We start from the raw sequence: 230,686 nt of genomic DNA, 5'->3' as shown, positions 1-230,686 counted from the left end.
CTCGGCTCCTTCCCCTTGAGGCCGCGACCGCTCGGCCGCTCCGTAGGATCAACGCTACCCGGCACCTCCGACAAATAGGCGACGCGGCGCACGAGTCTGCAAAGTTGCGCAACACGGGCCGATCCTGCACAAAAGTACATGTACAGATGTCCAGCTTCGGGAGGAGGAACCCATGAGCGACACCGCAGCGGGCTCCCCCGAGCCCCGACGCCGAGACCCCGAGGGCCGCCGCCGCGCGATCCTCACGGCCGCCGCCGAGATCGTGATCGAGCAGGGTCCGCCCGCGCTCACCCACCGCGCCATCGCGACGCGCGCCGGAGTATCGCTCGGCTCGACCACCCAGTACTTCGGCTCGATCGACGAACTGCGCGAGGCCACGCTGCAACAGCTGGCCGACGAGATCGACGAGTCGCTCAACCAGCTCGAGCCGCTGCTCGCCGGCTTCGCCGCCAGCCCCGAGCGCGCCGTCGCCGAGATCCACGAGTTCCTGCGCGACACCCGCGCCGTGCACACCGACGTCGCCCTGATGAGCACCGGCACCACCGATCCCCGCATGCGCGCCCTCGCGCAGCGCTGGACGGACCGCCTGATCGACATGCTCGCCGAGCACGTCGGCCGCGAGCGCGCCACCGCCATCGCGGTGTATCTCGACGGCGCCACGATCCACGCGGCGCTCCGCGACGCACCGCTCGATCGCGACCACCTCGAACGGATCATCGTCGCACTGACGGCGATGCCGGATCCGGCCGGGCCCACCACACCTCACGTCTAGCGGCCCGATCCGGCGGCCGCCGGCCCGGCGCCACCGGCCCGGCTCCCCCTGAGAGATCCCCGCCCAGCGGACGCCCGGGACCCGGAGCCCCGGCCCCGCACCGCACTTCGCAGCACCGCAGCACCTCCCACCGCAGCACCGCAGCATCCGAATCGTCCACCTATCCGCCCACCGACCCGCCGCATCGAACACGAAAGCGAAGCCATGTCCACCCCCGCCCCCGTCACGTCCGCACCGTCGTCGCTGAGCCGCTCCCGCCGCTGGGCGGCCGTCGCGGTGCTCACCGCGAGCCTGCTCGTCATCACGATGGACATGACGATCCTCAACATCGCGCTGCCCGAGATGGCCGCCGAGCTGCATCCGACCTCCGACCAGCAGCTGTGGATCATCGACGTCTACTCGCTCGTGCTCGCGGGCCTGCTCGTCTCGTTCGGGGTCTGTCCGATAAACGGTGTGTGGGATCCGGCGGTTTTCATTCGTGAGTGGTTTTCTCGAACCGTCCGGCGAAGGTGATCGCGAACGCGTTCAGCGCGGGCTTCCACCTCATCACCCAGCGTGCCCTTCCGCCGCCAGTCGGGTCAAGCGACCGCGTCACGAGGTAGAGACATTTCAGCGCGGCGGCCTCGTTGGGAAAGTGCCCCCGAGCTCTCACGGCGCGCCGATAGCGAGCGTTGATTGACTCGATCGCGTTGGTCGTGCAGATCACCCGCCGGATCTCGACGTCATACTCGAGGAACGGCACGAACTCCGCCCAGCTGTTCTTCCAGAGCTGCACGATCGCCGGATACCGTCCGCCCCACTCGGCGGCGAACTCCTCGAACCGATCCTTCGCCGCCTGCTCCGACGGGGCCGTGTAGACGGGTTTGAGGGAACGGACGATCGCGTCGCGGTGTTGCCGCCCGGCGTAGCGGAAGCTGTTGCGGATCAGATGGACGATGCACTGCTGGACGACCGTTTGCTCCCAAGTGGTGTTGATCGCCTCCGGGAGACCCTTCAGCCCGTCGCAGACCGCGATGAGCACGTCCTCGACACCCCGGTTCTTCAGCTCGGTGAACACCTGCAGCCAGAACCTCGCACCCTCCTGACCGTCACCGGCCCAGATGCCGAGGATGTCGCGTTCCCCGTTCACGGTGACGCCCATCACGACATAGAACGGGGTGTTCCTCACCTGCCCGTCACGGACCTTCACCACGATCGCGTCGACGAAGATCACCGGGTAGAGCGCATCCAACGGCCTGCTCGACCATTCGGCGAGTTCCCCGGCGACCTTCTCGGTGATCCGGCTGATCGTGTCCTTGGAGACCTTCGCCCCATAGACCTCGTCGAAATGCGCAGCGATCTCACCGGTCGTCAACCCCCGAGCGGAAAGGGACAGAACGATCTGATCGATGCCGTCCAGTCGGCGTTTCCGCTTGGGGACGATCACCGGCTCGAACGACCCGTCTCGATCTCGCGGGACTTCGATCTCGACGGGGCCGATCTCTGTCAGCACCGTCTTGACCCGCGTCCCGTTACGCATGTTCTCGCCGATTGGGGTCCCGCCGTGCTCGTGGCCGAGGTGCTCGGTCAACTCGGCATTCAGCGCGGTCTCGAGGACGTTCTTCGTGAGCTGGCTGAGCAGGCCGCCCGGCCCCGTCAGGCTCACGCCCTGCTCCTTCGCCTGCGCGAGCAAGCGTTCTGCGAGTTCTTTCTGATCGATGATCTCCCCGGTCACGGGATCAATCATCTCGTCGTCAACAACGACAGTGGTCGTGTCAGCCACGGCCATCTCCTTTCGGATCAGGCCGGACCCTCACACACCATTATTCAGACAGTCCCCTCGTTCGCGGCGATCGCCGACCGCTGGGGCCGCAAGCGCATGCTGCTCACTGGCTACGCGATCTTCGGCGGCGCCTCGCTGCTCGTGCTGTTCGCGAACAGTGCCGAGTCGGTCATCGCGATCCGTGCGCTGCTCGGCGTGGGCGGCGCCATGATCATGCCGATCACGCTGTCGCTGATCCGTGTCATCTTCACCGATCCCAAGGAGCGCGCGACCGCGCTCAGCATCTGGGCCGCCGTGTCGGGCCTCGGCGCGGCGGTGGGCCCGCTCGTGGGCGGGCTGCTGCTCGAGCACTTCTCGTGGCACGCCGCGTTCCTCATCAACGTGCCGCTCATGGTCGCCGGTGTGATCGCGGGCATCCTGATCCTGCCGGAGTCGCGCGTGCCGCACCCGGGCCGCTGGGACGCCCTCGCCGCCGCGCTCTCGCTCGCCGGCATGACCCTCGTGGTATGGGCGGTGAAGACGTTCGGCAAGGAGGCGAGCTTCCTCGTGCCCGAGGCGCTCGTGGCCCTCGCGGCGGGCGCCGCGCTGCTCGCGTGGTTCATCGTGCGCTGCGTGCGCAGCGACTCGCCGCTGCTCGAGCTGCGACTGTTCCGCAATCGCGAGTTCTCGGCGGGCATCATCGCCGCGCTCGGTTCGATGTTCGCGATGGCGGCCGCGCTGCTGCTCATCGCGCAGTGGATCCAGCTCGTCGACGGCGCCACCCCGGTCGAGGCCGGCGTGCGCCTGTTCCCGATCGCGATCGCCGGAGCCATCGCCTCGCTCGCCGCTCCCCCGCTGGCCCGCGTCTTCAGTGCGCGCGCCGTGCTCGCGGGCGGTGTGGCCCTCGCGGGCGCGGGCATGCTCATCATCGCGCTGCAGCCGGGCACGCTCTCGACTCTCACGGTGCTGATCGCGCTGACGCTCGTGGGCGCCGGCACGGGCTCGCTCGCGATCGGATCGGCCATGATCATGCACGGCTCCCCCGAGGAGAAGGCGGGCAACGCCGGCGCGCTCGAGGAGACCTCGTACGAGCTGGGCGCCGTGCTCGGCGTCGCGATCCTGGGCAGCATCTCGGCGCTCATGTACCGGGCCGAGCTCGTCGCGAGCGGCGCGCTGGCGGGCCTCGACGCGACCCTGAGCGGGCAGGCCGAGGCGTCGCTCGGCGCGGCGGTCGCGATCGCGGGCGAGGCGGGGCTCCCGGCGCTGGCGCACGAGGCCGGCGTGGCGTTCACGCACTCGCTGCAGGCGACCGGGATCACGGGCGGCATCATCATGCTCGCGGTCGCGGCGCTCGTGTTCTTCATGACGCCCAAGGGCACCGACGTGTCGGCCGCCTCCCACTGAGCCGGGCTCGACCCGAGGGCCGGCAACCGCCTCGGTGAGGGGGCAGCCGGGCTCGGGCGGGCCGGTGGGGGCGGACCGGCTGGGCGGGACGCTCGGGATCACCGGGACCACCGGGATCACCGGGACCACCGGGACCACCGGGACCACCGGGATCCCACGGTGCCATCCGCAGGGTGGTACCGGGGTACGAGCGGGTCGATACCTGAGCAGGACGCGACGGCCCGGGCCTCGGACGTAGCGTTGGAGCAACATCGAGCAACCGCTCCGCTCCACCCGAAAGGACACCGATCATGAGCACCACCCTCCCCGGCACCACCGCCCAGTTCTCCGCTCAGGCCGACGACACCGTGCAGGTGCCCCGCCTCGCCCAGGCCGACCAGGCCGCGCAGACGGAGCCCGGCCGACCGGCCGGCGCGCCCGGCGAGGTCGGCGAGAACGCCCGCGCCTTCGCGATCACGAGCTTCGTGCTCGGCATCGCCTCGGTCGTGAGCGGCTGGACCTTCATCGCCCCCATCACCGGCCTGATCCTCGGCGTCCTCGCGCTGCGCCGCAACACGACCGAGCGCACCCTGGCGCTCTGGGGCGTGTGGCTCAACGCCGCGATGCTGGCCCTCACCGCCCTCGCCGCGCTGATCGCGCTCGCGCTGCTCGGCTTCGGGCTGATCACGATCCCGTTCCTCGCGGCCTGAGCGACCCGCCCGAACCGCCCGGTCCGCCTAAGCTGGCCGCCCCGGCCGCCCCGCCCGCTCCGCCCGCTCCTCGGCGGACGGATCGGGCGCCCGGGGCGGGTACACCCACGTCACCATCACCACCGAGATGATCATCAGCAGGAACCACGCGATCAGCTTCTGCGGCGACACGAGCTCCCACCCGCCCTGCTGATGCGGGTAGAGCCAGGCGCCGCCCCAGGTCGCGACGTTCTCGGCGATCCAGATGAAGAGCGCCACTCCGGCGAAGACCGCGAGCAGCGGCGCCCGCAGCCTCGCCCGCCACACCCGGAAGTGCATGATCGTGCGGCCCCAGAGCAGCACGACGAGCGCCAGCAGCACCCACCGCAGGTCCACGATGAAGTGGTGCGAGAAGAAGTTGACGTAGATGGCGGCCGCGCCGAGGGTGGTCAGCCAGACGCGCGGGTAGCGCGTGAACCGCAGCTCGTGCAGCCGGTAGACGCGCACCATGTACGACCCGACCGCCGCGTACATGAAGCCGCTGAAGAGTGGCACGGCCCCGATCCGCAGCACCCCTTCGGCCTCGTAGGCCCACGAGCCGACGTCGGTCTTGAAGAGCTCCATCACGGTGCCCGTCACGTGGAACAGCACGATCACCCACAGCTCGCGTCCGCTCTCCAGCCTGAAGACGAGCATGCCGACCTGGATCAGCACCGCCGCGATCGTGAGCGCGTCGTTGCGCGCCAGTGCCGCGTCGTCGGGGTACCAGAGGCGGGCCGCGACGATCGCCACGAGCAGCAGCGCCCCGAACACGCAGGCCCACGCCTGCTTGAGCAGGAACACCGCGCACTCCACGGCGACGGCGCGCGCGCCGCTCTCGGGCCTGCGTGCGAGCCACCGGTGCGCGGCGCGGTCGATCGTCTGCTCGAGGCGCGTGAGTTCACGCCGGTCTGCGGTCATGATCCGAGGCTAGTGGGCGGGATCCGGCGTAAGCTGAGGCCGAGGAGGGGCTCATGGCCGCGTTCGACGATGTGCGCGCGATCGCCCTCGCCCTGCCCGAGACGGAGGAGCGCGAGGGCGGGTGGCGCATGGGGCCGAGCTGGCGGGTCGTCGGCGGCGCGATGTTCGCCTGGTCACGGCCCGTCACCGGCAAGGATCTCGCCTGGATGCGCGAGCGGGGCGAGGATCCGGGCGACCCGGTGCTCGGCGTCCGAGTGGCCGGCGATGAGGCGAAGCGGGAGCTGCTCGCCGCGTTCCCTCGGGTCGCGTTCACGATCCCGCACTTCGACGGCTACGCCTCGGTGCTGCTGCGCCTGCCGCTCGTCGATCCCGGGCTGCTGCGCGAGCTCGTCATCGTCTCCTGGCTGCTGCAGGCCCGCAGGCGCACCGCTCGCGCGTGGCTCGCCGAGCACGGTCTCGCGGAGGAGTGAGCGTCCCCTCGAGGCGCCCCGCGGGCTGCCGCAGCTGCTATCGCCGGGCACGCCTTTCGCGGATGCGCATGTTGAGCACGATGGGGGTGCCCTCGAATCCGTAGCGCTCGCGCAGACGACGCTGGATGAAGCGGCGGTAGCCGGGATCCAGGAAGCCCGACGTGAACAGCACGAACGTGGGCGGCCGGTTCTGCACCTGGGTGCCGAACAGGATGCGCGGCTGCTTGCCGCTGCGCAGCGGGTGCGGATGCTCCTGCACGAGCTCGGCGACGAACGCGTTGAACTTGGCGGTCGGGATGCGGGTGTCCCACGACTCCAGAGCCGTCTCGAGCGCGGGCACCAGCTTCTCGAGGTGACGGCCGGTGCGCGCCGAGATGTTCACGCGGGGCGCCCAATCGACGTGCGCGAGGTCCTGCTCGATCTCCCGATCGAGGTACCGGCGGCGATCGTCGTCGAGCAGGTCCCACTTGTTGAACGCGAGCACGAGCGCGCGGCCCGACTCGAGCACGAGGTCGATGATGCGCAGATCCTGGTCGCTGATCTCCTGCGTGACGTCGATGAGCACGACCGCGACCTCGGCCTTCTCCAGGGCGGCCGCGGTGCGCAGCGAGGCGTAGAAGTCGGCGCCCTTCTGCAGATGCACGCGGCGGCGGATGCCCGCCGTGTCGACGAAGGTCCAGACGCGGCCGGCGATCTCGACCTGCTCGTCGACGGGGTCGCGGGTGGTGCCGGCCAGGTCGTTCACCACGACCCGCTCCTCGCCCGCGGCCTTGTTGAGCAGGCTCGACTTGCCCACGTTCGGGCGGCCGAGGATCGCGACGCGACGCGGCCCCGCGAGCTTCGGCTGCGCGACGGCGGACTCCTCGGGCAGGGCCTCGACGACCTGGTCGAGCAGGTCTGCGACGCCGCGCCCGTGCAGCGCCGAGACGGGGTGCGGCTCGCCGAGGCCGAGCGACCACAGCTGCGCGACCTCGGGCTCCTGCACGGCGTCGTCGACCTTGTTGGCGACGAGGAAGACGGGCTTCTTGGTGCGGCGCAGCAGCTGCACCACGCGCTCGTCGGTGGCGGTGGGGCCGACGCGCGAGTCGACCACGAACATCACCACGTCGCAGAGCTCGATCGCGACCTCGGCCTGCAGGGCCACGGAGGCGTCGATGCCCTTCGCGTCGGGCTCCCACCCGCCGGTGTCGACGAGCGTGAAGCGGGTGTCGAGCCACTCGGCCGAGTAGCTGACGCGGTCGCGGGTCACGCCGGGCACGTCTTCGACCACGGCCTCGCGGCGGCCGAGGATGCGGTTGACGAGCGCCGACTTGCCGACGTTCGGGCGGCCGACGATCGCGACGACGGGCAGGGCCTCGGCGAGCGGCTCCGAGAAGCCCAGGAACTCGCCGTCCTCGCCGATGATCGCGAGGTCGTCGTCTTCGAGGTCGAAGCCGTCGAGGTTGGAGCGCATGGCGCGCAGCCGCTCCTCGTCGGTGACCTCGCCGTCGAACTCGTCGCCGACGATCACTTCGTCTTCGGCGATCGCCGAGGCGTCGAAGGCCTCGGGCTCGCCCTGCTCGGTTCCCGCGCCGGGGATCTGCTCGTTCATCGTTTGCTCTCTTCCGCGGCGCGCTGCACCGCTCGTACGATATCGACCACAGCCTGAATCGACTGCTCGAAGTTCAGATCGCTCGTGTCCACGAGCGTCACCCCGGGTGCGGGGGTGAAGAAGTCGACCACCAGCGCGTCCTTCGCGTCGCGGGCGGCGATGTCGGCGAGCACCTGCTCGTGCGACATGTCGGCGAGCTCGCCGGCGCGGCGCTGGGCGCGCACCTCGGGCGAGGCCGTCATGAGGATGCGCACGGGCGCTTCGGGCGCGACGACGGTGGTGATGTCGCGCCCCTCGATCACCACGCCGGGCAGGCCCGACGCGGCGACGATGCGGCGGAACATCTCGTTCAGCCGTTCGCGCACCGCGGGGTGCTTCGAGACCCGGCTGACCTGCGCGCTCACCGCGGGGTCGCGGATCTCGGCGGTGACGTCGACGGGGTCGCCGGATGCCGCGCCCTCCTCCGCCGGCAGGGTCACGGTGACCCACTGCTCGCCGCGCATGGTGATGGTGAAGCCCCACGTCTCGAGCAGCTCGAGCACGGCGCGTTCGTCGTCGAGGTCGACGCCCGCCCGCAGCGCGGCCCACGCCAGCGAGCGGTAGGCGGCGCCCGTGTCGAGGATGCCGAACGCGAGGCGATCGGCCGCGGCGCGCGAGACGCTCGACTTGCCGCTTCCCGCGGGGCCGTCGATCGCGACCAGCAGAGGCGGGGCCGACGCGGTCGGCCCCGCAGCGGAGGCTGGCGCCACCGCGGAAGCGTTCATCGCAGCATCACTCACAGCGTCCTCCATCCGCGTTCGGCGAGCCCCTCGATCGCGCGCTCGGCCACCTCCGGCAGCACCGCGATCTCCGCGAACCCGATCTGCGCGCCCGGCGAGTGCTCGAGGCGCAAGTCTTCCATGTTAATGCCCAGTTCTCCGAGTTCGGTGAGCAGCCTCGCGATCTGGCCTGGCCGGTCGTCGACCAGCACGGTGAGCGTGGTGAACCGCTCGGAGGATCCGTGCTTGCCCGGAATGCGCTCGACCCCCCGGTTGCCGGCCGAGAGCAGGTCGGCGATGCGCCGCTTCGCGCCCGAACGGGTGGGATCGCGCAGCGCCTCGGCGAAGGCGGCGATGTCGACGGCGAGCGCGTCGAGCAGCTCGACCACCGGCTCGCGGTTCGCACCCAGGATCTGCACCCAGAGTTCGGGGTCGCTCGAAGCGATGCGCGTCGTGTCGCGCAGCCCGGCGCCCGCGAGCCCGATCGCCTGCTCGGTCGCCGGCACGAGCCGCGCCGCGAGCAGGCTCGACACCACCTGGGGCAGGTGGGAGACGAGGCCCACCGAGCGGTCGTGCTCCTCGGGGGTCATCTCGATGAGCACCGCGCCGAGGTCGAGCGCGACCGCCTCGACGAGCGCGAGCGCCTCGGCCGGGGTCTCGTGATCGCGGCAGACGACCCAGGGGCGCGCGGTGAAGAGATCGGCGCGCGCCATGATCGCGCCGCCCCGCTCGCGCCCCGCCATGGGGTGCGAGCCGACGTAGTTCGTGAGGTCGATGCCGCGGCTCGCGAGTTCGAGGAACGGCGCCAGCTTGACGCTCGCCACATCGGTGACGACCGAGCCGGGGAACTCGGCGAGCGCCCGCTCGACCACGTCGGCCGTGACGTCGGGCGGGGTGGCGACCACCACGAGCGCGGGAGCCGGATCGTCGGCCGTGCGCACCCGGCCCGCCCCGTAGTCGGCGGCGAGCGCGACGGTGGTCGGCGACAGGTCTTCGAGGGTCACGTCGACTCCGCGCTCGCGCAGGCCGAGGCCCACGCTCGCGCCGAGCAGGCCGGCCCCGATCACGTGCACTGATCCGCGCGTGCGCGCCTGCAGCTCGTTCATCGAGCCCCTCCCTTGCTGCCGCCCCGCGGCTTCTGCGACCCTCGCGACTGCCGCGGTGCGGCGGGCCCCTTCCGGCCCGCCGCACCGGCTCGGCCGGTCGAGCCCGGCTGCTTGCCGTTCTGGCCGCGGGGGCCGACGTCCTTGCGGCCGCTTCCGGCGTCGCCGGATCCCGAGCGCCCGGATCCTGAGCGACCCGAGCCCGCTTCCGGCTTCTTCGCGCCCCGACCGCTCACGCTCTGCGCGCCGCGCCGATTGTGCGGGTTGCCCTTGGCGGCCACGCCGCGCATGCCGCGAGCGCCCGCGCCGTCGCCGGGCCGGCCGGCCGTCGCGGCCCCCCGCGTCCCGCGGCCGGCGCCGCGCGCCCCGCCGCGCGATCCCGAACTCCGCGAGGCGTCCGGCCCGTCGTCGGCTCCGCCCGCTCCGCCGTCCTCGACCGCCGACAGCAGCGCCCCGCGCTCCGCCGCCGAGAGCTCGCGCATCTCGCCCACCAGCAGGGTGCCGAGGTGCAGGGGCCCGAACTGGCGGCGCACGAGCTCCTCGACCGGGTGCCCCACCTCGGCCAGCATGCGGCGCACGATGCGGTTGCGGCCCGAGTGCAGCGTCACCTCGACGAGGGAGTGCGAGCGGCTCGAACCGTCGGGCAGCAGCTTCGCCCGATCCGCGTGGATCGGGCCGTCGGCCAGCTGCACGCCGTCTTTCAGGCGCTGGATCACGGCCGCCGTCACCCGCCCGCGCACCTTGGCGATGTAGGTCTTCTGCACGCCGAAGCTCGGGTGGGCGAGGCGGTGCGCGAGCTCGCCGTCGTTGGTGAGGATCAGCAGCCCGCTCGTGTCGGTGTCGAGGCGGCCCACGTTGTAGAGGCGGTCGTCCACGCGCTCGGCGAACTCGCGCAGATCCGGGCGGCCGCCCTCGTCGCGCATGGTCGAGACCACACCCCGCGGCTTGTTGAGCACGAAGTAGCGCTTCGAGACGTCGAGCTGCACCACGACGCCGTCGACGCGCACGTCGTCGGCGTCGGGATCGATGCGGCTGCCCAGCTCGCGCTGCACCTCGCCGTTCACCGTCACCCGGCCGCTCGTGATGAGCGTCTCGCACGCGCGCCGCGACGCGACGCCCGCGTGCGCGAGCGCCTTCTGCAACCGCACCCGGCCGTCGTCCTCGGGCTGCGGATCGGCGTGCGGATCCGAGACCGGCCGGTCCCAGCCCCACTCGGCCATGTCGATCTCGACGGCCTGCCCGCCGACCTCGAACCGCCCGCCGTGCTGCGCACCTCGGCCGGCGTCGGGTGCGGCGCCTCCGACGTCGCCGCGCGCGGCTCCTCGGCGTGCGGAACGGCCGGCCGCGTTCCCGCTCTCAGAGCGACTCATGCTCGAATCCTTCCGAAGGGTCGTCGAGCAGCGGCGCGATGGGCGGCAGCTCGGAGATGTCGTCGATGCCGAGGTGCCGCAGCAGCGCCTCGGTCGTGCCGTAGAGGGTCGCGGTGGTCTCGGGATCCTGCGCCACCTCGGTGATGAGGCCGCGCGCGAGCAGCGTGCGCACCACCGAGTCGACGTTGACGGCGCGGATCGACGCGATCGCGCCGCGCGAGATCGGCTGGCGGTAGGCCACCACGGCGAGCGTCTCGAGCGCGGCCTGCGAGAGCTTCGCGGGCGTCTGCTGCTGCACGAAGTCGGCGACGACGGGGTCGAGGCTCTCGCGCACGTAGAAGCGGTAGCCGCCCGCGACCTCGCGCAGCTCGAAGCCGCGCGGCGATCCCGAGCCCCGCGATGCCGCCCCGGAACCGCCGCCGGCGTCCCCGGCCGCCCCGGCCTCGCCGTCGTACTCGGCGATGAGGCCCGCGAGCGCCGCCTTCACCTCGCGCATCGGCCGGTCGGTGGCCGTCGCGAGCGCGACGACGCTGAGCGGCTCGTCGGCCACGATCAGCAGGGCCTCGAGCTGCTGCGCGAGGGTGTGGTGCTCGCGGGCGCGGGCGAGCTCGGTCTCGGCCGCGCTCGGCTCGCGCGATCCCGCGTCGCTCTCTCCCGCCGAAGCGACCGACTCGACCGGCTCGACCGGGTCGACCGGGTCGACCGCCGGCTCGGCTGCGGGATCCTGGCCCGTGTATGCCTGATCAGTCATAGTCGCTCCCCAGGGTAGCCAGTTCGTCGTCCGACCAGTGCTCGCCGGTCCACTGCACCCGCAGCTCGCCCAGCGGCTCGGCCTGCTCGAAGGTCACCGCGGCGCGCCGGTACAGCTCGAGGATCGCGAGGAACCGGGCCACGATCACACCCCGCTCGCCCACCGCGTCGACGCCCGCGACGAGTTCGCGGAACGACCTCGCACCACCCGTGCGCAGCGCCGACACGACCACCGCGGCCTGCTCGCGGATCGACACGAGGGGCGCGTGCAGGTGGTCGAGGCCGACGCTCGGGATCTCGCGCGGCGCGAACGCGAGGGTCGCGATCGCTGCGAAGTCGGCCGCCGAGAGCGACCACGCGAGCTCGGGCGTGCGCTCGCGGTACTTGGCGTCGAGCGGCACGAGCCGCGGGTGCCGCGCGCCCTCGGCCGCGAGCCTCGCCTGGAACCAGGCGCTCGCCTGCTTGAAGGCGCGGTACTGCAGCAGGCGGGCGAAGAGCAGGTCGCGCGCCTCGAGCAGGGCGATGTCCTCGGCGTCGACCGCTTCGCCCTGCGGCAGCAGGCTCGCGATCTTCATGTCGAGCAGCGTCGCGGCGACCACCAGGAACTCCGAGGCGCGATCCAGCTCGATGAGGCCCTGCCCCTCGAGCGACGCGAGGTAGGCGATGAACTCGTCGGTGACGAGGCTGAGCGACACCTCGGTGATGTCGAGCTCGTGCTTGCCGATCAGGTTCAGCAGCAGATCGAAGGGCCCGTCGAACCCCTCGAGAGACACCCGGAACGCGCCGTCGTCGACCCCGGTTTCGGGGTCGGCGGCCGTGCCCTGGGCCGGATCAGCGCCCAGTTCGGGATCCTCGGCGAGCGCGATCATGGCGGTGCTCAGGCGACGAGGCCCCGCTGCACGAGCTCGCGGGCGAGTTTGAGATAGGCCTCGGACGCGGCGTTCGAGGGCGCGTAGTCGAGGATCGGCTTCGCCGCGATCTGCGCGTCGGGCAGCTTCACGGTGCGCGCGATGACGGTGTCGAAGACCTTGTCGCCGAAGGTGTCGACCACGCGCTCGAGCACCTCGCGCGCGTGCAGGGTGCGGGCGTCGTACATCGTGGCGAGGATGCCGTCGAGCTCGAGCGCCGGGTTGAGGCGGTCCTTCACCTTGTCGACGGTCTCGACGAGCAGGGCGACGCCGCGCAGCGCGAAGTACTCGCACGCGAGGGGGATCAGCACGCCGTGGCTCGCGGTGAGCGCGTTGACGGTGAGCAGGCCCAGGGAGGGCTGGCAGTCGATGAGGACGACGTCGTAGTCGTCGACGACCTTGCGCAGCACGCCGGCGAGGATCTGCTCGCGCGCCACCTCGGTGACGAGGTGCACCTCCGCGGCGGAGAGGTCGATGTTGGCCGGGATCACGTCGAGGCCCGCGGTCTCGGTGCGCTGGATCGCCGCGCGCGGATCCTTCTCCTTGCCGAGCATGAGGTCGTAGATCGTGGGCACGTCGTGCGCGGGCACGCCGAGGCCGGCCGAGAGCGCGCCCTGCGGGTCGAAGTCGACGGCGAGCACCCGACGGCCGTACCGCGCGAGGGCGGCGGCGAGGTTGATGGTGCTGGTGGTCTTCCCCACCCCGCCCTTCTGATTGCACATCGCGATGATGCGCGCGGGGCCGTGCCGGTCGAGCTTCCGGGGCGCGGGGATGACGCGCTCGGGGCGGCCGGTCGGTCCCAGCTCAAACAGAGTGTTCGCCATACCCGTCCCTCTCGTGTCGCTCGCTAACGCTCCATCCTATCGCGCGATCCCGATCCCTCACCTCCCACCGGAAGACGCCGACCGCTCCGACGCGGCTTCCCCGCCCGCGCTCAGCCCGCTTCAACCGGCGCGGCGGGCGGCCTCTCTATGCTGGGGTCATGGAACGCACCGCCGCCGACACCGGCGCCCGCCCGTGAACCCGCTGTTCCGGGCGGTGCTGAGCCTGTTCGCCGCGCCCCGCGTCAACATGCGCGAGGACTACGAGAAGGTGCGCCGACGCCAGCGCCGACTGGCCGCACTGCCGGCCCCTCGATACCAGGCCTCGGACTGGCAGGTGCCCTCCGACGACGGCGACCATCGGGTGCCGGCTCGCATCTTCAGCCCGAAGAAACGGCTGCGAGACGACGTGCTCGTGTTCTTCCACGGCGGCGGCTGGGTCACGGGGGATATCGAGAGCTACACCCCCGCCTGCGCCACGATGGCCGATCTCACCGGCTGCACGGTGATCTCCGTCGACTACCGCCTGGCTCCCGAGCACCCCTTCCCAGCCGGACTGCAGGACTGCTTCGACGTCGCCCGGCTGCTGCTGGAGAAGCCGTGGCTGGCGGGAGCGCCCGACGCCTCGAAGATCGTGCTGGTGGGAGACTCCGCCGGCGGCAACCTCGCCGCGGTCGTCTCGCTGCTGCTGCGGGAACGCGGTCAGCGCGGAGCGACCCGGCAGATCCGGCTCTACCCGGTGGCGCACTGGGATCACGATCCCGCATCCTCCCCGTTCGCGTCGGTGCGCAATCACGGCGAGGACTACCGGCTCACGAACGCCGAGGTGCAGGACTACTTCGAGCTCTACGTGCCCGATCCCGAGAAGCGCCGCGATCGCCTCGTGGCGCCGCTGATGGCCGAGGACCTCTCCGGGCAGCCGCGCACCCTGCTCATCACGGCCGAGCTCGATCTGCTGCGCGACGAAGGCGAGGCCTACGGCCGTGCGCTCGAGGCGGCGGGCAACGCGGTGCAGGTGCACCGCGTCGACGGGGCGCTGCACGGGTTCATCGCGCTGCCCCGCTTCTCCCGTTCGCTCAGGGAGGCCTACGAGGTGATCAACGCGTTCTTGGGCGACACCGCCGCCGAGCACCCGAGCCCGCAGGGGCTGCCATGACGCGCCGGGCCTGGGTGCGGCTCGACAACGCCTCCAACATCTTCCTCGCGGCCCGCAGCGACGCGGATCCGAAGGTGTTCCGCATGAGCGCCGAGGTCGACCACGAGGTGGATCCGATGCTCCTGCAGCAGGCGCTCGACCTCACCTACGAACGGTACCCGCTCTACCACGCGGTGCTGCGACGCGGCGTGTTCTGGTACTACCTGCAGGACAGCGATCTGCACCCGACCGTCACCGCCGACGCGCGGCCCACCTGCGCGCCCATCTACCAGGCGGATCGACTCGGGCTGCTGTTCCGCGTGATGCATCACCGGCGACGGATCATCCTCGAGATCTTCCACGCGCTCTCCGACGGCACGGGGGCGCTGTGGTTCCTCTCCGACCTGCTGGCGGCGTACATCCGGCTGCGTCACCCCGAGCCTCCGCTCGAGGCCGCCGCGGCCGAGGAGACACGCACCGACCCCGCTCGGGCCGACGCCTCGCCCCGGCCCGGCGACGACCCGGCCGGCCCGCTGCACGAGCTGGCCTCCGACAGTTTCGCGCACTACTTCCGCCGCCCGCCCCGCGCCCGCCGCGGCGACCCGCCGGCCTCCGAGTCCGCGTTCAGCCGCGCCGCCGCGCCGGCCCCGCTCACCGTCGACGAGAGCGTGCGGCCCGCGCCCGCCGAGCCCCCGAGCCCCCGCACTCCGCGTCGCCGCCCGGGCGCTCGGGCCTACCGGGTCCGGGGAACCCGCACCCCCGACAATCGCACGCGCGCCGTCGAACTCACGGTGCCGGCGCAAGAGGTGCTGGCGCTCGCGCGGGCCGAGGGCGTCGCGCTCACCATGTACCTGACAGCGGTGTTCTTCGAGTCGATCCGCCTGTCCTCCGGCGGCCTCGGCAGGGCCCGCACCCTGGCGGCCTCGGTGCCGGTGAACCTGCGCCAGTTCTACCCGTCGACGTCGGCCCGCAACTTCTTCGCGACCGTGCGCGTGGAGCACACCTACGGCGAGGGGCCCGACGACCTCGGTTCGATCTGCCGGCGGCTCGAGGCCCAGTTCAGGCCGAAGGCGAGCGCCGAGGCGCTCGGCAAGAAGCTTCGGAGATTCATCCGCTTCGAGCGGATGGCCGGCTTGAGGATCGTGCCGCGGCCCCTCAAAGACGTGCTGCTGGGGCTGATCAACTGGGCCAACAACCGCGGGCTGAGCGTGGCGGTGTCGATTCTCGGCCGCGTGAGCCTGCCGGATCCGGCCGAATCGCACGTGGGGCGCATGCTGTTCCAGGTCTCGGCCGTGCGCCCGCAGTTCTGCGCCATGTCGCACGCGGGTCAGCTCACGATCACCTTCACCTCGCCGTTCACGGAGACCGACCACGTGAGGGAGTTCGCCCGGCTGCTCACCCGCCGCGGGCTGAACGTGCGCGTCGCGGCCGCGCGGGTGACCGAGGCGGAGCTCGCGGAAGGCGAAGGCCTGGCGAAGGGCGAAGGCCTGTCGGAGGGCGAGTCATGAGGCGCTGCGCGGAGTGCGCCGTCGATATCGAGGGCGCCTGGACCCGCTGCCCCCTGTGCAGTGCGGCGACCGCCGGCGAGACGACCCCGAGCCCGCTCCCGGCGGTGCCGCTCGAGTTCTCCCGGCGCCGGGTGCTGAGGGTGCTGTTCCTCGCCTCGCTCGCGGTGATCCTCGCATCGTTCGTCGTCCAGCTGCTGTTCAGTCGTGGGGTGGAGGGCATCGGCGCGCTCCGCTCGGTGTGGCTCGGAGTGATCACCATGTGGCTCGTGGTGCTGATGGCGGTGCGCAAGCGGCGCAACGTCGCCAAGGGCACCGTGTACCTCGTGGTGCTGGTCGGCCTGATCTGCGTGTACTGGGACTACCTGACCGGCTGGCACGGCTGGTCGTTGAACTACGCCGTGCCGATCGTCTGCGCCTGTTCCATCGTCGCGCTGCTGATCACCGTTCGGGTGATGCGCATCGAAGTCGGAGAGCACATCGTCTACAGCGGACTGACCGTGCTCCTCGGGCTGGCCCCCATCGGCTTCCTCGCCTTCGGCTGGGTGACCACGCCGCTGCCGTCGGCCATCTGCGGCGCCCTCAGCGTGGTGGTGCTGGTGCTGCTGCAGCTCGCTCGGGGCGCCGAGGTGCGGCACGAGCTCTCCAAGCGCCTGCACCTGTAGCCGCCGCGCCGAAACGCAGAACGCTAACGCGCCCGCGGGTGGGCGGTGAGGTAGTGCTCGCGCAGCGTGTCGGCGGTCACCTGCGTGTAGATCTGCGTGGTGGTCACCGAGGCGTGGCCGAGCATCTCCTGCACAGTGCGCACGTCGGCGCCGCCCGCCAGCAGGTGCGTGGCGAACGAGTGGCGCAGGGTGTGCGGCGACACCTCGGCGGTGATGCCGGCGCGCTCGGCGGCGGCCCGGATCACGAGCCAGGCGCTCTGCCGGGAGAGCCGGCCGCCGCGGGGCCCCACGAAGAGCGCGGGTGTGCCGCCGCCCCTCTCGGCCATCGCGGGGCGGGCGCGCACCAGGTAGGCGGCGAGCGCGCGCCCCGCGTAACTGCCGTAGGGCACGATCCGCTGCTTCGACCCCTTGCCCGTCACGCGCAGGAAGCCGCCCTCGGCGAGCGCGCGCTCGGGGTCGCCCCAGGCGTCGCCCCGCCCGGGAACCGAGAGCAGATCGTCGACGTCGAGGGCCGTGATCTCGCTCACCCGCGCGCCGCTCGCGTAGAGCAGCTCGAGCAGCGCGCGATCACGCAGCGCCACGGGCTGATCGGCGGTCGCATCCTCCCCTCCGCCGGCCGCCGCGAGCAGCGCCTCGACGTCCTCGACGGGCAGCGCCTTGGGCAGCCGCAGCGCGCGCTTCGGGGTGCGCACGCCGCTGCCCGCGTGACTCTCGAGCAGCCCCTCCTCGAACAGGAAGCGGTGCATGCCGCGCACGGTCGAGAGCCTGCGGGTGATCGAGGCGGGCGCGAGGGGCGGGGGCGGCGCGTCGGGGCCGCCAGGGGCGGCCGCTCCGGAAGCAGCGGCGCCCCCGGCGGGGGCGGCGCCCCCGTTCAGTTCGGCGACGTACTCCGACAGCGTGTCGGGCGTGACCCGCGACAGCTCGTCGATGCCGCGGCGATCGAGCCAGGCGGCGTAGGCGTCGAGGTCGCGCCGGTACGCGGCCAGGCTGTTGGCCGAGAGGCCGCGCTCGAGCGTCACGTGGCGCAGATAGCGCTCGGCCCCCTGCTGCGCGGTGAGGCGGCCCATCAGCCCGACCGCGCTCCCCGTGCGGCTTCGCGGGCGATCCAGGGCAGCTCGGGATCGCGCAGCGTCGACCATCCGCGGCCCCGGGAGACCCAGGCGGCGAGCGCGGCGCTCACCGTGACCGCGTTCTGCACGCGCCCCTCGAGCGCCGCCTCCACGACCTCGTCGAGCGGCACCCAGCGGGGCACGAGCTCGGCCTCCTCCTCGCCGCGCACGTAGTCGTGCTCGACGGGTGTGAGATCGCGGGCGAGGAAGACGCGCATGGCCTCGCTCGTTCCGCCGGGCGAGAGGAACTCGTCGAGCAGCAGATGCCAGCAGTCGGCCTGCAGGTCGGCCTCCTCGGCGAGCTCGCGCTGCGCGGCGAGCAGCCCCGACTCCCCCGGCGCGTCCATGAGGCCGGCGGGGATCTCCCAGTCGCGGTGCGCGATGGCGTGCCGGTACTGCTGGATCAGCAGGATCCGGTCGTCGGCGTCGAGCGCCACCACGGCGACGGCGCCCGTGTGGTCGAGGTAGTCGCGCGTGAGCACCTCGCCGCCGAATTCGAAGCGGTCGCGGCGCACGTCCCAGACGCGGCCGCGCACGAGCAGCTCGCTGTCGAGCACGGGCACTTCGGCGGGGGCGTCGGCGAGCGGAGCCGATCCGCCCTCCCGCTGCGCGGCAGCCGCCGCGGTCTCCTCGCCGGCCACGGTCGCTCTACTCGCCCTCTTCGACCTCGAACAGCTGCGCTGCGTCGCGGCGCTCGATCGCGGCGCCGACGAGGCCGGCGAACAGCGGGTGCGGCGTGCCCGGGCGCGACTTCAGCTCGGGGTGCGCCTGCGTGGCGATGTAGAACGGATGCACGTCGCGTGCCAGCTCGACGTACTCGACCAGTTCGCCGTCGGGGCTCGTGCCCGAGAACGAGAGGCCCGACTCCGCGATCTGGTCGCGATAGCGGTTGCTCACCTCGTAGCGGTGGCGATGGCGCTCGCTCGCAGTGGGCGCGCCGTAGAGCTCGGCCGCGAGCGACCCCTCCGCGAGCGCGGCCTCGTAGAGGCCCAGGCGCATCGTACCGCCGAGGTCGCCGCCGTCGATGATGTCGACCTGCTCGGCCATGGTCGCGATCACGGGCACGGGGGTCTCGGGGTCGAACTCGGTCGACGAGGCTCCCTCGAGGCCGGTCACGTTGCGGGCGTACTCGATCACCATGCACTGCAGGCCGAGGCACAGGCCGAGCGTGGGAATGCCGTTCTCGCGGGCGAAGCGCAGCGCGCCGAGCTTGCCCTCGATGCCGCGGATGCCGAAGCCGCCGGGCACGCAGATGCCGTCGACGTCGCCGAGCTGCTCGAGCGCGCCCTCGGGCGTCTCGCAGGTGTCGGAGGGCACCCACTTGAGATTGACCTTCGTGGAGTGCGCGAAGCCGCCGGCGCGCAGCGCCTCGGTCACCGAGAGGTAGGCGTCGGGCAGGTCGATGTACTTGCCCACGAGCGCGAGGGTGACCTCGCCCTTCGGGTGGTGCACCGCGTCGAGCACGGGCTGCCAGTCGGTCCAGTCGACGTCGTCGGCCCGCTCGGAGAGGCCGAGGTGCTCGACGATGGTCTGGTCGAGGCCCTGGTCGTTGAGCAGGCGGGGCAGGTCGTAGATGCTGGGCACGTCGATCGCGTTGACCACCGCGTCTTCGTCGACGTCGCACATGAGCGCGATCTTGCGCAGGTTGTCGTCGGTGACGGGGCGGTCGCTGCGCAGCACGAGGGCGTCGGGCTGGATGCCGATGGAGCGGAGCGCCGCGACGGAGTGCTGGGTGGGCTTGGTCTTCTGCTCGCCGGACGCGCCCATGAAGGGCACCAGCGAGACGTGCACGAAGAACACGTTCTGGCGCCCGAGCTCGTGGCGCACCTGGCGCGCCGACTCGAGGAACGGCTGCGACTCAATGTCGCCCACCGTGCCGCCGACCTCGGTGATGATCACGTCGGGGCGGGGATCCTCTTCGGCCTGCAGCCGCATGCGGCGCTTGATCTCGTTCGTGATGTGCGGGATCACCTGCACCGTGTCGCCGAGGTACTCGCCGCGGCGCTCCTTGGCGATCACGGTCGAGTAGATTTGGCCGGTGGTGACGTTCGCCGCCTGCGACAGGTTGATGCCGAGGAAGCGCTCGTAGTGCCCGATGTCGAGGTCGGTCTCGGCGCCGTCGTCGGTCACGAAGACCTCGCCGTGCTGGAACGGGTTCATAGTGCCCGGATCGACGTTGAGGTACGGATCGAGCTTCTGCATGACCACGTGCAGACCGCGCGCGGTGAGGAGATTGCCGAGACTCGCGGCGGTCAGCCCCTTGCCGAGCGAGGAGACGACACCCCCGGTCACGAAGATGTGCTTGGTGATGCCGGTCTGGTCCGTGCGCTGCTCTGTTCCCACGGGCTTCGATCCTATCAGTTGAATGCTGTCATGCGAACGGGCGCGGCGGAGAGGACTAGCGCATCTCCTGCCGCGGCATCCACACCTGTTTGATGATCATCAGCACCATGGCGGTGACCGGGATCGAGATGAGGGCGCCGAGCAGGCCGAGCAGCGTGCCGCCCGCGAGGGCGCCGATCACCACGAGCGAGCCCGGCACCGACACCACGCGGTTCATGATGCGCGGCGTCAGCAGGTACGACTCGATCTGCATGTAGATCAGGTAGTAGACGGCGGCGATGATCGCGGTCATCGGCGAGTCGAAGAGCGCGACGATCGACACGAGCACGGTGGCCAGCACCGAGCCGATGAGCGGGATGAGCGCGAGGAAGAACACGCCCACCGCGACGAGGCCGGCGAAGGGCACGCCCACGATCGTCATCATGATGAAGCCCAGCACGGCGTTCGTGAAGGCGAGCACCACCATGCCGTTCACGTAGCCGCCGACCGACTTGGTGACCTGCTCGGTGATGTCGATGACCTTCGCGCGGCCCGAGCGGGGCACGAGCGAGTAGAAGGCGCGCTTCACGCTGCGCAGCGAGGCCAGGAAGTAGAGGGTGAGGATCAGCACGATCAGCCCCGCGGTGAGGCCGTTGGCGATGCCGATGCCGGCCTGCCAGACGCCGCCGGCCATCTGCGCCAGGTTCTCGGGGTCGCCGACGAAGTCCTGGCCCATGCGCAGCAGGCCGTCGAAGTCGACGAACTCGCCGAAGCGGCTGTTGAGGTCGATGAACCAGGGCTGGTTGTTCAGGTCTTGCACGAGAGCGGGGGCGCTGCGCACGAGCAGGGTGATCTGGTTGGCGATCATCGGGATGATGATGCCGAGCAGGCCGCCGATCACCAGCACGAAGCCGCCGAACACGATGCCGATGCCGAGCGGGCGCTTGATGCCCCGCCGCTCGAGCATGCGCACCACGGGGTCGAGGCCGAGCGCGATGAAGAGCGCCGCCGCGACGTACATGATGATGGTGCTGAGCTGACCGATGATCGAGCCGACCAGCAGCGCGACCAGCACGCCGAGCGTCACGGTGAAGCCGAGCTGGAACGGGCTGCGCACCACGAAATCGCGGGTGTGCGTCTTCGCGCGCTCCTCGCGCGCGTCGACCGCGGCCTCGCGCGCATCGCGGTACATCTCTCGCGTCTCGGAGTCGAGCTGCTCGAGGTCGGCATGCACCACCTCGGGATGCGAATCGAGGTAGGCCGCCTTCGCCGCCGCGTTGTCGCTGAGCGTCGGTTTCGTCGCGCCGCTCGACCAGCGGCGACCGAAGATCTTCACCATGTCTGGAGCGTAGCACCTGCCGCGGACACTCTTCGCGAGGCGGCGCGGAACAGCCTCGGCGGGGCCGGGATCGGCCGCAGCAACGCGGCCCTAGTCGCGCAGCGCGAGCAGCTCGGCGGCGTGCTCGAGCGCGCTCCCGGAGTCGCTGAGCCCCGAGAGCAGCCGGGCCATCTCGGCGAGGCGCTCCTCGCCCTCGAGGCGCCGGCAACTGCTCTCGGTGAAGCCGCCGGAGGAGTCCTTCACCACCTGCAGGTGGTTGTTCGCGAAGGCCGCGACCTGGGCGAGGTGCGTCACCACGATCACCTGCGAGGACCGCGCGAGGCGCGCGAGGCGACGGCCGATCTCGATCGCGGCGGCGCCGCCCACACCCGCGTCGACCTCGTCGAACACGAAGGTGGGCACCGGGTCGACGCCGGCGACGACCACCTCGAGCGCCAGCATCACGCGCGAGAGCTCGCCTCCGGAGGCCGACTTCGCGATCGGTCGCGGCTGCGCCCCCGGGTGCGGGCTGAGCAGCAGCTGCACCTCGTCGCCGCCCGAGCCGCCGAGGGCGTCGAGGGGCGTCACCCGCACCACGAACTCGGCGTCGGGCAGCGCGAGCTGCCTGAGCTCGACCGTCACCAGCTCGGAGAGTCGCGACGCCGCGTCGGCGCGCAGTTCGGAGAGGCGGTCGGCGAGCGAGCGCTCCTCATCGTCGAGCTGCTCGAGGCGCGCGGTGAGCTCGTCGATGCGCTCGTCGTCGCCGTCGAGCTCGGTCAGACGCCGCGCCGCGTCGGCTGCATACTCCACGACCGCGGCGGAGTCGGCGCCGTACACCCGGAACAGCCCAGTGAGGGCGGCGAGCCGATCGTTCGCCTGCGCGAGCTCCCCCGGCCCCTCCTGATCGAGGTCGGCGGCGTAGGCCGCGAGTTCGCGGGCCGCGTCCGCCAGCTGGAAGCTCGCGCTGCGCAGCGTCTCGAGCACGGCCTCGAGGCGCTGATCGTGGCCGGCGACGCGCTCGACCTCTCTCACCGCCTCGTCGACCAGCGAGCTCGCGTCTCGGCTCATGGGGTCGTCGGAGTCGGTGGTGAGCGCCTCGTGCGCCGAAGAGGTGGCGGCCCGCAGCGCCTCGACGTTGCTCAGCAGGTCGATGCGCTGCACGAGCTCCTGCTCTTCGCCGGCCTGCGGATCCACCGCGGCGATCTCCTCCAGCTCGGAGCGCAGACGGACGGCCTCGGCGGCCCGCTCGTCCCTGGCCTCCGTGAGCTCCGCGATCTGCGAGCCCAGCTGCTGCCGTTCGCGATGCGCAATGCGGTAGTCGCGCAGGGTCGCCGCGAGTTCGTCGCCGCCGAACCGGTCGAGTGTGTCGCGCTGCGCCGCAGCCGATCTCAGGCGCAGCTGCTCGGACTGGCCGTGCACGGCGAACAGCCGCTCGGCCAGTCGCCCCAGGCTGCCCACCGGGGCGCTCGCGCCGCCGACGCTCGCGCGGCTGCGCCCCTCCGCGTTCACGGTGCGGCTGAGCACCAGCTCGCCGTCTTCGAGGTCGCCCCCGATGTCGTCGACGATCTCGGCGACCGCAGGGTCAGAGGTGCGCACGATGCCTCCGACGCGCGCCTGGGCTGCGCCGGTGCGTACGGCCCCGGCGTCGCTGCGCTCCCCCATCAGCAGGCCGAGCGCGCTCACCACCATCGTCTTGCCGGCGCCGGTCTCGCCCGTGATCGCCGTGAAGCCCGGCCCGAGCGGCAGCGTCGCGTCGGCGATGACCCCGAGATCGCGAATATGCAGCTCCTCGATCACTCGGCCCCTCCGCTCTCCCGACGGGTGCCGCGCCAGCCCGAGACCGGCAGGTGGAACTTGCGCACCAGCCGATCCGAGAACATCGCCCGGTTGAGCCTCGCGAGGCGCACCGAGTGCGCGGATCGGCGCACCCGCACGATCGAACCCGCCGGCAGCTCGGTGCGGCGCCGTCCGTCGCACCACATCACGCCCGGTCCGATGTTCTCGGGCAGGATGCGCACGCTCAGCTCGGAGTCGGTGCCCGTCACCAGGGGGCGGTCGAAGAGCGCGTGCGCCGCGATCGGCACCATCAGCATCGCCTGCACGGTGGGCCAGACGACGGGCCCGCCGGCCGAGAACGCGTACGCCGTCGACCCCGTCGGCGTGGCGAGCACCACTCCGTCGCAGGCGAAGTTCGAGACCGGCAACCCGTCGACGCCGATCTCCACCTCGAGCATGCGCCGCCGCTTCTCGACCGATGCCTCGTTCAGCGCCCAGGTCTCGGCGATCACCTCGCCGTCGCAGGTGGCCTGCACGTCGACCGTCATGCGCTCCTCGACCGTGTAGTCGCGCCGCAGCACCCGGTCGATCGTCTCAGCGAGGTCGTAGTTCTCCATCTCGGCGAGGAAGCCCACGTGCCCCAGGTTGACCCCAACAATGGGGCACTCGGATCCGCGCAGCAGCTCGGCGGCGCGCAGGATCGTGCCGTCGCCGCCGAGCACGATGGCGGCCTCGAGCTCGTGGATGGTCACGTCTCGGCCGAGCTCGGCGATGCTCTCGATGTTCAGGTGCGGTGCGAACTCCTGCCGGTCGTGCCGGTCGAGCACGGGTTCCGCACCGGCTGCGCGAAGCGCGGATACCGCCTCGACCGTGGCCGCGACCGCCTCGTCGCGATGAGTGTGCGAGACGACGAGAAAACGCCTCGTGCCCGCTTCATGCGCAGTGCTCATGGCTCTCCGTTCGCTCGGTTGCGGGGTCGGACTCGAGTGGGGGCTGCGCGATCGTCGTCGTCGCAGAGTTCCGCGATCCTCCCCTCCCATTCTGTCGGATGCGCGTCGTCGACGCCTGCGAAGTGCACCAGGAACTCCCGGTTGCCCGAACCGCCGGCGATCGGCGACCGGGCGAGGCCGCGCGCGGCGAAGCCGTGCTCTTCTCCCGCACGCAGCACGGTGCGGATCGCCTGCGCCCACAGCGCCGGGTCGGTGACCACCCCGTCGCGCACGCGCCCGACTTCGAACTGCGGTTTCACAAGCAGCACGAGGTCGGCGTCCGGGGCCGCGCAGCGCGCGATGGCGGGCAGGATCAGGCCGAGCGAGATGAACGAGAGGTCGGCGACCACCAGTGCCGGGGGCTCGACCACTCCCGTGTCGGCCGCCAGGTTCTCGGCGGTGAGCTCGCGGGCGTTGCGGCCCTCGACCAACCGCACCCGCGCGTCGGCGCGCAGCTCGGGCACCAGCTGGTCGTGGCCCACGTCGATGGCCTGCACCGCCCGCGCACCGCGCTCGAGCAGCACCTGAGTGAAGCCACCCGTTGACGCTCCGAGGTCGAGAGCGACACGGCCGGCGGGATCGATGCCGAACTCGTCGAGACCGGCGATGAGCTTGTGGGCAGCGCGGCTCACGTAGTGGTCGCCGCCCGAGACCGCGATCCGCGCCCCCTCGGGCACGCGGGCGCCCGACTTCGTCGCCGGCCGGCCGTCGACCAGCACGCTGCCCGCCGCGATCAGCTCGGCCGCCTGGCTGCGAGACCGGGCGAGGCCGAGCTGCGGCAGCGCCCGATCCAGGCGTTCACCCTCGCCCAGCCAGACCCCCTCGCCCCGATCGTCAGGAGCCGCCATGGTCGCCCCGCTGCAACTCGGCGAGAAGCTCGTCGTGCAGCTGTTCGAAACCCGCGGCGCGCTGCGCCAGCGGCTGCGCCTCGATCACCTCGAGGCGCCCGAGCAGACCGTCTTCGCTGTGGGGCTCCCTGTCCATGGCTCAAGCCTAGCCGCGGCCGCCGACACGCACCGGCACACACGGCCCGGAGCTGCTTTGCGTGCGCCCCGCCCGCTCGTTCCTCGCGGCTCAGCGCCAGTGATCCTCGTACAGGATCTCGGGAATCTTCAGACCGTAGATCGCGAGCCCGGATCCCCAGACCGCGGCGCAGCCGGCGCGCAGCAGATCGAGCGGAGCCTCCCCCTCGGCGACGACCCGGGCGACGTGCCCGTCCATGCGCACCTTCGCGGAGCCGACCTGCACGGTGCCGTCGCGCAGCTGCTCGGTCGCGGGGTAGGGCTCGTGCAGCTCGGCGAGGGTGGCGACGATGTAGTCGGGCTGCATGTCCCGCGATGCCGCGATGAGCTGCTTCGGCCGATCGACGCCCGTGAGCACCTGCAGCGACGGGATGCCCGCCGCTCGCGCCCCCTTGATGTCGGTGTCGAGCCGGTCGCCCAGCATCAGCGCATTGCGCGTGCCGAAGCGCTCGAACGCCGCTTCGAAGATCGGCGTCTCCGGTTTGCCCGCGAAGACCGGCAGCCGCTGCACGGCCGTGTGCACGGCCGATACGAGGGTGCCGTTGCCCGGGGCGAGCCCGCGGGCGACGGGGATCGTCCAGTCGGTGTTCGTCGCGATCCAGGGCAGCGGATCGCGCCCCGGCTGCTCGGCGAGCGCGAACGCGGCCTCGGCAAGGTGCACCCACCCCACGTCGGGGGCGAAGCCCTGCACCACGGCGGCGGGGTCGTCGTCGGCGCTGCGAGTCACCTCGAAGCCGGCCTTCTGCAACTCGTCGACCAGGCCGTCGCCGCCCACCACCAGCACCCGCGACCCGGCGGGAACCGACCCGGCGAGCAGCGCGACCGCCGCCTGGGGCGAGGTGACCACGTCTTCGGGGCGCGCCCGCAGACCGAGGCCCTGGAGGTGCTCCGCGACCGAGGCGTCGGTGCGGGAGGCGTTGTTCGTGATGTAGGCGAGGCGCGCCCGCTCGGCCGCGAGGTTCAGCTGCTCGACGGCTCCCGGGATCGCGCCGGGTCCGCGGTAGACGACGCCGTCGAGGTCGGAGAGCAGCAGCTCCCGGCCCTCGATCGGCGCCGCTCCGAGCGGGGTGCGCTTCTTCCCGAACAGCGCCACTACGACCGATCCTCCGCGCTCTCGGGCCGCTCTGCCTCCCCGATGCCGGCCTCGGCGAGCAGTTCGGCGACCTCGGCCGCGATCTCGTCCTCGGCGTCGGGGGCGCTCAGCCCCTCATCCTCGCCAGCCGGAGCCGCAGCGTCGCCGATGGCGGCCCCCGCCTCGGGCTCCGCCTCCGCGGGAGCCACCGCATCCTCCTCCGGCCGGGTGTCATCCGCAGCGTCGCTCCGCTGCTCCGACTCCTCAGCCGCGCCCTCGACACGCGCGTCGACGTCCGCGGGATCCTCGTCGTCGGACGCCTCTTCGAGGTCGAACTCGGACTCGTGGATCTCGAAGACCTCGAGCTGGTCGAGCGATCCGAGATGGTCCTGCAGAGCGCCCGCTGCGCGGTCGGCATGACGGTACCACTCGCGCGCCTCGTCGTCGCGTCCGAGATCCTCGAGCACCGCCGCATAGGCTCCGAAGAGCTCGGGGCTCCACGAGAACACGCGCTGCGGATTGAGCTCCGGGATCTCGAGCTCGAAGAGCGCCTGCTGCGTCTGCCCCAGGTCGAGGCGGGCGCCCGACATCGCGATCGCGAGGTGCACCCGCTGCTCGGTGTCGAGCTTCGAGGTGTCGGCCTCGAGGCCGGTCTCGAGCGCCTTCTCCGGCCGGCCGAGGCCGCGTTCGCAGTCGACCATCAGCGCGAGATGCCCGTCGAGGCCGCTCAGTCGCCGATAGGTGCGCAGTTCGCGCAGCGCGAGCGCGAAGTCGCCGGTGCGGTAAGCCGTGATCGCGAGCGTCTCGCGGGCGACGGGAATCCGGCCCGCGCGTCGGCTCGCCGAGAGGGCGTGCTGATGCGCGAGCTCGGGATCCTCGTCGATGAGCATCGCCACCATTGCGAGATGGCGCGCCACGCGCTCCTGCACGTCGGCCTGCAGCGTCTTCAACTCGTTGCGGGCGGCGGGATGCAGGTCGTTGGCGCGGATATCGTCCGGAATCACCGGATCCTGATGCTCTGCGCGCACCGGGCGCAGCTCGTGCTGCAGGCGCTCCGCCTCCGTGTACTCGCGCCCGCTGCCGCCACGGTCGCTCCGGCCGCCGCCGCGAGTGCCGCCGCGGCCGTAGCTCTCCCGGCGGTCGCCTTGCGGGCGGCTCCCGCGGCGATCGTCGCGATCCCGGTCGCCTCCGCGACGGTCGCCGCGGAAGTCGCCCTCGCGACGCGGGCGACGATCATCCCGGAAGTCACCGTCCCGACGGGGCCGACGTTCCTCGCCGCCTTCGCCGCCGCGATAGGGGCGACGCGCTCCTCCGCGGTCCTCGCCATCGCGACGGGGCCCGCGGTCACCCCGGAAGTCGCCTGCGCGATTCTGATACGGGCGACGCTCTCCGTCCCGCTCGCCACCACGGCGCTCATCGCCGTCGCGCCGCGGGCGTCGATCGTCGCGGAAGTCGCCATCACGGCGCGCGCGGCGATCCTGGCCGCCTTCACCGCTGCGGAAGGGCCGACGCTCCCCTCCGCGACCGCCCCGGTGATCGTCGCGGGAACCGCCGCCCTCCCGGCGCGGGCGTCGATCGTCGCGGAAATCGCCATCACGGCGCTGGCGTCGGTCATCCCGGAAATCGCCTTCGCGACGCGGAGCGCGATCGTCACGGCTGCCGGATTCGCGACGCTGGCCGCCATCATCGCGCCGCGGGCGGTCGCCGTTCGACGATCGCGAACCACGATCCCAGTTCGACCGGGCGCCGCCGTCGCGGCGCTGGCCGCCACCACGATGCTGGCCGTCATTGCGTTTCCGGGGGCCGCGGTCTGCGGGCTCGTCCCGCTGGGGCCGATCGTTCATGGGTGCCTCCCGGAGAATCAACGCTATCGAATTAAAAGTCTATAAATGAGAAGAGGGCCGCACAGTGAGCGCCAGCACTGGCGTTCACTGTACGACCCTCTGAAAAGGTGTCCGGCGGTGTCCTACTCTCCCACGAGGTCCCCCTCGCAGTACCATCGGCGCTGTCAGTCTTAGCTTCCGGGTTCGGAATGTGACCGGGCGTTTCCCTGACGCTATGGCCGCCGTAACTCTATCAACATGTCGACACAACCCCACCCCGGAGTGATACTCGGGGCGTGTGTGGGGGTTGTGGGCCGTCTGTTGGGAACCACAAAGTGGACGCGATACATCGTTACGTTAATTGCTTACTTCCGCTCACACCATCCGGGAACCGGATGCTGCTGCGGGGTGTTATCAAGTCGTCGGCTTATTAGTACCAGTCAGCTCCACACGTTGCCGTGCTTCCACATCTGGCCTATCAACCCAGTCATCTACTGGGAGCCTCACACACTCAAAGGTGTACGGAGATCTCATCTCGAGGCCGGCTTCCCGCTTAGATGCTTTCAGCGGTTATCCATCCCGAACGTAGCCAACCAGCCATGCCCTTGGCAGAACAACTGGCACACCAGAGGTCCGTCCAACCCGGTCCTCTCGTACTAGGGTCAGATCCTCTCAAATCTCCAACGCGCGCAGAGGATAGGGACCGAACTGTCTCACGACGTTCTAAACCCAGCTCGCGTACCGCTTTAATGGGCGAACAGCCCAACCCTTGGGACCAACTCCAGCCCCAGGATGCGACGAGCCGACATCGAGGTGCCAAACCATGCCGTCGATATGGACTCTTGGGCAAGATCAGCCTGTTATCCCCGAGGTACCTTTTATCCGTTGAGCGACAGCGCTTCCACAAGCCACTGCCGGATCACTAGTCCCGACTTTCGTCCCTGCTCGACCTGTCAGTCTCACAGTCAAGCTCCCTTGTGCACTTACACTCGCCACCTGATTGCCAACCAGGTTGAGGGAACCTTTGGGCGCCTCCGTTACTTTTTGGGAGGCAACCGCCCCAGTTAAACTACCCACCAGGCACTGTCCCAGAACCCGATCAGGGTCCGTAGTTAGATATCCAATATGACCAGAGTGGTATTTCAACAACGACTCCACCCGAACTAGCGTCCGAGCTTCACAGTCTCCCACCTATCCTACACAAGCCACACCGAACACCAATACCAAGCTGTAGTAAAGGTCACGGGGTCTTTCCGTCCTTCTGCGCGTAACGAGCATCTTTACTCGTACTGCAATTTCGCCGAGTTCACGGTGGAGACAGCTGGGAAGTCGTTACGCCATTCGTGCAGGTCGGAACTTACCCGACAAGGAATTTCGCTACCTTAGGATGGTTATAGTTACCACCGCCGTTTACTGGGGCTTAAATTCAAAGCTTCAAACCGAAGTTCTAACCTCTCCTCTTAACCTTCCAGCACCGGGCAGGCGTCAGTCCGTATACGTCCACTTGCGTGTTGGCACGGACCTGTGTTTTTAGTAAACAGTCGCTTCCCACTGGTCTCTGCGGCCACCACACCCTTTCGGAGCAAGTCCTAATAAGTGGATGGCCCCCCTTCTCCCGAAGTTACGGGGGCATTTTGCCGAGTTCCTTCACCATGATTATCTCGATCTCCTGAGTATTCTCTACCTGACCACCTGAGTCGGTTTGGGGTACGGGCAACAGCAAACCTCGCGCCGATGCTTTTCTTGGCAGCATAGGATCACCAGCTTCCCCATACGGGTCCGCATCGCGTCTCACCCAAAGAACCGATCTCTTAAACCGATTCGGGCTACACGCTTACACCGGGACAACCATCGCCCGGCACTGGCTACCTTCCTGCGTCACACCTCACGCTCACCACCCCACTTCGGGTTCACAGCCGCAACCCGGACATCACCCGAAGGATCCGTCCAAGCATTGGTTTGTTTAGCACTACTGGTTAGGTCTTTGACGGTTTACCGCCGGTACGGGAATATCAACCCGTTGTCCATCGACTACGCCTGTCGGCCTCGCCTTAGGTCCCGACTTACCCAGGGCAGATTAGCTTGACCCTGGAACCCTTGGTCTTCCGGAGGACGGGTTTCTCACCCGTCTTTCGCTACTCATGCCTGCATTCTCACTCGTGTGGCATCCACGACTGGATCACTCCGCCGCTTCACTCGCCACACGACGCTCTCCTACCCATCCAACGAACTGAACCACGAAGGCTTGTCTATACGCTGAATGCCGCAACTTCGGTGGTGTGCTTGAGCCCCGTTACATTGTCGGCGCGGAATCACTTGACCAGTGAGCTATTACGCACTCTTTCAAGGGTGGCTGCTTCTAAGCCAACCTCCTGGTTGTCACAGCAACTCCACATCCTTTTCCACTTAGCACACGCTTTGGGACCTTAGTTGGCGATCTGGGTTGTTTCCCTCTCGACTATGAAGCTTATCCCCCACAGTCTCACTGCTGCGCTCTCACTTACCGGCATTCGGAGTTTAGCTGACGTCAGTAACCTTGTAGGGCCCATCGGCCATCCAGTAGCTCTACCTCCGGCAAGAAACACGCAACGCTGCACCTAAATGCATTTCGGAGAGAACCAGCTATCACGAAGTTTGATTGGCCTTTCACCCCTATCCACAGCTCATCCCCTCAGTTTTCAACCTAAGTGGGTTCGGCCCTCCACGCGCTCTTACACGCGCTTCAGCCTGGCCATGGATAGATCACTTCGCTTCGGGTCTAGGACACGCGACTAAAATTGCCCTATTCAGACTCGCTTTCGCTACGGCTACCCCACACGGGTTAACCTCGCCACGTATCGCTAACTCGCAGGCTCATTCTTCAAAAGGCACGCCGTCACACCTACAAGGGTGCTCCGACGGATTGTAAGCAAACGGTTTCAGGTACTCTTTCACTCCCCTCCCGGGGTACTTTTCACCTTTCCCTCACGGTACTAGTCCGCTATCGGTCATCTGGGAGTATTTAGGCTTATCAGGTGGTCCTGACAGATTCACACGGGATTTCTCGGGCCCCGTGCTACTTGGGATACACACCACGCAGTGCCACCATTTCGGATACGGGGCTCTCACCCACTCCGGCCCGCCGTTCCAAGCGGTTCTCCTATAGCTACACATTCACGTCCGAGGGTCAGCAGCCCCTCACGGCATGTCCCGCAACCCCGATCGTGCAACCCCTGCCAGGTATCACACACGACCGGTTTAGCCTCATCCGGGTTCGCTCGCCACTACTACCGGAATCACATGTTGTTTTCTCTTCCTGTGGGTACTGAGATGTTTCACTTCCCCACGTTCCCTCTACCCGCCCTATATATTCAGGCGGGAGTCACCAGGTACGCACGCGCCCTGGCGGGGTTTCCCCATTCGGAAATCCTCGAATCATAGCACGTTTATCGGCTCCCCGAGGCTTATCGCAGATTACTACGTCCTTCTTCGGCTCCAGATGCCAAGGCATCCACCGTTTGCTCTTAAAAACTTGAAATCACATAAGCATTTATCGAAACACACACCACCCACAAACCCGAAGATCCGCGGCCGGTGTGCGACCAATGAAATTAAAGTATCAACCAACCCCAACACAACACTCCCACCCAAAAGCAGGAACCCTGTACTGACGTCGGCTAGATGCTCGCGTCCACTGTGTAGTTCTCAACGTACGGCCGATCCCGCCGCCATGGACAACACGTTCCATGACAACAGGCCAGAAGAAATCAGTCCACCCACCCCCCAAAAGAGGGGCAGATCGGCTGGTCCTCCAGGACCCAATAGTATGCACTCGCCGCAACCCCGCTCACACACCCCCACGTTCCAGCAACATCTCCACGAATGAAGACGCCGCGTACTAGCACAGGCGAGCAAACCGGCTTGCTTGTCATATGTTCCACCCATGAGCAGCCAGCACCACACATTCGGTGATGATCTGACCATTCTGCGACAGCGTAGCTGTCGAGTGCTCCTTAGAAAGGAGGTGATCCAGCCGCACCTTCCGGTACGGCTACCTTGTTACGACTTAGTCCTAATCACCAGTCCCACCTTCGACAGCTCCCTCCCACAAGGGGTTAGGCCACCGGCTTCGGGTGTTACCGACTTTCATGACTTGACGGGCGGTGTGTACAAGGCCCGGGAACGTATTCACCGCAGCGTTGCTGATCTGCGATTACTAGCGACTCCGACTTCATGGGGTCGAGTTGCAGACCCCAATCCGAACTGAGACCGACTTTTTGGGATTCGCTCCACCTCGCGGTATCGCAGCCCTTTGTATCGGCCATTGTAGCATGCGTGAAGCCCAAGACATAAGGGGCATGATGATTTGACGTCATCCCCACCTTCCTCCGTGTTGACCACGGCAGTATCCCATGAGTTCCCACCATAACGTGCTGGCAACATAGGACGAGGGTTGCGCTCGTTGCCGGACTTAACCGAACATCTCACGACACGAGCTGACGACAACCATGCACCACCTGTATACGAGTGTCCAAAGAGTCCTGCATCTCTGCAGTGTTCTCGTATATGTCAAGCCTTGGTAAGGTTCTTCGCGTTGCATCGAATTAATCCGCATGCTCCGCCGCTTGTGCGGGCCCCCGTCAATTCCTTTGAGTTTTAGCCTTGCGGCCGTACTCCCCAGGCGGGGAACTTAATGCGTTAGCTACGACACAGAACCCGTGGAACAGGCCCTACATCTAGTTCCCAACGTTTACGGCATGGACTACCAGGGTATCTAATCCTGTTCGCTCCCCATGCTTTCGCTCCTCAGCGTCAGTAGCGGCCCAGAGATCTGCCTTCGCCATCGGTGTTCCTCCTGATATCTGCGCATTCCACCGCTACACCAGGAATTCCAATCTCCCCTACCGCACTCTAGCCTGCCCGTACCCACTGCAGGCCCGAGGTTGAGCCTCGGGTTTTCACAGCAGACGCGACAAGCCGCCTACGAGCTCTTTACGCCCAATAATTCCGGACAACGCTTGCACCCTACGTATTACCGCGGCTGCTGGCACGTAGTTAGCCGGTGCTTTTTCTCCAGGTACCGTCACCCAAAGGCTTCTTCCCTGACAAAAGAGGTTTACAACCCGAAGGCCGTCATCCCTCACGCGGCGTTGCTGCATCAGGCTTGCGCCCATTGTGCAATATTCCCCACTGCTGCCTCCCGTAGGAGTCTGGGCCGTGTCTCAGTCCCAGTGTGGCCGGTCACCCTCTCAGGCCGACTACCCGTCGTCGCCATGGTGAGCCATTACCTCACCATCAAGCTGATAGGCCGCGAGTCCATCCATGTCCGATAAATCTTTCCAACACCTCACCATGCAGTGGATGCTCGTATCCAGTATTAGACGCCGTTTCCAGCGCTTATCCCAGAGACATGGGCAGGTTACTCACGTGTTACTCACCCGTTCGCCACTCATCCACCCGAGCAAGCTCGGGCTTCAGCGTTCGACTTGCATGTGTTAAGCACGCCGCCAGCGTTCGTCCTGAGCCAGGATCAAACTCTCCGTAAAAAAACAATGCAGACCAGCCACCGGAATAAGGCAACCAGCTGCGAGTTTGACCTGACAACAGACCATCATTACTGACAATCTCGTTATCCAAAAAAGGAATCTCCAACACCAACCAAAACAGCCGATGCCGGGGATAAATAATTGGCATATGACAATCAAGTGCACACTATTGAGTTCTCAAAGACCAGACACCACCCGTACCAGCCAAAGCCTTCCGAACAGCAACCTGTCTAACTTACCACTTGGACTTGCTCTTCGCAAATCCAACTCATTTCGATGAACGAGCATCAGAATCTCATCCTCTTTCAGGATGGATCTCGGTGGTGAGATCGAGAGTCCCACTTTACACGCCCGAGCAGACTTCATCAAGTCCCTCGCGGGTGATCTTCGTGAGATCCGATTCGCAACCGATCTGGGCCGCTTTCGCGTACCGCTCCGTCGCGCTGACAAGGGAATACATTACGCAGATCCCAGTCCTTCTGCAATTACCGCCCGCATCCCGGGCGTGTCTCCGCGTGATTCCGCGGTTCTTGCCCTCAGCACCCATTCCGCTGTCACAGTGCGGCTCCCCCGAAAACCGGGCCGAAATGGCCCGATCACACGGTTCGACCGCGCTTCCCAGGCGTGTCTCGTCCTTCAGGGCCCCGGCAACACGAGAAGCCGCCCGCCACCGCCCCACCGAGGTGGGGCGACAGCGAGCGGCTTCTGTTCTCGCGACCTGCCGGGCCTGTATCGAACCCGGCCGCCGCGCTCAGCGCTCCAGTCGCAGCGCCGCCGTCTCGTCGGCGCCGTCGAGCAGGTGCCCCGTGGGGTCGGCGTCGCGCGGGTCGCGCAGGCCCCAGGCCCCGCCCCGACCGATGAGCACCATGAGGCCGAGATACAGCAGGAAGCTCACCGCGAACGCCGGGATGTTCGCGCCGATCGGGCTCGGGGCGACATAGGCGAGCACGTACGACAGCACGGCGCCGATCACCCAGACCACGACGGCGACCCAGTTGACGCCGCCCGTGTACCAGTAGCGGCTCTCGGACCGCTCGTGCAGGATCTGCCGCGAGTAGCCGCGGTGCTTGAGCAGGTAGTAGTCGGCGATCATGATCGCGAACACCGGCACGAAGAACGCGCTGATGACGAACAGGAAGTCGGTGAACTGGTTCAGCAGCCCGAGGAAGGTCGAGCCGATCACCGAGATCGCCCCGAGCACGAGCGCGGTGGGCAGGAACTTCAGGTGCCACTTCGACTGGGCGTTCACCACCGACGTCACCATGCCGAACACCACCATCGTGTTGGTCGCCATGACCGACAGGAAGATCGCGATGCCGAGCGGCCAGCCGAACTCGGCGACGATGGTGGCCGGATCGAACGGGATCGGCTCGCGGTCGCCGTGCAGCAGCACCGCGCTGAAAGCGACGAGGCCGAGGAACATGGCGATCGTCGTCGACAGGGTGTACCCGATGCCCGACCCCACGATGCCCGCGGTGCTGCTCTTCGCGTGCCGGTTCATGTCGGCCGAGAGCACCGTCCACGAGATCGCGGTCGCGATGACCATGTCCAGCGTGATGAAGGGCGTGCCGCCCAGTTCGGCGTCGACCGGGATCGCCGCGAACTCCGCAGGGCTGAACGCCCCGAAGGCCGCCGCGAACACGAAGCCCATGACCACGAGAATCGCGAGGGCGAGCCAGGGCTCGACGCGCGAGATGCCCGTGTGCCCGAAGATCGCCAGCACCACCACGATGGCCTGGCAGATTGCCGAGAAGAGCATGGGATTCGAGAAGCCGGTCGCCTCGTGCACGAGGTAGTTGACGGTGACGCCCGCGAGCATCGCCTGCACCCAGCTCCACCCCATGAGGATGATGAGGTTCGCAGCCGCCGGCACGAGGCTGCCCCTGATCCCGAAGGATCCGCGGGTGAGAGCCATCGTCGGCAGACCCGTGCGCGTGCCCATGTTGCCGATCAGCACGAGCACGATCACGCCGATGAGCGTGCCGACCACGATCATCGCCGACGCGGTGCCGAACGAGACGGCCGGGGTGAAGAGCGTGCCGGTGAGCAGCGTGGTCACGACCAGGTTTGCCGCGAGCCAGATCATGGCGATGCGCAGCAGCGACTGTGTGCCGCGCACCGGGCCCGCGGAGTCGTCGTGGCCGTCGAGGTTGACGGCCATGGTCTCGGGAGAGGTCACGCCGCGCTCCCGTCGTCCGGCACCGTCGAAAGGTGCTCGTGGATCGCTTCGAGGCCGCCCGTCTCGGCGACGCGGAAGACGATGCTCTCGCGCTCGACGTAGGAGTCGGGGCCCTCGGCGGAGTCGATGCTCGTGGCGACGGTGTGGCTGAAGACGGCGCCTCCGGGGAACGGCTGCACGAGGCGGTCGCTGGAGCTGCAGGCGCTGACCCGCCAGCCGGAGGCGATCCAGCCCGCCCAGAGGGCCTCGTACTCGGCGCGCGAGTTCAGGCGCGCGGACTCGGGGTGGAAGACGAAGCTGGCGTCGGCTGAGAAACCGGCGAAGTAGGCGGCGGTGTCGGTCGCCGCGAACGCCTCGATGATGGCGTCGGCCGCGGCGAGCACGTCGGCCTCGGTGGGGGTGTGCATTGCGAATACTCCCTTGGATTCATGGTGCGGAGAAAACGGCTCCGCGAGCCGGAGGGCGTCGGCGGCGCGGCGGATCCGAGAGCCACTGTGCGGGATCGGATCCGCCGCGCGACCGGCGGAGAGGATCAGTCGCGGCCGGCCATCGCGCTCACGAGCTCGTACACGACGTGGCTCGCGGCGACCGCGGTGATCTGGGCGTGGTCGTAGGCCGGTGCGACCTCGACGACGTCGGCGCCGACGATCTGCAGATCGGCGAGGCCGCGGATGAGGCGGAGCATCTCGCGGCTGGTGAGACCCCCGGCCTCGGGCGTGCCGGTGCCCGGGGCGTGCGCGGGATCCAGCACGTCGATGTCGATCGAGATGTAGAGGGGCTTGTCGCCCACGCGCTCACGGATCTTCTCGAGGGCCGCGGGGATCCCGTGCTCCTCGATGAACTCGCTCGTGACGATCTGGAAGCCGAGCTTCACGTCGTCTTCGAGGTCGCCCTTGCCGTAGAGCGGGCCGCGGGTGCCGCCGTGCATCGAGGCGGTCAGGTCGATGAGGCCCTCCTCCGATGCGCGGCGGAACGGGGTGCCGTGCGTGGTGGGCGCGCCGAAGTAGGTGTCCCAGGTGTCGAGGTGGGCGTCGAAGTGCAGCACCGCGACGGGGCCGTGCTTCTTGTTGATGGCGCGCAGCAGCGGCAGGGCGATGGTGTGGTCTCCTCCGATGGTGACGATCTTGTCGACCTGCTCGCCGAGCTCGGTGGCGGCCTCCTCGACCTGGCGCACCGCCTCGTCGAGGCTGAAGGGGTTGGCCACGATGTCGCCGGCGTCGACGACCTGCTTGCGGGCGAAGGGCGAGATGTCCTGCGCAGGGTTGTAGGGGCGCAGCAGGCGGGAGGCCTCGCGCACGTGCGAGGGGCCGAAGCGCGCGCCCGGGCGGAAGCTCACCCCCGTGTCGAAGGGAACGCCCACGACGGCGATGTCGGCGGCGGGCACGTCCTCGATGCGGGGCAGCTTGGCGAAGGTCGCGATCCCGGCGTAGCGCGGGGTGAGGCTCGCGTCGACCGGGCCCTGAGGCGTGTGTTCGGTCACGTTCCCACTTCCTTTCAAAGTTGTCTTATAGTAAACATGAGGGTTCTATCAGTGAACTCGCACTCACTATAGGCCGGTTCCTCCCACGCAGTCAACGAGACCACGGGGCGGGATCGGCCACTCGCAGAAGGGCGGCACACCATGAGACCGGTACACCCCACCGCAGACGAGACGCCCGTGCGCATCGGAGCGCAGCTGCGATCCACCCGCCGCGCCCAGTCGATGACCCTGGAGCAGCTCGCGAACGCGACCGGCCTCACCAAGGGCTTCCTCAGCCGCATCGAGCGCGACGACACCATGCCCAGCGTGCCCACGCTCGTGCAGATCTGCCAGGCGCTGTCGCTGCCCGTCGGCAACCTGTTCGAAGCGCCCGACGTGCAGCGCGTCGCCCTCGCCGACGCCCCGCGCATCAACATGGGCGGCAGCGGCGCCGACGAGCGCCTCATCACGCCCCGCACCGAGGAGCGCGTGCAGCTGCTGCGATCCTCCCTCGAGCCCCACGCGAACGGGGGCGACGAGCTCTACACCGTCAACTGCGCCGTGGAGTCGCTGCACGTGGTCTCGGGCGCCGTGATCGTCGAGTTCGCCGGGCGCGAGGACGTGCTCGAAGCCGGCGACACCCTCACTTTCCCCGGGCGTACCCCGCACACCTGGCGCACCGCCGACGCGGGAGCCGAGGTGGTGTGGGTGCTGGTGCCCGCCGCGTGGAGCGGATCGGCCTAGGCGATCCCCGCCGGTCCGCTCGGCGGCGAGCCGCTATCGAGTCGGCCCGCTTCGTTCGAGTCGGCCTGCAATTCGCGCGAATTGCAGGCCGGCTCGAAAAATAGAGGCAGACTCACTGAGCACGCCCCGAGACCGGCTCAGCCCGCCGCGACGACGCCCGCGAGGGTCTTCTTGCCGCGGCGCAGCACCGCGAACCGCCCGTGCAGCAGGTCGGCCGCCTCGAGGGCGCGATCCTCGCTCTCGACCGCGGCGTTGTTCACGTAGACGCCGCCCTGCGCGATCGCGCGGCGAGCCTCGCCCGCGCTCTTCACGAGCCCGGCCTCGACCATCAGCTGCGTGATGGGCCTAGCAATAAACTTGGCAGTGGGGGGAAGCACGACCTGCGGCAGCTCGGACACCGCGCCCCGCAGCGTCGACTCGTCGAGCGCCGCGAGGTCACCGCGGCCGAACAGCGCCTCAGAGGCGTCGATGGCGCCCTGCGCCGCGGCGGCGCCGTGCACCAGCGTGGTCACCTCGAGCGCGAGCCGCTTCTGCGCGGCGCGCTTGAAGGGCTCCTCGGCGACCTGGCGCTCGTAGTCCTCGATCTCGGCGCGCGACAGGAAGGTGAACACCTTGAGGCGGTCGATCACGTCGGCGTCGGCCTGGTTGAGCCAGAACTGGTAGAAGGTGTAGGGCGAGCACATCTCGGGGTCGAGCCAGATGGCGTTGCCCTCGCTCTTGCCGAACTTCGTGCCGTCGGCGTTCGTGATCAGCGGGGTGCCGACGGCGTGCGCCGAGCGCCCCTCGACCTTGCGGATCAGGTCGGTGCCGCTCGTCAGGTTGCCCCACTGGTCGCTGCCGCCCGACTGCAGCACGCAGTCGTACTGGCGGAACAGCTCGAGGAAGTCGAAGCCCTGCAGCACCTGGTAGCTGAACTCGGTGTAGCTGATGCCCTCGTCGGAGTTGAGGCGCGCGGCGACCGCGTCCTTCTTCAGCATGGTGCCGACGCGGAAGTGCTTGCCCACCTCGCGCAGGAAGTCGATCGCGCTCAGCGGGGCCGTCCAGTCGAGGTTGTTGACGAGGCGCACCGCGTTCTCGCCGTCGCTCGCGAGGAACCGCGTCACCTGCCCCTGCAGGCGCGTGACCCACTCGGCCACGGTCTCGCGGCTGTTGAGGGTGCGCTCGGCGGTGGGGCGCGGATCACCGATCAGTCCGGTGGAACCGCCGACGAGGCCGAGCGGCTTGTGGCCCTTGAGCTGCAGTCGACGCAGCAGCAGCAGCTGGACGAGGTTGCCGAGGTGCAGGCTCGGCGCCGTCGGGTCGAACCCGCAGTAATAGGTGAACGACTCACCCTCGAGCAGCTCGGACAGCGCCTCGGGGTCGGTCGACACGTGCACCAGCCCGCGCCACTGCAGTTCGTCCCACAGGGTGGCGAAGCTGTCGTCGTTGCGCTGGGCGGCCAGGATCTCGGCTCGTTCTTCTGCTACAGACACGCCTGACATCGTACCGCGACACGCGCCGCGCCGGCGCCGGCGCTCCCCCGAGCCGGGTCGCGCGCCGCCGCGATCGCGCGAGCGGGGTGGCCCCACGGGCTCGGCGCTGCGCCGATGCCGCGCACAGAACGGCGGCAGCCGCCTCCCCTAGGAGAAAACGCCCAGTGCCGTGGACCGGGTCACAGGCGCTGGCTAACCTGAGCAGTCGAGCACTCGAACGAGGAGGATCATGCGCGACACCCGCGTCACCCCCGCCCGCACCCGCCGCGCGCAGCGTTCGGCCGCGATCGCCACGGCCCTCGCAGCGGTCGCCGCATCGTTCGCCTGGCCGGCCGCAGCACTCGCGGAGCCCGATCCCGGCCCCCAGTCGGGGTGGCAGGCCAGCGAGACCTTCACCACGTCGCACCTCAATCCGCGTGATGTCGCCGTCTCGCCCGGCAACGATCACCTGTTCGTGAACTACGAGGATGGCGACGTCGTCAACGTCATCGACGTCGCGACCCAGGCGGGCGTCGACCGCGCAGTCGACGGGTGGGGCGAGCCCATCCTCACCGTGCCCGCGCCCGACGGCTACCGCGTGCTCGCCGCAGGCACCAACGACGTCTACTCGCTGACGCCGGGCACCTGGACCATCGCTTCGGAGGCCGGGCCCGGGGTCGATGCCATGACCTACTCGCAGCACACCGGCACCGTGTTCAGCGTCGATGGCGGCCTCCAACTCTCCGAACGGAACCCGCTCACCGGCGCCCTCGAGCGCTGGGCGGGCCTGAGCAACTTCAGCATGGCGATCGCCGCTCACCCCTCGTTGCCGATCGTCTACACGGCCAACCTGATCGAGGAGTCGGTCACCGCCATCGCTCTCGACGCCGTGGAGTGGGGAGACATCTGCGGCTGCGAGAACGCCTCGACGATGCTCGATCTACCCGGCTCCTCCCCGGCCGACATCGCGATCTCCCCCGACGGCTCCGCGCTCTACGTGCTCGACGACGCGGGTGCGCTCTTCTCGATCGACACCGCGACCTTCACCCTCACCGACTCGCGGAGCCTCGACGGCATGTTCCCCTCGGCCTCGCTCTCGGTGAATCCCGTGACGGGTGAGATCGTCGCCGCCGACCTGCTGGGCGACGTCTTCGTCATCGATCCCGCGAGCCTCGACGTCACCGACACCGTCGCGCTGTCCGCCGGCCTCTGGGACACCGCGATCTCCCCCGACGGCACCCGCATCTACGTCACGAACACGTGGGACAGCGTGATCTCGGTGCTCGAGCACGTCGCCCCCGCCCCGGATCCCGCCACGAACGTGCGGGCCACACCCGGCGCCCGTCAGGCCGCGGTGCTCTGGGGCGCCTCGGCGACTGGCTCCCCCACCTACACCGTCACCGCGGCCGGCAGCGACCAGGCGCTCTGCGTCACGACCGCCACGTTCTGCATCATCACCGGCCTGCCCGTCGGCCCCGTGCAGTTCGTCGTGACCGCGACCACCGACACCGGGTCCACGCCGTCGCAGCCGTCGCAGGCGGTCACGATCACGGCCCCCGCGGCCCCGGCGTCGGTTCCGATGCCCACGGGCGGCGCCACCATCGCCTTCGCCGGGTCCCAGCCCGCCTCCGCACTGTTCGGCCAGAAGGTCGACGTGGTGGCCACGGGATTCGCACCCGCCTCCTTCGTCGACGTCTCGCTGCACTCCTCCCCCGTGCTGCTCGGCTCGGGCCAGGTCGGCGCCGACGGCACCGCCACCTTCCAGGTGACGATCCCCGCGAGCGGCATCGAGCCCGGCGCCCACCACCTCGTCGCCTCGGGCTTCACCGCCCAGGGCGCCCCCGCGGCGGCCGTGCGTCAGATCACGCTCGCGGCCGCCCCGGCACCGAAGCCGACCCCGCCCGCGCCGAACGGCGGCGGATCGAACACGGCCGCCGACGGGAACCGCCTCGCGAGCACCGGTTCCGATGCCGACCGCGGCCAGCCCCTCTGGGCCGCGGCGATCCTGCTCGCCGTCGGAGCCGCGGCCGTCACCGCCGCGCGCCTGCGCCGCCGCGCCTGATCCACTCCGAAACGCACGAAGCCCCCGCAGACCGTGTCTGCGGGGGCTTCGTCGTTCGACGGCGGCCGATCCGGCTGCGGAGCAGGGCGCCCGCCGCGGAGGAAGACCCCCGCAGCCGCCCCTAGCCGCGGAACTCCGCGATGCGCTCGTTCAGGCGGGCCAGCTGCTCCTCGACGCGCACCCGCGCGGTGCCGCCGGCGCCCGTGCGCGAGTTCACCGAACCCTCGATGGTCAGCACCTCGCGCACGCCGGGCGTGAGGTGCGGCGAGACCGAGGCCAGCTCGTCGTCGCTCGGCTCGTGCAGCTCGATCCCGCGTTCTTCGCAGTAGCGCACCAGCTCGCCCGAGATCTCGTGCGCGTCGCGGAAGATCACGCCCTGCTTCACCAGCCACTCGGCGACGTCGGTGGCGAGCGAGAAGCCCTGGGGCGCGAGCTCGGCCATGCGCTCGGTGTCAAAGCTCATCGTCGCGACCATGCCGGTGAAGGCGGGCAGCAGCACCTCGAGTTGCTGCACGGAGTCGAAGACCGGCTCTTTGTCCTCTTGCAGGTCGCGGTTGTAGGCGAGCGGCAGGCCCTTGAGCGTCGCGAGCAGGCCCGTGAGGTTGCCGATCAGGCGGCCCGACTTGCCGCGCGCGAGCTCGGCGATGTCGGGGTTCTTCTTCTGCGGCATGATGCTGGATCCGGTCGAGTAGCCGTCGTGCAGCCGCACGAAGCCGAACTCCTTGGTGTTCCAGATGATGATCTCCTCGCTGAGGCGCGAGAGGTCGATGCCGATCTGGGCGCAGATGAAGGCGAACTCGGCGACGACGTCGCGGGCCGCGGTGCCGTCGATGGAGTTCTCGAGCGGATCGCCGAGGCCGAGCTCTCGCGCGACGAGCCGGGGGTCGAGGCCGAGCGAGGATCCGGCGAGCGCTCCGCCCCCGTACGGCGACGCGCCGGCGCGCTGAGCCCAGTCGCGCAGGCGCTCGAGGTCGCGCACGACGGGCCAGGCGTGGGCGGCGAGCTGGTGGGCGAGCAGCACCGGCTGCGCGTGCTGCAGGTGGGTGCGGCCGGGCAGGATCGCGTCGGGATGCTTGCCCGCCTGCTCAGCGACGGCGTCGAGCAGGTCGAGCAGCTGGGCCTTGATGACGGCCGCGTGGTCGAGCAGGTAGAGGCGAACGAGCGTGGCGATCTGGTCGTTGCGGCTGCGGCCCGCGCGGAGCTTGCCCCCGAGCTGCACACCCGTGATCTCGATGAGCAGCCGCTCGAGCGCGGAGTGCACGTCTTCGTCGTCGGCGGCCGGCACTGCGCGACCGTCGGCGACGCGGGCCGAGAGCTCGTCGAGCGCCGCGCGCATGTCGCGCAGCTCGTCGTCGCTGAGGTAGCCGGCTGCCGCGAGGGCGGTGGCGTGAGCCTTCGATCCCCGGATGTCGTACTGCGCGAGCACCCAGTCGAACTGCGTGGACTTCGAGAGCGCGGCGAGCGCGGGCGACGGGCCGCTCGCGAACCGTCCACCCCAGAGGGCCCCGGCCTCGGCCGCGCGATTGCCAGTGTCTTCGTTCTCGATGCGCTCAGTCACCCGTCCAGCTTACCGTTCGGGTCGGCGCCGGCTTGCTCGCGAGGGATCCGCCGGCCGTGCCGCTGCGAGCCCCGAAGCCGCCCCCGCCCCGGCGGTGCGGCGCAGCGCACTGGTGGCGTGCGCACCCGTCGATGCGCACCTCGCCCGAGGGCTCAGGAACGACCGAAGAACGGGATCGCCGGCGCCCGGAAGACCTGCCCCTTCCCCGCGCGCACGAGGCCCATGATGACGAACACGACGTGGGCCACCGAGACGCCGACCCAGATCAGCAGCGGGATCCCGAACGGGAAGAAGCCGCTGCCCTCACCGCCGCCCGCGCTGACACCCCACACGATGGTGGCTCCCACGAGCACCACCGTGAGCACGATGAGCGTGAGCCCCAGTTCGCCGCGTTGCGGCCGTTCGCAGCGGCGAGCGGCCCCCGGCTGCGCATCGAGAGTCCGCTGATCATCATCACGACACCGGCGATGAGCACGGAGGCGAACGGGATCGGGATGTACGCGAGGAAACCGAGACCCCAGGCGACGCCGCCCATCGCGGGACGCGGCTGGAAGGAATAGGGAGTCGCGGGCTGCGCTGGGGCGCCCGGGCCCGCCGCGGCGGCCGGCTGCCGGTACTGCGGCGGGGCGAACGACGGCTGCTCGGCAGCCGGCGCCGGCTGCGCGGCCGGTGCCGCACCGCTCGGCGCGGGCGCCTGATCCTGCGCGCCGTTCTGCTGCGGCGCGGGCGCCTGACTCGCGGCGGGATCCGAGGCCGCGCCGCCCGGCTCGTAGTACACCGTGCGCGCCCACGCGCCGCGACCCGTGACCTCGTCGATCTTGTCGAGGTCGTATCCGGCCGCGAAGTCGATCACGGCCTGAGGATCGCGCAGGCCGTGCACGAGCCCGTCGAGCTCCTGCTGCGCCTCCTCGGCGCTGTCGGAGAGCGCGTGGACCTCTGCGGGCTCGAGCAGGAAGTAGGCGCCGCGCGTCGCGGGGTCGGAGAGGAACGCACGGGCCTCGGCGATGCCGCGCTCCACCTCGGGAGTGCGGGGCAGCCGCGCGAAGACCCGCTCCAGGTTCGCGACGCCGGCCTCGAACTCCCCCGCGATCGCCTGCGCCGGCGCGGCCCAGATCGTGGAGGGGCAGAGTCGGGGCGATCCGGCGAGCAGGATCTCGTGCAGCAGCGGAACATCCCAGTTCCACTCAGAGACGGCCCGGAGGCTCAGGGGCGCCCCCGAGCCGTCGGGGATCCGATCGACCGTGTAGAGATAACTCCTGTTCGCCATGCCCGTTGCCCCTCGTTCTTTCGGCTCAGCCCTGCTGCAGCAGCCAGGCCATGAGCGCCTTCTGCGCGTGCACCCGGTTCTCGGCCTCGTCCCACACCACGCTCTGCGGGCCGTCGATCACGTCGGGGGCCACCTCGTACTCCCGGTAGGCGGGCAGGCAGTGCAGGAAGATCGCATCGTCGGCGGCGTGCCCCATCAGCTCGGGCGTGACCCGGTAGGCGCCGAAGGTCGCGACGCGCTCGGCCTTCTCGCCCTCCTGCCCCATCGAGACCCAGGTGTCGGTGATGACCGCGTCGGCGCCGCGCACCGCCTCGACCGGGTCGGTGAGGATCGTGACGCTGCCGCCCGTCTCGGCGGCGATCCGCTTCGCATCCGCCACGATGTCCTCGCGCGGGTGGTAGCCGTCGGGACCCGCGACCCTGATGTGCATGCCCGCGGTCGCGAAACCGAGCAGGTACGAGTGCCCCATGTTGTTCGCGGCGTCGCCCACGTAGGTGGCGGTGAGGCCCGAGAGCTCGCCGCCCTTGCGGGCTGCGCGGTGCTCGCGGATGGTCTGCAGGTCGGCGAGGATCTGGCAGGGGTGGAAGTCGTCGGAGAGGGAGTTGATCACCGGAACAGTGGCGTTCGCCGCCATCTCCTCGAGCCCCGCGTGCGCGAAGGTGCGCCACACGATCATCGAGACCATGCGCGAGAGCACCCTCGCCGTATCCGAGATCGTCTCCTTCGCGCCGAGCTGCGCCTCGCCCGGATTCACCACGATGGGGCTGCCGCCCAGCTCGGCGATGCCGGCCGCGAAGCTGAAGCGCGTGCGGGTCGACGTCTTGTCGAAGAAGACGGCCACCGACTGCGGGCCCTCGAGCGGGCGCTCCGCATAGGGATTTCGCTTCAGGCGCTCGGCCAGTTCGAGCACCTCCCGCTGCTCGGCGGGCGTGAGGTCGTCGTCTCGCAGGAAGTGTCTGGTCACGCGTCCAGCCTAGTCGCTGACCGGACCCGGGATCGGCGCCGAACCGGTGCGCGAGCCCGATCCCCCGCACGACGGCCGGGCGCGCACCCAGCGGAGCGTGGCAGAGTGGAGCGCACGACCTCGAGGAGGCAGTGATGCGAGTGGCTGCGGCTTTTCTGGCGGACGCGGCGAACGTGCGCGAGGGCACGTTGAGCGTGCTGTCCGGGTTCATCAACACGATCAACCGCGAGAGCTACCCGGCCCCGCTGGGCGCCACGCTCGTGATCGTGGTCGAGTACGACGAGAGCGAGGCCCGCCGAGGCGATCCGGAGCGCTCGTTCCGCGCCCGCTGCGAGCCCGCGGTGGGCGGCGCCGAGGTCTTCGGCCTCGAAGGCACGTTCAGCCTCGGCGGCGGCAACGACGCCTCGGGCTACATCCCGATGGTCTTCCCGCTGACCGAGGCGCAGGTGCCGATGCCGGGCAGCTACCGCATCGTCTTCGAGGGCACCGGCCTCGAACGGGTCGACGTGCGCTTCTACGCGAACGCGACCGCCATGCCGCCGCTCGACGAGTCGTCGCTCTAGCCCCGCCGGCACTCACCCTCGCGGGGCGCGGCCGGGCGTGGGCCGGCGCGAGGGCGGATCGGCACCCCGTCCCCTCATGGAAGGATTGAGACATGACCGCGCTGCCCCGTCTCATCGCCTTCGACCTCGACGACACCCTCGCCCCCTCGAAATCCCCGGTCGATCCCCGCATGCTCGCCGTGTTCGCCCGGCTGCTCGGGCGCACCACGGTCGCCGTGATCTCGGGCGGCAACTTCGAGCAGTTCGAGGCCCAGCTGGTGGATCGCCTCGACTCCTTCGAGGGCGTCGACGAGGCCGCGCTCGAGCGTCTGCACCTGCTGCCCACCTGCGGCACGCGCTACGAGCGGCGCGAGGGCGGCCGCTGGGTCACCGTGTACCGCGAGAACCTCACCCCTGAGGAGCGCGACGCCGCGCTCGCGGCGCTGCGCGAGGAGGCCGAGCGCCTCGGGCTGTGGGAGGCCGAGCCCTGGGGCGAGATCCTCGAGGATCGCGGATCGCAGGTCACGTTCTCGGCCCTCGGCCAGCGCGCGCCCGTCGAGGTGAAGCAGGCGTGGGATCCGGACGGAGCGAAGAAGAACGCGCTGCGCGCCGCCGTGGCCGACCGTCTGCCGCACCTCGAGGTACGCAGCGGCGGCTCGACCTCGGTCGACATCACACGTCAGGGCATCGACAAGGCGTACGGCATGCGCAAGCTCGAGGCGCACACCGGGATCCCGCTCGACGCGATGCTGTTCGTGGGCGACCGGCTCGACCCCGACGGCAACGACTACCCGGTGAAGGCCCTCGGCGTCGCCTGCCAGGAGGTCGAGGGCTGGGAGGACACCGCCGCCTTCCTGGAGGCGCTGCTCGCCGACTGAGCCGCGCGGCTCTGCCGCTCTGCCGGCAGACTGAGCCGCGCGCTCAGCACGACGTGCAGGCTCTGGCGCTCACGGGGTCCGCGGAGCGCCGCTACCCGCGGCACGGCGCACCCCGGAGACGCGAAGAGGGCGCCCTCTCGGACGCCCTCCCGGCGGTTGCGGATCGCGGCTCAGGCTGCCACGGCCGGCTGAGCGGCCGGCACCAGACCGAGTACCTCGGCGGTCTCGGCGAGCGTCGCCGCGGCGGCGGCCGCGTTGCCGTTGACGCCTTCGCCCAGGGCGGGGATCTGCTGCTTGAACACGATCTTCCAGCGGCTGTCGTACTGCTCAGGGAAGCAGCGCTGCAGCACGCCGACCATGGCGTGCACCGCCGTCGAGGCGCCGGGCGAGGCGCCGAGCAGACCTGCGATCGAGCCCTCGGCGCCCGTGATGACCTCGGTGCCGAACTGCAGGATGCCGCCCTTCTGCGGATCCTTCTTCATCACCTGCACGCGCTGGCCGGCGGTGATCATCTGCCAGTCTTCGGTGCGCGCCGTGGGCATGTACTCGCGCAGCGCGGCCATCTGCTTCTCGCGGCTCGCGAGCACCTCGCCGACGAGGTACTTCTCGAGCGAGAACTCGGTGAGGCCGACCTTCACCATGGGGCCGAGGTTGTGCGCGCGCACCGACCCGGGCAGGTCCCACCACGAGCCCTTCTTCAGGAAGTTGGGGCTGAAGCCGGCGTACGGGCCGAAGAGGAGGCTCTCCTTGCCGTCGACGACGCGGGTGTCGAGGTGCGGAACCGACATGGGCGGTGCGCCCACCGCGGCCTTGCCGTACACCTTCGCGCGGTGCTGCTTCACGATCTCGGGGTTGTCGCACTTGAGGAACTTGCCGCTGATCGGGAAGCCGCCGAAGCCCTTGATCTCGGGGATGCCCGAGGTCTGCAGCAGCGGCAGCGCGCCGCCGCCCGCTCCGACGAACACGAACTTGGCGTTCACGATCGTGCGGGCGTGGCCGGCGAGGTTCTCGACGTGCACGTTCCAGGTGCCGTCAGCCTGGCGGCGCAGCTTGGTGACGCGCTGCTCGAGGTGCAGGCCCGCGCCCTCGGCGACGAGGTGGTCGATGAGCTGGCGGGTGACCGCCCCGAAGTCGACGTCGGTGCCGCTCTCGGAGCGGGTGGCGGCGAAGACCTCGTCCTTCGCGCGACGGTCGACGAGCAGCGGCGTCCACTCGGCGATCTGAGCGGGATCGTCGCTGAACTCCATGTCGGCGAACAGGGGTTCGCCCTTCAGCAGTTCGTAGCGGCGGCGGAGGTAGTCGACGTTCGCCTCGCCGCGCACGAAGGTCATGTGCGGGGTGGCGTTGATGAACGACGAGGGCTCGCCGAGCACACCCTTCTTGACGAGCGACGACCACCACTGGCGGGAGAGCTGGAACTGCTCGTTGATGTCGATCGCCTTCGCGGCCGACAGCGAGCCGTCTTTGCCCTCGGGCATGTAGTTGAGCTCGCAGAGCGCGGCGTGGCCGGTGCCCGCGTTGTTCCAGGCGTTGCTGCTCTCGGTCGCCACCTGGGAGCGGGACTCGAAGATCTCGATCGACCAGTCGGGCTGCACCTGCTTGATCAGAGTGCCCAGGGTGGCGCTCATCACACCACCGCCGACGAGGACGACGTCTACCGTGTTCTTACTCACGGTCGTTCAGTCTACCCTCCCGCGGGAGGCTACAGACCCGCGTGCTTGCGGGCGCTCTGAAGCGTCTCGGCGGTCGCGTCGACCACCCTCGTGTACCCGAGCCTCGCCGCCTCGATCGCGCGCTGCGCGCCGCCCACGACGGGCCGCACCTCGCCCGCCAGGCTGATCTCGCCGAAGGCCGCGAGGTCGTGGGGCAGCGGACGGTCGGTGATGGCCGAGAGCACCGCAAGCGCGATGGCGAGGTCGGCGGCCGGCTCGGCGAGCTTCACACCGCCGACGGTCGACACGTACACGTCTTGGTCGTGCAGACGGGCGCCCACGCGCCGCTCGAGCACGGCCAGGATCATCGCCACTCGAGAGGGATCGACGCCGCTCGTGACCCGTCGCGGATTGGGCGTCGCGCTCTTGGCGACGAGCGCCTGCACCTCGACGGGCAGCGCCCGCCGGCCCTCCATGGCGACGGTCGCGCAGGTGCCGCTCACGGGCGCCGCCGCCCGGCTGAGGAACAGACCGCTGGGGTCGGGCACCTCGGCGATGCCGCGATCCTGCATCTCGAAGCAGCCCACCTCGTCGGTGGGGCCGAAGCGGTTCTTGAGCGTGCGCAGGAACCGCAGGGACGTCTGCCGGTCGCCTTCGAAGTGGCAGACCACGTCGACCAGGTGCTCGAGCAGCCGGGGCCCGGCCACCGAGCCGTCTTTCGTGACGTGCCCGACCAGGATCACCGGCGTGCCCCGGCCCTTGGCGGCCCGGATGAGCGCGCCGGCGACCTCGCGCACCTGCGCCGGGCCGCCCGCCGCCCCGTCGACCTCGCCGCTCGCGAGGGTCTGCACCGAGTCGACGATCACGAGCGCCGGATCGACGGCCTCGATGTGGCCGAGCACGGTCGCGAGGTCGGTCTCGGCCGCGAGGAACAGCGTGTCGTGCAGCGCGCCCGTGCGCTCGGCGCGCATGCGGATCTGCCCCGTCGACTCCTCACCGCTCGCGTAGAGCACGCGCGCGCCCGAGGAGGCCGCGCGCGCAGCGGCGTCGAGCAGCAGCGTCGACTTGCCCACCCCCGGCTCACCCGAGAACAGGATCGCCGCGCCGGGCACGACCCCGCCGCCGAGCACACGATCCAGCTCGCCGATGCCCGTCTGGCGGTGCCGCACCGATTCGCCCGTGAGCTCGGTGATGGGCCGGGCCTCGCGCCCGAGCCCCGGCGCGACCGCACGCGTGGTGCGCGCGAGCGAGGCGCCCGCCGCTGCGCGCTCCTCGACCGTGCCCCACTGCTGGCACTCGCCGCAGCGGCCGACCCACTTCGAGGTCTGCCAACCGCACTCGGTGCACGCGTACGCGCTGCTCGTTCTCGCCATGCGGCGAGCCTAGCGGCAGCCTCGGACATTTCCGGTTCCGGGCCGCACCGCACGCCGGGCAACCGGAGCGCGGCCGCCCGTGAGAGCCGGGCGCCGACGCGCCGCCTACCTCTTGAAAAGGTTGCGCAGCACCTGGTTCACCACGGTGCGCACACCCGATGTGACCACCGAACCGACCCGATCCGCGGTCTTCTTCGCGGCCGCGGCCCGCTCCCGATCCCGCCGCGCCTCCTCCTGCTCGAGCTTGCGCTGGATCGCCGCGGCTTCGCGCTCGGCCTTCCGCTCTGCGGCCGCGGCGGCCTTCTCCACCTCCTTCGCGGCGGCGGCCGCCTCCTTCTCTGCCGCGATCCGCGCCTCCTCCTCGGCCCTCGCGGCCTCGGCCTCGGTCGCGCGCTCCTCGAGCATCTCCGCCGCCGAGCGCTCGTCCACCGCCTCGCCGTACTTCGGCTGCAGCTCGGACACGAGAACGGCCGCCTGCACCGTCACCGCGGGGGCGGGATCCATCGATCCCTGCGGCGCGCGCAGCCGGGTCCACGCGACCGGGGTGGGCGATCCCTTCTCCCCCAGCACCGTGACGACGGCTTCGCCAGTGCCGAGCGACTGCAGCGCTTCGGCGAGGTCGTAGCCCGAGCTCGGATAGGTCGAGACGGTCGCCTTCAGCGCCTTCGCGTCGTCGGGAGTGTGGGCGCGCAGCGCGTGCTGCACCCGCGAGCCGAGCTGAGCGAGCACGTCGCCCGGCACGTCCTTGGGGGTCTGCGTCACGAAGAACACGCCCACCCCCTTCGAGCGGATCAGCCGCACGGTCTGGGTGATCTGCTGCAGGAACGCTTTCGAGGCGTCGGCGAAGAGCAGGTGCGCCTCGTCGAAGAAGAACACCAGCTTCGGCTTGTCCCGGTCGCCCACCTCGGGCAGCGTCTCGAAGAGCTCCGACAGCAGGAACATCAGGAAGGTCGAGAAGAGCACCGGCCGATCCTGCACCCCGGGCACCTCGAGCAGGTTCACGACGCCGCGCTCGATCCCCTCGCCGTCGACGATCGTGCGCAGCAGGTCGGCGGGGTCGAAGGCGGGCTCGCCGAAGAAAACATCGGCGCCCTCGGCGGCGAAGGCGATGACGCTCCGCTGGATCACGCCGACGGTCTGCTTCGAGAGGCCGCCGATCCGCGCGATCTCGGCCTTGCCGTCGTCGCTCGTGAGGTACGCGAGCAGCGCCTGCAGGTCGTCGAGCCCGACGAGCGGCAGGCCCTCCTCGCGGGCGTAGTAGAAGATGAGCCCGAGGCTCGACTCCTGGGTCGGGTTGAGCCCCAGCACCTTCGAGAGCATCACCGGGCCGAACTTCTCGATGGTGGTGCGGATCGGCACGCCGATCCCCATGCCGCCGAGCGTGAAGAACTCGGTCTGCGAGGCGCGCGGCTGCCAGGCCTGCCCGATGCCCTCGGTGCGGGCGAGCAGCTTCTCGTTCGGCTCTCCGGCGACGGCGATGCCCGACAGGTCGCCCTTGATGTCGGCCGCGAAGACGGGCACGCCGTGGGCGGCGACCTGCTCGGCGAGCACCTGCAGCGTGCGGGTCTTGCCCGTGCCGGTCGCCCCCGCGATGAGGCCGTGCCGGTTCAGCATGCCGAGCGGGATGGTGATCTGCACGTCGGCGCGCGGCTCGCCGTTCACGAGCGCCCCGAGCTCGAGCATGGTGGGGCCGCCGTCCGCCGCGGCGGGGTAGCCCGCACGCACCGTCTCGATCTGCTCCTCGGTCAGTGGTTCGCCCATGCGCTCGCTCCTCGCGGTGTGACACTCCCGTCGTCTCACAGAGTAGCCGAGCGATGCGGCGCGCGGGCGGCGGCCGGAAGGGATCGCGGGGCGCGCACCGTGCGCGTCAGGGCTCGCGGGCGGCGGCCCCCGACCCGGCGGAGGGCTCTGCGCCAGGTGTCGTCCCTGATGAAGATCATGTCGCCGAGGATCATGACGAGCGAGAACCACGGCAGGGCGAGCAGCACCGCGATCGAGGCGTGCATGCCGGTCACGAGGATCAGACCGATGACGCGGGTCGGCCGGGTCAGCAGCATCACTGGGAACAGCAGCTGCCCGTAGACGCTCAGCCAGGTGGTCGCGAACACGAGCGGCGTGATCTGCCACGCCAGGTGGTTGAGGCCGGAGAAGAGCGTGAGCTCCTCGACCTGCAGCGGGTAGTAGGACGCGACGCCCGACACCCAGGTGCTGCCCTGCAGCTTCCAGAGGGCGCTGCTGACGTAGATCACGCACAGCTGGTATCCGATCAGCAGCACCGCGGCGTTGTTCGCCAGCACCGGCACCCACGAGGGCAGCCGCCACCGTCCCCAGCCGAGCGCCGGATCCTCGCCCTGCCGCGCGCGCCGCCGGGCGTCGAGCGACCACCGCCGCGAGGTGTCGGCGAGCAGCAGGAACAGCAGGAACACTCGGAAGGTCTGGTAGTGCCCGGTGTTGAACACGACCGGGTTGAGCGTCGTGAACCCCAGCCACATGGCGACGAACACCGGGCCCGTGATGCGCATCCGCCACCCGAGCAGGTACGCCGCCGCGACCGCCATCAGCAGCAGCGTCTTCGCGAGTCGCACCCCGTCGGGGTCGTCGCGGGAGAAGAGCGCCGAGATCGGCCAGAGGAAGTCGTTCACGGACGAGGTGCGGAACAGCGCCTCGCCCCACCGGGATCCCTCGCCGAAGGTGTAGGAGAAGTTCGGCAGGTACATCGCCAGGATGACGACCGTCATGCCGCCCATGCCGATGCGCATGAGCGCGAGGCCGTAGGTCGACCGGCGCTCGTCGAGCAGCCAGTGCAGGAAGCGGTCGGCCACCCGGGGTGCGATCCCGCGGGGGCGCGCCGCCGGAGAGAACGCGGCGTTCCGCTGCGATGCGCTCATCGTGCGGCCTCCTGTCCGTCGGTGCCCGAGTCGGCGTTCGCGTCCGAGTCGGCGTTCGCCGAGCCGGGCGGTTCGAGGCGGGTCGTGACCCCGGCGGTCTCCGCCCAGGCCCGGAAGCTGCGGGCGAAGGCCTCGCGATCCTGCCCGGCCCACTCCAGCGTGGGCGTCCAGCCGAGGTCGGTGTACGAGGAGGCCGGTCGCTCGGCTGCGGGATCGCGGCGATCGTCCCAGCGGATCACGGGGCTGTAGACCGCCCTCGTCTGCACGGCGATGATCTCGCCCTGATCCCCCCCCCCCCCAGAGGGCGCGCGACACCTGCGTCGCGTACGACGTCGTGAAGTTGCCCGCCCGGATGAAGGCGTCGACCGCGCCGGGATTCGATCCGTCGGCTGCGATCATCGCGTCTCGAAGCGCATAGAGCTCCGATCCCTCGAGGTGGTTCTCGGCCGCAGCGGCCCGCTGCGCATCGGTGAGACCGCGATACGCGGCCATCAACCGCTCGGCTCCGACGATCGAGAGCTGTTTCCGAAGCACTTTGCGAGAGTCGGCGGCGAGTTCGACCTCGGTCGCGTTCACCCACTCCGAGGTGATGCGTTCGCCGCCGGGGGTCTCCACCCATGCGCGCACCCAGAACTGCCGGTCGGAGTCGATGGGCTCGGGCGCGAAGATCTTGTAGTCCTGCACGAGGTACGGCTGCACGTAGCCGTTGGCCAGCTGCCACGCGCTGCTGCCGCGCACCTCCGGGGCGGGGGCGTTGAAGATCGCCGTCGCGAGCATGTGCACCGCGAGCAGCACCGCGGTCGCACCCGCGGCGATCCTGGCGGCGCGGGGGGTCGCCCGGCCACCGCCCGCATCGCGAGCGGCGCCCCCGCCACGGGCGTCTCGCGAGCCCGCACGGCGCCCGCCGTCGGAGGGTGCGCGGCTCGCGGCGGCCCGGCCCGCCTCGGCCTGTTCGACTTCGATGACCATGTCGACCCCGTTCCCCCGGTTGATCTGAAGACGGGAGCGGCTGACCGCCCCGTCTCACGGCCGTGAGGGCCGCGGCGGCCCCGGAACGAACTCCGGGGCCGCCGCGTCCCGTCCCGGGCGCCTCAGCAGCGGGTCACGTCCGCCCGCCTGCGCCGCGAGGCGAGGATCACCCCGGCTCCCGCGAGCAGCAGCAGCGCACCGGCCGGAGCGAGTGCGGCGAGATCCGAGCCCGTCGTGGAGAGCTTCGCCCCGCCCGCGGAGGGCCGCGCGCCGCTCGCACCCGGCGTGCCGGGCGTCCCGCCTCCCGGCCCCGCTTGCGCCAGCACCGTGGCGCTCGCGTTCGCGGTGCGACCGCTCGTGTCGCCCAGCGCCCCGAAGGAGGCGAGGCCCGGAGCGAAGCCCGCGGGAACGACCCACGCGGTAGTGAAGCCACCGGATGCGTCGGTCGCCACCGTGCGCTTCGAGCCGTCGGGCAGCGTCACGATCACGTTCTCGCCGGCCAGGAAGCCCGTGCCGGTGAGGCTGACGGCGCCACCCACGTGAACCGTGGTGGGGCTGGCGGTCAGCGAAGCGGTCGGCTCGCCGGGGTCGCTTCCCGGATCGCTACCGGGATCCGCTCCCGGATCAGCGCCGGGATCAGCACCAGGATCCGTACCCGGGTCCGCACCCGGATCGGTGCCAGGATCGGCTCCCGGGTCGGCACCAGGATCTGCACCGGGGTCCGCACCCGGTGAATTGGCCTGGTTTGAGTTCCGACCGGTTTTCCTGTCAACCTGTCGGTGACAGAAGTTCCTCGGCCTCAGCATAGTAGGCCTGCTCGACCTCGATCGGGGTACGCATATCGAGCTCCCCGTGAAGGCGCTCATGGTTCCACCACCACACGTATTCGAGGGTCGCGAGTTCGACCTGCTCAACCGTCCGCCAGGGGCCCTGCTGTCGGATCAGTTCGGTCTTGTAGAGGTTGTTGACCGCCTCAGCCATGGCATTGTCAAAACTGTCGCCGACCGTCCCGGTCGAGGGCACTGCTCCGAGTTCCGCAATGCGATCCGTATAGACCATGGCGGTGTAATTCGACCCGTGATCGGCGTGATGGATCAGGCCATCGAGCCTGCCGCCCGATTGCCACGCAGCCATATCGAGTGCCTGCATCGGCAGAACCTCAGATTTCAGCGTCGCAGCGACATTCCAGCCCACGATTCTGCGCGAGTACACGTCAGTGACGAACGCGACATAGGCGAACCCAGACCAGGTGGCGACGTAGGTCACGTCGCACACCCAGAGCTTGCGCGGCCCGTCAGCGGCGAATCTCCGGTTGACGAGATCGGCAGGCAGTGCCGCCGTTTTGTTAGGGCGTGTGGTGAACACGCGCTTTGATTTCCGTACCCCGCGCACGCCGGCGAGCCGCATCAGACGCTCGGTCTGGTCGCGGCCGATCTTCCACCCCTCACGCTTCAGCAGGGCATGCATCTTCCGGCGCCCGTACACGCCATAGTGCTTCGCGTGGAGCCGCCGGATCTCAGGGAGGAGCAACTCGTCGCGCAGCTGCCTGGCTGAGGCCGACCGGGCTTTCGCGGCCCGGTATCCGCGGGAGGTGAGGAACCCACGAACTGCCGCACGCAGCGTACGACAGAGGAACTCGACCCCGAAACGATCACGGTACTCGTCGATGAATCTGATCATTTCGTTCGTGGCCGGTCGAGTTCCTTCGCGAAAAACACGCTCGCGGCTTTGAGTACCTCGTTGGCCTTACGGAGCTCGCTCACCTCGCGGCGTAACCGCCGGTTCTCCTGGGCCATATCGATCGAGGTGCCAGGCTTCGCGCCGGTATCGATGTCGTAGCGGCGCTGCCACACGCGCAGCGTCTCCGGGCTCACTCCGAGGAGCCCACCGACGTGTCGGCAGGCCGCGGTCAGCGACTCGTGCTCGGGACGGGCTTCGGCGAGCATCCGAAGTGCGCGCTGGCGAAGTTCAGGGTCATATTTGCTTGGCATCGTAGTTCCATCCTTGTATAAAGATCGGAACTCAAACCAGGCCAATTCAGCTCCGACGGGCACCGCGGCGAAGGTCACGGTCCAGGTGCCCTCGGGGCTCACGGTCGCGGTCTGCGCCGTCTGCCCGGGGAGGGAGACCGTGACGCCGAGGCCCGGCTCACCGGTGCCGGTCACGACGACGGCCGTCGTCTCGGCCGCGTCGGCGACCGGGAAGTCGGCGCCGTCGGCGGGCGAAGTGATGGCGACTTCGGCGGCCGCGGTCGCATTCGGCCCCACCGTGGCATTGGCCAGGTCCACCGTGACCGCGCTCACGCCCGGCAGCACGGTCAGGCGCAGAGCGGTCTCCGAGAAGACGCCGGTCGCGGGAGTCTCCTGCACGTTGGCCTGCAGGGTGGCGACCAGGGGCAGCAGGTCGGTCAGCGCCGGGCTCAGCACCGAGTTCACGGGTTCGAGCACGGCGGCTGTGAGACCCGTCACCTGGGTGACCGTGCTCTGCAGCGGCGAGGTGAGCGCGCTCACCACGGCTGCGAGGCCGCCCGGGAGGCCGAGCCCGAGGCCGAGGAGTGCGATGCCGCCGGTGTCGCCGTCGAGCAGGCTGCCGACGGTCGTGTCGATCGTGAGCAGGTCGATGGCCGGTGTGACCTCGATTCCGCCGACGACCACCGCGGGGATCCCGGCGTGGCCGGTCACCGCGAGCGAGCGCAGCGCGGTCGTCGCGCTCTCGGTCACGTCGGCCAGGAGCCCGTTGATCAGCGCGAGCACTCGAGCCTCGACGAGCTCGAGGGTGTCGCCCGAGAGCACGTTCGTTCCCGGCGAGAGGTTGTTCAGATCGATGATCTGCTCGAGATCCACGATGATCTCACCCGTACCGAGGTTGATCGTCACACCGGGATAGGCCGGATCGGTGAGTTCACCGGTGACGAGCCCAGAGGCGGCGTCGAAGACGCCGTCCGCGTTCACGGTGATGTCGGCTTCCAGCAGGCCCACACCGCTGAGCGTGCCGAGCAGCCCGAGCACACCTGAGTTCAGCTGCGCCTGCACCCCGTTCAGCAGGGTCTGAGCCGAGGCGAGCTCACCCTCGACGGCGGTCGAGAGGCCGGCCACGGTCTCGCTGCCGATCACGAGCCGTGCTCCCGCGATCTCGTAGTCGCCGACCGCTGCGGATGGAGCCGCCTGCGAGGCGTTCGCGCTCACCGCGCCGACGGTGAGGTCGAGCGAGGCGAGCTCGTCGATCAGATCCGCGGTGGTCTCGCCCGCGAGAGCGTTCACCGCGTTGCCGAGGTTGATGTGCAGTGGGCCCGGCGCCACGCCCGGCGCGGGTTCCACGCCGGTGCCGATCGCGCCGGATTCGCTGACGAGGCCCGAGGCCCCAACGGAGGACCCGTTGGGCAGCGCGCTCGCGTACTGGCCGACGACCCCGGCGCTCGCGAAGTCCAGCGGCAGTTGCACGCCGCCTGGGATCGTGACGTTGAGGGCCGAGAGCGCCGTCAGGTCGAGGGTGTTCGCGTCGGTGACCGACGGTGCGACGGTGCCGTCGTTGGCAGCGGCGGCACCGGCGAGGTCGGCGACGACGTCCGCGTCGAGATAGGTCAGGATCGAGCCGCTCAGGAACGTGCCCGTCGCTGCCGACGTGTCTCCCGGCGCCGCCGTGGCGGCCGGTGCGGCGATGCCCGCGAACGCCATGCCCACGGCTGCGGCCGTGCCCACGGCCAGCGGCCGAAGATCGACTCTGCGTCGTCTCGCCCTCCGTGTTTCAGATGTTGTTTTCAAGAGAACTCCCCAGTCGTCTCGATGCGGGTGTTGGGGATGCGCATCCCTCCGCACGGCGGTGTGCGAAGCCGAGTGCACCCGGCTTGAGGCTTTCAGCAAAGGACCGGCCGGTCCACGGAAGTCAGCACCCCGCACACCCCCGCGAGCGACTACCCAGACGGGGTGCCGCCGGTACTGAGAAGCGGGTGCGGGTTCCCCGATGAAACCCGACGGGGATGCATAACAGAACGACTACGCCCTGTAAAGCTGAGCAGGGGGACCCGCAGAAGCCATCTAGTGTGGTGCAAGAGATCAGGTAGCAACTCCGCGAGGAACTGTCTGGACGAGCAAGAGGGGAATGCTCATGCAGGGGGTAACGAAGCACGGCGAGCGACTTCCGCAGGCGCTCCTCGGCCACTTGGACAGCACTGCGGAGCCGATCCTCGTGACCGGTCCTCACGGCAGCGGCAAGACCTACCTGCTGCGCTCGCTCTCGGCCCTGCTCACCGGTCGAGATGCGCCTCACGTGCTCGTGAGCGGTTCGTCTCAGGACGGGCTGCAGCGCATCGAGCAGATGCCGCCCGGGGCGCTGGCCCTCTTCGACGACTACGAGCTCGCCTCCTACGAGGTGCTGCAGGCGATGGCTCGGCACATCGCGGACGGGGGCAAGGTCGTCGCCACCGTCACCGAGGCGCACATCGACACCGGCTACGGCGAGCGCATGCGCCGTCTCTACGAGCTGTTCCCCGAAGTGCAGCCGAAACTCGAGCGCACGCGATCCGTGCGCCTGGAGCCCTTCACCGACGCCCAGATCGCGAGGCTCGTGCACCGGGCGAGTTCGGAGCCGATCTCGTCGGTGACGGTGGAGGCCATCCAGCAGCTCTCGTGGGGGCTGCCCGGCGCGGCCCTCACCCTGCTGCAGCTGCACCGCAGCGGGTCGCTCTCGAGCACGCCTCGGCCCCGGATCACGCGCACCCGCACCGTCGATCTGCACCTCGCCGCACTGCACCACCCCGTGCGGGTCGCGGAGGCGCAGCTCACCTCCGAGCAGATCGCAGCGGCCATCGTGCTCTCGGAGATCGGACCGCGCAGTCGCAGCGGCATCGCCGACGTCTTCGGCTCCTCCACCCAGTCCCGCCTCTTCGACAGCGGGTTCCTGCTGCCGCACCCGCGGGCCTCCGAGCTGTTCGGCGTTCCCGAGCTCTACGCCGCGGCCGTGCGCAACCTCACGACCGCCGACGCGCTCGGCCGGCTCCGTCGGACCACCGCCATGCACCTCCTCTCCCAGGAGGTCCTCGGCATCCCGCTGCCGGATCGCGAAGCCATCTTCTGCGCGCGCGTGCTGAGTCGCCACGACCGCTCCGCGGTACACGATCCGCTGCTCGAAGAGCATCACGCGCGCTTCCTGCAGCGCATCATCGACGACTCTCATCTGCTTCGGCGAGGGCGAGCGGGCGCGCGACCTGCTGCTGCGCCTCGGCACGCACGGGCCCGGCCTGTGCCCCGTGAGACGCGCCCGGCTCACGACGCTGCTGCGCGACGCGCACACCGGACTGCAGACGCTCCTCGTAGCGCGGCCTCCGCGCGGCAACTGCGACCTTCCGCCGACGGACCCCGAGGAGAGAATCGCTCAGCTGGCGCTGCGCGCCCGCCTCTCCGCAGAGGCCGGGCTGCCGTTCGAGGCGGATCCCGACATCGTCGAGGACCCGGAGTGGACCGACGCGCTGCTCGTGATCCGCCGGTGGAACGATACGCACCCGCTCTCGGTCGACATCCCCGATCTGCTGCGCATCGCCCGCAGCCACCCGCTTCCCGAGATCATGCTGCTCGCCGAGCAGCTGCTCTCGCTGGAGGCCGTGTGCAACGGCGTGCGCTACCGGGAGTTCGACAGTGATGCCGTCGAGAAGCGCATCGCGCACGTCGCCATCCACTCCTCCGAACTGCTGCGCGACCTGCTGCTGACGACGATCGTGGCGCAGAGCGTCATCAGGTTCTTCGCGCCGGCGCAGATCGACGACGATCCCAAGCTGCTCGATCTCGTCGACCGGCTGCCCGGGGCATCCCGCCACCGCATCTGGTTGAGGCATCTCTTCGCCGCGCGTACGGCGCTGTTCTGCGGAGACCTCACGCGATCCGCTGCCGAGTGGGCGGGGTTCGCCGCTCATGCGCCCCGCTTCGTCGCCTACCGGTTGCACGCGCTCATCGATCAGGTCAGCTCGATGTCGACGGCGAGCGATCAGGAGCTCGCGTCGACCCGCTCGTACTGCGCGCAGGTGCTGCTCTACTTCTCGGGGCGCTTCGAGTCGGTGCGCGCAGAGACCTTCGCCGAACCGGAGCCCGCGGCGGCACGAGCCCGCCCCGGCGCCGCCGAGCGCGAGGATCCGCCGGAGATCGAAGAGCTGCCGCATCGCAAGCCGCTCCGCGGGCACCTCGAAGCGCTGCGCGCCCAGAATCCCGCCGCTCTCATGCGCGCGGCCGAGAGGCTCGAGGCCGGCGCCTTCCTCGGGTCCGCCGTCTCCGCGCTGCAGGAGGCCCGGCGCATCTTCCTGCGACGGCGCGCCAGCGGCAGCGTCGCAGCGGCCGACGCCCGCCTCGCAGCGCTGAAGGCCGCGGCCGAGCGCCGCGTGCCGTGGTTCGACGCGGGGGCGATCGAGGATGTGCCCCGCGAGCGGCTCACCCCTCGGGAGACGACCACCGCGCAGCTCGCGGCCGAGGGGCTCAGCAACCGCGAGATCGCCGAGCGCATGCGGTGCAGCGTGCGCACCGTCGAATCCCACCTCGCGCAGGCGCGCGCGAAGCTCGGCGTCACGAGCCGCGAGGCGATGCGGGCGAAGCTCTGGGTGCAGGTCGGGGGCGACGGGGTGGGAGGATCTCGAGCGGCGGGGCGCCAACACGCCCGATGAGCCGGCCCCGATTCGCGTTGCACGCACCGATGCCGTATTCTTTTTCGCGGTGACGTGTCCGAGCGGCCGAAGGTGCGACTCTCGAAAAGTCGTGTGCGGTAACCCCGCACCGTGGGTTCAAATCCCACCGTCACCGCCACTGCGAAGGCCCCGCCTCCCGGAGAGATCCGGTCGAGTCGGGGCCTTCGTCATGCCCGGGGATGCGAGCGCCGTGCGCCGCGGCGCCCGGCTCAGCCGAGGCGGTCCCAGAACGCGCGCAGCTGCTCGCTCTTGCGGAACACGATGGTGTCCCACTCCTCGTCGGTGGTCGCGCTGTCGGCGAAATCGGACGGCACCTTGAACATCTGCAGCGGCACCTCGAAGCGCTCGCACACGCTCGCATAGGCGTAGGCCTCCATGTCGACCAGCGAGGCCCCGAGCCCGGCGATGTGACCCCGCTGCGCGTCGTTCTTCACGAAGACGTCGCCGGTCGCGATCACGGCCGTGCGCTCGGGGGGCAGGACCGCGGCACCGCTGGGGCGCAGCTCGGGCGAGGGCAGCGAGAAGTCGTGCTGCACCGCTCCCGTGATCTGGTAGACGTCTTCGAGGCTGGGGCGCTCGGGGCCGTCGCTCACGACGCCCGCCGTGCCGAGCACGACGACCCGCTCCACGCCGCCCGCGGCGAGCGCGCCCGCCAGCGCCACGGCCGCGTTCACCTTGCCGACCCCGGTCACGAGGTGAGGCACGTCCGAGAAGGCGGAGGCCTCGTCGCGGTGCGCGAACACGAGCAGCGTGGAGGGCTGGGGCATGGGCTGACTCCTCATGGCGCGGGGAACGCCGGTCGATGCGAAACTCAACCCACACTAGCGTTTTTCGAAGACATGTTCTAAACTGTAGAACTGAGCTTGTGAGAGACACGCGTTTCCGCCCGAAGCAATCGGACAGATTCAAGGCGTCGAGAGATCAACTCCGCGAGTCCCGCGAAGCTCAGCAGCACGGCCCCGGCCCTTCCACACGGCCGCCTTGGCACTGCGCCGTGCGCACATCGATACATCGGTGCACCACGGTGGTGCGCCCCGAAAGGACTCATCATGGAAACCAGCTACATCATCGACCTGCAGCAGCGGCGCGAGCGCCCGCTGCGCACCCCCTACCACTCCCTCGGCCAGGACCACGAGATGCACGTGCCCGAGTGGGCGCAGCACCGCTCGGTCTACCGCACCGAGGGGCGCACGCTGTACCTCGTCGAGACCGACCGTCTCGACGAGGCGCGCGGCGACCTCCGCCGCCTCGATCGCGCCGGATGGGAGGTGCGCGTCGCCGAGGATCCCGAGGCCCGCGGATCCCGCGCCCGCATCGCGCTCACCCGCCGCGACATCGCTCGCGCGGCGTAGTCGGCTTCGGCGAGAGATTCGGCTTCGGTGAGACGAGAACCGCGGTTCTGAGCTCACCGAGGTCGGATCCGCCACCCGAGAGCCGCGCGCTGCAAGCCGCGGTAACACTCGTGTCACCCTTCGCGCCCGTCGCTACACTGGCCGCATGAGCGATGTCGAACTTGCCGAGGTTGAGAGCTTCTCCCTGGACCACACGAAGGTGCTGGCCCCGTACGTGCGCCTGATCGGCGTGGAGCACGGGCCGAAGGGCGACGCGATCTCGAACTACGACATCCGGCTCGTGCAGCCGAACGAGGGCGAGATTCCTACGGCGGGCCTGCATACGATCGAGCACACCCTGGCGGCGCTGCTGCGCACCCGCTTCGACGGACTCATCGACATCTCTCCGTTCGGCTGCCGCACGGGCTTCCACATGATCGCCTGGGGCGAGCCGACGCCCGAGCAGGTGGGCGCGGCGATCAAGAGCGCGCTCGAGGATCTGGTCGAGCGGGTCACGTGGGACGACGTTCCCGGCACCGAGGCGGTGAGCTGCGGCAACTACCGCGATCACAGTCTGCACTCCGCGAAGGAGTGGGCGAAGCAGGTGCTGGATCAAGGCATCAGCCTCGACGCGTTCGACCGCTCGCGCCTCGTCTGACGGAGCCCCCGAGCAGCGCCCAGCGCCGCCTCGGAGCAGCGCCCAGCACCGCTCCGGACCCAACGTCCATGCCTGGCCTCGCGCCGTGCACACGCACATCGGGAGTCTCGACCTGCTGCGATCCGACCGAGGATGCGGCAGTCGAGACTCCCGTTCCGTGTTCCTGCGCCGAGCCAGCGCGGCGCAGAGCCGCTCGGAGTGAGGCCGCCTAGCCCACGAGCACGTCGAGAGCGGCCTCGAGCGCTCCGTCGACGGCGCGCGTCACGATCTCGCGGTAGGGGTCGTAGCCGTCCATCGTCTCGTCCTGGGCGGCGAGCGGGTTGCCGTCGATCGCGAAGACCGCGCCGGTCTCGATGCCGTGCAGTGCGGCGATCACGAACAGCGCTGCGGCCTCCATCTCGACGGCGACGGCCCCTGCACGCTGCCACATGCGCAGGTCGACGCCGGTGATGACGTCGCTCGGGTAGAACATGTCGCCCGTGACGACGATGCCGCTGTGCACGTCGAGCCCGGTGGCCGCGGCGGCGGCCTTGAGCGCGATGGTGAGCTCGGGGGTGGCGAGGGCGGGGAACTCGGTGGGCACCAGCTGGTGGCTGACCCCGTCGGCGCGCACGGCCCCGGTGGCGACGACGATCGCGCCGTCGACCACGTCGGGCTGCATGCCGCCCGCGGTGCCGGAGCGCACGATGCGGGTGACGCCCCCGCGTGCCAGCTCTTCGAAGCAGACGGCCGCGCCCGCGGCGCCGACGCCGTGCGACGCGACGGTGACGGGCACGCCGCGATGGGTGCCCGCGTAGACGTGGTACTCGCGGTTGGCGGCGATCTGACGGGCGTCGTCGAGTCGTTCGGCGACGCGGGCCGCACGAGCGGGGTCGCCGACGACCAGGGCGCGATCGGCGAGGTCGGAGACCCGGGCCCGCAGCAGTGGGAGTTCGGCGTCGGCGGGGAGTCGGACGGGTGCCATGGCGGAGGCCTTTCGGTCGGGTTGTCGGGGGTTCGGAAGGTTCGGGTGAAGGTCGCCGTCGGCCGTCGATATGGAATCTGCCAAGTATCTGGTCTACAGCCGAAGATCCACCATATATTCGGCAGATCCCGTATCTCCGGGACGACCCCCGGCCTTAGAGAGCCAGCAGCCGGGAGCGGGCCACGGCGGCCCGTTCTCGGATCGCGGGGGCGTCGAGGGTGAGGTGCTCGCCGTCGGCGTAGACGTGGCGGCCGCCGATGAACACGTGCCGCACGTCGGCCCCGGTGGCCCCGAACCCGAGATGCGAGACGAGGGCGCCCGGCTGTGCGGCGAGGTCGAGGGGCGTGGCCGCGGATCCCGTCACGTCGAGTGCGATCACGTCGGCGAGGCGACCCGCCTCGAGCGCGCCCGTCTCAGGGAAGCCGATCGCCTCGGCGCCGCGCCGGGTGGCGATGTCGAGCACGTCGGCGGCGCGCACGATCGCGGCGTCCTGCTGCGCGCCGCGGTGCAGGATGGTGCCGGTCTTGATCTCCTCGAACAGGTCGAGGGTGTTGTTGCTCGCGACCGAATCGGTGCCGAGCGAGATGCGCAGCCCGGCCCGCTGCCAGGCGGGGAGGTCGGCGATGCCGTTGCCGAGCTTGAGGTTGGAGACCGGGTTGTGGCTCACGGCCGTGCCGGTGCGGGCGAACAGCTCGATCTCGCCCTCGGTGAGGTGCACGCAGTGCGCGGCGAGCACCTCGGCGTCGAAGAGGCCGAGCGAGTCGAGGTGGTCGGCGGGCGTCGCACCGTAGCGCTCGAGGATCTGCTCGACCTCGGCCGCCGACTCGGAGATGTGGGTGTGGATCGGGATGCCGCGTTCGAGCGCCCGCGCGGTGATGTCGCGCAGGAACTCGGGAGGGCAGGTGTAGGGGGCGTGAGGGCCGTAGGCGACGCGGATCTGCGGATCGCCCGCGTACCGCTCGGCGAGCGCCTCGGTCTGGGCGGTCGCCTCGGCGCCGTTCCACGGCGATACCCCGGGGAAGCCGACCGCGTCGGGTGCGAAGGAGGCGAGGGCGACCATCGCGCGCATGCCCGCGGCGCGCACGAGCTCGATGAGCGGCTCGTCCCAGTGGTACATGTCTGCGAAGGCGACGGTGCCGGTCTCGATCATCTCGACCATCGCGAGCTGCAGGCCGACCTCGACGTCGTCGTGAGTGAGATGCTGCTCGAGCGCCTGCACGGCCGCGAGCCACGGCATGAAGCCCTCATCGTCGGAGACGCCGCGCAGCAGCGTCATCGCAGAGTGGGTGTGGCCGTTCACGAGCCCCGGCATGAGCACGTGACCCGTGAGGTCGTGCGTCACCCGGCCCGAGTGGGCGGGCACGCCGGTCTCATGGACGGCCGGGCTGACGCCCTCGGCGCCGTGTGGCCCGCCGAGGTCGAGGTTGGCGATGCTCTCGGGGCGCACGGACCCGGCGTAGGTGATGCGCCCGTCGGCATCGAACGCGAGCTCGGCGTCGACGACCACCCCACCCGGAGTGAGCATCGCGTCGGCCCTCAGAATGGTCTCGCTCATGGCGTCTCCCTCTCTTCCACGCCCACTGTATCGTCAGCCGCCGACGCTCTTGCCTGCGCCGGCCGGCGGCGCGGCTACCAGCCCGGGGTGGCGAGCATGCCGCCGTCGACGGCGAGATCCTGGCCCGTGATGAATGCCGCGGCGGGCGAGGCGAGCAGTACGCACGCGTTGCCGATGTCCCGCGACGTGGCCAGGCGGCCGAGCGGGGCGTGCGAGATCCAGCTCTCGACGCCCTCCGGCCAGGCCTCGGCGAGGCCCGGACGATCCACCAGGCCGGGAGACACCGTGTTGACCCGGATCCCCGCGGGTCCGAGCTCGAGCGCCGCCGCGCGGGCGTGCATGACGAGGCCCGCCTTCGCCACCGCGTAGTGCGCGTGCGCCGGGGCGGGGCGGCTCGCCTCGACCGAGGCGATGTGCGTGATCCAGCGGTTCGGACGGGTGCCGACAGCCCCCATCGCGGCCGCGGCGGCCTGGGAGAGCTCGAACACCGCGCCCAGGTTGGTGGCGAGCACCTCGTCCCACTCCTCGCGCGAGGTCTCGGCGAGCGGGGTCAGAGGCTGAATGCCCGCGTTGTTGACGAGGCCGTCGAGGCCGCCGAGCGCCCGCACGGTCTCCTCGACGAGGCGACCCGCCGATCCGGGCTCACCGAGATCCGCACGCACCGCTACCGCGTGGGAGCCGTGCGCCCGCAGTTGCTCGACCAGCTCGAAGGCGGCGTCGACCGAGGCCGCCGAGGCGCCGCGGTAGTGCACCGCCACGTGCGCTCCGGCAGCGGCGAAGCGCCGGGCGATCCCGCCGCCGACCCCGCCGGAGGCGCCCGTCACCAGCACCCGCTGCCCGCCCAGGTCGGGCAGGCTCGTATCGCGCGTCACGCTCATCCCCCCATCCGTCGCTGCCGCGACGAGTAGTCGCGCAGGGCTCGCAGGAAATCGACCTCGCGCAAATCCGGGTAGAGCGCCTCGACGAAGTAGAACTCGGAGTGCGCCGACTGCCAGATCATGAAGTCGCTGAGCCGCTGCTCGCCCGAGGTGCGGATCATGAGGTCGGGGTCGGCCTGACCGCGCGTCCAGAGGTGCTCTCCGATGTTCTCGGGCGTGAGGTGCTCGGCGAGGGTGTCGATGGTGCCGCCCGCCGCCTGGTGCTCGGCGATGATATCGCGCACCGCCGCCGTGATCTCGCTGCGGCCGCCGTAGCCGACCGCGAGGTTGACGTGCAGCCCCTCGTGATCGGCGGTGCGCTGCTCGGCGTCGCGCAGGGCGTCGGCCAGTTCGGGCGAGAGGCCGTCGCAGGAGCCGACGTGTTTGACCCGCCAGCGCGGGTTCTCGGCCAGCTGCGCGGCGAGTGCGGCGATGATGCCGAAGAGGTCCTCGAGCTCCTGCCGATCCCGAGCCCGCAGGTTGTCGGCAGAGAGCAGGTAGAGGGTCGCCGTGCCGACGCCGGCCTCCTCGCACCAGCTCAGGAACTCGAGCACCTTCTGCGCGCCCGCGCGGTGCCCGAAGGCGGCCCGCTCCTGGAGGCGCTGCTTGGCCCAGCGGCGATTGCCGTCGACGATCACGGCGATGTGCCGGGGCACGCGGCGCGGATCGATCTCCCGGCGCAGGCGCCGCTGGTAGAGCCGGTAGAGCAGTCCGGCGCGCGGCGTCGTGGGCGGGGCGTTCACCCTGAGAGTGTATCGCCTGCGCGGGTGGCGATCCCGGGGCCGGCGGCTGGGGATCCGCACATATATGCCCTGGTGGAACTGTATGGAACATACACTCGAAGCATGAGCACGCCCGGCTCCCCCGAAGCACCACGTCCGCTGCCCGAGTCCGCCGAGGAGCGACCGTTCCCGGAGCCGGACCGCTTCTCCCTCCCGCTGCTCGCCGACGCGCTCGACCACGCCCACGACCAGCCGGGCGGCGAGCCCGCCCCCGCAGCGGGCGTCGAGCCGAAGCCCCGCTGGCGCGGGTGGATCCACGCGGGGATGTTCCCCGTCGCGATCGCCGCCGGCATCGTGCTCATCTCGCTCGCGCACGGCCCCGTCGCCAAGTGGGCGTCGGTCGTCTACACGCTCTCGAGCATGCTGCTCTTCGACGTCTCGGCGCTCTACCACCGCTTCGACTGGAAACCCAGCACCAAGCAGGTGTTCCGCCGCCTCGACCACGCCAACATCTTCCTGCTGATCGCGGGCACCTACACTCCGATCGCGCTGCTCGCGCTGCCCCTCGACAAGGGCGTGCTGCTGCTGGTGCTCGTGTGGGCGGGCGCGCTGCTCGGCATCGGGTTCAGGGTGTTCTGGATCGGGGCGCCGCGCTGGCTCTACGTTCCCCTGTACGTGCTGCTCGGGTGGGCGGCCGTCATGTTCCTCGTCGACATCTACCACGCGAGCCCGGCCGCGATGGTGCTCGTGATCGTGGGCGGTCTGCTCTACACGCTCGGCTCGGTGGTCTACGGCCTCAAGCGACCGAATCCCGTGCCCGGCGTGTTCGGCTTCCACGAGATCTTCCACGCGCTGACGGTGCTCGCGTTCCTGTGCCATTGGACGGCCGCGCTGCTCGTCGCGCTCGATCCGGTCTACCTGCGGTAAGACGGGGTCAGTCGCGCGGATCGGCCCGCGGCGGGTCCCGCACCCGCGCCGGCCACAGAGCCGTCCGACCGGATCAGCCCGCGGCGAGCACCTCGAGCACTGCGGCCCCGTAGCGCTCGAGCTTGACCTGGCCGATGCCCGAGATCGCGAGCATCTCGTCGTCGCTCGTCGGTCGGTGCACCGCGAGTGCGGCGAGCGTGGCGTCGCCGAAGACGACGTAGCCCGGCACGCCCTGCTTGCGCGCCTCGCCCGCGCGCCACTCCCGTAGGCGCTCGAAGACCTCGGCCTGTTCGGGGCTGAGGTCGGCGGCAGCGGCCGATCGCTTCGCTCCCGCCGCCGATCCGGCCGCCCGCGAGCCGCGGGCGCTCCGACCCGAGCCGGCTTTCGCGACGACCTCCTCGCGCATCATGACCTGCTCGTCGCCGCGCAGCACGGGCTTCGCCGCGTCCGTGGGCGCCAGCACGCCCCACTCGCCGCGCGCCTCGAGCAGCCCGACGGCGAGCAGGTGGCGCACGAGCCCCCGCCACTGCGCGACCGACCACTCCTTGCCGATGCCCCACGTCGAGAGCTCGTCGAGCCGCATCTGGGTGACGCGCTCGGAGCCGACCCCGCGCAGCACGTCGATGTGCTGGCCCGCGGCGTAGGTGCGGTTCCGCTCCCGCTGGGTGCGGATGACGGTGGAGAGCAGCATCTGGGCCGGCGTCGTCGCATCCCACAGCTTCGGCGGGTCGAGGCAGACGTCGCAGTTGCCGCACGCCTCGGGGGCGTCCTGACCGAAGTAGCGGATCAGGAACCGGCGACGGCACTCCACGCCCTCGCACAGCGAGAGCATCTGGTTGAGGTGCCGCGTCTGATTGGCGCGCGTCGCGGCGTCGCCGTCGCCCGACTCGATCATCTGGCGCTGCTGCACGACGTCCTGCAGCCCGTAGGCGAGCCACGCCTGCGAGGGCAGCCCGTCGCGGCCGGCGCGCCCCGTCTCCTGGTAGTACCCCTCGATCGACTTGGGCAGGTCGATGTGCGCCACGAAGCGCACGTCGGGCTTGTCGATGCCCATGCCGAAGGCGATGGTGGCGACCACGACCACGCCGTCCTCGCGCAGGAAGCGGGTCTGGGCGTCGAGCCGCTCGTGCGCGGGCAGCCCCGCGTGGTAGGCGACGGCGTCGATACCGGCGTCGCGCAGCGCGGCGGCCGTCTGCTCGACCCGCTTGCGGCTCAGCGCGTAGACGATGCCGGCGTCGCCGGAGTGCTCGCCCTGGATGAAGGCGATGAGCTGAGATCGCGCGTTCTGCTTCGACACGATGCGGTAGCGGATGTTCGGGCGGTCGAAGCTCGACACGAAGTGCCGGGCGTTCTCGAGGTGCAGGCGCTCCGTGATCTCGCGGTGGGTCTCGGGGGTGGCCGTCGCGGTGAGCGCGATGCGGGGCACATCGGGCCAGCGCTCCGCGAGGGCGCCGAGGCGCAGGTAGTCGGGTCGGAAGTCGTGACCCCACTGCGAGACGCAGTGGGCCTCGTCGATCGCGAAGAGGGCGATGCGCCCCTGCTCGAGCAGCTGCACCGTGCCGGGCGCCGAGAGCCGCTCGGGGGCGAGGTAGAGCACGTCGAGTTCGCCCGCGCGGTAGGCGCGTTCAACCTCGCGGCGATCCTCGATCGACATCGCCGAGTTCAGGGCGGCGGCGCGCACGCCCGCGAGCTGCAGCGCCGCGACCTGGTCGTGCATGAGCGCCACGAGCGGCGACAGCACGACCCCGGTGCCCTCGCGCACGAGCGCGGGGATCTGGTAGCAGATCGACTTGCCGCCGCCGGTGGGCATGAGCACGACGGCGTCGCCCCCGTCGACGATCTGGCGCACGATCGCCTCCTGGTCGCCCCGGAACGACGCATATCCGAAGACCTCGGCGAGCACCGCGAGCGGGTCCTGGCCGACGTGCGGGCCGCCGCCGGGGGCACCGGCAGCGGCAGCGGCGGCACCGGATGCCGCGAGCGGTGCGGCGGCGGTCGCCGCGGCAGAGCGCGACGATTCGGGATCGAGGGGCGCCGATCCCGCCCGCTCCCCCGCGGGCCGGCCCCCGGCCGCCCCGCGACCCGCCCAGCCGTCGGGCGCGGGAGCGCCCCAGGCCTCCCCCGGCCAGCGCTCGTCGGTGTCGAAAGCCCCGTCGGCGTCGAAGCCCCCGCCGAACTCGTCGGGGTCGCCGAACGCCTCAGCCCCGGCTTCAGTGCCGAGCGCGGGCTTCCCGTCGCGGCCGCTCACGGCGCGTCAGTTCCGCTGATCGGCTTCGGGATCGGAACCCTGATCCGGCGATCCGCCGTTCTCGTCCGAGAGCTCCCGCTCGATGTCCTCGCGCACCTGGTGCCGGTACGCGTTGCGGCGCAGGCGGTTCACCAGCAGGAAGCCGAGCACGATGATGCCCGCCGCCATGAGGCCCGTGAACACGAAGCCCTCGAAGCCCGGCGTCACCTTGTTGGGGTCGAACTCCGTGCTCTCCTCGGCGATTCGCGCCACCACATTCCACACGCTCACGCGCCCTCCTCGATTCCTTGAAACAGATCGGCCTCGAACTCGCTCGTCGCCACGCGCGACGCCGCGAGCCGGTAGTCCTCGAACGGCCAGGCCTGCCGTTGCAGCTCGTTCGGCCAGAAGAAGAACGCGCTGTCGGGCGGCACCTGGCTCGCGTGCGCGCGCAGCGCCTCGTCGCGGCGCTCGAAGAAGCGCCCCACCTCGATCTTCGCCGTGCCGCGGTAGGCGCGGCGCGACATCCACTCCTTGAGCTCCGAGAACTGCTCGATCAGCGGCGACTGCGGCTCGTGGTCGAGCAGCCACTGGTAGACGGTCGTGACGCGCTCGGCGTTGAAGATCTCTTCGTAGTAGAGCTTCTTGATGCTCCACGGCGCGCCGGCGTCGGGGTAGGCGCTCGCGTCGCCCGAGCGCTCCCAGGCGATGCGGCTCACCTCGTGGCAGCGGATGTGATCCGGGTGCGGGTACCCGCCCTGCTCGTTGTAGGTGATCATCACGTGGGGGCGGAACTCGCGCACGACGCGCACGAGCGCCTCGGCCGAGACCTCGGCCGGGATGTCGGCGAAGGAGCCGGCGGGCACCGGATCGCCCTCGCCCGGCAGCCCCGAGTCCTGGTAGCCCAGCCACCGATGCTCGAAGCCCACGATGCGCTGCGCGTTCTGCATCTCGTCGCGGCGCAGGCCCGCGAGGTCGCGGCGGCTCTTCGGGTCGCGCGCGACCAGCTCGTTGAGCACATCGCCGCGCTCGCCGCCGGTGCAGCTGACGATCAGCACCTCGACGCCCTGATCGAGGTAGTGCGCGTACGTCGCCGCACCCTTGCTCGACTCGTCGTCGGGGTGGGCGTGCACTGCGATCAACCTGAGGGTCATGCGAGTCCTCTCACGTGCTTCCCGGGCGGATCCCGGTACGCTGGCAACGATCACACAGTTTACCCAGTGCGCATCGGAGGTTCCCGTGTTGGATGCGGCAGCGGCGCAGGCGCAGCCCCCCGGAGCCGATCCCTCGCCCTCCGCTGCGACTCCCGGCGCCACCCAGTCGCTCGACGATCGCTACGGCACCGGCCGCCGTCGCAGCATCGACCGGCGCTTCGGCTGGATCGCCGCGGGCGCGCTGGTGCTCGCGGGGGTGGGCTACCTGCTCTTCAGCGGCTGGCAGAGCACGAACCGCGTCTCCTGGCAGGACATCGGGTTCACCCGCGTCAGCGACTTCGCCCTCGACGTGAAGTTCGAGGTGAGTGCGCCGCCGCGCACCCCGGTCGCGTGCGCGGTGGAGGCGCTCAACACGACCAAGGCCACCGTGGGCTGGAAGGTGGTCGAGCTGCCGCTCACCGACGAGCACACCCACGCCGTCACCACCCGTCTCATCACCACCAACCCGGCCACCGCGGCGACCGCCCGCGAGTGCTGGGTGGTCGAGTAGCGCGGCCTCGCCTCCGGGCGCGGCGACGGAGCCGGCTCGCCTCGCGCGCGCTTCGGGGCCCGCGGAGAGGCGCCGGGTCGAGGCGGGCAGGCCGCATCGAATCGCGCCGTCCCGGCCCGCGATCGCGGTGATACCCTGGAGGCTGCGCCCTGACTCGGTCGGGGCGTTGTGTGTATCCCTGCGCATCAGCGCACACGGCGCCACCGGTGCGCTGCGACGTCAGGAACAACCAAGGAAACGAGGATCGACATGGCCGAGCCCACCCAGACCTGGCTGACCCAGGACGCCTACGATCGACTCAAGGCCGAGCTGGATGAGCTCTCGGGGCCGGGTCGCAAGGACATCGCGGCGCGCATCGAGGCCGCACGCGAAGAGGGAGACCTCAAGGAGAACGGCGGCTACCACGCCGCGAAGGACGAGCAGGGCAAGATGGAGGCCCGCATCCGCGACCTCGAGGAACTGCTGAAGCACGCCGTCGTGGGCGAGGCCCCCGAGGCGAGCGGCGTCGTCGAGGTCGGCACCGTGGTCACGGCCGAGATCTTCGGCGACGAGGAGCGCTTCCTGCTCGGCAGCCGCGAGCTCGCCGACGGCTCCGACCTCGACGTCTACAGCGCCGAAAGCCCCCTCGGGCTCGCGATCATCGGCATGGGCATCGGCGACGAGACCAGCTACGTCGCCCCGAACGGCAACCAGATCCCGGTGAAGATCCTCGCGGTCGACACCTACACCGGCTGAGCCGCTCGCTCACGAGCCGAGCTGCTCGCCGACGCAGGGCTCGGGATCGCGGTGCGCGATCCCGGGCCCTGCTGCGTGCCCGCCGCAGCGCGGCGCTCCCTCCCGCGAAGGGGCCGCCGCAGCCTCAGGCGAGGTTCTCGTTCCAGACGTCGAACCCGAGTTTGACGATGAGCACTCCCACCACCACGAGGAACAGCGTGCGCACGAAACGGGTGCCCCTCGCGATCGCCATGCGCGACCCGAGGAGGCTGCCGACGACGTTCGCGAGCCCCATCGCTAGCCCGAGGGGCCACAGCACCGCGCCCAGCGGGATGAAGAAGAGCAGCGCCCCCGCGTTCGTCGCGAAGTTCACGATCTTCGCCTTGGCGCTCGCCTGCAGGAAGTCGTACCCGAGCAGGCCCACGAGCGAGATCACCAGGAAGGTGCCGGTGCCCGGCCCGAGCACGCCGTCGTAGAAGCCGATGCCAGCGCCCGCGACGGTCGCGATCACCACGTGACGCGACCCGCGGTGCTTGAGGCGGGTGACCGCGCCGAGCGCCGGTTTGAAGAGCGTGATGAGCGCCACCGCGATCAGCGCGACCACGATGATCGGCTTGAACACCTGCGCGGGCAGGAACGCCGCCACCGACGCCCCGCCGAATGCTCCGAGCAGCGCGATCGCGGCCATCGGCAGCGCCGTGCGCAGGCTCGGGCGCACCAGCCGGTAGTAGGTGGCGCTGCTCGTCGCGGTGCCGAAGATCGAGGCGAGCTTGTTCGTGGCGAGCGCCTGCACGGGCGTGATGCCGGGCACGAGCAGCAGTGCCGGCAGCTGCAGCAGGCCGCCGCCGCCCACGACCGCGTCGATCCAGCCCGCGGCGAACGCGGCGACGATGAGCAGTGCGAGCACACCCCAGTCGGCGTCCCCCGGAAGGAACGTCATCGTCGCCGCGCTCGCACTCACCTCCGCTAGCCTCTCACCGAACGGGCGCGGAAGCCAGAGGGGCGGCGAGCCGCGCGTCTCCGCGCCGCTCGCCGCCCCTCCGGGTCGGGCCGCCTACTCGTACATGCCGATGTTGATCGGGCCCGTGAGGTCGGGAGCCGCGGCCCGGAAGCCGCGCGTCTTCACGACGAGGTAGACGAGGCCGATCGTGATCCAGACGCCGCCGATGATCATCGACACGGTGTCGAGACTGAACCACAGCCACACGTTGATCGCCACGCCGATCGCGGGCACCGCGACGAAGCCGAGCCACGCCCCGGCTCCGCGCCGCTTGAGGAAGCGGAAGAACACGAAGATCACCGAGAGGTTCACGAAGGTGAAGGCGATGAACGCGCCGAAGTTGATCATCGAGGCCGCCTGGTCGAGGTCGACGAAGAGCGCGGTGAGGGCGATCGCCGCGACCAGCAGCACGTTGCCGATGGGCACGCCGCTGGGGCTCACCCGGCCGAACAGGCGCTTCGGCAGCGCGCCGTCGCGCCCCATCGCGTAGAGCAGGCGGGCGGCGCTCATCTGCTGCGTGATGCCGCAGCCCAGCACCGCCATCATGTAGCCGCCCACGAAGATCGCCTGGAACGCGGCGCCGCCGACGTACTTCGCGATCTCGGGCGACGCCCCCACGATGTCGGCGAGCTGCGAGACGTCGGGGAAGAGCACCTGCATCACGTAGGTCACGGTGATGAAGAAGGCGCCCGCCACCGCGACGATGATGAAGATGGCGCGCGGGATGTCGCGCGTGGGCTGCTCCGCTTCCTCGGCGAGCGTCGAGACCGCGTCGAAGCCGAGGAACGAGAGGGCGAGGATCGCGGCGCCGGCGGCGATCGCGGCGGCCTGGATGTCGTTCGAGAAGAAGGGCTGGATCGTGAACTCGGCGCCGTTCGCCCCGTTCACGATGTTCACGATCGTCAGCACGACGAAGACCACGGCGACGACGAGCTGGATCGAGACGAGCAGCACGTTCATGCTCGCGGCGAGCTTCACGCCCACCAGGTTGAGAGCCGTGCAGATGCCGACCGTCAGCAGCACCCACACCCAGAACGGCACCTCGGGGAACACGGCCCCCCATGTAGATGCCCGAGAGAATCGCGTTGATCATCGGCAGCAGCAGGTAGTCGAGCGTCGCGGCCCAGCCCACGAGGAAGCCGAGGTGCGCGTTGATGGCCTCCTTCGCGTAGGTGTAGGCGGACCCCGCGATCGGGAAGAACCGCACCATGCGGGAGTAGCTGAAGGCGGTGAACAGCACCGCGACCATCACCACGAGGTACGCGAGCGGCACGTGGCCGTCGGTCTCATCGGCCACGATGCCGAACATGTCGAACACCGCCATGGGCGCCATGTAGGCGAGGCCGATGAACACGAGGTGGCGCAGCTTGAGGGTGCGCTTGAGCTGCCCGGGCTGATGGGTGATCGTGTGGGCCAGCTGGTCGTCGCCCGTGGCGACGGCTGAGCGGGAGGGGAGCGTTGACATGGGTTCCTTCACTTCTTCGTGGTATCGGGGCTTCGCCGGGCTCGTGCCGCTCCCGAGCCTCTCGGAGGAGCGGGAGCGAGTGCGCTCGCCGCCCCGCCAAGTTCAGAGGGCGAGCCGGGCAGGGAATCGGAGCGGATCAGTGGGAGTGGCAGTGGTGGCTGTCGTCGGGCTCGCTGCAGCTCTGGCCGGCGCCGGCCGGATCCTGCACCGCCGCCGCGGCCGCCGTGCCGCCGAGCTCGCCGCGCACGTCGTGGATCGCCGACCCGCCGACCACCGTCAGGTCGGCACGCTGCTCGAGGATCTCGGCGGGATCCATGTCGTAGAGGTCGCCCGACCACACGACGATGTCGGCGAGGTAGCCCTCGCGCAGCATTCCGAGCGCGTTCTCGTGGTGGAACGCCTCGGCCCCGCCTCGCGTGTACGCCTCGAGCGTGGCGTCGAGGCCGACGCGCTCGCCCTGCGTCCACGCCTGGGAACCGTCGAGGCCGGCGCGGGTCATGGCGCTGTAGACGCCCACGAGCGGATCCATTTCGCCGACCTGCCAGTCGCTCGAGAAGGTGACGCGCGCGCCCGAGTCGATCATCGAGCGGAACCGCCACGCGCGGTCCCAGCGGGCCTCGCCGACGTTCTCCATCCAGGTGCCGGCGACGAGGTGGGACTGTCTGAATAATGGTGTGTGAGGGTCCGGCCTGATCCGAAAGGAGATGGCCGTGGCTGACACGACCACTGTCGTTGTTGACGACGAGATGATTGATCCCGTGACCGGGGAGATCATCGATCAGAAAGAACTCGCAGAACGCTTGCTCGCGCAGGCGAAGGAGCAGGGCGTGAGCCTGACGGGGCCGGGCGGCCTGCTCAGCCAGCTCACGAAGAACGTCCTCGAGACCGCGCTGAATGCCGAGTTGACCGAGCACCTCGGCCACGAGCACGGCGGGACCCCAATCGGCGAGAACATGCGTAACGGGACGCGGGTCAAGACGGTGCTGACAGAGATCGGCCCCGTCGAGATCGAAGTCCCGCGAGATCGAGACGGGTCGTTCGAGCCGGTGATCGTCCCCAAGCGGAAACGCCGACTGGACGGCATCGATCAGATCGTTCTGTCCCTTTCCGCTCGGGGGTTGACGACCGGTGAGATCGCTGCGCATTTCGACGAGGTCTATGGGGCGAAGGTCTCCAAGGACACGATCAGCCGGATCACCGAGAAGGTCGCCGGGGAACTCGCCGAATGGTCGAGCAGGCCGTTGGATGCGCTCTACCCGGTGATCTTCGTCGACGCGATCGTGGTGAAGGTCCGTGACGGGCAGGTGAGGAACACCCCGTTCTATGTCGTGATGGGCGTCACCGTGAACGGGGAACGCGACATCCTCGGCATCTGGGCCGGTGACGGTCAGGAGGGTGCGAGGTTCTGGCTGCAGGTGTTCACCGAGCTGAAGAACCGGGGTGTCGAGGACGTGCTCATCGCGGTCTGCGACGGGCTGAAGGGTCTCCCGGAGGCGATCAACACCACTTGGGAGCAAACGGTCGTCCAGCAGTGCATCGTCCATCTGATCCGCAACAGCTTCCGCTACGCCGGGCGGCAACACCGCGACGCGATCGTCCGTTCCCTCAAACCCGTCTACACGGCCCCGTCGGAGCAGGCGGCGAAGGATCGGTTCGAGGAGTTCGCCGCCGAGTGGGGCGGACGGTATCCGGCGATCGTGCAGCTCTGGAAGAACAGCTGGGCGGAGTTCGTGCCGTTCCTCGAGTATGACGTCGAGATCCGGCGGGTGATCTGCACGACCAACGCGATCGAGTCAATCAACGCTCGCTATCGGCGCGCCGTGAGAGCTCGGGGGCACTTTCCCAACGAGGCCGCCGCGCTGAAATATCTCTACCTCGTGACGCGGTCGCTTGACCCGACTGGCGGCGGAAGGGCACGCTGGGTGATGAGGTGGAAGCCCGCGCTGAACGCGTTCGCGATCACCTTCGCCGGACGGTTCGAGAAAACCACTCACGAATGAAAACCGCCGGATCCCACACACCGTTTATCGGACAGACCCGACGAGGTCGGGCGAGGCGTGGCGGGGCTGCATCGCGGCGACGACGCCGAGGTCGCGGAAGCGCGGCAGGTCGTCGGGATCGAGGCACTCGACGTGCACGATGCCGTGGCGGGTGTCGGTGCGGCCGTTCGCGCGCTGCGCGGCCTCGATCGAGTCGAGGGTGAGGCGGATGCCCCAGTCGCCGGTCGCGTGCGTGTGCACCTGGTAGCCGAGGCGGTCGAGCTCGGTGAAGAGCCTCGTGAACTCGGTGGGTTCGAGGCTCGTGTGACCGCGGTGGCCCGGGCGGTTGGCGTAGTCCTGCAGCATCGCGGCGGTGTGGGGCTCGATCACGTCGTCGGCGTACAGTTTGACGGGACCGAGCTTGAAGCGCTCGTGCTGGGGTGTGTCGCGGATCGCCTCGGTGATGCGGGCGCGGAAGTCGCCGTCGGCCCCGACCGGATGGTAGATCGCGGCGATGGTGCGGCTCGTGAGGCGCCCCTCGCGCTCGGCACGGGCGAAGAGGTCGAGCTCGGCGAGGGGCACCTGCGGCTCGACCACGGTCGTGATGCCGAAGCGCGCGGCCATGTCGAGGCTGTTCGCGATCTTCGCGTAGCGGCGATCGGGCGAGTACATGGGGATGTCGCGCTGCAGCTCGGCGAGGCCGTCGATCGTCATGGCGCTCGTGTAGAAGTCGGTGACCCAGCCGGTGGGCTCGCCCGTGGCGGCGTCGATCTCGGGGTTGCCCCAGGCGATGTCGCCGCCGTTCAGGATGCCGAGCTTGGCGAGTGCGGGGCGGTTGAGCCAGACCGAGTGCTGGTCGTTGGTGGTGATGAAGACCGGCTTGTCGGTGACGCCCACGAGGTCGTCGGCGTTCGGCCGGCGGCCCTCGACGACGGAGTAGAGGGCGTTCTCGGCGCAGATCCACTCGAGTTCGGGGTGGGTCTCTGCGAACTCGCCGATGCGGGCGCGCACGACATCGAGGCTCGTGACCTGGTCGAGGCTCACGGCGAGGTCGTCGAAGCCGAGCAGCAGGTGGTTGTGGGTGTCGGCGACGCCCGGGGTGAGCAGACGGCCCTCGAGCTGCACGGTGCGGCGCGCGGAGGGGGCGTCGACGTCCGATCCCACGTAGGCGATGCGGTCGCCGGTGACGCCGAGGGCCTCCGCCCAGGGCTGGTCGGGATCGAAGGTGCGGATCCTGCCACCGGTGTAGAGGGTGTCGACGGCCATGTCATCTCCTGCGTGTGCGGCTCGGCCGCGCTGACGGCGCGCGGTGCCGAGGATCAAGTTCTTTCACTCCAGAGTAAATTAATTTACTCGAATGTCAAGAAACACGTGCTGACCGCACACCCGCTCGGCGCCGGCACCCTTCCGCGAGCCGACCGCGCAGAGCCTCCCCGGGGGCCGATGCCGCGAGTGATGCGCGCTGTCGCCACGAACGACCCGCCCGTCGCGCCTGGCATACTGGCAGGCATGGCACGCCCGAGCACCCAGAAGCAGCGCCGCCGCGAGGTGGTCGACGCCGCCCTCACCGCCGCCGCAGAACACGGACTGCGCAACCTCTCGCTCACCGACGTCGCCAACCAGGCCGGCGTCACCCGCGGAGCGCTGCTCTACTACTACGACGACCTCGAGGCGATCCTCGTCGAGGCGCACGCCGCCGGCATGGAGCGCGTCGGATCCGAACGCGCCGCGCTCGTCGCGCGTCAGCAGGGCGCCGCGGCGAAACTCGCGACCGCCATCGAAGCCGGCCTGCCCGAGGGGCCCGACGACGCCCTCATGCGCCTGCTCTACGAGTTCGACGTGCTCGCCGGTAAGTCGCCGCTGCACGACGAACTCGTGCAGCGACTCTACCGCGAACAGCTCGAGCTCTACCGCCGCATCCTCTCCGAGGGAGTCGAGTCGGGGGCGTTCTCGCTCACCGGCCCCCTCGACGACGTCGCCATGAACTTCGTCGCACTCGAAGACGCCTACGGGCTGCACATCGTCGCCGGCGGCAGCATCACGCTCGACGACGCCAAGCGCGCGATCCACCTCTTCGCCGCACAGGCCGGAGCCGCCCTCCCCGAGTGACGCGCGCCGGAGCTTCGCCGAATCCCGACCCGACGCTTCGCTCCGGGCGAGTACCGCTCCACCCCTCGCTGCGCTCCGTGGGCCGGCCGCACAGCGGCCGCGAGCGGCACCCAACAACGCTGGCGCGTTTTTCCCTAGTACCGCTCCACCCCTCGCTGCGCTCCGTGGGCCGGCCGCACAGCGGCCGCGAGCGGTACCCAAAAACGCTGGCGCGTTTTTCCCTAGTACCGCTCGCCCACCCGCACGGTGTAGCCGGCGTCGCGCAGCGCCTGCGCGACCGCGTCGCCGTGCTCCGGACCGCGGGTCTCGATGTGCAGTTCGAGCTCGACCTCGCTGATCGGAAGCTCGGTCGCGTGCCGGGTGTGGATCACCTCGACCACGTTGGCGTTCTGCGAGGCCACGATCGACGCCGTGCGCACCAACTGGCCCGGAACGTCGGGCAGCAGGATCCGCAGCTTGAGGTAGCGAGCCGACGCCGCGAGCCCGTGGCCGATCACGCGCTGCAGCAGCAGCGGATCGATGTTGCCGCCCGACAGGATCGTCGCGGTCACGCCCGACGCGTGCACCTTGCCCGCGAGGATCGCCGCGACGCCCGCAGCCCCCGCTGGCTCGACCACGAGCTTCGCCCGCTCGAGCAGCATGACGATGGCGCGGGCGATGTCGTCGTCGCTGACGGTCACGACCTCGTCGACGTACTCGCGCACCATCTCGAAGTTCAGCTCGCCCGGACGGGCGACAGCGATGCCGTCGGCGATCGTCGGTCTGGTCTGGATGGTCACGGGGTGGCCGGCCTCGAGCGACGGCATGTAGGGGGCCGCGTTCTCGGACTGCACGCCGATGACCTTCATCGGGCGCCCCGCACGCTCGGCCCACTGCTTGGCCGCCGACGCCACACCCGAGATGAGCCCGCCGCCGCCGATGGGCACGATGAGGGTCTCGATCTCGGGCTGCAGCTGCAGCATCTCGAGCGCGACGGTCCCCTGACCCTCGATCACGGCGGGGTGATCGAAGGGCGGGATGAAGATCGCGCCGCTCTGCTCCACGAACTCCTGCGCGGCGCGGTTGGTCTCGTCGAAGGTGGCGCCCTCGAGCACCACCTCGGCCCCGTAGTGCCGAGTCGCCTGCAGCTTCGGCAGGGCGACGCCGAGCGGCATGAAGATGGTGGCCCTGATCCCGAGCTCCCGCGCGGCGAATGCGACGCCCTGGGCGTGGTTGCCTGCCGAGGCCGCGACCACGCCGCGGGCGCGCTCCTCGGCGGTGAGCTGCGTCAGACGGTTGTAGGCGCCGCGCAGCTTGTACGCGCCCGTGCGCTGCAGGTTCTCGCACTTGAGGTAGACGTACGGCACGTCGAGCACCTCGGCGAGGTAGCGCGACGACTCGAACGGGGTGCGCTGGGTCACCCGGTGCACCGTCTCGAGCGCGCGCTCGAAGTCTTCGAGGGTGGGGGCGGTGGGAGCGGCCTCGCTCATGAATGTCCTTCCTTGCGCAGCAGGCGCGCGACGTTGCGGGCGCGATGACGGGCCCGCAGAGAGGTCTTCTCGCGACGGTGGTAGTCGGCGACAGGATCGGATCCCGGTTGCCACTGCTTCTGCACCAGCGTGTTGACGATCGAATTGGCCGAGGCCGCGATGGGCACCGCGAACAGGGCCCCGGGTACGCCCGCGAGCAGCGCGCCGGTCGACACCGCGAGCACGACGCCCAGCGGATGCACCTTCACGGCGCTGCCCATGACGAGCGGCTGCAGCACGTGGCCCTCGATCTGGTTGACGAGGATCACCACGCCGAGCATGATGAGCGCGTTGACCGGCCCGTTGTAGACGAGCGCGATGAACGCGGCGAGGGCGCCGGTGGTGATGGCGCCGAGGAACGGGATGAACGACCCGAGGAACACGAGCACCGCGATCGGGATCGCCAGCGGCACTCCGAGCAGGGCGGCACCGGCGCCGATGCCGACGGCGTCGACGAAGGCTACGAAGATCTGCACGCGCACGTACTGCCCGACCGAGATCCAGCCGGCGCGCCCGGCGGCGTCGACGGGGGCGTGGGCCCTGGCCGGCAGGAAGCCGAGCACCCAGAACCAGATGCGGCGCCCGTCGATCAGCATGAAGATGAGCGAGAACAGGGTGAGCAGGGTGCCGGTGATGAGCTGGCCCGCGGTCGTCGCGACGCCGAGGGCGCCGTTCCAGATCTCGGACTGGTGCTCCTCGACCGTCTTCATGATCTGCCCGGTGAAGCCCTCGACCTCGACGGCCGAGAACCCGAGCGTCGCCTCGCCCCAGTGCAGCAGCTGCCACCACACCTCTTCGGAGCGCTTCGCGACGTCATCGAAGCCGCTGCGCAGCTGAGTCGCGATGAGCGTGACGAGGATCCACACCGCCGCGACGAACATCGCGAGCGCGAAGAGCACGCCCATCCAGCGGGGTGCGCCGCGCCTCTCGAACCACTGCACGACGGGCGCGAGCAGTGCGGTGAGCAGGATCGCGACGAGCAGCGGGATCACGATGATCCGCACCTGCACGATGAGCCAGAGCACCCCCGCGCAGGCGACGCCGATGAGGATCAGGCGCCACGACCAGGCCGCAGCGACCCGCACGCCGAGGGGCAGCTCGTGCGCGGCATCGTCGTGCACGGCGTCGCCGAGTTCGCTTCTGGGCTCTTCCACGGCACAATCCTACCGAGCAACGGTTGCACGACCGCTTATATGCGCGTGGGCTGGGCTCGCCTGCCGGGGCGCTCGGCCCGCGCTCACAGCAGTTTTCGCAGCCACCGGCGAACCAGGGCGTCCTTCTGCGGCGTGAACGGCGGCATGATCGTGGCGGCAAGCGTGTCGGGGGCGAGCGGTTTCGAGAGCACGGCCTTCTCGTGGCTGAACGCCCGGAAGGAGCGCTCGCCGTGGTACGCGCCGGTGCCGCTCTCGCCGACACCGCCGAAGGGCAGTTCGGGCGCGACGAGGTGCAGCACCGGCACGCCGAAGCCGAGCGCCCCCGAGCTGGTCTCGCGCTCCCAGCGCTCGCGCACGGGCGCCGAATCGCTGAAGACGTAGGCGGCGAGGGGCTTGTCGCGACCGGTCACGAACGCGAGCGCGTCGTCGAGGCCGGAGACCTCGACGAGCGGCAGGATCGGCCCGAAGATCTCGTCGCGCATCACGGCCGACTCCCGATCGGCGCCGACCAGCACGGTCGGCTCGATGAAGCGACTGTCGGCGTCGTGGCCACCGCCCACCAGCACCTCGCCGTCGTCGAGGTAGCCGAGCAGGCGCTCGAACTGGGCGTCGTTCACGATGCGGCCGTAGTCGGGGTTGCGGTGCGGCGCGCTGCCGTACAGGTCGTGGATCGCTTCGGCGAGCAGGGCCCGAGAGCTCGCAGCACGGGCGCTGTTCCGAGCACGTAGTCGGGGGCGACGCAGGTCTGGCCCGCGTTCATGAACTTGCCCCAGGCGATGCGCTTCGCGCTCTCCGCCAGGTCGACGGTGCCGTCGACGTACACGGGTGATTTTCCGCCGAGTTCGAGCGTGACCGGGGTGAGGTGCTCGGCGGCGGCGCGGGACACGATACGGCCGACCCGCCCGTTGCCCGTGTAGAAGATGTGGTCGAAGCGCTGCTCGAGCAGCGCCGTGGTCTGGGGCACGCCGCCCTCGACCACGGCGACGGCGCGACGGTCGAGGATGTCGGGCACGGTGCTCGCGATGAGTCTCGAGGTGGCGGGTGCGAGCTCGCTCGGCTTGACGACCACCGCGTTGCCCGCGGCGATCGCGCCGATCACGGGCGAGAGCGCGAGCATGAGCGGGTAGTTCCACGGGGCAATGACGAGGGCGACGCCCAACGGCTCGGGCACGACCCGCGCCGAGGCCGGCTGCACCGCCAACGGCGCTGCCGCGCGACGCGGGCGCATCCACGCGCGCAGGTGCCCGAGCGCGTGGTCGATCTCGGCGACCAGGAACCCGATCTCGGTGAGCTGCGCCTCGGTGCCTGATTTGCCGAGGTCGTCGTGCAGCGCGCGTTCGAAGTCGGCGCCGCGCTCCAGCAGCAGCGCTCGGAGCCGTTGCAGCAGCTCGCGCCGCCACGCCTCAGGACGGGTGATCCCGCGCTCGAATCCGTGGCGCAGCCCGGCCACGATACCTGGAATCCGATCGACCTGGGTCTCGCTCATGCGCACAGGCTACTCCCGTCCCCCGACAGTCGGCGGGGGCGGCGGATCACCAGAAGTGCAGCGCGGGGATGATCAGGAAGATGCCCACCAGCACCGCGAGGGCCGAGAGCGCGAAGCAGGCGTTGGCGGCGACGGTCGCCCAGCGGGGCCGGCCCAGATCGTCGACGTCGTCGTCCTCGTCGTCGCGAGACGGCCCGTCGGGTTCGAAGCTGCCGTCGGCGCGCGGCGCGCGGGGCGCGGGGGTCGCGAGGAAGCGGATCCCGAGCGAGTAGAGCGCCACGACGAACACCGCCGCCAGCAGCGCCGAGGCGAAGACGATCAGGAACGCCATCCAGTCGATGTTCATCGGTCACCCTCCCGGGCCTCGTCCGCGCGCTTCTCGGCGGCCGCCTCCTTGGCGGCCTTCACGGCCTCGCGCGCGGCGATGTCGTCGCGCGCCGCCGACTGGGCGATCGGGGTGAGCGGCGGGATCGTGCCGGTCTTCGTCTTGACCTTCTTGATCTTGCCCTTCTTCACGCGCACGGCGTAACCGGCCTCGGCCACGTCGGGCACCGGGATCGCGTTCGAGTGATCGACGCGGTTGCGGCGCGAGCGCCAGAAGATGAAGAGGATGAAGCCGAAGCCGAGCACCGCGTCGATGACGATGCCGATCGGGCCGATGTGCGCGATCAGCGCGGCTACGGCCGCCACGACGCCCGAGGCGGGCAGCGTGAAGAGCCAGCCGAGGCTGATGCGGCCGACCGCGCGCCAGCGCACGCTCGAACCGCGACGGCCGAGGCCGGACCCGATCACGGACCCCGAGGCGACCTGCGTGGTCGAGAGCGCGAAGCCCAGGTGGCTCGAGGCGAGGATCGTGGCCGCGGTGCTGGTCTCTGCCGCGAAGCCCTGCGCCGGCTTCACCTGGGTCAGGCCCGCCCCGAGGGTGCGGATGATGCGCCAGCCGCCCGAGTAGGTGCCGAGCGCGATCGCGAGCGCGCAGGCCGTGATCACCCAGAGGTGCGGGCCGGTGCCGGGATCCTGCAGGTTCGCCGCGACGAGCGTGAGCGTGATGACGCCCATGGTCTTCTGCGCGTCGTTGGTGCCGTGCGCGAGCGCGATCAGCGACGACGACGCGATCTGCGCGTAGCGGAAGCGGCCGCGGCCGTCCTTCTTGCCGTCGTGGCGGCGCGTGATCGCGTAGGCGACGCGGGTCGCCGTGAACGCGACGATGCCGGCGGTGAGGGGCGCGGCGAGCATCGGGATCAGGATCTTCGAAAGGAAGACGCCGCCGTTGACGGACGAGATGCCGGCGCCCACGATGGCCGCGCCGATGAGGCCGCCGAAGAGCGCGTGCGACGAGCTGGACGGCAGCCCGTAGAGCCACGTGAGCAGGTTCCAGACGATGGCGCCGATCAGACCGGCGAAGATCATCTCGGGGGTGATGAGCACCCCGCCGTCGCCCTCGTTGATGAGGCCGCCCGAGATGGTCTTGGCCACCTCGGTCGAGAGGAAGGCGCCCACGAGGTTGAGGATCGCGGCCAGCAGCACCGCGGTCTTCGGCTTGAGCGCACCGGTCGCGATGGGGGTGGCCATCGCGTTGGCGGTGTCGTGAAAGCCGTTGGTGAAGTCGAAGAAGAGTGCCAGCACGATGACCAGCAGCACGATGAGAGTGAGTTCCACCGGCGTCTTTCGTTCGGGAGCATGTGGTGCTTGGATCACCCGCGAAGACACCCGATGTTCACAGTTTGTTCCGAGGACATCGGCACACCGCGCGCGCCGTACATTATGGTTTCACCTCGCCCAGCACAGGTCAAGCCAGGGGCCGAAGTTCACCGCCCGTTCACCTGGCGTTCGGAAGGCCCGTCGATCCGTCGGCCCGGCCATAGTCCTCCCTCCCCTCGCGGGGCTCGCCGCACCCGGCGGGCTCGGAGGTCGCGCGAGTAGGCTGAGCCCGGGATCGCATCACGAGCGAGGAGCGGAACATGAGCGCAGCGCTGACCGACTACGTGCCCGAGGCGGGCACCATCACCATGTTCTCGACCGAGTGGTGCGGCTACTGCAAACGGCTGAAGCTGATGCTCGACAAGACCGGCATCGGGTACAGCGAGGTCGACATCGAGCGCACCCCGGGCACCCCCGAGCTCGTCGAGCAGGTCAACGGCGGCAACCAGACGGTGCCCACGGTGGTGTACCCCGACGGCACGACCGCCACCAATCCGTCGCTGAACGACGTCAAGGCGGCGCTCGGGCTGTAGCCGCGGCCCCCGCGGCTCAGCCTCCGGCGAACGCGAGCACGACCTTGCCCCCGGCGCCGGCCTGAAACCGTTCGAACGCCTCGGCTGCGGCGCTCGCCGGTTGCACCGTCGCGACGGGCACTGCGACCGCTCCTCGTCGGAGCCGCGGCAGCATCTCGCGTTCGACCGCTGCGATGATGCGCTGCTTGTCGGCCTCGGGGCGCGAGTTGAAGGTGGTGCCGACGATGCGGAGCCGTTTCTGCATCAGCGGCAACGCATCGAGGGTCACCGCGCTCTCTCCCATGCCGCCGAGCAGCAGCAGGCGCCCGGCCTCCCGCAGAAGATCCAGATCCTCGGAGAGGAAGCCCGGCCCCACGCACTCGAACAGGCGATCGACCGAGCCCCGCCACTCGGGAGGAGCCTCTGTCACGGTCTCGTCCGCCCGATCCAACTCCGCTCGACGCGTGCGGACGATGCCGAGGACGCGGCAACCGCGTTCGCGCAGCAGTTCGACCGCGCACGCGCCGATCATCGTGTTGGCGCCTCGCACGAGGACCGTCTGGTCTGCTCCGGGCTCGAGCTGATCGACCGCGTCCCAGCCGATCGTGAGCATCTGGAGCGCGCCCCCGGCCGTGCCGGGGTCGAGCCAGGCGGGACGTCTGATCACCGTCGAGCTCGGTGCAACGACGTACTCCGCGAGGGCCCCGGCGGGCACGAGCCCCATCACCTCGTCGCCGGGTGCGAGAGCGGCGACCCCGGGCCCCGCGCGCACGACGGTTCCGGAGAATTCGAGACCGATGACCGCTTCCGGCGTCGTCCGCCCCCGCAGCGAGTCGAGTCCGTTGAACGCCGCGAAGCGCACGCGCACGAGCACACCGCCGGGCGGAGGATCCCCGGGCGCCCGAGCCTCGATGAGCCGCGCGCCGCCGTCCACGATCGCGACGCGTTTCACGACGACGCTCCGCGGCGGGACGGGACGAGGTTCTCGAGCTGCTCGTCGCCGACAAATCGACGGAGGTTCTCGCTGAAGACGCCCGCGAGACGGGACTTCCACCCGTCAACGGCCCCGGAGAGGTGCGACGAGACCAGGCAGTTGTCGTAACCCCAGTACGGCGACCGCGCCGCGAGCGGCTCTTCCGAGAAGACGTCGAGCGCGGCACCGGCGATGCTCCGCGAGGCGAGCGCGGCGGTGAGCGCCGTGTCGTCGACGAGTTCGCCGCGCCCCACGTTCACGAGCACCCCGCGGTCGCCGAGTGCCCGCAGCTCCTCCGCACCGGTCATGTGGCGGGTCTCATCGGTGAGCGGTGCGGCGAGCACGAGCAGGTCGGACTCGGCCGCGAGATCCGCGAGTTCGGCGGCGGCGGCGATGCGGAGTCCGCCCGGCTCCGTCCGGGCCGTCCGTCCCACGAGGCGCACGCCCATCCCCACGGCTTCGAGCAGTCGGGCGATCTCGCGCCCGATCGGCCCCGCCCCGACGATCGTCGCGACGCCGCCCGCTATCGGTCGCGTCTCGATCCGGTGCCAGGTGCGCGCTCGTTGCAGGGAGTCGATGCGGCGCAGCCGTTTCGCGAAGAAGAGGTGCGCCGCGAGGACGTACTCGGCGATCGGACGCTCGTAGACGCCTGCGGCGTTGCTCAACAGCCGTAGGCTCGAGCGCAGCTCGGGGAAGTCGATCTTGTCGACGCCGACATTGGCGATGTGCGCCCACTCGATCGCCGCGTGGTCCGGCCACGCCTCGCGGAGCTCGTCCGTCTGCCGATCCCAGAAGTAGTCCCAGATGTAGAGGACGCGGTGCTCGGTCAGCTGCTCGCGCAGACGTGCGCCCTCGCCGATCTCGACTCTGCACAGCCTCCGGAGCTCGTCGAGGTCGGGCGGCGGTTCATGCTGCACGAGCAGCAGCACACTCGTCTCGGTGTCGACGCCTCTCGGTGTCCCCGTCACCGCGCCGTCTCCCTGATGACGGCCGCGACGTCGTCGTCGCACTGGTCGACGAGCGCCACGCCTCCCCGGGGGAGGGTGACGAGCCGGTCGGGCCGGTAGCGGTCGAGGGCGTGCTCGATCTCGATGGAGATGTACGGATCGGCGGCCCCGTGTATGAAGGTGAGTCCTCCCGCATACTCCGGGAACCGGTCCTCCATCCGGTAGGCGGCGACGGCGGCGTGGGCCCGCTCCACTCGCTCGCCCAGCAGCAGGTTCTCGGCGATGAAGCGGTTCGAGAGGGCGGCGTCGCCCCCATACAGCCCCATACGCGATGCCCACAGCTCCGTCAGATGCGATCCGTCGTCCCTCGTCGCGACGTACGACCTCGGCGCCTCGCCCTTCCGGAGGCCGCGCGCATGCTCGTCGACATAGGGGGTGTTCGAGAGGATCAGGTGCTCGACGCGGCTGCCGAGCAGCACCGCGAGTTCCGCGGCGACGACGCCGCCGAAGTGGTGCCCGAAGAGCACGAGCCGGCTGATTCCCAGTGCGTCGACCAGGTCGCGGATGCTCGCCGCGTACCGCTCGATCGAGGGTTCGTCGCACTCCGCCGAGTTGCCGTGGTCCGGAATGTCCGGCATCACCGCTCGCCAGCCGTCGAGGCGCCGGGCGATCGACACGAACTCGCGGGACGAGCTCCCTCCCTGATGGAGCATCAGTATCGGCCGGCCGTCGCCGTGCTCGAGATAGTGGACGGGACCGTTCGCCGAATCGACGTATCCCGCTGAGAAACCTTCCTGCAGCATCATGAACTCCTCACTGATCAGATGAACAGCTCTTCCGAGGCGGTGAGCTGCTCGGGGAGCACGGCTTCGAGCACCCTCTGGAACTCGGTGGCGCGCCGGGTGGGCACGTGGGACGCCAGCCTGGCGAGTCCGACGTCGACCGTCGGCACCTCTTCCTCGAGGTGGAAGGCCCGGAGGCGGCCGGTCAGGTGGTCGTCCTTCAGTCCGAGCCTCGGCTGGGTCAGGATGGTGAAGCCCAGGTTCTCGGCCACCAGCGCGCGCACCACATCCGTGCTCCGCGTGCGGATCCTCGGACTCTTGCTGATTCCGACGAGATTCAGGATCCCGTGGAAGAACTCGGCCGAGGGGGGAAGATCCAGCATGATGAAGGGGGTGTCCGCGAGCTCGCGGAGCGCCCTCTCGCTCGACCGCGTGATGGGGTGCTCGGCTGAGACCAGCACGTACGAGCGCAGGGTGACGATCGGCGTGAAGGTCACGTCAGCGGGAAGATCCACACGATAGGTGATGAGCAGGTCGCACTCTCCGGTGCGCAGCCACGAGAGCAGCTCGTCCTCCGATCCCTCTCGCAGCTCCACCTCCACGTCCGGGAACCGCCTCATGTATCCGGGCAGCACCGCCGAGAGCACGGTCGACACGAGAGAGGTGTAGCAGCCGATGCGCAGCGGCCCCTTCAACAGCATCGAACTCGATCTCACCTGCGCCGACACCTCCTCCGCGTCCTCGAGCAGCCGGCTGGCCTTGGCGACGAGCAGCTCACCCGCGGCGGTGAGGAACATTCCGCGCGCCACCTGCCTCACGAGGAGCTGGACCCCGAGGCTGCGCTCCAGCTCCGCGATCGCGTTCGACATGGCCGACTGCGAAAGGTCGACCGCGTTCGCGGCCGCCGTCACCGAGCCGTAGCGGGCCACCGCCAGGAAGTAGCCGAGCTGCTTGAGCGTGAAGTCTCCGTTGGACATGATGGGCCCTCCCGTCACTGCCCGGCCAGGATGTGGCCGCGCGCCGGATCCCAGGAGAGGAACACCTCAGCGCCCACCGGGAGAAAGCTCTCGGGATCCTGCGTCTGGCGCACGTGGAGCATGCGCCCGGTCTCCGACCTCACCCAGTACTTCGTGACCGGGCCGAAGTAGTCGCTGTCCTCGACGACGCAGCGGATCTGCGGCCGCACTCCGGCCGTCCGGCTCGGGGAGAGCTCGATGACTTCCGGACGCAGCAGCAGGCAGGCCGCTCCATCCGCATGCCCGGTGGCGACGGGGAAGACCCCCTCGTCGCACCCGAGCGTTCGCGCACCGTCGTCGTCGGTGCCGAGCGTGCCGTCGAAGAGGTTCGAGTCTCCGAGGAACTCCGCCACGAAGCGCTCCGAGGGATGCGCGTACACCTCCGCGGGGGTGCCCACCTGCACCACCTCCCCCTCGTTGAAGACGACGATCCGGTCGGAGAGCAGCAGCGCCTCCTCCTGGTCGTGGGTCACGAAGACGCAGGTGACGCCGAGATCGCGCTGGATGCGCTTGATCTCGAGCTGCAGATGCTCGCGGAGCTTCTTGTCGAGCGCGCTGAGCGGCTCGTCCATGAGCAGGAGCCGCGGGCCGAACACGATGGCCCGCGCTATGGCGGCCCTCTGCTGCTGGCCGCCCGACAGCTCCTGCGGTTTGCGGTTCGCGTACCCCGCCAGATTCACCTTCTCGAGCACGCTCTCGACCGCCTCGGCGACCTGAGCGCGCTTCATGCCCCTCTCCTTCAGCGGGAACGCGATGTTCTCACCCACGGTCATATGGGGGAAGAGGGAGAACTGCTGGAACACCATGCCGATGTCCCGCTTGTGCACGGGCGTCGACACGACGTCGACGCCGTCGAGTCGCACCGACCCCTCGTCGGGGTCGATGAAGCCGGCGATCATGTTGAGAGTGGTCGTCTTCCCCGAACCGCTCGGGCCCAGAAGCGTCACGAACTCTCCGGCTCCGATGTTCAAGTCGACCGACGCGACCGCGGTTCCCGAGCTCTTGAAGCTCTTGGAGATCGACACCAGCTCGACCTGGGCTCCTGATGATGTCATGCCGAAGCACCTTTCTTCTTCCGAGTCGCGACGACGTACAGCACGAGCACGGCTGTGGTCATCAGCATGATGATTGCGGAGGCCGACGCGATGGTCGGGTCGACCTCGCGCGTCATCGACGAGTACATGGTCACCGGCAGCGTGCGGAACCGGGGTTCGCTCAGGAAGATCGCGATCACGGTCTCGTCGAACGCGGTGACGAAGGCGAACAGGAACCCGGCGAGCACCCCGGGCAGCAGCAGCGGGAGCGTGATCTTGAAGAACACCGACGGCTTGGAGGCTCCCAGCACAGAGGCCGCCAGTTCGAACTCGCGCTGGATGCCCACGAGCACCGCAGACACCGTGATCACCACGTAGGGGATGGAGATGACGGTGTAGGCGAGCACGAAACCGAGCGGGGTGCCCGTGATCCCCCATTTGAGGAACAGGGCGTAGTCCCCGAGACCGAGGATCACGACGGGGGTGGCGAGCGGGGCGAGCAGGAGTCCCGCGACCAGGGACTTGCCGCGGAACCGGTGCCTCACGAGCGCGAACGCGGCGCAGGTGCCGGCGATCGTCGCGAGCACCGCGGCGAGGAACGCCACCAGCAGCGAGCTCATGAGGGAGCGCACCCACACCCGGTTCGTGAAGAAGTTCTCGTACCAGGTGAGGCTCCACGTCTCGGGCGGGAAGCGCATCGTGCGCGCTCCGTTGAACGACATCGGGATGACGGTCAGCCCGGGCAGGACGAGAAAGACGGCGATGAGCACCACGAGGATGCCGAGCACGATGTATGAACGCCTGGACATCTATCGATCCCCTTCCGAATTCGAGAAGATGCTCCGCAGGTTCAAGAACCTGGCCGCGAGGGCGAGGAACGCGAGTGTGAGCACCACGAGGATCACGGACATCGCGCCCGCGCTGCCCCAGTCGAGCCGCTGCGAGATCTCCTGCACGATGAGCTGCGACAGCAGCGAGGTCTGCGGCGATCCGAGGATCGCCGGCGTCACGTAGAAGCCGAGCGACAGCACGTAGACGATGATGCCGCCCGACATCAGCCCCGGCAGGGAGAGCGGGAAGTACACCTTCACGAACGCCTTCAGCTTGTTCGCGCCGAGGGTCTCGGCGGCGTGGAGGAGGCGGCGGTCGATCCCGGACATGGTGTTGTAGAGCGGCAGCACCATGAAGGGCAGCAGGATCTGCACCATGCCGATGAGCACACCGGCCGGACTGCGCAGGAGCGGTACCGTGATGCCGAGGCTCTGCAGGAACGCCTGCACCGGCCCGTTGTCCTGCAGCAGCACGAGCCACGCGTAGGTTCGCGCGAGCATGCTCGTCCAGAACGGCACGAGCACGAGCGCGACGAGGACGATCTTCAGACGGCCCGTGACCCGCGTGAGGAGAAAGGCGTAGGGGTAGGCCAGCACGCCGCAGAGCAGGGTAGCCACGAGCGCGAAGAGAAAGGTGCGCAGCAGGATGCCCACGTACTGCTCGGTGCCGAAGAAACCGGTGTAGTTGCCGAGTGACACCTTGCCGTCCACGAGGAACGACTCAGTGAAGATGCTCGCCACCGGCAGCACGTAGAGCGCGAGCAGGATCGCCAGCACCGGTGCCACGAGGAGAACCCAGCCGGGCATCCGGAACGTCCTCCTCGGCACCCGGCTGGTTCTCATGGCCGTCATTTACCCGACGCTCCATTTCGTCCAGATGCCGGACAGCTCGTCGAAGTGATCCGCGTACCACTGCTGATCGATGAGGATCGCCTTCTGCGCGACGTCCGGCGCGTTCAGATCCATCAGCTTCGCGAACTCGTCGAGCTGCGGTTTCGCCTCGAGATTCGCCGGAGCGTACGGCATGAGCTCGGCGAAACGCTCCTGCTGAGGGGTCTGCACCGCGAAGTTCAGGTAGTCGTGCGCCAGATCGGCGGCCTGGCTCCCCTTCACGATCGACAGCGTGTCGTACAGGATGAAGTGGTCGTCCCACACCGCGGAGAACGGCGCGTCGTTGCGGAGCGCGTCCACCATGCGCGCACTCCAGGCGATCGACATCACCACCTCCCCGCTCTCGATCTGCTCCGTCTGCAGTGCACCGGTGTCGTAGAAGACGAGGTGGTCCCGAATGGTGTCGAGCTTCGCGAGCGCCCGGTCGATGTCGAGCGGGTAGAGCTCATCGGCGGGCACACCGTCCGCGAGCAGCGCGGCTTCGAGCGCCATGCCGCTCGGGAAGTTCCAGATCGCCCGTTTGCCCGGGTACTTCTCGACGTCGAAGAAATCGGCCCAGCTCGTCGGCGCCGACTCCGAGAAGACATCGTGGTCGTAGACCATCACGAAACCGAAGATGTCGAGCGGCACCCCGCACTCGAGCACTGCCTCCTCGGGCAGCTGGTCGATGTTCTCGATCCGCGACGTGTCGATCGGCTCGAGATAGGTGCCGCAGTTCTGGATGGCCCAGTACGGCTCGACCTTCACGACGTCCCAGCTGACGTTGTCGGCGTCGACCTGGGCCTTGATCTTCGAGTAGTCGAGCGGCGAGTCCGGCAGCACCTCGACGCCGAACTCCTCGCCGAAGGGCGCGCCGATGGCCTCGTACGAGGCCTCGTCGACCGCGCCGCCGTATCCGACGGTGGTGAGCGCATCGGGAGAGCCCTCGCCTCCTCCGCCGGAAGCGCCCGACGAGCAGGCAGCGAGCAGGACGGCGATGCCGGAGAGCAGCACTGCGCCCGCGAGCGGGCGGCTCAGCCGTTTCGATGGTGAGTGGGTGGGGTTCTTCATGAGACACGTCCTTGTGTGAGTGGAAAACCTACGATGGTTCGAAAATCGGTGTGGAGACCCGTACGACTGTGACGCTATACAATCCACTACATCAACAAAATCGACTCAACGGTGGAATCGCATTGATTTTTTCGCTGATGGTGCGCAGCCGGGTCCTCCCCGAGCCGCAGTCGCAGGGTCGAGATATGTACTCGCTCTGGTCCTTCGGGTCGCACTCCTCTCTGGCCCGTTCCTCAGCAGCGGCTCAGGCGCCCGCGGCTCGGTGCCGGCAGATCGTCAGCGCCAGCGCCTTCGCGCCGAGCACCGACGACGCGATCCCCTCCGCGGAGAGCGCGGCCTCGCGGAAGGCGACGGTGTGGGGCTTCGCACCCGGCGTGCCGATGCCGATGCCGATCTCGAGCGAGGGCACCCGGTGACTCACGTTCCCGAAATCGGAGGAGCCGAATCGCAGATGCCGCGCTCCCGTCGTATCGACCGCGAGATGCTCCATCACCCGCTCCGCGATTCGGGCCAGGCCCGGATCCTGGCGGATCTCGGCGTAGGGAGGCATGAACTCATCGACGGCGAGTTCCGCCGAGGCAGCGAGCGCGGCCCCCTCGGCGCAGCTGAGCACGCGGGCGGAAACACCCTCGAGCGTCTGCAGATCCGGGCTTCTGATGCGATATCTCAGAGCGGCGCGATCCGGAATCACATTCGGCGACCTCCCCCCGTCCGCGATGATGCCGTGCACGCGCACGTCTGACGGAAGCTGCTGCCTCAGATGCGATACCCCGGTGTACGCGAGCACGGCCGCATCGAGCGCGTTCACGCCGTCCTCCGGAGCCATTGCGGCGTGGGCCGCCCGTCCGGTGAACACGAGATCGAACCCCCTCGCGGCGAGCGCCCCTTCTCGCACGACGCCCGAGGTCTCGTACGGGTGGACCATGATCGCCGCGGACACCTCTTCGAACAGCCCCGCGTCGAGGAGCCTGATCTTGCCTCCCGCTCTCGGCACGGTGCTCTCCTCGGCCGGGCAGCCGAGCAGCACGACCGGGAGGTCGGGGCGCGCGGCGCGCAGCGCGAGGAACGCGCCCACCGCCGATGCCGCGATGATGTGGTGACCGCAGGCGTGACCGATCTCGGGAAGGGCGTCGTACTCGGCGAGGATCGCCACCGGACGCTCGTCAGCCGGGGCCCCCGCGCGGAACGCGGTCTGCATCCCGGCGACGCCGGTCTCCACCGCCTCCCCGTGCTCGTCGAGGAGGTCCGTGATCGCCGCGACCGCGCCGTGCTCTCGATAGCCCAGTTCCGGGTTGCCCCCGATCAGGACGGCCAGGTGCTCGATGTCGGCGGCCAGGCGGTCGACGGCCTCGATGACCGCCGTCTCGAGCGCGGTCATCGACCGACCTGCAACCCTCGAAGCGCTCCGTCGGCATCGGTCTCGACCGACACGTCGCTCCCCGGGTAGACGGCTCGGAACAGTGCGGGGAACGAGGTCCGCCAGAAGAGGTCGGCCCAGGCCCCGAACCCGTACGTGAACCACACGTCGTCCAGCGGCGTCGAGAGGATCTCCGCGCTCAGCAGCCTACGATCCTTCTCCCGCAGCCGGGCCTCCCAGGTGAAACCCGGCGCGAGATCCAGCTCGCGCCAAGCGATCGCGCCCGACGGATCCGGTTCGCCGCGCTGCCGGAACCACTGGCGGAGCCGGCTCCCCCGATCCGCCGACCAGCGCTCCAGCGCCCGCTCGACGACGAGCCGCACCCGTTCCGGAGGCAGGCGGGCCTCGAGCGCCTGGACGAAGGTCTGATAGCGACCGCCGAGCAGGCGGTTGGTGCGCGTGAGCGCAAGTCGCATCCCCTCGCTCTCGTCGCTCGTCCTCGTGTAGAGACGGGAGAGCTCATCACCGAGCTCGCTGCGCTCCTCCGGGGGCCTCGGCGACAGATCGCCCTCGTCGCGATTCGGCATCACCCATCGGAACGCGCAGCGATCATCGCCCTTCATCATGTTGATCGGGATGGTGACCATCGCGTCGGGGTGGTAGGCGCTCGCCGCGGCCTGGTGGAACTCGTCGCAGTACACGTGCCCCCAGCGATGGAACCCGTCCTCCTTCCAGGAGAGCGCGGCCGGGCAGTAGGTCACGTCGAAGCGCACGTCGTGCGGAGCGTAGGATCCCTGGTCCTGCACCTCGTCCTTCGCGACGTAGGTGCTCGCACTGTCCCAGTTGCGCATCAGCGTCTCCACGTTGACGGGCTCGCCGAGCGAGATGTGCGCCTCGCGCATCTCGGTCCCCCGCCACTCCCCGTACCGGCGAACGCTCTCACGCACCGCTGTCTCACCCTCCGACCCCGCATCCTCGAGCGTCTGCCTCGCGAAGAACATGTAGAGTCGCGAGCTGGCCTGCAGGCACCGGGCGAGGATCCGTCGCTCCGCACCGCCGTCGTTCACTGGCGAGTAGTGCTCATCCTCCGGCGCGCCCTTCCTGGCGGCTTCGATCTCATCCATGATGGCTCCTCACGATGTGTCCGGCTCTGACGACGGTCGGCGGCACGGGTTCGGCCCAGAACACGTCATCGAGCGTGCGCTCGGCGAAGATCACGAGGTCTCCGCTCTTCCCGGGGTCGATCGAGCCGCAGCGGTCGCTCGCCCCGATCGCGTAGGCCGCGTTCAACGTGGCGGCCACGAGCGTCTCCGCGGGGTCCAGGCCGAACCACGGGGCTGCGAGCAGCATGGTGCGGAGCAGGGAGGACGCCCCGATCGACGAGCAGTAGTCGGTGGCGACCGCGAGGGGCACCGAGTGGTCGATGAACGCGCGCGCTGGAGCTCGGCGATCCGTCAGGTAGACCAGTTCGGCCATCGGCAGCACCGTCGCGACCGTGCGCACCCCGGCGTGGCGGGAGATGACGTCCTCCGGGGTGTACGTGAGGTGGTGCGCCGAAAGCGCCTCGGCTCTGACCGCGGTGCCCCACCCGCCCGAATCTGCGAACGCGTCGGCGTGCACGATGCTGCGGAGACCGGCCAGCCGTGCGGCGTGCAGCACGAGTTCGGCCTGGTGAGGAGTGAGCACCCCGCGCTCGCACGTGACATCGTTCAGCGCGGCCGGGAACAGACTCGCGATGAGCGGGAGCATCCGCGACGCGACATCCTCCGCGTGCGCGTCGGCGCCCATCCCCGCCGGCACGTCGTGCGCGGCGGCGAAGGTCGGCACGACGCGCACCTCGTGGCGCGCGGCGACTCGGGAGATGATCTCCAGGTGACGCCGCTCCTCCTCCAGCTCGAGGCCGTAGCCGCCCTTCACCTCGCAGGTGGTGACGCCCGAGTCGGCAGCCGCGTCCAGGAAGCGCGTGAGCCGCTCGGCCAGGAACTCGCCGTCGGCCTCCCGCGTCCTCCGCACGGTGTACTTGATGCCGCCGCTCTCGTCGTCGCCGATGATGCTCGCGGGGAGGCCCCGCAGGCGTCTCGTGTACTCGTGGGACCGGTTGCCCGCGAACAGGGGATGCGCGTGCGATTCGACCAGCCCGGGGGTCACGACACCGCCTCCGGCGTCGATGACCCGGGCGTCGCCGCCGAGCGGCACCTCCGAGCGGTGCCCGGCGGCGACGACCCTGCCGCCCCTGATCGAGACGACCGCGTCCCGCACGGGGCTGGTGTTCGCCTGCTCACGGCTCCCGCGGCGCGGAGAGCCCCGGTCCGAGACCCGGTGCAGCTCGCCGATGCCCACGATGTCGAGGTCGCCCGCCCCGCTCGATCCCTCATGCGCGATCATGCCGACCCCCGGGCCTCCTCGCCGATGCGAGCGCACTGGCGGGTGAAGCTCTTCGACGGCTCGAAATCGAACGAGTTGAAGATCGCCGCGAGGTGCGCGAACGGCGGCGCCTGCGAGAACAGCTGGAACGAGAGCTTGTGACCGGCATACCCCGAGTTCAGGAAGTCGCGCGCGAGCGCCAGCAGACGCCGCCGATCCTCCCCCGGCCACTCCTCCGACAGCCCGAAGTACTTCTCCAGGTACGGGGCGATCTCCGGCTGTTCGAAGCTCTTGCTGTCGGGGGTCAGCGCTATCTGGCCGCCGGTGAGCTCGCGGGCGATGTGCATCATGCCGGGAAGGTCGCGAACCGCGCTGTAGCGGCCCGAGAACAGCATCGACTGATGCGGCACCCAGAGTCCCGAGCCGCTCACCGATCCCGATTCGATCGCGGCGATCAAGTGGGAGCGGATCGACTCGTGATAGGAGGCGAGGATCGACAGCTTCTCCATGACCGCCTGCTGACGGTGGAGCCCCGTCTGCTCGACGTTGAGATGGGAGATGCCGAGCAGCAGCTCCGCGGACTTCAGCAGACGCAGCAGCATCGAGAACGACGCGTAGCGATGGATCGAACTGCGCACGATGAGGGCGGCGCGGGTGTTCTCGTAGAAGAACACGTCCTCCCACGGGATCTCCACGTCGTCGAAGATCATGAGCGCTTCGACCTCGTCGAGGCGGCTGCTGAGCGGATAGTCGGCGGCTTTGCCCGCATCCGTGAACGTCGTCCTGCAGATGTGTTTGAGGCCGGGCGCGTTCATCTGCACGACGAACCCGACTGCGTAGGGCGACAGCGTCGCGTCCCCCCAGTTCGTGATCGTCGGCTTCACGAACGCCTGGTTCGCGTAGAGGGAGGCCGTCTCGAACTTCGCCCCGCGCACGACGATGCCGCGGTCGGTCTCCTTGACGACGTGCAGGAGCATGTCGGGATCCTGATCCTTCGGGTTCTTGGAGCGATCCCCCTTCGGGTCGGTGTTGGCGGAGACGTGATAGACATCGCTGGTCTCGATCGCGCGCAGGTGCCGCTCGACGTTGTCGACGAACGCGTTGTCGAGGCCCTCCAACCGTTCCCGCTCGTCGGTCACCGACCACATCTCGCCCAGGTTGTCATCGCCGAGCCGCGAGAACAGCCCGCCGACCCGCCTCGAGATCTCGTCGTGCGCCTCCCACTTCGCGTACCAGTCCTCCTTCTGCCGAGGGCGCACCAGAAGCGTGTTCCGGGCTTCCCCGTCCTGATCCGTCTTCGCCAGCGCGACCGGGGCCGACGGGTTCTCTCGCAGCCGGTCCTCGTCACCCCGCACCATGTCGTAGACATCGGCGCGCGCCTGGATGATCGGGGCGAGGGCCGGGTGCTTCGTCACGTCCCGCACGCGCTCCCCCTCGATCCAGACTTCGCGACCGTCTCGAATGGACTCGAGGTAGTCGCTGCCCGTTCGCATCGTCATTGATTTCTCCTTGTGTTCTGAGAGAGCGTCGTCTCGTTCTCGGGGTTCGGGTCGCTGTCGGCGCGCCCCGCCGCACCGGCAGCGGGCTGGGTCAGCGCAGTTCGCGGTAGTCGCGCTGGCAGTATGCGAGACCGTGAGACTGGTCCTCGGTTCGGGAGGTCTCCAGCACCTCCCCGATCACGATGCCGTGCGTCGCCTGCGCACGTGTCGAAGCGACCCGGCAGGCGAAAGCGCTCGTCGCACCGCGCAGCAGCGGCACGCCGGTGAGCGAGAGATCCCACTCCAGGAGGGCCGCCCCGTACGCGGGAAGGACGTCGCTGCTTCTGCCTGCGAAGCAGTTCGCGATAGCGGTCTGGGCCGGGGCGAGGAGGTTCACGGAGAACTCCGCCCCTTCCCGCAGCCGGTCGTGCAACGGGCTGCGCTGGTTGATGCACACGAGGAGGGTGGGGGGATCGGCGCTCACCGACGCGAACGCCGAGACCGTCTGCCCCCAGATCTTCTCGCCGTCGTCGAAGGCGACCACCGTGACCGCCGTGGGTGCCGCCGCCATCGCGGAGACGAACGCCGCTCTCCGCTGATCGTCGACCTGGGGAGCGAGCTTCTTCGGCCCTTCGCTCACCGTGTTCTGGTATGCCGTGATGCTGTTCATGCCCTCAGCGTAGGAACCGCGATTCGGCCCATACAACGCGTCGGCCGAATGCCCTTCACCGGTTTAATCGATCACGAGCCCACCGGGCCATCGGCCTCTCCGACCGCGGCGCTACCCGAAGTTGAGACGGGCCTCCTCGTAGCGCTCGGGAGGCACGGTCTTCAGCCGACCGACCGCCTCCTCGAGCGGCACCATCTCGATGCGGTCGCCGCGCAGTCCGGCCATCGTGCCCCACTGCCCCGCGAGCACGGCGTCGGCGGCGGCGATGCCGGTGCGGGTGGCGAGCACCCGGTCGAAGGCCGTCGGCGATCCGCCCCGCTGCACATGGCCGAGCACCGTGGCGCGTGTCTCGATCCCCGTGCGCTGCTCGATGAGCGGCGCGAGCACCTCAGCCACGCCGCCCAGCCGCGGCCGGCCGAACCCGTCGAGCCCCTCGCGCGTCACCGCGCGGTCGACGCCCGCGAGACGAAAGCCCTCGGCGACGACCACGAGCGATGACCGGCCGCGATCCCGCACGCTCAGCACCCACTCGCCGATCTGCTCGATCGATTCGGGGAACTCGGGGATCAGCGAGACCTGGGCACCGGCCGCCATGCCCGCGTGCAGGGCGATCCACCCCGCGTCTCGGCCCATGACCTCGAGCACCATGCATCGCCGATGCGACTCGCCCGTGGTGCGCAGGCGGTCGATCGCCTCCGAGGCGATCGACACGGCGGTGTCGAAGCCGAAGGTGTAGTCGGTGCCCCCGAGATCGTTGTCGATGGTCTTGGGCAGGCCGATCGTGGGCACGCCCCCCTCGTTGAGCAGGCTCGTGACGGTCTGGGTGCCGTTGCCGCCGATCAGCAGGAGGCCGTCGAGGCCGTACTCGGCCGCACGATCCCGCACGGCCCGCAGCCCCTCGACCGGGTCGCTGCCCCTCGCGAACGGAGGCACCCGGCTCGTGCCGAGCATCACGCCGCCGAGCGGCGACAGGCCGCGCACCGCCGCCCGGTCGAGCGGGATCCGGTCTCCCTCGTGGAACCCTCGCCAGCCGTCCATGAAGCCGACCATCTCGAAGCCGTGCACGTCGACCCCGCGCAGCACCGCCCCGCGGATCGCCGCGTTCATACCGGGGCTGTCGCCGCCTGAGCAGAGCACACCGATGCGCATGTGGGTCTCCCTCGAATCGACTGATGCGCGGGCCCGGATGCCCGCGTCCCGGGGTCGCGCCAGTGCGCACGACCTCTGACGTGCTCCATGCTAGCCGTGGCGAGAATGACGCTGACAGATCGAATCCGGCCAAAATCGGCACGGAATCGGACAGGCCGGCCGACACCGCGAACGCTGGCGCGTCCGCCTACTGCGCCAGCCACCCCGCGCTCCGCTCCGTGGGCCGGCGCCTGTGGGCGCCGCGCTGGCGCGGCGAACGCTGGCGCGTCCGCCTACTGCGCCAGCGCCCTGTTCAGCACCTCGATGAGCGCGAGCAGCTGCACCGAGTCGGCGTCCTCGGCCGGCGCCGCAGCGCCGTCGAGGGCGCGCGCCGCGAGCCCCGCCTTGCCGTCGATCAGCTCGGCGATCTTCGCGTCGATCGTCTGCGCGGCGACGATGCGCCACGCGGTGACCGGCTCCTCCTGACCGATGCGGTGCACGCGGTCGATCGCCTGCGTCTGCTCGGCGTCGGTCCAGCTGAGCTCGGCCAGCACCACGTTCGACGAGGCCTGCAGGTTGACGCCCACACCCGCCGCGGTGAGCGAGCAGACCGCCACCGCCACGTCGGGATCCTTGTTGAACGCGTCGATCTGGTCCTGGCGGAACGCCGCGGTCTGGTCGCCGCGGATCGAGACCGTGCGCAGGCCCGCCTCGGCCAGCTGCGCCTCGGCCCGATCCATCACGTCGATGTGCTTCGCGAAGAACACCACCTTGCCGACCGAGCGCGCGAGCTGCGCGGTGTAGTCGGCGGCGAGCCCCGCCTTGGCCTGGCCGATCTGGCGCACCATGGTGAACACGTTGGTGCCGTCGGTCGAGGCGTTCGACTCCTCGAGCTCCTGGGCGCACACCATGCGGATGATCGCGTCGTCCGAGAGCTTCTCGCCGAGCTTGCCGTTCTTGACCGCGGTGAAGCGGTCGAGCAGCTTGCGGGCGAGCTTCGCCTCGGCCTCGCGGATGCCGCGCCCCAGTTCGTCGTCGAGCTCGACGGGCAGATCGACCACGCGCTTCGCCGGCAGGTCGGCCGCGACGTCGATCTTGCGACGGCGCACGATGCCCATGTCGACGACGCTCTGCCTCGCCTCGGGGTAGAAGGCGGGGTCGGCCGGCGTCCACCCGTTGCTCTCGAGCCGCGCCATGAGCTCGGGGCCCGGCTTCTCGGCGTCGATCCAGCCGAGGAAGCGCCAGATGGCGCGGAAGTCGTCGATGTCGTTGATGAGGGGGGTGCCGGTGAGGGCGATGAGCAGCGGCGAGACCCCGGGGGTGCGATCGCGGATGCGCTCGGCGATCGCGAGCACGTTGCGCGACCGCTGCGACTGCACGTTCTTGATCATGTGGGCCTCGTCGACGACCATGCCCTTGAACCCGAAGCGGGAGATCCAGCTCAGGTGGCGGTCGAGGATCTCGTAGTTGACCACGAACACGTCGGCGAACGCGTCGATGTCCTGACCGTCGCCGTGGATGACGGTGACGCGGCGCTGCGGGGTCCACCGCTCCACCTCGCGAGCCCAGTTCATCTTGACGACGTTGGGAACGACGACGAGCAGCGGGTAGGCCTCCGCGACCGAGGCGGCCAGCACCGACTGCGCGGTCTTGCCGAGACCGGGCTCGTCGGCCAGCAGGAAGCTGCGGTGCCCGTCGCGCACGCTCGCGAGGAGGCGCGCCTGGTGGGGCATGAGTTCGCGGCCGGCCGGGGCGAGGCGGTCGGGCACGGGGGGCTCGGGGAGCTCCATGCACGCGGATCCTCCGCCGCCCTGCTCGAACGACTTGAGCAGGGGGCCGAGCAGTTCCCAGTTGGCGAGTCGCACCACCGGGGTCGGCTTCCGGGGCGGAGTGAGGTCGGGCGCGAGGAAGGGGTTGGCGAGCATGCGGGTCTCGATGCCCGCGGGCTCGACCTGGCGTTCGGCGAGCTCGGGCGGCACGAACGCCCGAGCGGGTTCGGCCTTGCTCGGCTGCTCTTCGGGCAGCTCGATGCCGGCCTGGGTGAGCATCTTGCGCTTGAGCAGACGGGTCGCCTCGGTGATGGGCGCGGTCGGCTCGAGCAGGGTGATGAGGCTCGTGTCGCGCGCAGCGGTCTTCGCGAGGATCGCGGCGACGCCGTCGAGCCGCTTCAGCGTCTCGGTGCGCTCGGATTCGCTCACGTTCTCGTCGGTCTTGACGCGGGCGCGCTCCTCGCGCATGAGGAGCGCGATCACGTGGAACTTCGTGCGGCCGGCGGGCGAGGCCTTGCCGCGCTGGGCGGACGCCTCGACCTCGCGCACGGCGCGGGCGAGCAGCGGGATGATGCCCTCGTTGTGGGTGTGCTTGCGGCGAGCGCCGCCGCGCTGCTGGCCGCCCTTCTGGGCGTTCTGCGCCTTCTGGGCGCGGGAAGACTTCGGCGTGTGCTCGGCTGCGCTGTTCGCAGCGGGCTGACGCTCGGCAGTGGTGAGTGCCAATGGATCTCCTGATCGGCGTGGTGCAGCCCCGGCCTGCATGCCGGAGCCGGGGTCGCATGCGGCTTCAGAGCCTGACCTCATGCGCGGCATGGGGCTCGAGAACGCTTCGCGGATCGCGACCGTGCTCCGATCCTACCATCCGCACCTGCGAGAGCCCCAGGATTTCCCGAACACCGGGAGCATGTCGTCGGCACGGGCGGCGTTCCGGTGCACGAGCCGCCCGTGACCCCCTCGGCTCGTTCATCCGGCGCGGCGCGATCAGGGATCCGGCTCACGCGGAACGCCGTGAGCCGGATCGGCAGATCAGCGGCTCAGCAGCTCCCGGGTGCGCACCACGTCGGCTCGCATCTGCTCGAGCAGCGCGTCGAGCGAGTCGTAGCGCTCCATGCCGCGCAGCCGATGCGCGAAGCGCACCTCGATCCGCTGCCCGTACAGGTCGCCCGAGAAGTCGAGCAGGAACGCCTCCACGCGAGACAGCGCGTCGGGCGTGAAGGTGGGGTTGTTGCCCACGGAGATCGCGGCGGGACGCGGATCCGCGTCGTCGTCGCCGAGCACCGCCCACCCGGCGTAGACGCCGTCGGCCGGCACGAGGCCCTCGATCTCACCGCCGAGGTTGGCGGTGGGAAATCCGATCTCGCGCCCGCGCGCGTCGCCCCGCACGACCTCGCCGCGCACGACGGGCGACCGGCCGAGCATTCGCCCGGCGGCCTCGACGTCACCCGCGAGCACCGCCTCGCGCACTCGCGACGACGACACCTCCCCGGTGCCGTCCGCGGCGACCAACTGGAGCGTCTCGGCCTTGAATCCGTACCGCTCCCCCAGCTCTCGCAGCAGCCCGCCGTCGCCCGCGCCGCGGTGGCCGAACCGGAAGTCGGCCCCCATGATGATGTGCTTGGCGCGCAGCCGCCCGACCAGTACGTCGCGCACGAAATCTGCCGCGGGGATCGAGGCCACCGCCTCGTCGAACTCGATCATCACGCAGTCGTCGACCCCGGCGGCCTCGAAGCCCTCGAGCCGCTGCTCGCGGCTCATGAGCGGGCGGGGGCAGAGTTCGGGGCGCAGCAGGCTGAGGGGGTTGTTCGCGAAGGTGAGCACCACGGCGGGGCGGCCAGCGGCGTGCGCTCCCTCGATGAGGGTGCGCAGGATCGCCCGGTGTCCCAGGTGCAGCCCGTCGAACTTGCCGATCGCGACGCCGCTGCCCTCGGGATAGTCGGCGGGTCGGATCGCCTCGAGCGTTTCGATGACGCGCATCAGGCCGATCCCTCACCGCCCGCGGCGGCACCGGCACCGGCCGCGCGCGCGGTGCTCCGCAGCCACAGCAGGCCCAGCACCGGCAGCACGAGCGGGATGAAGACGTAGCCGATGCCGTACTGCGACCAGACGGAGGGGTGGGCGAAGAGCTGGGGGGCCGTGAGGCTGAGCGTGCCGACGATGAGCACCCCGCAGAGCTCGAACACGAGCGCGCACCACGCGACCGCGCGCCAGACGCCACGGCGCTTGATGAGGGCGATCGTCGCGACGATGTAGACCACGCCGGCGACGGCCGACAGGGAGTAGGCGAGCGGCGCCTCGTCGAACTTCGTGATGATCTGGTAGACCGATCGGAAGGTGGCCGCGATGGCCAGCACGAGGTAGACGGCGATCAGCACCTTGCCGAGACCGCCGAGCCTGTCCGCGGCGCTCGTCGCTGCTGCGGTGGATGGCTGTTCGCTGCTGGACCGGGGATTCGACACGACCAACAGCTTACCCGCGCGCGGCCGAGACCCTCAGCCGCCGGTGGTCGCGAGGAACACCTCGCCGTGACCGGTGAGCCGGATCGGGTCGCCCGCCGACACGTAGAGCGACTGCCCGCGGCGGGCGGAGGCCACCTCGGCGAGCCCGTGCTCGCCCTCGGCCCGGCGCTCGACGCGCACACGCCCCGACGTGACCATGAGCACGAGCGGGCACTTCGCGGACACGTCGACGGACGGCGCGCTGTCGGCCGGGGCCGCGCCGCTCGCGCTCTGCTCCGGATCGCAGAGCCTGGCGCGCAGCAGCGCGAAGTCGGGCACGTCGGGGCGCCAGGCCACGAGCCCGCGCGCCACGCGCTCGCCCGGGAAGCGTGGCTCGGCGATCTCGCCGGTGTCGACGATGCGGCAGAGCTCGGCGATGTCGATGTGCTTCGGAGTGAGACCGGCGCGCAGCACGTTGTCGGAGGACGCCATCACCTCGACCGCGATGCCGCTCAGGTAGGCGTGCAGCTGACGGGCGCGCAGGTAGACGGCGTCGCCCGGGTCGAGCCGCACGAGGTGCAGCAGCAGCGACACGAGCACCCCGGGATCGCCCGGGTGGGATCCGACGAGGTCGCGCAGCGCGGCGGCGCGCGCCGCGTCGAACTGCCGCTCGGGCTCGCGCACCGACGACGCGGGATCGGTCTCGGCAGACCCTCGGGGCTCCCCGTCGGGATCGATCCGGGGCACCGCCGCCGCGATCGCGTCGAGGGCCCGCGCTACGACGGGGTCGCCGCTGAACACCCACTCGAGGAACTCCCGTCGCAGCGCCTCGGGATCCGCGCCCCGCAGTCGCGCCTCGACCCGTTCGAGCGCCGAGGCGCCCTCGATCTCCCCCGCCTGCCGCGCGGCCGACGCGAGCAGCAGCAGCTCCCGTCTCGCGGCCGCGAGCGGGCGGAAGCCGCTGAGCGCGGTCACCTCGCTCAGGGCGACGAGCAGTTCGGGCTTGTGGTTGGGGTCGCCGTAGTTGCGGTGCGGCGCGTCTCTCGGCACCCCGGCGGCCTCCTCCGCGGCGAAGCCCGCCGCGGCCTGTGCGAGATCGGGGTGCACCTGCAGGGAGAGCGGCGCCCCGATCGCGAGCACCTTGAGCAGGAAGGGCAGCGGACCGCCGTCCACGCCGTAGCGATCCGGATCGCTCTCGACGAGGTCGATGAGGGTGCGGGCGCCGGCCGAGGCCTTCGCGACGTGCGCGGGGCTGCCCGGGTGGGTGCCGAGCCAGAGCTCTGCCTGGGGCTCCCCGGTGGGCGCGAGGCCGAGCATGTCGGGCAGGGCATCCTTCGACCCCCACGCGTATGCGCGCGGGGTGTTCTCGATGAAGATCAGCACGCCACTCCTTAGAGGTCGCGGAGGTCCAATACTCTACCATACCGACTATGGCGCAGAGCAGAACCCGACTCGGTGTGAGCGCGTACGCGATCGGCGTGTTCGTGCTCACCCTCGGCAGCAACGGCGTGCGCAACGTGGTGGGCTGGTGGGGGTTCCTCGCCCTCGCGGTGGCGCTCACCGTCGTGGGCGCCGTGCTGTTCGTGCGCGAGAGGCCCGCCCGCTTCCGCTGGTATCGGCTCCCCTCCCCGCTCTACTGGTTCCTCGCCCTCGCCGCACTGTCGATCGCGTGGTCGCAGTACCGGCTCGAGAGCGTGCTCGGCGTGCTCGCCCAGCTCGCGACGACACTGCTGGCGGTCGTGCTCGCGTTCGTGCTCACGTGGCACGAGGTGCTGCGCACGCTCGGCACGGCGCTGCGATACCTCATCGGACTGTCGCTGGTGTTCGAGCTCGGGGTGTCGCTGCTGATCCGCCAGCCGGTGTTCCAGAACTTCCTGGTGTTCGTCGAGGTGCCCGACGAGGGCAAACCCTCGAAGCTGCTCTACTGGAGCCGCGATCTGCTGTTCTCGGGCGGCCCGATCCAGGGCCTCGTCGCCAGCTCGGTGCTGCTCGGCTTCCTGGCACTGCTGGGGCTGATCGTGTTCGGGATCCAGCTGCGTGCGGGCCTCGTGCGCCCCGTCACGGGCTGGTTCTGGGTGCTCCTGTCGGCGGCGACCCTGCTGCTGACGCGGGGCGCGACCGTCTGGGTCGCGCTCGCGGCCGTGTGTGTCGCCCTCGCGCTCGCGCTGTGGGCCCGCCGGCTGGGGCCGGAGCGGCGGGTGCCGCTCTACGCGACGGGCGGCGCGCTCATCGTCGCCGCCACCGCGGCCGTGCTGTTCGCGCGCGATTTCGTCTTCGGGCTGCTCGGCAAGAGCGGCGACATGACCGGCCGCCTCGAGACGTGGGAGGCCGTGATCGGGCTCGCCGAGCAGCGGCCCTGGTTCGGCTGGGGCTGGGTCAGCTACTGGGCGCCCTGGGCCGAACCGTTCAAGTCGCTCGACGAGAAGGCCGGACTGCCCGTGATGAGCGCGCACAACGCGTGGCTCGACGTGTGGCTGCAGCTCGGCATCGTGGGGCTGCTCGCCTTCGCTCCGCTCGTGGTGCTCACGGTCTGGCGCGTGTGGTTCCGCGCCGTGGATCCGCCGCGCCGCGGTTTCGGGCCGCCGCTGCCCTACGCGACGAGCGCGCTGTGGCCGTTCCTCGTGATGGTCGCACTCCTCGTGCAGTCGCTCACCGAGAGCCGACTGCTGATCGAGGGCAACTGGGTGCTGCTCGTGCTGCTGGCGGTCAAGTCACGCTTCGACTTCGAGCTGCCTTCTCAGGACGCCGAACCCACCGCGCTGCCGTGGCGTCGGGTGCCGATCCCCCGCGAGACCGGGGCCGTCGAGGTGCCGACGGGCTCACGTCGGCGGTGATACCGTGAACATGACCACGGAGCGCCTGCTGCAGCTGCGGGCCGACGCGCGGGTCGAACGCGACACGATGATGGAGCATCGCGTGCGCGACGGCGAGGATCCGGCGACCGCGTACGCCGAGGTGCCCGAGGTCGACGACCTGGTGGTGCTGGCGCTGCGCGACGAGATGCTCGAGGATCGCGGCCAGCTGGCCGAGTTCGGTCTGGCCAGGCTCGCCGCGCGCTCCGGCGGCCCCGACGCGCGGGAGCACCGCCGCAACGCGGATCGCGTGGAGTTCGAGCTGCTGCGCGAGATCGCCGCGGCAGCCCCGATGCTCACGGTCGCGGTGTGGCGGGCCGGCAGCGGCCTCGACGTGGAGTGAGCGGCGAGGGTCGGCGCTCCCTCGCAGCCGCAGGCGGGCCTCCAGTCGCCCGGCGTCGTCTCCCGGAGGCCCCGGCACGCTATTTCTTGCTCGCGCCCTTCGTGCTCTTCGCGCAATCGGCCTTCTCGCGATCCCCGACCAGCTGGTCGACCTGATCGGCGATCTCCGCGATGCGCCGGCGCTGCGAGTTCAGCTGCGCCGAGAGCGCCGCGGTCGAACCCGCGACCTGCTGCCGCAGCAGCGTGATGTCGGCGTGGATGTTCTGACGCGCGCGGTGGGTGACCGAGAGCTTCGGCATGATGCCCGCCAGCGAGTTCTGCACCGTGCGGCCGGCGCGGAAGACGATGCGGCGCAGCCCCGGGGTCTTGTTGAGCCGGCCCAGCACCCCGCGATAGACGCGGTGCTCGAGATTGCGCAGCGCGTAGGCGTCCATCTGAGCGAGCTGCTCGCGATGGGTGTCGACGAAGTAGCGCAGCTTGCGCCAGATCTCGGCGTGGTCGCGCTCCTCCGAGTGCTGAAAGGCGAAGGTGGCGTACTGGTCGAGCATGCGCATGTAGTACACGCCGTACTTCTCGGTCAGCTCGTGCTTCTCGAGCAGGTCGAACAGCCGGAAGGCGACGGTCAGGTGATCCTTCGCGGTGTTGGAGCGCCCGAAGGTCGTCGACATCGTGCTGCCCGCGCGGCGCACGTAGTTGTAGACGTAGTCCTCGGGCTCGAGGAAGAACGCCGTGCTGCTCGTGAAGCCGTAGGCGTTCACGAAGTAGGCGTCTTCGAATCGCAGGCCCTCGGGGAACTCGATGCCGCGGTTCTCGACCGACTCGCGCACGAACATCTTGTTGCAGACCGACGCGTCGAGGTCGAGCAGCAGTTCGCTCGTGACCTGCTGCAGGCCCGTCCGGCGCACCTCGTAGTAGTGCTGGTCCTGGAACTTCTCCATCGCGCTGCGGATGCCCGGTTCGAACACGGGGCGGATGCTGCCCACCACGAAGTCGACGTCGTGTTCGACGAGGGCGTCGCGCATCTTCTCGAGCGAGTCGGGCTCGTAGTAGTCGTCGCCGTCGATGAAGGCGATGTAGTCGGCGTGGGCGAGCTCCATGCCGCGGTTGCGGGCGATGGCCTGGCCGCTGTTCCTGAGACTGACGAGACGCACCCGCGGGTCGTTGCGGAAGTACTCCTCGGCGATGTCGGACGACGCGTCGACCGAACCGTCGTCGACGAGGATCAGCTCGACCTCCGAGAGCGTCTGGCCGAGCACCGAGTCGATGCACTTGCGCAGGTACTCCTCGACGTTGAAGAACGGCATCACCACCGAGACCTTCGCGGCGTCCTGCGCCTGCTTGCGCTCGATCACGCGCTCGGGGCGCTCGATGATCTCGGAGATCTCGCGGGCCTGGTTGACGTCGCAGAACTCGAAGTTGAAGCGGCCCGACTCGAGGTCTGCCTTGAACTGCTCGGAGGCGAGCGCGATGAAGTCGGGGGCGAGGTCTGCCTGCAACCGGTCGATGTTCCAGGCGTAGGCCCCCCACTTGCTCAGGCGGAGGATGCGCCAGATCTCGGTCGAGAGATCGCGCTCCGCTGCGAAGCGCTCGATCTCGGCGTACTCGTCGGAGACGCAGAAGACCTTGCCCGCGTTGTTCACGGAGGAGGCCTCGTTGTCGCGACGGTAGTGGAGGAAGGCGTCGGAGGTGTAGACGACCCGGTGCGCCGAGCTCCACACCTTGAACGCGAAGCTCGTGTCCTGATACGAGGCGCCCGGAGTGGGCAGGAAGCGGATGCCGTTCGCGACGAGGAAGTCGCGACGGTAGATCGCCGACCAGATGGCGGGCTGCTGGAAGAAGATGTCGATGTTCTTGGAGGGGTCGATCACCCTCCCCACCTCGTGAGCCCGCACCAGCTCGATCTTCTCGTCGCTCAGCGCCTTGCGCTCGGGGTCGGCGTAGTAGGTGAAGTAGTTGCTCTTCACGACCTCGACGCCGTGCTCGGTTGCGAGATCGTGCAGCTCCTCGAACATGTCGAGCTCCACCCAGTCGTCGGACTCGACGATGGCGATGTACTCGCCCGTGGCCCGGTCGAGGCCGTGGTTCATCGAGTCGCCGTAGCCCGAGTTGGCCTTGTCGATGATCACGATGCGGGGATCCCGCCTCGCGTACTCCTCGATGATGGCGAGCGAGCCGTCGGTCGAGCCGTCGTTGATGCAGATGATCTCGAGGTCGCGGAACGTCTGGTTCACCACGCTGTCGAGGCACTCGCGCAGGTACTTCTCGACGTTGAAGATGGGGATGAGTACGGAGATCTGAGGCATGTGACTTTCTGATTCGCTTCGAGGTGCAGGGCCGGCGACGGCGACTACAGCAGTTCCGAGAGCTTGTTGTTGAACATCGAGAGCGCGGACCCGATGGCCATGTGCATGTCGAGGTACTGGTAGGTGCCGAGGCGGCCGCCGAACAGCACCCGGTCCTCGCGGTCGGAGAGCTCGCGGTACTTGAGCAGGCGGTCGCGGTCTTCAGGCGTGTTGACCGGGTAGTAGGGCTCGTCGTCGCGGGTGGCGAAGCGGGAGTACTCCCGCATGACGACGGTCTTGTCGGCCGGGTAGTCGCGCTCGGGATGGAAGTGTCGGAACTCGTGGATACGGGTGTAGGGCACGTCCGCCCCCGCGTAGTTCATGACGCTGGTGCCCTGGAAGTCGCCCGTCGGCAGCACCTCCTGCTCGAAGTCGAGCGTGCGCCAGGAGAGCTCGCCCTCGGCGTAGTCGAAGTAGCGGTCGACCGGGCCGGTGTAGACGATCGGCACCGTGCCGACCAGGGCCTTCTTGTTGAGGGGCTGCGACTCGTCGAAGAAGTCGGTGTCGAGCCGCACCTCGATGTTCGGGTGATCGGCCATGTTCTCGAGCCAGGCGGTGTAGCCGTCGACGGGCAACCCCTCGTGGGTGTCGTTGAAGTAGCGGTTGTCGTAGGTGTAGCGCACGGGCAGGCGCGAGATCACCTCGGCGGGCAGCTCGGTGGTGGGCGTCTGCCACTGCTTCGCGGTGTAGTCGCGGATGAACGCCTCGTAGAGCGGGCGCCCGATCAGCGAGATGCCCTTCTCCTCCAGGTTCTTGGCCTGCTTCGTGTCGAACTCCTCGGCCTGCTGCGCGATGAGGGCGCGCGCCTCGTCTGGCCCGTAAGCGGCGCGGAAGAACTGGTTGATGGTGCCGAGGTTGATGGGCAACGGGTAGACCTCGCCCTTGAAGTTGGAGTACACCTTGTGCTGGTAGCCGGTGAACTTCGTGAAGCGGTTCACGTACTCCCACACCGTCTCGTTCGACGTGTGGAAGAGGTGGGCGCCGTAGCGGTGCACCTCGATGCCGGTCTCGGGCTCCGCCTCGGAGTAGGCGTTGCCGCCGATGTGGGAGCGGCGATCGATCACGACCACCTTCTTGCCCGCGGACGCCGCGCGCTCAGCGATGGTGAGACCGAAGAAACCAGAGCCGACAACCAGAAGATCCATGCCGAACAGTCTATGCGACGGCTAACGGGGAACTCCCCGGTGTCACCGCCCGTCGAGCGCTGCAGCGATGATGCGGTGAGCCGGGAGGATGCTGCGTCGCTCCGCATCGGCGTCGATGCGCCCCTCGACGAGGTCGATGAAGTGCTCGAACTGCGCGGCGAGCGGCTCGAGACCCGAGACCTCGGGCACCTCCATCTCGGTCATCTGCTTGAAACCGACCTTGTCGTCGGTGCTCTCGATGTTGGTGTGGCGGTACTTGGTGACGCTGCGCAGCAGGAGGTCGACCTCGACCATCGAGTCGAGCGACTGCACGAGCATGCGGCGCACCTTCCGCTGCCCGATGCGGCTGGCCGATGCCGAAGCGATGCCTCCCCCGGGGAAGCGCAGCGTCATGTCGATGACGTCTTCGGCGCCCTCGAGCGAATCGGGATGGAAGTAGCCGAGCTCGGCGCTCACAGATTCGGGCGACGCCGCGCCGTAGAGGTTCGAGATGAGGTCGGCGTCGTGCACCAGCATGTCCCAGGCGACGCCCGTCTTGATGCGGGCCCAGTGCGGCGAATGGCGCTCGGCTCGCACGTAGACGGGCTCGTCGATGAGCTTCCGCGCCGCGAGCACGCCGGCGTTGAAACGCTCGAGGAACCCGCACTGCACGGGCACACCGCGCTGCTCGGCCATGCCGAGGATCTCCTCGGTCTGCTCGAGCGAGGGGCAGATCGGCTTCTCGATGAGCACCGGGAGACCGGCGTCGAGGACCTCTTTCGCGATGTCGTAGTGGTACTCGGTGGAGGCGGCCACCACCACGGCGTCGGCCTTCTTCAGCGCTTCTTCGGCAGCGGGGAACCACTCCCCGCCGTACTGCTCGGTCGCCGCGCGACCGTTCTGCTCGAAGGGGTCGACGATGCCGACGAGGTTGGCCCGCGCAGACGATGAGACGATGCGCGCGTGGTTGCGCCCCATCGTTCCCGCTCCGAAAAGAACGATGTTCGGCTGCGCCATGCTGACTCCTCCATATGCCTGTGCTGCGTCCGCCCATGGTATCCGAGGGGCGGAGTCCCGTCCCAGTTTACGTTCGCACCCGTCCGCTCCAGACCTCTGCGCGGTACAGTTCTCGCATGACCGCACTCATGGCACAGGACATCGCTTCGGATTTCGCCGCGGAACTCGTCGGCGCGAACGCCGTCGTCTCGGCGCCCGCTCCCCTGCTCGACGCCGAGGCGCGGCAGCTCACCTTCGTGGGAGACACTGCGCGATTCGCCGAGGCGTTCGAGCGCGCATCGCTGGCGGGCGCGGTGGTCCTCGCCCCGCTCGGCACCGAACTTCCGGAGGGCGCCACCGGCTCCCTCATACTCGTGGAGAACCCCCGGGCGGCGTTCGGGCAGGCGGTCGCGCGGCACTTCGCCCCGAAGGCCGCGGCCGGAGTCGCCGATACCGCGCGAGTGCACCCCACGGCTCGCGTCCATGAGTCGGCGCACATCGGCGAATACACGGTGGTGCGCGAGGGCGCCGTGATCGAGGCGCACTCGGAGGTGCGTGATCACGTGGTGATCGGCCGGGGCGTGGTGATCGGCGAGCACTCGCTCGTCAAGAGCCACGCCGTCATCGGCGAGGAGGGCTTCGGCATCGAGAAGGACGCCGACGGCAACAACTTCCACGTGCCGCACATCGGGTCGGTGCGGCTCGGCGCGCACACCGAGGTCGGCAATTTCACCACGGTGTGCTCGGGTACCATCGCTCCGACCGTCGTCGGCGACTACACGAAGATCGACGACCACGTGCACATCGCCCACAACTGCCGTATCGGCAGGAACGTCATCATCACGGCCTGCGCCGAGATCTCGGGCAGCGTGGTGATCGAGGACGAGGTGTGGATCGGACCGAACGCGTCGGTGATCCAGGGGCTCACCCTCGGCAAGGACTCGCTGCTCGGCATCGGAGCCGTCGCCGTCAAGTCTGTGCCCGAGAACGAGGTGCGGGTGGGCAACCCCGCCAAGCGCCTCGGCGACAACAAGAAGTAGCGCTCGGCGCATGCACGACGGCCCGTGGACCGATGTCCGCGGGCCGTCGTCACCGGATCAGTAGTTCTCGGCGGGCACCTTCTCGAACCACCAGAACGGGTGGGTGAGCACCTGCATGAGCGGTTCCTTGCCGACCCACTCGCCGAAGTGCCCCTCGCGCCAGCGCCCGCTCGAGTCGCTCAGGTACTTCATGCTCGGCGTCATGAACCGCTCCTCGTACGCGTGATAGGCGACGCTGTCGCTCCAGCGCTCGAGCAGGCCGTTGGCGAACTCGAGCCCGCCCGTGCGAGCGGGCTCGTGCGAGCTGAAGCCGCCGAGGGGGCGCCCGACCGCCGCTTCGAAGACGGCGCGCTGCCGATCGGCCCAGTCGAGGTTGTCGCTGCCGAGCCAGTCGCAGAGCCCGCCCTCGAGGTGCAGTTGCACCTCGTGCCCCAGCTGCTCCATCTCCTGCACGATCTGCAGCGACGGAAGGCTCAGCAGGTTGTAGCCGCGAGCGTGCACCCGCAGGAAGAAGGTGGAGCTCACGCCGGCCTCGGCATCGACGCGCGCGACGCGCAGCGCCTGCTCGATCGTGTTGTCGATGTCGTGTCGCAGCACCATGTGACGCTCTTGCGGGTCTGCGAGGTACTTTTGGAACGACGTGACCGCGTATCCGGTGTCGACGTAGTCCTTGAGAGCGTCGGAGTACGACTTCAGGGAGTAGTCGAAGATCTTGGGTGCTGCGGATTCCATGGACGGATCATCTTTCGAGTCGGATCAGCCGGGCGGGCCGAGGAGATGAGTGGGCGAAGGGTGGAGACCGCGCACCATGATACGGGAGAACGAGACCGGGAGCCGGGATAGAATCGACGGCATGACATTCGTGAGCCGAGCGGGTCACCCAGAGCTGTGAATCGCAACCGCCTGCCCTCGTGGATCAATCGGCTGATCGATCTCATCGCCGATGCACCCATGAGCCCGCTCGGGAGGCTTGCGGCGCGCCGCCTCGGCCGCCCGGCTCCTCGAGGCAGTGTGCCCACGACGTCGTTCGCCGAGAAACCGACGCGTCTGCTGATCGCGCCGGTCAACTACTCGGGCCAGGCGTTCGCCTGGGCGAGGGCGCTCGAGGCCGCCGACACCGGCATCTCGGCCCGAAACATGGCGTTCGACGTGCCCGGCGGGTTCGACTTCGAGGCCGACCTGCTCGTGCCGGTCGGCACCTACCACAACGACCCCGACTGGCAGCGGCGGCAGTTCGAGGCTGCGACGCGCGGCACCCACGTGCTCATCGAGGCCGAGGAACCGCCGTTCGGGCGGCTGATGGGCCGATCCGTCGAAGTCCAAGCGCAGGCGCTGATCGACCACAGCGTCGACGTGGCCTACCTGGCTCATGGCACGGACGCTCGGCTGCCGTCGCGACACATGCGCGAGCATCCCCTCTCCTACTACGACGATCCGGCGGTATACGTGCCTCGCGCCGAGCAGCTCGCGGCTCGCAACATCGCGCTCCTCGAACGCAGCGGTCGTCCGGTCTTCGTCTCGACGCCGGATCTGCGAAGCGATCTGCCCGACGCGTTCTGGTGCCCGGTCGTGGTCGATCCGCAGCGGTGGGCCGCCGACGCTCGGGAGGAGCGCCCCGCGGGAGCACCGCTGCGCGTCGCTCACGCACCATCGGTCGCAGCATACAAGGGCACTCCGCTCATCATGCCGATGCTCGAGCAGTTGCAGGCCGAGGGGCTGATCGAGCTCGATCTCATCCAGGGCGTGCCCTCGGCCGAGATGCCCGCGAGGTTCGCCGAGGCCGACGTGGTGCTCGACCAGTTCCGCACGGGCTCGTACGGGGTGGCCGCCTGCGAGGCGATGGCCGCGGGTTGCGTGGTGGTCGGCCAGGTCTTCGAGCGCGTGAGGGCCGACATTCTCGCGGCGACCGGCCTGCAATTGCCGGTGATCGAGGCGAGTGTGGGTACGCTTGAAGTCGTGTTGCGTCGTCTCATCGCGGCTCCCGATCTCTCACGCGAACGCGCTCGCAGCGTCGAGTTCGTAAGCGCGGTGCACGACGGGCGCTATTCGGCCCGTGTGCTGCAGCAGCACTGGGTCTCACGTTCGGCTCGGAAGGAGGGGTTCGATGCATCCGGCAGCTGAGCGCCTCTGGAAGCTCGTTCCGAAGTTCGGGCAGGACGCGATCGCGTCGACCGTCGATCGGCTCAAGGGCGTCACGCCTCCCCCGCCTCCCCTGCCCGACGAGGGCAAACCGGTGCGGCTCTTCATCGGCCCCGTGAACTACGCGGGCCAGGGTTACCAGTGGGGCCGCGCGGTGGAGACGAGCGGCGAGGTCTCCTCGCGCAACTACGTGCACGACGGCAACAACGTGCTGCACTATCCCGCCGACTACACCGTCTCGTGGCGCACGACCGAGCACTCCCGAGCCTGGCAGCGGGCCATGATTGACACACTCGCCGAGCACTACACCCACGTGCTCATCGAAGCCTGCTATCCCGTTCTCGGCGGCATGTTCTCGGGCGACATGCGCCGTCAGATCGCGCGCATGCGGGAGGCCGGGCTGAAGGTCGCCTTCGTCGGCCACGGCACCGACGTGCGCCTCCCATCCCGACACGCCGAACTCGACGAGTGGTCGTACTTCCGCGACTCCGAGTGGGTCGACCCCCGGCTCGTCGAACCCGTCGTCGCCGAGAACCTGCGGCTCATCGCAGACACCGGCGCGCCGGTATTCGTCTCGACCGCTGGCCTGCTCCTCGACCTTCCCGAAGCCCACTTCCTCGGCGTCATCATCGACCCCGAGCGCTGGGCGAACGACGCGCCGCTGCTCGAGCGCGAGCGCATCAAGGTCGTGCACGCCCCGACCAACCCGATCCCCAAGGGCACCACGTACGTGGCCCCGGTCGCCCAGAAGCTCCACGACGAGGGGCTCATCGAGTACGTCGAGCTGCAGGGAGTGCCGAACCACGAGATGCCCGCGGTGTTCGCCGACGCCGACGTGGTGCTCGACCAGTTCCGATCGGGCGACTACGGCGTAGCCGCTTGCGAGGTGATGGCGTCGGGTCGCATCGTGCTCGCGCACGTGAGCGATCAGGTGCGCGGTGAGGTCGAACGCCACGCCGGGATGCCGCTGCCGATCCACGAGACGACCGTCGAGTGCGTCGAGGCGACGCTGCGCGACATCGTGGCTCGTCGTGAACACTACCGCGAGATCGCGCGAAGGGGCCCCGAGTTCGTCAGACGGCTGCACAGCGGCGGGTTCTCCCGCGACGTGCTCATGCAGAACTTCCTGGAGGCATAGTGCGCGTCGTCATCGTCTCCCGCATCTACCGGCCCGAGCCCGCCGCCGCCTCGCTGTTCCTCGGCTGCGTCGCCGACGCCCTGCGCGAGCAGGGCGTCGAAGTAGAGGTGCTCACCGCCAAGCCCCTGCCCGGGCAGGGCGACGGCTCCCGCGGCGAGCGCATCCGCACCTTCCCCGTCATGCGCGACCGCAGCGGCTACGTACGCGGATACGTGCAGTACATGAGCTTCGACGTTCCCCTCCTCTTCCGACTGCTGTTCGCTCGGCGCCCCGCTGTCGTCTTCGTCGAGCCTCCGCCCACCACGGGTGCGGTGGTGCGGCTCGTCTGCGCGATCAGACGCATCCCCTATGTCTACGATGCGGCTGATATCTGGGCTGACGCCGCGGCCTACATGCAGACCTCCCCGCTCGTGGTGCGAGTCCTGCGCCGCGTCGAGCGCTTCGCGCTGCGAGGAGCGCGCGCGCTCGTGACCATCTCGCAGGGCGTCGCCGATCGTGTGCGCTCGCTCGGGGTGCGGACTCCCACCACGGTCTCCGGTTTCGGCGCCGACACGCTGATCTTCCGGTACGTCGAGGCGCCGACCGAGCCCGTATTCCTCTACGCGGGCACGTACACCGAGTTGCACGGCGCATCGATCCTCATCAGCGCGTTCGCCCGCTTCTCCGAGACCCACGCCGGCTACCGTCTGCGCTTCATCGGCAACGGCACCGGTCAGGACGAGATGCGGCATCAGGCCCGAATTCTCGGCGTCGAGCTCTCGGTCGACTTCGTGAGCCCGATCCCCGCGGCAGAGCTGCAGCCGGAGTTCGCCCGAGCGGTGGCGAGCCTCTCCACGCAGTTCCCCGAACCCGGCTACCGCTACGCGTTCACCTCGAAGATCTACTCCTCGCTCGCGGTCGGCTGCCCGGTGATCTTCGCCGGCCCGGGGCCCACGGGCTCCTTCATCGACCAGGCCGCCGAGCAGATCGAGGTCGGCTGCGCGGTCGACTACGAGATCGAGGCGATCGCAGACGCGATGCGGAAGGCCGCCGACCACCCGCTGCCGGCCGAGCGTCGGCGCGCGCTCGCCGAGTGGACCGCCGAGCACCACTCGATGAGCTCGGTCGCCGCGCAGGTCGCCGGGGTCATCGCCGACACCGCCCGCGAGAGCGGGCGAGACCAGCGGCGATGAGCTCCTTCTTCTCGAGGGCGGCCGCCTGGGCGATCAAGCACCGCTCGAAGCTGCCCTCCTGGGCGCAGCGCCTCATGGAGTCGGCGGCCCGCAACCCCGACGGGTTCATGGGGCGCATGACCGGTCGCCTGCTCGGAGGGGGCGACGCACCCAACACGACCGCACCGGAGGCCGACGTGCGCGTGTACATCGCCCCCACCAACTACGCGGGTCAGGGGTACCTCTGGGCGAGGGCGCTCGAGGCCGCCGACGACCGGGTCGGCGCCCGCAACATGGCCATCTCGCTCCCCGGCGATTACGCCTTCGAGGCCGACACCCCGGTGCCCATCGCCGCATTCAACTCCTCCGCCGAGTGGGGCGAGCTCGAGTGGGAGGCGGCGCAACGGTTCACCCACGTGCTCGTCGAGGCCGAACGACCGATGTTCGGGCGTCGCTTCGGCCATGACCTGCGCGCCGAGGTGGCGGCGCTCGAGGCCGCCGGAGTCTCTGTGGCATATATCTGTCACGGCAATGATATCCGCGATCCCGATCGCCACGCCGCCCTCACCCCCTGGTCGCTGTTCCCCGACGATCCCCGCACCGACTTCTTCCGGTCGGAGGCCCGGGCGAACCTCGCGCTCCTCACGGAGCTCGGCGGCCCGGTCTTCATCTCGACGCCGGATCTCAGCGCCGACGTGCCCGACGCCTCCTGGTGCCCCGTCATCGTCGATCTCGTGCGCTTCGGCGGCGAGACCCCACCCGTCTTCGCGCGCGATCGCGTGAGCGTCGTGCACGCCTCGAGCGACCCGTTCGGCAAGGGCTCCGACTACATCGAACCGGCGCTCGAGCCCCTCATCGCGTCGGGCCTCGTCGACTACCGTCTGGTCACGTCGACGCCCGCCGCACAGATGCCATCCGTCTTCGCCTCCGCCGACATCGTCATCGACCAGTTCCGGGCCGGATCCTACGGCGTCGCGGCCTGCGAGGCCATGGCCTCCGGCCGAGTGGTCGTGGGCCATGTCATGCCCCTCGCGCGCGAGTTCATCACCCGGCAGACGGGTCTCGAGCTGCCGATCGTGGAGGCCACCCCCGATACGCTCCGCACGGTCGTCGAAGAGCTGGCCGCCGACCCCGCTCGGGCGCGCGAGATCGCGGAGGCCGGCCGTCGGTACGTCTCCGCCGTGCACTCCGGGGCCGAGAGCGCCCGCGCGCTGGTCGAGCGCTGGATCGGGGCCTGAGCTGCCTGCGTCTCTGCCGTCGCGTTCCTACCAGTTCAGCACGAGACCGCCCCACGACAGGCCCACGCCGAACCCGAGCAGCATCACCCGCATGCCCGGCTTCAACTCGCCCGCCCGAACCGCATCGGTCAGAGCGATGGGGATCGTCGACGACACCGTGTTTCCCGACTCGGCGAGCGAGACGAAGAACTTCTCCTCGGGCACCTTGAGCTTCTTGCGCAGGTGCTCGAGCATGAAGGCGTTCGCCTGGTGGAAGACGAAGAGATCGATGTCGTCGAGGCCGAGCTCGGCCTTGGCGAGGATCGTGTCGACCGACTCGGGCACCACGCGCAGCGTGAAATTGAAGATCTCGGGGCCGTCCATGTAGAGGTCGTAGCCGTTGCTCTCGAGCCCGCGCTCGGCGGCCGGGGACTTCGCCTCGATGTCGGCGCCCTGCCGCATGCCGCCGTGGGGCACCACGAGCTTGCCGGCCCCCGAGCCGTCGGTGCCGTAGGTGATGGCCGTGATCCCCGACGCGTCACTCTCTTGAGCCGTCACGAGCGTCGCCGCAGCTCCGTCGCCGAAGATGGTGCGCACGCTCTTATCGCTGGGGTTCACGAACTTCGTGTACGTGTCGGCCGTGACGATCAGCACGTTCGAGACCTGCCCCGACTCGATGAGGCCCTTGGCCTGGCCCAGCGCGTAGATGTATCCCGAGCAGCCGAGGTTCAGGTCGGCGGCGCCGGCGCTGCTGCGCAGACCGAGCCCCTCGTGCACGATGCAGGCCGTCGTCGGCAGATAGAAATCGGGGCTCTGGGTGCAGACGATGAGGTAGTCGATCGATTGGGGATCGATGCCGCGCCCGCTCAGCAGCTTGCGCCCCGCGGCGATCGCGAGGTCGGAGGAGAACTCGTCGTCGCCGGCGATGTGCCGGCGGTCGATGCCCGTCTTCGCCGAGATCTTCTCGACACTCCACTCGGGGAACTCGGCCGAGAGATCCTCGTTGGAGAGGACCCGCTCGGGAAGGTGGTAATCGACCGCGGTGATACGTGCCTGCATGCTTCAGATCCTACCTCCCGGCGCGGAGCCGCCGCGCGATCCGCGTGCCCGCTCGGAGCAGAGGATCAGTGGGCGGTGTAGCCGCCGTCGACCACCAGGGTGGTGCCGGTGACCCACCGCGAAGCGTCCGAGAGCAGGAACAGCACCGCGTTCGCCACGTCGTCGGCCGAACCGATCCCCATCGGATGCTCGGCCTCAATGCTCTGCCAGGCGGCCTGCCCCACCTTGCGGCGCAGCTCCTCGGTGAGCGCGGTCTCGACGATGCCGGCCGCGACGCTGTTCACCCTGATGCGCTCGTGCGCGAGCTCCAGAGAGAGCGAGCGGCCGAGCGACGACACGGCGGCCTTCGTCGCGGCGTAGACGCTCACGCCGGCCTCGCCGACGAGGCCCACCGCTGACGACATCAGCACGACGCTGGCGCGCTCTGCCCGCACCTTCGGGCCCCGGAACGCCTTGGTGAGCAGCACGCTGCTCGTGACGTTCGTCTCGAAGAGGGAGGCGATCTGCTTCGCGGAGGTCGCGCGCAACGGCGTGGTCGCGTGCGCGCCGGCCGCGTGCAGCAAGCCGTCGAGCGGTCCGACCGCCTCGACGGCCTCTCGCATGAGCCCCGCGTAGCCGGCGTGCTCCGAGAGGTCGAAGGGCAGCAGGAGATGTCCTTCGCCGTCGAGCATGCTCGCGGTCTGCTCCAGGGCGTCTCGGCGACGGGCCACGAGCACCACCCGGGCCCCCGCGCGGCTGGCGAGCACCGCGGTGGCCCGGCCGATGCCCGAGGACGCGCCGGTGATCAGCAGCGCGCGATCGCGCAACTGGAGGAAGTCGATCACGACTGGGCCGTGATCAGCGCCTGCAGGTCGTCGACGGTCACGGCCTTGGCGAGCTCGTCGGCATCGATCTGCACGCCGAGGCGCTCATCGATCTCGGCGATGAACGCCAGATTGGCGAGGGAGTCCCACCCCTGGGCCTCGAGTGTCTCCGTCGCCGAAGCCTCTTCGACCTCGAGGATCTCGGCAACGAGCTCGAGCAGTGCGTCTTTTTCCATGGGGCTAGCCTAACAAGCCGCCCGGGCCTTCGCGTCGCGCGCGTCCTTCCACCGGCGCATACGACGCTCGACCGGGTGCTCGATGAAGCGGTAGAGCGCCCACGCGAGCAGCAGATCCACGGCGAACAGCACGGCGAACCAGACGACGTTGCGCCAGCTCGGCTCCTGATAGCCGAACACCCGCAGGGCGAGGTAGATCACCGTCGCGTGCACGAGGTAGAAGGCGAACGACCACTCCCCGAGCTTCACCTGCCAGCGGCTCTCGAAACCCGAGCGCTTCCCATCGAGCGCACGGCCCGTGAGCGACACGATCGCGAGCCCCACACCCACCGTGATGAACTCGTTGCCGAAGACACGCAGCGGCAGCAGCACGCCGAGCGCCTCGCCGACGGCCATCCCCAGCACGAGCGCGAGGAGCACCCCCACCCCGACCACCGGGTGCACCCGGGGCCGCCAGCCCGCTCGGATCGCCCAGGCGATCGCCATGCCCAGCACGAACTCGGGCAGACGCGTCACCGGCATCGGAACGACCGCCAGCCAGGACTCGGGCCAGAGCGTGACGCCGAGCCGATACGCGAACGCCCAGGCCACGGCGACGCTTCCGACGACGAGCGCGCCGCGCTTCGCGAGGGGCAGCAGGACCTTCGAGAGGAACGGATGCAGCGCGTAGAAGAAGAACTCGACCGTGAGCGTCCAGGCTGCTGGATTGCCCGAGAAGAGGATTGCCGGGTTGGCCCACCAACCCTGGATCACCAGCACCGAGAGCAGCAGCACCCCGACGTCGAGCGGTTTCAGGAAGCTGCCCTCCGGGATCGTGCCGAGGGTGTAGAAGACGGGTACGGCGAAGAGCAGCGCAACGATGTGCGCCGGCCAGATGCGCGCGAAGCGCCGCCAGTAGAAGGTGCTCAGCGGTACTCCCGGGCGCAGCGACCACGTCAGCACGAACCCGGAGAGCACGAAGAAGAACGTCACGCCGAAGTAGCCCTGGTTGAAGACCGTCGAGATCGGTCCCGGCAGGGGCGCGAAGACCCGCATGTGGAAGAAGAACACCGCGAAGGCCGCCCACCAGCGCAGGCCGGTGAGCGCGTCGAGCCTCGGCATTCTGCGTTCGAGTATCGCCGGGTTGCCGAGCGTCACAGGTTCTCCCGCGTGTGTTGTACTGAATTCAGACCGTGCTAACTGTACCCGAAGCGCGCAGGCGCGGCCCTCGCGCTACCATCGAAGGCATGCCCGAACCCCTCGTCGACCTCACCATCGCCGTGCACTCGCGCACCCGGCCCATCGCACGCGCGGCGGCATCGGTGCTCGACCATACCGAGGCTCCCGTGCGCGTCAACGTAGTCGCCCACAACATCGATCCCGAGGTCATTCGCGAGAACCTCGGCGGCTACGCCGACGACCCCCGTCTGCGCCTGCTGCACCTCGCAGACGGCATCCCCTCCCCCGCCGGCCCCATGAACCACGGCTTCGCGAACTCCACCGCGCCCTACATCTCGGTGATGGGCTCCGACGACGAACTCGCCCCCGGCGCCATCGATTCGTGGCTGGCCCTCGCCCGTCGCACCGGCGCGCAGATGCTACTCGCACGAATCCAGCTGCCCGACGGTCGCATCGACCCCTATCCGCCCGTGCGCAACGGCCGCCGCACGGAGGGCCTCGACCCGCTCAAGGACCGCCTTCCGTACCGCAGCGCACCTCTCGGGCTCATCGAGCGTCAGCGCTTCGGCGGGCTTCGCCTCACCGAGGGGCTGCCGTCCGGCGAAGACCTCGCCTACTCGCTCACGGTGTGGTTCACGGCCGATCGCCTCGCCTACGACCTGCACGGACCCGCTTACATCGTCAACGCCGACGCCGAGGACCGCGTCACCTCGGCACCGCGCGCGGTGTCGGAGGACTTCCGATTCCTCGACGAGGTCGAGTCCTTCGAGTGGTTCCGCACCGCGAAGAATGCGGTGCGCCGCGCCATCGTGGCGAAGCTGATCCGCATCCACCTCTTCGACGCGGTGCTCGTGCGCACCCGCACCGCCGAGCAGATCGCCGAGAACCGAGCCGATCTGGTGGCGCTCGTCGACCGCTTCGAAGCGCTCGCCCCGGGCGTCGCGTCACTCCTCTCCCTCGCGGATCGCGCTGTGATCGATGAGGTGCGCTCCGCCGGCGCCACGCCCGAACGCATCGTCGGGCTGCTGGAGGCACGGCTCAAGTACCTCTCGATCCCCACTCTCATGCCGCGCAACCCGTTCAAGGCGCTGCATCAGCAGGGCCCGTTTCGCACGCTGTTCGCGGGCTTTCGCATCATGAACAGCGCGCCCGCGGCCTGATCGGCGCGGGCCGCGCTTCCCTCGGGGACCGACGCGGCTAACGCACCTCGCCGGCGAGACCCGCGAGAGCGACCTGCTCGCCGAAAGCGGGGTGCTGACGCGCGACCTCGGCGAACGTGCCGTGCGCGACGATCACCCCGTCGTCGAGGTAGCAGACCCGGTCGTAGTCCTTGATCGTCGAGAGCCGATGCGCGACCGAGATGAGCGTCACCTCGCCCTGCAGCTCCTTGATCGCCCGGGTCACCTCGTCCTCGGTCTTGGTGTCGAGCGAACTCGTCGCCTCGTCGAGCACCAGCACCAGCGGGTCGGTGTACAGGGCGCGGGCGATCCCGAGCCGCTGCTGCTGGCCTCCCGAGAGCGAGACGCCCCGCTCACCGATGCGCTCGTCGATGCCGCCGGTGCGGTCGGCGATGAGCGAGCCGAGCTGGGCGCGCTCGAGGGCGTACGCGACGCGCACGCGATCGATCTCATCGTCGGTCCAGGTGAGAGCCACGTTCTGGGCGATGGTGCCGTCGAAGAGCGCCACCCGCTGCGGCACGTAGCCGACGCGGCCGCGCCACTGGCGCAGCACCGACTGCAGAGGCTCGTCATCGAGCTCGATATCGCCGGACGTCGCCTGACTGAGGCCGAGCAGCAGGTCGATGAGCGTCGACTTGCCGGCGCCGGACGGGCCGACGATGCCCACGGAGCTGCCGAGCGGGATGTCGAGGGTCATGCCGCGGATCACGTCGACCGCGGCGCCCGGGTAACGGAAACGCACATCGTTGAGGCTCAGCAGCCTCGGGCTCTGCGAGAGCTCGGCGGTGTCCGCCGGGGTCTGAGAGGTCTTCATATCGCGCTCGGCCGCGATGAGGTCGCCCACCACGTCCTTCGCCCCCGGCATGCTCGCGGTGGCCTGCACGATTCCGCCCTGCACACCCGTGAGCGCGGGGATCAGGCGGAAACCGGTGGTGGCGAACAGGGCCACCGACGCGAGGGCGGCCTGCATGCCGCCCTGGAAGTATGAGAAGCCGCCGATGAGCGCGATGCCGCCGAGCAGTGCGGCCTCGTAGGCGAAGCCGGGCAGCACGCCGAGGAAGGAGCCGTTCGCGCGCGCCCTCGTACTGTGCCTGCGGTTCGCGGTGACGAGGTCGGCGACCTCGCCCAGGCGGTTGCGCAGGCTGAGCTCTTTGAGCGCCTCGATCATCTCGGTCATGAGGTTCGCCACCCGATAGCTGTACATCAGGTTCACCTCGCCGGCCTCGAGCGCGCGTTTCGTGACCACGAAGTGCACGACGAGCATCACCAGCGAGAGGTAGACGAAGGCGATCACCGAGGTCGCCGGGTCTGCGACCACGAGCACGCCCAGCACCAGCACGAAGGTGAAGAACGAGCTCGGGATGCGCATGATGGGCAGCACGAATCCGGCCATGGCGTTGGCGATGCCCGCGTCGGCGATACGGGTGATCTCGGCGATCGAGCGCTTCGAGCGCTCCTCCCAGCTCGAGCCGATGTACGCGCGGAAGAGCCGGTCGCCGATCTCGAGTTCGTACTTCGCGAACTTGCGCGTGGCGAACCACTGCAGCACGACGTTGAGCACCGACTTCAGCAGCATCAGACCCAGTGAGATGAGCACGAACAGCGGTGCGGCCTCGGGCTGCAGCTCACCCACCACCGGCAGTTTGATGGTGGTGCCCGCGATCGCCGGCCCGATCACGATCGCGAGCAGCGACATGCCGATCGCGTCGAGGGCGGTGATCAGGCTCGTGGCCACGATGTAGCCGACGAAGTAGCGCTGCGCGCCTGCGGGGAGCAGGGGCAGCAGCTGCCTGAGAACGCGCCAGATCTCTTTCATGCGGTGAGGATCAGGCGCCCGCGTTCACCACGGCGGTGACCGCCGCGACGATGCGCTCGATGTCGCCCTCGGCGAGCGAGGGGTGCACGGGCAGCGAGAGCACCTCGCGCGCGGCGCGCTCGGTCTCGGGCAGCTCGAGCCCCGGTGCGAACTTCGTCAACGAGGGCAGGCGGTGGTTCGGGATCGGGTAGTACACGCCCGAGCCCACACCGTGCTCCTCTTTGAGGGCGACATGGATACGATCGCGTTCCGCGGCGTCGAGGCGCACGGTGTACTGGTGGTAGACGTGCACGGCGCCCTCGGCGACCTTCGGGGTCTGCACGCCCGAGAGGCCCGCGAGGCCCTCGTTGAGCGCTGCGGCGTTGCGCTGGCGCTGAGCGGTCCAGCCGTCGACCTTGGTGAGCTGCACGCGGCCGATCGCGGCGTGGATGTCGGTCATGCGGGCGTTGAAGCCGATGACTTCATTCTCATACTGCTTCTCCATGCCCTGGTTGCGCAGCAGCCGCACGTTGCGGGCGATGTCGCCGTTCGCGCACGAGACCATGCCGCCCTCGCCCGACGTCATGTTCTTCGTCGGATAGAGGCTGAACATCGCGAAGTCGCCGAGGGTGCCGACCTGGCGGCCGTTCCAGGAGGCGCCGTGCGCCTGGGCCGCGTCCTCGTAGATCGCGAGACCGTGCTGCTGGGCGATGGCCTCGATCTGGTCGACGAGGAAGGGGTGTCCGTAGAGGTGCACGGGCATGATGCCCCTCGTGCGCGGCGTGATGGCGGCGCGCACGGCCTCGGGGTCGAGGGTGAAGTAGTCGGGCTCGATGTCCACGAAGACCGGCGTGGCACCCGTGAGCGCGACCGAGTTGCCCGTCGCGGCGAAGGTGAAGGACGGCACGATGACCTCGTCGCCGGGGCCGACGCCCGCCGCGAGCAGCCCCAGGTGCTGGCCGCTCGTGCCGGAGTTCACCGCGACGACCTCGCGGCCTCCCGTGAAGTGCGCCGAGAACTCCTGCTCGAACGCCGCGACCTCAGGGCCCTGGGCGATCATGCCGGAGCGCAGCACTCGGTCGACGGCCTCGCGCTCCTCATCGCCGACGATCGGCTTGGCTGCGGGAATGAAATCCGTCATCGAAAGATCCTTACTCTCTCTTCTCAGGCAGGGTCGCCGTGCTGGGCGTTCCCGTCGATCCTACTCCGGCAGGCGTGTCAGGCGCCGATGACCAGCCGGGGCACACCCGTCCATCTGGCGGGGTCGGTGACGTTGCGGCCGTCCGCGAAGAGCTTGATCTCCGGGAAATCAGCCGGACCGAGCTCGAGGTAATCGGTGTGATCCGCCTGGAGGATGGCGATATCGACCGGATCGCCGAGGGTGTGGGCGGCGAAGCCGTAACGTTCCAGCTCCTCGCCGCTGAACAGCGGATCGTGCACCGTGACGACGGCACCGCGTCGGCGCAGTTCCTCGACGGTGGGGAAGACGCCTGAGACGGCCGTCTCCTTGACGCCGCCGCGGTAGGAGGCGCCGAGCACGACCACTCGCTGGCCGTCGAGGTCGCCGATGGTCTGCTCGACCCGCTCGACCACGTACGCGGGCATCGTCTCGTTGTAGTCGCGAGCGGTGCGCACGATGTCGGCGTCGGGGTCGGTCGAGAGGTAGAGCCGCGGGTAGACGGGAATGCAGTGCCCGCCCACGGCGATGCCCGGGCCGTGGATGTGGCTGTAGGGCTGGGAGTTGCAGGCCTCGATGACCCGGTAGACGTCGATGCCCGCTTTGTCCGCGAAGCGCGCGAACTGGTTCGCGAGACCGATGTTGACGTCGCGATAGGTGGTCTCGGCGAGCTTCGACATCTCGGCGGCTTCCGCGGTGCCGAGGTCCCAGACGCCGTTCGGCCGGGGCAGGTCGTCGCGCTCGTTGAAGGTGAGCACCGAGTTGTAGAACTCGATCGCGCGAGCGGTGCCGGCTTCGTTCAGGCCGCCGACGAGCTTCGGATACTTCTTGAGATCGGCGAACACGCGCCCCGTGCGCACGCGCTCGGGCGAGAACACGAGGTGGAAGTCGGTGCCCTCGGTGAGACCCGATACCTGCTCGATGAGCGGCTTCCAGCGATCGCGGGTCGTGCCCACGGGCAGCGTGGTCTCGTAGGAGATCAGTGTGTCGGGAGTGAGGTGCTCGGCCAGCGAGCGCGTGGCCGCGTCCATCCAGCCGAAGTCGGGCTCGCCCGTCTGCTCATCGACCAGCAGGGGCACGACGAGCACGACGGCGTCGGCGTCGGGAATGCCCTCGGCGTAGTCGGTAGTCGCCCGCAGGCTGCCGGCGGGAACGAGCTCGGCGAGCTTCTCCGCCAGCCCCGCCTCGCCCGGGAAGGGCTCCGCACCGCTGTTGATGCAGTCGACGAGATCCCGGTTCACGTCGATGCCGACGACCTGATGCCCCATGGATGCGTACTGCACGGCGAGGGGGAGGCCGATTTTTCCGGTGGCGACGACAGCGATTTTCACGGCACAAGTCTAACGGCATGCCCTTTTGGATAGCTGCGGCACGCTCAGCCTCGTGCGGCAAGGGCCTGCAGGTACCGCGCGAAGTCGCCGTAGTTCTTCTCACTCGACCAGTTGCGCTGCCAGTGGCTGAAGCTCGCAGCGGCATAGGCGCGGTACTGCTCCTGGGGGGCGTCGAGCAGCGTCTCGATTCGATCGGCGATGTCCTCCGCCGTCGCGTTCGACGGGAGCAGACCGTCGAACATGCCCCCCGCCACGTCGATGAGCTCGCTGTTGCCTCCCACATCGGTTGCGACGACCGGCAGTCCCTGCGCGAGGGCCTCCATGATCGAGACCGGCACCCCTTCCGACTCTGACACATTCACGAATACGCTGGCGGGGTGCGCTGCGTGCCATGCCCGCACCCCGTCGTTCGACAGGTTTCCTACGAATTCGAAAGACCCCGGGGCTAGCTGTGTCGCTGCCTTCGCTCGCACGGCATCGGCGTGCGAGCCCTCCCCGCCGCCGAGGTGGGTCCAGCGCACCTGCATGCCCCGTCGCTGCAGCTCGGTGATGCCGTCGATGAGCAGCGGGATCCGCTTGACCTCCCTCAGGTAGGCGCAGGTGACGATGTGCCGCTCGTCCCGCGCGGCATTGTGGGGCGCGGCTGCGGGGGTCACTCCGAGATGGCTGGTGTCGATCTTCCCCGCGAAGCGGGGATACCGGGCGCGCAGATAGTCGCGGCCGTGCTCGGATGCGGTGAACACGTGCTCGACCCCCGCGAAGAGCAGCTCGCGCTGCGGGAGGTAGTCGATCGCCTTACGCTCGGAGTAGACATCGTAGCCGTGCGCCCTCGTGACCACGGGAATGCCGGGGCGCCTCAGCCTGCGGCGCAGCTGCAGTGCGCTCCGCGCCGGGGCGTGCATCCAGTAGCTGTAGAAAACGCAGTGCTGCCGCCCTTCGAGCGTCTCGGTCAGCTGCGGGAGCACGCTCTCGATCACCATGCATGAGAAGAGGTCGAGCTTGAAGTCCTCCAGGCACCGGCGCAGGCGGGGGAGGCGACGCAGCGCACGCGCGACCGCTGCAGCCGTGGTCAGGGGGTGACGCAAGCCGAACGCGGCCACCCTCATGAGGTTCGTGGTCTGCGGGTTGAGGGCGGCGGGGGTGAAGAGGAACGTGCCCTCTGGCAGCTCACGCACCTCGCCAGGGTTCTGGTAGGGCGCCACCGGCACGACGACCACTCGGTCGAACGAGTCCGCGAGGAAGCCGATCTCCGCCTCGATGAATTCCTCACCCGGTGTGTAGGGGAAGAGATTCGTGAAGAAGACCAGCGTCCTCTCGGGCTGCTTCGCAGCCCGATCGCCGTGCGCTGCCATGATCGATGCACTCTCCTCACGCTCCGGCCTTGCATGCGCCGTCCTCGGAGGCAACCGGATCTAAAATAGTAATCCATCAGACGGCTTGTGCGCCGAGCGCCGGATCCGACGCCGCCCAGCCGGGACAGGAGGCCCAGTGGAGGCTCGTACCCCGCGACAGGTACTCGGCGCAGCCGCCCGTCTGCTGAACGCGCGACTGCACGGAGACCGCTTCCCCACCATCGCCCCCTCGGGCGGAGACGCGGATCGGGTCTTCATCGGGCCGACGAACTACGCCGGTCAGGCGGACAGCTGGGCGAGGGCGCTCGAGTCCGCCCGCCCGCAGACCCGCGCGACGAGCATGAAAATCCGTTACGGTCAGGATTCCTTCGAGTATCCGGCAGACCAGACGGTTTCGAGCGTCTACAGCAGACTCTCCCGCAGATGGCAGCATCGCCAGCTGCGGGCGCTGCAGGGATACACGGGCCTTCTGCTGGAATCCGCAAGACCGTTCCTGGGCGGGCTGTACGACTCCGACGCGGCACGTCAACTCGAAGAACTGGGACGCACCGGAGTGTCCTGCGCTCTACTCTTCCACGGCAGCGACATCCGAGACCCCGACATCCACGCGCAGAAGGAACGGCACTCTCCGTTCGCAGTCGACCGCGAACTGCGGGACCGATGCCGCGGTATGGCGGATCGCAGCCGCGAACTCATCGAGCGCACCGGTCTCCCCGTCTATGTTTCAACGGTGGGCCTACTGTCCGAAGTCGAGGGATCGAACTGGCTGCCGGTGGTCATCGAGACCGATGTCTGGCAGGCCGGCGATCCGCCGCTCTCGGCGGGCCTCCCCCTACGCGTCGCACATGCCCCGAGCACCGGGATCAAAGGGACGGACCTCATCGAGGAATCCCTCCAACGGCTGCACGCGGACAAGATCATCGACTACCAGGTCGTCCGCGGGATTCCGCACTCCGCCATGCCCGATGTCTACCGGAACACGGACGTCGTGCTCGATTCGTTCAGAACCGGGAACTACGGCGTAGCCGCGTGCGAAGGCCTCGCAGCTGGAAGGATCGTCGTCGCGCACATCTCCGAGGAGGTGCGGCGGAGAACCCGGGAGCTCACCGGGGAGGAACTGCCGATCGTGGAAGCGACGCCGGAATCGCTCGCGGAGGTTCTCCTGGGCATCGTCGAGGACCCGACCCGCGCCCTCGGGATCGCCGCGGCCGGACCGGAATTCGTGCGTCGCTTCCACGGCGGCTCGCGAAGCGGAGCGGTTCTCGCCGAGTGGCTCGATCAGCACACCTCAAGGACACAGTGACCAACTTGTATTGTTGTTCGGAGTTCACATCATGAGGAATTGAGGCTGCGATGAAGACGATCCTGAGCACGCTCAGAGGCCTCTTCCGCGTCCTCCCCCCTGATGCCCGGCCGTTCTACATCTGGTATTCGATCTTCACCGGCCTTCTCGCGATCCTCGACACGGCCGCACTCGCGCTCATCGTGGTCACGGCGACCGCACTGGCGTCGAACAGCCCCCTCTCCCTGCCCTACATCGGAGAGCTCCCGGACACCGCGACGCCGTGGATCGTCGCCCTCATCTGCGTACTCTTCATCGGCAAGAGCGCCTGCGCGATGCTGCTGCACTGGCGCGCCACACGACGATTCGCCCGCTACGAACTCGATCTCGGCACGCGGCTCTTCGACCGCTACGCGCACTCGAGCTGGGAACGGCGTTCCAGGCTCAGCACCGCCGAGGTGACCCGCATCGTCGACGGGTCGATGGGCGCCGCCAACCGGGGCTTCATCCTGCCCCTGTCCCAAGTGCCCGGCAACGCCTTCACGTTCGTAGCGGTGCTGGTGGTGCTCGTGGTCGCTCAGCCCTGGACCGCGCTCATCGCCTTCGTCTATCTCTCGGCGGTGTCGGGAGCGATGCAACTCATCGTCTCGCGCCGCGCGAAAGTCGAGGGGACCCGCGGGCGCAACTATGCGTACCGCGTCGCGACGATCATGACCGAGATGGTCGACGCGCTCAAGGAGGTGACACTGCGCGGCAAACTCGACGAGGCCGGCCGGGTCATCGAGAAGAACCGTGAGATCGTCACGCGCTCGCGCGCGAACATGGCCTTCCTCGGTGTCATCCCGAAGTACGTCTTCGAGGCCACCCTCATCGGAGGCTTCCTGGTCGTCGGCGGATCAGCATATCTTCGCGGAGGGCTCCCGGAGACCGCTGTGGCGATCTCGCTGTTCGCCGCCGCTGGCTTCCGCATGATCCCGGCGATGAACGCCGTGCAGGCGAGTGTCACCAGCGCGTCTGCCAACGAGGTCTACGCGAACGACGTGATCAAGGAACTCACCCGCGACCCGGACTCGGACAGTGTGGAGCGCACCGTTCCAGACACGGCCCTGCTGCCCGAGCGCATGGGGGCGCTCGAACTCCGCGACGTCAGCTTCCGCTATCCGGGCAGCGATCGCGACGTGCTGGATCGACTCAACCTCCGCATTCCCATCGGCTCGACGCTCGCGATCGTGGGTCCGTCGGGAGCCGGCAAGTCGACGCTGATCGACATCCTGCTCGGGCTCAGCACCCCCACCTCGGGTTCGGTCGCCATCGACGGGCTCCCCCTCGACAGCGTGCTGCAGCAGTGGCGTCATCGCGTGGGGTACGTGCCCCAGCGCGTCGCCCTCTTCAACGGGTCGATCGCGCAGAACGTCGCCCTCACCTGGGAGGACGACTACGAGCCGCAGCTCGTGATGCAGGCGCTCGAACGTGCCCAGGTGGCGGAACTCGCCAGCGACCGCGGAATCGAGGAGCCGATCGGTGAGCGGGGCGTCTCGATCTCGGGGGGCCAGCAGCAGCGTCTCGGCATCGCGCGAGCGCTCTACTCCGATCCTCTGGTCATGGTGATGGACGAGGCCACCAGCTCGCTCGACACCGCGACTGAGAACCGCGTCGTCGAATCCATGCACAGCCTGCAGGGCAGCATCACCTTCATCACCGTCGCACATCGCCTCGCCACGATCCGCGAGTACGATCAGGTCTGCTACCTCGACGAGGGCCGAATCCTCGCGAGCGGCACATTCGAGGAGGTCGTCGGACAGCTTCCGGCCTTCAAACGTCAGGCCGAACTGGCCGGGCTACTATAGGAACTCGGTCTCCGCCCCGCTGCCCCCTCTCACACTGGAAGGCCCGTCTTGCGCATCCTCCTCGTCTGCCCGTTCTTCCCGCCCGAGAACAAGATCGCAGCGGTGCGCATCGCGAAGTTCGCCGAGCACTGGGCGCGCGCGGGTCACGAGGTGCGGGTACTCACCCAGCAGTCGTCGGCGACGGGCCTCGCCGAGCCCTCCGATCCTCTGCTGAGCGTTTACCGCGCGGGGGCTCCGCGCGCAGCCCCGTCCGCGTCGACCGCGTCGAAGGCGAGAGCATCGCTCCTCTACCGCTTGGCAAGCGAGGCCTACACGCGCGCGCTCGCGCTGGTGTGGCCGGACCTGTTCAGGAAATGGGGCCGGCAGGCCGTCGCTCTCGCCAAGCGCTGGGAGTGGGCCCCCGACGTGGTGGTGGCCAGCGTCGGGCCGTTCAGCTCGCTCATCGCGGGTTCGCGGCTGGCGCGCCACTTCCGAGCGCCACTCGTCGTCGATTACCGAGATTTGCTGTCGATGAGCACCTACTACCCCTTCGGCAGCCTGCGCCGCAAGATCGATGGGATCGCGGAGAAGCGTCTGGTGAAGAACGCCGTACTGCTCAGCAGCGTCAGCGAACCCCTCGTCGAGGAACTCCGCGAGCGGTACCGCCTTCCGGCTCAGGTCGTCACCAACGGCTTCGATCCAAAGGATTTCGAGCAGCTGCCCTACGACCCAAGCGGCCGGGAGCTGCGCGTCACCTACTGCGGCTGGGTGACCCCCCGGCGCAGCGACCCGCGCCCCTTCCTCGAAGGAGTGCGCAAGCTGCTCGACGCGCACCCCGAGGCGCAGATCGAGGTCGAGTTCTACGGTCCGCCACCGGGACCGGTCTTCAGAGCCTCCGCCGAGCTCGGTCTCGAGAAGGTCGTGCACTATCGAGGCAAGGTCACACACGAGGAGTCGCTCGCCATCCAGGCGAATTCGGATCTGCTCCTCTTACTGCTTTGGAACGATCCCGGCGCTGTCGGGGTGTACACCGGCAAGATCTTCGAGTACATCGGCGCCCGGCGCCCGATCCTGATGACCGGTTACGAGAGCGGGGCCCCCGCCCTGCTCATCCGCGACCACGGTCTCGGTATGACCAGCAACGACCCGGAGCAGATCGCGGAGTATCTCTGGCTGCGCGCGCAGGAGAAGCAGCGCACCGGCCGGGTGTCGGCCCCTGTCGAGAACGAGGCGACCACGCTCTTCACGCGAGAGGCGCAGAGTCGGCTGATGCTCGATGCGATCGAGCGTGCCGTGGTGGGACGCAGCTAGCTCAGCAGCTCCTCGGCACGACGCACCGCCAACTCGGCGGGTCGGCTGATCGCGACCTGATTGCGCGCCCACTTCGCTACCGCGAGTCGGCGATCCCGCGAAGCGGCGTGCCGCACGGTCTCGATCATGCTCTCGGAGACAGCCGCCGGCGTGTACGCGGCGGCCCGCCCGATCGGGGTCCCGTCGACCTCGCTCGCGACGAACTCGACCGCAGGTCCGCTGCCGGCGAAGATCAGCGGCGTCCCGCACGCCGCAGAGGCGTAGAGCTTCGTCGGGAATGCGTAATCGTAGCCGACCTCGGGGCGCTGGCTGGCCAGGGACGCGGTCGATCGCCTGAGGATCTCTGCGAGCTGAGCGGGGGCCACCGAGGGTCGGAAGTCGACCGAGCCCTCGATCCCGATACGTCGGGCCTTCTGCTCCAACTCATCCCTCTCCGAGCCGCCTCCGATGAAGAGCAGCCTCGCCTCCGGGAGTTCGCGGAGCACCTCGGCGAAGGCCTCGACGAAAATGCCGGAGCCGTGCCACTCCGAGCTGGTGCCCGCGTAGACGAACAGCGGATCTTCATCAGATTCCGTCTCACCGGTGAAGTTGAACGCTTCGACGTCAATGCCGTTGCCGATGGTGAGCGCACGATCGCTCGCACCGAGGGCCGCGAGTCGCGCCGTCACGCCATCGGACACCGACAGCACTGCACTCGCACCGCGCAGCGCCCACCGCTCGACGATGCGCACGGCGCGCACCACGAACGCGGCAGACGCGGTCTGCTGGGCGGCGTCCGCCCAGATGTCTGCGGCGTAGTACATGTACGGCACTCGGCGCAGGCCCGCGACGAGGCGCACCACCGCACCCGTCGTAGGTGGCGGTTCGGTAATGATGACGTCGAAGCGCCTGCTGCAGAGCAGCCGGAAGAAGAGCGGGATGTCGAAGCTCAGATACGGGACATACCCGCGCACGTAGCCTGACCGGTTTCTCACGACGGGGAAGCGGCGCACCCGCATCCACGCGGTGCGCTGAGCGAAAGAGGCCGCTTCGCCTCGTCGCTCGCGCGGAATCGTGCTGGTGAAAACGGTGACGTCGTGCCCATGATCGGCGAAGGCCCTTGCTAGCGCTTCAAGCCGGAAGGAAGCAGCGCTCGGCTCCGGGTTGAAGATACGACTGGCAATTGCAACACGCACGCTCCTCCGCGTCTCCTCTCCTGCCGCCCGAGTAACCGAGCTCCATCTTACTCTGCGGCGGCGGCGGGAGCCTCATTCGAGAGCGGCGTCTCGTCCTCGGTACGCGCAGCGTCCTCCGTCTCCGGAGCGGGCTGCTCGTCGAGCTCGGTGGGCGGCTCGGATTCCGTCCCCGGCTCGGTCTCGGGGGATGCGGCGTCGGGCAGCGGTTCGCTCATCAGCAGTCGACCGGCACTCGCCTGCACCTCGGCACCGCGCTGCGCGGTCCACACGATGGAACCGCCCTCGAAGCGCTGGGTGCGCGTGCCGTTCTGCTCGGTCACGGGCCCGAGTGGGAAGCCGAGCGAGCCGTTCGCGCCATAGAGACTGTGATACAGGGCCCGGATATCGCCGCTCACAGCTGCGGCCACGTTCGTACGCGGCGACCAGTACGCGGTCGCACCCTCGAACTCCTGCCGCAGACCGCCCGACTGCGCACGCGCCATGCTCTTCGGGAAACCCATCTCGCTGTTCGCGCCACGAGCAGCGTGATACATCGTGCGGATATCACCGCTCACCGCCGCAGCCGACTTGGTGCGGGGCGACCAATAGGCCGTCGCGCCCTCGAACTCCTGCCGCAGACCACCCGACTGCGACCGCGCAGCCTGCTTCGGGAAGCCCATTTCACTGTTCGCGCCCCGCTCGGCGTGGTACATGGCGCGGATGTCACCGCTCACCGCCGCAGCTCCGGTGCGCGACGACCAGTACGCGGTCGCACCCTCGAACTCCTGCCGCAGACCGCCCGACTGCGCACGCGCCATGCTCTTCGGGAAACCCATCTCGCTGTTCGCGCCGCGAGCAGCGTGATACATCGTGCGGATATCACCGCTCACCGCCGCAGCCGACTTGGTGCGGGGCGACCAATAGGCCGTCGCGCCCTCGAACTCCTGCCGCAGACCACCCGACTGCGTCTTCTCGACACCCTTCGGAAAGCCGAATGCTCCGGCGGGGCCGCCGTTCTGGGTATAGAGGCTCCGGATCGTGCCGGTCGCTGCGGACGCGCCCGTGCGCGCGGTCCAATAGGCCGTGCCGCGCTCGAACTGTTGGACCGCCCCGCCGTGAGCATACCCCTCCCGCCCCATCGGGTATCCGAGCGCACTCCACGCTCCGCCCATCTGGTTGTAGAGGGTTCGGATCGCACCGTTCACCGACCCGATGCCCGCGTAGGGGTTCCAGTAGAGCGTGCCACCCGCGAACTCCTGCATCTTGCCGATGCCGACGTGAGTCGCGGCAGCGAGCGGGCGCCCGTAGAGGCCGCCGACGCCGCCGGCCTCGTTATAGAAGTTCACGAACGTCTCATCGACCGTGATGCCGTGGGTGCTGCCGAACCACGTCGTGTAGAAGTTGTAGAAATTTCGGTTGCCGTAGCTCGAGCACGCATCGCCGGTACCCCAGCCAGCATTGAGCGCCGCCTGGTTCGGGCGGTAGGGAGTGTAGATGTAGAGCGCCGCCGTGGCCCAGTTCTCGATCCAGACATCGGAGGTGCCGCAACCCGCGTTCGGGTGCCACTGGATGCGGTTCGACTGGAACGGCTTGTAGTTGTAGCTGTTGGGGAACGCCTTGTAGATCTTCAGCAGGCGTGCGCCGTTGTAGAGCTGGTTCGGAAAGCCAGCGCGACCGGGATCGCAGTTCGCCGAGCCTCCCGGCCCGCTGTCCGGACAGTAGGCCCCCATCGCGAAGTCGTACTGCCGGAAGGTCGGCCAGGTGTCGGTGACGAGGCTCTGCTCCTTCTCGAGCATCACGAGCAGCACCTTGGGGCTGATACCGCAGGCAGCGCCGACGCGGGCGATGTAGCTCGCCGCGCTCTCGTTCGTGGCGCCGGCCATCGCTCTGCAGTAGGAGTCGGCCGGGCGGGGCGCGGTGGTCCACAGGGAGCCTTTGAGACACGCGCCCGCGATCGTCGTGTTGCCGTAGGGAGCATAGGCCTCGCGGCCGGCATCGCCGATCGTGCAGCGGGGGACTCGCTGGTCGAGGAAGGACTGGATCTGGCCGGCGCTCCATGCGGTGCCGTCGTAGAAGAGCGCGTCGTCGATGATGTTCCCCGCTTCGAAACCCGCCGACGGATTCGCCTGCGCGGGGGTATCCGCGAGACTCGGCACGAGCAGCGACATCACGAAGGCCGCGGCGGCGAACACCGCGATCGATGCTGCGCGCAATCCGCGCCATTTGCTCTGGGCTCGCATCGGTACTCCCTCATCCCGAAGCATCAAAGCCTCAAGTTATTGCTGAACGTTCTGGTTCAGCCTAATCGTGACAGAGGGTTCATGCCAACGGCTGGCCCGCAAGCTCGGCGCGCAACCCGTGCGGGTCTGCCAGAATGGTCAGCATGAACCCTGCCCCCTCAGGCGCCCCGCGCACCGCCAACGACGATGCGTGGGTCGTCATCCCGCTCTACAACGAGGCACAGGTCATCGGAGGGGTGGTTCGGGATCTCCGATCGGTATTCCCGAACGTGGTGTGCATCGACGACGGCTCGCGCGACGGCTCGGGGGCGATCGCCGAGGCGGCAGGAGCGAGCCTGGTGACGCACCCCATCAACCTGGGGCAGGGCGCCGCGCTGCAGACCGGCTTCGAGTACGCGCTCGAGCGCGGCGCACGCTTCGTCGTCACCTTCGACGCCGACGGACAGCATCGGGTGGAAGACGCGGAGGTGATGCTGGAGCGCGCGCGGGCCGAGGATCTCGCCATCGTGTTCGGATCCCGGTTCCTCGACGACCGCACCGACCCGGGTGTGCTCAAGAAGATCGTGCTGAAGACCGCAGTCTGGGTGACCAACCTCACCACGCGCACACGCCTGACCGACGCGCACAACGGGCTGCGCGTGATCCGCGAGGATGCGCTGCGCCGCATCAAGCTGCGTCAGGACCGCATGGCGCACGGCACCGAGATCGTGGTGCAGCTCGGCCGCACGGGCCTGCCCTACGCCGAGCAGCCGGTCGAGGTCATCTACAGCGACTACTCGAAGGCGAAGGGCCAGTCGCTGCTCAACTCGGTCAACATCCTCATCGACCTGATCATCCGTTAGGAGAAGACGATGACGATCTTCCAGCTCCTGCTCATCGCCGCGGTCGTGATCGCCGCCGCACTCGCAGTCAAGTTCCTCCCCGGCGAGCGATCGCTCGCCCTCAAGCGCATCTTCGCGATCCTGTTCGTGATCGTGGCGGCCCTCGCGATCCTGTTCCCGGCAGCCCTCACCGTCGTCGCCAACTTCTTCGGCATCGGTCGCGGCACCGACCTGCTGCTCTACGTCTTCATCATCATGGTGCTGATCTTCGCGGTCGCCACGGTGCGGGCGAAGGCCCGCAGCGACGCCAGGGTCACCGAGCTCGCGCGCGCGGTGGCTCTCATCGAGGCGCGCACGCGCGAGGAACAGCGTTGACGGCCTGGCTGGCGGTGGTGCCGTCACTGCTGCTCGCCACCGCCCTCGTCACCCTGCCCGGCCTGCCGACGGCCTACGCGCTGCGGCTGCGCGGGCTCGGGCTGGTCGCGGGCGGCATCGCAGCCTCCCTCGCGATCATCGCCGTGGCATCGCTCGTCGCACCCTTCGCGGGGGTGCGCTGGGGCCTTCTGCCCGTGCTCGTGTGCGCCGCGGCGCTCGCGGTCGTCGCGCTCGTCGTGCGGCGCTGGCTACCGACCCCCGCGACCGGTCGCCCGTTCTCGCGGGGTCGGCTGCTCGTGGCGCTGCCCGTGCTGCTCGCGGGCGGCATCATCTCAGTCGAGATCGTGCGCGCCATCCAGGCGCCCGAGAACGTCTCGCAGACCTACGACGCCGTGTTCCATCTGAACGCGGCGGCGTTCATCATGCAGACGGGCGACGCCTCGCCGCTCCACATGAACATGGCGGTGCCGCACCAGACCATCGCCGTCTACCCGACCCTGTGGCACTCGATCGTGGCCATCGTGGCGGGCCTCACCGGCACCTCGGTACCCCTCGCGACCAACGCGGTCACCGTCGTCGTCGCCGCGTGGGTGTGGCCCGTCGCAGTGCTCTTCTTCTCAGCTCCATTCCTCGCGGGCCGCCGATCCGGGCTGCTCTTCGCGGGGATCTTCGCCGCGACCTCCTCGGCGTTCCCCTACCTGCTGCTCTCGTGGGGGGTGCTCTATCCCAACGTGCTCGCCAACGCGCTCGTACCCATCGCGCTCGGCTTCACGCACCTCGCGTTGCGGCCACCGCTGCAGACCGACCCCGCGCCCCGAGCCGCGCTCTGGATCGGCGCGTTCGGAGCACTGGGGGCGACCGCGTTCGCGCAGCCCAACGGCGTCTACAGCTACGCCGTGCTCGTACTGCCGCTGATCGTCGCCTACGCCACCCGCATCGGCCGCCGCGGGCTGCCGCTGCGCGCCCGCATGTACCGGTGGTCGGGAGTGCTCGCCACCTTCGCGGTCATCGCCGCGATGTGGATCGTCGTGCAGAACACCGACAGCGAGAAGCGGTACGCCGGCGGGGTGGTGACCGGGATCGTCGGTGCGCTCTCCAACGCGCCGCTGATCCCGGCGAAGGCGTGGTTCGTCTCGCTCTTCGTGCTCGCCGGTGCCGCGCTGCTGCTGCTCTGGAAGCGCCATCGCTGGATCGTGCTGTCGTACGGTCTCACCGTGCTGCTCTACGCGATCGCCATCGGCCTCACCGGCCCGCTGCGCGACGCCTTCACCGTGGCGTGGTACAACGACGCGGCGCGGCTCGCCGCGCTGCTGCCGGTGGCCGCGGTGCCCCTCGCCGCCGTCTCGGCCATGCTGCTCTTCGACGCGCTGCGGCTCGGCCTGGCCCGGCTCCCCTCACCGCTGCCCTCACGGGTCCGAGGCTCGTGGTACCCGCTGATCGCGCTGCTCGCCGTCGCGGCCATCCTCGTGACGGGCGCACGCGGCGCCAACATCGGCAGCCAGATCGGCTGGATGAGCGGGCTCTTCTCGACGAGTCCCCCCGACAAGGACGAGCCGGACATGCTCTCCTCGGATGAACTCGCGCTGCTCGAGCGCCTCGACGGAGAGGTGCCCGAGGGGGCGCGCATCGCGGGTGACCCGTGGAACGGTTCGGCCTATGCGTACGCCTTCTCCGGCCGCGCACTGCTCTTCCCGCACATGGCGGCTCAGTACGACACCGACGCCGCCGCGATCGCTGCCGACCTGCGCAATATGGGCCCCTCGGCCTGCACCTACCTCGACCGGCTCGGCATCGACTACGTGCTCGACTTCGGCGATCCGAACTTCGCGACCTACGCCGCCGAGAACTCGCAGCAGTTCGCGGGCCTGCGCCACGTGTCGCAGAACCCGATCCTGCACGAGGTCGATCGCGAGGGCGAGGCCGCGCTCTACCGCGTGGAGTGCGGCTGACCCGGCCGGGGAGCGTCGGCTTCGAACTCGCCGAGAGAGTTCCGTCGGCCAGCGCTGAACCGGCGCGACGCCGGTTACTCGGCCAGCTGGTAGTCCTCGGAGCCGAGGTACTCGATCGCCTGCTCGATCGGGCCGTCGAAGTGCTTCTTGCCCCGCTTGATCACGATGCCGCGACCGCAGAGCTCCCGCACCATCTCCATGTCGTGGCTCACCACCACCATGGTCTTGTTCTGCGCGATCATCTCCTGGAACTTGAGGCGGCACTTCTCGCGGAACGGCGCGTCGCCGACCGAGAGGATCTCGTCGACCAGCAGGATGTCCAACTCCACGTGGATCGCCACCGAGAAGGCGAGGCGCATGAACATGCCGGACGAGTAGTACTTCACCTCCTGGTCGAGGAACTCGCGGATCTCGGCGAAGTCGACGATCTGCTCGAAGATCGCGTCGATCTCATGCTGCTTCATGCCGAGGATCGCGGCGTTGAGGTACACGTTCTCGCGCCCGGTGAGGTCGGGGTGGAATCCGGCGCCCACCTCGATGAGTCCCGCGACCCGGCCGCGCGTCATCACCGTGCCCTCGTCGGGGGGCATGACGCCCGACATGATCTTGAGCATCGTCGACTTGCCCGAGCCGTTGTAGCCGAGCAGCGCGACCGACTCCCCCTCGGCCACATCGAAGCTCAGGTCGTTGAGGGCCGTGAAGTCGGAGCGCAGCTTCTTGCCCTTCGTCCACCCGATGAACGCCTCCTTCATCGAGTGCGTGTGCTTGAGCGAGAAGTGCTTGCTGACGTGGTCGACGACGATCGCCGGCTGATGCTGTTCCATATGCTGTCGTTCTCTCACAGATCCTGCGCGAAGCGCGGCTCGATCTTACGAAACACCCACTGGCCGATCAGCACGCCGGCCACCGTGATGGCGGTGGCGATCCACACGGTCGTCCAGAAGTTGTCGGGCAGGGAGTGGGCGCCCGCCGTCACCGGATCCCAGAAGGCGAGGTGGAAGAGCTCCACACCCGCCGTCAGCGGGTTGATCTGATAGATCAACATCAGCCACTCGGGCACCTGCGATGCGACCATCTGCCAGGAGTAGAGCACGGGCGAGGCCCAGACCGCGACCATCAGGATCAGCTCGACGAAGTTCTGCGCGTCGCGGAACGCCACGTTGAGAGAGCCGAAGAAGAGGCCGAGGCCCGTGGCGGCGAGGCCGACGATGAGGATGCCGAGGATCGCGGCGCCGAGGTACATCGGCAGCGGCAACCAGCCGAAGATGAGGGCGACCACGAGCAGCACGGCGGCCTGTGGCAGGAAGTGCACGAACGACACGATCACCGCCGCGACGGGGAACAGCTCGCGGGGCATGTAGATCTTGCGCACGAGGTGGGCGTTGTCGACGAGGGAGCGCGTGGCGTTGGAGAAGCCCTCGCTGAAGAAGTTGATCACGATGATGCCCGAGAAGAGATACATCGCGAAGTTCTCGATGCCGCGCGCCATCTGCAGGAACACGCCCATGACGAGGTAGAAGATGATGAACTGCGCCGCGGGGCGCACATAGGACCACACCCACCCGAGCACCGAGTTGCGGTACCGGGTCGACGTCTCCTTGCGCACCAGCAGGCGCAGCAGGTATCGCCAGCGGAACACCTCGAGCAGGCCGCGCCCCTGTCCGGGGGTGTTGAACCCGCTCTGGTTCGTTCCGGCCCCCTCTGCCGCGCTCAGTGCCACGTTTCCTCCTTCAGCGCGTTGCGTGCTCGTTCCGCCCCCTGACGTGAGTTCAGGTAACCGCCCGAGTTTACCAAATCGGCCATGAGAGGCGTCTGGTCGCCCGCGGCAGGGCCGCACCAGCGGTCTCGGACCGCACCCCTCTACAATGAGCAGCAGGACATCGGGAACGCGGGACCCCCGCTCGGCGCTCGGCACCGACTCCCGGCTGTACTCGGCGCCGTCATCGTTCGCGAGGCACGGCGCCGTTCCGATGACGGTCGTGAACCTGGAGATGCTCCGATGAGCCAAACGCTGATCAGCCCGCTCGCCTACGTCGGCGAGGGCGTCGAACTCGGTTCGAACGTGTCGATCGGCCCGGGCGCCGTCATCCTCGGCCCCGCGACGATCGAGGACGGGGCCTGGATCGGCCCGGGCGCCCAGATCGGCGCTCCCCCCGAGATGTCGAACCTGCGGCAGAACACCGCCTGGACCGGCGACCTCGAGCACGCCGGAGTGCGCATCGGCGGCGGAGCCGTGATCCGCGAGAACGCGGTGATCCACCAGGGCAGCTATCGCGAGACCACCGTGGGTGCGAGCAGTTGGATCCTGGCTCGGGCCTACATCGCCCACGACGTGCTGATCGGCGAGGGCACGACCGTCTCGGCCGGGGTCAGCATCGGAGGCCACTGCCTCATCGCCCCGCGCGTCAACATCGGCATGAACGCGTCGATCCACCAGCGCCGCATCATCGGCGCAGGCGCCATGGTGGGCATGGGCACGCCCATCGCGCGCGACGTGCCGCCCTACGCGAAGGCCTTCGGCTCCCCCGCGCGGCTGCGCGGCGTCAACACGATCGGCATGCAGCGCTTCGGCATCGACGAGGCCGAGGTCGCTCTGCTGCAGCAGCGATACGCGGACGGGGATCTCCTGCTCGACGAGGCACTCGAACTCGGCGAGGGATCCCCCCTCGCCGCCGACCTCGAGTGGTGGAGCACGCAGCACGACCTCAAGCCGCTGCAGATCGAACCCGAGGGCCGTTAGGACATGCTGTCGTGGCTGGGCGCGATTCCGCTGATGCTCGCCAGCGTGGTCGTGCTCTACCTGCCAGGTCTCGCCACCGGCTACTTTCTCGGCCTGCGGCGCCTCTGGTGCTGGGCGTTCGCACCCGTCTTCTCGATCGGCGCCTATGCTGTCCTCGCCATCGCCATGCCGTGGGCGGGACTTCCGTGGACGCTCGGCACCGCCGCGATCGGAGCAGCAGTCTTCAGCGCACTCATCGTGCTCATCGGCCGTCTGGTGCTGCGCGCCCGGTTCTCGGATCCCGAGGAGCGCACGACCCGGTGGGGGTGGGGGGGGGCGGGGTCGCTCGCCTTCGCCGGCGCGGGTCTGCTCTTCATCGGCTGCGTGGGCATCGGAGACCCGAACGCCGTCTCCCAGTCGTGGGACTCCGTCTTCCACCACGGCGCTCTGCGCTACGCCCTCGATACCGCGAACGTATCGCCGTTCCATCTGCCGTCGTACTCGAATCCCGCTGACACCGGCAGCTACTATCCCGGCGCCTGGCACGCGGCGGTCTCGCTCGTCGCCCTCATCGGCGGCTCCGACATCCCCCTGGCGATCAACTCCTTCAACATGGTCGTCGTCGCGCTCGTGTGGCCCGCGAGCATCATGCTGCTCACTCGACAGCTCGTGCGAACGACCCCGACGAGCTCGATCGCCGTCGGCGTTCTCGCGGCGGCCTTCCCGGCTTTCCCGCTCAATACCCTCGCCTACGGCATTCTCTACCCGTTCTTCCTGGGCATGGCGGTGCTGCCCGCGGCCGTCGCCGCCGCCCTGCAATTCGTCGGGTTGATCCGAGGCGAACGCATCGCCCCCCTGCGGCTGCTCGGTGCGCTCGCCCTGTTCGGAGCGGGCACCGTCGCGTTATCGCACCCCTCGGCGTTCACCAGCCTGCTGGTGCTCTGCGCCGTGATCGCCGTGGTCGCCTTCGTCGCGAACTGGCGCAGCGCGACCGTGGCGCAGCGGGCACGGCGCGGCGCCCTGCTGATCCTGTTCCTGCTCGTGGGCTACAACATCTTCATCAGGTTCCGCACGTCGTGGTGGTGGCCCGCCCAGACCTCGCTGCCCGAGGCGGTGCTCCAAGCGTTCACGTCGTCGATCCTCGGGGCCGGTCTGCCACTCGCGATGGCCGCGCTCGTGGTCATCGGCATCGTATTCGCGGTGATGCGCCGCGACCGATGGGGTCTCGCGGCAGCCCTCATGTGGATCGTGTCGGCCGCGCTGTACATCATCACCGCGGGAGCCTCCGACCAGTCGCTCAGGCTCATCGTAAACGCCTGGTTCGCCGACGTGCCCCGCCTGGGCGCACAGTTGGTGGTGACCGTGATCCCGCTCGCGGTCTTCGCGGTCGACAGCCTGAGCGGCGTGCTGACCAGATCGCGACTCGGCCGGGCGGGGTCGGGCATCATCACGGCCGTCTGCCTGGGTTCGGTGCTGCTCACCACCGGCTATCCCGCTTTCGTGCCCCTGCTGCGGCTCGTGCACGACGGCCAATCGGCCGCCTACATCGACGCGATGCCGCCCGACGAGCGACGCCTCCTCGGCGGTCGCGCCGAGGAGGGCCGTGTGCCCGTCAACAACGTGCTCTCCGACGACGAGCGCGCCCTCATCGCCCGCCTCCCGGAGCACGTCCCGGACGGTGCCGTCATCGCCGGCAGTCCCTGGACGGGAACCTCCTACGCGTACGCGCTCGCCGGCTACCCGGTGCTGCTCAGCTATCAGAAGTCGGTTCCCGACGAGGACGCCGAACTCATCCTCTACTCCTTCGCGTTCGAGCCCGACAGCCCTCAGGTCTGCGACGCGCTGCAGCGCACCGGCGTGCGGTTCGTGCTCGACTTCGGCACGCGCGAGGTCGAAAGCGGACGCCATGAGTACCCGGGGATCGAGAACCTCGACGGCAATCCGGCAGCGGAGCTCGTGGATCAGCAGGGCGAGGCGAAGCTCTTCCGGATCACTTCATGCGGGCTCGGCGGCTGACGGCCGGGCAGCCTCCCCGCCAACTCCGGCTAAGCTGTGGAGTCAATGAACACGATCGACCGCTCGCCGCTCTTCGATATCGCCGCAGCCGACGAAGCCGCTGCGGCCGAACTCACCGAGCTGCAGCGCGCGCAGCTCGTCGCCGCCGCGAACTATCACGCGCTGCGCAACCCGGGCGCCCGCCTCGAGCTGCGCGTCGGCATCGGTGAGATCGCGCAGATGCCCGCGCTCACCGACGGGTCGACCGTCGACGGCACCGCGATCGCGCACGGCGAGCCGCACCGGACGGTGCACGCTCGCAGCCTCGCGGTCGGCTCGATCCAGGCGTCACCGCCCGACCGGCCGGTGATTCGGTGGATCCGGCTGGGTCACCGCGACGCCACCCCCGCCACCACTGAGCCGCCGGCCCCTGCCTCGATCCCCCGACGCGTCTACCGGGAGCTCGAGCGCCGCGCACCGGTGGTGCTCGACACCGTGCGCGAGACCATCATGCGCCGCCGCGAGCGGGCGATCTCGGGCCCGCTGCCCCGCTATCCCGAGTGCCGATCCGCCGAGGAGAGCGCCCCCGTCATCGACGCCTGGCCCCACGCGCCGGCCGCGCCTCCCGCCGACGCCCCGGCCGCGGTGCTCTTCGGTCTGCACTGGTTGCAGACCGGCGGCGCCGAGCGCTGGGCCGTCGAGTCGATCCAGCTCGCCAAGGACGCCGGGCTGCTGCCCGTCGTGGTGACCGATCAGAACTCCGTGCACCCCTGGCTCACCCGTCCCGAGCTCGAGGGCTGCGTCGTCGTCGCGCTGAGCTTCCGCGAGCATCTCCACCGGCTCGACATCGCACTCGCGCACGCCCTGCTCGAGAACTTCCGCTTCGTCGGGGCATCGCTGCACCACTGCCAGTGGCTCTACCTCAGCCTGCCGTGGATCAAGCGCCACCGCCCCGAGCTGCCCGTCGCCGACTCGCTGCACATCGTCGAGTACCTGGGGGGCGGCTACCCCGGCATCGCGGCGCAGTATGACGCGTTCATCGACACCCACCACGCCATCTCGCCCGAGCTCGTGCGCTGGCTCACCGAGGTGCAGGGCATCGACGAGGGCAAGATCGCGCTCGCGCCCCTCACCACGCTCACGGTCGACGGCACGATCGGATTCGAGCCGCGGGACCCCCGAGCACCGTTCACGGTCTCGTTCGTCGGGCGGCTCTCGCGCCAGAAACGACCCGATGTGTTCCTGATGCTCGTGCACCGCCTGCGGAAGACGGGCGAGCCGTTCCACGCGATCATGCACGGAGATGGCGAGATGCGCGACATCGTCGATGGTCTCATCGACCGGTTCGGCCTGCGCGGGGTCATCGAACAGCGCTACGAGGACACCCCGGTCTCGGACACCCTCGGGCGCACCGATCTGCTCGTCGTGACCTCGATCAACGAGGGCCTCACCCTCACCACCTTCGAAGCCGTCGCCGCCGGAGTGCCGGTGCTCTCGGCCGATGTCGGATCCCAGCGCACGATCGTGCAGGGCGAGATGCTCGCGCCCCGCCCGGCTCGACCGTTCATCACCGCCGCCGCCCGCGCGGTGTCGAGACTCGCGGCGAGCGAGAAGCTGCGCGAGCTGCGATGGGCCGAGCAGCGCGACCGCGTGGCCGAGTTCAGCGACCTGCAGAGCGCACACCAATGGATGAAGGAGACCCTCGCACAATGGCACGCGTAGCCGCAGTCGTCGTCACGTTCAATCGGCTCGACAAGCTCAAGACGGTGATCGCCTCGATCGAGGCGCAGTCGCACGCGCCCTCGTCGCTCGTGATCGTCGACAATGCGTCGACCGATGGCACCGGGGACTACCTCGCATCGCTCGAGTCGAGTCTGGATCTCGAGATCGTGTCGCTGCCCACCAACTCGGGCGGCGCCGGCGGCTTCTCGGCAGGCATGCGGCGGGGCTACGAGCTCGGGGCCGATTTCGTCTGGATCATGGACGACGACGGCTACCCCGAGCCCGACGCCCTCGAGAAGCTCATCGCTGGCTTCGACGCGGCGGCGTCGGAGCTCGGCGAGCAGATGCCGTTCGCCTGCTCGGTCGTCAAGTACATCGACGGCACCATCTGCGAGATGAACAACCCCGTGCCCACGTGGGATTGGGGCCGGCTGCTCGCGATCGGTCAGAACTCGGTCATGGTGACGAGCTGCTCGTTCGTCTCGGTGCTCATCCCCCGCTGGGCGATCGAGCGCTACGGGCTGCCCTACAAGGAGTACTTCATCTGGTTCGACGACTCCGAGTACACCCTGCGACTCTCGAAGGAGTGCGCGGGGGTGCAGGTGCTCGACAGCGTCACCGTGCACGACATGGGCGTGAATCAGGGCGTCAACTTCGGCATGATCGACGACAAGAACGCCTGGAAGTTCGCCTACGGCATCCGCAATCAGGCGTCCTATCGACGGCACCACCAATCGCTGCCGCACTTCTTCATGTTCGCGGCGCAGGTGGTCGTCGGCATGCGCCGCGGCCGGGTGAAGCGCAGGCTGCAGAAGCAGATGATCAAGAAGCTCTGGGAGGGCTTCCGCTTCGACCCGCAGGTCGACCGGGTGGTGTAGACCGCTCGACTCTCGTCGACCGGCCGACGGGGCGGGGCGCCGCTCGAACACGTCGAGCAAGACCGCTCTCTGGACGCTGTTCAGTTCGCTCGGCCGCGTCCGATGCAATACTTGAATGATGCCTGCTCCACCCCTCGCGCCGTCGGCGCCGAGAACACCTGTCGCGGAGCGGGCACCCCGGTCGCGACCCGCGAGCGGCACCTCCGCGCCGCGGTATCGCAAGGACATCGACGGCCTGCGCGCCGTCGCGGTGCTGCTCGTGGTGGTCTACCACGTCTGGCTCGATCGCGTCTCGGGCGGCGTCGACGCCTTCCTCATGATCTCGGCGTTCTTCCTCACCGGATCGTTCATCCGCCGTCTCGAGGCAGGCCGGCCCCTCGCAGTCGTCGGGCAGTGGATCCGCACCTTCAAGCGCCTGCTGCCCGCCGCGTCCGTCGTCATCGCGGCGACCGTCGTCGCCGGCTCGTTCGTGCTGCCGGCCTCCGGCCACCAGGACCTCTGGCGCCACGCCTGGGCATCGCTGTTCTACTACGAGAACTGGGCGCTCGCGGCCGAGTCGGTCGACTACTACGCCGACACATCGCTCGCCAGCCCCCTGCAGCATTTCTGGTCGCTCTCCGTGCAGGGCCAGGTCTTCTTCCTCTGGCCCCTGCTGTTCGCCGCGATCGCGTTCATCCGGTGGGCACTGGGCCGCCGCAGTGTGCGTCTGGTCGCCCTGGTCTGCTTCCTGCTCCTCTTCGCAGCATCCCTCGCCTACTCCGTCATCACCACGCAGGCGCATCAGGAGAGCGCCTACTTCAACACCGGCGCTCGCCTGTGGGAGTTCGCCGCGGGGTCCGTCCTCGCCATCGTGCTGCCCTGGATCAGCCTGCCCCGCGTGCTCAGCGCGGTCATCGGCTGGGGAGGCCTCGTCGCCCTCCTCGCCTGCGGCATGGTGCTCGACGTACAGGGCGGATTCCCCGGCTATCTTGCCCTGTGGCCGGTGCTCGCGGTCGCCGCCATCATCCTCGCCGGCGCCTCCGACGAACGAGGTTTCGGCCCCTCGGTGCTGCTCGAGACGAAGCCCGTGCTCGCACTCGGACGCGACGCTTACGCGCTCTACCTCGTGCACTGGCCGATCCTCGTGCTCACCCTCATCGCCCGCCGCGGTGAGCCGCTCGGCTTCTTCGGCGGGCTCGTGCTGATCCTCGTCTCGATCGCGCTCGCCCGCCTGCTCACCTGGCTCGTCGACGCGCGCGTGAGACGCAGCGAGTGGGCGAACCGCAGCGACGTGCGCGGCTTCCTCGTGATCCTGCTCTCCGTCGCGCTGGTCGCGGTGCCGCTCACAGCGCTGCAGCACTCCGCCGCCCAGCAGGCCCGCGACCTCGCCGACGTGTCGCAGGCCGAGCTGCTGCGCAGCAACCCGGGCGCCGCGGTGCTGCTGCCCGACTGGAACGGTGAATGGGATGACAGCGCGCCCCGCATCCCGCTGCCGACCGAGCTCGACGCGCAGTGGGGTGGCCTGCCGCAGAACTGCAACTCGCCGGACCTGCCCTTCCTCTCCCACAATATGCGCGACCGGTGCTCGGAGAACGGCTTCGAAGACCCGTCGATGACCATCGCGGTGGTCGGCAATTCCCACCCCGAGCAGTGGCTCGTGCCCCTCAGCGAGATCGCCGAGGAGCAGGGGTGGCGTCTTGTCTCGCCCCTCATGGGAGGTTGCGAGTTCACCCTTCGCAGCGCCGACCTCTACGCCGATCCCGCCTTCGGCGAGGAGTGCCTGCAGTGGAACGTGGAACTCATGGAGTTCCTCACCGAGTTCTCACCCGACCTCGTCATCTCGGTCGGCACCACCGCGTGGCCGACCGACCCGGATGCCGAGCTCGACGCGGGCGAGCAGGAGCGGTTCGTCGAAGGGCAGGACCAGACCCTCGAGATCCTCCGGCAGCAGGGCATCGCGACGGTGCTGCTGCGCGACAACCCCCGGTTCACCTTCGACAACTACGTCTGCGTCGAGCAGGCTCGCGAAGCGGACGAGTGCGACGTGCAGCGCTCGCAGGCGCTCGCCGCGGTGAACCCGCTCGAGGCCGTCGTGGGAGCGGGAGTGGCGGCGGTCGACATCACCGACCTCATCTGCCCCGACGATGTCTGCAAGGCCGTCATCGGCAACGTCAACGTCTACCTCGACGACAACCACCTCACGATCGCCTACACCGCGACCATGCGTGCCGCGCTCGAGGAGCGGCTGCTCGCGGCGATCGCCCAGGCGCTGAGCTGGGAGTCCGCGGGCGCGGATCCGGCCGCGGAGGACGCGCAGCCCGGCGAGGAGGAGGCGCCGGCCGACGAATCGGAGGAACCGCTGCCCGACCCCGAGTTCTCAGTGGTCTGAGCTCCGCGCGTCCGGCCCGAGGCCCGGCCCGGCGATCAGCCCGCGGTGCGATCCCCCGGCAGACCCCGGCCGATTAGCCCGCGGAAGAGCACGCGCTTCACCGAGGCCGGCATGAGGCGGTAGACGCCCTTCATGACCACGTTGCGCAGGTACTGTCCGCGCGTCACGAAGCCCATGCGCAACAGCTCCCGCTGCAGTCGCCACTCCGTGCGCGCCTCGACCCAGCCGCCGCGACGCGCGAAGGCCCCCGAGCCCACGCGATACGCGAGCAGCGGGTCGGCGATGTTCTCGACGCGGGCGCCGTCGTCGATCAGCCGGATCCCCAGCCAGTAGTCCTCCATCTTGCCGAAGGGCTGGTAGCGGCCCACACGGTCGAGGGCCTCGAGGCGGTACATCATGGTGGGGTGGTTGAAGGGGTTGTGGGTGCGGGCGTGCTCGCGGATGCGCTCGGAGCCGACCGGCGGCACGCGCGTGGAGGCGGGCCGGTCGGGATCGTGCTCGAACTCGACCATCCCCGTGCCGACGAGGTCGAACCCCTGCTGCAGCAGCGCCCACTGGCGCTCGAAGCGCCCGGGCAGCGAGACGTCGTCGGCGTCCATGCGCGCCACGACGGGCTGGGCGCACGCGGCGAGACCGGCGTTGAGCGCCTCGGTGAGGCCGCGGTTCTCGGGCAGCAGCACGACGTTCACCGGGATGGGGCTATCAGCGCCGATCCGCTCGATCTCCCGCGCGAGCGCGTCGGGCACGGGGCCGTCCTGCACGATCACCGCTTCCGCGGGTCGCAGGCTCTGCCCCTGCACGGAGCTCTCGAACGCGAGGCGCAGAAAACCGGGGTCGTCCCCCGCGTACACGGGCAGCAGCAGCGAGAAGGCGGCCTGCGACGATCGCTGGTGCACGGGTCACCTACCGGGCCGACTTCGAGAGGCGCTCGACCTCGATCATCACGTCGACCGGCACGCCCGTGTCGCGCAGCACCTCGCGCGTCGTGCGCGGCGAACGCAGCCAGCCGTCGCGCCAGCCGCGACGCAGGCAGTCGCGCAGCTGCGCACGATCGGAGGAGGCCCGGAGGGTGCGCACCCAGCGACGCGCGGTCGCGGCGACGTACAGCAGCTTCTCCCAGCCGTAGAGCGCCTTCGAGAGGCGGAACACCCACAGCTTGTTGCGCACCTCGTAGTAGAAGCGGGGGCCCGGATCGGCGTCGCTCGAGCCGCGCTTGGCCGTCTTGTGGGTGACCACGGATCCCGGTACGAAGAGCCCGCGCGCGCCGCGCAGCAGTCTGGCCGAGTACTCGAAGTCGTCGTTCCAGAGGAAGTAGTCGGCGATGGGCAGCCCTTGCTCCCGCACTCGCGCGGCGCGCAGGAACGCCGAGACGAACGAGATCGAGCGGATCTCCATGCAGCCGACCTCTGCCGCGCGGGAGCGCTCGTCGTTCGAGGCTCGGATCTTGGGCTTCGGCGTGTTCATGGGGTGGTCTTCGCCGTCGGTCCAGACGACCCGAGACCCCATGACGGCGAGGTCGTCCTGTCCGGTGGCGCAGTAGCGCTCGTGCGCGTCGAGCGCTCCGGCGAGCGCGTCGGGCCCCGGCACGGTGTCGTCGTCCATCACCCAGACCCAGTCGATGCAGTCCTCGGCGACGGCCGCCGCGATTCCCGCCGCGAACCCGCCCGCGCCCCCCGTGTTCTCGGTGAGCGGGATCAGCCTGGCCCGCGTGCCCCACTGCTCGAGCAGTTCGGCGGCCACGTCGGCCGAGCCGTCATCCGAGGCGTTGTCGACCACGACGAGGCGGTCGACGGGTCGACTCTGCGCCGCGAGCGCTTCGAGGGATTCCCGCAACAGCTCGCGTCGGTTGTAGGCGACCAGCACGGCCGTCACGTGCATGCGCACACTCCTTCAGGGGATTCGAACCCGCCCAGTCTACTGCGCGGAGTCCCACAGCTCGCGGTAGAAGCCGGCCGCGCGCGACTGCACGACGGCGCTGTACTCGCTCGCCTGCAGATCGAGCATCGACCCCCGGGGCACGTCGTCGGCGTCGGCGAGGGCTGAGACGCCGATCCCGGCCCGGTGTCCGTCGAGATCGATGCCGGCCAGCTCGATGAGGGTCGGGTACATGCTGAACTGATCGATCTGGTCGCGCGCGAACCTCACCCCGTCCGGGCTCCAGACCCGATTGAAGATCGTGCGATCCTCGCGGTCTTTCAGCGCGTCCCAGAAGCTCGCCCCGGGTGCCAGCAGTTTCTGATGATCTCCCATCAGTACGACGCTCGTGTCCTCGAGCACCCCCCGTCTCGTCGAGGTAGTCGACGAAACCGGCGACCTGTTCCATCGAACAGAACGTGATCGAGGTCATGGCCTCTTCGGTATCCCAGCTGCAGTAGTCGTAGACGCGGGGCCCCTCGTGGGTGTCGAGCGTGAGCAACGTGAGGTTGAATGGCTGGTTCCCCTCGTGGAGGCGGGTCACCTCCTCGCGGGCGCGCTCGAACAAGCGGCGATCGGAGAGCCCCCAGTCGTCGCGGATCTCGGTCTCGCCCGCTGCGCGCCACTCCTGCAGATCGTGGACCTCGTCGTACCCGTGGCTGCGGAAGAAGGCGCCCTTCCCGGCGAAGTCGGCGTCGGCTCCGCCCATGAAGACGTTGCGGTAGCCCTCGCGGGCGAGCACGTCGCCCAGGCACGTGGCGTTCGGCAGATAGCTCGTGACCTCGTTGCCCTCGGACCCCAGCTCGTTGAGATCGACGTTCTCGCCGAGCGCGCCGCCCGAGCGCAGCGGGATGCCGCACTGGGTGCTCACGATGCCCGCCATGGTCCAGCCACCCCCTCGTACTGGTCGAGGCTCGGGATCGAGTCCCAGCCGGAGGCGGCCTGCTGCACGGGCTCGAGCATGTTCTTGTCGAAGGTCTCGTCGTCGGCCATGGAGTTCTCGACCGACTCGAGGTAGATGACGATGAGGTTGCGGGGGTCGGTGGATCCGCCTCCGTCGGCGCGCATGCCGGGCCCGCCCGCGGCGCTCGCGCTCAGACCGTGGCGCGGCACGACGTAGTAGCCGGCGAGCGTCGCCTCCCCCGACGCCTCGCGGGCATAGGACTGCACGTAGGCCCCGAGGCCGACGGTCGAGCCGAACGCGACCGCACCGCCCACCGGCACCGCGACCACCAGCACCGCGGCGATCCCGCGCAGCACCCAGCCGCGCCGACCCCGCAGCACCCCGCTGCGACGCAGGTCGCGCCGCGACTTCTCCGCGAGCAACGCGAGCACGAGCACCGCACCCGAGGGAATGAGCAGCTGATCGACGGAGATGGGGCCGAAGGTGCCCGTCACCCAGAGCGCCGCGCCGACGAGCACCGCGCCGAGCAGCAGGAGCAGCCAGAACCCCACGATGGCCGCGCCCCACAGGAGACGCGGGCGGCGCTTCACCGCCCGGGCCTCACCGGTTCGAGCCTCGGCCGTCGACAGAACAGCATCACGGTCTTCTCTCGTCACAGTGTCACGAGTCTACGTCCCGTTTACGAGAGTTCACCCGGAGTTCACTTCGCGCGGGGCGCCGCCCGGTAGGGATCGACCTCGGGCGCTGCCGGGAGCGCGTGGAATGATGGTGAGCAGAGGCGGTGCGCCGCACCGCCCGTGCGGGTTGGAGCTGCGATGCGATTACTGGATTCCCCACTGCCGATCGTGGCCGCACCCATGGCCGGCGGGCCGACGACCGTCGCGCTGGCCGAGGCGGTCGGGTCGGCGGGAGCGTACCCGTTCCTCGCCGGAGGCTACAAGACTCCCGAAGCGCTCGCGACCGAGATCGAGCAGCTGCGACCCCGGGTGGGCGGCTTCGGCGTGAACCTGTTCGTCCCGTCGCGTCTCATCCCCGATCGGGCCTCGTTCGCCGCCTACGCGGATGAGCTGCGCGGCGAGGCCGAGGTCCACGGCGTGCAACTGGATCCCGAACCCGTGCTCGACGACGATCACTGGGATCAGAAGCTGAGACTGCTGATCGAACGCCCCGTGCCGACGGTCTCGCTGACCTTCGGCCTGCCCGACGCGACCGACATCGCCGCACTGCGGAGGGTCGGCACGCGGGTGCTCGCGAGCGTGACGTCTGCGGGCGAGGCCGAACTCGCGCGCGCCGCCGGCGTCGACGGGCTGGTCGTGCAGGGCACCGACGCCGGGGGGGGGCACAGCGCCGTCTTCGACCCCTCCGGGAGCCCTTCGCAGGTCGGCACCGCAGAACTCGTGCGCCTCGTGGTGCATGAGAGCGGGTTACCCGTGGTCGCCGCCGGAGGCGTCGACGGCCCGGACGCCGTGCGCCGCCTGCTCGCCGCCGGCGCCGAGGGCGTCGCGGTCGGCACCCTGCTGCTGCGCACCGACGAGGCCGGCACATCGCAGGCCCACCGCGCGGCCCTCGCCGATCCGGCCTTCGCCGAAACCGTCGTCACTCGGGCGTTCACGGGCCGTCCCGCCCGCGCGCTGCGCAACGGATTCATCGACCGCCACGGGAGCGCCGCACCGGACGCGTACCCCGCCGTGCACCATCTCACCCGCGAGCTGAGAGCGGCGGCGGGCCGCGCCGGCGACACCGACCGCCTGCACCTGTGGGCGGGAACGGGCTACCGCCGCGCGGCGGAGGGACCCGCCGCGGCGGTCGTGCGGCGGCTCGCCGCGGGCGTCTGAACCCGGCCGCACCGGCCGGGCTCAGACCAGCACCCGCTACTCCGCTGGCTCCTCCTGCGGCGAGGCCGCGGCCACGCCCTCGGCGACGAGCTGGTGGATGATGCCGTACTCGGGCAGCTCGGGATCGACGGCCGGCGGCACGAGCTCCACGTTCACCGGCGTGTGCTCGCGGGCCTTCGCCGCCAGGTCGACGAAGCGGCCCAGCATCGACTCGGGGATGTCGGTCTCGACGAGCTGCGTGCCCGCCGCTGCCACCTCCTGGAAGCGCAGCAGCACGTTCGCCGGGTTCATCTGCGCGAGGATCGCGGCCTGCAGTTCACGCTGTCGCGCCATGCGGTCGTAGTCGCCGTTCGCCGAGCCATAGCGCGAACGGGCGTACCACTGCGCGTGGTAGCCGTCGAGCCGCTGCTCGCCCGGCTCGATCCACGCGTCGACGTTCACGAGCTCGCCCGAGTACTCGTCGATCCGCCCGCCGATGGGCAACGGCTCCTGCACGTTCATCGTCACGCCGCCGAGGGCGTCGATCATGGCCGAGAAGCCGTCCATGTTGACGAGCACGTAGAACTGCACCTGCAAACCGGTGATCCCCGTGACCGCGTCCTTCGTGGCCTCGATGCCGGGCGACGAGCCCTGCGACACCGCGCTCGCGTACATGCCGTCGTACGACGGCGATCCCGAATCCTCGAGCTCGGTGATGAGCGAGTTCAGATTGCCCGTGGTGAAGCAGTAGTAGCCGCCGCCGTCGACGACCTCGTAATTGTTCACCTCGTCGCAATAGCCGTACGGGTAGATCTCGGCGAGCGGCGACGTCTCGGGGAACGGGGCGCCTTTGAGCTCGCGCGGCAGGCCAATGATCACCGACTGCCCCGTCTTCGCGTCGACGCTCACGAGCGAGATGCTGTCGGGGCGCAGACCCTCTCTGTCGGCGCCCGCGTCGGCGCCGAGCAGCAGGATGTTGTAGCGGCCGTCGACCGGTTCGACCGCCGGCGCGCCCTGGAAGAGGTCGCCCAGCAGGCTCCGCCCGGCGCCCACCGCCGTGCCGGCCCACGCCGCACCGGCGACCGGCACGATCGTGAGCAGCACCGAGAGCGCCGCCACCGGCACCCGCCAGTTGCCGGGCACGCGCACGAGCCGGGTCAGCCGAAGCGTGTCGAAGCCGAGCACCAGCCACAGCACCGCGTACGCGAACAGCAGCACCTGCACCACGAGCAGCACGACGCCGTTCGTGAAGAACGACAGCGTCGGCACCCGCGCCAGCATCAGGCCGAGCAGCGCCGCGACGCCTCCCGCGATGAGCAGGAACGTGGCGACGAGGCCGAGCCGCCCCAGCCTGCGATTGCCCGCGAGCACCTGCGCGCTGCCCGGCAGCAGGAACCCGAGCACCACGAGCCACCGCGCCCGCTTGCTCATCAGCGGACCCTCGGCGAGGCCGGGGTGGCGCAGCGGCCGTTCGAGATCGAGGGTCATGCGCCGTAGCCGCCCGGATTCGCAGACTGCCACGCCCACGCGTCCCGGCAGGCCTCTGCGAGGCTGCGAGTCGTGCTCCACCCGAGGCGCTCGTTCGCGCGACGGGGATCGGCCACCACCTCGGCGACGTCGCCCGGTCGCGGCGGCGCCACCTCGTACGGCACCGGCCGGCCCGAGGCCTGCTCGAACGCGCGCACCACCTCGAGCACGCTCGACCCGACGCCGGAGCCGAGGTTGTAGGTCTCGACGCCCGCGCCGATGCGCTCGAGCGCCGCCACGTGCCCCTCGGCGAGGTCCATCACGTGGATGTAGTCGCGCACGCCCGTGCCGTCGGGGGTCGGGTAGCCGTCGCCGAACACGCTGAGGCGCTTGCGCTTGCCGACGGCGACCTGGGCGATGAACGGCATGAGATTGTTCGGGATGCCCGACGGATCCTCGCCGATGCGCCCCGAGGGGTGCGCGCCGACCGGGTTGAAGTAGCGCAGCAGCACCGCACCCAGCTCGGGCCAGGCCCGGTGGGTGTCCCGGATGATCTGCTCGTTCATGAATTTCGACCACCCGTAGGGGTTGGTGAGGCCCACGCCCGCGCGGTGCGACTCGTCGATGGGGGCCACGTCGGGATCGCCGTACACGGTGGCCGACGAGCTGAACACCAGCTTCTCGACCCCCCGCTCGCGCATCAGGTCGAGCAGCACGAGCGTCGAGTCGATGTTCACCCGGTAGTAGCGGGTGGGCTGGGCCACCGACTCGCCGACGGCTTTGAGCCCGGCGAAGTGGATGACGGCGTCGAAGTCGACGCCGTCGAGCGCAGCGGCGGCCGCCGCGCGATCGGCGAGATCCGCCTGGATGACGGGGATCTCGCGCCCGGCGAGCTGCTCCACACGACGCACGGCCTCGGGGCTGCTGTTCGAGAAATCGTCGAGCACGACGACCTCGTGCCCCCGCTCCACCAGCACCAGGGCGGTGTGCGACCCGATATATCCGGCGCCGCCGGTCAGCAATACTCGCATGCCCACTAGGGTACTGGGCCGGAACGGCGGGAAGCCGCCAGGAACCCGGGAAGGTCACATTTCGATTACGGCGACGCCTGAAGCGCAACTCATCGACGCTCTCCCGGCTTCTCCCGGGGAGCACTCAAATACAATGTGTCGCAGGCGCGCGCCGAACGGCGGCGGTCAGGCTACACCGAGGGGAGAACGCATGGCCATGCTCACCCTCATCGCCGAGCCGTTCCCCGACTGGGAGGCAGCCGCTCAGGCCGCCGCCGCCCGCGATCTCGCGAACGCGGTCGCCGCAACGGCCCCCCGCAGCTGCAGTGCGCGCTACCTCATCGCCCGGGGCACCGAGAAGCCCGAGTTCAGCTCGCCGGTGATCCGCGTCGAGCAGCTCCCCATGCGCGCGAGCATGCTCCCCTACGTCTGGCAGAGCGGCACCACCGCGCGGCCGCTCGACGGCGAGTTCGTGCACTCGCTCACCCCGATGCTGCCGCTGCGCTCGCGCGGCGAGGACGACGGCTCGCAGACCTCGGTCACCATCCCCCACAGCCTCGCGTGGGAGGCCCCGGCGCTGCTCGGCGGGGCGCAGGCGCGCCTCTTCCCCGCGTTCGCCCGCCGCGCCGTCAAGCTGGCCGACGTGCTGCTCACCCCCACCCACGCCACCGCCCGAGTGCTCCAGCGGCAGTACGGCGAGCATCTGCGCGTGCAGGTGCTCCCCCTCGCGCCGCCCTCCGAGTACGTCGCTGGCGACGACGCTGCCGAGCGCCGCGCTGCGCTCGAACTGCCCGAGCGCTACGCCCTCACCACCGCGATGCCCGGCGAGTTCGGCCGCCTCGAGTGGCTGTTCGACGCGCTGCGCACCGATCCTTCGCTGCCCCACCTCGTCGTGCTCGATGGCCTCGACCCGCGACCGCCGTCGAAGGAGCATCGCGACGAGAACGGCGCCGGAGAGCCGGCCGTGCCCGACGAGCTGCGCGACCGCGTCGTGGTGGTGCGCCCCCGCGAGCTCGCCGACGTGGGCGCCGTCCTGGCCGGCGCCTCGCTGCTGCTGCAGCCCCAGACCTACTCGGGCACGGGTTACACCGTGCTCGGCGCGCTCGGCGCCGGAGTGCCGGTGCTGCACGCCGATCAGGAGGCCACCGCCGAGCTGGTGCTCGACGCCGGCGTCGCAGCCGACGCCTCCGGGCCGTTCGCCGCAGAGTACAGCCGTCTCTTCCGCGACACCGACGCGCTCGCGCAGCTCTCGGTGCTCGCCTGCGACCGCGGGCGCGGCTTCAGCTGGCGCAGCGCCGCGTGGCAGCTGTGGGAGACCCACGCCAACCTCTGAAGACTCGCTCAGCGCGCGTCCACGGCCGCGATGCCGCCGCGAGAGCGCGCGTAGAGCCACGCGATCAGCGCCGACAGCAGCGTCGCAGAGGCGACGAAGCCCGCGGTGGCCCACCAGCCGCCCGCGCCGAACGCGACGCCGCCGAGCCAGCCGAGCACACTCGATCCGGCGTAGTACCCGAGGTTGTAGAGCGGCGGCGCGAGACTGCGCCCCGCCCCCGCCCGCCGGTCGATGAGACCGCTCGCGACGGTGTGCGCCGCGAAGAAGGCGCCGGTGAAGAGCACGAGTCCGAGGATCACGGCGGGCAGCCAGGCGGCCACCGTCAGCGCGAGCCCCGCCACCATGATGGCTGCGCAGCCGAGCAGGGTGCCCGTCGGCGGGATCCGGCGGGTCGCCCGCCACACCCAGCGCGACGAGGCCGCGCCGGCGAGATAGGCGAGGAAGATCCACGAGGCCTGCGCCAGCGAGAGCCCGAACGGCTCGTGCTGCAGCCGGAAGGCGAGGTAGTTGTAGGAGGCCACGAAGCCGCCCATCAGCAGGAACGCCTGGGCCACGAGCACCATGACGCCGGGCGTGCGCAGATTCGCGAGGGTGGCGGGCAGGATCCGAAGGCCTCCCCTCGGCGGCACCGCCGTGGGCGGGATGCGCACCAGGAACACGAGCGTCGACGCGGCGGCGAGCAGTGCGACGGCGCCCATCCCCCACCGCCAGTCGCTCGGCTCGGCCGCCGTGGCTGCGAGGATGCGACCGACGAGGCCGCCGATCGTCGTGCCCGCGATGTAGGTGCCGACCGCGGTGCCGAGCGCTCGCGGGTGCACCGTCTCGGCGATGGCGGTGACCGCGATCGCCGCGAGCCCGGCGAGCAGCAGCCCCTCGACGAAGCGGGCCGCGACGAACCACGCGAAATGCGGGATGAAGGGGGTCACAAGGCCCACCACCATCGCCGCGGACATCGCGATGCGCATGGCGCGCACGCGGCCGATCCGGTCGGAGAGCCTCGCCCAGGGCAGCACACCGAGTGCGACTCCGATAGTGGCGGCGCCCACCGCCCACGACGACTCCCCGGCGGTGACGCCGAAGTCCTGCGCGAGATCCGGCAGTATGCCCTGCGGGGAATACATCTGCGCGAACGTCGCGACGCCCGCGCAGAACAGCGCGATCAGCGCCCGCCGGTAGCGGGGCGTGCCGACCTCCGCTCGCGGGTCGGAGGGACTCGCGGGGCCGTCGCCGTCGCGGGGATCGCGGTCGCCGGAAGACGCTCCGGCGTCCGACCCCTGCGCCACGATCTCCGCACCCGCGCCGACTACTCGGAGGCGATGCGCGCCTGCAGCGCCGCGTTCTTCGTCTCGACCATGTCGGTCAGCTCTTGCGCGTAGTCGGCGAGCTGCTGCGCGATCGCAGGATCGGTCGCGCCGAGGATGCGGGCCGCGAGCAGCCCGGCGTTCTTCGCCCCGCCGATGCTCACCGTGGCCACGGGAATGCCGCCGGGCATCTGCACGATCGACAGCAGCGAGTCGAGACCGTCGAGTTTCGCGAGCGGCACCGGAACTCCGACGACCGGCAGCGTCGTCATCGACGCCACCATGCCGGGCAGGTGCGCCGCACCGCCGGCGCCGGCGATGATGACCCGCAGGCCGCGGGCAGCCGCCTCGCGCGCGTAATTCACCATCTTGTCGGGGGTGCGGTGAGCGCTCACCACCTCGACCTCGTTCGGGACGCCGAAGTCTCGCAGCACCTGCACCGCGTCGCCCATGACCGAGTAGTCGCTGTCGCTGCCCATGATCACGCCGACGAGGGGCGCTGCCGAGGTATCGCTCATGGGTTCCATCGTATCGCCGCGGCGCGCCGGGTTCTGCTGCCGGCTCCGCCGGATCCTGCTCGCTCCGCCGGGCCCGTCCCATCCTGCCCGCTCAGCCGGATCCGCCCTATCCTGTCCGCTCCGCCGGATCAGCCGGCTCCCGGCCTGCAAGCGGCCCGCCCGCCGGATCCAGCAGGCTCTGCCAGGTCGCCCGAGAGCCCGCCCGTCGCGCGGTGGACCCAGCGTCGAACGAATCAGCTTCCAGCGCGGCTGCGCGATCCTCCGGCGATCCACCGCTCGACGGGCTCGCCGTGAGCGAAGGCGCCTCGGGAGGGAACGGCGTGACGCGGGGCGGGCGGAACCGGCTCAGGCGAACGCGGCCGCAGCGGCTCGCGCCTCGGCGAGCGCGGCGTCGAGGGACTCCCCGGTCACCGTGACGTGGCCCACCTTGCGGCCCGGCCGGGGCTGCTTGTCGTAGCTGTGGATCTTCGCGCGCGGATGCGCCGCGAACGCCTCGGCGTAGCGCACGGGCATCGGCCCATCCGCCGGGCCGCCGAGCACGTTGACCATCACCGCGGCGGGCGCTGTCATCGAGGTATCGCCGAGCGGCAGGTCGGCCACCGCGCGCAGATGCTGCTCGAACTGGCTGGTGACGGATCCCTCGATCGAGAAGTGGCCCGAGTTGTGGGGGCGCATCGCCAGCTCGTTGACGAGCACACGGCCGTCGCGGGTCTCGAACATCTCGACGGCGAGCACACCGGTCACGCCGACGCCCTCGGCGACCGCACTGCCGATGCGCGCGGCCTCGTCGAGCGTCTCGTGGCGCTGCACCGGGGCGGGGGCGAGCACCTCGGTGCAGACGCCGTCGCGCTGGATCGTCTCGACGACCGGCCAGGTGCGGGTCTCGCCGCCCGGCCTGCGCGCCACCAGCTGCGACAGCTCGCGAGTGAAATCGACGAGCTCCTCGACGAGCAGCCGGCCGCCCCGCCCGTCTTCGGCGAGCGCCGTGAACCAGTCGCGCACCTCGACCGCGTTGCTCACGACCCGCACGCCCTTACCGTCGTAGCCGCCGCGGGCGGTCTTCACGACGGCGCGACCGCCGTGCGCGTCGATGAATGCCTGCAGCTCGCCCTCGTCCTCGACCGCGGCCCACGCGGGAACGGGCACACCCAGCTCGCCGAGCTTCTCGCGCATCAGGATCTTGTCCTGCGCGTACTGCAGCGCGTCGGGACGGGGGTGCAGGGCGACGCCGCGCCGCTCGAGTTCGCGCAGGATCTCGCCGGGCACGTGCTCGTGATCGAACGTGACCACGTCGACGGTGTCGGAGAACGCGTAAACGGTCTCGGGATCCCGGTAATCGCCCACCGCGTCGGCGGCGCGGGCCGCGCTCGATCCCTCGGCCTCGGCGAGCACGCTGATGCGCAGCCCGAGGTGGATCGCCGGGGGCACCATCATGCGGGCGAGCTGGCCGCCTCCGATGACGCCGATCGTGATGCTGCCGCTCTCGAGAGTCATACGTCTTATTCTGCCTTATCGCGCACTCGCGCCTCGCCTCCCCCGATCGCCTCCCTCTGCACCGATGCCCTCGCTCTTCCTTTCTTCCTCCCTCCCTCTCTTCCTTCGTTCCTTCCTTCGTTCCTTCCTTCGTTCCTTCCTTCGTTCCTTCCTCCCTTCCTTCCTTCCTCGCTCCCTCGTCCTTCCCTTCCCTTCCCTTCCCTTCCTCTCCTCTTCTCCCCCTCGTCCTCTCCCTCTCCCGCACGCCTCGTCCTACACCCTTGTCGCCCCACAACCGCACCGATCGACGTTCCAGCACCCCGATTCCGGGATCTTCGGTGCGCGAACGTCGATCGGTGCGGTTGGGCAGAGAAGAGGAGCGGAAGGAGACGGAAGTTTTCCCTCCTCCTTTCCCTTCCGATCCCCCTCTATCGGCCCGATTCCGGCACCGATCGACGTTCAAACACCCCGATTCCGGGATCTTCGGCGCTTGAACGTCGATCGGTGCGGTTGTGTGGAAAAGGGGAGCGAAAGGAGTTGGAGGTGGAGGGTGACCGCGCCGGCGTCCTCCATTCCGACCACACCCGAGTCCCCACCCGACCCGGATCTCCTCTATCCGATCCTCCTGCACCGCGACCCCTTGCTCATCGTCCCTCGCCCCCAAGATCGCCCCTCTCCCTCCTCGATCATTTCCCTCTCCTCTGTCCCGGCCTCTCTCCTTCCTTCCTTCCTTCCATCCATCCCCTTGCTCCCCCCTTCCCTCCTTCCCCTTCCTTCCCCCTTCTCTCGCACGCCTCGCCTCACCCCGCCCGCCACCGATCGGGGACTGTCTGAATAATGGTGTGTGAGGGTCCGGCCTGATCCGAAAGGAGATGGCCGTGGCTGACACGACCACTGTCGTTGTTGACGACGAGATGATTGATCCCGTGACCGGGGAGATCATCGATCAGAAAGAACTCGCAGAACGCTTGCTCGCGCAGGCGAAGGAGCAGGGCGTGAGCCTGACGGGGCCGGGCGGCCTGCTCAGCCAGCTCACGAAGAACGTCCTCGAGACCGCGCTGAATGCCGAGTTGACCGAGCACCTCGGCCACGAGCACGGCGGGACCCCAATCGGCGAGAACATGCGTAACGGGACGCGGGTCAAGACGGTGCTGACAGAGATCGGCCCCGTCGAGATCGAAGTCCCGCGAGATCGAGACGGGTCGTTCGAGCCGGTGATCGTCCCCAAGCGGAAACGCCGACTGGACGGCATCGATCAGATCGTTCTGTCCCTTTCCGCTCGGGGGTTGACGACCGGTGAGATCGCTGCGCATTTCGACGAGGTCTATGGGGCGAAGGTCTCCAAGGACACGATCAGCCGGATCACCGAGAAGGTCGCCGGGGAACTCGCCGAATGGTCGAGCAGGCCGTTGGATGCGCTCTACCCGGTGATCTTCGTCGACGCGATCGTGGTGAAGGTCCGTGACGGGCAGGTGAGGAACACCCCGTTCTATGTCGTGATGGGCGTCACCGTGAACGGGGAACGCGACATCCTCGGCATCTGGGCCGGTGACGGTCAGGAGGGTGCGAGGTTCTGGCTGCAGGTGTTCACCGAGCTGAAGAACCGGGGTGTCGAGGACGTGCTCATCGCGGTCTGCGACGGGCTGAAGGGTCTCCCGGAGGCGATCAACACCACTTGGGAGCAAACGGTCGTCCAGCAGTGCATCGTCCATCTGATCCGCAACAGCTTCCGCTACGCCGGGCGGCAACACCGCGACGCGATCGTCCGTTCCCTCAAACCCGTCTACACGGCCCCGTCGGAGCAGGCGGCGAAGGATCGGTTCGAGGAGTTCGCCGCCGAGTGGGGCGGACGGTATCCGGCGATCGTGCAGCTCTGGAAGAACAGCTGGGCGGAGTTCGTGCCGTTCCTCGAGTATGACGTCGAGATCCGGCGGGTGATCTGCACGACCAACGCGATCGAGTCAATCAACGCTCGCTATCGGCGCGCCGTGAGAGCTCGGGGGCACTTTCCCAACGAGGCCGCCGCGCTGAAATGTCTCTACCTCGTGACGCGGTCGCTTGACCCGACTGGCGGCGGAAGGGCACGCTGGGTGATGAGGTGGAAGCCCGCGCTGAACGCGTTCGCGATCACCTTCGCCGGACGGTTCGAGAAAACCACTCACGAATGAAAACCGCCGGATCCCACACACCGTTTATCGGACAGACCCACCGATCGACGCTCAAGCACCCCGATTCCGAGATATTCGGTGCTTGAACGTCGATCGGTGCGGTTGGGTGGGCGGGAGTCAGGTCGGGGCGGGAGTCAGGTCGGGGCGGGAGTCAGGTCGGGGCATGACTCGGCAAAGCAGGGCGAGGGCTCGGCGCCGCAGGAGCGAGGCCCTGCGGGCAACCCGCCGAACCCCGGAAATGGAAATGGTTGATAAAGATCAACCATTGGCATATAGTTGATCTTCGTCAACGAAGGTGCCGCGCCGGCAGAAGCCCGGCGACCCGCTCGCGATCCGCCTCGGGCGAGCAACGACGGGAGCACCGCCCGCACGTCGCACATCGATAAGGACCCGGATGTCACAGCCCTCGCAGCACACCCCCGAAACGGGGCTGCTCACCGGCCGAGCCAAGAACCTCGCGCTCGCCGGACTCTTCCTCGCCAACTTCGTCTCCATGCTCGCCATGAACGTGGTCGGCACCTCGATGCCGATCATCATCGCCGACATCGGAGGCACGCAGGCCGCGTTCACCTGGGTGGTCACCGCCACCATGCTCGCGGCCGCGATCTCGACCCCGATCTGGGGCAAGCTCGCCGACCTCACCAGCAAGAAGGTGCTGCTGCAGGTGGCGATCATCGTCTTCATCGTGGGATCGGCGTTCGCCGGCATGGCGCAGGATCCCACCTGGCTCATCGCATTCCGCGTCGTGCAGGGCCTCGGCGTCGGCGGCCTCGGCGCGCTCGCCCAGATCGTGCTCGCCGAGATCATCAGCCCGCTCGAGCGCGGCAAGTACATGGGCATCCTCGGCGCGATCATGGCCGTGGCCACGGTCGGCGGCCCGCTGCTCGGCGGCCTACTCACCGACACGGTCGGCTGGCGCTGGAACTTCTACGTCGCGGCTCCCATCGCGATCGTCGCGATCATCATGCTGCAGCGCACCCTCCACCTGCCCACCCGCAAGCAGAAGGTCAAGATCGACTACTGGGGCACGGCGCTCATCTCGCTCGGCTTCTCGAGCCTGCTCATCTGGGTGACGCTCGCCGGCTCCAACTTCGAGTGGTGGTCGTGGCAGACCGTCGCGATGGTCGGCGGCGGTATCGTCGCCCTCGTGGTCGCCGTGCTCGTCGAGCTCAAGGTCGAAGAGCCCCTCATCCCGATGACGCTCTTCAAGAACCGCACCTTCACGCTCGCCTCGATCGCTTCGATCGCGGTGGGGCTCGCCATGATGGGCACCGCCGTCTTCCTCGGCCAGTACATGCAGCTCGCGCGCGGCCGCTCCGTCATCGAGTCCAGCCTGCTGACGCTGCCGATGATGGCCGGCGTGCTGATCTCGTCGACCGTCGTGGGCCAGATCATCACGCGCACCGGCAAGTGGAAGCGCTACATGGTCGTCGGAGCGCTCGCACTGCTCGCCGGCCTGCTCATGATGGGTCAGCTGCGGTACGACACGAACTACTGGTACGTGGGCGTCTCGATGGCCGTGCTCGGCGCCGGCGTCGGCATGACCATGCAGAATCTCGTGCTCATCGTGCAGAACACGGTCGCTCCGACCGAGATGGGCGCCGCGAGCGCCTCGGTGACCTTCTTCCGCACGATCAGCGGCACCGCCGGCATCTCGGTGATGGGCGCGATCCTCGCCCACGAGATCGCCGACTATTTCAAGGAGGGCTTCACCGAGCTGGCGGCGCTCATGCAGACGAACCCCGACCCCGAGGTGATCGCCGATCTGCAGCGGTTCCAGGAGAGCAACGCCATTCCGAAGATCGCCGAGCTGACGGCTCCGGTGCGCGAGATCGTCGAGTCGTCGTACGGCCACGCCATCGGCAACATCTTCCTCGCCGCCTCCCCGGTCGCGATCGTCGCGCTCATCGCGATCGCCTTCCTGCCCAACATCCCGCTGAGCACGAAGAGCAACGCCGAGCGCATCGCCGAGCTGAGCCAGCGCGAGGCCGCAGCCGCGTCCGATGCGGCGGGCACCGCCGCGCACGAGTTCCTCGGCGACGCGGTCAAGGCCGCCACGGGGTCGATCCCCGTGGTGGCAGGCTCCTCGTCGCGCGAGCGGGGCGATGGCGACACCTCTGCGGCGCGCTAGGCTCGACGCCATGGAGGATCAGAGCGACCGCTCCCCGCTGAACGACCCGGCGGGGGCGGTCGCCTCCCATCGCGACGACCGCATCGCCCAGATCATCTCGGAGTTCTCGGAGGTCTTCGCCTTCGCCCGCAGCCACTGGGCGAGTTACGCGCAGGAGGTCGACAGCGATCTGAAGGGCGTCGGCATGATCGTGCTGCAGCTCGTGCTGCGCAAGGGGCCCATCACCGCGACCGCGCTCAGCCAGATGCTCGACATGGACAAGGCCGTGGTGAGCCGCCAGATCGCGAAGCTGCGCGAGCTCGGGCTCGTCGAGGCCGAGCCCGCCGCCGAGGACCGTCGTGTGATGCTGCTGACGGCGACTCCGCGGGCGACCGAGCTGCTCGAGCGCATCCGAGCCCGCTGGGCGCACGCCTACCACGAGCGCTTCGTCGGGTGGAGCGCGGAGGAACTCGAGGATCTGCGCGAGGGGCTGCACCGCTTCAACGCCTCGGCGCACGACATCCGCGTCGACGGGCCGGCGGGTCGCTGCACCCGCGACCACTCCGCCGAGCAGTAGACCGGCACGGCCGCCACGCTCGCGGGCGCCCAGCGCCCAGCGCCCAGCGCCACGCGACGGGCGCCGACGCCCGGTGCCGCCCGCGCGAGCACGCGCGAGCGGGCCGGGGCGCCGGATCGTCTGCCCGGCTCCTCGGCCCGCTCGCCGCCGCGGGTTCCCCGCGCGGCCGCTCAGGCCCGTCGGCGCAGTCGCCTGACGGCCATCGCCGATCCTCCGGCGATGAGCAGCGCGACCGCGATCGCGACGCCGACCGGGCCATTCGAACCGGTGCGCGAGAGGGCGTCGGCCGATCCGGATCGGCCCGCATCGCCCGCCCCGCCGCCGGTCTGGCCGCCGGTGTCGCCGGAGCCCGCCCCGCCTGGGCCCGTGCCATCGGATCCCCCCGGGTCCGCCGCCCGTGCCGCCTTCGGCCGCCCTGACCACGATGGGCATGGACAGCTCGGTGCCGTCGGCGCGCACCACCACGAGGCTGTGCCGGCCGGCCGGCGTCCCCGCCGGGATGCGCACCGTGGCCGCGAGCCCGCCCTGCGCGTCGGCCGCCGTCGTGGCGAGCACGACCGGGGCGGAGTGCAGCTCGATGCGCAGCGGCTCCGAGGGCAGGAAGCCGGCTCCCGTCACGGTCACCTCGCCGCCCTGCACGACGGTCCCGGCGCCGAGCGAGACCTCGGGCGGCGCGGCGGGCGCTTCGGCCGGCAGGGCCACGTCGATGTGCTTGATCTCGCGCTCGACCGCGTTGCCGTCGAAGTAGTAGGCGGTCACTCGCAGCCGGTCCTCGTAGAGGGCGGCCCTCAGGCCCACGGGATCGGCGCCGCCGATCCCGGTTTCGCCCCAGTCGCCGCTCGGGCCGTACTGGGTGGTGACCGCCGCGGTGTTCACGATGGTCGGGGCGAGTTCGGCCGCCGGGTCGAAGCGCTGCTCGACCGACCAGTCGTTGAGCTCGGCGGACCAGTGGGTGTGGCTCGTGAGCACGGTGACGTTCGGGTGGGCGGCGAGCAGCGACTGCAGGCGCTCGGTGTCGCGGTCGAAGTCGTTGCGGTTGAAGTTGATGTACGTGCCCGAGTTGGAGTCGGCGAAGACGTGGTGCGAGGCGAGCACGACGGGCTTGTTCTCGGCGCTGTAGTGCTCGAGGCGGGCCCGCAGCCAGTCGAACTGCTCGTCCGAGAGCACCACGAACGGCCCGCTGCCGGTCTGCGAGGGGTAGTCGTGGTACTCGCTGCCGATCCACAGCAGCGGCAGCTCGCCGTCGACGAGCACCTCGCCCCACAGCCCCGTGTTCGGCGAGGTCGAGCCCTCGACGCCGAGGCCGCGCATGCCGGTGCGGTCGAGGAAGCGCTGGATGTAGACGTCGGAGCCGTTGCCCCCGTAGAACTCGTGGTTGCCGATGGTCGACACGACGGTCGGGTACTCTGCTCCGCCGCCGCCCTGCACGGCCGCGAGGTAGCTGTTGTACTGGCTCTCGGTGCCCTGACTCGTCTGGTCGCCGTTCGAGAGCAGCACACCGGCGCGGCCGCCCGGCAGCCGCTCGAACCCGGGCATCACGTTGTTCTGCAGGCGGGCGTTGGCGCCCTGCACGTCGCTGAACACGTCGATGCGGGCGATGGCCTCGGCGTCGGCGGGGAGCTGCGGCAGCGGCTGCACGAGGTGGAGATCGTCGAGCATCCAGGATCCGCCGCCGGCGGGCGCCTCGTAGGAGAGGGCGAATCGCACGGTGGACGCGCCGTCCGGCACCGTGAAGGGCAGTCGGGGCTGCGCCGACTCCTCGTTCTCGGTCATCGTGCGCAGCACGATCGTCTCGCCGGTGTCGAAGACGGCGCTGACGACGGCGGTGCCGCCCGAGCCGCGCACGCGGAGGTGGCTGTCGAAGCGCAGTTCGAGCTTCGCGCCCGCGCTCACCTCGACGGGCGCCGAGGTGAGGGCGCCGGCGAAGGGCTGGGTCGAGGCTTCGGCGACCGCGATGGTGCCGGAGGCGCGGGTGAACGCCTGCCTGCGGTCGGTGCCCTGGGAGGCGACGACGTCGGCGCGGGTGGTGAACTGCCAGGCGCCCTCCGCCTGCCACGCGTCGGCGGCGCCTTCGAACCCGTCGAACCAGAGCTGCGGTTCGGTGGTGGCGCCGAGGTCGCCTGGTGCCGCCAGCACGGTGAGGCTCGTCTCGACCGGCACGACGCCGTCACCGGCGAGCAGGAGCGGAATGGTGCCGTTCGGCTGATCCGCCGGGATCGCGACGCCGAACGACACCGCGCCGTCGGCGCCGGCCGCGGGGATGCCCGAGACGGGGCCGCCCCCGAATGACGCTTCGAGCTGCTGACCGGGGCGCAGGCCGCCCACCTCGACCGTCGCCGTGGAGCCCGGCGCCACGGGCGCCTTGGTGTTGGAGATCACCGCGGGCGTGCGATCGGCCGGGGCGGCCTCCGCGATCGACACGTTGTCGATCATCCAGAACCAGTTGTTCGTGCTCTTCAGGTACTGCCAGCCGAACTGCACGTTCTGCGCGCCCGAGGGCAGGTCGACGGCGAAGGTGTGGGTCTGGTTGAGGCGGTTCGTGCCGAACTGCTCGACGAGCACGGGATCGCCGCCGTCGATCTTCGCGAGCAGCTTCGCCTCCTGGGGCGCCTGGCCCTGCTTGTAGTGGCTGTCGAAGCTGATGGTCACGGCCGCGGCACCGGGGTCGACCGCGTAGGCGGGGGCCCACAGCGTCGAGTCGAAGGTGCCGGTGGCGGGTCGGTTGCTGTCGGAGTGCACGACCGCGACGAGGCCCTGCGCCTTGCCGAAGCCGTTGCGGTCGCCGCTGTTGCCGAAGGCCGAGACGACTTCGGCCGGCGTGTGGAAGGTCCAGCCCTCCCAGCCGGCGCGCATGCCGGCGGTGTTCGCGCTCTCGACCGACCACCCGTCGGGGGCCTGCGACGGGGTGCCCGCGGTCTCGAAGTCCTGGGTGTAGGGCGTCGCGAGGGCCGCGGCGGGGGCGGCGACGGCTGGCGCGACGAGCAGGCCTCCGGCGAGCGCGAGCAGCGCTCCTCCGGCGACCGCGCGGGCGGGGCGTCGCGGGGCGCGACGGAATGAACTGTGCAACATGAGGGGCGTTTCTCCTTGTACGGGCGTCGGGCTGTTGCGGAGGGGTGGTGGTGCGTCGGGGTGCGGATGCGCGGTTCTCTCGGGAGCGGGCGGCGCGGCGACCGGCCGCTCGCGCCCCGCGGGCCGTCGCCCGCAGGGGGTTACTGCAGCCGCTTGCGGATCCAGCCGGATGCGAGGTCGACCGCCACGATCACCACGAGGATGATGATGAGGTACGTGAGCATCTCGTCGAACTGGAAGGTCTTGATGGCCTTGTTGATGAGCAGGCCGATGCCGCCGGCGCCGACGAGGCCGAGCACGAGCGAGGACCGCACGTTCACGTCGAAGCGGTAGAGCAGCAGGCCCGTCAGCTGCGGCAGCACGGTGGGGATCGTCGCGTTCGCGACCACCTGCCAGCGGGAGGCTCCTGCGGTTCGCAGCGCCTGCTCGGGGCCGGGGTCGATGTCCTCCATCGCCTCCGACCACAGCTTGCCCATCACCCCCGTGTTGTGGGCGATGAGCGCGAGCACCCCCGCGAAGGGGCCGAGTCCGACGGCGGTCACGAAGATGAGCGCGAACACGATGTCGGGCACGGCGCGGAAGAACGAGAGGATGCCGCGCGCGATCTGGTAGACGAAGGCGTTGGGCGCGGTGGTGCGCGCGCCGAGCACGGCGAGCAGCAGCCCGAAGGGCACCGAGATAGTGGTGCCGAGCAGGCCGATCCAGAGGGTGGTGAGCGCGCCTTCGAGGCCCTTCCGCAGCACCTCCCCGCTGAGGTCGGGCGGGATCGCCTCGGACAGGAAGTTCATCATGCCCTGCGCCCCGGTGACGAGCTTCGCGGGGTGGAAGTCGGTGGCCGAGAAGGCGAGCAGGTGCAGCACCACGAGCGCCGCGATGATGACGGACCAGGAGCCGGCGCGGTAGGGGGCCCTCGGGTCCCGGGGCACGGGCAGGTGCCCTTCGGAGCGGCGCTCTCGGGCGGCGGGGGTGAGCGTTTCAGTCACGGGTGCATTCCTCAGAGGTACAGCGAGGCCAGTTCGACGTCGTCGATGTCGGCGGTGGGGGCGTCGAAGACGAGGGCGCCGTCGCGCAGGCCGATCACCCGATGCGCGTACGTGCGCGCCAGGTGGGGCTGGTGCAGCACCGCGGCGACGCCGAGGCCCTCCTCGACGGCGAGATCGTGCAGCAGGTTCATCACGTCGTCGGCCGCCTTGGGGTCGAGCGCCGAGACGGGTTCGTCGGCGAGGATCATGCGCGGCCGCTGGCAGAGCGCACGCGCGATCGCCACCCGCTGCTGCTGGCCGCCGGGGAGGCTTCCGGCGCGGTCGTGGGCGCGATCCGCGAGCCCCACGCGGTCGAGGCAGGCCATGGCCTCCTCCCTCAGCTCGCGCGGGAAGAGCGGTGGCAGCGAGCGCCACCCGGGCAGCCTCGAGAAACCGCCGGCGCACACGTTCTGCAGCACCGTGCGGCGCTGCACCAGATGGATCTTCTGGAAGACGGTGGCGGCGGTGCGTCGCGCCTCGGCGCGTCGCTGGGGGCTCGCCTCGCTCAGGCGGACCCCGGCGATCGTGATGTCGCCGGAGTCCGCCTCGATGAGGCCGTTCACCGCGCGCAGCGTGGTCGATTTGCCCGAGCCGTTGGCTCCGAGGAACGCGACCACCTCTCCCGCGTGCACGCGCATGCTCATGTCCTTGAGCACGACGCGATCGCCGAAGCTCTTGAAGATGGCCTGCACGTCGAGCAGCACCTCGGCGGTGCCGCCCGGCTGCGCCGAGGCGGGGGTTCCGAGCACGGTGACGGCGCTCATCAGACGTCGGCCTCGGTGAGGCCCATGGTGTCGGCGAGGTCGAACAGCGGCTGGTAGGTCTCGTTCGTGACCTCGATCAGCGGGCCCGCGGGGTCGACGCCGAGGAATGCGCTGACCTTCTCGACGTCGGCGGCGTCGAGGCTCAGCAGGGCCTCCTTGACGGCGGTCTTGAACTCCTCGGGCAGGTTGTCGCGAACGGTGATCGGGTCGTTCGGGATCGGATCCGACTCCCAGATCTGCCGGAACTGCGACTCGTCGAAGGTGCCCTCGGAGAGCGCGGTCGCGAGCGTCTGCGAGTTGATCTGCGCGGCGTCGACGGTGCCGTTCACGAGGGCGAGCAGCGCCTCGGGGTGGCCGCCCGCGTAGTCCCACTGCACGTCGTCCTCGAGACCGGCGTCGACGATCGCTGACATCGGCAGGGCGTCGCCCGACGTCGATCCGGGGCTGCCGAGCGCGAGCGTCTTGCCCTTCAGGTCCTCGAGCGACTGCACCGGCGAATCCTTCGGCACCCAGATGCCGCCGGTGTAGGTGGTGGGTGCGCCTTCGGCGTCGCCGAAGGAGACCATCGCGGTTGCGCCGGCGCGCTCGTTGGCGAACACGAAGCCGAGCGGGCCGAACTGGGCGATCTCGAGCTGATCGTTCTCCATGGCGAGCACCTCGGCGGCGTAGTCCTCGGTGATGCTCACCTCGACGGGGCAGTCGAGCTTCTCGGAGAGCGCCTCGGCGAGCACCTGGTAGGCCGGCTCGAGCGACTCGGGATCTTCGTAGGGGAGGATGCCGAAGCGGATCTTGCCGTCGGGGCATGTGGCCGAGGCCTCGCCCGCGGCCGCGTCGGCCTGGGACGAGCACGCGGCGAGGCCGAGGCCCAGCAGTGCGACCGCGGAAGCGGCGAGGATGGTGGTCTTCTTCACGATTCTCCTTGGGTGACAGAGGTCGGTGGGATGGGGTCAGAGGGATGCGATGGTGCGGGCGCCGAGGGCGAGGCCCACGGTCATGCCGACGCCGGTGGTCACGGTGACCACGGAGACGCCGGGGGTCGGGGCGGCGCGAAGGATGTCCTGCTCGTCGCTCGTGGCGTAGAGGCCCTGCCAGCGTTCGAGCACGTCGAGGCGCGGAGCGGCGAGCAGGGCGGCCGTCTCGTCGAGCAGCAGTTGCGTCCAGCGCTCGTCGAGGAAGGGCGGGGCGGCGTCGTGCGCGGCGTGCGAGTCGCCGACGAGCAGGGTGCCGTCGGCCTGCTGGGTGAACATGACGTTGGCGTCGATCTCGAGCAGTTCGGGCCGGGAGGCGAGGATCTCGGCGCGCAGCGCTTCGGCGGAGGAGCCCGCGAACGCGCCGTAGCGCAGCATCGACGTGCCGGTGAGCACGGCGGGGCCGCGGCCCATCGCTCGCGGGGCGCGCACGCGCACCATCTGCAGCGCGCACTGCCGCACGCGGTGGCGCTCGGCCAGTTCGGGGAAGAGGCGGCCGACGAGATGCCCGGCCGCGACCACCACGTGGTCGGCCTCGATGCGGCCGCGGCTGGTCTCGACCGATCCCCCGCGCGCCCCGCGCACGGTCGTCGAGAAGCGCACCTCGCCCCGCTCGTGCGCGTGAACCCAGGCGGCGATCCGGGCGACCGCGGTGCGGGGGTCGGCGGTGAGATCGGCGGGCAGCAGCGCACCCGCGCGCAGATGGGCGGGATCCGGGATCCGCAGCAGCTCACCGGCTTCGGCACCGGTCACGAGCCGCGCCCCTTCGGGGGCTCGCTCGGCGATGAACTCCTGCAGCACCGCCTCCTCCGCGGCCGAACGGGCCACCGCGAGCGTGCCCGAGCGGCGCGCCTCCACCCCTGCGCGCTCGACGAGCGAGAGCCAGAGCGGGTTCGCCTCGAGTGCGAGCTCTCCGAGTTCGCCGGCCTGCGCCGACGTGCAGACGTAGCCGAAGTTGCGCACGCTGGCCAGCACGGCCGAGGCGTCCTGCTCGAGCACCGTCACGCGGTGGCCGGCGTCGAGCGCGGCGACGGCGTGGCCGAGGCCGACGATGCCGGCGCCGACGATCACGACGTGCGGGGCATGGGTGGAGGGGGTCATGCATTCGATGGTGAAGCCTGAAAAGTAATCATGACAACTTTCCGGAGGGGTGTTCTTGAAGCGTTCACGATGCGCAACCGGCAGGTGGGAGATCGTCACGATTCGTTCACCTGACGGCCACCGGCGAGCATTTCGACTAGTACAGACAACTTGTAGACTGACCGCATGACCGACAGCTCACCGCTCCACGCCAAGCTGTACGCCGAGATGGTGCACCGCATCCGCACCGGCGTCTGGCAGCCCGGCGACCGCGTGCCCAGCGAGAAGTCCCTCGTCGCCGAGTTCGGCACCTCGCGCGGCCCCGTGCGCCAGGCGCTCGCGGCGCTGCGCGCCGAGGGCATGATCATCGGGCGCCGCGGCGCGCCGCCCCGCGTGCAGCGCACCGCCCCGGCGCAGTCGTTCGACACCTTCATGTCGTTCACCGAGTGGGCTCGCGAGCTCGGGCTCGCCCCGGGCCAGCGCGTCATCGAGGCGAGCCGGCGCCCCGCCACCGAGGACATCGCGCGCGAGCTGCAGCTCGAGCCCGACACCCCCGTCGTCGAGATCATCCGGCTGCGGCTGCTCGACGACAAACCCGCCATGCTCGAGCGCTCCCTCTTCCCCTACGAGATCGGCAGGCACCTCATCTCGGCCGACCTCGACCACGGCAGCATCTACCAGACGCTGTGCGCCGCGGGTGTCGTGCCGGTGCGCGCCCGCCACGTGATCGACGCCATCGCGGCCCACCCGCTCGAGGTCGAGCAGCTCCACGTGAGTCCGGGCGCACCGCTGCTGCGCGTGCGCCGTCTCGCCTACGACGAGTTCGGCACCGTCATCGAGACCGCCGACGACCGCTACCTGCCGGCGATGGCCACCTTCGTGGTCGAGAACAGCGCCGAGCACCGCACCCCGCTCACGCGCCAGGCCGGCAGCACCGGCGTCGACCTCTTCGAGCGCGCCGGCTGATCCGCGTATCGCCGCACCCCGCGTCACCCCTCCGTTCCGCTCACCCGCGCAGCGGCAGTCGCATCGCCCCGCGCCGTCACCCGCGAGGCGGCGCGTCGCAACTCCCCCGCGACCCCACCCCTAGGAGAACCCGCATGATCACTCTCGCCGTCTTCGACATGGCCGGCACCACCATCGACGACGGCGGCGCCGTCTACGACGCGCTGCGCATCGCGGTCGAGGAGACCGGGGCGTCGGTCTCCCCCGCCGACCTGCAGGCGTGGATGGGCACCGAGAAGCGCGCCGCCATCACCGCCCTCATCGAACTCGGCGGCGGCGATCCCACGCAGCCCGCCGACAAGGTCGATGTCGCCTTCGAACGCTTCCGCGCGATCCTCGACGAGCTCTACACCGCCCAGACCCCGACCCCGATCGCCGGAGTGCCCGAGGCGATCGCCGACCTGCGCGCTTCCGGCGTGCAGGTCGCGCTCACGACCGGGTTCTCGCGCGATGTGGCCGAGGGCATCCTCGACCAGCTCGGCTGGGCCGTCGGCGCGGACGGCGGCGAGCGTGCCCCGGGGACGGCCGTCGACGCGCTCGTCTGCGGCGACGAGGTCGCCGCCGGCCGCCCCGCGCCCTACATGATCCACCGGGCCATGGAGCGCACCGGCACCCTCGCGGTCTCGGAGGTGCTCGTGGCCGGCGATACCGCCGTCGACGTGCAGGCAGGCGCGAATGCCGGTGCGGCGGTCACGATCGGCGTACTGTCGGGCAAGCTCGACCGAGCGGCCTTCGAGGGGCAGCCCTTCACGGCGCTGCTCGACTCGGTCGCCGATGTCTCGACACACCTCGCCAGCTGCTGAGCGCCCACGAATCGGCCCGACTTGGTCTCACCATCCCCGCTCAAAACCGGGGCGTTGGTGGGACGAAGTCGGGCCGATTGCGAACCCCGCGCTACCGGTTCGCCGCGACGGGCGCGCCGATCCCGGGATCGATCTGCGTCGGCCCCGACGCCGAGGGGCGCACGTCGAAGTCGAAGATCTCGACGGGCAGGTACACCGTCGAGCAGGAATTCGGGATGTCGACCACACCCGAGAGGCGCCCCTCGATCGGCGCGGCGCCGAGCAGCAGGTAGGCCTGCTCGGGGCTGTAGCCGAACTTGGTGAGGTAGTCGATCGCGTGCAGGCACGCTCGCTGATACGAGAGATGCGAGTCGAGGTATCTCTGCTCGCCGTCGAGCGTCACCGAGGTACCCGAGAACGCGAGCCAGTGGCTGTAGTTCGGCTCGACGTTGCCCGGCATGAAGATCGCGTTCTCGCTCACCCCGTACGTCTCCATGCCGCCCGGGATGATGTCGACGCGCAGATCGATGAAACCGCCCATCTCGATCGCCCCGCAGAACGTGATCTCGCCGTCGCCCTGCGAGAAGTGCAGGTCGCCCACCGACAGGTTCGCCCCGTCGACGAAGACCGGGTAGAAGACGCGAGAGCCCTTCGTGAAGTTCTTGATGTCCTGGTTGCCGCCGTTCTCGCGGGGAGGGGCGGTGCGCGCCGCCTCCGATCCGACGCGCGCCCACTCGCCGCGGTCGAGCCCGCCGAGAATCGCGTGCTCCGCTTCAGGCGGCAGAGCGAGCGGCGGCACGCGATCCGGATCCGTCGCGATCAGGGCCGCCTCGCGCGCGTTCCACGTGCGGAGCAGTTCTGCCGAGGGCGCGGTCCCCATGAGGCCCGGGTGGATGATGCCGGTGAACGAGACCCCGGGAACGTGCCGGGAGGTCGCGGTCTGGCCCGCGAAATCCCAGACCGCCTTGTACGCGTCGGGGAACTGCTCGGTGAGGAAGCCGCCTCCGTTGTTGCGCGAGAAGATGCCCGTGTAGCCCCAGCCCTGGCCCGCGAGCGGCCCCGAATCCTCCTGCGGGATTGGGCCGACGTCGAGGATGTCGACGATGAGCAGATCCCCCGGTTTCGCCCCCTCGACGCGGAACGGCCCGCTCAGCGTGTGCACCGTCAGCAGAGGCGCCTCGAGGATGTCCTGCGCGGAGTCGTCGTTCTTGATCGCCCCGTCGAACCACTCGCGGCAGTCGACCCGGAAGCTGTCGCCCGGCTTGACGGTCGCGACCGGAGGGATCTCGGGGTGCCACCGGTTGTGACCGAGTTTCTCCTGATCGACGAAGCGTTTACTCGAGTCCAGTCTGAAGATGTGCTCTGGCATGGCGGTCTCCGTTTCTGTGGTGACGGCTGCGCTGCCGCCGGGTGTTCGGATGTAACGGTCTTCGAGGACTCGGATCAGGGACGCGGCAGCTTCGCGTGCAGCGGGTGACGAGTCGTGGACTGGGCGCGGCGCGAAGCCGACGGGGGCACACCGCTCACGATCTCGGGCTCGGAGGCGCTCTTCGCAGACCGCTCCATGAGCTGGAACGCCGAAGTGCCGCTGCGTGAGAGATGCGGCGCCGTCACCGAGCGTCGCGCCCGGGCGCCGCACACGCGGCAGTCGGTCTCCCGGGGCACCTCGGCCATCGAGTAGAGGGCGTCGAAGCGGCACCCCTCCGAGCATCGGTACGAGTAACTGGGCAACCGGACCCCCTCGGAACTCAGATGCCGAGCAGGAGCATTCGGCCTCTCCGTCGAGCGGGCCACCGGGTTCGGAGACCCATTGCCGCCACCATAACCGCGCCGCTGTGCGAAGTCAACGGAGTCGACCGCGGGCGCTCCGCAGGCCGGGCCGCCGCTCCCGCTCACCGATCCCGCCCGCGCACCGGGCCGCCGCTCCCGCTCACCGATCCCGCCCGCGCGCCGGGCCGCCGCTCCCGCTCACCGATCCCGCCCGCGCCTCCCGTCTCCCCACGCTCTCCCGCGCCCCCGCTCCCGCTCCCGCCGATGGATCGGCCCACCTTCGTCCCATGACGAAGCCCGATTCGGGCGGTGTTCATGAGACGCAGTCGGACCGATCGTGACCACCGAGGCGGCGGGAGGCGACCGGCAGAGCTCGCCGGCAGGTCAGACGCCGCGCACCGCGCGGGCCGCCGCGATGGCCTTCCCCAGTCTGCGCAGAAAGGCGGAGGGGTCGCGCAGGTCCAGCGCCGTCACCGTGAGCACCCGCCACCCGGCATCGATCATCGCCTCTCGGCGGGAGTTGTCGAGGCGCCGCTACTCGACGCCGCCCTGCTGGTGATAGACGCCGTCGTACTCGATCGCGTCTTCCACTCGGGATATCCGAGGTCGGCGTGGAGCACCCGCCCGTCGACCGGCACGCTGCAACAGGTCTGCGGGGTCGGCAGCCCCGCGTTCTCGATGAGCAGCCGCGTGAGCGACTCGGCGGGCGACTCCACTCCGGTGCGCAGCCTCGGCAGGGCTGCGACGAGCTTGGCCGACCCGCTGCACCCGCCGAAACGGCGGGCCGTCGCCGTCAGCTCTTCGATGCTGCAGAGCGGCTCGGCCCAGCGGTCCCTGCCGGAGATGAGGAAATCGCCGGCCATGATCAGCTGCTCCAGCGGGTACGCGCCCGCGAGCAGCGCCCAGACCTCGGCCGGTGAGGGCAGCCAGAGAGGCTCCAGCGGCGTCTCGAGCAGGGCACCGGCGCGCACCTGGTGACCGCGGATTCCACGCCGCTCCGGGGGTTTCATCGGCCGCACCGCACCGACCTCGAGGTCGCGGGGCTCGCGCAGCAGCGGAATGTCATACGCCAGCGCGGCAGTCGCGCGGGAGAGGAACCGGCCCGGGCGCATGAGGGCACGCGCTCCCGCGATACGCGTCTCGAGCAGTGCAGGGTCCGCGTGTCCTTCCACCAGGATCCCGCGGAAGACTCGCTTCGTATCACCGCGATACAGGCGCCATCTCGGAACCCCGCCCTCGAGCAGCGCGGCGACCGGCACGGCAGGGCCCTGGTCGAAGGGAAGACGGATCTGCTGGAGCGGCTTCATACGACGACGTTAGGCGGCGGCGAGAGGCCGACGCTCGCTATCCACAGGCGCCGAGCTCGGCTCTGACCGGCACGCCGTAGCTGTGGATAACTCCCTCGACGGAATCCGCCCGACTTCGTCCACTGAAGCGCGGGGTTCCGCCGGCTCTTGATGGGAGGAAGTCGGGCCGATTGAGAGAGAGCGGGAGGGCGGGAGGGCGGGAGGGCGGGCCTCAGCCCGCGGGGCGGGAGCCTACGCGGGCACGGGCACCAGCGAGTCCTCACGCAGCGAGGCCGACACCATGATCGGCAGGTGGTCGGAGAGGCCGCGGTTCAGGGTGCGCACGCTCGAGATGTCGATGCCCGAGGAGGTCGCGAAGTCGAAGTGGCCGCGGAACATCTTGTAGCGCGTGTAGGTGCGCTTGTCGCTGAGGCTCAGCTCGTAGCCGTGGTCGCGCATCTCGGTGTCGAGGCGCCCCTTGAAGACGGGGTAGTTGTAGTCGCCCACCATGAGCGCCGGCAGGCCCGGGCCGAGCGCGCGAAGCTCGCCGAGGGCGGCGTGGATCTGGTGCCTGCGCAGCGAGTTGAGAGCGGTGAGCGGGGCGGCGTGGAACGACGCGACGACGAAGTCGCGGCTCATCTCGGCGTCGTGCAGGCGCGCGCCGAGCAGCCGCTCGTGGGCGGGCGCGAGCAGCCGGTCGTGCAGCGACTTCTTGAGCTGGAAGGTGTGGGCCGATCGGGCGAAGAACCGCTCCTCGCGCACATACATCGCGAGGCCGAGCCGGTTGCGCTCGGTGGCGTGCACGAGTCTCATGTGGCCGAGGTGCGCGGGGAGGGCGATCGCCTCCGCCTCTTGCAGGCAGAGCACGTCGATCTCGTGATCCTCTGCCAGCGCACCGATCTCGGTGACGGCCCGGTTCTTGCGCAGGTTGTAGCTGACGACCTTCATGCAGCTCCCTTCCTCGGGTGGGCGTCGGAGTCCGACAGCACTACCTTACGCTCGTGGAGCTGAACGCGCCGATACTCTCAGCGCTTGCATGGGTGGGGCATGCGGGGCGTTCAGTCGAACGGCAACCGCGCGGCCTCTGCGGCGAGCGCCTCGCGCACCGCTGCGAGCGCGGGGTGGCGGCCCTGCGAGGCGCGCACGGCGGTGAAGACGGTGCGGTGGGGGCGGTCGGGCAGTTCGATGAGCCGCAGCCGCGGCGCGGCGCCGACGTGCACGAGGCCCGGCAGCAGGGCGACCGCGTTGCCGGACTCGATGAAGCCGATGTGCGCCTGCAGGTCGGCGGTCTCGTAGCGCACGTCGGGCTCGAAGCCCGCGGTGCGGCAGGCCTGCTCGGCCCAGTGCCGCGTCGCCGCGCCCTGCGGCTCCATCACCCAGGGCAGTTCGGCGAGGTCCTCGATGCGCTCGGCGCGATCGAAGCGCGGGTCGCCGGCTCCGCTGGGCGGCACGGCGAGACGGATCGGATCCCGGGTGAGGGGTTCGCGATCCAGCCCCTGGAAGTGCTCGGCGGCGTGGCCGGGGTACTGCTCGGCGACGACGAGGTCGAAGCTGCGGATCCAGGTCTCCTGCAGCGCGGCGCCCGGTTCGTACTGCACCACTTCGACGCGCAGGCCCGGGTAGCGCTCGCGGAGCCTGCGCAGCGCACCGGGAAGCACCGAGAGCATCGCGGTCTGGAACGCGGCCACGCGGATCGTGCCGACGACTGCCTCGCGCACGCGGTGCAGGGCGGCCTCGGCGCGTTCGAGGCCGGCGAGCAGCTCGGCGGTCTCGGCGACGAGCACCTCGCCCGCGGGTGTGAGCTCGAGCGTGCGGCCGGCGCGCCGCAGCAGCTGAGCGCCGGCTTCCCGCTCGAGCACGGCGAGCTGCTGGGAGACGGCGGAGGGGCTGTAGTTGAGCGCCTCGGCGACGGCGGCGACGGTGCCGCGGGCGTGCAGCTCCCAGAGCAGCCGCAGGCGCTTCATCTCGAGCATGGGGGCCTTTCCGGGCGGGGATCCCAATGATTCAGTTCTGCTTCATATTACCCGGTGAAAAGTATCGCTTTACTTCAGGCTCGACACGGCTCACACTGGCCGGAGCAAGCACACCCGCTCAGACGCGCCGTGCGTCCCCCAGAAAGGTCAGCCGTGAGCAGTCGCACCGCAGGCACCGCCGCCCGCCCCCAGGACCTCGCCGAGCCCGCCATCGCCCTCGTGCGGCGCTGGCTGCGCGAGGCCTCCGAGTTCCCCGTCGACGCCTCCGCGGCGCGCCTCGCGGGCGTGCTGCGCGATCCGAACGGCCTCGACTTCACCGTCGGCTTCGTCGACGGGGTGGTGCGCCCCGAAGACCTCGGCGCCGCGGCGAAGAAGCTGCATGAGCTCACGCCCCTCACCCCGGGGTTCCTGCCCGCCCCCATGCGCGGCGCCATCGGCCTCGGCGGCGCCTTCGCGAAGCCCCTGCCCGGTGTGGTCGTGCCGATCGCCCGCCGGGTGCTGCGCCAGATGGTGAGCCACCTCATCATCGACGCGAGCGACGCGAAGCTCGGCTCCGCGATCGCGAAGATCAAGCGCGACGGGGTGCGCCTCAACATCAACCTGCTCGGCGAGGCGATCCTCGGCGAGCACGAGGCCGAGCGGCGGCTGGCCGGCACGCACCGGCTGCTCGCCCGGCCCGACGTCGACTACGTGTCGATCAAGGTGTCGTCGACGGTCGCGCCGCACAACCACTGGGCCTTCGACGAGGCCGTCGCGCACATCGAGCAGCAGCTGGTGCCCCTCTTCGAGCGGGCGAACGCGGCCAGCCCGAAGAAGTTCATCAACCTCGACATGGAGGAGTACAAGGATCTCGACCTCACCATCGCGGTGTTCAAGCGGATCCTCGGACGCCCCGAGTTCGCACGGCTCGAGGCCGGCATCGTGCTGCAGGCGTATCTGCCCGATGCGCTCGGCGCGATGATCGACCTGCAGGAGTGGGCCGCGCGCCGGGTGGCCCACGGCGGGGCTCCCGTCAAGGTGCGCATCGTGAAGGGCGCGAACCTGCCGATGGAGCACGTGGACGCCGCGATCCACGGCTGGCCCGCGGCCACGTGGGGCAGCAAGCAGGATTCGGACACGAGCTACAAGGCCGTGATCGACTACGCCCTCACCCCCGATCGGGTGCAGAACGTGCGGATCGGCGTCGCCGGGCACAACCTCTTCGACGTGGCGCTCGCCTGGCTGCTCGCGAAGGAGCGCGGCGCCGAGGCCGGTATCGAGTTCGAGATGCTGCTCGGCATGGCGACCGGGCAGGCCGAGGCGGTGAGGCGCGAGGTGGGGTCGCTGCTGCTCTACACCCCCGTCGTGCACCCCGAGGAGTTCGACGTCGCGATCGCATACCTGATCCGCCGCCTCGAGGAGGGGGCGAGCCAGGAGAACTTCATGTCGGCGGTGTTCGAGCTGCACGACGACGAGGCCCTGTTCGCACGGGAGGAGCAGCGCTTCCTCGCATCGCTCGACGACCTCGCGGGGATCACCGGCGACGGATCCCCCGAGTCGTACGACGTGCCGAAGCCCAACCGTCGGCAGGACCGCCGGCACTACGACGACGCCGGCGCGGAGGCCCGCGTCGAAGCCCGCGTCGCGGCAGGCCGGCGCGGCGACTTCGAGAACACGCCCGACACCGACCCCGACCTGCCGGGCAACCGGGAGTGGGGCCGCGCCATCGCCGACCGCATGGCCGCGTCGCAGCTCGGTTCCCGGCTCGTCGAGTCGTCGCGCATCGGCGACGAGAGCGCGCTGAACGAGGTCGTCGAGCGCGGCGTCGCCGCCGCCGACGCATGGCAGGCGCTCGGCGCCGACGAGCGCGCCCGCATCCTCATCCGCGCGGGCGAGCGTCTCGAGGCGCGCCGGGCCGAACTGCTCGAGGTCATGGGATCGGAGTGCGGCAAGACCCTCGACCAGGGCGACCCCGAGGTGAGCGAGGCCATCGACTTCGCGAACTACTACGCGATGCTCGGCCAGCTGCTCGAGCAGGTCGACGGCGCCGAGTACCGGCCGCAGAAGCTCATCGCGGTGATCCCGCCCTGGAACTTCCCGGTGGCGATCCCCGCGGGCGGCGTGCTCTCGGCACTCGCCGCGGGATCCTCGGTGATCATCAAGCCGGCCTCGAGCGCCGCCCGCTCGGGCGCCGTGATGGTCGAGGCTCTGTGGGAGGCGGGCGTGCCCCGCGAGGTGCTGCAGTTCGTGCAGTTCGCCGACCGCGGTCTCGGTTCGAAGCTGGTCGCCGATCCGCGCATCGACCGTCTCATCCTCACCGGGGCGTACGAGACCGCCGTCGCCTTCCGCGAGCTGCGCCGCGATCTGCCGATCCTCGCCGAGACGAGCGGCAAGAACGCGATCATCGTCACCCCCAACGCCGACCTCGACCTCGCCGCGAGAGACGTCGCGCAGTCGGCCTTCGGCCACGCCGGCCAGAAGTGCTCGGCCGCGTCGCTCGTGATCCTCGTCGGCTCCGTCGCGACCTCGAAGCGCTTCCGCGGGCAGCTGCTCGACGCGGTGCGCTCGCTCGAGGTGGGCACGCCCGAGCATCTCGAGACCCAGATGGGCACCATCATCACCGCGCCCGACGGCAAGCTGCTGCGGGGGCTCACCACCCTCGGCCCGGGCGAGCAGTGGCTCGTCGAACCGCGCCCGCTCGCGAGCGACAGCCCGCTCGCGCTCGACGGGCAGGGCGGCAACAAGCTGTGGAGCCCCGGCGTGCGCGACGGCGTGCAGCGCGGCTCCGAGTACCACCTCACCGAGTACTTCGGGCCGATCCTCGGCATCATGACCGCGAAGACCCTCGACGAGGCGATCGATCTGGTGAACGAGATCGACTACGGTCTGACGAGCGGCCTGCACTCCCTCGACCGCGACGAGCTCGCGCTCTGGCTCGACCGGGTCGAGGCGGGCAACCTGTACGTGAACCGCGGCATCACGGGGGCCATCGTGCGAAGGCAGTCGTTCGGCGGCTGGAAGAAGTCGGCCATCGGCGCCGGCACCAAGGCCGGCGGCCCCAACTACCTGCACGGTCTCGGAGATTGGGCCGACGCCCCGGTGCGGGGCGAACTGCGCGCCCCTCGTCCCGCGGCGGCCCCGCTGCTCACCGCCGCGCAGCAGGCGGGCGTCGCGGGCGACGAGCTCGTCTGGCTCCGGGCCGCGCTCGGCTCGGACGCCGCAGCGTGTGAAGCGGAGTTCGGGATCGCCCGCGACGCCTCCCGACTGGGCGTCGAGCGCAACCTGCTGCGCTACCTGCCGGTGCCCGTGACGATCCGCCTCACGGCCGACGCCCCGCTGCACCGGGCGGTGCGCGCGATCGCCGCAGGAATCGCCGCCGGGGCCGCTCCCGTCGTGAGCACGCCGGTCGCCCTGCCTCAACCCGTGATCGCGGCCCTCGTCGGCGCGCGCGTCGAACTGCACTTCGAGGACGACGAAGCCTGGAAGGACCGTGTGCGCGACCTCGCGGCTCAGGACGGTCCCCACGCGGGGGCGCGCATCCGCATCGTCGCCGGCGAGTCGCGCACGCACGAGGTGTCCGAGGCCTACCGGGTCGCGGCGGGCAAACCCGACATCGCGGTCTACGGCGGCGAGGTCGTCTCGGCCGGCCGGGTCGAGATGCTGCCGCACCTGCACGAGCAGGCGGTGTCGATCACCGCTCACCGGTTCGGCACGCCGAACCGGCTCTCCCAGGGTCTCATCTGACCCGGGCCCTTCGCCTCGGACCCCGTTCGAGGCGAAGGGCCGCACCCGGGAGTGTGCGAGAGTGGAACCGCATCAGGATCCGCCCGAGCTCCCTCCAGCCACACCATAGAAAGGGACGACGATGTCCGACCAGGTCTTCCTCTACATCGCCCTCGGGCTCTACTTCGCGCTCATGCTGTTCATCGGCTACATGGCGTTCCGCAGGACGAGCGACCACGAGGGGTACATGCTCGCCGGCCGCGGGCTGCCGCCCTGGGTCGCCGCGCTGAGCGCGGGCGCCTCCGACATGTCGGGGTGGCTCATCATGGGTCTGCCGGGGGCCATCTACGCCACGGGCCTCATCGAGGGCTGGATCGCGGTGGGCCTGCTCATCGGCTCCTACCTCAACTGGCGCCTCGTCGCGCCCCGACTGCGCGCCTACACCGAGGTCTCCCGCAACTCGATCACGATCCCGAGCTTCTTCGAGAACCGCCTGCGCGACCGCTCGCGGCTGCTGCGCAGTGCGGCGAGCATCATCATCCTCGTGTTCTTCACCCTGTACGCCTCGTCGGGCATGGTCGCCGGCGGCGTCTTCTTCGAGAGCGCGTTCGGCGGCGAGTACATCGTCGGCATGGTGATCGTGACCGCGGTGACGCTCGCGTACACACTGTTCGGCGGGTTCCTGGGGGCCTCGCTCACCGATGTGGTGCAGGGTCTCATGATGGTCACCGCGCTCGTGATCGTGCCCGTCGTGGCGATCGTGAACATCGGCGGGTTCAGCGAGACCGCGAGCATCGTCGAGACCGTCGGGTCGGGCAACCTCTCGATCTTCGGCGGCGCAGAGCTCGGCGCCGGCGCCACCGCGCTGATCGTGATCTCGGGCCTCGCCTGGGGCCTCGGCTACTTCGGCCAGCCGCACATCATCGTGCGCTTCATGGCCCTGCGCAGCACCCGCGACGCCGCGAGCGCGCGCCGCATCGGCACCAGCTGGCAGTTCGTGTCGCTGCTCGGCGCGGTGAGCGCCGGCCTCATCGGCATCGCCTACTTCGACAAGTTCGGCGGCGCGCCGCAGAACCCCGAGACCGTCGTGCTGCTGCTCTCGCAGACGCTGCTGCACCCGCTCGTGTCGGGTCTGGTGCTCGCCTCGGTGCTCGCGGCGATCATGAGCACCCTGTCGAGCCAGCTCATCGTGTGCTCGTCGGCGCTCGTCGAGGACATCTACCGCGCGGTGAAGAAGACGCCGCCGAGCCAGCAGACGCTCGTCGTGCTCGGCCGCGCCGGCGTGCTGCTCATCGCCGCGATCGCAGCGCTGCTCGCGATCACCCCCAACGACACGATCCTGGGCCTCGTGGCCTTCGCGTGGGCCGGCTTCGGCGCCGCGTTCGGACCGATCGTGCTGCTGAGCCTCTACTGGCGCAGGCTCACCAACTGGGGCGCGCTCGCCGGCATGGTGTCGGGCGCGATCGGCGTCTTCGTCTGGCCGCTGTTCGAGACGGGGCTCTACGAGCTGCTACCGGCCTTCGTGCTCGCGCTCCTCGTCGCCGTGGGGGTGAGTCTCGCCACCTACCGGCGCAACGAGGAGATCGAGCAGGACACCGGCGTGATGATCGCCGTCGGCAAGCAGCGGTAGCGCGGAAGCGCCCCGCGCTCAGCTGATGCGGCGCAGCGTCACCTCGAGCGTGCCGATGACGAGACGCTCGGTGACGGGCGTCTCGCGGGCGGCCTCGAGCGGCACCTGGTCGCCGCGCTCGTCGACGAGGGCGACGCCGTTCGTGGAGTCGAGATCCTCGATCGTCCACGATTCGCCGGCGCGGCGCAGTCGGGCGTGCGACTTCGAGAGGGTGCGCGTGGGATCGGCGATCTGCAGCACGCCGCCGTCGTCGCGGGCCTCGGGCTTGCGGCCCACCACGATGTCGTCGCCGCGCAGCTCGAGCACCTCGCCGTCGGGCAGTTCGAGCCCCCAGCACGTGCGGCGCGGAACGACGACGGTGCGGTCGAGCTCGTCGTCATCTGCGGCGGGCGGGGCGGCATTCGCGGCGGCTGCCGCGGCGGCCGGGTCTGCGGGATCGCCGGGCCGGTGCTCGGAGCGCGCGGTCTCGGTGTCGGGGCCGGGGGCGGCGCTCGAGTCGGGGTTCGAGTCGAAGATGGACGGGCGCTGCGTCGAGAAGGAATCCTGCTGCGCGGGAGCCGGATCGGGCGCGACCACGGGCTGCGGCGGAACGGGCTGGGGAATCGGGGGGAGAGCCACCCCGGGAAGCCCGGCGGCGGGGGCGGCCGGAGCGGGCGGCTGCTGCGGCGTCTGAGGGGCCGGAGCCTGCGGTGCGGCCGGCGCGGATTTCGGGTTCGACTCCTCGATGCTCGGCCACGCGAAGGGCCGCGCCGGCTCCTCGCCGCCGAGCACGGGGGCCTGGCGCTGCTGGTACCCTTCCTGCGCGAGCCGCTGGTAGTCGCCCTCGGTGGTCCTGCTGAAGCCCCACTCGTCGCCGGGCTGCTGCTGCGGCTGCGCCTGCTGCCCCTGCTGCGGCTGCTGCGGCTGCTGCGGCTGCGGCTCGGCGAACAGCCGCGCCAGGGCGTCGACCGGCTCGCCCTGATCCGCGGCCGCGGGCTGCGAGACCGGAGCGTGCTGCCACGGCTGCTGGGGCTGCGCCGGCGGAACCGCCTGCTGCTGGGCGTAGACGGGCGTCTGCGGAACCGCGGGCGCGTAGCCGCCCTGCGGCGCGGGGGCGACGGAATAGGCGTGATCCGGAGCCGCGGGAGCCGACCCGTACGCGCCGTAGCCGTACGCGGCTGCGGGGCCGTTCTGCTCGATGGCGCTGGCGAGCAGCATCGCCCACACCGGCGGCAGCAGGGCTCCCAGCACGGTGAAGCCGCCGCCCTTGCCGTGCTCGACGTTGAGCCGGTGGATCGCGATCACCGAGACCACGAACGCGACGACCGAGAGGCCGGGCACGAGGCCGAAGAGCACGAGCCAGCCGGGCAGGCCGCCCCGCTGCACGAGCTGCCACTGATTCCAGACCGGGATCCAGCCGTGGCTCGAGGGCAGGCCGATGCGCGGGAACAGCCGCGAGAGCGACCAGAGGTACCAGACGTAGAACGCGATGCCGACGAGCGACCAGACGCCGAGCGCGAGCAGCACCGCGGGCCCCAGGGAGGGAGCGGGCGCATACGTCGTCCCGATGACCGGGAGGACGTCGGGGCTCAGAGGGGTCGAGGGCATGTGCTCCTGCTTTCCAGACGCGAGAGTTGCGGCATCAACTCTGCATAACGATATCCGTGGCCGTGCCGTGACGCAAAGGTCCGTGTGCGATTATGGCGGGTTCTCCGGCGGTCATCCGAACGCAAGACGAGCCACCCCCCACAGGCCGAGCACCGACACAGCGGCCGTGGCCGCGTAGGCCGAGACGGTGATGATGCGGGATCGACGGGCGCGCCTAGCCAACGATGGCAGAGGCTCCCGTTCGGGCTGAGGGGCCGCGGCTGCGGCCGGCGGAGGCCCGATGCGCCGGTGCACGGCGTCGGCGTCGGTGCGGTCGGCGCCCTGCCGAGGGCTGCGGGGGCCGTAGATGCTCGGCAGCACGCCGCCTCCCACGCCGCTGCGGGGCAGCACCGCGCTCCACGGCGGGTCTTCGACGGGCGAAGCGGGCGGATCCGGACGCGGATCGCGTCGGCGCTCGGGCGCGGGGGCTCCGGTTCGGGACCTGCGCCGCGCAGGAGCCACCACGGTCGCGTCGTCGACCCCGGGGGCCGCGCCGCGCCGCACGATCACGGTCGCGTCGTCGACGGGCTCGCCCGGAGACGACCCGCTCGGGGACGAGCCGCTCGGAGCCGGATCGCTCCGGACCGACCCGTTCGGGGGCACCGGCGCTTGGGGCGGGACCGGCGGCACCCGAGAGCTCGCAGACGGGGCGCTCCCGGCGGCGCCCTCACCCGCCGCTCGGCGGCCGCGCCGCGGCACGACGACCGTGGCGTCGTCGTGAGCCTCGTCGAGGACGGGCACGGGCGCCTCGCCGGGCACGGGCGCGTCGTCACGGCGCCGCCCGCGCTCGCCGCGGGGCACGACCGTGGTGGTGTCGTCGAGACCCGCGGGCTCCTCCGGGCCCCGCGGCGGCGTGCGCTCCTCGCCCGTCATCGTGTCACCGGCCTCGTCACCTCGAGGGTGGTCTCGTCGACCTCGTCGGCGTCCCCCGGATCGGGCAGCGGATCATGCGGGGTCTCGGGCCCGAGGCCGTCCGAGACCGTGTCGACCACCACCACGGTCACGTTGTCCCGCCCACCCGCTTCGCAGGCGCGCCGCACCAGCTCGTCGGCCACCGCATCGGCTCGCCCGCCCACGGTGAGCACGGCGCGCAGCTCTTCGTCGCCGAGCTCGGAGGTGAGGCCGTCCGAGCAGACCAGCAGTCGCATGCCGGTGCGCAGTGGCAGCAGCCAGGCGTCGTGGCGGGCGTCGTCGGAGCCGAGCGCCCGCGTGATCACGTTGCGGGGGGTGCTCGCGGCGTCGGCGTGACCGGCCGCGGTGAGCTCGGCGTGCAGCGAGTGGTCCGAGGTGATCTGGGCGAGGCTTGCGCCCCGGTGCTGGTAGACGCGCGAGTCTCCGACGTTGATCACATACCAGTGCGGCTCGCCCCCGTGCTCCACCAGCACGACCCCGGTCAGGGTGCAGCCGGCGCCGCGCTCGGCCTCCCGAGAGATCTCATCGACCGCGCAGCGAGCCGCCTCGAGCGCCGCGTCGACGTCGGCGATCACGAGCGGGCGCCCCCCGCCGAGCGCGGCGAGCCGCGCGAACGCCCCGATCGCCGCAGCGCTCGCGAGGTCGCCCGCAGAGTGCCCGCCCATGCCGTCGGCCACCACGAACACCGGCAGCTGCGCGAGCGCCAGATCCTCGTTGACGGCCCGGCGCAGGCCGGTATCCGTGCGCGCCGCCGCCGCGATCACGGGCCGCCGTTCGCGGCCCCCTCCGTTCGGCACACCGTTCATGCGCGCTCACCTCCCGGGTGCGGCCGACCGCGCCGCCCCACTCCGATTCCGTACGAGCGCAGCGAGTACGCCGCGCGAAGCCTGGCCATCGCACTCATCCCCACGGCTCGCTCGTCGCGATCCGCGTCAGCGGCCCGCCAGAGTTGATCGACCGTGCCGGGGTCGATGCCGCGCGGCGAGAACACGGCGCGATCCACCTGCGCAGCCGCCCACAGCGCGGGCGCGGTGCCCAGCACCGCGGCGATCTCGCTGCGCGCCGCGTTGCCCGGCACCGGCACCCCGGCGTCGCGGGCGCGATCCACCATCTCCTCCCAGGCTCCGAGCGCGCGCAGCTCGGGCACCCGCTCGGAACGCCTGCGGCGAGCGCGCACGCGCTTCGCGAGGGGCAGGAAGAGGAAGGGCGCGGCCAGCAGGGCGAGTGCTGCGAGCGAGAGGCCCGCGGCGCGCAGCACCGGCCAGAGCGCCGACGCGCCGGGCACGGGGGCGTCGGGATCGTCGCCGTCCCCCTGCTCGCCGAGCCCCACCGGGGGATCCGCCTCGCGGGCGTCGCGCTCCTCCGGGGTCGTCGGGAACTCGGGCAGCTGCTCGCCCTGCTCCAACCGCTCCGGCCGCTGCTCGACCTGCGGCGTGACGTCGAGCGGCACCCACTCGCCGCGGTCGCCGCGCGCCTCGATCCAGGCCGCGAGATGCTCGCCCGCGCACTCGCCCGAGCATGCCGGCACGCCGTCGACCCCCTGATCCTCTCCCCCGAGCCGCACTCCGACCACCACTCGCGCGTCGTAGCCGAGCGCGCGCGCGATGAGCGCGGCGGCCGTCGCGAACTGCTCGTCGTCGCCGACGCCGGCCACGAGCTGCGCGGAGGTCGCGCTCTCGCCCGCGGCGAGCTGCTGCGCGTTGAGCTGCTCGAAGAGGGACTCGATGCGGGCGAGGGAGTGACCGCCGGCACTCGGCTCGAACTGGGTGCCGTACCGCTCGCTCAGCCGGTCGAGCCACAGGCGCTCCCCCTCGCCGCCGCTCATCGAGTGGCTCAGGTAGCCGCGCTGCCGCAGCCGATCGATGAGTTCGGCGAGGCCCTCGGCGCCGCCGGGCTGGTGCTGGCGCTCGATCCACGCGCCGAGCTCGGGCGCGGTGTCGACGTCGAAACTCGGCGCGCCGGGCTCCCCGAGCCGGTCGATCGCGGGATCCGGGGCGGTCTGCATGTCGGCGGAGTAGCCGTCGCCCGCGGCGAGCCCGATGGCGCGGTCGGTCGCGCCGGAGGCGGTCCCCGCGGCGGCGCTCCCCGATCCGGCGGCGCTCCCCGATCCGGACGCGGCCGCGCGGGGCACCGCGATCGCACCGCCCGTCTCACGGTTCACGTAGAACGCGTCGGCGAGCTCGTCGGCCCGCGTGCCCGTGAACACGGGCGGGCTGCCGAGCGGAGCCGCGGGCGCCCAGATGTCGGAGTACCCTTCATCGATCCGCACCGTGACCCGCTCGGGGTCGACGATACGATCGCCGCTCGGGAAGCGGGTGAAGCGCCCGGCCGCGTCGTCGCTGATGTGGAAGTCGACCCCGTCGTAGGCGTCGAGCACCGCGAGGCGCAGCCGCTCGGGCAGCGCGCCCGTCGACGAGACCGAGAAGAGGGGCGCGTCGAGAGCGGCGTCGCGCTTGGAGCTGCGGTAGGCGGCGAGCGGGCTCGGCCGCTCGCGCACCACGATCTCGGGATCGATGCGGTCGCGCGGCACGGCACGGGCCCCCGCGTCGAGCACGGGGGCGAGCGCGGTGCCCGCGACGAGCGCGACCACCACGATCCCCGCGCCGACGAGCACCCGCGACGCCCCGCTCCGTCCGCGCGCGACGCTGCCGGCCGCACGGCCGAGCTTGAGGGCGGCGCGGCGCTCCTCGCCCGAGACGAACGCCACCCAGACGGCCGCCACCGCTGCGGCCGCGAGCCACAACCCGATCTCACGAGGCGCCGCGACGGTGAGAGCGCCGATGTGCAGCGGGGCGCTCAGCTGAGACGCCCCGAACACCGTGCCGAAGGCGACGGGTGCGAGCAGGGGCACCGCCGCGAGCGTCGCCGCGCGGGCCGACCGGCGGGCGAGAATGCCGGTGAGCAGCGCCGTGAGCAGGAACACCACGTAGGCGGGCACGAGCACCGTGCGGTAGGTGCCGACCGGCAGCGTGAGGGTGAGCAGCTGCTTCCATCCCAGGGCGACGGCGGCGAGCCCGTCGAGCAGTCCGCGCAGCAGCCCCCCGCCGCCGCGCGCCGGCGGCATCGCCTCGGGCACCGCGACCGGCACGACCGTGAGCGCGAAGGCCGCGAGCGTCACGGCCGCCAGCACGATCGGGCCGAGGCGCAGCCGATCCCGCAGCCACGCGATGCCCGCGCCCAGCACGAGCGCGACCCCGGCGACGAGCCAGAGCCACGGCGTGCGGTAGATGGGCCAGGCCGCCCACACGCCGAGCGCGAGCGCCACTGCCGCAGCCGCCGCTCCCCAGGCGGCCCGGGCCGCCGCCCGCTCCGGCCTCACAGCGCGCCCCTGATCATCAGCTGCGGCAGGTCGCCGAGAGCGCCCACCGTGAACATGGCGAGCGGGTCGATGCGCTGCGCACGGGGTTCCGAGTGCAGCTCGCAGCGCACCGCGAGCACGTGCACGTCCGGGTTGAAGACGATCGCGGCCCGGCGGATGCGCGTGAGGTCGGCTCCGGATCCCGTGACGATCGCCACGATCGACAGCGGGCGGCGCGACTGGGCGAGGCCCCGTGCGAGCAGCTCGAACGGCAGCCCGTCCGGGGCCGCCTCGAGCTCGGCCCAGGCGTCGAGCAGCTGCTGCGGGTCGCGCGAGGGCAGCTCCTCGAGTCCGTCGATGCTGGGGCGCACCCGGCCCGGCGCCCAGGCGGAGGCGACGAAGCGCTCGCGCCCCTCCCGCACCGCCTGCACGGAGATCGACGCCGCCACGCTCACGGCGAGTTCGAACTCGTCGTCGTTCTGGTACTCCTCGCGGATCGCGTCGAACAGCACGGCGACGCGGGCGGTCTGCGACTCCTCGTACTGCCGCACCATGAGCGTGCCGGTCTTGGCCGTCGACTTCCAGTGCACGTGCCGCATGGCGTCGCCCCGCGCGTACTCGCGCACCGCGTAGAACGAGAGGTCGGAGTCGGTGAGGCGCCGGCTCGCGGTGCCCTCGAGATCGCGCACGAGGCCCGCGGAGTTCTGCGGCAGCGCCGCGATGGCGGGATGCACGTGCACGAGGTGCCGCTCCTGCCAGGTGACCTCGCGTCGCAGCAGCCCCACGGGGTCGCGGCGCGCGACGGTGAGCGGTCCGACCGGCACCACGCCGCGCTGCACGGCCGGCACCCGCACCGGCAGCTCCACCGAGGCGCCCGCACCGATGAACGGGATCGTGAGCTCCCGCAGCGCCGGCCCCACCGGCAGTTCGGTGACCGCCGGCAGCGCCGGCCGCGATCCGCCGTTCTCGACGAGCACCCTCACCTGCACCTCGCCGCCCACCGTCACGCTCTTGCGGTCGAGCGCGATCCGCACCCGGTAGGCCCGGCTGCCGATCAGGAACGGTGCCGCGATGATGAGCAGCAGGCCGCCCACCACGGCGGCGAACCAGGCCTCGACCCACGAGAACGCCGCACCCAGCACCGCGCCGACGACCGTGACCGCGAGCACGAACCAGCCCAGCGGGGTGACCGCCTGGGTCACACCGCGCCAGACGCGTCCGGCGCGTCGACGCGTGCGGCGCCACCACCGGCGCGTGACGACGCGGCGGCGCTGGGTCGGGTCGAGCGCGCGCGTCGACGTGCGGGTCTCGCCGAGACGAGACCCCGTTCGGGTGCCCCGAGTGTGCCGCGTACCGCGCGTGGCGGTGCGGAACAGACGGCGCTGGGTGCTCTCGCCGCTCACGCCGTGCCGTTCTCCTGCGGAACGGGGGTGTCGATCAGGATCTGCCCGATCACGGCCTCGGCGGTGACTCCGTCGAACTCGGCCTCGGGCTCGAGCACGAGGCGGTGCGCGAGCACGGGGATGGCGAGCTCGCGCACGTCGTCGGGTGTGACGTAGGAGCGGCCGCAGACGAGCGCCCACGCCGACGCCATGCGCACGAGGGCGAGCGCGCCGCGCACGCTGGCCCCGAGGCGCACCTCGCCGGCTCGGCGGCTGGCCTCGACGAGCTGCGATACGTAGGAGGCGATGAGCGGGCTCACCGAGACGGCGCGCGCGAACTGCTGCAGCTGCGTGAGGGTGCCCGCGTTCATCACGGCCGGCACCTCGGGGGTGCGGGCGATCTGCTGCAGGATGCGCATCATGGCGGCGTCGTCCGGGTAGCCGATCGAGGTCTTGATCATGAAGCGGTCGAGCTGCGCCTCCGGCAGCCGGTAGGTGCCGGCCTGCTCGACGGGGTTCTGGGTGGCGATCACCAGGAAGGGCTCGCCCACGGGGTGGGTCTGGCCGTCGACGGTGACCTGGTGCTCCTCCATCACCTCGAGCAGCGCCGACTGCGTCTTCGGGCTCGCCCGGTTGATCTCATCGGCGAGCACCACGTTCGCGAAGATCGGGCCCGCGTGGAACTCGAAGATGCCCTGCTTCTGGTCGTAGACGGTGATGCCGGTGACATCGCCGGGCAGCAGGTCGGGCGTGAACTGGATGCGCGACGAGGTGCCGTGCATCGTCTTCGCGAGGGCACGGGCGAGCGCGGTCTTGCCCGTGCCCGGCACGTCCTCGAGCAGCACGTGCCCGCCGGCGATCGCGGTGGCGATCACCAGTTCGATCACGCGGCGCTTGCCCTGGATCGCCACCTCGATCGCGTCGGCGACGGTGCGCACGGCCTCGCACGCCCATCGGGCCCGCTCGTCGGTGATCGGGCCGACGGCGTCGGCGGCGACTCGGGCACCGAGGGGGGCGCTGTTCGGCTGCGGCTCGGGTGTCATCTGTGCTTCCTTCTGCTCGCTGAGGGGGCTGATGGGCTGGGTCGGGTTCGGGATCGCCGGTACGACCGAGGGATCGGGGTCATGGGCCGGGAATCCCGGCTCAGGGCCCCGGCGGTTCGCCGCCGGGGTCTGCAGGATCGGGTTGCGCGCAGACGGCCGCTTCGAGCGTGCTCAGGCTGCTGTAGGCCCCCGTCCACAGCACCGTCAGAGTTCCGCCCGCGTGATCGAAGGTCGGTGACGCCGAGGAACGGGCGTGCTCGGAGACCCTGGCGAGCAGCTCGGCTGTGGTGGCGTTCGAGGGGATGCAGCCGCTGAGATCGACGGATACGGGACCGGGGGCGTTGCCCGGGATGCTGACAGCGTCGGAGCACACACCGTTCTTGCACTGGGCCACGCTATAGGCGGCGCCAGGTGTCATGGACGAGGGGAACGAACTGCCGACGCTCGAACCGTTCACCCGGTAGTCGAGCGTGTGCCCTGAGGTCGCCGACACGGAGGGGCCGCTGGTGAGCGTGTAACTCGCGGTCGAGCCGCTGACGGTGGCGCCAGGGCCGATGGTGTAGCCGGCCGTGACCGTCGGAGCCGGAGGCGTGCCCCCGACATTGACGGTGACCGAGGCGGTGGCCAGCGCGGGACCCCACTCGTTCTCGGCGCAGGCGGTCACGGTGAGCGGGTGATACGCGGTGCCCGTCACCGTCTCGGTGCCGCCTTCGCCGCCGTTGTTCGGATTGCAGAAGGAGTGCTTCGTCACGCCGTATCTGGTGCCCTCGGCACCGCGGGAGTCGACGCTGACGTGCACTGTCGCGGTATTGCTTCCCTGCGCCGATTCGCCCGCGGTGATCGAGACCACCGGTCGGCCCGTCACTCTGACGTTCTCGCTCCAGTTCGATCCCTCGGCCGAGTCGCCGTCCGGAGGTTCGAAGGCGCTCAGCGGCACGATGGTCACCGTCGGGTTGCCGACGGGTATATTCGGCACCGTCGCCATGGTGTTCTGCCCGCTGACGCTGGTAGTTCCGGCCGGTGTCGCGATCCGGTATCCGCTCGTGCCGGGTCTGCCGTTGATCTGGAATCTCAGCGTGCCCGCGTCGGCTGTTTCGGCAGACACCTGCCGCCATTCGACCCGCGGCGCATCGGGCCGCTCGTAGGCCCACGCCTGCACGGCGTTCGCGGTGGGCGCCGAATCGCCCACCGCGTTGAATGCCACGGCGGTGAAGCTGTGCTTCTCGCCGTTGACGAGCCCTCCGACCGTGCAACGGTACGACGAGCCCGACCCCGCGCAGCTGCCGGAGCTCGGCGCGCCGTCCATCAGCACCCGCACACCTTCGGTGGCCGGGTGCGAGGTCTCGTCGCTGAGGGTGACGCTGAGCGTCACCGAGTTCGCGGTGTACGCGCTCGCAGTGATGGATGAAGGGCGCCGCGGCACTCCCTGCGCGTCGAGCTCGATGCGCCCCTGGCCGAGCCGGTTCTGCGCGTCTCGCACGGTGTAGGTGGCGGTGCACTTGCCGCCGGGGCCTCCGGAGCCCTGCGGCCAGGTCGCGCTCACCCCGTCCCCCGACATCTGCAGCGCCGCGACGGCGCAGCCGCTCGCGTCGACCGACTCGAGCCGCAGGCCGCCGCCGGTCTTGCCCTGGAAGGGATCGTACTCGCCGGGCGCGCCGATCAGCTGCGCGCGGCAGTCCGATCCGACGGTGCAGTTCAGCGCGACGGTGGCACCGCGCGGGGTGTCCTTGGCCGCCTCCCCCACGCGCAGGGCGAGCGGCGCCTGGCTGCCGCCACCGCTCGCGACGCTCACCACGAGCACGTCCTCGCGCCCGGGCACCGCGTCGGCGCGGGCCCGCACCTCGAGCTGCGACCCCGACTGGGCGACCTCGAAGCCGCCGCCCCCGCCGCTCACCTGGAACTCGAGCCGAGCCGTGTCGCCCTGACGGCCGCCCTGCCAGCGCACCATGTCGACGAGGTCGATCGTCTGCGAGACGCCGGGGGCGACGGTCCTGGTGAGCGGCTCGAGCTCCGCGACGGGCTCGTCGGGCACGATCTGCACCGGCACCGAGAGCTGGGTCCACGCCTTCTGCTCGGCGAGCTTCACCGAGATCAAGCAGCTGTCGCCCCAGGGCCCCTCCTTGCCCGCCGAGTAGCGCAGCGTCGTGGCGCTCGTCGCCTCGCAGCTCGCCTGACCGCGCTGCACGGGGAAGGCGCCCGTCTTGAACTCCGCGCGGTCGCCGCTCGCGAGATCCACGAGGTCGGCGAGCCTCGCCTCGATCGTCTTCCCCTCGTTCACCGACAGCGGGGCGAGCCCGGGCTTCAGCGTGAGCCGCAGCTCGTCGAGGGGCGGGATCACGAGGAAGCCGAACGTCTGCACCTGAGCCCCGCTCAGATCCTCGCCGGTCAGCCGGAAAGGCACGAGGTCGCCCTCGGCGCGGTAGGCGCCGGAGATGCGGGATCCGCTCGCGGTGAAGCGATCCGCCGCTCCGACCCACACCGAGAGCGTCAGCGAGCCGGGATCGCCCGCCGCCCAGTGCACCCGGTCGGTGACGACGTCGACACCGCCGCGCTCGAGCTCGGCCCGGTCGCGCGCCGAGAGCACCGTGTCCCGCACGGTGGGCGCCTGCTGCCCCACCCGGGCTGACACCTGCACCACGATCAGCCCGTCGGCGGTGCTCGACGAGGCCGAAGAGCGCACCGTGTAGCGGTACGAGACGGTGCCGAGCTCTTCGGCTCCCCGCACGACCACGCGCCCCCGCTTCAGCTGCGACAGGTCGAGCCGTTCCTGCAACCGCCGGTACTGGGGCGAGTCCTCGCCGCCCGGCACGTTCGGCACCACCTCGACGAGCTCGAGTCTGCCGCCCGCCGGGTCGGTGTCGTTGTCGAGGGGCCGCACCACCGCGGGCGCAGCGGCGCCCTTCACCATGCGCACGTAGTCGCTGAACACGACCGGGGCCCGCGATCCGCCCGTCTCCTCGACGAGGATCACGCGCAGCCGCCCCTCGGCCTCGCCGCCGAAGCCGTCGCGCACGGTGTAGGCGAGGGTCTGCACGCCGGGCGCCACATTCCTCGACGCCTCGACCTGCAGCGCCGCCGAGCGCGACACGATCGAGGCCGTGAGCTGGGGGTCTTCAGACGCGCTCACGCCCACCAGGCGCACGCGATCGCCGTCGGGATCCACGCCCGACAGCGGCACCCGCACGGTGCTGCGCTCGCCGGGCGCGAGGCGCACCGTGAGCGAGGCGGGCTGAGGATCCCGGTTGCCCTCGCGCGGGAGCACCGTGACGCGCACCTGGCCCACGTCGCTCGCCTCGGGCGTGCTCGCCCCATAGGCGGTGTAGGTGAGGGTGTAGCTGCCGGGCTGGTCGGGGGCGAGGTAGCGCAGCGTGTTGCCCGACGCGAAGGCGAGCTCGCCCTTCGCGCCGGACCCGCCGATCTCGGGGTGCAGCACGAGCCGCTGACCGGGCGGAGCCACGTCGTTGTCGAGCACGGGGATGTCGGCCACCGCGCCCGCACGCACCGTGATGTTGTCGGCGACCGCGATCGCACCGCCCTCGCCGCTCTCGGCGACCTGGAAGACGGTCAGCCTCGCGGTCGACGCCTCCGCGCCCTCCTCGATCACGACGTCGGCGGAACCGATCCTGCCCGGGGCGCCGTCGGGCGTGCTGCCCGAGACCCGCACCTGCGCGTGCTCCAGCACGTCGGCGCGCAGTTCCCCGTCGACGACCGACGCCGAGCGCACCACGAGCGCCCGCGAGTTCGCGCCGGGCACGGCGTCGAGCACGTCGATCGTCGTATCGGCGAGCGGGCGCACGAACGCTCGCAGCGGCGGCAGCCCGAGCTGGGGCCGCGAGTCCAGGGCGGTGACCCGCAGCACACCGGTGATCTCGGCGTCGGTGCCCGTGTCGCGCGCGGTGACCGCGACGAGCGAGGTGCCCGCCTGCTTCGCGCGCACCTCGACGGTGCCGGCGCCCAGGTTCACGCCGACCTCGGCGCTGCCGCTCTGCAGGCTCGCGTCGACGAGGGCGTACGATCCGGATCCCCCCACGATGCGGTTCAGGGGGCGGGTGATCGCGGGCTGATCCACGATCGCCGTGCTGGCGATCGGGTGCATCTCGGCTCGCGCGTTCGAGCGGATCTGCACGATCATGTCGCGCTCGGTCGTCTCGCCGTGCGAGTCGGCGACCTGTACGCGCACCGGCACGTCGCTGTCACCCGCATTCGGGTCGGCGTGGCGCAGCGCGAAGCGGCCGTCGCCGGTCACGAGCACGCGCACAGGATCCTCGGCGTTCACCGGCCGAGCGCTCGCGAGCATCATCGGATCCCCCTCGGGGTCGACCCAGCCCTCCAGGATCGGCAGCACGAGCGTACCGCCCGGCGCGAGCTCGGGGCTCGGCCACTCCCGCTGGCACCCCTCCACGGGGCACCACTCCGGGGCCGAGTTCACGTCGGGGGCGACGACCGTCAGCGAGACCGTCGCGGGCTCGGAGACGTGCACGCCGTCGGTGATGCGGTACGAGAACGAGGCGGTGCCCCGAGCATCGGGCGCGGGCTGGATCACGAGCGACTGCCCGTCCGACAGCAGCGACACCGCCCCGAACTCGGGGGCGAGCCCCTCGCCGAGGCCGTCCGGCACGATCGTGAGCACGTCCTTGCGGTTCGGGTCGTAGTCGTTGAGCAGCACCGGCAGCGGCGCCGGCTCGCCCGCGCGCACGCCGAACGCGTCGTTCACGGCGACGGGGGGCTCCTGCTCGGCCACGTCGGCGACCACCACGGTTCCGCTGCGCTCCTTCGGCGGGTCGACGAGCGACCACTGCTCGACGGGGATCAGCCGCCCCTCCGGCAGCGTCCACATCATGCCCGTGCCCTGCTCCGACAGCAGCGCGCTCGTGCCGTTCGAGCGGAAGACCGGATCCGGCTGCCCCGGCATCTCGACCGAACCGTCGAGTTCGAGCGGCATCGCCCCCTCGGCCGACGACCACAGTCGTGCGCCGCTCTGCCCCACCCAGGCGGCGTAGCGGCTCTCCCCCAGCTGGATCGGCTGCACGGGCGTGCCGTCGCCCGCGTCGATCCGCTCGGCGCCCCGCTCGGTCACGCTCCAGAGCCCGGAACCGTCGGCCACGAGCGACTCGCCGCCGGCGCTGCGGGTGCTCGAGGACTGCAGACGGGCGTCGGCGCCCGCGTCGAACTCGACCGGCTGATCCGACCCCTCTCGCCAGAGCCGCCCCGACTCCGCGTCGAACAGCACCCAGTCGCCCGCCACGATCGCCAACTGCACACCCTCGCCCGGCACGCCCGCGGGGGCCTCGTCGACCCCCATGAAGCGGCCGCGCTCCACGTCGTACCAGCGCAGTTCGCCGGCCTCCGCCGAGAACAGCACGAGGCGCCCCTCGGCGTCGAGCGCGACCGCGCTCGACGCGAAGCGGGCCCCCTCCCCCTCGTTCTCCTCGGCGTCGGCGTCACCCGCGTCCGAATCGGCGAGCGGGTCGAGCAGCACCGGATCCCCGAGGCCGCCCGCCGCGCCCGCGCCGCCCGCGAACCTGGCGAGGAACACGTCGCCGTCCTCGGTGCGGAAGACCACCGCGTCCCCAGCCGCGACGGTGTCGCGCGTGCCGTCGGGAGCGCGGGCCGCGACCGGCCCCTCCCCCGCGGCGCCGGCGGGGTCCGTAGTCGCAGACGCGTTCCCGCCGCCCGTTTCGGCGCCGGCCTCGCCGTCCTCGTTCCCCTCCGCGTCCTGGTCGGTGCCCTGGTCCGTCGATCCGCCGTCCTCGACGAGATCCCGGGGCATGGTCGGATCGATGTCCCAGATGCGGCCGTTGCCATGGCTCAGCACGGCGCCGCTCGAACCCGACTGCAGCACACCGCTCGGATCCTCGACCCTGCGCACCGTGTCGATCTCGGCCGTCAGCGTGTTCACGCGGGCGTACTGACCCGAGCCGCGCATCGCCCAGACCGAGGGATCCTCGCGAGGCGTCTCGCGCGCGTCGTAACCCGCTGCGACCACCGCGATCGTCGCGATCATCGCCAGCGCCGCGGCGCCCGAGATCCAGGTGATCAGACGCGAGCGGCGACTTCGCGCCGCCTGCCCCCGAACCCGCTGTGCACGATCCCCCCGAGCCATCACCTACCGCCCAGCACCGCGAACAGCACCGCCGCCACCAGCAGCACGACGGCCGCAGACCCGGCGCCGATCAGCACCGGGCGCAGCACGGCGCCGCGCTCGCGCCGCACCCCGCGCGACTCCTCGGCCGCCGCACGCTCGCGCTCGAGCTCGGCCCGCTTGAGCGCCCGACCGTCCGCCTGCACGCTCGACACCACCGGGCCGCGCACACCGGTCGCGGTCGCGACGGGCGGCACCCACTCCGACCGCACGACATCGAGCGGGGTCACGTCGTACCCGTACAGGCGCTGCAACTGCTGCAGGGCCTCGCCGAACTGCTGCATCGAGGCGAAGCGCTGCTCCGGCTGCTTCGCCAGCGCCGCCGCCATCACCCCGTCGAACGCCTCATAACCCTGGGCGCCGGGCACCGGCGTGTACCTCGCCCGCCGGATGCGATCGCTCATCGCCTTGCGCGAATCCTTCTCGCCGTCATCGCGGGCGAACGGCGAACGGCCCGCGGCGAAGGTGTACAGGGTCGCCGCGAGCGACCACACCTCGCTGGCCGCCGTGCCCGCAGTGGAACGATCGATCACCTCGGGAGCCGCCCACGGGATCGACATCGCCTCGCTCGTGCCCGTTCCCCGCATCTGACCGCGCAACGACACGATGCCGAAGTCGGCCAGCACCGGGCGACCCGTGGTGGCGAGCAGCACGTTGGAGGGTTTGATGTCGCGGTGCAGGATGCCCGCTCGGTGCGCGGTCTCGAGCGCGCCCGCCAGGCGCACCCCCGCGTCGAGCACCTGATCGAGCGGAATGGGGTTGCCGTTGGAGCGGTGGCGGAACGACTCGGGGCAGAACTCCATCGCGATGTAGGGGTGGCCGTCGCTCGAGATGCTCGCTGCGAAGATCGACACGATCGAGGGGTGGCTCGAGAGACGGGCCATCGCGTCGGCCTCGGCGTCGAACGCCGACCGATCCTCGGGGGAGGCGCCGATCGTGCCGCCCCGATCGCCGCCGGTGAGCACCTTCACCGCGACCACCCGGCGCGGCATGTCCTGCTCGTACTGATAGACGTGCGCGAAACCGCCCGAACCCAGGGGGCGCACGTAGTTGAAGCCCGAGATGCGGGGAGGGCTCACCGGTATCGCGTCAGCCATGGCTGATCGCGACGTTCACTGCGGCCCTCGGGAACATACCCCAATGCTAAAGCACGAAGGGCGCCTCCGCCGACAGGTGTGGGGGAGACCGGCCCGGGCCTCGTGCACGCCGCCAGCGGCCCTCCGAACCGCGGCTCGCGGTGCTCCCGCGGCCTGATCTCCCTCGCCGCGGGGCCGCTCTGCCTCGCTCTGTTCTCCCCCCCCCCCCGCCGCGGGGCACCCACGCGCACCGATCGACCCTCACGCACCCCGATCCCGACGTATTCGGTGCCCGAAGCTCGATCGGTGCCGCAGGGCACAAGACATGGACCGACGTGCGACGCACCAAAACACCGGCTCGCCCTCCCCCACGCCGCTCCGGGCTCCCCCACCCCGGGGCGCCCACGCGCACCGACCGACCCTCACGCACCCCGATCCCGACGTATTCGGTGCCCGAAGCTCGATCGGTGCCGCAGGGCGTGCCGCGCAGGCCAGCCCGGCACAAACAGCACCGCCCCGCTCTCCGAGGAGAGCGGGGCGGTGCGATGCGGTCGCGCGGAGCCTTACAGGCCGGCGACGTCGAGCGGGATGCCCGGGCCGAAGGTCGTCGAGACGGCGCCCTTCTGCACGTACTTGCCCTTGGCCGACGACGGCTTCAGGCGCGAGATCTCCTCGAGCACCGAGTTGATGTTATCGGTGAGCTGCTCGGCCGAGAACGAGGCCTTGCCGACGATGAAGTGCACGTTGGCGTGCTTGTCGACGCGGAACTCGATCTTGCCGCCCTTGATGTCCTCGACGGCCTTGGCCGTGTTGGGGGTGACGGTGCCGGTCTTGGGGTTCGGCATGAGGCCGCGGGGGCCGAGCACCTTGCCCAGACGACCGACCTTGCCCATGAGCTCGGGGGTCGCGACAGCCGAATCGAAGTCGGTGTAGCCTGCGGCCACCTTCTCGATCAGCTCGTCGCCACCCACCTCGTCGGCGCCGGCGGCGATGGCGGCCTCAGCGGCCGGGCCCACCGCGAACACGATGACGCGCGCGGTCTTGCCGGTGCCGTGGGGGAGGTTGACGGTGCCGCGCACCATCTGGTCGGCCTTGCGGGGATCCACGCCGAGCTTGACGGCGACCTCGACGGTCGAGTCGGTCTTGGTGGAACCGGTCTCCTTCGCCAGGGCCACGGCCTCAGCGGGAGTGTAGAACTTGCCTGCCTGGATCTTCTCGGCAGCGGCGCGGTACGCCTTCGACTTCTGTGCCATGTGTCCTACCCCTTAGCCTTCGACCGTGATGCCCATGGAGCGGGCGGTGCCGGCGATGATCTTCGATGCTGCGTCGAGGTCGTTCGCGTTGAGATCGGCCTGCTTCTGCTCGGCGATCGCGCGGACCTGCTCGGCGGTGACCTTCGCCACCTTGACGGTGTGGGGAGTGCCGGAGCCCTTCTGCACGCCAGCAGCCTTCTTCAGCAGCTCGGCCGCCGGAGGGGTCTTGAGCACGAAGGTGAACGAGCGATCCTCGTAGACCGTGATCTCGACGGGCACGATGTTGCCGCGCTGGGATTCCGTGGCCGCGTTGTAGGCCTTGCAGAACTCCATGATGTTGACGCCGTGCTGACCCAGCGCGGGACCCACGGGGGGTGCCGGGTTGGCGGCGCCGGCTGCGATCTGAAGCTTGATCAGACCGGTAACCTTCTTGGCCTTTGCCATGATTGTTTCCTTTCGATCGAACCCGCGCGGTTGCGCGTGCTCTCCCGCTCTCCCCGGCCGGTCCGGGGTGCGGTGTCCGTCTGCGCCGCGCACGCCACGAGGGCGCGCGAAGACGCAAACCAGGCAAGTCTACCGGATCCGCCCCGATCCCGCACCCCACGCCCTTCGCGCGCGCTCATCCCCGTTCTCGACCCCAGCCCCTCTCGCCCGTCCTTCTCGCACCCGCCCTTTCTCGCGCCCGCCCCTACCGCGCTGACCTGACCCGCCGACCCGGCCCCTTTCCCTTCACACTGTCCCTCCCCCAGTCCCCCTTCCCATGGCACCGATCGACGCTCAAGCACCTCGATCTCGGGAAAACCGGTGCGTGAGGGACTGTCTGAATAATGGTGTGTGAGGGTCCGGCCTGATCCGAAAGGAGATGGCCGTGGCTGACACGACCACTGTCGTTGTTGACGACGAGATGATTGATCCCGTGACCGGGGAGATCATCGATCAGAAAGAACTCGCAGAACGCTTGCTCGCGCAGGCGAAGGAGCAGGGCGTGAGCCTGACGGGGCCGGGCGGCCTGCTCAGCCAGCTCACGAAGAACGTCCTCGAGACCGCGCTGAATGCCGAGTTGACCGAGCACCTCGGCCACGAGCACGGCGGGACCCCAATCGGCGAGAACATGCGTAACGGGACGCGGGTCAAGACGGTGCTGACAGAGATCGGCCCCGTCGAGATCGAAGTCCCGCGAGATCGAGACGGGTCGTTCGAGCCGGTGATCGTCCCCAAGCGGAAACGCCGACTGGACGGCATCGATCAGATCGTTCTGTCCCTTTCCGCTCGGGGGTTGACGACCGGTGAGATCGCTGCGCATTTCGACGAGGTCTATGGGGCGAAGGTCTCCAAGGACACGATCAGCCGGATCACCGAGAAGGTCGCCGGGGAACTCGCCGAATGGTCGAGCAGGCCGTTGGATGCGCTCTACCCGGTGATCTTCGTCGACGCGATCGTGGTGAAGGTCCGTGACGGGCAGGTGAGGAACACCCCGTTCTATGTCGTGATGGGCGTCACCGTGAACGGGGAACGCGACATCCTCGGCATCTGGGCCGGTGACGGTCAGGAGGGTGCGAGGTTCTGGCTGCAGGTGTTCACCGAGCTGAAGAACCGGGGTGTCGAGGACGTGCTCATCGCGGTCTGCGACGGGCTGAAGGGTCTCCCGGAGGCGATCAACACCACTTGGGAGCAAACGGTCGTCCAGCAGTGCATCGTCCATCTGATCCGCAACAGCTTCCGCTACGCCGGGCGGCAACACCGCGACGCGATCGTCCGTTCCCTCAAACCCGTCTACACGGCCCCGTCGGAGCAGGCGGCGAAGGATCGGTTCGAGGAGTTCGCCGCCGAGTGGGGCGGACGGTATCCGGCGATCGTGCAGCTCTGGAAGAACAGCTGGGCGGAGTTCGTGCCGTTCCTCGAGTATGACGTCGAGATCCGGCGGGTGATCTGCACGACCAACGCGATCGAGTCAATCAACGCTCGCTATCGGCGCGCCGTGAGAGCTCGGGGGCACTTTCCCAACGAGGCCGCCGCGCTGAAATGTCTCTACCTCGTGACGCGGTCGCTTGACCCGACTGGCGGCGGAAGGGCACGCTGGGTGATGAGGTGGAAGCCCGCGCTGAACGCGTTCGCGATCACCTTCGCCGGACGGTTCGAGAAAACCACTCACGAATGAAAACCGCCGGATCCCACACACCGTTTATCGGACAGACCCGTGCGTGAGCGTCGATCGGTGCCGTGGGTGGGCATCGCAAAGGGATCGGCATCACGAAGGGCGTTGGAAGGTCGTTGCAAGGTCGTTGCAAGGGGTGGGAAGCGGCGTCACGAGGGTGCCGGGAAGGCATCGCGAGAGGCATAACAAGCGCGCTTCGCGGGGGCGTCTGGAGCGAACAGCGCACTCCGCTCACAAGCCGAAGTCGGGGCCGGATCGCAGCAGCTTCTCCACATTCAGGCTGTTCGGGCAGCGCCGTGCATGAGACGGCTGCACACTGAACGCATGTCCGTCGAACAGTCTCTGCTCACCGAAGGAGGAGTCGCGCGCACCTCGCGTCTCTTACGCCTCGGTCACTCGCCGCACCAGATCAGAAGAAGCATCGCGAGCGGGGAGGCGTCTCGTCCGCGCCGGGGCTGGCTCGCGCTCGCTTCGGCGGATCCCGAACTCGTTCTCGCTGCCCGCCACGGTGTCGTGCTCAGCTGCGTCACCCAGGCCGCTCGACTGGGGCTCTGGGTGCTGCGACACGATGAACTCCATGTGGCCGCGCCGCGTGGCCGCCACGTCGATCTGCCCGGAAGCGCGCGCGTGCACTGGCACGCCCCGCTGATCCCGCGGGGCCCCGGGCTGCTGGCCGACCACCTCGAGAACACCTTGGACTGCGTCGCCCGGTGCCGACCTCACGACGAGGCGCTCGCGGTGTGGGACTCCGCGCTGCAGCAGAGGCTCACCGACTATCCGAAGCTGGCCGCGCTCCCGCTGGGCCCGCGCGCCCGCAAGCTCCTGCTCGAGTGCACGCCGTTCTCCGATTCCGGCTTGGAATCGATCTTTCGCACCCGTCTGAGATGGCTCCGGATCCCGGTCCGCCCGCAGTGCTGGGCGCACGGGCGTCGCGTCGACTTCCTGATCGGCGACCGCCTGGTGGTGCAGATCGACGGCCGGGACCACGTGGGCAGACAGCGGACGGACGACAACGAGCACGATGCGGAGCTGAGGCTGCGCGGATACCGCGTGATCCGCGTCGGTTACGAGCAGGTCGTGCACCGCTGGCACGAGGTCGAGGCGATGATTCTGGAGGCACTCGCGCGAGGGCTGCACCTGGCGCGGTAGCGCCGCATTCATCGCGGCGCACCGATCGATGTTCAAACACCTCGATCGCCACGAAACAGGTGCTCGAGCGTCGATCGGTGAGGGAAGGGAGGGAAGAGGTGGGAGGAAGGAATGGAGGACCGCGGGCACAGACGAGGGCGGGCACAGACGGAGGTCCGCGGACACGGACGAAAGCGGGCACAGACGAGGGCGGGCACAGACGGAGGTCCGCGGGCACGGACGAAGGCGGGCACAGACGAAGGTCCGCGGGCACGGCAACACGAAGGGCCCCGCCGAAGCGGGGCCCTTCGCCGAAGAACGGGGGTCAGACCATCTTGGTGACCTGGTCGAAGCTGAGCTCGACCGGGGTCTCGCGCTCGAAGAGCGAGACGAGCACGGTGAGCTTGCCGGCCGCGGGGTTGATCTCGCTGATCGTGCCGGGCAGGCCCTCGAAGGAGCCCGACTTGATGGTGATGGTCTCGCCGATCTCGAAGTCGATCTCGACGTTGCCCTGAGCTGCGGCGGTCGCGGCGGCCTTGCCCTTGGCGGCGGCGGTCGGCTCGAACTCGACGGTGCTCTTCAGCATCTCGAACGCCTCGTTGAGGCGCAGCGGCACGGGGTTGTGCGCGTTGCCGACGAAGCCCGTCACGCCCGGGGTGTGACGCACGACCGACCAGGTGGTCTCGTTGAGGTTCATGCGAACGAGCACGTAGCCGGGGATGCGCACGCGCGTCACCATCTTGCGCTGGCCGTTCTTGACCTCCATGACCTCTTCCATGGGGACCTGGATCTCGTAGATGTCGTCGACCGCGCCCATCGTCTCGCGACGGTTCCAGAGGTTCGACTTCACCTTGCGCTCGTACCCGGCGTAGGTGTGGATCACGAACCACTTGCCCGGGCGGCGGCGCAGATCCTTCTTGAACGCCTTGTAGGGATCCTCGGCGGCCTCGGTCTCCTCCTCGACCTCCTCGTCCACGATGGCGCTGGCCGCAGCGGCGGCCTCCTCGGCGCTGTCGATGTCGAGCGCATCCTCCACCGCGGCGTCGGCGACGGGGTCGGTCGACTGCACCAGCGCGTCGAGCGCCGCGTCGAGCTCGGCCTCGGGGTTGTTGTTCTCGCTCGTCATCTGTTCTTGCTTTCCTTGATCGGGATTCGGGATCGGACGCTCACCGGCCCGCAGGTCAGGCGAGCGGCGTTCCGAAGATGAAGACGGTCACCCAGCCGAACGCCTGATCGAGCACCCACACGAGGCCCATCATGATCAGAACGAACGCGATCACCACGATGGTGAAGTTGATGAGCTCCTTGCGGGTCGGGGTGACGACCTTCTTCAGCTCGGCGATCACCTGCTGGATGAACAGCACCACCCGGCTGAACCAATTGCGCTTGGCAGCGCGATCGGCCTTGGCGCGCTCAACCAGACCGCCGCCGCTCTCCTCGACTTCACTGCTGCTCACTGGCGTGTCCTTTCAACTCACCCGGCCGGGGCTCTCGCGCCGCACGGGATGTGGCAGGGCGGACAGGACTCGAACCTGCAACCTGCGGTTTTGGAGACCGCTGCGCTACCAATTGCGCCACCGCCCTATGGGATTTACGACCATCACTCTTCGCCCTCTGGGCATGAAAAATTATGGCGAAAGTCAATCACCGTGGATCACTCTACGCGATCCGGCATCGCTTGTCGAACCGGCACGGCGCGCGGGGCGCCCCGCGCGAGCCCCGACGGGCCCGCCCGCGGCGGCGCCGACGCGCCTGGGATCCCCCTCCGAAACGCGCCGTCCGGCACCGCTCAGCGGGTAGTCTGTCAGGGTGACCAACATCTCCCGTCTTTCGAAGAAGATCGCCGCCATCGCCGAGTCCGCGACCCTCAAGGTCGACGCGAAGGCGAAGGCCCTCCAGGCCGAGGGCCGTCCGGTGATCAGCTACGCCGCAGGCGAGCCCGATTTCCCCACGCCGGCCCACATCGTCGATGCGGCCCGCGCCGCGCTCGACGACCCCAAGAACTTCCGCTACACGGCGGCCACGGGCCTGCCCGAGCTGCGCGAGGCGATCGCCGCGAAGACCGCCCGCGATTCGGGCTGGGAGGTGCCCGCGTCGCAGGTGATCGTCACGAACGGCGGCAAGCAGGCCGTCTACCAGTCGTTCCAGGTGCTGCTCGATCCGGGCGACGAGGTGCTCGTGCCCGCGCCCTACTGGACCACCTACCCCGAGGCGATCCAGCTCGCCGACGGCCTTCCCGTCGAGGTGTTCGCGGGCGCGGATCAGGGATACAAGGTGACCGTCGAGCAGCTCGAGGCCGCCCGCACCGAGCGCACCAAGGTGCTGCTCTTCGTGTCGCCCTCCAACCCCACCGGCGCCGTCTACTCTCCCGAGGAGACGAAGGCGATCGGCGAGTGGGCCGAGGCGAACGGGTTGTGGATCGTGGCCGACGAGATCTACCAGAACCTCGTGTACGACGGTGTGCGCGCCGTCTCCATCGTGGAGGCCGTGCCCGCGCTGCAGGATCGCACGATCCTCGTGAACGGCGTCGCGAAGACCTACGCGATGACCGGCTGGCGGCTCGGCTGGATGGTCGGCCCCGCCGACATCGTGAAGGGCGCGGCGAACCTGCAGTCGCACCTCTGCTCGAACGTGAACAACATCGCGCAGCGCGCGGCGATCGCGGCGCTGACCGGTCCGCAGGAGCCGATCGAGCAGATGCGCCTCGCCTTCGACCGCCGCCGCAACCTCATCGTCGAAGAGCTCAACAGCGTGCCGGGCTTCAACTGCCCCACCCCCGAGGGCGCCTTCTACGCCTACGTCGACGTGACCGGGGCGCTCGGCAAGACCTACCGCGGCGTCACCCCCGCGACCTCGCTCGAACTGGCCGACCTGATCCTCTCCGAGGCCGAGGTCGCCGCGGTGCCCGGTGAGGCGTTCGGCCCCTCGGGCTACCTGCGCTTCAGCTACGCGCTGGGCGACGAGGCGCTCGTCGAGGGTGTGCGCCGCATCCGGGCGCTGCTCTCGGAGTAAGAGGGGCAGACTCGCAGGGTCGGGCTGCGCCGCTCGGGATCGCTCCCGGACGGCGCAGCCCGACCTTTTTGCGCGAGGCGGGCGCCGCCGCCTCAGTAGCCGCGCAGCACCTGGTCGAGCACCTGGTCGACGCTCTGATCGCGGCGGAACAGGAGCCAGTCGAGGCAAGCGCCCGCGAGCGCGCCGAAGAAGGCGGCGCCCGCGGTCTCGGTGATCTCGTGCGGGGCGCGCCCGCCCCCTCGGGCGGCCTCCGCGTCGCGCAGCACGTCTCGGTAGCGCACCACGACCGAGGAGCGGGCGAGCTCCATCGCGCCCGCCCACGCCCGGTCGGTGCGGAAGATCTCGGACGCCATGAGCTTGGCGAGGTCGAGATTGCCCCGAAGGGTCTCGAGGGTGGCGGCGGCGACCGCGCGCGGCAGGCGAGCCGCGTCGCCCGCCGCCCGCGATCGCGCCTCGTCGACGGCGGCGCCGAGCCGCTCGAAGCCGTCGCGCATCACCTGCTCGAAGATCGCGTCCTTCGACGAGAAGTTGTAGTACAGGCTGCCCTTCGCCACTCCCGCGGCCTCGGCGATCTGATCCATCGACGCACCGCTGATCCCGTGCTGCGCGGCGACGCGCACCGCCGCCTCGGTGATGAGCTGCTTCGTGTTGACCCGTGCCATGGTTCCATCTTCGCCTAGATCGCGAGCTCGGGGTGCAGCCGCCCCACCGTCCACACCTTCTGGCGACGGGCGGCCACCGCGCTGATCGCGAGCGAACCCACGAGCACGCCGACCATCACGAACAACGACCCCCAGAACCGGGCGTCGATCCCGCCGCCGATGAGCTGCCGCAGCCCCTCGACCACGTAGGAGGCCGGCATGAACGGGTGCAGCGCCTGGAAGAAGGCGGGGGTCGTCTCGACGGGGTAGGTGCCGCCCGACGACGACAGCATGAGCATCAGCAGCACGAGACTCACCACGCGGCCGGTCGCGGTGCCGAGCAGCGCGATGAACATCTGCTGCAGGGCGAGGAAGGCGAGGGTAACGAGCAGCATGAAGGCGGCCATACCCATCCAGTGCGCGGGCCGCATGCCGATGCCGAACACCAGCACGAGCATCATGATGGCCACCTGACCGACGCCGATGAGGGCGGCCGGCCAGAATCCGGTGAGCACCGATCGCAGTCCCGAGACGTTCGAGGCGAGCGGGCGGCGAGGCAGCGGCCTCAGGATCAGCCAGGTGATGAGCGCCCCCACGAACGAGGCGAGCGCGATGAAGAACGGGGCGAAGCCCTCTCCGAAGCCCTGCACCTCGTTCTCGGTGTGCTCGGCGAGCTGCACCGGCGCGGCCATCGTCTCGGCGATGCGGTCGCCCTGCCCCGGCGCGAAGTCGGGCGCTTCGGCGGCGCCGTCGGCGAGCTGCCCGGCGAAGGTCGCCGCTCCGGCGTCGACCTCGGCCGCCCCCTCGGCGAGCTGCTGCGACTTGCCGCTCGCCTGCTGCGCGCCGTCGTCGAGCTGCTGTGCGCCCGCGGCGAGCGCTGGAGTCTTCGACGCGAGCTCGCCCGCGCCGGAGGAGAGCTGCTGCACACCGCTCGCGAGCTCCCCGCTCTTCGCCGAGAGGGTCTGCGCGCCCCCGGAGAGTTCGGAGAGCTTGTCGGCGAACTGCGCGCCGCCCGCGTAGGCGGTGCCGCTCTTCTCCGCGAGGGTCGCGGCTCCGGTCGAGAGCTGGGCGGCGCCCGTGCCGAGCAGGCCGGCCTTCTCGTCGAGCTGGGAGATCCCGTCGCGCAGGGCGTCGGCTCCGGTCGCGAGCTGCTGCGCGCTGCCGACGGCCTGCTGCGTCGACGCGTCGAGATCGGCGGCTCCCGCGGCGAGCCGTGTGGCGCCGTCGGCGAGCTGGGCGGATCCGTCGCGGACCTGGCCCGCACCGTCGGCGAGCGCCTGGATCGAGGATCCGCCCGATTGCAGCACCGCGTCGAGTTCGGCGAGCGTCATCGAGGGGTTCGCGGCGGCGAGCGCCGCGATGCTCTCGGCGCCCGTGGCGACCCGCGCCGCGCCGGAGCTCACACCCTCGGCCCCCGTCGACACCTCGGTCGCCGCGGAGTCGAGTTGGGCCGCCCCCGCGCCGAGCTGCGAGAGACCGCCGGAGAGCGCGTTCGCGCCGTCGGCGAGGCTCTCGCCGGCGCCGGCGAGCTGATGCGTGCCCTCGGCGAGTGCCCGGCTGCCCGCGGCGAGTTCGTTCGACTTCGAGGCGAGGGCGCCCGCCCCAGCACTCAGCTGCCCGAGGCCGTCGCGCAGCTCGCCCGACTTGCTCGCGGCCTCGCCGGCGCTGGCCGAGATCTGCGCGGCGCCCCCGTTGAGCTGCGCACTGCCGTCGCGGGCGCGCTCGGCGCCGCTCGCGAGCTGCCGGGTGCCGTCGACGAGCGCGGGAGCCTGGCCGGCGAGCTGCGCCGTGCCGTCGGCGAGCTGCCCGAGACCCACGCTCAGCTTCTCGCTGCCGTCGGCCACCTGGGCCGTGCCGGTCTCGAGCGTGTCGGCGGCGTCGGCGGCCTTGCGGGTGCCGTCGCTCAGCTGCTCGACGCCCACGAGCACCTGCTCGGCCGCGGTCTGCGTGGCGGTCTGGGCGACCGCGTCGCGCAGCTGCACCATGGCCTGCTTGCCCAGCGTGGAGGCGAGGAACGAGTTGTTGTCGTTGTAGACGACCTCGATCTCACCGGCTTTCGGGTCGTCCTGCAGACCGGCGAGGGTGCGGGAGAAGTCGCTCGGGATCGTCACGGAGAAGTAGACGTCGCCGTCGCCGACCGCGCGAGCCGCGGCGTCGGCGTCGAGCGGCTGCCAGTCGAGATCCTCGCCCTGCTGCAGCTGCTCGAGCACGTCGTCGCCGGCCGCGAGGGCGGAGCCACCGGGCTTCTCGGCGGGTTCGTCGAGGTTGACGATCGCGACGGGCAGTTTGTCGAGGTGGTCGGTGGGTGCCCAGAACGCCCAGAGGTAGAGGGCGCCGTAGATGAGCGGGATGACGAGGAGCACGCCGAGGGCGATCTTCGGCAGGGCGCCCTGGCGGAAGCGCTTCAGCTCGGTGCTGCGGGTGAACAGTGACATGGGGTTCTTTCTGGGGCTGCTGGGCCGGTGATTCAGAGTTCGATGAGGGCGGGGGCGGCGCCCGCCGGGAGCGCTCGTTCGAGGAGGGCGGCGTCGCCCGGGTCGCTGCTCGCCAGCACGATGCGGATCCCCTGCTGCGCCAGATCGCTCAGACGTTCGGCGATGAGGGCACGATCGGCGGGGTCGCGGAGCGCGTCGAAGTCGTCGACGACGAGCAGTCGCGGGGTCTCGATGAGGGCGAGCGAGACCCTCACGAGCATCTCCTCCGAGGGGCTGAGGTCGCGCACGAGCAGGGCCGGACCCGGCTGCTCGAGGTCTCCGAACGCGTCGGCGAGCAGTTCGCGTGCGAGCTGCGGGGTGATGCGCGGCGTGCGGCGGTACCAGGGCAGTGCCCAGCTCAGCCGCTCGCGCAGCGTGGCGCCGAGCGTGACGGCGGGTTCGAGCGCGTCGACGGCCTCGAATCCGACGAGTCCGGTGAGACGCCGGATCTCGGCGGGGCTCGTCGCGCCCATCGTGCTGAGCGATCCGCCGCTCAGCTGCATGCGGCCCGCGATCGAGAGCAGCAGCGAGGTGCGCCCGCTGCCGCGGGGGCCGAGCACGACGGTGACGAGGCTGCGGCTGGTCGCGGTGAGGGGCCCGAAGACGGGCCCTCGGGAGCCGCGCACGTGGGCGGCTCGCAGTTCGACGGTGGCGGATCCGGCGGTGGCGGATCCGCGCCTCCCGCGGTCCTCGCCCGGTGCTGCCGCGATGACGACGGTCTCGTTGCTGCTCACGTCGATCCTTTCGATGCATTTTCTTGAACTGACTAGTCAGTCTAAATCTCTCTGGGGGAACCGTCAAGGCCGCGGCCCCCGAAGGCGCCGGACCGGCGGACGGCGGCACGCCGAGAGAGCGCGCACGAGAGCCGGCCGGCCCCTCCCGCGGCGCCGCTCGAGTCGCTTCCGTCGACCGGAGAGACCCCCGGGAATAACCTCCGCGCGGCCGCGTTAGATTTACATGCAAGCGCATATAATTGGGCGCAACAACAGAACGGAGCACCCCATGGAGTTCGGGATCTTCTCGGTCAGCGACGTGACCCGCGATCCGGTCAGCGGCGAGACCCCCAGCGAGGCCGAGCGCATTCAGGGCCTCGCGACCATCGCGAAGCACGCCGAGGAGGTGGGCCTCGACGTCTTCGCCATCGGCGAGCATCACAACCCGCCGTTCTTCTCGTCGAGCCCGTCGACCTTCCTCGCCTACATCGCCGGGCAGACCGAGCGCCTGAAGCTCAGCACGAGCACCACCCTCATCACCACGAACGACCCGGTGCGCGTCGCCGAGGAGTACGCGATGCTGCAGCACCTCGCCGGGGGCCGAATGGACCTCATGCTCGGGCGCGGCAACACCGTCCCCGTCTACCCCTGGTTCGGCAAGGACATTCGCAGCTCGCTGCCGCTCGCGCTCGAGAACTACAACCTGCTGCACCGCCTGTGGCGCGAAGACGTGGTCGACTACGAGGGCAACTTCCGCACCCCTCTGCAGGGCTTCACGAGCACCCCGCGCCCCCTCGACGACGTGCCACCCTTCGTGTGGCACGGATCGATCCGCACCCCCGAGATCGCCGAACAGGCCGCCTACTACGGCGACGGCTTCTTCGCGAACCACATCTTCTGGCCGTCCGAGCACTCGCTGCGCCTCATCGACTTCTACCGAGAGCGCTACGAGCACTACGGGCACGGCAGCGCCAAGCAGGCGATCGTCGGCCTCGGCGGGCAGACCTTCATCGCGAAGAAGTCGCAGGATGCGATCGACGGCTTCCGCCCCTACTTCGACGAGGCCCCGGTCTACGGCCACGGGCCGCGCATGGAGGACTTCATGACCCAGACCCCGCTGAGCGTCGGCAGCCCGCAGGAGGTCATCGACAAGACCCTCACGTTCCGCGAGACCTTCGGCGACTACCAGCGCCAGATGTTCCTCATCGACCACGCCGGCCTGCCGCTCAAGACCGTGCTCGAGCAGCTCGACCTGCTGGGCGAGGAGGTCGTTCCGGTGCTGCGCCGCGAGCTCGCCGCACGCCGCGACCCCGAGGTGCCCGAATCGCCGACCCACGCGAGCCTCGTGCGCGCCAAGTACGGCGACGAGGCCCCCCGGCAGCCGCGACCGCGCGCGAACCGCGGTGATAACGTGACGGGCGGATCGCCCTACCTCGACAGCGCGGGCGGATCAGGGGCCGCATTCGGCCTCCGCTGATCCGCCCCCTCGATCGGAGAATCCCATGAACACCGAACGCATCGATCTCAGACTCGCGAACGAGGCCTGGGAGTCGCTCATGACCGCGCACGCGCGGCTCACGGCGATCTTCGCGAGCGAGAGCATGTGGCAGGAGGCCGCCATGCGGGAGTACGACGTGCTCTACACGCTCGCGAAAGGGGACGGCCCCATGCGCCTCTGCGAGGTCCAGGACGGCGTGCTGCTCAGCCAGCCCGCACTCTCGCGCATGATCGACCGGCTCGTCGCCCGCGGCCTGCTGCACCGCGAGACCGACCCCGACGACGGCCGGGCCGTGCGCATCTCGCTCACCGAGGAGGGCGCGCGCGTGCAGCGCGAAACCGGGCGTGCGCACGCGAAGAGCGTGGGCCGCGAGCTCGGCGCCGCCCTCTCACCCGAGGAGATGCGGGATCTGCGCGCGCTCTGCGGCAAGCTCGCATCCCGGCCCGAGCGCGACTCGTAGGCCCTCGGCGGGCACCGCCCGCCTCCCCGACCACAGCTTTCCATCACCCTTCACCCGAGGAGCCCCCATGCTGCACACCCTCGACACGCCCGCCGCCGGCGCCGAGCGCCCCGAAGCCCGCACCCTCGCGGTCATCAGCGCAGGCACGAGCGACCCCTCCACCACCTCGATGTTCGCGAGCCGCATCGCCGATCGCGCCGCGGCGCTCGCCGCGCAGCGCGGCATCGAACTGCGGGTGCGGTTCGTCGACCTGCGCGCGCTCGCGCAGGACATCACGACCGCCCTCGTCTCGCAGCACGTCTCACCCGCACTGCAGGAGGCGAGCGACGCGCTGCGCGACGCCGACGCGCTCGTCGTGTCGACACCCGTCTACAAGGCGGGCCCCAGCGGGCTGTTCACCTCGTTCTTCCAGGCGCTCGACAACGACCTGCTCATCGGCACGCCCGTCGTGCTCGCGGCGACCGCCGGCAGCTCGCGCCACGCGCTCGTGGTCGACGACCAGCTGCGCGGGCTCTTCGCCTACCTGCGCACCGTCACCGCGCCCACGTCGCTCTTCGCCGCCCCCGAGGACTGGAACAGCGGCGACCTCGGCAAGCGCATCAACCGCGCGGCGGCCGAGCTGATCGCGCTGATCGCGGGCGGCTTCCGCGAGACGGTGCGCGGCGACTCGTGGGGCGGATACCAGCACTCCTTCGGCAGCGCGGGAGGCACCGAGCTCGGCATCGACCTCGACACCGACCTCATGCGGCTGGCGACCGGGGGCTGAACGCCCCGGGCCCGCGCGTCGCAGCGGGCGGGCGCCCGACTCCGGCCGCCTCGCTCAACTCGAGATCCACGGGCCCCGCTGCGCGCGCGAGAGGGCGAAGAGTGCTCCGATCGCTCCGAATCGGGGCACTGTTCGCCCACTCGAGTTGCTCCCACGGAGAGGCGGGGACTGCCTGCGCGGCTCGGAGACGCCGACCCGACCCCGTCGCGCGGCGTTCGGATCGCCCCGCGGAAGCCCTACGCGGCGTCGCCGGCCGAGATCGCGGCGGCCTCCTCCTCGGCGGTCTCGTGAGGCGAGCCGACCCGGTGCAGCAGGTGGCCGACGCTCGCGAGCACGACGATCGAGACCACGAGCGAAGCGGCGCCGATCCAGTAGGGCGCGGGCGCGCCCAGGGCCGCGGCGAGGGGGCCCGCCACGGCGGGTGCGATGGCGCCGCCGATGAAGCGCACTGCCGAGTAGGTCGACGACGCCACGTTGCGCGGCAGGTCGGTCGCCACCATCACCGCCTCGGTGAGCGCGGTGTTCATCACGCCCAGCAGCAGGCCGCTCACCACCACGACCGTGACGAGCCCCGGCAGCGAATGCACGAAGACGCCGAGCAGCACGAGGCAGATCGTGAGGCCCCCGAGCATCGTGAAGAGCACGGGCCGCAGACCGAATCGGCGCGTCAGCACGGGGGCGACGAGCACCGAGGTGATCGCGAGGGCGAGGCCCCAGCCGAAGAAGACGAGGCCCAGCTCGTGCACGCCGAACGCCGCCACGCCCGCGGCCTTCGCCGCGGCCTCCATGGGGTAGGGGCTGTAGGCGAGCAGCACGAAGAAGCCGAAGTTGTAGAAGAACGCGACCGCGGCCAGTGCGAGCAGCGCGGGGTTGCCGAGGGCCTTGAATCCGGCGACGAGCGAGGGCCGCTCGGCCCGGGCCGCGGCGCGCTGCTCGGCGGTCTGCTTCGGGGTGCGCAGCAGCACCAGGATCGCCAGCAGCGCGACCGCCATGAGCACGGCGGTGCCGAAGAACGGGCCTCGCCACGAGATGGATCCGAGGGCGCCGCCCACGAGCGGGCCGATGGCCATGCCGACGCCGAGTGCGGCTTCGTAGAGCACGATCGCCTGGCGCGATCCGCCCGAGGCGGCGCCGACGATCGCGGCGAGCGCGGTCGAGATGAAGAGCGCGTTGCCGAGGCCCCAGCCGGCGCGGAACCCGATGATCTCGCCGACCGTACCGGAGGCTCCCGCAAGGGCGGCGAAGACCACGATCAGCACGAGGCCCGTCACGAGCGTCCAGCGCACGCCGATGAGCCCGGAGACCCAGCTCGTGAAGAACATCGCGATGCCCGTGATGAAGAGGTAGCTCGTGAAGAGCAGCATGGTCTGGCTGGCGCTCGCACCCAGTTCATGGCTGATGGCCGGCAGGATCGGGTCGACGAGGCCGATGCCCATGAAGGAGATCGCGCAGGCGAAGGCGATCGCCCAGACGGCGGTGGGCTGACGCAGGATCGACGCCTTGCGCGCGGGGGCGGGCCCCGGCGCGGTCGGGTCGGGAACCGGGATGGATCCGGTGGCGGGCGTGGATTCGGTGACGGTGGACGTGGTGGCTCCTCGGGGTGGATGGGGTGTGGTGGCGGCGAGGTGCGGATCAGGCCCGCGGATCGCCGATCCGCTCGCTCAGCTGCTGCATCAGCTCGACCGCTCGGGCGAGCGTGGCGCGGTCGAAGTCGGAGAGTTCGCCGAGGTGGGGTCGCACCCGGTCGGCGGCGATGCGCCGGTACTCGTCGAGCGCGGCTCGGCCGGCCTCGGTGATGGCCACGCGGGAGGCGCGGCCGTCATCGGGGTCGGGGCTGCGGTCGACCCAGCCCTCGTGCTCGAGCCGCTGCACGAGCCCGGTCATGGAGGGCTGTGCCACGCGCTGCTGCTGCGCGAGTTCGCTGACCCGCGCCGAGCCGGTCTGTTCGAGGTCGGCCAGCACCCGCCAGGCGACCAGGGAGTAGCCCACCCCGGCGGTGCGCCCCGCGATGCGCGCGAAGCGGCCGCTGGTGCGCGTGAGTTCAAGCGCAAGCGCATCGAGACCCGATGCGTTCTTACCGTTCTTCTCGATCACAGCGACCACTATACGCCCATTTGCATAGTAAAGCTATGCAAATGATGATCGGCGGAGCGCCGACCTGCCGAGCCCCCACCCCGCGAAGGATCTCCGCAGTTCAGACCGGAGATCTCAGCTCAGGAGGTCGATTCGGCGCAGAACCTCCGTCTGAGCTGCGATCCCCTGCCTGAACTGCGCCCGCCCGCGATCCGCCGCGCACCCTTGACGCGCGCAGGTGTTCCCTGCAGGCTGGCAGCACCGACGACGAACGAGCCAGAGGAGCCTCCCATGATCTTCGTCAATCTGACCACCACCGACCTCGACCGCAGCAAAGCCTTCTACACGGCACTCGGATGCAGCATCAACCCGATGTTCACCGACGAGAACGCCGCCTGCGTCGTCTGGGACGACCAAACCTTCTTCATGATGCTCACCCGCGAGCACTTCGCACAGTTCACCGACAAGCCCCTCGCCGACCCGCGCGAGAGCGCGCAGGTGATCGTGGCGCTCAGCCGGGACTCCCGCGCGCACGTCGACTCGACGGTCGAGGCCGGCCTCGCCGCCGGCGGCGTCGAGAACGGCGCCCCGCAGGACTACGGCTTCATGTACCAGCGCAGCATGCAGGATCCCGACGGCAACAACCTCGAATTCTCCTACATGGAGGCCCAGGCCGCGGAAGAGGGCCCCGGAGCCTACACCGACCAGCACGGCGCCGGCCCGGACCCCGTTCCGGGAACCAACAGCGACCATCACGGCCCCGGCAGCTACACCGATGAGCACGGTCCCGACACGGATACCGCTCCCGGCCGCTGAGCAGAGCCACTGGCCCACGACCGGGCCGACGATTCGTCACGGCGGATCGCGATCCGCCTCCCGGAAACGCCGAAGGGGCGGGATCACCGATCCTGCCCCCTTCACCGCGCCCGCGGGCGCGTCTCCGCGACCGCCTACGCCGCCACGAAGAAGAGGCGCTTGTTCGCGAACTCGCCGATGCCGAGCGGGCCCATCTCGCGGCCGAAGCCCGAGCGCTTCACCCCGCCGAACGGGATCTCCGCCGCCTCGGCCGCGATCGTGTTGACGTGCGACATGCCCACCTCGAGCCGCGAGGCGACGCGCGCTGCGCGCGCCTCGTCGGTCGAGAAGACGGAACCGCCCAGGCCGAGCGCGCAGTCGTTCGCGAGTTCGAGCGCCTCCTCGTCGCTCGACACCCGGTAGACGGTGGCGACGGGCCCGAAGATCTCCTCGCCGTACGACTCCGAGTCGCGCGGCACGCCCGTGAGCACGGCGGGCGAGTAGTAGGCCGCCGGACCGTCCGAGAGCACGCCGCCCGCCTCGAGCGTCGCTCCCTCGGAGACGGCCTTCTGCACCTGCGCGTGCACGGTCTCGGCCGCGACGCGGGTCGACAGCGGTGCGAACTCGCCCTCGGCGAGGTTCAGCTGGTCACCCGGCACGAGCCCCTCTGCCAGCTTCTTGAGCTCGGCGACGAACTCGTCGTAGATGTCGTCCATGACGATCAGGCGCTTGTTCGAGTTGCAGACCTGGCCGCCGTTGTAGACGCGGAAGTTCCACGCCTCGGCCGCGGTCGCCGCGACGTCGTCGCTGTCGAGCACCACCATCGGGTCGATGCCGCCGAGCTCGAGCACGCACTTCTTGAGGTGCTCGCCGGCCTGCGCGCCGATGATCGCGCCCGCACGCTCCGAACCGGTCAGCGAGACGCCCTGTACGCGGGGATCGGCGATCATCGACGCGATCTGACCGTGCGAGGCGAACACGTTCTGGTACCCGCCGACGGGCACGCCGGCCTCCTCGAAGATCTCCTGCACGGTGAGCGACGACCGCGCGCAGATGTCGGCGTGCTTCAGCAGGATCGTGTTGCCGAGCAGCAGGTTCGGCGCCGCGAAGCGGGCGACCTGGTAGTAGGGGAAGTTCCAGGGCATGACACCGAGCAGCACGCCGATGGGGCGGTGCTCGACGTAGGCCTTGCCTGGGATCGTGCTCGGGATCTCGTAGTCGGTGATGAGGCTCGGGCCGTGCACCGCGTAGTACTCGATGATGTCGCGCGCGAACTCGACCTCGTCGATCGACTCGGCGATCGACTTGCCCATCTCGGTCGCGATGATCCGGGCGAGCTCGTCCTTGCGCTCCTCGAAGATCTCGGCGGCGCGCTTCACGACGGCGGCGCGCTCCTGCACGCTCTTCTCGCGCCACTCGCGGTAGACCGCGTCGGCGCTCGCGACGGCGGCCTCGATGTCGGCGTCGGTCGCGCTGTCGAAGGTCTCGACGATCTCGCCCGTCGCGGGGTTCTGCACTCGGTACTTGGCCATGATGCTCCTTAGGTTGGTCGTATATACGCCTCAGCGGTGCAGCGGCCGCCATGGCCGCTGCACCGCTCGGGCGCTCGATGCGGGGTGGGGCTACTTCCCGGTGTAGTAGCCGTCGGCGACGCTCAGCGCCTCGTCGATGATGTCGAGACCCGTCACCAGATCCTCCTCGCTGATGATCAGCGGCGGGGCGATCTGCAGGCGGTTGCCGGCCGCGAACGGCCACAGGCCGGCGTTCTTGCAGGCGGCGACGACGGCGTTGAACGGCGCCGCGGCCTCGCCGGCCGCGTTGAACGGCACGAGCGGATCCCGGGTCTCGCGGTCGAGCACGAGCTCGAGCGCCCAGAACAGGCCCTTGCCGCGCACCTCGCCGATCGACGGGTGCTTCTCGGCGAGCTCGCGCAGGCGGGGCTCGACGACTCGCTCGCCCAGATCGCGCACGCGCTCGAGGATCTGCTCCTCCTCGAAGATGTCGAAGGTGGCGACACCTGCTGCTGCGCCGAGGGGGTGGCCGCTGTATGTGAGGCCGCCCGGGAACGAGCGATCGGCGAAGGTGTTGTGGATCGCCTCGGAGATGACGACGCCGCCGAGCGGCACGTAGCCCGAGTTGACGCCCTTGGCGAAGGTGACGAGGTCGGGGGTGACACCGAAGGCCTGGAAGGCGAACCACTCGCCCGTGCGGCCGAAGCCCGCCATGACCTCGTCGCAGATCATCACGATGCCGTGCCTGTCGCAAAGCTCGCGCACGCCCTCGAGGTAGCCGGGGGTGGGCACGAGGATGCCGTTGGTGCCGGTCACGCTCTCGAGGATGATGGCGGCGATGGTGTTCGGGCCCTCGAGCTGGATGGTGTGCTCGAGGTGCTGCAGAGCGCGCTCGGTCTCCTGCTCGGGCGTCTCGGCGTAGAACTCGGAGCGGTACGGGTAGGGGCCGAAGAAGTGCACGACGCCCGCGTCGGGGGTGCCGTTCGCCCAGCGCCGAGGCTCGCCCGTGAGGGTGATCGCGGTCGCGGTGGAGCCGTGGTACGAGCGGTAGCGGGCGAGCACCTTCTGGCGGCCGGTGTGGTGACGGGCCATGCGCACCGCGTACTCGTTGGCGTCGGCTCCGCCGTTCGTGAAGAACACCGAGCGGGCGCCCTCGAACGAGTGCTCGACGACGCGCTTCGCGAGCTCGCCGCGCACGTCGTTCGCCATCGCGGGCTGGATCGTGGCCATGCGGCCGGCCTGATCCTGGATCGCCTTCACGAGGCCGGGATGCTGATGACCGAGGTTGAGGTTCACGAGCTGCGAGGAGAAGTCGAGGTACTCCTTGCCGTCGTAGTCCCAGAAGCGCACGCCCTCGCCCTTGGCGACGGGCAGCGGGTTGATCTGCGCCTGCGCCGACCACGAGTGGAAGACGTAGTCGCGGTCGTTCTGGCGCACCTCGCGCTGCGCGTCGGTGTCGCCGAAGCTCTGCTCCGCACCGTTCAGGTCGATGAAGTCGGTCATCTGATTCCTTATTTCACGTGATGGTTTCGGTCGTCGGGATCCAGGATCCCACACGAAGGAGGGGAAGCGGGGGCGGAGATCCGCCCCCGCCGCGGAGCCAGGGTGCGTGTCGCAGATCGTAGCCGCGCGCAGGAGGCGAGGATCTGTGAGACGCGCCCTAGCTGTTGCTCGGGAACCCGAGGTCGACCCTCGACTGGTCGGGCTTCGGCCAGCGCGTCGTGACGACCTTCGAGCGAGTGTAGAAGTAGATCGACTCGGGGCCGTAGATGTGGGCGTCGCCGAAGAGCGAGTCCTTCCAGCCGCCGAACGAGAACGAGCCGACGGGCACGGGGATCGGCACGTTGAGGCCCACCATGCCGGCCTCGACCTCGAACTCGAACTGGCGGGCGACGCCGCCGTCGCGGGTGAAGATGGCGGTGCCGTTGCCGAACTGGTGCTCGTTGATGAGCTGCAAGCCCTCCTCGTAGGTGTCGACGCGCACGACCGCGAGCACCGGCCCGAATATCTCCTCGAGGTAGACCTTGCTGTCGGTCTTGACGTGGTCGAGCAGCGAGACGCCGGTGAAGAACCCGTCGCCCTCGAACTGCGCCTCGCGACCGTCGACGACCACGGTGGCGCCCTCGGCCTCGGCGCCGGCGACGTACGACTCGACGCGGGCCTTCGCCTCGGCGGTGATGAGCGGGCCCATCTCGGACGCGGGATCGGTGCCGTCGCCGATCTTGAGCTTCTCCATGCGCTCGGCGATCTTCGCGACGAGCTCGTCGCCCACACCGCCGACGGCCACGACGACCGAGACGGCCATGCAGCGCTCGCCGGCCGAGCCGTAGGCGGCCGAGACCGCGGCGTCGGCGGCGCCGTTCAGGTCGGCGTCGGGCATCACGATCATGTGGTTCTTGGCGCCGCCGAGCGCCTGCACCCGCTTGCCGTTGGCGGCCGCGCGCTCGTAGATGTACTTGGCGATCGGGGTCGAGCCCACGAACGAGATCGCCTTCACGTCGCGGCTGTCGAGCAGCGTGTCGACGGCGACCTTGTCGCCGTGCACGACGTTGAGCACGCCGTCGGGCAGACCGGCCTCGCGGAACAGCTCGGCGATGAAGACGGAGGCGGAGGGATCGCGCTCGGAGGGCTTCAGCACGACGGTGTTGCCGCAGGCGATCGCGGAGGCGATCATCCAGAGGGGCACCATGACCGGGAAGTTGAACGGGGTGATGGCCGCGACCACGCCCACCGGCTGCTTGATCGAGTGCACGTCGACGCCGGTCGAGACCTGCTCGTCGCGCTCGCCCTTCAGCAGGTGCAGCAGGCCCGAGGCGAACTCGACGTTCTCGAGGCCGCGCGCGATCTCCCCGGCCGCGTCGCTGAGCACCTTGCCGTGCTCGCTCGTGACGATGGCGGCGAGCTCGGGCGTGCGCTGCTTGAGCAGCTGGCGCAGGTTGAAGAACACGTCGGCGCGCTTCGTGAGGCTGGTCTTGCGCCAGGCCGGCAGCGCGGCCTTCGCCGCGGCGACGGCCTGCTCGACGGTGGCGGCCGACGCGATCGCCAGCTCGTGCTGCGGCTGGCCCGTCGCGGGGTTGAACACCGGCTGGGTGCGCTCCGCGGTCTCGACATGCTCGCCGCCGATGATGTGAGGGATGAGTGCCATCCGTGTTCCTCTCGAATCGATCAATATGTTCGGGATCGCCGAACGCCGTTGATTCCCAGTATTTCAGCGGCCTTTCGCGGCAGCCACCGCCACTCCATCCGCAATTCTCTCGATTCCCGTACACTTTGTTCGAGAACCTCGCGCCCGGCGGGGAGCCACGGGACGGAGAGACCGGTGTCGGGAGAGATCAGCGTCGCCGACGCGCTCGGGCTCGCAGAGCTGCGGGCCGGCGATCCCGAGCTGCTCGCGGGGGCTCGAGGCATCGACCGCGGCATCCGATGGGCGCACGTGGTCGCGGGCTCTGCCGCGGTGAGCCTGCTCGACGGCGGCGAGCTCGTACTCACGACCGGGGCGGGGTGGCCGCGCGGGGGCGACGAGCTCGAACGGCTCTCGGCCGCGCTGCTCGACACCGGCCCCGCGGCGGTCGTGCTGGAGCTCGGGCGCTTCTTCGCCGAGCCGCCCGCCCCGCTGGTCGCCGCGTGCGAGGGGCGCGGCATCCCCCTCATCGCGCTCCACCGGGAGGTGCGCTTCGTGCAGATCACGCAGCGCGTGCACCAGCGCATCCTCGCGGCGCAGACCGAGGCGCTCGCAGCACGGGCCGAGGTGCACGCGATGCTCACCGAGCTGGGCCTCAACCGCAGCCCCGTCGACTACGTGATCGAGCGCCTCGCCGACACCCTCGACACCGCGGTTGTGCTCGAGGACTCGGCGCGACGGGTCGTCGCCTGGGCCGGCCAGGCCCACGACGACCACCCGGTCGCGGCCTGGGCGGCCGCCGACGGCCGCGAGTTCCCGCTGCCCGACGGCTGGGCCCGCGTGCCCGTCGAGGCGCAGGGCCGGCGCTGGGGCCACCTCTCGGCGCTGCCCGGCCCCGCCCACCCGGCGGGCCGGCGCACCGTGCTCGAACTCGGCGCGTTCGCGCTGGCGCTCGGACGCCTCGCAGACCCCGAGGGAGACCAGTGGTTGCAGCTCTCGTCGAAGCACCTGTTCGACGTGCTGCTCGGCGGCCGCTACCGCCGCGACGAGGAGGTCGCCGTACAACTCGCGGCCGCGGGTCTCCCCGTCGCCGGTCGCCGCCTGCTCGGCGCGACCCTGCGCGGCTCGGGGGGCCTCGGCGGGCAGCCGCCCGCGGAGCGCGAACTGCTCGAGACCGCCCTGCGGCGGGCCGTGTCGCCGGAGGGCCGGGTGATCCTCGCCCCCGACGACGAGGCCGCGGGCGGCGAATCGGGATCCGGCGCCGCCCGCACCGCCTCGGTCTCGGGCGACCACGGCGGATCCGCGCGGCCCGCCTCCGGGCCCGCGCTCATCGCACTGCTCTCGTTCCCGCCCGGCGACCCGCGAGCCGACGGGCTCGAGAGCCGGGTTCCCGCCCTCGCCTCGCGCCTCGCGCGCGAGATCGACGCGCTGCTGCCCGCCGACGCGCCCCAGCACTGGCGCGCCCACCTCGGGCTCGGCGCCTCGGGCGGGCGCGTGCGCGGACTCATCTCGTCGCTCGAACAGGTGCGGGCGGCGGGCGAGCTCGACCCGGCGGCGAGCGCGGGCCGCGTCACCGTGCAGCAGGCCGAACGGCAGCCGCTCGCCTACCTGGTGCGGGGGCTCGCCGCGCTGCCCGAGATGCAGGAGTTCGCCGAGGAGGCGCTCGGGCCGATCATCGAGCACGACTCGGCGAGCGGAGCGGGTCACAGCGGCGACCTGCTGCGGGTGCTGCGCGCATACCTCGAGCACCCCACCAACCGGTCGCTCGCGGCGCAGCGGGCGCGGCTCTCGCGGTCGGTGTTCTACCAGCGGCTCGCGCTGATCGAGGAGCTGCTGGGGGTCGACCTCACCGACGGCACCGTGATCGCGACGCTGACCGTGGCGCTGCTCGCGAGGCGGTAGGGCGCCGCCGTCCCCTTCGCCCGCACCAACGGCACCAGACCGACACCGTCCCCCTTCGCCCGCACCACCGGCACCAGACCGCCACCGCCACCCGACAGCACCGCCTGACCGCAGCACCACGCTTTCCCCTTCCCCACCCCGCACCACCGGCACCGATCGACGCTGCAGCACCTCGATCGGGCGAAACGAGGTGCTGCAGCGTCGATCGGTGCGCGAGGGACGACGCAAGGGCACGAGGCAGGTACGCGACGCGGGTGGGTGAGGCGGGCACGAGGCCGATGCCTGACAGAGCGCCCGCCGCGCAGCGCCCGAGTGCGAGACAGGGCGCGCACCGAGCGGCACGCCCTCGGCCTGAGAGCGGCCCTACCGCTCCTCGGGCGACGACCAGAGCGCGGGGTACGAGTGCCCGAGCTCGATCACGAGGCGGCGCAGCGCCGGCAGCGAGAGCCCGATCACGCAGCTCGGCGCGCCCTCGATGCGCTCGATGAACGCCCCGGCGAGCCCGTCGATCGCGAAGCCTCCCGCGAGTTCGAGCGGCTCGCCGGTCGCGACGTACGCCTCGAGCTCGGCGTCGTCGAGATCGGCCGAGAGCTCGACCTCGGCGGTGTCGACGGATCCGGCCGCGCCGCGCGTCTCGCCCCCCGTGTGATCGATCAGCCAGTGCCCCGAGTGCAGCACTCCGGTGCGCCCGCGGTGGTGCTTCGCGCGCGCCAGGGCGACGTCGGGTTCGTGGGGCTTGCCCAGAATCTCGCCGTCGAGCAGGAACATCGAGTCGCCGCCCAGCACGAGGCCATCGATCTCGTCGCCGTGCCGGCGCACGACGTCCTCGGCCTTGAGCCGGCCCAGGTACTCGGTGAACTCGGGGGCCGTGAGCGCGCGGCCCAGCTCGGCCTCGCGCGCCGCGACCGCCGCGTCCTCGTCGACCTCGGGCGAGAAGCAGATCGGCTCGATGCCCGCGCCTCTCAGAACCGAGAGCCGGGCCGGGGACGTCGAGGCGAGGTACAAGCGCATGCGCCCAGCCTACGCATCCCGAGCTGCGGAGCTCACCCGCATCACGGACGGACACGCCGTGTACGCATCCGAGATACCGGTGAGCTCCGAGTCACGGGTACGGGATCGGCCGCGAAAACGCCTGCGGCGGTGACCGTAGCGCCTCGGGCGCGAAACGCTGGCGCGTTTCGATCCAGCCCTCGGCGCGTTTTCGCTCTAGAGAATCGCGCCCTCGTGGCGCAGCAGCGCCTCCTTGACGGGGGTGCCGAAGAGGTAGCCGCCCAATCCGCCGTCGGTGCGCACGATGCGGTGGCAGGGCACCACGAGCGCGACGAGGTTGTTCGCGCACCCGGAGGCCGCGGCGCGCACCGCCGAGGGCCGGCCCGCGAGCGCGGCCAGCTCCGTGTAGGTCACGGCACGGCCGGCGGGCACCTCGCGCAGGGCCCGCCACACCTCGCCGCGGAACGGGGTCTCGGGCTGGAAGACGGGCAGCGCATCGATCGCGGCGAGGTCGCCGTCGGCGTAGGCGCGCAGCGCGGCGGCGATCCCGAAGCGGTCGTCGGCGGCGTTCTCGACGCCGCGCGCCGCGAGTTCGGGATCGAGCCGGCCGAGCCGCTGCATGAGGCTGTCGGCGTCCGGATCGTCATCGGTCGCGAAGCCTGCGGCGCGCAGAGCGCCGTCCTCGGGCGCCCAGATCGCGTGGAAGGGGTGGCCCGCGACCTCGACGACGGTGCGGGCGAGGGGTGCGACGCCGACCGGGGCGGCGGGACTGGTGAGGGGTGCGGTGGTCATCTCGGGTCCTTTCGTGCGGCCGTCTCGAGGAAGTCGGCCCAGAGGTGCTGGGTGGCGTAGCCGCGGAACGGGCGCCAGGTCTCGGCGAGGCGCGCGGCCTCCCGGTCGCCGCTCACCCCGAGTGCGCGGCGCAGGATCAGGTCTCCGGCCGGATACGCGTCGGGATCTCCGAGCGCGCGCATGGCGATCAGCTCGACGGTCCACGGGCCGATGCCGCGGATCGCGAGGAGTTCGCGCCTGGCGCGCTCGCGGTCGGCGCCGGGGCCGAGATCCAGCCCCTCCGCGATCGCGACCGCGAGTGATCGCAGCGTCTGCGCGCGGGCGCGCGTGAGGCCGAGTCGCTCGCGCAGGTCGTCGGCCCCGAGGGCGGCGACGCGCTCGGCGCTCGGTCTGGCGCGGAACCCGGCCGGGGCACCCGCCGCGGCGGCCTCCTCGGGGAAGGCAGCGGCGAGCCGCCCCTGCAGCGTGCGCGCCGCGGCGAGCGAGATCTGCTGACCGAGCACCGTGCCGAGCGCGAACTCCACCGCGTCGCGCGCCCCGGGCAGACGAAGACCCGGACGGGCCGCGAGCGAGGTGCGCAGCAGCGGCTCGCCGCCCAGCGCCGCGGCGATCTGCGCGGGGTCGGCGTCGAGGTCGAGCAACCGCCGCACGGCCTGGATCGCGGGCATCGTGTCGCTCAGGCCCGGCAGGGAGAGCCTGATCGGGATCCCGACCGTCGAGGCGCCCGCCGCGCACCGGACGGTGTCGCCGGGCACGTCGGCCCAGTCGATGCTCGCGACCGCGGTGCCGCCCGGCACGTCGATCGCGTGCGCGGTCGTGCCGTCGGCGTCGATGCGGTCTCGGCCCGGCACCGCGTGCGCCGCGAGGAAGGCGCGCATCGCCTCGGCCGCGAACGGGGCCCGGGCGCGCAGCCGCAGTGAGAGCGCGGGGCGCTCGTCGGAGACGGGGCCGCCGGCGTCGCGCCCGCCCGTGGAACCCGGCCGTGACAGCCGCGACGGCGCGATCCCGAACTCCTCGCGCATCGTGTCGCCGAACTGCCGCACGCTGCCGAAACCCGCAGCGAACGCGATGTCGGCGAGGGGCAGATCGGTCTGCTCGATGAGGGAGCGCGCCGCGTGGGCCCGCCGCGTGCGGGCGAGTTGCAGGGGCGTCGCGCCGATCTCCTGGAGGAGCATGCGCCGCAGGTGGCGCTCGCTCACCGCGAGCTCCGCGGCCAGCCCCGTGACGCCCACGGCGTCGACCGCCCCGTCGCGGATGCGGCGCACCGCGCGCGCGACGAGGTCTCCCCTCGCGTCCCAGTCGCGGGTGCCGGGCAGCGCCTCGGGCCGGCAGCGCCTGCAGGCCCGGAACCCGGCGGCGACGCACGCGGCCGCGCTCGGCAGGAAGCGGCAGTTCTCGGGGCGCGGCTTGCGGGCCGGGCACGACGGGCGGCAGTAGATGCCGGTGCTCGTCACGCAGAGGTAGATGCGGCCGTCCCAGCGGGCGTCGCGTCCCGACGCGGCGCGGTAGCACGCGTCGAAGTCGAGTCGGGATGCTGGGGTTTCGGTGGGCACCCGTCCATTGTTCCGCGCGCGGGGCGACGACGCACGCGGAAATCGGACATCGCAGTGAGGCGCGACGTTCCGCTCGGCCGCGGGGCTCCTCACCGCGGCGCGTGGCGCCCGCCGCGTTCGCTACGCTCGTGAGTGTGAAAGACGCTTCCGGACGCTCCGCGCTGCTGCGCGCCACTGTCGTGGTCGTCGCCGAGGGTGGGCTGCGCGCGCTGACCTACCGGGCCGTCGCCGCCGAGGCCGGGGTCTCGCACGGGCTCGTGCGGCACCACTTCGGCACGCGGGATCAGCTCATCGCCGAGGCGATGGAGTACGCGATCGACGAGAGCCTGCGGGGCTCGAACATGCTGAGCAGCGGGCTCACCGTGCACGAGTTCGCCGACGGCATCGAGTCGCTCGCGGATCGCGAGGCCGGCATCCAGTCGTTCCAGTACGAGCTGCTGCTCGAGTCGCGGCGCCGGCCCGAGCTGCGGCCGCTCGCCGAGCGCCACTACCAGGCGTATCGGGAGGCGATCTCGCGGCAGCTGCACCGACTCGGCGTCGACGACGCGGAGCTCACCGAGCTGATCTGGTTCGCACTCGACGGCATCGTCTTCAAGCAGCTCGTCGCCCCCGAGGACCCGGCGCCCGCGGTGCGGCGGATCCGCGCCCTCATCGAGAGGGCCGCGGAGGGCTGATCCGCGCCCCTTCGCCCACCGCAAGCCGCATCCGCCCGATCCCGCTGCAGCCGCGGCGCCGATCGGCCCGTCCTGCCGCACCGATCGACGTTCGAGCACCTCGTTCCCGCGCAGGCGGGTGCCCGAACGTCGATCGGTGCGCGAACGCGCCAGTCAGCGCCGCCAGGCATCTCCCGGTGTCTCCCGTGATGCCCGGGAGGCACGGCGAGCCCGGAGGCCCGGGACGCCCGAAACCGGCGCTTGACTATCCATTTGGATAGTTCTAGGCTTGCGCTACCGACCGAAGGGACACACCGTCGTGCCTGACACCCAGAACCCACCCGACACCACCATCGAGTTCCTCTACCTGAGCGAGCCCGACATGATCGCCGCCGGCGTCACCGACATGGCCGCCTGCGTCGACACGATGAGTGAGATGCTCGTCGACTTCAAGCGCGGCGACTACCGCATGGCCGGCGTCGAGAACGACCTGCACGGCGCGCAGATCTACTTCCCGCGGGAGTCGCCCTTCGAGGGCATGCCGCTCGACGGCCCGGATCGCCGCTTCATGGCGATGCCCGCCTACCTCGGGGGCAGCTTCCAGACGGCCGGCTGCAAGTGGTACGGCTCGAACGTCGAGAACCGCAAGATCGGCCTGCCCCGCTCCATCCTCATGTTCACGCTGAACGACAAGGACACGGGCGCGCCCCTCGCCCACATGTCGGCGAACCTGCTGAGCGCCTACCGCACCGGCGCGATCCCGGGCGTCGGCGCCCGCTACCTCGCGCGCGAGGACGCGAGGATCGTCGGCATCGCGGGCCCCGGCCCCATGAACCGCACCTCGCTCGAGGCGCTCGTCGCGGTGCGCCCCGGCATCGACACCGTCAAGGTGTTCGGCCGCAGCCAGGGCAGCATCGACGCCTACATCGGCTGGGTGCGCGAGAACTTCCCCGGCATCACGACCGTCGAGCAGGTCGACTCGCTGCAGGGCGCGGTCGAGGGCTGCGACATCGTGAGCATCGCGATCCCGAGCCCCTCGGGCGTGGATCACTACCCCTACGTCGCCGACGAGTGGGTGAAGCCCGGCGCGCTCGTGCTCTGCTCTGCGCACCTCGCGCTCGAGGAGAGCCTCGTGCAGCGCGCCCGCCACGTCGCCGACGCCCGCAGCATCTACGAGGCCTGGGGCGCCGAGCTGCCCGGCAACGCCCACGACACCGTCGGCATCTGGGGCATGGCCCTCGTCGACCGCGTGCGCGACGGCCGCATGAGCCCCGAGCAGTTCGAAGACCTGGGCGAGATCATCGAGGGCGACACCCCCGGTCGCACGAGCGACGACGAGGTCTTCGTCTACTCGGTGGGCGGCATGCCCGTCGAGGACGTCGCCTGGGCGACGCGGGTCTACCGCACCGCCGTGGAGCGCGGCATCGGCACGAAGCTGAAGCTCTGGGACAAGCCCGCCCTGGCCTGACGCCCGCTCGCCCCGCCGAACGCGCCGGGCGCGGAGCGGCAGGGCCCACCCCAGCACAGAAGCACGCCCCGCCGATGCGGGCGGGGCGACAGAACGGAAGAGGATCGAATGGATCTGCAGAAGACCGACGTGGTCGTCATCGGCGCCGGAGCCGTCGGCTCGATGGCCCTGTGGCAGCTGAGCAAGCGCGAGGGTCTCGACGTCGTGGGCATCGAGCAGTACGGCCGCGTGCACTCGCACGGCTCCTACGCGGGCGAGACGCGGGTGTTCCGCACCGCGGTGCACGAGGGAGGCACGTACGTGAAGATGATCCAGCGCTCGCGCGAGCTGTGGCGCCAGCTCGAGGCCGAGTCGGGCCGCGACATCTATTCCGAGGTCGGCTGCCTCTCGATCGCGCCGGAGGGCTTCCCCGACCTCGAGGTCGCGATGGCCAACGTGCGCGAGTTCGACATCCCCCACCGCGTGCTCTCGAACGAGGAGCTGCGCGCCGAGTACCCGCAGCACATCGTGAACGACGACGACATCGCGCTGCTCGACGAGCACGGCGGCGGGTTGCGCCCCGAGGTGGCCGTGATGAGCGCGCTCGACCTCGCCGAGCAGCACGGCGCCCGCCTCTTCTTCAACACGCCCGTGATCGATATCGAGGAGCGCGCCGACGGCGTGGTCGTGCGCACCACGCAGGGCGCCTGGCTCGCCGGCACCGTCGTGATCGCGTCGGGATCCTGGTCGACCCGCCTGCGCCCGCAGCTGAACGAGCTGCTGCGCCTGCAGGTGCTCGGGCTCACCTGGTTCATGCCGAAGGATCCCGAGGCCTTCGTGCCCGCGAAGTTCCCGGTGTTCCTGCGCGACGCGGGTGCGGTGCACTTCTTCGGCGCGCCGAGCTTCGACGGCTACGCCTTCAAGGCCTGCACGAATCCCGAGTGGCCGGTCTTCCGCGACGTCTCCGAGGTGCCGACCCATCACACCCGCGAGGAGCTGATCCGGATCGGTCAGCGCGGCGCCGAGCTGTTCGCGGGCGTGAATCCCGAGCCGGTGCGCGAGAGCGTGCACCACTGCGCCTACACGCCCGATCGCCTGCCGGTGGTCGACCGCACGGATCGTGTCGTCACCATCACGGGGCTGTCGGGTCACGGTTTCAAGTTCTCGCCGCAGCTCGGCGAGTGGGCCGCGCAGCTGGTGCAGGGCGAGGAGCACACGGTGGATCCGCGCTTCGCGCTCTCCGAGCACATGCGGCGCCTCGCCGAGCTCGGCCCCTACACCGGCGGCGGGCACTGAGCAGCAGCTCGCCGGTCGACCTGGATCCGCGGAGGGGCGCCTCGGTGAGTTCCGAGATCCCTCGGTGGCGCCAATAGTTCTATTCCATATAGAGTTATTGTCATCGAAACCGAGAGGGGATCCATGACCCAGCAGGCGATACCCGTCGAGGTCGCGCGCCTCTCGAAGCGCTTCGGCCGCGTGCAGGCCGTGAACGACCTCAGCTTCACCGCGCAGCCGGGCCGCGTGACCGGCTTCCTCGGCCCGAACGGCTCGGGCAAGACCACCACACTCGGCATGGTGCTCGGGCTGCTTCGCCCCGACTCCGGCGCCGCCACCATCGGCGGCGCGCCCTACGCCGCGCTCGAACGCCCCGCCCTCACCGTGGGCTCGGCGCTCTCGGCCAGCTTCCACCCGGCGCACACCGGCCGCGCGCACCTCGACATCGTGCGACGCGCGATCGGCGTGCCGGTCTCGCGCGTCGACGAGACCCTCGCGCTCGTGGGCCTCGACGGAGCCGCCGACCGCAAGACCGGCGGCTACTCCCTCGGCATGCGACAGCGGCTGGCGCTCGCGGCGGCACTGCTCGGCGACCCGCAGGTGCTGCTGCTCGACGAGCCGATCAACGGCCTCGATCCCGAGGGCATCCGCTGGATCCGACTCTTCCTGCAGCACCTCGCGAGCGAGGGCAAGACGGTGCT

The 230,686-nt window shown here is 70.1% G+C and carries 187 protein-coding genes, 2 tRNA genes, 3 rRNA genes and 6 pseudogenes (1 of these 198 cut by a window edge); 64 read left to right on the top strand and 134 right to left on the bottom strand.

Going from position 1 to position 230,686, the window contains the following annotated elements; genetic code table 11:
* Window positions 1-172 precede the first annotated feature (172 nt).
* Both Leucomu_RS02295 and Leucomu_RS02290 read left to right on the top strand, forming a co-directional pair.
* Entirely contained in the window at window positions 173-772 is a 600-nt protein-coding gene (locus Leucomu_RS02295; protein ID WP_017882742.1) for a TetR/AcrR family transcriptional regulator, read from the top strand.
* Between the two features lie 204 nt (window positions 773-976).
* Window positions 977-1,198: pseudogene (locus tag Leucomu_RS02290) on the top strand (MFS transporter); the annotation flags it as partial.
* Window positions 1,199-1,244: 46 nt separating this feature from the next.
* On the opposite strand, the gene Leucomu_RS02285 reads toward Leucomu_RS02290, so the two are convergent.
* Window positions 1,245-2,498 (bottom strand): IS256 family transposase, encoded by a 1,254-nt coding sequence (locus tag Leucomu_RS02285; protein ID WP_228407350.1) that lies wholly within the window; start codon window positions 2,496-2,498, stop codon window positions 1,245-1,247.
* A 132-nt stretch (window positions 2,499-2,630) separates the two neighbouring features.
* Here Leucomu_RS02285 and Leucomu_RS02280 point away from each other — a divergent pair, with 132 nt between their 5' ends.
* A complete protein-coding gene (locus tag Leucomu_RS02280; protein WP_267128436.1) occupies window positions 2,631-3,917 on the top strand; it encodes an MFS transporter in 1,287 nt (428 codons plus the stop codon).
* Between the two features lie 290 nt (window positions 3,918-4,207).
* Window positions 4,208-4,606, top strand: coding sequence for a hypothetical protein (locus Leucomu_RS15360; RefSeq protein ID WP_017882740.1), 399 nt, complete (start codon window positions 4,208-4,210; stop codon window positions 4,604-4,606).
* 27 nt (window positions 4,607-4,633) lie between these two features.
* On the opposite strand, the gene Leucomu_RS02270 is transcribed toward Leucomu_RS15360, so the two are convergent.
* Complete coding sequence (locus Leucomu_RS02270) at window positions 4,634-5,545, bottom strand: DUF817 domain-containing protein (RefSeq protein WP_017882739.1); 912 nt, start codon at window positions 5,543-5,545, stop codon at window positions 4,634-4,636.
* Window positions 5,546-5,598: 53 nt separating this feature from the next.
* Here Leucomu_RS02270 and Leucomu_RS02265 point away from each other — a divergent pair, with 53 nt between their 5' ends.
* Entirely contained in the window at window positions 5,599-6,015 is a 417-nt protein-coding gene (locus Leucomu_RS02265; RefSeq protein ID WP_128386209.1) for an MmcQ/YjbR family DNA-binding protein, read from the top strand.
* 37 nt (window positions 6,016-6,052) lie between these two features.
* Here the strand turns inward: Leucomu_RS02265 and der are convergent, their stop codons facing one another.
* The 7 genes and pseudogenes from der to Leucomu_RS02230 all read right to left on the bottom strand — a co-directional run bounded on the left by der (window position 6,053) and on the right by Leucomu_RS02230 (window position 13,319).
* On the bottom strand, window positions 6,053-7,606 hold the full coding sequence (gene der / locus Leucomu_RS02260; RefSeq protein WP_456085553.1) for a ribosome biogenesis GTPase Der: 1,554 nt from the start codon (window positions 7,604-7,606) through the stop codon (window positions 6,053-6,055).
* Window positions 7,603-8,370, bottom strand: a complete 768-nt coding sequence (gene cmk / locus Leucomu_RS02255) for a (d)CMP kinase (protein WP_128387748.1) — start codon at window positions 8,368-8,370, stop codon at window positions 7,603-7,605. Before cmk ends, der begins: the two co-directional genes overlap by 4 nt.
* 11 nt (window positions 8,371-8,381) lie before the next feature.
* Window positions 8,382-9,470, bottom strand: a complete 1,089-nt coding sequence (locus Leucomu_RS02250; protein ID WP_128386208.1) for a prephenate dehydrogenase — start codon at window positions 9,468-9,470, stop codon at window positions 8,382-8,384.
* A 437-nt stretch (window positions 9,471-9,907) separates the two neighbouring features.
* Window positions 9,908-10,687, bottom strand: a pseudogene (locus Leucomu_RS15355) (pseudouridine synthase); the annotation flags it as partial.
* A 136-nt stretch (window positions 10,688-10,823) separates the two neighbouring features.
* Window positions 10,824-11,588, bottom strand: a complete 765-nt coding sequence (gene scpB / locus Leucomu_RS02240; RefSeq protein WP_128386207.1) for an SMC-Scp complex subunit ScpB — start codon at window positions 11,586-11,588, stop codon at window positions 10,824-10,826.
* On the bottom strand, window positions 11,581-12,456 hold the full coding sequence (locus Leucomu_RS02235; protein ID WP_017882732.1) for a segregation and condensation protein A: 876 nt from the start codon (window positions 12,454-12,456) through the stop codon (window positions 11,581-11,583). Before Leucomu_RS02235 ends, scpB begins: the two co-directional genes overlap by 8 nt.
* 8 nt (window positions 12,457-12,464) lie before the next feature.
* Complete coding sequence (locus Leucomu_RS02230; protein ID WP_128386206.1) at window positions 12,465-13,319, bottom strand: ParA family protein; 855 nt, start codon at window positions 13,317-13,319, stop codon at window positions 12,465-12,467.
* A gap of 193 nt (window positions 13,320-13,512) precedes the next feature.
* Between Leucomu_RS02230 and Leucomu_RS02225 the strand changes: the two genes are divergently transcribed.
* Genes Leucomu_RS02225 through Leucomu_RS02215 form a run of 3 tightly spaced genes read left to right on the top strand, consistent with a single transcriptional unit; the run spans window position 13,513 to window position 16,621 of the window.
* Entirely contained in the window at window positions 13,513-14,472 is a 960-nt protein-coding gene (locus tag Leucomu_RS02225) for an alpha/beta hydrolase (protein WP_128386205.1), read from the top strand.
* On the top strand, window positions 14,469-15,959 hold the full coding sequence (locus tag Leucomu_RS02220; protein ID WP_128386204.1) for an alcohol acetyltransferase: 1,491 nt from the start codon (window positions 14,469-14,471) through the stop codon (window positions 15,957-15,959). The genes Leucomu_RS02225 and Leucomu_RS02220 overlap by 4 nt, the downstream gene beginning before the upstream one ends.
* Window positions 15,956-16,621, top strand: coding sequence for a DUF6320 domain-containing protein (locus Leucomu_RS02215; RefSeq protein WP_128386203.1), 666 nt, complete (start codon window positions 15,956-15,958; stop codon window positions 16,619-16,621). The genes Leucomu_RS02220 and Leucomu_RS02215 overlap by 4 nt, the downstream gene beginning before the upstream one ends.
* A gap of 23 nt (window positions 16,622-16,644) precedes the next feature.
* Here the strand turns inward: Leucomu_RS02215 and Leucomu_RS02210 are convergent, their stop codons facing one another.
* The 10 genes from Leucomu_RS02210 to Leucomu_RS02170 form a co-directional block, all read right to left on the bottom strand.
* Window positions 16,645-17,688: a site-specific tyrosine recombinase XerD gene (locus tag Leucomu_RS02210; protein WP_128386202.1), complete on the bottom strand. Its 1,044-nt coding sequence runs from the start codon at window positions 17,686-17,688 to the stop codon at window positions 16,645-16,647.
* The gene (locus Leucomu_RS02205; RefSeq protein ID WP_194294565.1) at window positions 17,688-18,371 is read right to left on the bottom strand and encodes an NUDIX domain-containing protein; all 684 of its coding nucleotides are present in this window, start codon (window positions 18,369-18,371) and stop codon (window positions 17,688-17,690) included. Before Leucomu_RS02205 ends, Leucomu_RS02210 begins: the two co-directional genes overlap by 1 nt.
* Window positions 18,372-18,378: 7 nt before the next feature.
* Window positions 18,379-20,073 (bottom strand): CTP synthase, encoded by a 1,695-nt coding sequence (locus tag Leucomu_RS02200; protein WP_128386201.1) that lies wholly within the window; start codon window positions 20,071-20,073, stop codon window positions 18,379-18,381.
* A gap of 55 nt (window positions 20,074-20,128) precedes the next feature.
* Window positions 20,129-21,391 carry an AI-2E family transporter gene (locus tag Leucomu_RS02195; RefSeq protein ID WP_128386200.1) on the bottom strand — a complete coding sequence of 421 codons (1,263 nt, stop codon included), beginning with the start codon at window positions 21,389-21,391 and terminating at the stop codon, window positions 20,129-20,131.
* Window positions 21,392-21,481: 90 nt separating this feature from the next.
* Window positions 21,482-23,167 carry a DNA repair protein RecN gene (recN, locus tag Leucomu_RS02190; protein ID WP_128386199.1) on the bottom strand — a complete coding sequence of 562 codons (1,686 nt, stop codon included), beginning with the start codon at window positions 23,165-23,167 and terminating at the stop codon, window positions 21,482-21,484.
* Window positions 23,164-24,096: an NAD kinase gene (locus tag Leucomu_RS02185; RefSeq protein ID WP_017882722.1), complete on the bottom strand. Its 933-nt coding sequence runs from the start codon at window positions 24,094-24,096 to the stop codon at window positions 23,164-23,166. Before Leucomu_RS02185 ends, recN begins: the two co-directional genes overlap by 4 nt.
* On the bottom strand, window positions 24,093-24,983 hold the full coding sequence (locus tag Leucomu_RS02180; protein ID WP_128386198.1) for a TlyA family RNA methyltransferase: 891 nt from the start codon (window positions 24,981-24,983) through the stop codon (window positions 24,093-24,095). Before Leucomu_RS02180 ends, Leucomu_RS02185 begins: the two co-directional genes overlap by 4 nt.
* Entirely contained in the window at window positions 24,970-25,119 is a 150-nt protein-coding gene (locus tag Leucomu_RS15075; protein ID WP_017882720.1) for a hypothetical protein, read from the bottom strand. The genes Leucomu_RS02180 and Leucomu_RS15075 overlap by 14 nt, the downstream gene beginning before the upstream one ends.
* Window positions 25,120-25,209: 90 nt before the next feature.
* Window positions 25,210-26,250 carry an HAD-IIA family hydrolase gene (locus Leucomu_RS02175; RefSeq protein WP_017882719.1) on the bottom strand — a complete coding sequence of 347 codons (1,041 nt, stop codon included), beginning with the start codon at window positions 26,248-26,250 and terminating at the stop codon, window positions 25,210-25,212.
* Window positions 26,250-27,179: a tetratricopeptide repeat protein gene (locus tag Leucomu_RS02170; RefSeq protein ID WP_128386197.1), complete on the bottom strand. Its 930-nt coding sequence runs from the start codon at window positions 27,177-27,179 to the stop codon at window positions 26,250-26,252. Before Leucomu_RS02170 ends, Leucomu_RS02175 begins: the two co-directional genes overlap by 1 nt.
* On the opposite strand from Leucomu_RS02170, the gene Leucomu_RS02165 reads away from it, so the two are divergent.
* A complete protein-coding gene (locus Leucomu_RS02165; protein ID WP_128386196.1) occupies window positions 27,135-28,118 on the top strand; it encodes a hypothetical protein in 984 nt (327 codons plus the stop codon). The two genes, Leucomu_RS02170 and Leucomu_RS02165, sit on opposite strands and share 45 nt — an antisense overlap.
* A gap of 64 nt (window positions 28,119-28,182) precedes the next feature.
* Here the strand turns inward: Leucomu_RS02165 and rrf are convergent.
* The 6 genes from rrf to speB all read right to left on the bottom strand — a co-directional run bounded on the left by rrf (window position 28,183) and on the right by speB (window position 37,236).
* Window positions 28,183-28,299: ribosomal RNA gene (gene rrf, locus Leucomu_RS02160) — 5S ribosomal RNA — on the bottom strand.
* 163 nt (window positions 28,300-28,462) lie between these two features.
* Window positions 28,463-31,569 (bottom strand): 23S ribosomal RNA (locus Leucomu_RS02155).
* Window positions 31,570-32,048: 479 nt separating this feature from the next.
* Window positions 32,049-33,577: ribosomal RNA gene (locus tag Leucomu_RS02150) — 16S ribosomal RNA — on the bottom strand.
* Together the 16S, 23S and 5S rRNA genes form the textbook arrangement of a ribosomal RNA operon.
* Before the next feature lie 751 nt (window positions 33,578-34,328).
* A complete protein-coding gene (locus Leucomu_RS02145; protein ID WP_017884476.1) occupies window positions 34,329-35,756 on the bottom strand; it encodes a purine-cytosine permease family protein in 1,428 nt (475 codons plus the stop codon).
* Window positions 35,753-36,163 (bottom strand): YybH family protein, encoded by a 411-nt coding sequence (locus Leucomu_RS02140; RefSeq protein ID WP_017884475.1) that lies wholly within the window; start codon window positions 36,161-36,163, stop codon window positions 35,753-35,755. Before Leucomu_RS02140 ends, Leucomu_RS02145 begins: the two co-directional genes overlap by 4 nt.
* A 125-nt stretch (window positions 36,164-36,288) precedes the next feature.
* Window positions 36,289-37,236: an agmatinase gene (gene speB, locus Leucomu_RS02135; protein ID WP_017884474.1), complete on the bottom strand. Its 948-nt coding sequence runs from the start codon at window positions 37,234-37,236 to the stop codon at window positions 36,289-36,291.
* A gap of 141 nt (window positions 37,237-37,377) precedes the next feature.
* On the opposite strand from speB, the gene Leucomu_RS02130 reads away from it, so the two are divergent.
* On the top strand, window positions 37,378-37,959 hold the full coding sequence (locus Leucomu_RS02130; protein ID WP_031290116.1) for a helix-turn-helix domain-containing protein: 582 nt from the start codon (window positions 37,378-37,380) through the stop codon (window positions 37,957-37,959).
* A gap of 137 nt (window positions 37,960-38,096) precedes the next feature.
* Here the strand turns inward: Leucomu_RS02130 and tyrS are convergent, their stop codons facing one another.
* Window positions 38,097-39,440, bottom strand: a complete 1,344-nt coding sequence (gene tyrS, locus Leucomu_RS02125) for a tyrosine--tRNA ligase (RefSeq protein WP_128386195.1) — start codon at window positions 39,438-39,440, stop codon at window positions 38,097-38,099.
* A 220-nt stretch (window positions 39,441-39,660) separates the two neighbouring features.
* On the opposite strand from tyrS, the gene Leucomu_RS02120 reads away from it, so the two are divergent.
* Window positions 39,661-41,472, top strand: coding sequence for a YncE family protein (locus Leucomu_RS02120; RefSeq protein WP_017884471.1), 1,812 nt, complete (start codon window positions 39,661-39,663; stop codon window positions 41,470-41,472).
* Window positions 41,473-41,593: 121 nt separating this feature from the next.
* Here Leucomu_RS02120 and argH read toward each other — a convergent pair whose 3' ends face one another.
* The 4 genes from argH to argF form a co-directional block, all read right to left on the bottom strand.
* Window positions 41,594-43,030 carry an argininosuccinate lyase gene (argH, locus tag Leucomu_RS02115; RefSeq protein ID WP_128386194.1) on the bottom strand — a complete coding sequence of 479 codons (1,437 nt, stop codon included), beginning with the start codon at window positions 43,028-43,030 and terminating at the stop codon, window positions 41,594-41,596.
* A gap of 152 nt (window positions 43,031-43,182) precedes the next feature.
* On the bottom strand, window positions 43,183-43,362 hold the full coding sequence (locus Leucomu_RS02110; protein WP_128386193.1) for a hypothetical protein: 180 nt from the start codon (window positions 43,360-43,362) through the stop codon (window positions 43,183-43,185).
* Window positions 43,296-44,297: a DUF7822 domain-containing protein gene (locus Leucomu_RS02105; RefSeq protein ID WP_128386192.1), complete on the bottom strand. Its 1,002-nt coding sequence runs from the start codon at window positions 44,295-44,297 to the stop codon at window positions 43,296-43,298. Before Leucomu_RS02105 ends, Leucomu_RS02110 begins: the two co-directional genes overlap by 67 nt.
* 25 nt (window positions 44,298-44,322) lie before the next feature.
* Window positions 44,323-45,261, bottom strand: coding sequence for an ornithine carbamoyltransferase (gene argF, locus Leucomu_RS02100; RefSeq protein ID WP_128386191.1), 939 nt, complete (start codon window positions 45,259-45,261; stop codon window positions 44,323-44,325).
* A 134-nt stretch (window positions 45,262-45,395) separates the two neighbouring features.
* Between argF and Leucomu_RS02095 the strand changes: the two genes are divergently transcribed.
* Together Leucomu_RS02095 and Leucomu_RS02090 are read left to right on the top strand one after the other, a co-directional pair.
* Window positions 45,396-45,824: a DUF6941 family protein gene (locus tag Leucomu_RS02095; RefSeq protein ID WP_017884467.1), complete on the top strand. Its 429-nt coding sequence runs from the start codon at window positions 45,396-45,398 to the stop codon at window positions 45,822-45,824.
* A 92-nt stretch (window positions 45,825-45,916) separates the two neighbouring features.
* Window positions 45,917-46,681 (top strand): HAD-IIB family hydrolase, encoded by a 765-nt coding sequence (locus tag Leucomu_RS02090; protein WP_128386190.1) that lies wholly within the window; start codon window positions 45,917-45,919, stop codon window positions 46,679-46,681.
* A 170-nt stretch (window positions 46,682-46,851) separates the two neighbouring features.
* Here the strand turns inward: Leucomu_RS02090 and mqo are convergent, their stop codons facing one another.
* From mqo to Leucomu_RS02050, 7 genes and pseudogenes are all read right to left on the bottom strand, one after another.
* The gene (gene mqo / locus Leucomu_RS02085; protein WP_017884465.1) at window positions 46,852-48,309 is read right to left on the bottom strand and encodes a malate dehydrogenase (quinone); all 1,458 of its coding nucleotides are present in this window, start codon (window positions 48,307-48,309) and stop codon (window positions 46,852-46,854) included.
* Between the two features lie 74 nt (window positions 48,310-48,383).
* Entirely contained in the window at window positions 48,384-49,706 is a 1,323-nt protein-coding gene (gene radA, locus Leucomu_RS02080; RefSeq protein ID WP_128386189.1) for a DNA repair protein RadA, read from the bottom strand.
* Between the two features lie 105 nt (window positions 49,707-49,811).
* Window positions 49,812-51,467, bottom strand: a complete 1,656-nt coding sequence (locus Leucomu_RS02075; protein WP_128386188.1) for a helicase HerA-like domain-containing protein — start codon at window positions 51,465-51,467, stop codon at window positions 49,812-49,814.
* A 35-nt stretch (window positions 51,468-51,502) separates the two neighbouring features.
* On the bottom strand, window positions 51,503-53,563 hold the full coding sequence (locus tag Leucomu_RS02070) for a DUF5819 family protein (protein ID WP_128386187.1): 2,061 nt from the start codon (window positions 53,561-53,563) through the stop codon (window positions 51,503-51,505).
* A gap of 122 nt (window positions 53,564-53,685) precedes the next feature.
* On the bottom strand, window positions 53,686-54,102 hold the full coding sequence (locus tag Leucomu_RS15070) for a hypothetical protein (protein WP_164884471.1): 417 nt from the start codon (window positions 54,100-54,102) through the stop codon (window positions 53,686-53,688).
* Window positions 54,103-54,331: 229 nt separating this feature from the next.
* Window positions 54,332-55,554 (bottom strand): IS3 family transposase gene (locus Leucomu_RS02060; RefSeq protein WP_128387728.1). Its coding sequence is split into 2 segments (ribosomal slippage): window positions 54,332-55,269 and window positions 55,269-55,554, totalling 1,224 coding nucleotides; the frame shifts between segments, so codons are not numbered across the junction.
* An 858-nt stretch (window positions 55,555-56,412) separates the two neighbouring features.
* Window positions 56,413-57,237: pseudogene (locus Leucomu_RS02050) on the bottom strand (choice-of-anchor G family protein); the annotation flags it as partial.
* 484 nt (window positions 57,238-57,721) lie between these two features.
* Here Leucomu_RS02050 and Leucomu_RS02045 point away from each other — a divergent pair.
* The 3 genes from Leucomu_RS02045 to Leucomu_RS02035 all read left to right on the top strand — a co-directional run bounded on the left by Leucomu_RS02045 (window position 57,722) and on the right by Leucomu_RS02035 (window position 60,345).
* Window positions 57,722-59,197 (top strand): P-loop NTPase family protein, encoded by a 1,476-nt coding sequence (locus Leucomu_RS02045; protein ID WP_128386185.1) that lies wholly within the window; start codon window positions 57,722-57,724, stop codon window positions 59,195-59,197.
* Window positions 59,124-60,206 (top strand): helix-turn-helix transcriptional regulator, encoded by a 1,083-nt coding sequence (locus tag Leucomu_RS02040; RefSeq protein ID WP_128387745.1) that lies wholly within the window; start codon window positions 59,124-59,126, stop codon window positions 60,204-60,206. The genes Leucomu_RS02045 and Leucomu_RS02040 overlap by 74 nt, the downstream gene beginning before the upstream one ends.
* Before the next feature lie 48 nt (window positions 60,207-60,254).
* Window positions 60,255-60,345, top strand: a tRNA-Ser gene (locus tag Leucomu_RS02035).
* A 91-nt stretch (window positions 60,346-60,436) separates the two neighbouring features.
* On the opposite strand, the gene Leucomu_RS02030 is transcribed toward Leucomu_RS02035, so the two are convergent.
* Window positions 60,437-60,994 (bottom strand): phosphorylase family protein, encoded by a 558-nt coding sequence (locus Leucomu_RS02030; RefSeq protein WP_128386184.1) that lies wholly within the window; start codon window positions 60,992-60,994, stop codon window positions 60,437-60,439.
* Between the two features lie 282 nt (window positions 60,995-61,276).
* Between Leucomu_RS02030 and Leucomu_RS02025 the strand changes: the two genes are divergently transcribed.
* Both Leucomu_RS02025 and Leucomu_RS02020 read left to right on the top strand, forming a co-directional pair.
* Window positions 61,277-61,579 carry a hypothetical protein gene (locus tag Leucomu_RS02025; protein WP_128386183.1) on the top strand — a complete coding sequence of 101 codons (303 nt, stop codon included), beginning with the start codon at window positions 61,277-61,279 and terminating at the stop codon, window positions 61,577-61,579.
* A 145-nt stretch (window positions 61,580-61,724) separates the two neighbouring features.
* Window positions 61,725-62,216: an S-ribosylhomocysteine lyase gene (locus Leucomu_RS02020; protein WP_017884455.1), complete on the top strand. Its 492-nt coding sequence runs from the start codon at window positions 61,725-61,727 to the stop codon at window positions 62,214-62,216.
* A 208-nt stretch (window positions 62,217-62,424) separates the two neighbouring features.
* Here Leucomu_RS02020 and Leucomu_RS02015 read toward each other — a convergent pair whose 3' ends face one another.
* The 4 genes from Leucomu_RS02015 to Leucomu_RS02000 form a co-directional block, all read right to left on the bottom strand.
* Window positions 62,425-63,180, bottom strand: coding sequence for a nucleoside phosphorylase (locus Leucomu_RS02015; RefSeq protein WP_017884454.1), 756 nt, complete (start codon window positions 63,178-63,180; stop codon window positions 62,425-62,427).
* A gap of 154 nt (window positions 63,181-63,334) precedes the next feature.
* Window positions 63,335-64,735: an amidohydrolase gene (locus Leucomu_RS02010; RefSeq protein ID WP_017884453.1), complete on the bottom strand. Its 1,401-nt coding sequence runs from the start codon at window positions 64,733-64,735 to the stop codon at window positions 63,335-63,337.
* A 74-nt stretch (window positions 64,736-64,809) separates the two neighbouring features.
* Entirely contained in the window at window positions 64,810-65,613 is an 804-nt protein-coding gene (locus Leucomu_RS02005) for an SDR family NAD(P)-dependent oxidoreductase (RefSeq protein ID WP_128386182.1), read from the bottom strand.
* Window positions 65,610-66,395, bottom strand: coding sequence for an isoprenyl transferase (locus tag Leucomu_RS02000; RefSeq protein ID WP_017884451.1), 786 nt, complete (start codon window positions 66,393-66,395; stop codon window positions 65,610-65,612). Before Leucomu_RS02000 ends, Leucomu_RS02005 begins: the two co-directional genes overlap by 4 nt.
* Before the next feature lie 102 nt (window positions 66,396-66,497).
* Between Leucomu_RS02000 and trhA the strand changes: the two genes are divergently transcribed.
* Complete coding sequence (gene trhA / locus Leucomu_RS01995; protein ID WP_194294564.1) at window positions 66,498-67,301, top strand: PAQR family membrane homeostasis protein TrhA; 804 nt, start codon at window positions 66,498-66,500, stop codon at window positions 67,299-67,301.
* 73 nt (window positions 67,302-67,374) lie between these two features.
* Here the strand turns inward: trhA and recQ are convergent, their stop codons facing one another.
* The 3 genes from recQ to mca are packed head-to-tail and all read right to left on the bottom strand — an operon-like array spanning window position 67,375 to window position 70,682.
* Window positions 67,375-69,549 carry a DNA helicase RecQ gene (gene recQ, locus Leucomu_RS01990; protein WP_128386181.1) on the bottom strand — a complete coding sequence of 725 codons (2,175 nt, stop codon included), beginning with the start codon at window positions 69,547-69,549 and terminating at the stop codon, window positions 67,375-67,377.
* A 6-nt stretch (window positions 69,550-69,555) separates the two neighbouring features.
* Window positions 69,556-69,819, bottom strand: coding sequence for a hypothetical protein (locus Leucomu_RS01985; protein ID WP_128386180.1), 264 nt, complete (start codon window positions 69,817-69,819; stop codon window positions 69,556-69,558).
* Window positions 69,816-70,682, bottom strand: a complete 867-nt coding sequence (mca, locus tag Leucomu_RS01980; RefSeq protein WP_128386179.1) for a mycothiol conjugate amidase Mca — start codon at window positions 70,680-70,682, stop codon at window positions 69,816-69,818. Before mca ends, Leucomu_RS01985 begins: the two co-directional genes overlap by 4 nt.
* An 85-nt stretch (window positions 70,683-70,767) precedes the next feature.
* On the opposite strand from mca, the gene Leucomu_RS01975 reads away from it, so the two are divergent.
* Window positions 70,768-71,232 (top strand): DUF4307 domain-containing protein, encoded by a 465-nt coding sequence (locus Leucomu_RS01975; protein WP_228407202.1) that lies wholly within the window; start codon window positions 70,768-70,770, stop codon window positions 71,230-71,232.
* Window positions 71,233-71,481: 249 nt separating this feature from the next.
* On the top strand, window positions 71,482-71,967 hold the full coding sequence (gene greA / locus Leucomu_RS01970) for a transcription elongation factor GreA (protein ID WP_128386178.1): 486 nt from the start codon (window positions 71,482-71,484) through the stop codon (window positions 71,965-71,967).
* A gap of 124 nt (window positions 71,968-72,091) precedes the next feature.
* On the opposite strand, the gene Leucomu_RS01965 is transcribed toward greA, so the two are convergent.
* The 4 genes and pseudogenes from Leucomu_RS01965 to Leucomu_RS01955 all read right to left on the bottom strand — a co-directional run bounded on the left by Leucomu_RS01965 (window position 72,092) and on the right by Leucomu_RS01955 (window position 75,045).
* Window positions 72,092-72,886: a TSUP family transporter gene (locus Leucomu_RS01965; RefSeq protein ID WP_128387742.1), complete on the bottom strand. Its 795-nt coding sequence runs from the start codon at window positions 72,884-72,886 to the stop codon at window positions 72,092-72,094.
* A 114-nt stretch (window positions 72,887-73,000) separates the two neighbouring features.
* Window positions 73,001-73,999, bottom strand: a complete 999-nt coding sequence (locus Leucomu_RS01960; protein WP_267128435.1) for an APC family permease — start codon at window positions 73,997-73,999, stop codon at window positions 73,001-73,003.
* 85 nt (window positions 74,000-74,084) lie between these two features.
* Window positions 74,085-74,255 (bottom strand): annotated as a pseudogene (locus Leucomu_RS15655) (Putrescine importer PuuP); the annotation flags it as partial.
* Between the two features lie 292 nt (window positions 74,256-74,547).
* Window positions 74,548-75,045, bottom strand: coding sequence for an amidohydrolase family protein (locus tag Leucomu_RS01955; protein ID WP_228407200.1), 498 nt, complete (start codon window positions 75,043-75,045; stop codon window positions 74,548-74,550).
* Between the two features lie 112 nt (window positions 75,046-75,157).
* Here Leucomu_RS01955 and Leucomu_RS01950 point away from each other — a divergent pair, with 112 nt between their 5' ends.
* On the top strand, window positions 75,158-76,411 hold the full coding sequence (locus Leucomu_RS01950) for an IS256 family transposase (RefSeq protein ID WP_228407358.1): 1,254 nt from the start codon (window positions 75,158-75,160) through the stop codon (window positions 76,409-76,411).
* Window positions 76,412-76,435: 24 nt separating this feature from the next.
* Here Leucomu_RS01950 and Leucomu_RS01945 read toward each other — a convergent pair whose 3' ends face one another.
* Window positions 76,436-77,656 (bottom strand): amidohydrolase, encoded by a 1,221-nt coding sequence (locus Leucomu_RS01945; protein WP_228407198.1) that lies wholly within the window; start codon window positions 77,654-77,656, stop codon window positions 76,436-76,438.
* Between the two features lie 243 nt (window positions 77,657-77,899).
* Between Leucomu_RS01945 and Leucomu_RS01940 the strand changes: the two genes are divergently transcribed.
* A complete protein-coding gene (locus Leucomu_RS01940; RefSeq protein WP_017884441.1) occupies window positions 77,900-78,499 on the top strand; it encodes a TetR/AcrR family transcriptional regulator in 600 nt (199 codons plus the stop codon).
* Window positions 78,500-78,720: 221 nt separating this feature from the next.
* On the opposite strand, the gene ilvA is transcribed toward Leucomu_RS01940, so the two are convergent.
* The 6 genes from ilvA to Leucomu_RS01915 all read right to left on the bottom strand — a co-directional run bounded on the left by ilvA (window position 78,721) and on the right by Leucomu_RS01915 (window position 84,306).
* A complete protein-coding gene (gene ilvA, locus Leucomu_RS01935; RefSeq protein ID WP_128386176.1) occupies window positions 78,721-79,968 on the bottom strand; it encodes a threonine ammonia-lyase in 1,248 nt (415 codons plus the stop codon).
* Window positions 79,965-81,161, bottom strand: coding sequence for an AI-2E family transporter (locus Leucomu_RS01930; RefSeq protein WP_017884439.1), 1,197 nt, complete (start codon window positions 81,159-81,161; stop codon window positions 79,965-79,967). Before Leucomu_RS01930 ends, ilvA begins: the two co-directional genes overlap by 4 nt.
* Before the next feature lie 83 nt (window positions 81,162-81,244).
* Window positions 81,245-81,823: an aldehyde dehydrogenase family protein gene (locus Leucomu_RS15650; RefSeq protein ID WP_267128461.1), complete on the bottom strand. Its 579-nt coding sequence runs from the start codon at window positions 81,821-81,823 to the stop codon at window positions 81,245-81,247.
* Window positions 81,775-82,647, bottom strand: coding sequence for an aldehyde dehydrogenase family protein (locus Leucomu_RS15645; RefSeq protein ID WP_267128434.1), 873 nt, complete (start codon window positions 82,645-82,647; stop codon window positions 81,775-81,777). The genes Leucomu_RS15650 and Leucomu_RS15645 overlap by 49 nt, the downstream gene beginning before the upstream one ends.
* 46 nt (window positions 82,648-82,693) lie before the next feature.
* Window positions 82,694-82,993 (bottom strand): hypothetical protein, encoded by a 300-nt coding sequence (locus Leucomu_RS01920; RefSeq protein ID WP_128386175.1) that lies wholly within the window; start codon window positions 82,991-82,993, stop codon window positions 82,694-82,696.
* The gene (locus Leucomu_RS01915) at window positions 82,990-84,306 is read right to left on the bottom strand and encodes an inorganic phosphate transporter (protein WP_128386174.1); all 1,317 of its coding nucleotides are present in this window, start codon (window positions 84,304-84,306) and stop codon (window positions 82,990-82,992) included. The genes Leucomu_RS01920 and Leucomu_RS01915 overlap by 4 nt, the downstream gene beginning before the upstream one ends.
* 302 nt (window positions 84,307-84,608) lie before the next feature.
* Between Leucomu_RS01915 and Leucomu_RS01910 the strand changes: the two genes are divergently transcribed.
* Window positions 84,609-84,881, top strand: coding sequence for a mycoredoxin (locus Leucomu_RS01910; protein WP_128386173.1), 273 nt, complete (start codon window positions 84,609-84,611; stop codon window positions 84,879-84,881).
* Between the two features lie 16 nt (window positions 84,882-84,897).
* Here Leucomu_RS01910 and Leucomu_RS01905 read toward each other — a convergent pair whose 3' ends face one another.
* The 18 genes from Leucomu_RS01905 to manA form a co-directional block, all read right to left on the bottom strand.
* The gene (locus Leucomu_RS01905; RefSeq protein WP_128386172.1) at window positions 84,898-85,812 is read right to left on the bottom strand and encodes an alcohol dehydrogenase catalytic domain-containing protein; all 915 of its coding nucleotides are present in this window, start codon (window positions 85,810-85,812) and stop codon (window positions 84,898-84,900) included.
* Window positions 85,809-86,801: a D-2-hydroxyacid dehydrogenase gene (locus tag Leucomu_RS01900; protein WP_164884492.1), complete on the bottom strand. Its 993-nt coding sequence runs from the start codon at window positions 86,799-86,801 to the stop codon at window positions 85,809-85,811. The genes Leucomu_RS01905 and Leucomu_RS01900 overlap by 4 nt, the downstream gene beginning before the upstream one ends.
* On the bottom strand, window positions 86,798-87,586 hold the full coding sequence (locus tag Leucomu_RS01895; protein WP_128386170.1) for an alpha/beta fold hydrolase: 789 nt from the start codon (window positions 87,584-87,586) through the stop codon (window positions 86,798-86,800). The genes Leucomu_RS01900 and Leucomu_RS01895 overlap by 4 nt, the downstream gene beginning before the upstream one ends.
* 14 nt (window positions 87,587-87,600) lie before the next feature.
* On the bottom strand, window positions 87,601-88,539 hold the full coding sequence (locus Leucomu_RS01890; RefSeq protein WP_128386169.1) for a LysR family transcriptional regulator: 939 nt from the start codon (window positions 88,537-88,539) through the stop codon (window positions 87,601-87,603).
* Window positions 88,540-88,553: 14 nt separating this feature from the next.
* Window positions 88,554-89,633: an ABC transporter ATP-binding protein gene (locus tag Leucomu_RS01885; RefSeq protein WP_128386168.1), complete on the bottom strand. Its 1,080-nt coding sequence runs from the start codon at window positions 89,631-89,633 to the stop codon at window positions 88,554-88,556.
* Window positions 89,630-90,421 (bottom strand): ABC transporter permease, encoded by a 792-nt coding sequence (locus Leucomu_RS01880; RefSeq protein WP_128386167.1) that lies wholly within the window; start codon window positions 90,419-90,421, stop codon window positions 89,630-89,632. The genes Leucomu_RS01885 and Leucomu_RS01880 overlap by 4 nt, the downstream gene beginning before the upstream one ends.
* Window positions 90,422-91,249 (bottom strand): ABC transporter permease, encoded by an 828-nt coding sequence (locus tag Leucomu_RS01875; RefSeq protein WP_164884491.1) that lies wholly within the window; start codon window positions 91,247-91,249, stop codon window positions 90,422-90,424.
* A 45-nt stretch (window positions 91,250-91,294) separates the two neighbouring features.
* Complete coding sequence (locus Leucomu_RS01870) at window positions 91,295-92,383, bottom strand: ABC transporter substrate-binding protein (RefSeq protein WP_128386165.1); 1,089 nt, start codon at window positions 92,381-92,383, stop codon at window positions 91,295-91,297.
* 244 nt (window positions 92,384-92,627) lie between these two features.
* On the bottom strand, window positions 92,628-93,761 hold the full coding sequence (locus tag Leucomu_RS01865; RefSeq protein WP_128386164.1) for an amidohydrolase: 1,134 nt from the start codon (window positions 93,759-93,761) through the stop codon (window positions 92,628-92,630).
* Window positions 93,758-94,864: an L-2-amino-thiazoline-4-carboxylic acid hydrolase gene (locus tag Leucomu_RS01860; protein WP_128386163.1), complete on the bottom strand. Its 1,107-nt coding sequence runs from the start codon at window positions 94,862-94,864 to the stop codon at window positions 93,758-93,760. Before Leucomu_RS01860 ends, Leucomu_RS01865 begins: the two co-directional genes overlap by 4 nt.
* Window positions 94,857-96,125 carry an amidohydrolase family protein gene (locus Leucomu_RS01855; RefSeq protein ID WP_128386162.1) on the bottom strand — a complete coding sequence of 423 codons (1,269 nt, stop codon included), beginning with the start codon at window positions 96,123-96,125 and terminating at the stop codon, window positions 94,857-94,859. Before Leucomu_RS01855 ends, Leucomu_RS01860 begins: the two co-directional genes overlap by 8 nt.
* Window positions 96,122-97,603 carry a 4-hydroxyphenylacetate 3-hydroxylase family protein gene (locus Leucomu_RS01850; protein ID WP_228407196.1) on the bottom strand — a complete coding sequence of 494 codons (1,482 nt, stop codon included), beginning with the start codon at window positions 97,601-97,603 and terminating at the stop codon, window positions 96,122-96,124. Before Leucomu_RS01850 ends, Leucomu_RS01855 begins: the two co-directional genes overlap by 4 nt.
* A gap of 91 nt (window positions 97,604-97,694) precedes the next feature.
* A complete protein-coding gene (locus Leucomu_RS01845) occupies window positions 97,695-98,252 on the bottom strand; it encodes a flavin reductase family protein (protein ID WP_128386161.1) in 558 nt (185 codons plus the stop codon).
* 111 nt (window positions 98,253-98,363) lie between these two features.
* Complete coding sequence (locus Leucomu_RS01840) at window positions 98,364-99,401, bottom strand: 6-phosphofructokinase (protein ID WP_128386160.1); 1,038 nt, start codon at window positions 99,399-99,401, stop codon at window positions 98,364-98,366.
* A 272-nt stretch (window positions 99,402-99,673) separates the two neighbouring features.
* A complete protein-coding gene (locus tag Leucomu_RS01835) occupies window positions 99,674-101,872 on the bottom strand; it encodes a DEAD/DEAH box helicase (RefSeq protein WP_128386159.1) in 2,199 nt (732 codons plus the stop codon).
* A gap of 303 nt (window positions 101,873-102,175) precedes the next feature.
* On the bottom strand, window positions 102,176-103,123 hold the full coding sequence (locus Leucomu_RS01830) for a bifunctional riboflavin kinase/FAD synthetase (RefSeq protein ID WP_017884432.1): 948 nt from the start codon (window positions 103,121-103,123) through the stop codon (window positions 102,176-102,178).
* Window positions 103,123-103,521, bottom strand: coding sequence for a hypothetical protein (locus Leucomu_RS01825; RefSeq protein ID WP_017884431.1), 399 nt, complete (start codon window positions 103,519-103,521; stop codon window positions 103,123-103,125). The genes Leucomu_RS01830 and Leucomu_RS01825 overlap by 1 nt, the downstream gene beginning before the upstream one ends.
* A 117-nt stretch (window positions 103,522-103,638) precedes the next feature.
* Complete coding sequence (gene manA, locus Leucomu_RS01820) at window positions 103,639-104,967, bottom strand: mannose-6-phosphate isomerase, class I (RefSeq protein WP_128386158.1); 1,329 nt, start codon at window positions 104,965-104,967, stop codon at window positions 103,639-103,641.
* Window positions 104,968-105,014: 47 nt separating this feature from the next.
* On the opposite strand from manA, the gene Leucomu_RS01815 reads away from it, so the two are divergent.
* On the top strand, window positions 105,015-106,418 hold the full coding sequence (locus Leucomu_RS01815; RefSeq protein WP_128386157.1) for an O-antigen ligase family protein: 1,404 nt from the start codon (window positions 105,015-105,017) through the stop codon (window positions 106,416-106,418).
* A 10-nt stretch (window positions 106,419-106,428) separates the two neighbouring features.
* Window positions 106,429-106,779, top strand: coding sequence for a hypothetical protein (locus Leucomu_RS01810; RefSeq protein WP_017884428.1), 351 nt, complete (start codon window positions 106,429-106,431; stop codon window positions 106,777-106,779).
* A gap of 79 nt (window positions 106,780-106,858) precedes the next feature.
* Here Leucomu_RS01810 and Leucomu_RS01805 read toward each other — a convergent pair whose 3' ends face one another.
* Genes Leucomu_RS01805 through Leucomu_RS01795 form a run of 3 tightly spaced genes read right to left on the bottom strand, consistent with a single transcriptional unit; the run spans window position 106,859 to window position 111,261 of the window.
* Window positions 106,859-109,081: a glycosyltransferase family 2 protein gene (locus tag Leucomu_RS01805; protein ID WP_128386156.1), complete on the bottom strand. Its 2,223-nt coding sequence runs from the start codon at window positions 109,079-109,081 to the stop codon at window positions 106,859-106,861.
* A gap of 44 nt (window positions 109,082-109,125) precedes the next feature.
* Window positions 109,126-110,265: a UDP-galactopyranose mutase gene (gene glf, locus Leucomu_RS01800; RefSeq protein WP_128386155.1), complete on the bottom strand. Its 1,140-nt coding sequence runs from the start codon at window positions 110,263-110,265 to the stop codon at window positions 109,126-109,128.
* A gap of 42 nt (window positions 110,266-110,307) precedes the next feature.
* Window positions 110,308-111,261, bottom strand: a complete 954-nt coding sequence (locus tag Leucomu_RS01795) for a Gfo/Idh/MocA family protein (protein ID WP_128386154.1) — start codon at window positions 111,259-111,261, stop codon at window positions 110,308-110,310.
* Window positions 111,262-111,377: 116 nt separating this feature from the next.
* Here Leucomu_RS01795 and Leucomu_RS01790 point away from each other — a divergent pair, with 116 nt between their 5' ends.
* Window positions 111,378-112,280 carry an LpxD N-terminal domain-containing protein gene (locus Leucomu_RS01790; RefSeq protein ID WP_228407194.1) on the top strand — a complete coding sequence of 301 codons (903 nt, stop codon included), beginning with the start codon at window positions 111,378-111,380 and terminating at the stop codon, window positions 112,278-112,280.
* A gap of 57 nt (window positions 112,281-112,337) precedes the next feature.
* On the opposite strand, the gene Leucomu_RS01785 is transcribed toward Leucomu_RS01790, so the two are convergent.
* Window positions 112,338-113,012, bottom strand: a complete 675-nt coding sequence (locus tag Leucomu_RS01785) for a GCN5 family acetyltransferase (protein WP_128386153.1) — start codon at window positions 113,010-113,012, stop codon at window positions 112,338-112,340.
* Between the two features lie 219 nt (window positions 113,013-113,231).
* Here Leucomu_RS01785 and Leucomu_RS01780 point away from each other — a divergent pair, with 219 nt between their 5' ends.
* From Leucomu_RS01780 to Leucomu_RS01765, 4 genes are read left to right on the top strand one after another with little or no spacing between them, the layout of a single operon-like run.
* A complete protein-coding gene (locus tag Leucomu_RS01780) occupies window positions 113,232-114,401 on the top strand; it encodes a glycosyltransferase (protein ID WP_164884490.1) in 1,170 nt (389 codons plus the stop codon).
* Window positions 114,385-115,557, top strand: coding sequence for a glycosyltransferase (locus tag Leucomu_RS01775; protein WP_031290106.1), 1,173 nt, complete (start codon window positions 114,385-114,387; stop codon window positions 115,555-115,557). Before Leucomu_RS01780 ends, Leucomu_RS01775 begins: the two co-directional genes overlap by 17 nt.
* Window positions 115,557-116,729 carry a glycosyltransferase gene (locus Leucomu_RS01770; protein ID WP_128386151.1) on the top strand — a complete coding sequence of 391 codons (1,173 nt, stop codon included), beginning with the start codon at window positions 115,557-115,559 and terminating at the stop codon, window positions 116,727-116,729. Before Leucomu_RS01775 ends, Leucomu_RS01770 begins: the two co-directional genes overlap by 1 nt.
* On the top strand, window positions 116,726-117,946 hold the full coding sequence (locus tag Leucomu_RS01765) for a glycosyltransferase family protein (RefSeq protein WP_128386150.1): 1,221 nt from the start codon (window positions 116,726-116,728) through the stop codon (window positions 117,944-117,946). The genes Leucomu_RS01770 and Leucomu_RS01765 overlap by 4 nt, the downstream gene beginning before the upstream one ends.
* A gap of 27 nt (window positions 117,947-117,973) precedes the next feature.
* Here Leucomu_RS01765 and Leucomu_RS01760 read toward each other — a convergent pair whose 3' ends face one another.
* From Leucomu_RS01760 to Leucomu_RS01745, 4 genes are all read right to left on the bottom strand, one after another.
* Complete coding sequence (locus Leucomu_RS01760) at window positions 117,974-118,984, bottom strand: 3-oxoacyl-ACP synthase III family protein (protein WP_128386149.1); 1,011 nt, start codon at window positions 118,982-118,984, stop codon at window positions 117,974-117,976.
* A 65-nt stretch (window positions 118,985-119,049) separates the two neighbouring features.
* Window positions 119,050-119,808, bottom strand: a complete 759-nt coding sequence (locus Leucomu_RS01755) for an SDR family NAD(P)-dependent oxidoreductase (RefSeq protein ID WP_128386148.1) — start codon at window positions 119,806-119,808, stop codon at window positions 119,050-119,052.
* Window positions 119,805-120,023, bottom strand: coding sequence for an acyl carrier protein (locus tag Leucomu_RS01750; RefSeq protein ID WP_017884419.1), 219 nt, complete (start codon window positions 120,021-120,023; stop codon window positions 119,805-119,807). The genes Leucomu_RS01755 and Leucomu_RS01750 overlap by 4 nt, the downstream gene beginning before the upstream one ends.
* A gap of 9 nt (window positions 120,024-120,032) precedes the next feature.
* Window positions 120,033-121,160 carry an acyltransferase family protein gene (locus tag Leucomu_RS01745; protein WP_228407192.1) on the bottom strand — a complete coding sequence of 376 codons (1,128 nt, stop codon included), beginning with the start codon at window positions 121,158-121,160 and terminating at the stop codon, window positions 120,033-120,035.
* An 89-nt stretch (window positions 121,161-121,249) separates the two neighbouring features.
* On the opposite strand from Leucomu_RS01745, the gene Leucomu_RS01740 reads away from it, so the two are divergent.
* A complete protein-coding gene (locus Leucomu_RS01740; protein ID WP_128386147.1) occupies window positions 121,250-122,341 on the top strand; it encodes a glycosyltransferase in 1,092 nt (363 codons plus the stop codon).
* 37 nt (window positions 122,342-122,378) lie between these two features.
* On the opposite strand, the gene Leucomu_RS01735 is transcribed toward Leucomu_RS01740, so the two are convergent.
* From Leucomu_RS01735 to Leucomu_RS01720, 4 genes are all read right to left on the bottom strand, one after another.
* A complete protein-coding gene (locus Leucomu_RS01735; protein WP_128386146.1) occupies window positions 122,379-124,175 on the bottom strand; it encodes an ABC transporter ATP-binding protein in 1,797 nt (598 codons plus the stop codon).
* Between the two features lie 10 nt (window positions 124,176-124,185).
* The gene (locus Leucomu_RS01730) at window positions 124,186-125,295 is read right to left on the bottom strand and encodes a DegT/DnrJ/EryC1/StrS family aminotransferase (protein ID WP_017884415.1); all 1,110 of its coding nucleotides are present in this window, start codon (window positions 125,293-125,295) and stop codon (window positions 124,186-124,188) included.
* Between the two features lie 77 nt (window positions 125,296-125,372).
* Window positions 125,373-126,662 carry a nucleotide sugar dehydrogenase gene (locus tag Leucomu_RS01725; RefSeq protein ID WP_031290103.1) on the bottom strand — a complete coding sequence of 430 codons (1,290 nt, stop codon included), beginning with the start codon at window positions 126,660-126,662 and terminating at the stop codon, window positions 125,373-125,375.
* Between the two features lie 44 nt (window positions 126,663-126,706).
* Window positions 126,707-128,014 (bottom strand): glycosyltransferase, encoded by a 1,308-nt coding sequence (locus Leucomu_RS01720; protein WP_128386145.1) that lies wholly within the window; start codon window positions 128,012-128,014, stop codon window positions 126,707-126,709.
* 136 nt (window positions 128,015-128,150) lie between these two features.
* Between Leucomu_RS01720 and Leucomu_RS01715 the strand changes: the two genes are divergently transcribed.
* From Leucomu_RS01715 to Leucomu_RS01705, 3 genes are read left to right on the top strand one after another with little or no spacing between them, the layout of a single operon-like run.
* Complete coding sequence (locus tag Leucomu_RS01715) at window positions 128,151-129,317, top strand: glycosyltransferase family protein (RefSeq protein WP_128386144.1); 1,167 nt, start codon at window positions 128,151-128,153, stop codon at window positions 129,315-129,317.
* 50 nt (window positions 129,318-129,367) lie between these two features.
* On the top strand, window positions 129,368-131,143 hold the full coding sequence (locus Leucomu_RS01710) for an ABC transporter ATP-binding protein (protein WP_128386143.1): 1,776 nt from the start codon (window positions 129,368-129,370) through the stop codon (window positions 131,141-131,143).
* Between the two features lie 48 nt (window positions 131,144-131,191).
* Window positions 131,192-132,433, top strand: a complete 1,242-nt coding sequence (locus Leucomu_RS01705; protein WP_128386142.1) for a glycosyltransferase — start codon at window positions 131,192-131,194, stop codon at window positions 132,431-132,433.
* On the opposite strand, the gene Leucomu_RS01700 is transcribed toward Leucomu_RS01705, so the two are convergent.
* Window positions 132,430-133,608 carry a glycosyltransferase family 4 protein gene (locus Leucomu_RS01700; protein WP_041205414.1) on the bottom strand — a complete coding sequence of 393 codons (1,179 nt, stop codon included), beginning with the start codon at window positions 133,606-133,608 and terminating at the stop codon, window positions 132,430-132,432. The two genes, Leucomu_RS01705 and Leucomu_RS01700, sit on opposite strands and share 4 nt — an antisense overlap.
* A gap of 47 nt (window positions 133,609-133,655) precedes the next feature.
* A complete protein-coding gene (locus Leucomu_RS01695; RefSeq protein ID WP_164884489.1) occupies window positions 133,656-135,827 on the bottom strand; it encodes an LGFP repeat-containing protein in 2,172 nt (723 codons plus the stop codon).
* 143 nt (window positions 135,828-135,970) lie between these two features.
* Here Leucomu_RS01695 and Leucomu_RS01690 point away from each other — a divergent pair, with 143 nt between their 5' ends.
* Genes Leucomu_RS01690 through Leucomu_RS01680 form a run of 3 tightly spaced genes read left to right on the top strand, consistent with a single transcriptional unit; the run spans window position 135,971 to window position 138,972 of the window.
* A complete protein-coding gene (locus Leucomu_RS01690; RefSeq protein WP_128386140.1) occupies window positions 135,971-136,669 on the top strand; it encodes a glycosyltransferase family 2 protein in 699 nt (232 codons plus the stop codon).
* 9 nt (window positions 136,670-136,678) lie between these two features.
* A complete protein-coding gene (locus tag Leucomu_RS01685) occupies window positions 136,679-137,023 on the top strand; it encodes a DUF2304 domain-containing protein (protein WP_017884406.1) in 345 nt (114 codons plus the stop codon).
* Entirely contained in the window at window positions 137,020-138,972 is a 1,953-nt protein-coding gene (locus tag Leucomu_RS01680) for a DUF6541 family protein (RefSeq protein WP_128386139.1), read from the top strand. The genes Leucomu_RS01685 and Leucomu_RS01680 overlap by 4 nt, the downstream gene beginning before the upstream one ends.
* A 74-nt stretch (window positions 138,973-139,046) precedes the next feature.
* Here the strand turns inward: Leucomu_RS01680 and Leucomu_RS01675 are convergent, their stop codons facing one another.
* Window positions 139,047-139,796 (bottom strand): ABC transporter ATP-binding protein, encoded by a 750-nt coding sequence (locus Leucomu_RS01675; RefSeq protein ID WP_017884404.1) that lies wholly within the window; start codon window positions 139,794-139,796, stop codon window positions 139,047-139,049.
* A 14-nt stretch (window positions 139,797-139,810) separates the two neighbouring features.
* On the bottom strand, window positions 139,811-140,692 hold the full coding sequence (locus Leucomu_RS01670) for an ABC transporter permease (RefSeq protein ID WP_128386138.1): 882 nt from the start codon (window positions 140,690-140,692) through the stop codon (window positions 139,811-139,813).
* Between the two features lie 279 nt (window positions 140,693-140,971).
* On the opposite strand from Leucomu_RS01670, the gene Leucomu_RS15805 reads away from it, so the two are divergent.
* From Leucomu_RS15805 to Leucomu_RS01645, 5 genes are all read left to right on the top strand, one after another.
* On the top strand, window positions 140,972-141,712 hold the full coding sequence (locus tag Leucomu_RS15805) for an acyl-ACP--UDP-N-acetylglucosamine O-acyltransferase family protein (RefSeq protein WP_017884402.1): 741 nt from the start codon (window positions 140,972-140,974) through the stop codon (window positions 141,710-141,712).
* A 3-nt stretch (window positions 141,713-141,715) separates the two neighbouring features.
* Entirely contained in the window at window positions 141,716-143,707 is a 1,992-nt protein-coding gene (locus tag Leucomu_RS01660; protein WP_128386137.1) for a DUF6541 family protein, read from the top strand.
* A 45-nt stretch (window positions 143,708-143,752) separates the two neighbouring features.
* Entirely contained in the window at window positions 143,753-145,408 is a 1,656-nt protein-coding gene (locus Leucomu_RS01655) for a glycosyltransferase (protein ID WP_128386136.1), read from the top strand.
* A complete protein-coding gene (locus Leucomu_RS01650) occupies window positions 145,396-146,286 on the top strand; it encodes a glycosyltransferase family 2 protein (RefSeq protein ID WP_128386135.1) in 891 nt (296 codons plus the stop codon). Before Leucomu_RS01655 ends, Leucomu_RS01650 begins: the two co-directional genes overlap by 13 nt.
* A 118-nt stretch (window positions 146,287-146,404) precedes the next feature.
* A complete protein-coding gene (locus Leucomu_RS01645) occupies window positions 146,405-148,654 on the top strand; it encodes an acyltransferase family protein (protein WP_164884488.1) in 2,250 nt (749 codons plus the stop codon).
* Between the two features lie 35 nt (window positions 148,655-148,689).
* On the opposite strand, the gene Leucomu_RS01640 is transcribed toward Leucomu_RS01645, so the two are convergent.
* The 5 genes and pseudogenes from Leucomu_RS01640 to Leucomu_RS01625 form a co-directional block, all read right to left on the bottom strand.
* Complete coding sequence (locus tag Leucomu_RS01640; RefSeq protein ID WP_128386133.1) at window positions 148,690-149,550, bottom strand: glycosyltransferase; 861 nt, start codon at window positions 149,548-149,550, stop codon at window positions 148,690-148,692.
* Window positions 149,551-149,557: 7 nt separating this feature from the next.
* Window positions 149,558-150,532 (bottom strand): glycosyltransferase, encoded by a 975-nt coding sequence (locus Leucomu_RS01635; protein WP_128386132.1) that lies wholly within the window; start codon window positions 150,530-150,532, stop codon window positions 149,558-149,560.
* Window positions 150,533-150,568: 36 nt separating this feature from the next.
* Window positions 150,569-150,904 (bottom strand): hypothetical protein, encoded by a 336-nt coding sequence (locus tag Leucomu_RS15240; RefSeq protein ID WP_194294590.1) that lies wholly within the window; start codon window positions 150,902-150,904, stop codon window positions 150,569-150,571.
* Between the two features lie 175 nt (window positions 150,905-151,079).
* Window positions 151,080-151,277: pseudogene (locus tag Leucomu_RS15885) on the bottom strand (LTA synthase family protein); the annotation flags it as partial.
* A 158-nt stretch (window positions 151,278-151,435) separates the two neighbouring features.
* A complete protein-coding gene (locus Leucomu_RS01625) occupies window positions 151,436-152,128 on the bottom strand; it encodes a hypothetical protein (protein WP_128386130.1) in 693 nt (230 codons plus the stop codon).
* A 189-nt stretch (window positions 152,129-152,317) separates the two neighbouring features.
* Here Leucomu_RS01625 and Leucomu_RS01620 point away from each other — a divergent pair, with 189 nt between their 5' ends.
* On the top strand, window positions 152,318-153,307 hold the full coding sequence (locus Leucomu_RS01620; RefSeq protein WP_323368298.1) for a nitronate monooxygenase: 990 nt from the start codon (window positions 152,318-152,320) through the stop codon (window positions 153,305-153,307).
* Between the two features lie 36 nt (window positions 153,308-153,343).
* Here the strand turns inward: Leucomu_RS01620 and Leucomu_RS01615 are convergent, their stop codons facing one another.
* Both Leucomu_RS01615 and galE read right to left on the bottom strand, forming a co-directional pair.
* Window positions 153,344-154,774 (bottom strand): LCP family protein, encoded by a 1,431-nt coding sequence (locus tag Leucomu_RS01615; protein ID WP_128386128.1) that lies wholly within the window; start codon window positions 154,772-154,774, stop codon window positions 153,344-153,346.
* Complete coding sequence (gene galE / locus Leucomu_RS01610; RefSeq protein WP_128386127.1) at window positions 154,771-155,784, bottom strand: UDP-glucose 4-epimerase GalE; 1,014 nt, start codon at window positions 155,782-155,784, stop codon at window positions 154,771-154,773. Before galE ends, Leucomu_RS01615 begins: the two co-directional genes overlap by 4 nt.
* Window positions 155,785-155,974: 190 nt before the next feature.
* Between galE and Leucomu_RS01605 the strand changes: the two genes are divergently transcribed.
* Complete coding sequence (locus tag Leucomu_RS01605; RefSeq protein ID WP_128386126.1) at window positions 155,975-157,096, top strand: glycosyltransferase family protein; 1,122 nt, start codon at window positions 155,975-155,977, stop codon at window positions 157,094-157,096.
* An 8-nt stretch (window positions 157,097-157,104) separates the two neighbouring features.
* Here the strand turns inward: Leucomu_RS01605 and Leucomu_RS01600 are convergent, their stop codons facing one another.
* The 3 genes from Leucomu_RS01600 to Leucomu_RS01590 form a co-directional block, all read right to left on the bottom strand.
* Window positions 157,105-158,379, bottom strand: a complete 1,275-nt coding sequence (locus tag Leucomu_RS01600) for an MFS transporter (protein WP_228407190.1) — start codon at window positions 158,377-158,379, stop codon at window positions 157,105-157,107.
* Window positions 158,380-158,399: 20 nt separating this feature from the next.
* Complete coding sequence (gene purE / locus Leucomu_RS01595; protein ID WP_017884390.1) at window positions 158,400-158,915, bottom strand: 5-(carboxyamino)imidazole ribonucleotide mutase; 516 nt, start codon at window positions 158,913-158,915, stop codon at window positions 158,400-158,402.
* A gap of 345 nt (window positions 158,916-159,260) precedes the next feature.
* The gene (locus tag Leucomu_RS01590) at window positions 159,261-160,409 is read right to left on the bottom strand and encodes a 5-(carboxyamino)imidazole ribonucleotide synthase (RefSeq protein WP_128386125.1); all 1,149 of its coding nucleotides are present in this window, start codon (window positions 160,407-160,409) and stop codon (window positions 159,261-159,263) included.
* Window positions 160,410-161,302: 893 nt separating this feature from the next.
* Here Leucomu_RS01590 and Leucomu_RS01585 point away from each other — a divergent pair.
* The 3 genes from Leucomu_RS01585 (at window position 161,303) to Leucomu_RS15800 (ending at window position 165,243) form a co-directional block, all read left to right on the top strand.
* Window positions 161,303-162,556 carry an IS256 family transposase gene (locus Leucomu_RS01585; RefSeq protein WP_228407350.1) on the top strand — a complete coding sequence of 418 codons (1,254 nt, stop codon included), beginning with the start codon at window positions 161,303-161,305 and terminating at the stop codon, window positions 162,554-162,556.
* A 394-nt stretch (window positions 162,557-162,950) separates the two neighbouring features.
* Window positions 162,951-164,687 (top strand): DHA2 family efflux MFS transporter permease subunit, encoded by a 1,737-nt coding sequence (locus Leucomu_RS01580; protein WP_128386124.1) that lies wholly within the window; start codon window positions 162,951-162,953, stop codon window positions 164,685-164,687.
* Window positions 164,662-165,243 carry a MarR family winged helix-turn-helix transcriptional regulator gene (locus tag Leucomu_RS15800; RefSeq protein ID WP_323368317.1) on the top strand — a complete coding sequence of 194 codons (582 nt, stop codon included), beginning with the start codon at window positions 164,662-164,664 and terminating at the stop codon, window positions 165,241-165,243. Before Leucomu_RS01580 ends, Leucomu_RS15800 begins: the two co-directional genes overlap by 26 nt.
* A 1,005-nt stretch (window positions 165,244-166,248) precedes the next feature.
* On the opposite strand, the pseudogene Leucomu_RS15795 reads toward Leucomu_RS15800, so the two are convergent.
* The 5 genes and pseudogenes from Leucomu_RS15795 to Leucomu_RS01555 form a co-directional block, all read right to left on the bottom strand.
* Window positions 166,249-166,779 (bottom strand): annotated as a pseudogene (locus tag Leucomu_RS15795) (hypothetical protein); the annotation flags it as partial.
* Between the two features lie 1,673 nt (window positions 166,780-168,452).
* Entirely contained in the window at window positions 168,453-169,295 is an 843-nt protein-coding gene (gene phnE, locus Leucomu_RS01570) for a phosphonate ABC transporter, permease protein PhnE (protein ID WP_128386123.1), read from the bottom strand.
* A gap of 11 nt (window positions 169,296-169,306) precedes the next feature.
* Window positions 169,307-170,098, bottom strand: a complete 792-nt coding sequence (locus Leucomu_RS01565; protein ID WP_228407188.1) for a phosphonate ABC transporter ATP-binding protein — start codon at window positions 170,096-170,098, stop codon at window positions 169,307-169,309.
* Window positions 170,098-171,009: a phosphate/phosphite/phosphonate ABC transporter substrate-binding protein gene (locus Leucomu_RS01560; RefSeq protein ID WP_017884382.1), complete on the bottom strand. Its 912-nt coding sequence runs from the start codon at window positions 171,007-171,009 to the stop codon at window positions 170,098-170,100. The genes Leucomu_RS01565 and Leucomu_RS01560 overlap by 1 nt, the downstream gene beginning before the upstream one ends.
* Before the next feature lie 36 nt (window positions 171,010-171,045).
* Entirely contained in the window at window positions 171,046-172,167 is a 1,122-nt protein-coding gene (locus Leucomu_RS01555) for a TIGR03364 family FAD-dependent oxidoreductase (protein ID WP_128386122.1), read from the bottom strand.
* Window positions 172,168-172,332: 165 nt separating this feature from the next.
* Between Leucomu_RS01555 and Leucomu_RS01550 the strand changes: the two genes are divergently transcribed.
* Window positions 172,333-173,112, top strand: a complete 780-nt coding sequence (locus tag Leucomu_RS01550) for a GntR family transcriptional regulator (protein WP_017884380.1) — start codon at window positions 172,333-172,335, stop codon at window positions 173,110-173,112.
* A gap of 134 nt (window positions 173,113-173,246) precedes the next feature.
* Window positions 173,247-173,954, top strand: a complete 708-nt coding sequence (locus tag Leucomu_RS01545) for a phosphonatase-like hydrolase (RefSeq protein WP_017884379.1) — start codon at window positions 173,247-173,249, stop codon at window positions 173,952-173,954.
* A 91-nt stretch (window positions 173,955-174,045) separates the two neighbouring features.
* Here Leucomu_RS01545 and fmdA read toward each other — a convergent pair whose 3' ends face one another.
* The 5 genes from fmdA to Leucomu_RS01520 form a co-directional block, all read right to left on the bottom strand.
* Entirely contained in the window at window positions 174,046-175,302 is a 1,257-nt protein-coding gene (fmdA, locus tag Leucomu_RS01540) for a formamidase (protein ID WP_128386121.1), read from the bottom strand.
* 74 nt (window positions 175,303-175,376) lie between these two features.
* Window positions 175,377-175,607, bottom strand: coding sequence for an FmdB family zinc ribbon protein (locus tag Leucomu_RS01535; protein WP_267128456.1), 231 nt, complete (start codon window positions 175,605-175,607; stop codon window positions 175,377-175,379).
* A 596-nt stretch (window positions 175,608-176,203) separates the two neighbouring features.
* On the bottom strand, window positions 176,204-176,815 hold the full coding sequence (locus tag Leucomu_RS01530; RefSeq protein ID WP_128386120.1) for a hypothetical protein: 612 nt from the start codon (window positions 176,813-176,815) through the stop codon (window positions 176,204-176,206).
* Window positions 176,816-177,241: 426 nt separating this feature from the next.
* On the bottom strand, window positions 177,242-177,937 hold the full coding sequence (locus tag Leucomu_RS01525) for an endonuclease/exonuclease/phosphatase family protein (protein ID WP_017884374.1): 696 nt from the start codon (window positions 177,935-177,937) through the stop codon (window positions 177,242-177,244).
* 110 nt (window positions 177,938-178,047) lie between these two features.
* Window positions 178,048-178,962, bottom strand: a complete 915-nt coding sequence (locus tag Leucomu_RS01520; RefSeq protein ID WP_128386119.1) for a LysR substrate-binding domain-containing protein — start codon at window positions 178,960-178,962, stop codon at window positions 178,048-178,050.
* A gap of 153 nt (window positions 178,963-179,115) precedes the next feature.
* On the opposite strand from Leucomu_RS01520, the gene Leucomu_RS01515 reads away from it, so the two are divergent.
* Together Leucomu_RS01515 and putP are read left to right on the top strand one after the other, a co-directional pair.
* Window positions 179,116-182,685, top strand: a complete 3,570-nt coding sequence (locus tag Leucomu_RS01515; protein WP_128386118.1) for a proline dehydrogenase family protein — start codon at window positions 179,116-179,118, stop codon at window positions 182,683-182,685.
* A 121-nt stretch (window positions 182,686-182,806) separates the two neighbouring features.
* Window positions 182,807-184,294 (top strand): sodium/proline symporter PutP, encoded by a 1,488-nt coding sequence (gene putP, locus Leucomu_RS01510; protein WP_128386117.1) that lies wholly within the window; start codon window positions 182,807-182,809, stop codon window positions 184,292-184,294.
* 18 nt (window positions 184,295-184,312) lie between these two features.
* Here the strand turns inward: putP and Leucomu_RS01505 are convergent, their stop codons facing one another.
* The 10 genes from Leucomu_RS01505 to rplK all read right to left on the bottom strand — a co-directional run bounded on the left by Leucomu_RS01505 (window position 184,313) and on the right by rplK (window position 201,470).
* The gene (locus Leucomu_RS01505; RefSeq protein WP_128386116.1) at window positions 184,313-185,881 is read right to left on the bottom strand and encodes a DUF5684 domain-containing protein; all 1,569 of its coding nucleotides are present in this window, start codon (window positions 185,879-185,881) and stop codon (window positions 184,313-184,315) included.
* Between the two features lie 111 nt (window positions 185,882-185,992).
* Window positions 185,993-186,793 (bottom strand): hypothetical protein, encoded by an 801-nt coding sequence (locus Leucomu_RS01500; RefSeq protein ID WP_128386115.1) that lies wholly within the window; start codon window positions 186,791-186,793, stop codon window positions 185,993-185,995.
* On the bottom strand, window positions 186,790-187,638 hold the full coding sequence (locus tag Leucomu_RS01495) for a PP2C family protein-serine/threonine phosphatase (RefSeq protein WP_128386114.1): 849 nt from the start codon (window positions 187,636-187,638) through the stop codon (window positions 186,790-186,792). Before Leucomu_RS01495 ends, Leucomu_RS01500 begins: the two co-directional genes overlap by 4 nt.
* Window positions 187,635-190,097, bottom strand: coding sequence for a DUF3488 domain-containing protein (locus Leucomu_RS01490; RefSeq protein WP_228407184.1), 2,463 nt, complete (start codon window positions 190,095-190,097; stop codon window positions 187,635-187,637). Before Leucomu_RS01490 ends, Leucomu_RS01495 begins: the two co-directional genes overlap by 4 nt.
* 50 nt (window positions 190,098-190,147) lie before the next feature.
* Window positions 190,148-191,533 (bottom strand): DUF58 domain-containing protein, encoded by a 1,386-nt coding sequence (locus tag Leucomu_RS01485; RefSeq protein WP_128386112.1) that lies wholly within the window; start codon window positions 191,531-191,533, stop codon window positions 190,148-190,150.
* On the bottom strand, window positions 191,530-192,555 hold the full coding sequence (locus tag Leucomu_RS01480) for an AAA family ATPase (RefSeq protein ID WP_017884367.1): 1,026 nt from the start codon (window positions 192,553-192,555) through the stop codon (window positions 191,530-191,532). The genes Leucomu_RS01485 and Leucomu_RS01480 overlap by 4 nt, the downstream gene beginning before the upstream one ends.
* 100 nt (window positions 192,556-192,655) lie before the next feature.
* Window positions 192,656-198,559 carry an Ig-like domain-containing protein gene (locus Leucomu_RS01475; RefSeq protein WP_128386111.1) on the bottom strand — a complete coding sequence of 1,968 codons (5,904 nt, stop codon included), beginning with the start codon at window positions 198,557-198,559 and terminating at the stop codon, window positions 192,656-192,658.
* Between the two features lie 98 nt (window positions 198,560-198,657).
* A complete protein-coding gene (locus Leucomu_RS01470) occupies window positions 198,658-199,794 on the bottom strand; it encodes a serine/threonine-protein kinase (protein WP_128386110.1) in 1,137 nt (378 codons plus the stop codon).
* Between the two features lie 542 nt (window positions 199,795-200,336).
* Window positions 200,337-201,026 (bottom strand): 50S ribosomal protein L1, encoded by a 690-nt coding sequence (rplA, locus tag Leucomu_RS01465; protein ID WP_017884364.1) that lies wholly within the window; start codon window positions 201,024-201,026, stop codon window positions 200,337-200,339.
* Window positions 201,027-201,038: 12 nt separating this feature from the next.
* Window positions 201,039-201,470 carry a 50S ribosomal protein L11 gene (rplK, locus tag Leucomu_RS01460; RefSeq protein WP_017884363.1) on the bottom strand — a complete coding sequence of 144 codons (432 nt, stop codon included), beginning with the start codon at window positions 201,468-201,470 and terminating at the stop codon, window positions 201,039-201,041.
* A 460-nt stretch (window positions 201,471-201,930) separates the two neighbouring features.
* On the opposite strand from rplK, the gene Leucomu_RS01455 reads away from it, so the two are divergent.
* Both Leucomu_RS01455 and Leucomu_RS01450 read left to right on the top strand, forming a co-directional pair.
* On the top strand, window positions 201,931-203,184 hold the full coding sequence (locus Leucomu_RS01455) for an IS256 family transposase (protein ID WP_228407350.1): 1,254 nt from the start codon (window positions 201,931-201,933) through the stop codon (window positions 203,182-203,184).
* A 552-nt stretch (window positions 203,185-203,736) separates the two neighbouring features.
* Entirely contained in the window at window positions 203,737-204,330 is a 594-nt protein-coding gene (locus tag Leucomu_RS01450; RefSeq protein ID WP_228407183.1) for an endonuclease domain-containing protein, read from the top strand.
* Window positions 204,331-204,634: 304 nt separating this feature from the next.
* Here the strand turns inward: Leucomu_RS01450 and nusG are convergent, their stop codons facing one another.
* The 3 genes from nusG to Leucomu_RS01435 form a co-directional block, all read right to left on the bottom strand.
* Window positions 204,635-205,435 carry a transcription termination/antitermination protein NusG gene (nusG, locus tag Leucomu_RS01445; RefSeq protein WP_128386109.1) on the bottom strand — a complete coding sequence of 267 codons (801 nt, stop codon included), beginning with the start codon at window positions 205,433-205,435 and terminating at the stop codon, window positions 204,635-204,637.
* 55 nt (window positions 205,436-205,490) lie between these two features.
* Window positions 205,491-205,766 (bottom strand): preprotein translocase subunit SecE, encoded by a 276-nt coding sequence (secE, locus tag Leucomu_RS01440; RefSeq protein WP_017884359.1) that lies wholly within the window; start codon window positions 205,764-205,766, stop codon window positions 205,491-205,493.
* A gap of 51 nt (window positions 205,767-205,817) precedes the next feature.
* Window positions 205,818-205,893: transfer RNA gene (locus Leucomu_RS01435), tRNA-Trp, on the bottom strand.
* Window positions 205,894-206,118: 225 nt separating this feature from the next.
* Between Leucomu_RS01435 and Leucomu_RS01430 the strand changes: the two genes are divergently transcribed.
* Window positions 206,119-207,321: a pyridoxal phosphate-dependent aminotransferase gene (locus Leucomu_RS01430; RefSeq protein WP_128386108.1), complete on the top strand. Its 1,203-nt coding sequence runs from the start codon at window positions 206,119-206,121 to the stop codon at window positions 207,319-207,321.
* A 92-nt stretch (window positions 207,322-207,413) separates the two neighbouring features.
* Here Leucomu_RS01430 and Leucomu_RS01425 read toward each other — a convergent pair whose 3' ends face one another.
* From Leucomu_RS01425 to Leucomu_RS01415, 3 genes are read right to left on the bottom strand one after another with little or no spacing between them, the layout of a single operon-like run.
* Window positions 207,414-207,983 (bottom strand): TetR/AcrR family transcriptional regulator, encoded by a 570-nt coding sequence (locus tag Leucomu_RS01425; RefSeq protein WP_128386107.1) that lies wholly within the window; start codon window positions 207,981-207,983, stop codon window positions 207,414-207,416.
* Window positions 207,984-207,997: 14 nt separating this feature from the next.
* A complete protein-coding gene (locus tag Leucomu_RS01420) occupies window positions 207,998-210,397 on the bottom strand; it encodes a YhgE/Pip domain-containing protein (RefSeq protein ID WP_128386106.1) in 2,400 nt (799 codons plus the stop codon).
* A 32-nt stretch (window positions 210,398-210,429) separates the two neighbouring features.
* Window positions 210,430-211,170, bottom strand: coding sequence for an ATP-binding cassette domain-containing protein (locus Leucomu_RS01415; RefSeq protein ID WP_128386105.1), 741 nt, complete (start codon window positions 211,168-211,170; stop codon window positions 210,430-210,432).
* A gap of 268 nt (window positions 211,171-211,438) precedes the next feature.
* On the opposite strand from Leucomu_RS01415, the gene Leucomu_RS01410 reads away from it, so the two are divergent.
* The 3 genes from Leucomu_RS01410 to Leucomu_RS01400 all read left to right on the top strand — a co-directional run bounded on the left by Leucomu_RS01410 (window position 211,439) and on the right by Leucomu_RS01400 (window position 213,873).
* A complete protein-coding gene (locus Leucomu_RS01410; protein WP_128386104.1) occupies window positions 211,439-212,626 on the top strand; it encodes an LLM class flavin-dependent oxidoreductase in 1,188 nt (395 codons plus the stop codon).
* A gap of 25 nt (window positions 212,627-212,651) precedes the next feature.
* Window positions 212,652-213,107 carry a MarR family winged helix-turn-helix transcriptional regulator gene (locus Leucomu_RS01405; RefSeq protein ID WP_128386103.1) on the top strand — a complete coding sequence of 152 codons (456 nt, stop codon included), beginning with the start codon at window positions 212,652-212,654 and terminating at the stop codon, window positions 213,105-213,107.
* A 67-nt stretch (window positions 213,108-213,174) separates the two neighbouring features.
* Window positions 213,175-213,873 carry a CE1759 family FMN reductase gene (locus Leucomu_RS01400; protein ID WP_128386102.1) on the top strand — a complete coding sequence of 233 codons (699 nt, stop codon included), beginning with the start codon at window positions 213,175-213,177 and terminating at the stop codon, window positions 213,871-213,873.
* A gap of 236 nt (window positions 213,874-214,109) precedes the next feature.
* Here Leucomu_RS01400 and Leucomu_RS01395 read toward each other — a convergent pair whose 3' ends face one another.
* Window positions 214,110-215,309, bottom strand: coding sequence for an MFS transporter (locus Leucomu_RS01395; RefSeq protein WP_128386101.1), 1,200 nt, complete (start codon window positions 215,307-215,309; stop codon window positions 214,110-214,112).
* Between the two features lie 196 nt (window positions 215,310-215,505).
* Window positions 215,506-215,967, bottom strand: a complete 462-nt coding sequence (locus Leucomu_RS01390) for a MarR family winged helix-turn-helix transcriptional regulator (protein WP_228407180.1) — start codon at window positions 215,965-215,967, stop codon at window positions 215,506-215,508.
* Window positions 215,968-216,237: 270 nt separating this feature from the next.
* On the opposite strand from Leucomu_RS01390, the gene Leucomu_RS01385 reads away from it, so the two are divergent.
* Window positions 216,238-216,762: a VOC family protein gene (locus Leucomu_RS01385; protein WP_128386099.1), complete on the top strand. Its 525-nt coding sequence runs from the start codon at window positions 216,238-216,240 to the stop codon at window positions 216,760-216,762.
* Between the two features lie 134 nt (window positions 216,763-216,896).
* Here Leucomu_RS01385 and Leucomu_RS01380 read toward each other — a convergent pair whose 3' ends face one another.
* The 3 genes from Leucomu_RS01380 to Leucomu_RS01370 form a co-directional block, all read right to left on the bottom strand.
* Window positions 216,897-218,273, bottom strand: a complete 1,377-nt coding sequence (locus tag Leucomu_RS01380; RefSeq protein WP_128386098.1) for an NAD-dependent succinate-semialdehyde dehydrogenase — start codon at window positions 218,271-218,273, stop codon at window positions 216,897-216,899.
* Between the two features lie 90 nt (window positions 218,274-218,363).
* Window positions 218,364-219,755, bottom strand: a complete 1,392-nt coding sequence (locus tag Leucomu_RS01375) for an aspartate aminotransferase family protein (protein WP_128386097.1) — start codon at window positions 219,753-219,755, stop codon at window positions 218,364-218,366.
* A 157-nt stretch (window positions 219,756-219,912) separates the two neighbouring features.
* Entirely contained in the window at window positions 219,913-221,397 is a 1,485-nt protein-coding gene (locus Leucomu_RS01370; protein ID WP_128386096.1) for a CoA-acylating methylmalonate-semialdehyde dehydrogenase, read from the bottom strand.
* A 174-nt stretch (window positions 221,398-221,571) separates the two neighbouring features.
* Between Leucomu_RS01370 and Leucomu_RS01365 the strand changes: the two genes are divergently transcribed.
* Window positions 221,572-223,275, top strand: coding sequence for a PucR family transcriptional regulator (locus Leucomu_RS01365; protein ID WP_128386095.1), 1,704 nt, complete (start codon window positions 221,572-221,574; stop codon window positions 223,273-223,275).
* Between the two features lie 363 nt (window positions 223,276-223,638).
* Here the strand turns inward: Leucomu_RS01365 and Leucomu_RS01360 are convergent, their stop codons facing one another.
* From Leucomu_RS01360 to Leucomu_RS01350, 3 genes are all read right to left on the bottom strand, one after another.
* A complete protein-coding gene (locus tag Leucomu_RS01360) occupies window positions 223,639-224,286 on the bottom strand; it encodes a Maf family protein (RefSeq protein ID WP_128386094.1) in 648 nt (215 codons plus the stop codon).
* Window positions 224,287-224,481: 195 nt separating this feature from the next.
* Window positions 224,482-225,057, bottom strand: a complete 576-nt coding sequence (locus tag Leucomu_RS01355; protein WP_017884343.1) for a methylated-DNA--[protein]-cysteine S-methyltransferase — start codon at window positions 225,055-225,057, stop codon at window positions 224,482-224,484.
* Complete coding sequence (locus Leucomu_RS01350) at window positions 225,054-226,610, bottom strand: DNA-3-methyladenine glycosylase 2 family protein (RefSeq protein WP_128386093.1); 1,557 nt, start codon at window positions 226,608-226,610, stop codon at window positions 225,054-225,056. The genes Leucomu_RS01355 and Leucomu_RS01350 overlap by 4 nt, the downstream gene beginning before the upstream one ends.
* 134 nt (window positions 226,611-226,744) lie before the next feature.
* Between Leucomu_RS01350 and Leucomu_RS01345 the strand changes: the two genes are divergently transcribed.
* The 4 genes from Leucomu_RS01345 to Leucomu_RS01330 form a co-directional block, all read left to right on the top strand.
* On the top strand, window positions 226,745-227,284 hold the full coding sequence (locus Leucomu_RS01345) for a TetR/AcrR family transcriptional regulator (RefSeq protein WP_164884487.1): 540 nt from the start codon (window positions 226,745-226,747) through the stop codon (window positions 227,282-227,284).
* Between the two features lie 298 nt (window positions 227,285-227,582).
* A complete protein-coding gene (locus Leucomu_RS01340) occupies window positions 227,583-228,731 on the top strand; it encodes a tyramine oxidase subunit B (protein ID WP_228407179.1) in 1,149 nt (382 codons plus the stop codon).
* Window positions 228,732-228,839: 108 nt separating this feature from the next.
* A complete protein-coding gene (solA, locus tag Leucomu_RS01335) occupies window positions 228,840-230,006 on the top strand; it encodes an N-methyl-L-tryptophan oxidase (RefSeq protein ID WP_128386090.1) in 1,167 nt (388 codons plus the stop codon).
* Between the two features lie 123 nt (window positions 230,007-230,129).
* On the top strand, window positions 230,130-230,686 hold the 5' portion of the coding sequence (locus tag Leucomu_RS01330) for an ABC transporter ATP-binding protein (RefSeq protein ID WP_128386089.1). 424 nt of this gene lie beyond the right edge of the window; 557 of the gene's 981 nt are visible here — the first part of the coding sequence; the start codon lies at window positions 230,130-230,132; its stop codon lies beyond the right edge, outside the window.

This window comes from Leucobacter muris, from assembly GCF_004028235.1.
GTDB classification, from domain to species: domain Bacteria; phylum Actinomycetota; class Actinomycetes; order Actinomycetales; family Microbacteriaceae; genus Leucobacter; species Leucobacter muris.
Note: the sequence above shows the minus strand (reverse complement) of the source record. Positions and strands in the feature narration are given on the sequence as shown.

Coding starts and splice junctions, on each gene's coding strand:
- tyrS (WP_128386195.1), bottom strand. CDS start 39,440: ATGTCAGGCGTGTCTGTAGCAGAAGAACGAGCCGAGATCCTGGCCGCC.
- Leucomu_RS01585 (WP_228407350.1), top strand. CDS start 161,303: ATGATTGATCCCGTGACCGGGGAGATCATCGATCAGAAAGAACTCGCA.
- Leucomu_RS01750 (WP_017884419.1), bottom strand. CDS start 120,023: ATGGAAAAAGACGCACTGCTCGAGCTCGTTGCCGAGATCCTCGAGGTC.
- Leucomu_RS01950 (WP_228407358.1), top strand. CDS start 75,158: ATGATTGATCCCGTGACCGGGGAGATCATCGATCAGAAAGAACTCGCA.
- Leucomu_RS01895 (WP_128386170.1), bottom strand. CDS start 87,586: ATGATGCTGCAGGAAGGTTTCTCAGCGGGATACGTCGATTCGGCGAAC.
- Leucomu_RS01605 (WP_128386126.1), top strand. CDS start 155,975: ATGGCCATGCTCACCCTCATCGCCGAGCCGTTCCCCGACTGGGAGGCA.
- Leucomu_RS02030 (WP_128386184.1), bottom strand. CDS start 60,994: ATGCCCCAGCCCTCCACGCTGCTCGTGTTCGCGCACCGCGACGAGGCC.
- solA (WP_128386090.1), top strand. CDS start 228,840: ATGGATCTGCAGAAGACCGACGTGGTCGTCATCGGCGCCGGAGCCGTC.
- glf (WP_128386155.1), bottom strand. CDS start 110,265: ATGGATCTTCTGGTTGTCGGCTCTGGTTTCTTCGGTCTCACCATCGCT.
- Leucomu_RS01710 (WP_128386143.1), top strand. CDS start 129,368: ATGAAGACGATCCTGAGCACGCTCAGAGGCCTCTTCCGCGTCCTCCCC.
- Leucomu_RS01525 (WP_017884374.1), bottom strand. CDS start 177,937: ATGAAGGTCGTCAGCTACAACCTGCGCAAGAACCGGGCCGTCACCGAG.
- Leucomu_RS02195 (WP_128386200.1), bottom strand. CDS start 21,391: ATGGTGAAGATCTTCGGTCGCCGCTGGTCGAGCGGCGCGACGAAACCG.
- Leucomu_RS01545 (WP_017884379.1), top strand. CDS start 173,247: ATGATCACTCTCGCCGTCTTCGACATGGCCGGCACCACCATCGACGAC.
- Leucomu_RS01730 (WP_017884415.1), bottom strand. CDS start 125,295: ATGACGGATTTCATTCCCGCAGCCAAGCCGATCGTCGGCGATGAGGAG.
- Leucomu_RS02210 (WP_128386202.1), bottom strand. CDS start 17,688: ATGGGCCGCCTCACCGCGCAGCAGGGGGCCGAGCGCTATCTGCGCCAC.
- der (WP_456085553.1), bottom strand. CDS start 7,606: ATGAACGAGCAGATCCCCGGCGCGGGAACCGAGCAGGGCGAGCCCGAG.
- purE (WP_017884390.1), bottom strand. CDS start 158,915: ATGAGCGATACCTCGGCAGCGCCCCTCGTCGGCGTGATCATGGGCAGC.
- Leucomu_RS02015 (WP_017884454.1), bottom strand. CDS start 63,180: ATGGCACCCGTCCGACTCCCCGCCGACGCCGAACTCCCACTGCTGCGG.
- greA (WP_128386178.1), top strand. CDS start 71,482: ATGGCCGAGCCCACCCAGACCTGGCTGACCCAGGACGCCTACGATCGA.
- Leucomu_RS01590 (WP_128386125.1), bottom strand. CDS start 160,409: ATGACTCTCGAGAGCGGCAGCATCACGATCGGCGTCATCGGAGGCGGC.
- mca (WP_128386179.1), bottom strand. CDS start 70,682: ATGACCCTCAGGTTGATCGCAGTGCACGCCCACCCCGACGACGAGTCG.
- Leucomu_RS01965 (WP_128387742.1), bottom strand. CDS start 72,886: ATGACGTTCCTTCCGGGGGACGCCGACTGGGGTGTGCTCGCACTGCTC.
- Leucomu_RS15240 (WP_194294590.1), bottom strand. CDS start 150,904: ATGGGAGATCATCAGAAACTGCTGGCACCCGGGGCGAGCTTCTGGGAC.
- Leucomu_RS02105 (WP_128386192.1), bottom strand. CDS start 44,297: ATGGCGAACAGGAGTTATCTCTACACGGTCGATCGGATCCCCGACGGC.
- Leucomu_RS02120 (WP_017884471.1), top strand. CDS start 39,661: ATGCGCGACACCCGCGTCACCCCCGCCCGCACCCGCCGCGCGCAGCGT.
- cmk (WP_128387748.1), bottom strand. CDS start 8,370: ATGAACGCTTCCGCGGTGGCGCCAGCCTCCGCTGCGGGGCCGACCGCG.
- Leucomu_RS01420 (WP_128386106.1), bottom strand. CDS start 210,397: ATGTCACTGTTCACCCGCAGCACCGAGCTGAAGCGCTTCCGCCAGGGC.
- Leucomu_RS01565 (WP_228407188.1), bottom strand. CDS start 170,098: ATGAGCGCCGTCACCGTGCTCGGAACCCCCGCCTCGGCGCAGCCGGGC.
- Leucomu_RS01535 (WP_267128456.1), bottom strand. CDS start 175,607: ATGGCCGAGGTGCCCCGGGAGACCGACTGCCGCGTGTGCGGCGCCCGG.
- rplA (WP_017884364.1), bottom strand. CDS start 201,026: ATGGCACAGAAGTCGAAGGCGTACCGCGCCGCTGCCGAGAAGATCCAG.
- Leucomu_RS01945 (WP_228407198.1), bottom strand. CDS start 77,656: ATGGCCGTCGACACCCTCTACACCGGTGGCAGGATCCGCACCTTCGAT.
- Leucomu_RS01695 (WP_164884489.1), bottom strand. CDS start 135,827: ATGCGAGCCCAGAGCAAATGGCGCGGATTGCGCGCAGCATCGATCGCG.
- Leucomu_RS01405 (WP_128386103.1), top strand. CDS start 212,652: ATGAACACCGAACGCATCGATCTCAGACTCGCGAACGAGGCCTGGGAG.
- Leucomu_RS02025 (WP_128386183.1), top strand. CDS start 61,277: ATGGAAACCAGCTACATCATCGACCTGCAGCAGCGGCGCGAGCGCCCG.
- Leucomu_RS01765 (WP_128386150.1), top strand. CDS start 116,726: ATGAGCTCCTTCTTCTCGAGGGCGGCCGCCTGGGCGATCAAGCACCGC.
- Leucomu_RS02280 (WP_267128436.1), top strand. CDS start 2,631: ATGCTGCTCACTGGCTACGCGATCTTCGGCGGCGCCTCGCTGCTCGTG.
- Leucomu_RS01385 (WP_128386099.1), top strand. CDS start 216,238: ATGATCTTCGTCAATCTGACCACCACCGACCTCGACCGCAGCAAAGCC.
- Leucomu_RS02040 (WP_128387745.1), top strand. CDS start 59,124: ATGCTGCTCGCCGAGCAGCTGCTCTCGCTGGAGGCCGTGTGCAACGGC.
- Leucomu_RS02010 (WP_017884453.1), bottom strand. CDS start 64,735: ATGAGCGAGACCATTCTGAGGGCCGACGCGATGCTCACTCCGGGTGGG.
- Leucomu_RS01520 (WP_128386119.1), bottom strand. CDS start 178,962: ATGCTCGAGATGAAGCGCCTGCGGCTGCTCTGGGAGCTGCACGCCCGC.
- mqo (WP_017884465.1), bottom strand. CDS start 48,309: ATGAGCGCCACCCTGGGCACTCTGATCAAGCAGGTGCAGCCCGACTGG.
- Leucomu_RS01885 (WP_128386168.1), bottom strand. CDS start 89,633: ATGACATCATCAGGAGCCCAGGTCGAGCTGGTGTCGATCTCCAAGAGC.
- Leucomu_RS01400 (WP_128386102.1), top strand. CDS start 213,175: ATGCTGCACACCCTCGACACGCCCGCCGCCGGCGCCGAGCGCCCCGAA.
- Leucomu_RS01650 (WP_128386135.1), top strand. CDS start 145,396: ATGGCACGCGTAGCCGCAGTCGTCGTCACGTTCAATCGGCTCGACAAG.
- rplK (WP_017884363.1), bottom strand. CDS start 201,470: ATGGCAAAGGCCAAGAAGGTTACCGGTCTGATCAAGCTTCAGATCGCA.
- Leucomu_RS01505 (WP_128386116.1), bottom strand. CDS start 185,881: ATGCCCTCGACCCCTCTGAGCCCCGACGTCCTCCCGGTCATCGGGACG.
- Leucomu_RS01940 (WP_017884441.1), top strand. CDS start 77,900: ATGGCACGCCCGAGCACCCAGAAGCAGCGCCGCCGCGAGGTGGTCGAC.
- Leucomu_RS01660 (WP_128386137.1), top strand. CDS start 141,716: ATGCTGTCGTGGCTGGGCGCGATTCCGCTGATGCTCGCCAGCGTGGTC.
- Leucomu_RS01690 (WP_128386140.1), top strand. CDS start 135,971: ATGAACCCTGCCCCCTCAGGCGCCCCGCGCACCGCCAACGACGATGCG.
- nusG (WP_128386109.1), bottom strand. CDS start 205,435: ATGACGAGCGAGAACAACAACCCCGAGGCCGAGCTCGACGCGGCGCTC.
- Leucomu_RS01380 (WP_128386098.1), bottom strand. CDS start 218,273: ATGGCCAAGTACCGAGTGCAGAACCCCGCGACGGGCGAGATCGTCGAG.
- fmdA (WP_128386121.1), bottom strand. CDS start 175,302: ATGCCAGAGCACATCTTCAGACTGGACTCGAGTAAACGCTTCGTCGAT.
- Leucomu_RS02295 (WP_017882742.1), top strand. CDS start 173: ATGAGCGACACCGCAGCGGGCTCCCCCGAGCCCCGACGCCGAGACCCC.
- Leucomu_RS02250 (WP_128386208.1), bottom strand. CDS start 9,470: ATGAACGAGCTGCAGGCGCGCACGCGCGGATCAGTGCACGTGATCGGG.
- Leucomu_RS01395 (WP_128386101.1), bottom strand. CDS start 215,309: ATGGGCATCGGCCTCGTCGACCCGATCCTGCCGGCCATCAGCCATGAA.
- Leucomu_RS15075 (WP_017882720.1), bottom strand. CDS start 25,119: ATGGACAGGGAGCCCCACAGCGAAGACGGTCTGCTCGGGCGCCTCGAG.
- Leucomu_RS15800 (WP_323368317.1), top strand. CDS start 164,662: ATGGCGACACCTCTGCGGCGCGCTAGGCTCGACGCCATGGAGGATCAG.
- Leucomu_RS02070 (WP_128386187.1), bottom strand. CDS start 53,563: ATGGTCATCGAAGTCGAACAGGCCGAGGCGGGCCGGGCCGCCGCGAGC.
- Leucomu_RS01830 (WP_017884432.1), bottom strand. CDS start 103,123: ATGCGCGTCATCGAAACGCTCGAGGCGATCCGACCCGCCGACTATCCC.
- Leucomu_RS01720 (WP_128386145.1), bottom strand. CDS start 128,014: ATGGCAGCGCACGGCGATCGGGCTGCGAAGCAGCCCGAGAGGACGCTG.
- Leucomu_RS01455 (WP_228407350.1), top strand. CDS start 201,931: ATGATTGATCCCGTGACCGGGGAGATCATCGATCAGAAAGAACTCGCA.
- Leucomu_RS01500 (WP_128386115.1), bottom strand. CDS start 186,793: ATGACGGGCGAGGAGCGCACGCCGCCGCGGGGCCCGGAGGAGCCCGCG.
- Leucomu_RS01920 (WP_128386175.1), bottom strand. CDS start 82,993: ATGAACATCGACTGGATGGCGTTCCTGATCGTCTTCGCCTCGGCGCTG.
- Leucomu_RS01685 (WP_017884406.1), top strand. CDS start 136,679: ATGACGATCTTCCAGCTCCTGCTCATCGCCGCGGTCGTGATCGCCGCC.
- Leucomu_RS02020 (WP_017884455.1), top strand. CDS start 61,725: ATGAGCGATGTCGAACTTGCCGAGGTTGAGAGCTTCTCCCTGGACCAC.
- Leucomu_RS01555 (WP_128386122.1), bottom strand. CDS start 172,167: ATGACCCCCTCCACCCATGCCCCGCACGTCGTGATCGTCGGCGCCGGC.
- Leucomu_RS01845 (WP_128386161.1), bottom strand. CDS start 98,252: ATGAACAGCATCACGGCATACCAGAACACGGTGAGCGAAGGGCCGAAG.
- Leucomu_RS01795 (WP_128386154.1), bottom strand. CDS start 111,261: ATGGCGCAGCCGAACATCGTTCTTTTCGGAGCGGGAACGATGGGGCGC.
- Leucomu_RS02185 (WP_017882722.1), bottom strand. CDS start 24,096: ATGAGCACTGCGCATGAAGCGGGCACGAGGCGTTTTCTCGTCGTCTCG.
- Leucomu_RS01775 (WP_031290106.1), top strand. CDS start 114,385: ATGCATCCGGCAGCTGAGCGCCTCTGGAAGCTCGTTCCGAAGTTCGGG.
- Leucomu_RS01735 (WP_128386146.1), bottom strand. CDS start 124,175: ATGAAAGAGATCTGGCGCGTTCTCAGGCAGCTGCTGCCCCTGCTCCCC.
- Leucomu_RS01655 (WP_128386136.1), top strand. CDS start 143,753: ATGAACACGATCGACCGCTCGCCGCTCTTCGATATCGCCGCAGCCGAC.
- Leucomu_RS01815 (WP_128386157.1), top strand. CDS start 105,015: ATGGCGCAGAGCAGAACCCGACTCGGTGTGAGCGCGTACGCGATCGGC.
- Leucomu_RS01790 (WP_228407194.1), top strand. CDS start 111,378: ATGACCGCACTCATGGCACAGGACATCGCTTCGGATTTCGCCGCGGAA.
- Leucomu_RS01410 (WP_128386104.1), top strand. CDS start 211,439: ATGGAGTTCGGGATCTTCTCGGTCAGCGACGTGACCCGCGATCCGGTC.
- Leucomu_RS01910 (WP_128386173.1), top strand. CDS start 84,609: ATGAGCGCAGCGCTGACCGACTACGTGCCCGAGGCGGGCACCATCACC.
- radA (WP_128386189.1), bottom strand. CDS start 49,706: ATGGCGAGAACGAGCAGCGCGTACGCGTGCACCGAGTGCGGTTGGCAG.
- Leucomu_RS01475 (WP_128386111.1), bottom strand. CDS start 198,559: ATGATCGCGACGATCGCGGTGGTCGCAGCGGGTTACGACGCGCGCGAG.
- Leucomu_RS02130 (WP_031290116.1), top strand. CDS start 37,378: ATGAGACCGGTACACCCCACCGCAGACGAGACGCCCGTGCGCATCGGA.
- Leucomu_RS01890 (WP_128386169.1), bottom strand. CDS start 88,539: ATGTCCAACGGAGACTTCACGCTCAAGCAGCTCGGCTACTTCCTGGCG.
- Leucomu_RS15645 (WP_267128434.1), bottom strand. CDS start 82,647: ATGAGCGAGACCCAGGTCGATCGGATTCCAGGTATCGTGGCCGGGCTG.
- Leucomu_RS15360 (WP_017882740.1), top strand. CDS start 4,208: ATGAGCACCACCCTCCCCGGCACCACCGCCCAGTTCTCCGCTCAGGCC.
- Leucomu_RS01550 (WP_017884380.1), top strand. CDS start 172,333: ATGACCGACAGCTCACCGCTCCACGCCAAGCTGTACGCCGAGATGGTG.
- Leucomu_RS02090 (WP_128386190.1), top strand. CDS start 45,917: ATGACCGCGCTGCCCCGTCTCATCGCCTTCGACCTCGACGACACCCTC.
- Leucomu_RS01850 (WP_228407196.1), bottom strand. CDS start 97,603: ATGACGATGCGAACGGGCAGCGACTACCTCGAGTCCATTCGAGACGGT.
- Leucomu_RS01955 (WP_228407200.1), bottom strand. CDS start 75,045: ATGGAGAACGTCGGCGAGGCCCGCTGGGACCGCGCGTGGCGGTTCCGC.
- Leucomu_RS01580 (WP_128386124.1), top strand. CDS start 162,951: ATGTCACAGCCCTCGCAGCACACCCCCGAAACGGGGCTGCTCACCGGC.
- Leucomu_RS01875 (WP_164884491.1), bottom strand. CDS start 91,249: ATGCCCGGCTGGGTTCTCCTCGTGGCACCGGTGCTGGCGATCCTGCTC.
- Leucomu_RS01615 (WP_128386128.1), bottom strand. CDS start 154,774: ATGACCCTCGATCTCGAACGGCCGCTGCGCCACCCCGGCCTCGCCGAG.
- Leucomu_RS01760 (WP_128386149.1), bottom strand. CDS start 118,984: ATGCAGGCACGTATCACCGCGGTCGATTACCACCTTCCCGAGCGGGTC.
- Leucomu_RS01840 (WP_128386160.1), bottom strand. CDS start 99,401: ATGCGCATCGGTGTGCTCTGCTCAGGCGGCGACAGCCCCGGTATGAAC.
- Leucomu_RS02265 (WP_128386209.1), top strand. CDS start 5,599: ATGGCCGCGTTCGACGATGTGCGCGCGATCGCCCTCGCCCTGCCCGAG.
- Leucomu_RS02235 (WP_017882732.1), bottom strand. CDS start 12,456: ATGATCGCGCTCGCCGAGGATCCCGAACTGGGCGCTGATCCGGCCCAG.
- Leucomu_RS01495 (WP_128386114.1), bottom strand. CDS start 187,638: ATGAACGGTGTGCCGAACGGAGGGGGCCGCGAACGGCGGCCCGTGATC.
- Leucomu_RS01635 (WP_128386132.1), bottom strand. CDS start 150,532: ATGCACGTGACGGCCGTGCTGGTCGCCTACAACCGACGCGAGCTGTTG.
- Leucomu_RS01880 (WP_128386167.1), bottom strand. CDS start 90,421: ATGTCCAGGCGTTCATACATCGTGCTCGGCATCCTCGTGGTGCTCATC.
- Leucomu_RS01645 (WP_164884488.1), top strand. CDS start 146,405: ATGCCTGCTCCACCCCTCGCGCCGTCGGCGCCGAGAACACCTGTCGCG.
- Leucomu_RS01480 (WP_017884367.1), bottom strand. CDS start 192,555: ATGACACCCGAGCCGCAGCCGAACAGCGCCCCCCTCGGTGCCCGAGTC.
- Leucomu_RS02285 (WP_228407350.1), bottom strand. CDS start 2,498: ATGATTGATCCCGTGACCGGGGAGATCATCGATCAGAAAGAACTCGCA.
- Leucomu_RS01740 (WP_128386147.1), top strand. CDS start 121,250: ATGCCCGAACCCCTCGTCGACCTCACCATCGCCGTGCACTCGCGCACC.
- Leucomu_RS02270 (WP_017882739.1), bottom strand. CDS start 5,545: ATGACCGCAGACCGGCGTGAACTCACGCGCCTCGAGCAGACGATCGAC.
- galE (WP_128386127.1), bottom strand. CDS start 155,784: ATGCGAGTATTGCTGACCGGCGGCGCCGGATATATCGGGTCGCACACC.
- Leucomu_RS02220 (WP_128386204.1), top strand. CDS start 14,469: ATGACGCGCCGGGCCTGGGTGCGGCTCGACAACGCCTCCAACATCTTC.
- Leucomu_RS01530 (WP_128386120.1), bottom strand. CDS start 176,815: ATGCGCCCGGGCCGGTTCCTCTCCCGCGCGACTGCCGCGCTGGCGTAT.
- Leucomu_RS01370 (WP_128386096.1), bottom strand. CDS start 221,397: ATGGCACTCATCCCTCACATCATCGGCGGCGAGCATGTCGAGACCGCG.
- Leucomu_RS01865 (WP_128386164.1), bottom strand. CDS start 93,761: ATGACCGCGCTCGAGACGGCGGTCATCGAGGCCGTCGACCGCCTGGCC.
- scpB (WP_128386207.1), bottom strand. CDS start 11,588: ATGACTGATCAGGCATACACGGGCCAGGATCCCGCAGCCGAGCCGGCG.
- Leucomu_RS02075 (WP_128386188.1), bottom strand. CDS start 51,467: ATGGGCGAACCACTGACCGAGGAGCAGATCGAGACGGTGCGTGCGGGC.
- Leucomu_RS01375 (WP_128386097.1), bottom strand. CDS start 219,755: ATGACCGACTTCATCGACCTGAACGGTGCGGAGCAGAGCTTCGGCGAC.
- Leucomu_RS01780 (WP_164884490.1), top strand. CDS start 113,232: ATGAGCCCGCTCGGGAGGCTTGCGGCGCGCCGCCTCGGCCGCCCGGCT.
- Leucomu_RS02230 (WP_128386206.1), bottom strand. CDS start 13,319: ATGGCGAACACTCTGTTTGAGCTGGGACCGACCGGCCGCCCCGAGCGC.
- Leucomu_RS02165 (WP_128386196.1), top strand. CDS start 27,135: ATGGCGCGCCACGCGCTCCTGCACGTCGGCCTGCAGCGTCTTCAACTC.
- Leucomu_RS02005 (WP_128386182.1), bottom strand. CDS start 65,613: ATGAGCGTGACGCGCGATACGAGCCTGCCCGACCTGGGCGGGCAGCGG.
- Leucomu_RS01360 (WP_128386094.1), bottom strand. CDS start 224,286: ATGCGCTTGTACCTCGCCTCGACGTCCCCGGCCCGGCTCTCGGTTCTG.
- ilvA (WP_128386176.1), bottom strand. CDS start 79,968: ATGAGCGAGGCCGCTCCCACCGCCCCCACCCTCGAAGACTTCGAGCGC.
- Leucomu_RS01470 (WP_128386110.1), bottom strand. CDS start 199,794: ATGGCTGACGCGATACCGGTGAGCCCTCCCCGCATCTCGGGCTTCAAC.
- trhA (WP_194294564.1), top strand. CDS start 66,498: ATGAGCACGCCCGGCTCCCCCGAAGCACCACGTCCGCTGCCCGAGTCC.
- Leucomu_RS02180 (WP_128386198.1), bottom strand. CDS start 24,983: ATGGCGGCTCCTGACGATCGGGGCGAGGGGGTCTGGCTGGGCGAGGGT.
- Leucomu_RS01870 (WP_128386165.1), bottom strand. CDS start 92,383: ATGAAGAACCCCACCCACTCACCATCGAAACGGCTGAGCCGCCCGCTC.
- Leucomu_RS02095 (WP_017884467.1), top strand. CDS start 45,396: ATGCGAGTGGCTGCGGCTTTTCTGGCGGACGCGGCGAACGTGCGCGAG.
- Leucomu_RS01855 (WP_128386162.1), bottom strand. CDS start 96,125: ATGATCGCGCATGAGGGATCGAGCGGGGCGGGCGACCTCGACATCGTG.
- Leucomu_RS15805 (WP_017884402.1), top strand. CDS start 140,972: ATGAGCCAAACGCTGATCAGCCCGCTCGCCTACGTCGGCGAGGGCGTC.
- Leucomu_RS02140 (WP_017884475.1), bottom strand. CDS start 36,163: ATGCACACCCCCACCGAGGCCGACGTGCTCGCCGCGGCCGACGCCATC.
- Leucomu_RS01805 (WP_128386156.1), bottom strand. CDS start 109,081: ATGCCTCAGATCTCCGTACTCATCCCCATCTTCAACGTCGAGAAGTAC.
- Leucomu_RS01675 (WP_017884404.1), bottom strand. CDS start 139,796: ATGGAACAGCATCAGCCGGCGATCGTCGTCGACCACGTCAGCAAGCAC.
- putP (WP_128386117.1), top strand. CDS start 182,807: ATGTCCGACCAGGTCTTCCTCTACATCGCCCTCGGGCTCTACTTCGCG.
- Leucomu_RS01785 (WP_128386153.1), bottom strand. CDS start 113,012: ATGGAATCCGCAGCACCCAAGATCTTCGACTACTCCCTGAAGTCGTAC.
- Leucomu_RS02215 (WP_128386203.1), top strand. CDS start 15,956: ATGAGGCGCTGCGCGGAGTGCGCCGTCGATATCGAGGGCGCCTGGACC.
- Leucomu_RS01810 (WP_017884428.1), top strand. CDS start 106,429: ATGACCACGGAGCGCCTGCTGCAGCTGCGGGCCGACGCGCGGGTCGAA.
- Leucomu_RS01355 (WP_017884343.1), bottom strand. CDS start 225,057: ATGACCACCGCACCCCTCACCAGTCCCGCCGCCCCGGTCGGCGTCGCA.
- Leucomu_RS01425 (WP_128386107.1), bottom strand. CDS start 207,983: ATGGCACGGGTCAACACGAAGCAGCTCATCACCGAGGCGGCGGTGCGC.
- Leucomu_RS01860 (WP_128386163.1), bottom strand. CDS start 94,864: ATGGATGAGATCGAAGCCGCCAGGAAGGGCGCGCCGGAGGATGAGCAC.